General features: G+C 27.4%; 206 protein-coding genes, 1 tRNA gene and 5 pseudogenes (2 of these 212 cut by a window edge). 175 read left to right on the top strand and 37 right to left on the bottom strand.

The annotated features are described in order from the left end of the window. The 13 genes from BEN51_RS02370 to rpsD form a co-directional block, all read left to right on the top strand. Window positions 1-1331: the 3' portion of a PTS mannitol transporter subunit IIBC gene (locus BEN51_RS02370; protein ID WP_119864501.1), read on the top strand. Its footprint begins 76 nt before the window's first position; 1331 of the gene's 1407 nt are visible here — the last part of the coding sequence; the start codon falls outside the window, past its left edge; the stop codon is at window positions 1329-1331. Between the two features lie 54 nt (window positions 1332-1385). After that, window positions 1386-3428, top strand: coding sequence for a BglG family transcription antiterminator (locus BEN51_RS02375; protein WP_164704072.1), 2043 nt, complete (start codon window positions 1386-1388; stop codon window positions 3426-3428). A 2-nt stretch (window positions 3429-3430) separates the two neighbouring features. Beyond that, a complete protein-coding gene (locus BEN51_RS02380; protein ID WP_119864503.1) occupies window positions 3431-3871 on the top strand; it encodes a PTS mannitol transporter subunit IIA in 441 nt (146 codons plus the stop codon). Next, a complete protein-coding gene (locus BEN51_RS02385; RefSeq protein WP_119864504.1) occupies window positions 3871-5022 on the top strand; it encodes a mannitol-1-phosphate 5-dehydrogenase in 1152 nt (383 codons plus the stop codon). The genes BEN51_RS02380 and BEN51_RS02385 overlap by 1 nt, the downstream gene beginning before the upstream one ends. Window positions 5023-5475: 453 nt before the next feature. Then, on the top strand, window positions 5476-7302 hold the full coding sequence (gene glmS, locus BEN51_RS02390; protein ID WP_119864505.1) for a glutamine--fructose-6-phosphate transaminase (isomerizing): 1827 nt from the start codon (window positions 5476-5478) through the stop codon (window positions 7300-7302). Window positions 7303-7544: 242 nt separating this feature from the next. Then, window positions 7545-7991 carry a hypothetical protein gene (locus BEN51_RS02395; protein WP_119864506.1) on the top strand — a complete coding sequence of 149 codons (447 nt, stop codon included), beginning with the start codon at window positions 7545-7547 and terminating at the stop codon, window positions 7989-7991. A 181-nt stretch (window positions 7992-8172) separates the two neighbouring features. Then, window positions 8173-8508 (top strand): ArsR/SmtB family transcription factor, encoded by a 336-nt coding sequence (locus BEN51_RS02400; protein ID WP_236906276.1) that lies wholly within the window; start codon window positions 8173-8175, stop codon window positions 8506-8508. Between the two features lie 99 nt (window positions 8509-8607). After that, complete coding sequence (gene arsD, locus BEN51_RS02405) at window positions 8608-8985, top strand: arsenite efflux transporter metallochaperone ArsD (protein ID WP_119864507.1); 378 nt, start codon at window positions 8608-8610, stop codon at window positions 8983-8985. A gap of 74 nt (window positions 8986-9059) precedes the next feature. Further along, window positions 9060-10799 (top strand): arsenical pump-driving ATPase, encoded by a 1740-nt coding sequence (arsA, locus tag BEN51_RS02410; protein WP_119864508.1) that lies wholly within the window; start codon window positions 9060-9062, stop codon window positions 10797-10799. A 150-nt stretch (window positions 10800-10949) separates the two neighbouring features. After that, window positions 10950-11375 (top strand): arsenate reductase ArsC, encoded by a 426-nt coding sequence (locus BEN51_RS02415; RefSeq protein WP_119864509.1) that lies wholly within the window; start codon window positions 10950-10952, stop codon window positions 11373-11375. Between the two features lie 131 nt (window positions 11376-11506). Further along, window positions 11507-12379, top strand: a complete 873-nt coding sequence (locus BEN51_RS02420) for a damage-control phosphatase ARMT1 family protein (RefSeq protein ID WP_164704073.1) — start codon at window positions 11507-11509, stop codon at window positions 12377-12379. 142 nt (window positions 12380-12521) lie between these two features. Then, window positions 12522-13538, top strand: coding sequence for an alpha-hydroxy-acid oxidizing protein (locus BEN51_RS02425; RefSeq protein WP_119864511.1), 1017 nt, complete (start codon window positions 12522-12524; stop codon window positions 13536-13538). A 166-nt stretch (window positions 13539-13704) separates the two neighbouring features. After that, on the top strand, window positions 13705-14310 hold the full coding sequence (gene rpsD, locus BEN51_RS02430) for a 30S ribosomal protein S4 (protein WP_119864512.1): 606 nt from the start codon (window positions 13705-13707) through the stop codon (window positions 14308-14310). A 161-nt stretch (window positions 14311-14471) separates the two neighbouring features. Here the strand turns inward: rpsD and BEN51_RS02435 are convergent, their stop codons facing one another. Next, on the bottom strand, window positions 14472-16100 hold the full coding sequence (locus BEN51_RS02435; protein WP_119864227.1) for an IS1182 family transposase: 1629 nt from the start codon (window positions 16098-16100) through the stop codon (window positions 14472-14474). A 349-nt stretch (window positions 16101-16449) separates the two neighbouring features. Between BEN51_RS02435 and BEN51_RS02440 the strand changes: the two genes are divergently transcribed. Continuing rightward, window positions 16450-16665, top strand: a complete 216-nt coding sequence (locus BEN51_RS02440) for a hypothetical protein (protein WP_119864513.1) — start codon at window positions 16450-16452, stop codon at window positions 16663-16665. Between the two features lie 80 nt (window positions 16666-16745). Here the strand turns inward: BEN51_RS02440 and BEN51_RS02445 are convergent, their stop codons facing one another. Continuing rightward, window positions 16746-17204: a YkvA family protein gene (locus tag BEN51_RS02445; RefSeq protein ID WP_119864514.1), complete on the bottom strand. Its 459-nt coding sequence runs from the start codon at window positions 17202-17204 to the stop codon at window positions 16746-16748. Between the two features lie 383 nt (window positions 17205-17587). Here BEN51_RS02445 and BEN51_RS02450 point away from each other — a divergent pair, with 383 nt between their 5' ends. From BEN51_RS02450 to BEN51_RS02460, 3 genes are all read left to right on the top strand, one after another. Further along, window positions 17588-18394, top strand: coding sequence for a metallophosphoesterase (locus tag BEN51_RS02450; protein WP_236906241.1), 807 nt, complete (start codon window positions 17588-17590; stop codon window positions 18392-18394). 235 nt (window positions 18395-18629) lie between these two features. Further along, complete coding sequence (locus tag BEN51_RS02455; protein WP_119864516.1) at window positions 18630-19253, top strand: GyrI-like domain-containing protein; 624 nt, start codon at window positions 18630-18632, stop codon at window positions 19251-19253. Window positions 19254-19308: 55 nt separating this feature from the next. After that, a complete protein-coding gene (locus BEN51_RS02460; protein WP_207652795.1) occupies window positions 19309-19857 on the top strand; it encodes a phosphatase PAP2 family protein in 549 nt (182 codons plus the stop codon). A 35-nt stretch (window positions 19858-19892) separates the two neighbouring features. On the opposite strand, the gene BEN51_RS02465 is transcribed toward BEN51_RS02460, so the two are convergent. Further along, window positions 19893-20966, bottom strand: coding sequence for a PQQ-dependent sugar dehydrogenase (locus tag BEN51_RS02465; RefSeq protein WP_119864517.1), 1074 nt, complete (start codon window positions 20964-20966; stop codon window positions 19893-19895). Window positions 20967-21180: 214 nt separating this feature from the next. On the opposite strand from BEN51_RS02465, the gene BEN51_RS02470 reads away from it, so the two are divergent. The 3 genes from BEN51_RS02470 (at window position 21181) to BEN51_RS02480 (ending at window position 24805) form a co-directional block, all read left to right on the top strand. Next, window positions 21181-23256, top strand: a complete 2076-nt coding sequence (locus tag BEN51_RS02470) for a methyl-accepting chemotaxis protein (protein WP_119864518.1) — start codon at window positions 21181-21183, stop codon at window positions 23254-23256. Between the two features lie 124 nt (window positions 23257-23380). After that, a complete protein-coding gene (locus BEN51_RS02475; RefSeq protein ID WP_119864519.1) occupies window positions 23381-24232 on the top strand; it encodes a nucleotidyltransferase domain-containing protein in 852 nt (283 codons plus the stop codon). 42 nt (window positions 24233-24274) lie between these two features. Beyond that, the gene (locus tag BEN51_RS02480) at window positions 24275-24805 is read left to right on the top strand and encodes a GNAT family N-acetyltransferase (RefSeq protein WP_119864520.1); all 531 of its coding nucleotides are present in this window, start codon (window positions 24275-24277) and stop codon (window positions 24803-24805) included. Window positions 24806-24989: 184 nt separating this feature from the next. On the opposite strand, the gene BEN51_RS02485 is transcribed toward BEN51_RS02480, so the two are convergent. After that, entirely contained in the window at window positions 24990-25196 is a 207-nt protein-coding gene (locus BEN51_RS02485; protein ID WP_123962153.1) for a hypothetical protein, read from the bottom strand. Between the two features lie 269 nt (window positions 25197-25465). On the opposite strand from BEN51_RS02485, the gene BEN51_RS13760 reads away from it, so the two are divergent. After that, window positions 25466-25612: a hypothetical protein gene (locus BEN51_RS13760; protein WP_164704074.1), complete on the top strand. Its 147-nt coding sequence runs from the start codon at window positions 25466-25468 to the stop codon at window positions 25610-25612. Window positions 25613-26148: 536 nt separating this feature from the next. Then, window positions 26149-26304, top strand: a complete 156-nt coding sequence (locus BEN51_RS02490; protein WP_119864522.1) for a plasmid mobilization protein — start codon at window positions 26149-26151, stop codon at window positions 26302-26304. Between the two features lie 387 nt (window positions 26305-26691). Here BEN51_RS02490 and BEN51_RS02495 read toward each other — a convergent pair whose 3' ends face one another. Then, a complete protein-coding gene (locus BEN51_RS02495; protein ID WP_119864523.1) occupies window positions 26692-27024 on the bottom strand; it encodes a hypothetical protein in 333 nt (110 codons plus the stop codon). A gap of 142 nt (window positions 27025-27166) precedes the next feature. Between BEN51_RS02495 and BEN51_RS02500 the strand changes: the two genes are divergently transcribed. From BEN51_RS02500 to BEN51_RS02515, 4 genes are all read left to right on the top strand, one after another. Next, window positions 27167-28141 carry a hypothetical protein gene (locus BEN51_RS02500; protein ID WP_119864524.1) on the top strand — a complete coding sequence of 325 codons (975 nt, stop codon included), beginning with the start codon at window positions 27167-27169 and terminating at the stop codon, window positions 28139-28141. Between the two features lie 532 nt (window positions 28142-28673). Further along, window positions 28674-29762, top strand: a complete 1089-nt coding sequence (locus tag BEN51_RS02505) for an ABC transporter permease (protein ID WP_119864525.1) — start codon at window positions 28674-28676, stop codon at window positions 29760-29762. 1 nt (window position 29763) lies between these two features. Further along, window positions 29764-31029: an ABC transporter permease family protein gene (locus tag BEN51_RS02510; RefSeq protein WP_119864526.1), complete on the top strand. Its 1266-nt coding sequence runs from the start codon at window positions 29764-29766 to the stop codon at window positions 31027-31029. Between the two features lie 2 nt (window positions 31030-31031). Then, complete coding sequence (locus BEN51_RS02515) at window positions 31032-31703, top strand: ABC transporter ATP-binding protein (RefSeq protein ID WP_119864527.1); 672 nt, start codon at window positions 31032-31034, stop codon at window positions 31701-31703. A gap of 15 nt (window positions 31704-31718) precedes the next feature. On the opposite strand, the pseudogene BEN51_RS13980 reads toward BEN51_RS02515, so the two are convergent. Next, window positions 31719-32035: pseudogene (locus BEN51_RS13980) on the bottom strand (radical SAM protein); the annotation flags it as partial. 211 nt (window positions 32036-32246) lie between these two features. Further along, on the bottom strand, window positions 32247-32678 hold the full coding sequence (locus BEN51_RS02525) for a hypothetical protein (protein ID WP_119864528.1): 432 nt from the start codon (window positions 32676-32678) through the stop codon (window positions 32247-32249). A 534-nt stretch (window positions 32679-33212) separates the two neighbouring features. Between BEN51_RS02525 and BEN51_RS02530 the strand changes: the two genes are divergently transcribed. Then, window positions 33213-41687 carry a glycoside hydrolase family 94 protein gene (locus BEN51_RS02530; protein ID WP_119864529.1) on the top strand — a complete coding sequence of 2825 codons (8475 nt, stop codon included), beginning with the start codon at window positions 33213-33215 and terminating at the stop codon, window positions 41685-41687. Window positions 41688-42052: 365 nt separating this feature from the next. Here the strand turns inward: BEN51_RS02530 and BEN51_RS02535 are convergent, their stop codons facing one another. Next, complete coding sequence (locus BEN51_RS02535) at window positions 42053-42589, bottom strand: flavin reductase family protein (RefSeq protein WP_119864530.1); 537 nt, start codon at window positions 42587-42589, stop codon at window positions 42053-42055. A gap of 125 nt (window positions 42590-42714) precedes the next feature. Between BEN51_RS02535 and BEN51_RS02540 the strand changes: the two genes are divergently transcribed. Next, window positions 42715-43038, top strand: coding sequence for a winged helix-turn-helix transcriptional regulator (locus BEN51_RS02540; protein ID WP_119864531.1), 324 nt, complete (start codon window positions 42715-42717; stop codon window positions 43036-43038). Between the two features lie 153 nt (window positions 43039-43191). Next, on the top strand, window positions 43192-43566 hold the full coding sequence (locus BEN51_RS02545) for a cupin domain-containing protein (protein WP_119864532.1): 375 nt from the start codon (window positions 43192-43194) through the stop codon (window positions 43564-43566). Window positions 43567-43827: 261 nt separating this feature from the next. On the opposite strand, the gene BEN51_RS02550 is transcribed toward BEN51_RS02545, so the two are convergent. The 5 genes from BEN51_RS02550 to BEN51_RS13780 form a co-directional block, all read right to left on the bottom strand. Next, window positions 43828-45618, bottom strand: coding sequence for a methyl-accepting chemotaxis protein (locus BEN51_RS02550; protein WP_119864533.1), 1791 nt, complete (start codon window positions 45616-45618; stop codon window positions 43828-43830). Window positions 45619-45763: 145 nt separating this feature from the next. Continuing rightward, on the bottom strand, window positions 45764-45934 hold the full coding sequence (locus BEN51_RS13770; RefSeq protein WP_164704075.1) for a hypothetical protein: 171 nt from the start codon (window positions 45932-45934) through the stop codon (window positions 45764-45766). A 20-nt stretch (window positions 45935-45954) separates the two neighbouring features. After that, window positions 45955-46092, bottom strand: a complete 138-nt coding sequence (locus tag BEN51_RS13775; protein WP_164704076.1) for a hypothetical protein — start codon at window positions 46090-46092, stop codon at window positions 45955-45957. 11 nt (window positions 46093-46103) lie between these two features. After that, on the bottom strand, window positions 46104-46346 hold the full coding sequence (locus BEN51_RS02555) for a hypothetical protein (RefSeq protein WP_119864534.1): 243 nt from the start codon (window positions 46344-46346) through the stop codon (window positions 46104-46106). Window positions 46347-46371: 25 nt separating this feature from the next. Then, window positions 46372-46512: a hypothetical protein gene (locus BEN51_RS13780; protein WP_164704077.1), complete on the bottom strand. Its 141-nt coding sequence runs from the start codon at window positions 46510-46512 to the stop codon at window positions 46372-46374. A 176-nt stretch (window positions 46513-46688) separates the two neighbouring features. Here BEN51_RS13780 and BEN51_RS02560 point away from each other — a divergent pair, with 176 nt between their 5' ends. The 4 genes from BEN51_RS02560 (at window position 46689) to BEN51_RS02575 (ending at window position 50495) form a co-directional block, all read left to right on the top strand. Further along, complete coding sequence (locus BEN51_RS02560) at window positions 46689-47627, top strand: type I phosphomannose isomerase catalytic subunit (RefSeq protein WP_119864535.1); 939 nt, start codon at window positions 46689-46691, stop codon at window positions 47625-47627. A gap of 247 nt (window positions 47628-47874) precedes the next feature. Next, entirely contained in the window at window positions 47875-48237 is a 363-nt protein-coding gene (locus BEN51_RS02565) for a four helix bundle protein (RefSeq protein ID WP_119864536.1), read from the top strand. 614 nt (window positions 48238-48851) lie between these two features. Continuing rightward, a complete protein-coding gene (gene celB / locus BEN51_RS02570) occupies window positions 48852-50153 on the top strand; it encodes a PTS cellobiose transporter subunit IIC (protein WP_119864537.1) in 1302 nt (433 codons plus the stop codon). A gap of 21 nt (window positions 50154-50174) precedes the next feature. After that, window positions 50175-50495, top strand: a complete 321-nt coding sequence (locus tag BEN51_RS02575) for a PTS sugar transporter subunit IIB (protein ID WP_119864538.1) — start codon at window positions 50175-50177, stop codon at window positions 50493-50495. Window positions 50496-50543: 48 nt separating this feature from the next. Here the strand turns inward: BEN51_RS02575 and BEN51_RS02580 are convergent, their stop codons facing one another. Then, window positions 50544-50861 (bottom strand): PTS sugar transporter subunit IIA, encoded by a 318-nt coding sequence (locus BEN51_RS02580; protein WP_335621844.1) that lies wholly within the window; start codon window positions 50859-50861, stop codon window positions 50544-50546. A 189-nt stretch (window positions 50862-51050) separates the two neighbouring features. On the opposite strand from BEN51_RS02580, the gene BEN51_RS02585 reads away from it, so the two are divergent. From BEN51_RS02585 to BEN51_RS02645, 13 genes and pseudogenes are all read left to right on the top strand, one after another. After that, window positions 51051-52445 (top strand): glycoside hydrolase family 1 protein, encoded by a 1395-nt coding sequence (locus BEN51_RS02585; RefSeq protein ID WP_418219551.1) that lies wholly within the window; start codon window positions 51051-51053, stop codon window positions 52443-52445. A 98-nt stretch (window positions 52446-52543) separates the two neighbouring features. Next, window positions 52544-53254, top strand: a complete 711-nt coding sequence (locus BEN51_RS02590) for a GntR family transcriptional regulator (protein ID WP_119864540.1) — start codon at window positions 52544-52546, stop codon at window positions 53252-53254. 85 nt (window positions 53255-53339) lie between these two features. Next, on the top strand, window positions 53340-54335 hold the full coding sequence (locus tag BEN51_RS02595; protein WP_119864541.1) for an aldo/keto reductase: 996 nt from the start codon (window positions 53340-53342) through the stop codon (window positions 54333-54335). Between the two features lie 40 nt (window positions 54336-54375). After that, window positions 54376-55278, top strand: coding sequence for an ROK family protein (locus BEN51_RS02600; protein ID WP_119864542.1), 903 nt, complete (start codon window positions 54376-54378; stop codon window positions 55276-55278). 61 nt (window positions 55279-55339) lie between these two features. Next, window positions 55340-56140, top strand: coding sequence for an HAD family hydrolase (locus BEN51_RS02605; protein WP_119864543.1), 801 nt, complete (start codon window positions 55340-55342; stop codon window positions 56138-56140). 41 nt (window positions 56141-56181) lie between these two features. Next, window positions 56182-57099 (top strand): Gfo/Idh/MocA family protein, encoded by a 918-nt coding sequence (locus BEN51_RS02610; protein ID WP_119864544.1) that lies wholly within the window; start codon window positions 56182-56184, stop codon window positions 57097-57099. A gap of 152 nt (window positions 57100-57251) precedes the next feature. Continuing rightward, window positions 57252-57830: an AAA family ATPase gene (locus tag BEN51_RS02615; protein ID WP_119864545.1), complete on the top strand. Its 579-nt coding sequence runs from the start codon at window positions 57252-57254 to the stop codon at window positions 57828-57830. A 403-nt stretch (window positions 57831-58233) separates the two neighbouring features. Then, a pseudogene (locus BEN51_RS02620) lies at window positions 58234-58800 on the top strand (histidine phosphatase family protein); the annotation flags it as partial. Between the two features lie 124 nt (window positions 58801-58924). Then, the gene (locus BEN51_RS02625; RefSeq protein ID WP_119864546.1) at window positions 58925-61060 is read left to right on the top strand and encodes an MBL fold metallo-hydrolase; all 2136 of its coding nucleotides are present in this window, start codon (window positions 58925-58927) and stop codon (window positions 61058-61060) included. Between the two features lie 213 nt (window positions 61061-61273). Beyond that, window positions 61274-63310, top strand: coding sequence for a hypothetical protein (locus BEN51_RS02630; RefSeq protein ID WP_119864547.1), 2037 nt, complete (start codon window positions 61274-61276; stop codon window positions 63308-63310). 75 nt (window positions 63311-63385) lie between these two features. Then, window positions 63386-65701, top strand: a complete 2316-nt coding sequence (locus BEN51_RS02635) for an O-antigen ligase family protein (protein WP_164704078.1) — start codon at window positions 63386-63388, stop codon at window positions 65699-65701. Window positions 65702-65918: 217 nt separating this feature from the next. Continuing rightward, a complete protein-coding gene (locus tag BEN51_RS02640) occupies window positions 65919-67514 on the top strand; it encodes a peptide chain release factor 3 (RefSeq protein ID WP_119864549.1) in 1596 nt (531 codons plus the stop codon). Window positions 67515-67745: 231 nt separating this feature from the next. Next, a complete protein-coding gene (locus tag BEN51_RS02645; protein ID WP_207652796.1) occupies window positions 67746-68930 on the top strand; it encodes a DegT/DnrJ/EryC1/StrS family aminotransferase in 1185 nt (394 codons plus the stop codon). Window positions 68931-69020: 90 nt separating this feature from the next. On the opposite strand, the gene BEN51_RS02650 is transcribed toward BEN51_RS02645, so the two are convergent. After that, on the bottom strand, window positions 69021-69866 hold the full coding sequence (locus tag BEN51_RS02650; RefSeq protein ID WP_119864550.1) for a Cof-type HAD-IIB family hydrolase: 846 nt from the start codon (window positions 69864-69866) through the stop codon (window positions 69021-69023). Window positions 69867-70027: 161 nt separating this feature from the next. Between BEN51_RS02650 and BEN51_RS02655 the strand changes: the two genes are divergently transcribed. Continuing rightward, window positions 70028-70597, top strand: coding sequence for a sigma-70 family RNA polymerase sigma factor (locus BEN51_RS02655; protein ID WP_164704079.1), 570 nt, complete (start codon window positions 70028-70030; stop codon window positions 70595-70597). 167 nt (window positions 70598-70764) lie between these two features. On the opposite strand, the gene BEN51_RS02660 is transcribed toward BEN51_RS02655, so the two are convergent. After that, window positions 70765-71310 carry a sigma-70 family RNA polymerase sigma factor gene (locus tag BEN51_RS02660; RefSeq protein ID WP_236906242.1) on the bottom strand — a complete coding sequence of 182 codons (546 nt, stop codon included), beginning with the start codon at window positions 71308-71310 and terminating at the stop codon, window positions 70765-70767. 343 nt (window positions 71311-71653) lie between these two features. Here BEN51_RS02660 and BEN51_RS02665 point away from each other — a divergent pair, with 343 nt between their 5' ends. The 31 genes and pseudogenes from BEN51_RS02665 (at window position 71654) to BEN51_RS02810 (ending at window position 101952) form a co-directional block, all read left to right on the top strand. Beyond that, window positions 71654-72388, top strand: a complete 735-nt coding sequence (locus BEN51_RS02665; RefSeq protein WP_119864552.1) for a CpsB/CapC family capsule biosynthesis tyrosine phosphatase — start codon at window positions 71654-71656, stop codon at window positions 72386-72388. A gap of 536 nt (window positions 72389-72924) precedes the next feature. Then, complete coding sequence (locus BEN51_RS02670; RefSeq protein ID WP_119864553.1) at window positions 72925-73605, top strand: YveK family protein; 681 nt, start codon at window positions 72925-72927, stop codon at window positions 73603-73605. Beyond that, window positions 73605-74261 carry a CpsD/CapB family tyrosine-protein kinase gene (locus BEN51_RS02675; RefSeq protein ID WP_119864554.1) on the top strand — a complete coding sequence of 219 codons (657 nt, stop codon included), beginning with the start codon at window positions 73605-73607 and terminating at the stop codon, window positions 74259-74261. Before BEN51_RS02670 ends, BEN51_RS02675 begins: the two co-directional genes overlap by 1 nt. Window positions 74262-74289: 28 nt before the next feature. Beyond that, window positions 74290-75057 carry a tyrosine-protein phosphatase gene (locus BEN51_RS02680; protein WP_119864555.1) on the top strand — a complete coding sequence of 256 codons (768 nt, stop codon included), beginning with the start codon at window positions 74290-74292 and terminating at the stop codon, window positions 75055-75057. Between the two features lie 73 nt (window positions 75058-75130). Then, entirely contained in the window at window positions 75131-75790 is a 660-nt protein-coding gene (locus tag BEN51_RS02685; RefSeq protein WP_119864556.1) for a sugar transferase, read from the top strand. Window positions 75791-75830: 40 nt separating this feature from the next. Then, the gene (locus BEN51_RS02690) at window positions 75831-76997 is read left to right on the top strand and encodes a nucleotide sugar dehydrogenase (protein ID WP_119864557.1); all 1167 of its coding nucleotides are present in this window, start codon (window positions 75831-75833) and stop codon (window positions 76995-76997) included. A gap of 29 nt (window positions 76998-77026) precedes the next feature. Beyond that, window positions 77027-77482: a PssD/Cps14F family polysaccharide biosynthesis glycosyltransferase gene (gene pssD, locus BEN51_RS02695; protein ID WP_236906243.1), complete on the top strand. Its 456-nt coding sequence runs from the start codon at window positions 77027-77029 to the stop codon at window positions 77480-77482. Further along, window positions 77479-77964, top strand: a complete 486-nt coding sequence (gene pssE, locus BEN51_RS02700; RefSeq protein WP_119864558.1) for a PssE/Cps14G family polysaccharide biosynthesis glycosyltransferase — start codon at window positions 77479-77481, stop codon at window positions 77962-77964. Before pssD ends, pssE begins: the two co-directional genes overlap by 4 nt. Further along, entirely contained in the window at window positions 77965-79041 is a 1077-nt protein-coding gene (locus BEN51_RS02705) for a glycosyltransferase family 1 protein (RefSeq protein WP_119864559.1), read from the top strand. It begins immediately after the preceding gene. 289 nt (window positions 79042-79330) lie between these two features. Beyond that, a complete protein-coding gene (locus BEN51_RS02710) occupies window positions 79331-80428 on the top strand; it encodes a glycosyltransferase (RefSeq protein ID WP_119864560.1) in 1098 nt (365 codons plus the stop codon). Window positions 80429-80835: 407 nt separating this feature from the next. Continuing rightward, window positions 80836-81753 carry a hypothetical protein gene (locus BEN51_RS02715; RefSeq protein WP_119864561.1) on the top strand — a complete coding sequence of 306 codons (918 nt, stop codon included), beginning with the start codon at window positions 80836-80838 and terminating at the stop codon, window positions 81751-81753. Continuing rightward, a complete protein-coding gene (locus BEN51_RS02720; protein ID WP_119864562.1) occupies window positions 81746-82849 on the top strand; it encodes a polysaccharide pyruvyl transferase family protein in 1104 nt (367 codons plus the stop codon). The genes BEN51_RS02715 and BEN51_RS02720 overlap by 8 nt, the downstream gene beginning before the upstream one ends. A 1-nt stretch (window position 82850) precedes the next feature. Continuing rightward, the gene (locus tag BEN51_RS02725; protein ID WP_119864563.1) at window positions 82851-84116 is read left to right on the top strand and encodes an oligosaccharide flippase family protein; all 1266 of its coding nucleotides are present in this window, start codon (window positions 82851-82853) and stop codon (window positions 84114-84116) included. An 18-nt stretch (window positions 84117-84134) separates the two neighbouring features. After that, the gene (locus tag BEN51_RS02730) at window positions 84135-84980 is read left to right on the top strand and encodes a UDP-N-acetylmuramate dehydrogenase (protein ID WP_119864564.1); all 846 of its coding nucleotides are present in this window, start codon (window positions 84135-84137) and stop codon (window positions 84978-84980) included. Between the two features lie 171 nt (window positions 84981-85151). Next, window positions 85152-85393, top strand: a pseudogene (locus BEN51_RS13985) (hypothetical protein); the annotation flags it as partial. Between the two features lie 173 nt (window positions 85394-85566). Next, window positions 85567-86013 carry a hypothetical protein gene (locus BEN51_RS02740; RefSeq protein WP_119864565.1) on the top strand — a complete coding sequence of 149 codons (447 nt, stop codon included), beginning with the start codon at window positions 85567-85569 and terminating at the stop codon, window positions 86011-86013. A 154-nt stretch (window positions 86014-86167) separates the two neighbouring features. Continuing rightward, window positions 86168-86302 (top strand): annotated as a pseudogene (locus tag BEN51_RS13990) (conserved phage C-terminal domain-containing protein); the annotation flags it as partial. Between the two features lie 51 nt (window positions 86303-86353). Next, window positions 86354-86488: a hypothetical protein gene (locus BEN51_RS14075; protein ID WP_257789688.1), complete on the top strand. Its 135-nt coding sequence runs from the start codon at window positions 86354-86356 to the stop codon at window positions 86486-86488. A 179-nt stretch (window positions 86489-86667) separates the two neighbouring features. Beyond that, window positions 86668-87069 carry a glycerol-3-phosphate cytidylyltransferase gene (tagD, locus tag BEN51_RS02750; RefSeq protein ID WP_119864566.1) on the top strand — a complete coding sequence of 134 codons (402 nt, stop codon included), beginning with the start codon at window positions 86668-86670 and terminating at the stop codon, window positions 87067-87069. 230 nt (window positions 87070-87299) lie between these two features. Beyond that, a complete protein-coding gene (gene galE / locus BEN51_RS02755) occupies window positions 87300-88292 on the top strand; it encodes a UDP-glucose 4-epimerase GalE (RefSeq protein WP_119864567.1) in 993 nt (330 codons plus the stop codon). Between the two features lie 251 nt (window positions 88293-88543). Further along, a complete protein-coding gene (locus tag BEN51_RS02760) occupies window positions 88544-90151 on the top strand; it encodes an NTP transferase domain-containing protein (protein WP_119864568.1) in 1608 nt (535 codons plus the stop codon). Then, complete coding sequence (locus BEN51_RS02765; protein WP_119864569.1) at window positions 90151-91143, top strand: DMT family transporter; 993 nt, start codon at window positions 90151-90153, stop codon at window positions 91141-91143. The genes BEN51_RS02760 and BEN51_RS02765 overlap by 1 nt, the downstream gene beginning before the upstream one ends. A gap of 21 nt (window positions 91144-91164) precedes the next feature. Next, on the top strand, window positions 91165-91857 hold the full coding sequence (locus BEN51_RS02770; protein ID WP_119864570.1) for a sugar phosphate nucleotidyltransferase: 693 nt from the start codon (window positions 91165-91167) through the stop codon (window positions 91855-91857). 99 nt (window positions 91858-91956) lie between these two features. Further along, window positions 91957-93585: an IS1182 family transposase gene (locus BEN51_RS02775; protein ID WP_119864571.1), complete on the top strand. Its 1629-nt coding sequence runs from the start codon at window positions 91957-91959 to the stop codon at window positions 93583-93585. 349 nt (window positions 93586-93934) lie between these two features. Then, entirely contained in the window at window positions 93935-95782 is a 1848-nt protein-coding gene (locus BEN51_RS02780; RefSeq protein WP_119864572.1) for a 5'-nucleotidase C-terminal domain-containing protein, read from the top strand. Between the two features lie 254 nt (window positions 95783-96036). Next, window positions 96037-98244 carry an ATP-binding protein gene (locus tag BEN51_RS02785; protein WP_119864573.1) on the top strand — a complete coding sequence of 736 codons (2208 nt, stop codon included), beginning with the start codon at window positions 96037-96039 and terminating at the stop codon, window positions 98242-98244. 122 nt (window positions 98245-98366) lie between these two features. Then, entirely contained in the window at window positions 98367-99284 is a 918-nt protein-coding gene (locus BEN51_RS02790; RefSeq protein ID WP_119864574.1) for a polysaccharide deacetylase family protein, read from the top strand. Between the two features lie 192 nt (window positions 99285-99476). Continuing rightward, the gene (locus BEN51_RS02795; RefSeq protein ID WP_119864575.1) at window positions 99477-99692 is read left to right on the top strand and encodes a DUF1659 domain-containing protein; all 216 of its coding nucleotides are present in this window, start codon (window positions 99477-99479) and stop codon (window positions 99690-99692) included. Window positions 99693-99725: 33 nt separating this feature from the next. Continuing rightward, a complete protein-coding gene (locus tag BEN51_RS02800; RefSeq protein WP_119864576.1) occupies window positions 99726-99944 on the top strand; it encodes a DUF2922 domain-containing protein in 219 nt (72 codons plus the stop codon). A gap of 486 nt (window positions 99945-100430) precedes the next feature. Next, entirely contained in the window at window positions 100431-101480 is a 1050-nt protein-coding gene (locus BEN51_RS02805; protein WP_119864577.1) for a diguanylate cyclase domain-containing protein, read from the top strand. A gap of 76 nt (window positions 101481-101556) precedes the next feature. Next, entirely contained in the window at window positions 101557-101952 is a 396-nt protein-coding gene (locus tag BEN51_RS02810) for a zinc ribbon domain-containing protein (RefSeq protein WP_119864578.1), read from the top strand. A gap of 35 nt (window positions 101953-101987) precedes the next feature. On the opposite strand, the gene BEN51_RS02815 is transcribed toward BEN51_RS02810, so the two are convergent. The 3 genes from BEN51_RS02815 to BEN51_RS02825 form a co-directional block, all read right to left on the bottom strand. Continuing rightward, window positions 101988-102500, bottom strand: a complete 513-nt coding sequence (locus tag BEN51_RS02815; RefSeq protein ID WP_119864579.1) for a KTI12 family protein — start codon at window positions 102498-102500, stop codon at window positions 101988-101990. Window positions 102501-102699: 199 nt separating this feature from the next. Continuing rightward, complete coding sequence (locus BEN51_RS02820; RefSeq protein ID WP_119864580.1) at window positions 102700-103791, bottom strand: alginate O-acetyltransferase AlgX-related protein; 1092 nt, start codon at window positions 103789-103791, stop codon at window positions 102700-102702. A 12-nt stretch (window positions 103792-103803) separates the two neighbouring features. After that, window positions 103804-104895, bottom strand: coding sequence for an MBOAT family O-acyltransferase (locus tag BEN51_RS02825; RefSeq protein WP_236906244.1), 1092 nt, complete (start codon window positions 104893-104895; stop codon window positions 103804-103806). Window positions 104896-105591: 696 nt separating this feature from the next. On the opposite strand from BEN51_RS02825, the gene BEN51_RS02830 reads away from it, so the two are divergent. The 21 genes from BEN51_RS02830 to rfbB all read left to right on the top strand — a co-directional run bounded on the left by BEN51_RS02830 (window position 105592) and on the right by rfbB (window position 128199). Next, window positions 105592-107445: an NTP transferase domain-containing protein gene (locus BEN51_RS02830; RefSeq protein WP_236906245.1), complete on the top strand. Its 1854-nt coding sequence runs from the start codon at window positions 105592-105594 to the stop codon at window positions 107443-107445. Window positions 107446-107842: 397 nt separating this feature from the next. Beyond that, complete coding sequence (locus tag BEN51_RS02835; RefSeq protein WP_119864583.1) at window positions 107843-108526, top strand: sugar transferase; 684 nt, start codon at window positions 107843-107845, stop codon at window positions 108524-108526. 27 nt (window positions 108527-108553) lie between these two features. Then, on the top strand, window positions 108554-109432 hold the full coding sequence (gene rfbA / locus BEN51_RS02840) for a glucose-1-phosphate thymidylyltransferase RfbA (RefSeq protein ID WP_119864584.1): 879 nt from the start codon (window positions 108554-108556) through the stop codon (window positions 109430-109432). Between the two features lie 29 nt (window positions 109433-109461). Then, complete coding sequence (locus BEN51_RS02845; protein WP_119864585.1) at window positions 109462-110763, top strand: glycosyltransferase family protein; 1302 nt, start codon at window positions 109462-109464, stop codon at window positions 110761-110763. A gap of 10 nt (window positions 110764-110773) precedes the next feature. After that, window positions 110774-111430 (top strand): hypothetical protein, encoded by a 657-nt coding sequence (locus BEN51_RS02850; protein ID WP_119864586.1) that lies wholly within the window; start codon window positions 110774-110776, stop codon window positions 111428-111430. Between the two features lie 2 nt (window positions 111431-111432). Beyond that, window positions 111433-112554, top strand: coding sequence for an ATP-grasp domain-containing protein (locus BEN51_RS02855; RefSeq protein WP_119864587.1), 1122 nt, complete (start codon window positions 111433-111435; stop codon window positions 112552-112554). A gap of 73 nt (window positions 112555-112627) precedes the next feature. Then, window positions 112628-115081 carry a DUF6044 family protein gene (locus BEN51_RS02860; protein WP_119864588.1) on the top strand — a complete coding sequence of 818 codons (2454 nt, stop codon included), beginning with the start codon at window positions 112628-112630 and terminating at the stop codon, window positions 115079-115081. A gap of 12 nt (window positions 115082-115093) precedes the next feature. Continuing rightward, window positions 115094-116101, top strand: a complete 1008-nt coding sequence (locus tag BEN51_RS02865; RefSeq protein WP_119864589.1) for a glycosyltransferase family 2 protein — start codon at window positions 115094-115096, stop codon at window positions 116099-116101. Window positions 116102-116113: 12 nt separating this feature from the next. After that, window positions 116114-117016, top strand: coding sequence for an NAD-dependent epimerase/dehydratase family protein (locus tag BEN51_RS02870; protein WP_164704080.1), 903 nt, complete (start codon window positions 116114-116116; stop codon window positions 117014-117016). Between the two features lie 13 nt (window positions 117017-117029). Next, complete coding sequence (locus BEN51_RS02875; RefSeq protein ID WP_119864591.1) at window positions 117030-117398, top strand: DMT family transporter; 369 nt, start codon at window positions 117030-117032, stop codon at window positions 117396-117398. Continuing rightward, window positions 117388-117726: an EamA family transporter gene (locus BEN51_RS02880; RefSeq protein WP_119864592.1), complete on the top strand. Its 339-nt coding sequence runs from the start codon at window positions 117388-117390 to the stop codon at window positions 117724-117726. The genes BEN51_RS02875 and BEN51_RS02880 overlap by 11 nt, the downstream gene beginning before the upstream one ends. Window positions 117727-117738: 12 nt before the next feature. Next, the gene (gene rffA / locus BEN51_RS02885) at window positions 117739-118875 is read left to right on the top strand and encodes a dTDP-4-amino-4,6-dideoxygalactose transaminase (protein ID WP_119864593.1); all 1137 of its coding nucleotides are present in this window, start codon (window positions 117739-117741) and stop codon (window positions 118873-118875) included. Window positions 118876-118955: 80 nt separating this feature from the next. After that, window positions 118956-119990: a mannose-1-phosphate guanylyltransferase gene (locus BEN51_RS02890; protein ID WP_119866559.1), complete on the top strand. Its 1035-nt coding sequence runs from the start codon at window positions 118956-118958 to the stop codon at window positions 119988-119990. Between the two features lie 13 nt (window positions 119991-120003). Further along, window positions 120004-120753 carry a WecB/TagA/CpsF family glycosyltransferase gene (locus tag BEN51_RS02895; protein ID WP_119864594.1) on the top strand — a complete coding sequence of 250 codons (750 nt, stop codon included), beginning with the start codon at window positions 120004-120006 and terminating at the stop codon, window positions 120751-120753. A gap of 9 nt (window positions 120754-120762) precedes the next feature. Further along, the gene (locus tag BEN51_RS02900; protein WP_123962155.1) at window positions 120763-122061 is read left to right on the top strand and encodes an O-antigen ligase family protein; all 1299 of its coding nucleotides are present in this window, start codon (window positions 120763-120765) and stop codon (window positions 122059-122061) included. A 15-nt stretch (window positions 122062-122076) separates the two neighbouring features. Continuing rightward, entirely contained in the window at window positions 122077-123294 is a 1218-nt protein-coding gene (locus BEN51_RS02905; RefSeq protein WP_119864596.1) for a glycosyltransferase, read from the top strand. Next, window positions 123287-124165 (top strand): glycosyltransferase family 2 protein, encoded by an 879-nt coding sequence (locus BEN51_RS02910; RefSeq protein WP_119864597.1) that lies wholly within the window; start codon window positions 123287-123289, stop codon window positions 124163-124165. The genes BEN51_RS02905 and BEN51_RS02910 overlap by 8 nt, the downstream gene beginning before the upstream one ends. Window positions 124166-124212: 47 nt before the next feature. Next, the gene (rfbC, locus tag BEN51_RS02915; protein WP_119864598.1) at window positions 124213-124770 is read left to right on the top strand and encodes a dTDP-4-dehydrorhamnose 3,5-epimerase; all 558 of its coding nucleotides are present in this window, start codon (window positions 124213-124215) and stop codon (window positions 124768-124770) included. Between the two features lie 24 nt (window positions 124771-124794). Further along, the gene (locus BEN51_RS02920; RefSeq protein WP_119864599.1) at window positions 124795-126186 is read left to right on the top strand and encodes a lipopolysaccharide biosynthesis protein; all 1392 of its coding nucleotides are present in this window, start codon (window positions 124795-124797) and stop codon (window positions 126184-126186) included. 18 nt (window positions 126187-126204) lie between these two features. Then, window positions 126205-127080: a dTDP-4-dehydrorhamnose reductase gene (gene rfbD, locus BEN51_RS02925; RefSeq protein ID WP_119864600.1), complete on the top strand. Its 876-nt coding sequence runs from the start codon at window positions 126205-126207 to the stop codon at window positions 127078-127080. A 60-nt stretch (window positions 127081-127140) separates the two neighbouring features. Continuing rightward, on the top strand, window positions 127141-128199 hold the full coding sequence (gene rfbB, locus BEN51_RS02930) for a dTDP-glucose 4,6-dehydratase (RefSeq protein ID WP_119864601.1): 1059 nt from the start codon (window positions 127141-127143) through the stop codon (window positions 128197-128199). A gap of 51 nt (window positions 128200-128250) precedes the next feature. Here rfbB and BEN51_RS02935 read toward each other — a convergent pair whose 3' ends face one another. Continuing rightward, window positions 128251-129249 (bottom strand): LCP family protein, encoded by a 999-nt coding sequence (locus BEN51_RS02935; RefSeq protein WP_119864602.1) that lies wholly within the window; start codon window positions 129247-129249, stop codon window positions 128251-128253. 195 nt (window positions 129250-129444) lie between these two features. On the opposite strand from BEN51_RS02935, the gene BEN51_RS02940 reads away from it, so the two are divergent. Together BEN51_RS02940 and BEN51_RS02945 are read left to right on the top strand one after the other, a co-directional pair. Then, on the top strand, window positions 129445-130629 hold the full coding sequence (locus tag BEN51_RS02940; RefSeq protein WP_119864603.1) for a CDP-glycerol glycerophosphotransferase family protein: 1185 nt from the start codon (window positions 129445-129447) through the stop codon (window positions 130627-130629). A 143-nt stretch (window positions 130630-130772) separates the two neighbouring features. Further along, window positions 130773-133343 (top strand): glucosaminidase domain-containing protein, encoded by a 2571-nt coding sequence (locus BEN51_RS02945; protein WP_119864604.1) that lies wholly within the window; start codon window positions 130773-130775, stop codon window positions 133341-133343. Between the two features lie 173 nt (window positions 133344-133516). Here the strand turns inward: BEN51_RS02945 and BEN51_RS02950 are convergent, their stop codons facing one another. Further along, on the bottom strand, window positions 133517-135145 hold the full coding sequence (locus BEN51_RS02950; RefSeq protein WP_119864227.1) for an IS1182 family transposase: 1629 nt from the start codon (window positions 135143-135145) through the stop codon (window positions 133517-133519). 262 nt (window positions 135146-135407) lie between these two features. Between BEN51_RS02950 and BEN51_RS02955 the strand changes: the two genes are divergently transcribed. The 14 genes from BEN51_RS02955 (at window position 135408) to BEN51_RS03020 (ending at window position 150744) form a co-directional block, all read left to right on the top strand. Further along, a complete protein-coding gene (locus BEN51_RS02955; protein ID WP_119864605.1) occupies window positions 135408-135728 on the top strand; it encodes a rhodanese-like domain-containing protein in 321 nt (106 codons plus the stop codon). A 32-nt stretch (window positions 135729-135760) separates the two neighbouring features. Further along, the gene (locus BEN51_RS02960; RefSeq protein WP_119864606.1) at window positions 135761-137461 is read left to right on the top strand and encodes an FAD-dependent oxidoreductase; all 1701 of its coding nucleotides are present in this window, start codon (window positions 135761-135763) and stop codon (window positions 137459-137461) included. Window positions 137462-137593: 132 nt separating this feature from the next. Beyond that, window positions 137594-138814, top strand: coding sequence for a peptidase T (gene pepT, locus BEN51_RS02965; protein ID WP_119864607.1), 1221 nt, complete (start codon window positions 137594-137596; stop codon window positions 138812-138814). 124 nt (window positions 138815-138938) lie between these two features. After that, window positions 138939-139730 (top strand): lipid II flippase Amj family protein, encoded by a 792-nt coding sequence (locus BEN51_RS02970; protein ID WP_119864608.1) that lies wholly within the window; start codon window positions 138939-138941, stop codon window positions 139728-139730. 171 nt (window positions 139731-139901) lie between these two features. Beyond that, window positions 139902-140891 (top strand): sensor histidine kinase, encoded by a 990-nt coding sequence (locus BEN51_RS02975; RefSeq protein WP_119864609.1) that lies wholly within the window; start codon window positions 139902-139904, stop codon window positions 140889-140891. A gap of 9 nt (window positions 140892-140900) precedes the next feature. Further along, window positions 140901-141536: a response regulator transcription factor gene (locus BEN51_RS02980; RefSeq protein ID WP_119864610.1), complete on the top strand. Its 636-nt coding sequence runs from the start codon at window positions 140901-140903 to the stop codon at window positions 141534-141536. Between the two features lie 90 nt (window positions 141537-141626). Beyond that, window positions 141627-142562: an ABC transporter ATP-binding protein gene (locus tag BEN51_RS02985; protein ID WP_119864611.1), complete on the top strand. Its 936-nt coding sequence runs from the start codon at window positions 141627-141629 to the stop codon at window positions 142560-142562. Between the two features lie 10 nt (window positions 142563-142572). After that, complete coding sequence (locus tag BEN51_RS02990) at window positions 142573-143730, top strand: ABC transporter permease (RefSeq protein WP_119864612.1); 1158 nt, start codon at window positions 142573-142575, stop codon at window positions 143728-143730. Continuing rightward, window positions 143705-144850 carry an ABC transporter permease gene (locus BEN51_RS02995; protein WP_119864613.1) on the top strand — a complete coding sequence of 382 codons (1146 nt, stop codon included), beginning with the start codon at window positions 143705-143707 and terminating at the stop codon, window positions 144848-144850. Before BEN51_RS02990 ends, BEN51_RS02995 begins: the two co-directional genes overlap by 26 nt. A gap of 147 nt (window positions 144851-144997) precedes the next feature. Beyond that, a complete protein-coding gene (locus BEN51_RS03000; RefSeq protein ID WP_119864614.1) occupies window positions 144998-145381 on the top strand; it encodes a VOC family protein in 384 nt (127 codons plus the stop codon). Between the two features lie 8 nt (window positions 145382-145389). Continuing rightward, window positions 145390-145866 carry a cupin domain-containing protein gene (locus tag BEN51_RS03005; protein WP_119864615.1) on the top strand — a complete coding sequence of 159 codons (477 nt, stop codon included), beginning with the start codon at window positions 145390-145392 and terminating at the stop codon, window positions 145864-145866. 277 nt (window positions 145867-146143) lie between these two features. Further along, window positions 146144-148264 (top strand): anaerobic ribonucleoside-triphosphate reductase, encoded by a 2121-nt coding sequence (nrdD, locus tag BEN51_RS03010; protein WP_119866560.1) that lies wholly within the window; start codon window positions 146144-146146, stop codon window positions 148262-148264. A 60-nt stretch (window positions 148265-148324) separates the two neighbouring features. Further along, complete coding sequence (gene nrdG / locus BEN51_RS03015; protein ID WP_119864616.1) at window positions 148325-148834, top strand: anaerobic ribonucleoside-triphosphate reductase activating protein; 510 nt, start codon at window positions 148325-148327, stop codon at window positions 148832-148834. A 191-nt stretch (window positions 148835-149025) separates the two neighbouring features. Then, a complete protein-coding gene (locus tag BEN51_RS03020; protein WP_236906246.1) occupies window positions 149026-150744 on the top strand; it encodes a methyl-accepting chemotaxis protein in 1719 nt (572 codons plus the stop codon). A 231-nt stretch (window positions 150745-150975) separates the two neighbouring features. Here the strand turns inward: BEN51_RS03020 and BEN51_RS03025 are convergent, their stop codons facing one another. After that, window positions 150976-152100 carry a DUF4139 domain-containing protein gene (locus BEN51_RS03025; RefSeq protein WP_119864618.1) on the bottom strand — a complete coding sequence of 375 codons (1125 nt, stop codon included), beginning with the start codon at window positions 152098-152100 and terminating at the stop codon, window positions 150976-150978. Window positions 152101-152337: 237 nt separating this feature from the next. Here BEN51_RS03025 and BEN51_RS03030 point away from each other — a divergent pair, with 237 nt between their 5' ends. Both BEN51_RS03030 and BEN51_RS03035 read left to right on the top strand, forming a co-directional pair. Then, window positions 152338-152601: a DUF1292 domain-containing protein gene (locus BEN51_RS03030; RefSeq protein WP_119864619.1), complete on the top strand. Its 264-nt coding sequence runs from the start codon at window positions 152338-152340 to the stop codon at window positions 152599-152601. Window positions 152602-152617: 16 nt separating this feature from the next. Continuing rightward, window positions 152618-153019: a hypothetical protein gene (locus tag BEN51_RS03035; protein WP_119864620.1), complete on the top strand. Its 402-nt coding sequence runs from the start codon at window positions 152618-152620 to the stop codon at window positions 153017-153019. Window positions 153020-153127: 108 nt separating this feature from the next. On the opposite strand, the gene BEN51_RS03040 is transcribed toward BEN51_RS03035, so the two are convergent. Further along, window positions 153128-153328, bottom strand: a complete 201-nt coding sequence (locus BEN51_RS03040; protein WP_119864621.1) for a hypothetical protein — start codon at window positions 153326-153328, stop codon at window positions 153128-153130. A 258-nt stretch (window positions 153329-153586) separates the two neighbouring features. Between BEN51_RS03040 and BEN51_RS03045 the strand changes: the two genes are divergently transcribed. The 4 genes from BEN51_RS03045 to BEN51_RS03060 all read left to right on the top strand — a co-directional run bounded on the left by BEN51_RS03045 (window position 153587) and on the right by BEN51_RS03060 (window position 156453). Next, the gene (locus tag BEN51_RS03045) at window positions 153587-153778 is read left to right on the top strand and encodes a DUF896 domain-containing protein (RefSeq protein ID WP_119864622.1); all 192 of its coding nucleotides are present in this window, start codon (window positions 153587-153589) and stop codon (window positions 153776-153778) included. 12 nt (window positions 153779-153790) lie between these two features. Then, a complete protein-coding gene (gene hprK, locus BEN51_RS03050; RefSeq protein WP_119864623.1) occupies window positions 153791-154696 on the top strand; it encodes an HPr(Ser) kinase/phosphatase in 906 nt (301 codons plus the stop codon). A gap of 35 nt (window positions 154697-154731) precedes the next feature. Next, window positions 154732-156120: an aminopeptidase gene (locus BEN51_RS03055; RefSeq protein ID WP_119864624.1), complete on the top strand. Its 1389-nt coding sequence runs from the start codon at window positions 154732-154734 to the stop codon at window positions 156118-156120. A gap of 96 nt (window positions 156121-156216) precedes the next feature. Further along, the gene (locus BEN51_RS03060) at window positions 156217-156453 is read left to right on the top strand and encodes a phage holin (RefSeq protein ID WP_119864625.1); all 237 of its coding nucleotides are present in this window, start codon (window positions 156217-156219) and stop codon (window positions 156451-156453) included. A 70-nt stretch (window positions 156454-156523) separates the two neighbouring features. On the opposite strand, the gene BEN51_RS03065 is transcribed toward BEN51_RS03060, so the two are convergent. Next, window positions 156524-157360, bottom strand: coding sequence for a PHP domain-containing protein (locus BEN51_RS03065; RefSeq protein WP_119864626.1), 837 nt, complete (start codon window positions 157358-157360; stop codon window positions 156524-156526). A gap of 170 nt (window positions 157361-157530) precedes the next feature. On the opposite strand from BEN51_RS03065, the gene folE reads away from it, so the two are divergent. From folE to folK, 4 genes are read left to right on the top strand one after another with little or no spacing between them, the layout of a single operon-like run. Then, on the top strand, window positions 157531-158088 hold the full coding sequence (folE, locus tag BEN51_RS03070; protein ID WP_119864627.1) for a GTP cyclohydrolase I FolE: 558 nt from the start codon (window positions 157531-157533) through the stop codon (window positions 158086-158088). Between the two features lie 11 nt (window positions 158089-158099). After that, window positions 158100-158573, top strand: coding sequence for an HD domain-containing protein (locus BEN51_RS03075; protein WP_119864628.1), 474 nt, complete (start codon window positions 158100-158102; stop codon window positions 158571-158573). Window positions 158574-158601: 28 nt separating this feature from the next. Continuing rightward, window positions 158602-159408 carry a dihydropteroate synthase gene (gene folP / locus BEN51_RS03080; protein WP_119864629.1) on the top strand — a complete coding sequence of 269 codons (807 nt, stop codon included), beginning with the start codon at window positions 158602-158604 and terminating at the stop codon, window positions 159406-159408. Between the two features lie 10 nt (window positions 159409-159418). Then, window positions 159419-160249, top strand: a complete 831-nt coding sequence (gene folK, locus BEN51_RS03085; protein ID WP_119864630.1) for a 2-amino-4-hydroxy-6-hydroxymethyldihydropteridine diphosphokinase — start codon at window positions 159419-159421, stop codon at window positions 160247-160249. Between the two features lie 109 nt (window positions 160250-160358). Here the strand turns inward: folK and BEN51_RS03090 are convergent, their stop codons facing one another. After that, window positions 160359-160847: a DUF4883 family protein gene (locus BEN51_RS03090; RefSeq protein WP_119864631.1), complete on the bottom strand. Its 489-nt coding sequence runs from the start codon at window positions 160845-160847 to the stop codon at window positions 160359-160361. 71 nt (window positions 160848-160918) lie between these two features. Between BEN51_RS03090 and BEN51_RS03095 the strand changes: the two genes are divergently transcribed. Both BEN51_RS03095 and BEN51_RS03100 read left to right on the top strand, forming a co-directional pair. Further along, a complete protein-coding gene (locus BEN51_RS03095; RefSeq protein WP_236906247.1) occupies window positions 160919-162013 on the top strand; it encodes a pyruvate kinase in 1095 nt (364 codons plus the stop codon). Between the two features lie 474 nt (window positions 162014-162487). Beyond that, window positions 162488-163204 (top strand): hypothetical protein, encoded by a 717-nt coding sequence (locus BEN51_RS03100; RefSeq protein WP_119864633.1) that lies wholly within the window; start codon window positions 162488-162490, stop codon window positions 163202-163204. A gap of 226 nt (window positions 163205-163430) precedes the next feature. Here BEN51_RS03100 and BEN51_RS03105 read toward each other — a convergent pair whose 3' ends face one another. Continuing rightward, a complete protein-coding gene (locus BEN51_RS03105; protein ID WP_236906248.1) occupies window positions 163431-163733 on the bottom strand; it encodes a tyrosine-type recombinase/integrase in 303 nt (100 codons plus the stop codon). Between the two features lie 278 nt (window positions 163734-164011). Here BEN51_RS03105 and BEN51_RS03110 point away from each other — a divergent pair, with 278 nt between their 5' ends. Both BEN51_RS03110 and BEN51_RS13785 read left to right on the top strand, forming a co-directional pair. Then, window positions 164012-164902, top strand: coding sequence for a hypothetical protein (locus BEN51_RS03110; RefSeq protein WP_119864635.1), 891 nt, complete (start codon window positions 164012-164014; stop codon window positions 164900-164902). A 134-nt stretch (window positions 164903-165036) separates the two neighbouring features. Beyond that, the gene (locus tag BEN51_RS13785; protein WP_164704082.1) at window positions 165037-165213 is read left to right on the top strand and encodes a hypothetical protein; all 177 of its coding nucleotides are present in this window, start codon (window positions 165037-165039) and stop codon (window positions 165211-165213) included. 126 nt (window positions 165214-165339) lie between these two features. On the opposite strand, the gene BEN51_RS03115 is transcribed toward BEN51_RS13785, so the two are convergent. After that, window positions 165340-165422 (bottom strand) — tRNA-Leu (locus BEN51_RS03115). A 210-nt stretch (window positions 165423-165632) separates the two neighbouring features. Between BEN51_RS03115 and BEN51_RS03120 the strand changes: the two genes are divergently transcribed. The 3 genes from BEN51_RS03120 (at window position 165633) to BEN51_RS03130 (ending at window position 167899) form a co-directional block, all read left to right on the top strand. After that, window positions 165633-165923, top strand: a complete 291-nt coding sequence (locus tag BEN51_RS03120) for a hypothetical protein (protein ID WP_119864636.1) — start codon at window positions 165633-165635, stop codon at window positions 165921-165923. Window positions 165924-166057: 134 nt separating this feature from the next. Further along, complete coding sequence (locus tag BEN51_RS03125) at window positions 166058-167266, top strand: NADP-dependent isocitrate dehydrogenase (RefSeq protein WP_119864637.1); 1209 nt, start codon at window positions 166058-166060, stop codon at window positions 167264-167266. A 204-nt stretch (window positions 167267-167470) separates the two neighbouring features. Continuing rightward, the gene (locus tag BEN51_RS03130; protein ID WP_119864638.1) at window positions 167471-167899 is read left to right on the top strand and encodes an SRPBCC family protein; all 429 of its coding nucleotides are present in this window, start codon (window positions 167471-167473) and stop codon (window positions 167897-167899) included. Between the two features lie 64 nt (window positions 167900-167963). Here the strand turns inward: BEN51_RS03130 and BEN51_RS03135 are convergent, their stop codons facing one another. After that, window positions 167964-169196, bottom strand: coding sequence for an aminopeptidase (locus BEN51_RS03135; protein WP_119864639.1), 1233 nt, complete (start codon window positions 169194-169196; stop codon window positions 167964-167966). 315 nt (window positions 169197-169511) lie between these two features. Between BEN51_RS03135 and polA the strand changes: the two genes are divergently transcribed. The 3 genes from polA to BEN51_RS03150 are packed head-to-tail and all read left to right on the top strand — an operon-like array spanning window position 169512 to window position 173292. Next, on the top strand, window positions 169512-172121 hold the full coding sequence (polA, locus tag BEN51_RS03140; protein ID WP_119864640.1) for a DNA polymerase I: 2610 nt from the start codon (window positions 169512-169514) through the stop codon (window positions 172119-172121). 14 nt (window positions 172122-172135) lie between these two features. Further along, window positions 172136-172732 carry a dephospho-CoA kinase gene (gene coaE / locus BEN51_RS03145; RefSeq protein ID WP_119864641.1) on the top strand — a complete coding sequence of 199 codons (597 nt, stop codon included), beginning with the start codon at window positions 172136-172138 and terminating at the stop codon, window positions 172730-172732. Window positions 172733-172746: 14 nt separating this feature from the next. Then, a complete protein-coding gene (locus BEN51_RS03150) occupies window positions 172747-173292 on the top strand; it encodes a lytic transglycosylase domain-containing protein (protein ID WP_119864642.1) in 546 nt (181 codons plus the stop codon). A gap of 19 nt (window positions 173293-173311) precedes the next feature. Here BEN51_RS03150 and BEN51_RS03155 read toward each other — a convergent pair whose 3' ends face one another. From BEN51_RS03155 to BEN51_RS03170, 4 genes are all read right to left on the bottom strand, one after another. Beyond that, on the bottom strand, window positions 173312-173896 hold the full coding sequence (locus BEN51_RS03155; protein WP_119864643.1) for a flavin reductase family protein: 585 nt from the start codon (window positions 173894-173896) through the stop codon (window positions 173312-173314). A 107-nt stretch (window positions 173897-174003) separates the two neighbouring features. Next, window positions 174004-175302, bottom strand: a complete 1299-nt coding sequence (locus BEN51_RS03160; RefSeq protein ID WP_119864644.1) for a D-alanyl-D-alanine carboxypeptidase family protein — start codon at window positions 175300-175302, stop codon at window positions 174004-174006. Window positions 175303-175357: 55 nt separating this feature from the next. Further along, entirely contained in the window at window positions 175358-176080 is a 723-nt protein-coding gene (locus tag BEN51_RS03165; protein WP_119864645.1) for a type 1 glutamine amidotransferase, read from the bottom strand. Between the two features lie 15 nt (window positions 176081-176095). Beyond that, entirely contained in the window at window positions 176096-177454 is a 1359-nt protein-coding gene (locus BEN51_RS03170; RefSeq protein WP_119866561.1) for a Mur ligase family protein, read from the bottom strand. Between the two features lie 289 nt (window positions 177455-177743). Between BEN51_RS03170 and BEN51_RS03175 the strand changes: the two genes are divergently transcribed. From BEN51_RS03175 to BEN51_RS03245, 15 genes are all read left to right on the top strand, one after another. Continuing rightward, window positions 177744-179660, top strand: coding sequence for a sensor histidine kinase (locus tag BEN51_RS03175; RefSeq protein ID WP_119864646.1), 1917 nt, complete (start codon window positions 177744-177746; stop codon window positions 179658-179660). A 12-nt stretch (window positions 179661-179672) separates the two neighbouring features. Next, entirely contained in the window at window positions 179673-181694 is a 2022-nt protein-coding gene (locus BEN51_RS03180; protein ID WP_119864647.1) for a sensor histidine kinase, read from the top strand. A gap of 61 nt (window positions 181695-181755) precedes the next feature. Then, a complete protein-coding gene (locus tag BEN51_RS03185; protein WP_119864648.1) occupies window positions 181756-182310 on the top strand; it encodes a TspO/MBR family protein in 555 nt (184 codons plus the stop codon). A gap of 79 nt (window positions 182311-182389) precedes the next feature. Then, entirely contained in the window at window positions 182390-183061 is a 672-nt protein-coding gene (locus BEN51_RS03190) for a manganese catalase family protein (protein WP_119864649.1), read from the top strand. Between the two features lie 144 nt (window positions 183062-183205). Beyond that, complete coding sequence (locus BEN51_RS03195; RefSeq protein ID WP_119864650.1) at window positions 183206-185386, top strand: type IA DNA topoisomerase; 2181 nt, start codon at window positions 183206-183208, stop codon at window positions 185384-185386. A 96-nt stretch (window positions 185387-185482) separates the two neighbouring features. Next, window positions 185483-187111, top strand: a complete 1629-nt coding sequence (locus tag BEN51_RS03200) for an IS1182 family transposase (protein WP_119864227.1) — start codon at window positions 185483-185485, stop codon at window positions 187109-187111. 311 nt (window positions 187112-187422) lie between these two features. After that, window positions 187423-188454 (top strand): ABC transporter substrate-binding protein, encoded by a 1032-nt coding sequence (locus BEN51_RS03205; protein WP_119864651.1) that lies wholly within the window; start codon window positions 187423-187425, stop codon window positions 188452-188454. Between the two features lie 67 nt (window positions 188455-188521). After that, complete coding sequence (locus BEN51_RS03210) at window positions 188522-189289, top strand: ABC transporter ATP-binding protein (protein ID WP_119864652.1); 768 nt, start codon at window positions 188522-188524, stop codon at window positions 189287-189289. Then, complete coding sequence (locus tag BEN51_RS03215; RefSeq protein ID WP_119864653.1) at window positions 189282-190073, top strand: ABC transporter permease; 792 nt, start codon at window positions 189282-189284, stop codon at window positions 190071-190073. Before BEN51_RS03210 ends, BEN51_RS03215 begins: the two co-directional genes overlap by 8 nt. A gap of 131 nt (window positions 190074-190204) precedes the next feature. Further along, window positions 190205-192037, top strand: coding sequence for a tetratricopeptide repeat protein (locus tag BEN51_RS03220; RefSeq protein ID WP_119864654.1), 1833 nt, complete (start codon window positions 190205-190207; stop codon window positions 192035-192037). A gap of 106 nt (window positions 192038-192143) precedes the next feature. Continuing rightward, window positions 192144-193250 carry a hypothetical protein gene (locus BEN51_RS03225; RefSeq protein WP_119864655.1) on the top strand — a complete coding sequence of 369 codons (1107 nt, stop codon included), beginning with the start codon at window positions 192144-192146 and terminating at the stop codon, window positions 193248-193250. Window positions 193251-193644: 394 nt separating this feature from the next. Further along, window positions 193645-194745: a 6-phosphofructokinase gene (locus BEN51_RS03230; protein ID WP_119864656.1), complete on the top strand. Its 1101-nt coding sequence runs from the start codon at window positions 193645-193647 to the stop codon at window positions 194743-194745. A 144-nt stretch (window positions 194746-194889) separates the two neighbouring features. After that, a complete protein-coding gene (locus BEN51_RS03235) occupies window positions 194890-195669 on the top strand; it encodes a serine hydrolase (RefSeq protein ID WP_119864657.1) in 780 nt (259 codons plus the stop codon). Between the two features lie 147 nt (window positions 195670-195816). Continuing rightward, a complete protein-coding gene (locus BEN51_RS03240) occupies window positions 195817-196851 on the top strand; it encodes an N-acetylmuramoyl-L-alanine amidase (RefSeq protein WP_119864658.1) in 1035 nt (344 codons plus the stop codon). Window positions 196852-197029: 178 nt separating this feature from the next. Continuing rightward, window positions 197030-197884, top strand: coding sequence for a hypothetical protein (locus BEN51_RS03245; RefSeq protein WP_119864659.1), 855 nt, complete (start codon window positions 197030-197032; stop codon window positions 197882-197884). Window positions 197885-197948: 64 nt separating this feature from the next. On the opposite strand, the gene BEN51_RS03250 is transcribed toward BEN51_RS03245, so the two are convergent. Next, a complete protein-coding gene (locus tag BEN51_RS03250; protein ID WP_119864660.1) occupies window positions 197949-200600 on the bottom strand; it encodes a transglycosylase domain-containing protein in 2652 nt (883 codons plus the stop codon). A gap of 106 nt (window positions 200601-200706) precedes the next feature. Between BEN51_RS03250 and yunB the strand changes: the two genes are divergently transcribed. After that, the gene (gene yunB, locus BEN51_RS03255) at window positions 200707-201360 is read left to right on the top strand and encodes a sporulation protein YunB (protein ID WP_119864661.1); all 654 of its coding nucleotides are present in this window, start codon (window positions 200707-200709) and stop codon (window positions 201358-201360) included. 127 nt (window positions 201361-201487) lie between these two features. On the opposite strand, the gene hpt is transcribed toward yunB, so the two are convergent. Beyond that, a complete protein-coding gene (gene hpt, locus BEN51_RS03260; RefSeq protein WP_119864662.1) occupies window positions 201488-202015 on the bottom strand; it encodes a hypoxanthine phosphoribosyltransferase in 528 nt (175 codons plus the stop codon). 115 nt (window positions 202016-202130) lie between these two features. Between hpt and hflX the strand changes: the two genes are divergently transcribed. The 6 genes and pseudogenes from hflX to BEN51_RS03290 form a co-directional block, all read left to right on the top strand. Beyond that, entirely contained in the window at window positions 202131-203927 is a 1797-nt protein-coding gene (hflX, locus tag BEN51_RS03265; protein WP_119864663.1) for a GTPase HflX, read from the top strand. Between the two features lie 38 nt (window positions 203928-203965). Beyond that, window positions 203966-204478, top strand: coding sequence for a hypothetical protein (locus tag BEN51_RS03270; protein WP_119864664.1), 513 nt, complete (start codon window positions 203966-203968; stop codon window positions 204476-204478). Between the two features lie 55 nt (window positions 204479-204533). Beyond that, window positions 204534-205430: a nucleotidyltransferase domain-containing protein gene (locus BEN51_RS03275; RefSeq protein ID WP_119864665.1), complete on the top strand. Its 897-nt coding sequence runs from the start codon at window positions 204534-204536 to the stop codon at window positions 205428-205430. 21 nt (window positions 205431-205451) lie between these two features. Then, a complete protein-coding gene (locus BEN51_RS03280; protein ID WP_119864666.1) occupies window positions 205452-206099 on the top strand; it encodes a YigZ family protein in 648 nt (215 codons plus the stop codon). A gap of 90 nt (window positions 206100-206189) precedes the next feature. Then, window positions 206190-206927: a YebC/PmpR family DNA-binding transcriptional regulator gene (locus BEN51_RS03285; protein WP_119864667.1), complete on the top strand. Its 738-nt coding sequence runs from the start codon at window positions 206190-206192 to the stop codon at window positions 206925-206927. 59 nt (window positions 206928-206986) lie between these two features. Continuing rightward, window positions 206987-207235, top strand: a pseudogene (locus BEN51_RS03290) (flavodoxin family protein); the annotation flags it as partial. 82 nt (window positions 207236-207317) lie between these two features. Here BEN51_RS03290 and BEN51_RS03295 read toward each other — a convergent pair. The 3 genes from BEN51_RS03295 to BEN51_RS03305 all read right to left on the bottom strand — a co-directional run bounded on the left by BEN51_RS03295 (window position 207318) and on the right by BEN51_RS03305 (window position 211645). Beyond that, window positions 207318-207926, bottom strand: coding sequence for a hypothetical protein (locus tag BEN51_RS03295; protein ID WP_119864669.1), 609 nt, complete (start codon window positions 207924-207926; stop codon window positions 207318-207320). A 178-nt stretch (window positions 207927-208104) separates the two neighbouring features. Then, on the bottom strand, window positions 208105-209829 hold the full coding sequence (locus BEN51_RS03300; RefSeq protein ID WP_236906249.1) for a S8 family peptidase: 1725 nt from the start codon (window positions 209827-209829) through the stop codon (window positions 208105-208107). Further along, window positions 209822-211645: a S8 family peptidase gene (locus BEN51_RS03305; RefSeq protein ID WP_119864670.1), complete on the bottom strand. Its 1824-nt coding sequence runs from the start codon at window positions 211643-211645 to the stop codon at window positions 209822-209824. The genes BEN51_RS03300 and BEN51_RS03305 overlap by 8 nt, the downstream gene beginning before the upstream one ends. A gap of 226 nt (window positions 211646-211871) precedes the next feature. On the opposite strand from BEN51_RS03305, the gene BEN51_RS03310 reads away from it, so the two are divergent. The 18 genes from BEN51_RS03310 to ruvB all read left to right on the top strand — a co-directional run. Continuing rightward, a complete protein-coding gene (locus tag BEN51_RS03310; protein WP_119864671.1) occupies window positions 211872-212903 on the top strand; it encodes a galactose ABC transporter substrate-binding protein in 1032 nt (343 codons plus the stop codon). A 58-nt stretch (window positions 212904-212961) separates the two neighbouring features. Continuing rightward, the gene (locus BEN51_RS03315) at window positions 212962-213990 is read left to right on the top strand and encodes a galactose ABC transporter substrate-binding protein (protein WP_119864672.1); all 1029 of its coding nucleotides are present in this window, start codon (window positions 212962-212964) and stop codon (window positions 213988-213990) included. 85 nt (window positions 213991-214075) lie between these two features. After that, complete coding sequence (gene scfA, locus BEN51_RS03320; RefSeq protein ID WP_119864673.1) at window positions 214076-214213, top strand: six-cysteine ranthipeptide SCIFF; 138 nt, start codon at window positions 214076-214078, stop codon at window positions 214211-214213. Window positions 214214-214274: 61 nt separating this feature from the next. After that, window positions 214275-215630, top strand: coding sequence for a thioether cross-link-forming SCIFF peptide maturase (scfB, locus tag BEN51_RS03325; RefSeq protein ID WP_119864674.1), 1356 nt, complete (start codon window positions 214275-214277; stop codon window positions 215628-215630). A gap of 122 nt (window positions 215631-215752) precedes the next feature. Continuing rightward, window positions 215753-216970, top strand: a complete 1218-nt coding sequence (locus BEN51_RS03330) for a M16 family metallopeptidase (RefSeq protein WP_119866563.1) — start codon at window positions 215753-215755, stop codon at window positions 216968-216970. Between the two features lie 25 nt (window positions 216971-216995). Beyond that, on the top strand, window positions 216996-218411 hold the full coding sequence (locus tag BEN51_RS03335) for an aminotransferase class I/II-fold pyridoxal phosphate-dependent enzyme (protein WP_207652797.1): 1416 nt from the start codon (window positions 216996-216998) through the stop codon (window positions 218409-218411). Between the two features lie 35 nt (window positions 218412-218446). Next, the gene (locus BEN51_RS03340; RefSeq protein WP_119864676.1) at window positions 218447-220384 is read left to right on the top strand and encodes a [FeFe] hydrogenase, group A; all 1938 of its coding nucleotides are present in this window, start codon (window positions 218447-218449) and stop codon (window positions 220382-220384) included. Window positions 220385-220541: 157 nt separating this feature from the next. Continuing rightward, complete coding sequence (locus BEN51_RS03345) at window positions 220542-221378, top strand: pyridoxamine kinase (RefSeq protein ID WP_119864677.1); 837 nt, start codon at window positions 220542-220544, stop codon at window positions 221376-221378. Beyond that, the gene (locus BEN51_RS03350) at window positions 221368-221895 is read left to right on the top strand and encodes a TIGR04002 family protein (protein WP_119864678.1); all 528 of its coding nucleotides are present in this window, start codon (window positions 221368-221370) and stop codon (window positions 221893-221895) included. Before BEN51_RS03345 ends, BEN51_RS03350 begins: the two co-directional genes overlap by 11 nt. Window positions 221896-221917: 22 nt before the next feature. After that, the gene (gene lexA, locus BEN51_RS03355; protein WP_119864679.1) at window positions 221918-223342 is read left to right on the top strand and encodes a transcriptional repressor LexA; all 1425 of its coding nucleotides are present in this window, start codon (window positions 221918-221920) and stop codon (window positions 223340-223342) included. A 68-nt stretch (window positions 223343-223410) separates the two neighbouring features. Continuing rightward, the gene (locus BEN51_RS03360) at window positions 223411-223617 is read left to right on the top strand and encodes a hypothetical protein (RefSeq protein ID WP_119864680.1); all 207 of its coding nucleotides are present in this window, start codon (window positions 223411-223413) and stop codon (window positions 223615-223617) included. Window positions 223618-223640: 23 nt separating this feature from the next. Beyond that, the gene (locus tag BEN51_RS03365; RefSeq protein WP_119864681.1) at window positions 223641-224252 is read left to right on the top strand and encodes a DNA-3-methyladenine glycosylase; all 612 of its coding nucleotides are present in this window, start codon (window positions 223641-223643) and stop codon (window positions 224250-224252) included. A 68-nt stretch (window positions 224253-224320) separates the two neighbouring features. Next, complete coding sequence (locus BEN51_RS03370; RefSeq protein ID WP_119864682.1) at window positions 224321-224701, top strand: hypothetical protein; 381 nt, start codon at window positions 224321-224323, stop codon at window positions 224699-224701. Between the two features lie 148 nt (window positions 224702-224849). Next, window positions 224850-227063, top strand: a complete 2214-nt coding sequence (locus BEN51_RS03375) for a stage V sporulation protein D (protein WP_119864683.1) — start codon at window positions 224850-224852, stop codon at window positions 227061-227063. Between the two features lie 15 nt (window positions 227064-227078). Continuing rightward, window positions 227079-228212, top strand: a complete 1134-nt coding sequence (gene spoVE / locus BEN51_RS03380; RefSeq protein ID WP_119864684.1) for a stage V sporulation protein E — start codon at window positions 227079-227081, stop codon at window positions 228210-228212. 96 nt (window positions 228213-228308) lie between these two features. Further along, window positions 228309-229175: a DegV family protein gene (locus BEN51_RS03385; protein ID WP_119864685.1), complete on the top strand. Its 867-nt coding sequence runs from the start codon at window positions 228309-228311 to the stop codon at window positions 229173-229175. Window positions 229176-229398: 223 nt separating this feature from the next. Further along, a complete protein-coding gene (ruvA, locus tag BEN51_RS03390) occupies window positions 229399-230004 on the top strand; it encodes a Holliday junction branch migration protein RuvA (RefSeq protein WP_119864686.1) in 606 nt (201 codons plus the stop codon). Between the two features lie 10 nt (window positions 230005-230014). Further along, window positions 230015-230686: the 5' portion of a Holliday junction branch migration DNA helicase RuvB gene (gene ruvB, locus BEN51_RS03395; protein ID WP_119864687.1), read on the top strand. The gene runs 357 nt beyond the window's last position; the window shows 672 of its 1029 coding nt (coding positions 1-672); the start codon lies at window positions 230015-230017; its stop codon lies beyond the right edge, outside the window.

Consider the following 230686-nt stretch of genomic DNA (forward strand, 5'->3'; position numbering starts at 1 on the left):
TTGCATGGGGAATTATTACTGCTTTATTTATACCAACAGGTTGGACACCAAATGAATCTTTAGCAACTTTAGTTGGCCCAATGTTATCATATCTATTACCAATATTAATCGGTTTCCAAGGTGGTAAACTTGTATATGGAGATAGAGGAGGAGTAGTTGGAGCTATCGCTACTGCCGGTGTTGTTATAGGAGCATCAATCCCAATGTTCATTGGAGCAATGGCAATGGGACCATTAGGTGGATGGTTAATTAAGAAATTCGATGAAATCGTAGATGGAAAAATTCCTACAGGCTTTGAAATGTTAGTTAACAACTTCTCAGCAGGTATTTTAGGTGGAATATTAGCAATTTTCTCTTTCAAAGTAATTGAACCACTTGTTAGTGCATTCTCAAATACATTAAGCAACATAGCTACTACTATTACTGACATGGGAATATTACCAGTTATATCACTTGCTATTGAACCAGGTAAGATATTATTCTTAAATAATGCTATTAACCACGGTATATTAACTCCACTTGGATTAGAGCAAGCAGAAACATTAGGAAAATCTGTATTCTTCTTACTAGAAGCTAACCCAGGTCCAGGATTAGGAATACTTTTAGCATATTGCTTATTCGGTAAAGGTAATGCAAAACAATCTGCACCAGGAGCTGTTATCATTCATGCTTTAGGTGGTATCCATGAAATCTACTTCCCATACATCTTAATGAAGCCAGCTTTATTAATAGCTGTAATTGCAGCAGGTATGGCAGGTAACTTAACATTCTTATTACTTGATGCAGGTCTAGTAGCTGCAGCTTCACCAGGAAGTATCATTGCAGTATTAGGTATGACACCAAGAGGAAGCCACTTAGGAGTTATCGCTGGTATGGCAGTAGCAACTGCAGTATCATTCTTAATAGCATCTGTAATTCTTAAGGGAAGCAAGGGTGAAGAAAACTTAGAAGACGCTCAAAGCAAAGTTAAAGGCATGAAAGCTGAAAGCAAAGGAAACATAGCTCCAAAAGCTACTGTTGAAAAGATAGATGCAAGTGACATTAACTTAATAGTATTCGCTTGTGATGCAGGTATGGGATCTTCTGCAATGGGAGAATCAATACTTAAAAAGAAAATTAAAGAAGCTGGACTTTCAATACCAGTAAAACACAGCCCAGTAAGTTCAATTCCAAAAGATGCTGACGTAGTATTTACACAAGAAAACTTAGTAGCTAGAGCTAAGGATTCAGCACCGCATGCTAGAATAATTACAGTTAAGAACTTCCTTGATAACGCAAGTTATGATAGTTTTATAAATGAACTTAAGGAAGGTTCAGGGGCAAGAAACTAATAAACAAGAAGCTAATTAAATTTAAATTAAATATAAATGAAGCTAGGTGATTATATGAATAAATTAACTCCTAGGCAGCAATTTATATTAAATTCATTATTAAACGAAGGTTCTTTAGAAATAAAGAACCTTCAAAATGAGTTTAGTATTGGGGATAAAACAATATATAGAGAAGTTACTGCAATTAATAGCTATTTAAATAAACATAAAGTAAATGTTTATAATTTTAACAACTCAAATTTGGTTATTTCAGGTAAAAAGGATGATATTAATAAACTGAAAAAATCAATTGAGAAAATTCCTATACAATGGGTGTTAAATAAGCATCAAAGGCAGTTAATGATTCTAACGGAATTGTTATTATCTAAAGAGCCTATTAAAGCTGCATATTTTAAAAATAAATATAATGTTGCTATGGCAAGTATCAGCTTTGATATAGATGCTATAGAGGAATGGCTATTAAATAAAAGTTTATATTTAGTAAAGAAAAAAAGCTATGGTATAGAAATAGAAGGACCTCAATGGAATAAAAGAAATGCTCTAAGTGAATTATTTTTTAGTATAAAGCCTTTAGAGAATTTACTTAACTATTTCTATGATGAAAAGCCTGAACCAGTAATAGATTTTATGTTTAAAGTAGCTTTTGGACAAAAAGTGACAGAGCTATTAAAAGAAATCTTTAAAACCACTCAAATTGATGGATTAAAGAATAGTGATATTAAATATTTTGAGTTTTTTATACAGGTTTTAATTTCTATTAAAAATACTGAAAATGAAAGAACTATTAGTTTGCCAAATAATATTGTTGAAGAAATAATAAATTCAAATGAATTTAGTAAATTAGATGAATTATGTGAAAAATTAAGATTAAAAAATATAATTCTTCCTAGGGAAGAAATTGCATATTTAAATCTTTATATAAGCAATTATCAAGATAATAAAGATAAAAAGATAGATATTTCAGGCATGAATATAAGTTCTGTTGTAACAGAATTTATTGAAGAGATATCTAAAAAAATAAATATAGATTTAACTTCAGATATTCAATTAAGGAATAGTTTATATCAACATTTTAATGAAAGTGTAAATGTCCTTAATATTGGCTTGAAAATAATAAATCCTCTATTAGAAGAAATAAAAGAACACAACGAGCATTTATTTGAAGCAGTAAGTAACGTATGTAAATTGATATTTTCAAGATATAACATTAATATACCGCCTGATGAAATAGGGTATATAACGCTACATATAGATGTAGCTATAAAAAGATATAAGCTAGAATCTGAGAAAATAAGAGTTTTCGTTATATGTCCAACAGGAATGAGTACAGCTAAAATCTTATCAAGTAGAATAAGTTCAACATTTTCAGATTTAAATATTGTTAAAGTTGGATCAGTATATGATTGGAGACAAATTGAAGAGGATAATGGTTATGACCTAATAATATCAACATTTAATATAGGAAATAATACAAGAGATAATATCATAATTGTATCTCCATTCTTGAATATTGACGACATAGGCAGAATTAATGAATTTATTTATAAATATAAAAAGAAATCAATAAGTATGTCAAAAGCTAAAGAAGAAGAGAAATTAGAGATAGATGTGATAGAAAAAAATGAAGTAGCAGAAATGCTTATAAATAATTTTAGGCTAAAAAATCTTGAAGTTGATTCCTATGAGGAACTTATATTAAGTATAACTGAAGACATTGAAAGTATTGGTATTACAGAAAACAAAGAAGAAATAGCCAAATTAATAATTGAAAGAGAGCATAAAGGGAATGTTGTTATTCCTGGAAGCAAGGTAGCTTTATTTCATACAAGAAGTGATGAGATAAAACATGCTTTTATTGGTGCTTATAGAATAAATAAGCCTATAAAGATGTCAAGCATTGGTTTTTCCTATGAAAATGTAGATACTTTTTTTGTAATGCTAGCCAGAATTTCAGATGAAAATGAGGCTTTAAAATTATTAGGGAAAATAAGCGTAGCTCTTATTGAAAATAAAGATTTTACAAAAAAATTAGAGGCCTCAGATATTGAAGCTAATCGAGAAATTATTAGAAGAATTATATATACCAGGGAGGATTAATTATGAATAATAAAATCTTAAATTTAGATAATATAGTATTAAATTTAAAATCAGAGGACAAAGAAAAAGTTATAGAAAGAGCAGGACAATTATTAGCAGATAGAGGCTATGTAAGTCCTGATTATATCAATGGAATGAAAGCTAGAGAAGAAGTAGTTTCTACATATCTAGGAAACAATGTAGCTATACCTCATGCTATTAATGAATATAAAAAGAATATTAAAGAAACTGGAATAGTAATTCTACAATATCCAGATGGAGTAGATTACGGCGATGGAAATACAGCTTATATAGTTATTGGAATTGCTGGAAGTGATGATGAGCATATGGAAATACTATCAAAAATTGCAATAGTAATTTCAGAAGAAGAAAATGTACAAAGATTAAGAAATGCAGCTTCTAAAGAAGAAATAATCAAAATATTAGAAGAAGGTGATTTTTAATGCTAAAAGCAATACATTTTGGGGCTGGAAATATAGGTAGAGGCTTTATTGGCTATTTACTTGCAAAATCAGGTTATGAAGTGACTTTCGTAGATATAGCAGATTCTTTAGTAGATGATATTAATAAATATAAAGAATATAGTGTAATAATTTTAAGCGATGTTAAGACTGAAGAAAAAGTTAAAAATGTAAAAGCAATTAACTTAAAAGATAAAGAAGCAGTGAAAAAAGCAGTACTTGATGCAGATTTAGTAACAACTTCCATTGGTGCTAATAATCTTAAAAGTACAGCAGGGTTATTAAAAGAAGTATTAGAAGAGAGAATGAGAGCAAATGACAGGCCTTTAGATATAATAGCTTGCGAAAATGCATTATTCGCAACAAATATTATAAAGGAAACTATTTTAGAAGGTGCAAGTGAGGAATTTAAGAAATACCTAGATGAAAAGGTAGGTTTCCCAAACTCAGCAGTAGATAGAATAGTTCCTAATACAAATGCAGTAAAAGAATGTCCAATTGATGTATTAGTTGAAGATTTCTTTGAATGGGACATTGAAAAAAATAAAGTAAAAGTAAATTCTGAAATTGATGGTGCAGAATATACAGATAATCTTGAACCATATTTAGAAAGAAAACTATTTATGCTAAATGGAGCTCATGCAACTGTAGCATATTTGGGATACCTTAAAAAATATGAATATATCCATGAAGCAATAATGGATGAAAAAATAAGAGAAACAGCTTTAAGCTTCCATAAAGAATGTTTAAAGGCTTTAAATATTAAACATGGAATGGAAATAAGCTCCTTAGAAGATTATTCTAAGAAAGTAATAAAGAGATTTGAAAACAGCTATCTTCAAGATGTAGTTTCTCGTGTTGGAAGAGACCCAATAAGAAAACTTTCAAACAAAGATAGACTTGTATCTCCATTAAAGCTATGTATAGAATACAATTTAGAATATAATACTATAGCAAAAGGAATAGCTGCAGGCTTACTATTTGATGCTGAAGATGATCCAAAAGCAAAAGAAGTTCAAGCATTAATTAAGGCTGAAGGATTAAGAGCAGCAATTAATAAAGTTTGTGGAATAGAAGATGAAAAAGTTATAGATTTAATTATTGAAAACTATAACCAAATAAAAAATAACTAAGTTAATAATATTTCCTAATATATAGTTAATAACAGTTAGTAGTTTGATAAAACTGCCTTGGGGGTGAAGTAAACTGCTAACTGTTAATTATTGATGTTAACTTTAAATGTTAAGTTTTTGTTTAACGAAAAAATAAAGTTTGACATATATTGTAATGTAAAATATAATTTTTAGAGGAAGCTAGAATTTATAGTCAGTTTTCTAAAATAATTAATAGAGGGGGATAGTAGAAAAAATATAAAAAAATTTTAATAAAAGCGCCAGAGCCCAAGTGGCTGACGAGGTTAGGGTTTATCGAAATGTTCGGCGGGTGCCCTACGGTATTAGTACTACCGTTAAAGATTAACAAACCTAAAAAGCAATTTTTAGAACAAAATTAATCGGGTACTAAGAAAATTGAATATTAAATTTAATGCTTCCTGATCAAAATAAGAAGAAAAGGGAGAATTAAATATGTGTGGAATAGTTGGATATTTAGGAAGAAATAAAGCATCAGAAATTTTAGTAGAAGGATTATCTAAGTTAGAATATAGAGGATATGATTCCGCTGGAATTGCTGTACTAGATGAAGGAAAGATTGATGTAAATAAGTGTAAGGGAAGACTTGCAAACCTTGAGAGTAAAATTTCTAACAAAACTGTTAAAGGAAGTCTAGGAATTGGACACACTAGATGGGCAACACATGGAGAACCATCAGATGTAAACTCTCACCCTCATACAAACGAAGCAGGAACTATAGCAGTAGTTCATAATGGTATTATAGAAAACTATATTGAACTTAGAGAATGGCTAATTTCAGAAGGATATAATTTCAAATCACAAACTGATACTGAAGTTATACCTCATTTAGTTGATTACTACTATAATGGAGATCTATTAGATGCATTTATAAAAGCTACCAAGAAATTATCAGGAAGCTATGCTATTGGAATAATCTGCAAAGATGAACCAAACAAGCTTATAGCGGTAAGAAAAGACAGCCCGCTTATAGTTGGAGTAGGAGAAGAAGAAAGCTTTATAGCATCTGATATTCCCGCAATTCTAAATCATACAAGAGATATATATCTGTTAGAAGATAATGAATTTGTTATTATCGATAATAATGGTATTAAGATATTAAATAGTGACAAGGAAGAAATAAAGAAGGAAATCTTCCATGTTACTTGGGATGCAAATTCAGCAGAAAAAGGCGGATATGATCACTTTATGCTAAAGGAAATTCATGAACAGCCAAAGGCAGTTAAGGATACTTTAGCAGGAAGAATTACTCTTGGAGAAAAAGTTAAGTTAGATGATGTTAAGATTTCTAAGGAAGAATTAGAAAGCATAAACAGAGTTTATATAGTTGCTTGCGGAACAGCTTATAATGCTGGAGTTGTTGGAAAATCTATATTAGAAAAGACAATTAAACTTCCTGTAGAAACAGATATAGCATCAGAATTTAGATATAGAGAACCAATAATAGATAAAAATACTCTTATGATAGTTTTAAGCCAGTCAGGAGAAACAGCAGACACTTTAGCGGCTATAAGACTTGCAAAAGAAAATAATGCAAGAGTTCTTGCTATAACAAATGTAGTTGGAAGCTCAATAGCTAGAGAAGCTGACGACGTATTATATACTTGGGCAGGACCAGAAATAGCAGTTGCATCTACAAAGGCTTATGTAACTCAAATCATAACCCTATATATTGTAGCTTTATATATTGCTGAAATGAAGGGTACAATGACTGAAGAAGAAATTAATGAAATTAAAGAAGGATTACTTGGCCTATCAGATAAGATAGCAACAATCTTTAAGTATGAAGATGAAATAAAGGCAATTGCAGAATCAAATAAAGATAAAGAAGATATGTATTATTTAGGTAGAGGCCTTGACTATGCAGTAGCAATGGAAGGATCCTTAAAGACAAAGGAAATTTCATATATTCATTCAGAAGCTTATGCAGCAGGAGAACTTAAACATGGAACTATTGCCTTAATAGAAGAAGGTACACCAGTTATAGCTCTTGCAACTCAGGAAAACCTATTTGAAAAGACTGTAAGCAATGTTAGAGAAGTTTCAACAAGAGGAGCAAAGGTTCTAGGAATTGCAATGGAAGGACATGATACTATAGAAAAAGTAGTAGATAATGTAATCTACATTCCAAGAGTAAGTCCAATCCTTGCCCCAGTACTTTCAGTAGTACCTCTACAATTATTCTCATACCATATAGCTAAAGCAAGAGGATGCGATATAGACAAGCCAAGAAATCTTGCAAAGGCTGTTACAGTTGAATAAGAAATAAATGTATGTGTAAAATAAGATCTGTAGAAATGTAAATAAAATTTGTTGAAGACCCGTGGGGTGTGTATAGGAGAAATCCTGTATGCCTTCACGGGTTTTTTATGCTAAAAATTGAATATTTATTAAATCAATGAATTCTTGTTAAACCAGTTGGCTTTAAATTTATATATGATATAATATGGATATGGGATAAACCATTGAATTCAAATTGTTAATTATGAACTGGAGGAAATAATATGTGGAATGAAAATATTGAGTTTTATGTAACATTAGCAAGACCAAAAGCCGGAGTAAGATTTGAAGAGGGAAATGAATATGCAAATGATTTAGAAGATGCTGTAAAGCAAGCAAACGATGAATGGAAGGGAGACAGGATTTTTGAGATAATTGAATACAGTGGAATATCTGTTAAAATGGCATATCGTGCATTAGACCTAATCAGAGGAGAGCGTACATTGACTAGGTACCTTCAAAAGATATCGCAAATACTGGCTTATGACAAGCAATGGAATGAAAGAGTAACAAGAAAGGAAGGAACAATTTTTACTGTACAGATTGTTCATAAAAGTATCGAGGATAATATCGAAAGTGCTGATATACTTGAGGATGAGCCAACAAGCAAAGAACTTTTGAAGCAAATATTAGAGGTTCTTATAGATATAAGAGAGGAAATTAGAAAATAGATTATAAAATACTATTGATAAGTAAATTTTATGTTACTCTTATTAAAGATTCTATTATTAAGTTTATAAAGATATTAAAGTTAAGAAATACTATATTTTCACTAACTATTGTAACAAAGGGTTAGTGAAAACATAGTATATGAGTATATGAGCATATACGTATTAGGAGGTGATTCAGTTGGTGGAAATTTTTAAGGCTTTATCAGAAGAAAGTAGACTACGTATATTATCTATGCTAATTGAAGATGAAATGTGCGTATGTGAAATTGAGGCGTGTTTAAAAATGACTCAATCTAATGTTTCTCGTCATTTAACAGCATTAAAGAAAAGTGGAATTCTTGAAAGCTATAAAAAGGCGCAATGGAACTATTATAGAATAAGCAAAAAATTTATAGAAGAAAATTATGAACTTTGGATATACCTTGAAAAAAGACTTAAAAAACTTTCATATTATAATGAAGATTATGAGGAGTATAAAAAATGTAAGAATCAAGAATTGTGTAATTTAAATGAATAATTATATTCTTAACTAATATTAGGTTATTAATGTTTTAAAAAATAATACATACTGGAGATTAAAGCCAGTGAATTATAAAGATAAAGGAGAGATATAATTATGAAAAAGATGTTAATATTTGAACCAGCTATGTGCTGTCCAACAGGGCTTTGTGGAGTGGGAGTAGATCCTGAATTATTAAGAATTTCTGCAGTTCTTAATACTTTAAAGAGTAATGGAATTGAAGTAGAAAGATTTAATCTTACAAATTCCCCCCAAGAATTTGTAAAAAATAGTGAAGTGAATGAGTTCATTAATAAGTATGGTGTAGATAAACTACCAGTAGTAGTTGTAGATGGCAAAATTGAGCTAATTGGGAGATACCCAACTAATGAGGAATTTGAAAAACTTCTTGGAGTTTCAGTTGGGCTTTCTCATGAAAAAGGTAAATCTGAAAAAGCGAATGCTTGTGGATGTTCAAATGAAAAATGTTGTTAGCTATAGATAAAAGTTTTAAGTAGCAGGGAGAAATATAAAATTCCTGCTATAAAGCTAAAATGGAGGAAATAACTATGGATATTTTTAATCCTAAAAATATTAATATAACCCAATATCTATTTTATACAGGAAAAGGTGGAGTTGGTAAAACATCAACTGCATGTGCTGCTGCAGTAAATCTTGCAGATAGTGGTAAAAAGGTACTTTTAATAAGTACAGATCCAGCTTCAAATTTACAGGATGTATTTAATATGGAATTAACAAATAAGGGAACACCGATAAAGGAAGTTCCGAACCTTGTTGTTGCTAATCTTGACCCAATTCAAGTTGCAGCTGAATATAAGGAAAGTGTTGTAGGTCCTTATCGTGGCAAACTACCAGAATCAGTTATTAATAATATGGAAGAGCAACTATCAGGTTCTTGTACAGTTGAAATTGCTGCATTTAATGAATTTTCAAATTTTATAGCTGATGAAAAGATTCAAAAAGAATATGATCATGTTATTTTTGATACTGCACCAACAGGCCATACATTAAGAATGTTACAGTTGCCTTCGGCATGGAGTAATTTTATTGATGAAAATACACATGGAGCTTCTTGTCTGGGACAGCTTTCAGGTTTAGAAAGTAAAAAGGAAATATATAAAAAGGCAGTAGAAACTTTATCGAATAGGAATAAGACAACACTTATTCTTGTTTCAAAACCAGAGGATGCACCATTAAAGGAAGCAGCTAGAGCATCAAAAGAACTTTCAGAAATTGGAGTTAATAATCAATTACTAGTCATTAATGGTGTGTTAACAGAAGCGGACGATGCTATTTCTAAAAGTTTTTATGAAAAGCAACAAAAATCAATTGCTGAAAGGCCTGAAGAATTAAGAAAAATAACTACTTATATGATACCTTATAGGGCTTATAATATTACTGGAATTGAAAATGTAAGATCACTTCTTACTAAAGATAATTACATTATTAGTAATTCAAAATTAAATATAGATATAATTCCACAGCTTAAGGATGTTGTTGATGATCTTTACAAAACTAATAAGAAGGTAATATTCACTATGGGCAAAGGTGGTGTTGGAAAAACTACAATTGCAGCTTCTATTGCTTTAGGATTATCAAAGAGGGGTAAAAATGTTCACTTAACAACTACTGATCCAGCAGATCATTTAAAGTTTGTAATAAATGAGAGTGAAGGAATTACAATGAGCCATATTGATGAAAAATTAGAACTTGAAAAGTATAGAGAAGAGGTGCTTTCTAAAGCAAGAGAAACTTTATCAGAAGATGATATTGCTTATATTGAAGAAGATTTAAGATCACCATGTACACAAGAAATTGCAGTATTTAGAGCTTTTGCAGATATAGTAGAAAAAGCTGAAAATGAAGTAGTAGTTATAGATACAGCACCAACAGGACATACATTACTTTTACTTGATTCTACACAAAGTTATAATCAAGAGATAAAAAGATCACAAGGTGATGTTCCTGAATCTGCAAAAAAATTATTGCCAAGACTTCGTAATGCAGATGAAACAGAGGTTATTATTATTACCCTTGCAGAAGCTACTCCAGTATATGAAGCTATGAGGCTTGAAGAAGATCTTAAAAGAGCAGGAATTGCAACAAAATGGTGGGTAATTAATTCATCTTTATATAAAATAGGTACAACAAATAGAGTACTTTCAGCAAAGGCTAGTAATGAGATAGAATGGATTAATAAAGTTAATGAACACTCTAATGGTAATTTTGCTCTTATTGGCTGGAGAGCAAAAGATATAAAAGGAGATGTATTACTAGAATTATTATAAATGCAAAAAGTATTTTTTAGATATAAACAAATCATCTATATAATTGATAATATCTATCAATTATATAGATGTAAAATTCAGATAGCGTTTGTATTAGAATTTAAACTAAAAAATAAATATTTAAAGTAAATTTTATTAGGAGGATAAATTATGAAGCCAAAGGTAGCTTTCATATGTGTACATAACTCTTGTAGGTCACAAATGGCGGAGGCATTAGGGAAATTACTTGCAGCAGATGTATTTAATTCTTATTCTGCTGGAACTGAAACTAAGCCACAAATAAATCAAGATGCAGTAAGAATAATAAAAGATTTATATAATGTTGATATGAATAAAACTCAAAAGTCTAAATTAATTCAAGACTTACCAGAGATAGATATTGTTATAAAAATGGGTTGCAATGTTGTTTGCCCTTTCTTACCTTCAAAATATGAAGAAGATTGGGGATTAGAGGATCCAACAGGAAAAAGTGATGAAGAATTTATAAAAGTAGCTAGAACAATAGAAGAAAGAGTTAGAGATTTAGCAAAAAGAATTAAGAATAAAGATATATATTTGAAAGAAACTAGAGACTAAATTTAGTCTCTTTTAATTTCAATTTTAATTTTATTAATAAAATATGACAAAAAAGAAATTTACTGTTATAATAAATAATAAATAGAAACTATATACAATACAGAAAAATTTAGGTAAGGGGGGAGTTAATCTTGGAGTTAAACTGCATAAAGTGCAATATTAACCAAGTGATAAAAATAACAGACTTACTTGAAATTGACCGAAATAAAAAAGAAAAAATAATGAGGGATGTACTTAAGTATTTACATGAAGTAGATTATGCCAAATGCAATCCCGAAATTATGGGTGGTACTTGGAATATTATTCTTAATTATATTGAGAATAAAAATCCTTATGGTGAGATAAAAGAGTATTATAATATAGAAACCATAAAAATTCTTGATAAAGCTGAAGAGCTTATTAAGAGTTCAAATGACTATTTTAATACAGCATTAAAGGTTGCTGTGGCAGGAAATTTAATAGACTTTGCAGCTAAACATAAGTTTGATTTTAACTTTCTTAAAGAAAAAATAGAAAATATCAATGAAGTGAGTCTTGCCATAGATGATAGCAAAGAGTTATATAATAAGCTGAAAACTGCTAAAACTCTTGTGTATTTAGGAGATAACTGTGGTGAAATTTGTTTCGATAAACTTTTTATTAAGTACATAAAAGCTGAATTCCCAGATATTAAGGTATATTTTGGAGTTAGGGGAAAAGCAATAGTAAATGACGTTACCTTAGAAGATGCCAAGATGGTTGCAATGGAAGAAGTTGCAGAGATAATTGAAAATGGAGATGATTCCTTAGGAACTGTTATTGGAAGAGTAAGCAATGATTTTAAAGAAAAATTTTATAATGCAGATGTGGTAATCTCAAAAGGTCAGGGAAATTATGAAAGCTTAAGAGAAATAGATAGGGATAATGTTTTCCATTTATTTATGGCAAAATGTAAGACTATATCTGCCTTATTAAATGTTAAACATTTATCAATCCTTTGTCTTAAAGATCAACCAAGAACTTAGTATTTAAAATTTAGCATATAAAATGTATAATTAAATCATAAGATTAGAAAAGTAGAAACATTTTTCACTGGATAATTGTAAATTGTCCAGTGTCAATTATAAAGATTGCTTAGCAATCTTTATTAATTTAGGGGGAATTTATATGAATTATAATGATATGCTAAAAGAAGCTCGAACATGTATGGGTGATCACTGTAAGGCCTGTAATATATGTAATGGTATAGTGTGCAAGAATGCAATACCAGGACCAGGGGCAAAGGGAGTTGGAGATACAGCTATTCGTAACTATCAAAAATGGCAGGAAATACGCTTAAATATGGATACAATTCATGAAAATCATCCAGTAAATACTTCTTTTAAAATTTTTGGAAAGAAATTTAAATATCCTTTTTTTGCTGGACCAGTTGGAGCTGTTGATTTTCATTATAGCGATAAATATGATGATTTATCCTACAATAATATTTTAGTAAAGGCTTGTGCCGAAAATGGTATTGCAGCTTTTACTGGTGATGGTATTAATCCTAAGATTATGGAATATGCTGCAGATGCCATAAAAGCAGTTGAAGGCATAGGAGTGCCAACAGTAAAACCATGGAATTTAGAGACTGTTCATGAAAAGATGAGATTAGTTAATAAATCAGACGCATTTGCTGTTGCCATGGATATTGATGCTGCAGGTCTTCCTTTCTTAAAGAATATGACACCTCCAGCAGGCAGCAAGACAGTAGAAGAGTTAAGAGAAATTTCTAAAATGATAAAGGTTCCTTTTATTATAAAAGGAATAATGACAGTAAAGGGTGCTTTAAAGGCAAAAGAAGCAGGAGCATCAGCGATTGTTGTATCTAATCATGGAGGCCGTGTATTAGATCAATGTCCAGCAACAGCAGAAGTGTTAGAAGAAATTGTTGATGCTGTTGGAGGAAGTATGAAAATCTTTGTAGACGGTGGTATTCGTAGTGGTACAGATATTTTTAAAGCCTTAGCTATGGGGGCTGATGCTGTATTAATAGCACGTCCTTTTGTTACAGCTGTTTATGGTGGCGGTGAAGAAGGAGTAAAGTGTTATATAGAAAAACTAGGAGCTGAATTAGCAGATACAATGGAAATGTGTGGTGCCTTTACTTTAGATGATATTACTAGAGATATGATAAGAAAGTAAAAAGATTACACAGTTCACGTGAAATAATCCAATCTAAGTTAAATTATAAAAAATTTTTAAAAGCTGATAATGATAACTCTTTTCAATTACAAAAAGCTATGATATAATACTTCCATGTTATTAATTAACTACCGCGGCAAATAACAAATCGGAGGGTTAATATTAAATGGCAAAAATGATGGGACCACGTTTTAAACTTGCTAGAAGGTTAGGTCTTAATGTAGTAGGACATCCTAAGGCAATGAAGCGTGCAGGAAAAGGAACAAGCAGGGCAGATAAGAAATTATCTGACTATGGAAAGCAACTATTAGAAAAACAAAGGTTAAGAGCTTATTATGGAGTTCTAGAAAAACAATTTAAGGGATATGTGGATAAGGCTATGCATGAAGCAAAGAAGCATAAGATTACTCCAAGTGAATATCTTTTAAATACTCTAGAATGTAGATTAGACAATATAGTTTATAGAAGCGGATTTGCAAGTTCAATTCGTCAAGCTAGACAAATGGTAAGCCATGGACATTTCTATGTAAATGGAGAAAAAGTAAATATTCCTTCATATAAAGTTAATGTAGGAGATGAAATTACTTTAAGAGAAGGATCCAGAAAAAATGAAATGTTCAAGGAAAACTTTTTAAATAGTGATGTAAGTCACTTACCGTATATTGAAAAGAATTTAGAAAACTTCTCTTCTAAATTAGTTAGATTGCCAAAAAGAGTAGAGCTTCCTATAGAAATAAATGAAAAATTAATAATTGAATACTACTCTAAATAAGAAGGGAGCTGTCGCATTAGTGGATTAAAATCCGTTAGCGATAGCTCCTTTTTCTATTCTATAAATTAACTTTTTAGGTGTTATTTTTATTTGCATGTAAATCAACTAAAAATAGGCGCACTTCAATAAGCCTCAGAAAAAAAGCTTTTTTAAAATTTAACTTATGAGGCTTTCTTCAATTCAAATAAGTGCTTACCAGTGCGGCCCGCTTGTATTTTACTATGTAATTTATTTATATTGTGTGCCATTGCAAGAAGTATACTTTCTGCTAATACATTCTTTTGCCCACGACACATAAATCTTCTGAAATTCATGTCTTGTTTTATTTGTGCAAAAGAACCTTCTGCTTGAATACTTCTGTTCATTCTAAGCAAGCAACCTTCTTCGCTTAGAATTCTTTCTAAATCAGACTTTCTTTGGCGATTAAACTTTTTTGATGTTTCAAATCTTTTTACTCTTTCTTCCAAAGGAGTTTTACAATTATTCCCTTTGATGCAACTACTCTTGTAAGTGCAATCATTGCAATCTTCACAAACATAAATTGTCTTTTCACTTTCATATCCTGTTTTAGATTTTCTAATTTTTATATTTTCAGCCTTTAACTGCTTACCATTTCGGCATATGTAGAAATCTTTTTCTTCATTGTAATCCATGTTTTCTATTTTACCGATATCATTTTTATATTTTCTTGTTTTTGATATTTCATAATTAGATGGCTTAATAAATGCTATTTGATTATTTTCTTCAATAAATGAATAGTTCTCCTCACTTTCATATCCAGCATCTGCAACTATTTTTAAGTATTTAAATTTTAAGTTTTCTTCCATGCTTTTCAAGAAAGGTATTAGCGTAGTTGTATCCGTTGGTTGTGGTCCAACTGTAAGCCATGTAATATATTCTGAATCTACACCATGCTGCACATTATAAGCTGGCTTAAGTTGACCGTTTTTCATAGCATCTTCTTTCATCCTCATAAATGTAGCATCAACATCAGTTTTTGAGTAACTGTTTCTATCTCCGCAAGTGTACACTTTTTGAGTATATTCTTTAAACTTTGAAAGATATTCTTCAAGTTTTTCTATTGATCGTTGCAATGCAGTTTTTCTTTTCCCACATCCGTGAACGAATTCTATTCCTTCTGATTTCTTTAGTGCATAAAGCTTTTTTCTAAGCTTTTTTACATGTTTCATTTGAACTTCATTTTTATAGATTAACTTAATATCATAAAGTTCTTCGCACTCTTTAACAAGGTCGGCCACTTTAATTAGCAATTTTGCCATGTTTTTTGTAACTGCCTTTTTCCAGACAAAAGTATATTTATTTGCATAAGCTTCTATTTTTGTGCCATCAATAAAGATAGCATCTCCTGATATCTCACCAATTTTATAAAGAAATTTAGCTGTTTCAGCTAAGATCCTTTCAGAACATGGAGCAAAATGAAGACTTCTAAATCTTGCAAATGTTGCATGATCCGGAGCGGATGCTCCCTCAAGCAAAAACATAAAATTAATGTCTCTACGGCATGCCTTTTCAATATCTCGAGACGAATAAATCTTATTCATATATCCATAAGTCATGATTTTCAGCATTTTTCTTGGCGATACTTGATTTTCCTTTATCTTGGAATAAGTCGAATATAAATCTGTTAAATCCATCTCCTCTACAAATTGACTTAGTAATCGCACTGAATCATTAACCGGTATCATGTAATCAATATTTAATGGAAGTTTTAATTGATAAAACTTTTGGTTTAATGTATAATTCTTTTGTAAAATATTTTCTTTGTGCATAAAAATATTTTATCATAAATCCTAAACTCATGGAGTCTAGGATTTATTTTTTTGCACAAAAAGGGACTGTGCACTAATTATTAGTGCGACAGCCCCTTTCTTATTTTTTAATAATATTTACCTTAATGAAATTTATATATGATTTTGGGCAATAATTAGTAAGGGCAATTTTCTAGTTGTTTTATTTTAGAAAGTTTAATGAAAAAAATAGTTAAATTAAAATTTATGCTAAATTTACTGTAAAGTATGGAAAATGTTATGCGATAATATATAGGGGAGATTAATTTGGTATTGCTAGAGAATTGTAAATCTCATTGAATATTATTTAGAAGGGGAAGCTGAGTAAAATATGACAGTAAGATGTACAATAATAAAAGTTAAAAAGGATTATTACATAGGAAAAAATTTATATACAAATAAAACATTTAAAATAATAAAAAATCAACATATTAGAGAATTAAAAAGAAATGATGATTATGAATTCTACTGTAAGAGAGAAAAAGGATTGTTTAGAGATATACTAATTCCTATTTCGGAAGAAGAAGCTTTTAAAATGGCTGATTAAAAATAAAAAAGAGCTTAATGCTCTTTTTTTATTTCTTATTAATAAAACAATTAAGATAAGCTAAGTTTAAATATTATAAACTATTCATTAGCATGTTTTTCTTCATATTGTCTCTTATATTCTTCGATAATTCCTTCCTTTGGAGTTTTCCAAGCTTTATATACATCAAGATCTGTTTTAAATTGCTTTAATATTAAGCTTATTACAAAGGTATCGTCAATTAGTCCAGCAAAAGGTAATACATCTGGAATAATATCTATTGGTGATAAAAAGTAAATTAATGCTCCCATTAGAGCTATTATACTTCTTTTTGGAAGAGCTCTATATCTTCCAGAGCTAAAGTCTTTAACAAGGGAAGTTATAGTTTTTATATCAGATATCATATTAGTTAAAGGTTTAAAATCTAATTTATTTAATTTTTCATTAACTTCTTTAAGAGTATTTTCTGTCTTTTCTTTATTTCCTAGAAGTTTTTTTGCTTCTTCATTTTTCTTCTCAAGTAATTCTTCAACCTTTTTGGTATCCATTTCCTTTGCCATATCAATCTCTCCTCTCTAGAAACTTAAAGTCTATAATAATATAATAACTTAATAAGTATTAAATATCTATATAATTTTATGCCATTATTATTAAAGTAAAAAAAGAGTAAAAATAATATAGCTATATAAATATAAAAAATATGGAATAAAAAATATGATATAATAAAGTAAATGAAAAGGGAATGTTGTTATTTGCAATCTTTGGGATATTAATAAATGGAGCTGCTGTTTTAAGGCTGAGAAGGGGAACTTCCTTAAATAGTAATAGAACATGTTACTGTTGAGATAGATTTTTAAAGTGAAAATTGTGAACATAAGATTTGTGATTAAAATTAAAATATAGAAAAAGAGGGATTAATATAGAAGTCTTAATTATATTAATTTTGCTGATTTTTTTAAAGTGGCAAAATGACGGAATAAAAATAAGCCGTTATGAATATCAAAATAGTAAGATAGCTGAAGGCTTTAATGGATATAAAATTGTTCAAATATCAGATCTTCATAATAAGAACTTTAAGGGAAGATTATCTAAAAAGATTAAGGCCGAAAAGCCAGATATGATTGTAATAACTGGTGATATTATATATAGAAGGAAGATAAAACTTGATCTAGTATCAGAATTTTTAGAGGAAATAAAAGAGATTGCTCCAATTTACTATGTTTCGGGAAATCATGAATTTTTATCAGGAACTTACAATGAAGTAAAAGAGCTTTTAGAAAGAGAAAATGTTAAAATTCTCGATAACTCCTTTATAGTTATTGAAAAAGGAAAAGATAAAATTGGACTTATGGGACTTGAAGATCCAACAAGCAGGCGAAATCCAAAGTATTATACTTCTAAAAATAATAGAGAATATATGAAAAAATCTATAGAGAAATTAAATAAAGAAAAGAATACAGACTTTTCAATTTTATTATCCCATAGGCCAGAACAATTTAAGTTATATGTAGAAGAAAAAATTGATTTAGTTTTTACTGGTCATGCTCATGGAGGGCAAATAAGATTGCCTTTTATAGGAGGTTTATTTTCACCAAATCAAGGAATATTTCCTAAGTATACATGTGGGATATATAAAGAAGATGAAACAAGTATGCTGGTAAGCAGAGGCCTTGGAGGCAGTGCCTTCCCATTTAGATTATTCAATAGGCCAGATTTAGTTGTTCTGACTTTAAAATCTTGTAATATATGATAAAGCTGTATATTACGTAAGAAATAGTAATATAGTATTAATAACTGCAATATTTTAGTGAATAAATATATAAGAGTTGTGGATAATTTCAGAATTTTATTTTGTTATTGTTCACAACTTTTATTTTATGGCTAGTTTATAAGAATAATAATATAATGTTGGTTAATTATGGTATATAATAGAATTACTTAAAGTAATTTGGAAGTAGGTAATTATATGAAAAGGAGAATAAGATATGAAATACGAGTGGAGAAAACAAGAAAAAAATTTATATTTGCCAAAGCAAAAGCCTGAAATAGTAACAGTTCCAAGGCAGAAATTTATTATGATAAAAGGGCAGGGAGATCCAAATGGAGAGGACTTTGCAGAAAGATTAAAAGCTCTTTATCCAATAGCTTATGCAATTAGAATGATGCCTAAACAGGGATATACACCAGAAGGGTATTTTGAATATACAGTGTATCCTCTAGAAGGAATATGGGATCTAACAGAAAAGGGGAGAAAGTTAGATAAATTAGATAAAAATGAGCTAATATATACTATTATGATTAGACAGCCAGACTTTGTAACAGAAGAAGTTTTTCAAAGGGCTTTAGAGACTGCAAAGAAAAAGAAGGCTAATCCATTATTTAATGAAGTAACTTTTGATACAATGGAAGATGGACTTTCAGTACAAATGATGCATGTTGGACCTTATGATGATGAAGCAGAAAGCTTTGCCAAAATGAAAGAGTTTATAAAAGATAATAATCTTGAAATAGTTACTTTAGTACATAGGGAAATATATATATCAGATGCTAGAAAAGTGGCTCCTGAAAAACTAAAGACAGTTTTAAGATATAGGGTTAAACATAAGTAATTTTATAAAAGGGGATATATAATAGGCTAAATTTATTTATAAGAGGGGGAAATTAATGCTGCAATTTATACAAAATATTGATAATGCTATTATTCTTTATATACAAAATAATATGCATAATCCAATACTAGATAGGTTTATGATTTTTATAACTACTATAGGTAATGCAGGAGCGATTTGGATTATAATTTCTAGTCTTTTGATTCTTAGCAAAAAATATAGGAAGATAGGATTTATATCAATATTTTCTTTCTTATTAGCAGTGCTGCTTGGGGAAAGTTTATTAAAAAATATAGTTCAGCGTTCACGGCCCTTTGAAAACTTTGAAGCCATTAAAGTCCTTATTTCAAAACCAGCTAGTTATTCCTTTCCCTCAGGTCATTCGGGATTTGCCTTTGCTGTTACAGGAGTATTAGCTAAATATTTCAGAAAAAATAGATTTCTTTTATATATATTTGCATCCTTAATGGCTTTTTCAAGAGTATATTTATTTGTCCATTATCCTTCAGATGTTATTTCAGGAGCAATTTTAGGATTAGTCTGTTCCAAAATTTCATTTTATATTTTAGATAGTGAAAATAATGATTTTAATATTTCAATATAAAAATAAAGTATTGGTTTTTTACCAATACTTTATTTTTATTCTATAGGAATAAGCCTTAAAATTTTATCATCACCTGGACTTGGATTTCCCCTGCCATCCCTATTGCTTGTTGTTATATAAATTGAACCATCTTTTGCTTCATAAACCTCTCTAATACGTCCAAATTCATTAGGAAAAAAGGTTTCTAAACTTTCTACACTAGTTCCATCTTCATTAAAGGTAAACAAAAGCAATTGTTGTCCACGTAAATTTCCAACAAGAAGCTTTCCTGCCCAAGGTCCCTTAGTAATAAAAGTAATACCAGAAGGGGCAAAAGTTAAATCTCCGCTATCAAAAATGGGTCTTTCATAATTAAAGCCAGGAATTGTTGCATTTCCTTCAGCTATAGGCCAGCCATAATTTCTACCTGCTTTTATTATGTTGATTTCATCATGTCCGCTTTCACCATGTTCCGATGAGTATAATACATTTTCAGAATTCCATGCCAAACCCTGCGGATTTCTATGTCCTAAGGTATAAACTGGAGAGTTAGGAAAGGGATTATCTTCAGGGATGCTTCCATCTAAATTTAATCTTAAGATTTTACCTGCTAAAATAGATGGGTCCTGAGCATAGGAATAATTATTTGCATCTCCAACAGGAATATATAATTTTCCATCTGGACCTATTTTTAATCTTCCTCCAAGATGTATTCTACCTGCAGGCAGTCTATCAATAATAATATTATCTAGAGATAAAGCATTATTTCTTTCTACAAGTCTTATTACTCTGCTATAAATATTATTACCAACTGAATATGTGTGCATAACATAAACATAATGATTTTCAGAAAAATTTGGGTCTAAGGCTATACCAAATAAGCCTGCTTCAGCCTCAGTAAAAATTGGAGTAATAGTTACAAGGGGTTGAGGATTAAGTCTTCCATTTTCAATAACTCTAATCCTACCTACTCTTTCAGTGAAATATATTTTTCCATCATCACTTTCAGCTATTGCCCAAGGTACATTTAAATTCTCGGCAACCAGTTCAACCCTATAAGGAATTTGCCTTGTATAGCTTTTTTTTCCATAAATTATATTACATAAGGTCCTATAAACAAATCTTCTCATTCTATCCTCCAAGCTTAAATAAAAATATGAATTAAATCTTGACTTTGTTATCCATCTTATTTTTATGCTATTCAAAAACTAGTTTAAAAGTTACTCAAGATAGGGCTTTTTAAAAATATAAGGAAATCTCTTAAAAAAGCTACTATTTTCTCTAAAGCTTACGATAATAATATTGGTTTAGATATAATTACTAACATAAAATGGGGGACATAAGATGAAAGATAAGAGAGAAAAGAAAAAAACTAGAAAAATTATACCAATTAAAACAAAGATGATAGGATTATTTATTCCAATATTATTAGCTTCTCTTCTTATATTAGGTTTTATTAGTTTTTCAACTGCTAATAAAATAATAAGTAATGAACTAGATAAAAATATGAATAGTATCCTAAATGAAGAAAAGAAAGAAATACAAAGAATACTTCAAAGACATCAAAAAGTAGCAGAAAGCTTAAGTGAAATTGCAGAAGCTTCTACAGAAGGATTAAATGAGGAGTTTTATAAAAATATATTAACTGGATTAATTGAAAGAAATGATGAAACCTCTGGAGCAGGAGTCTGGTTTGAACCTTACCAATATAAAAAAGATGTAGAGAATTTTGCGCCTTTTGCTTTTAAATCTAATGGTATTATTACATATACAGATGAATATGCTAAAACTGATTTCAGAGCAAATGAATGGTATAAGATTGCTGAAAATACTGATAAAGATATTGAATGGTCAGCACCTTATTATGATGAAATTGCAAATTTGAATATGGTAACAGTATCATCTCCAATTTATGATAAAAATAATAATTTTATTGGAGTAACAACTGCAGATATAGATTTATCTACAATTCAAGAAAAAATAAAAGGTATAAAAGTTGGAGAAAATGGAAAAGGCTTTTTAATAGATAAAGAAGGATTATTTATAGCTTCTCAATATGAAGAAAAAATTATGAATAATAATATAAAAAATGATCCTAATTCAAGCTTAGCTTCTATAGCAGAAACAATTTTATCTAGTAAGGAAGGAAAGACAACTTTTGAAGATGATTTTGGTGTAGAAAATATGTATTATACTTCTATACCAGATACAGAATGGATTATTGGTATTTATGTTCCAAAAGCAGAGGTTTATTCTGCAGTTGCCTCTCTTAGAGGAACTGTAATTATAGTAATATTAACTTCAATAATTATAGCCCTTTTCTTAACAGTATATTTTGCTAATTATATAGGTAGAAGCCTTAAAAAGGTTAATGATTTTGCTGAGAAAATTGCAATGGGAGATTTATCTGAAAGTTTTATTCTTAATACTAATGATGAATTTGAAGAGATGGGCGGTCATTTAAATTCCATGGCATCAAATCTTCGAGTTATTATAGAATTAATAAAAGAAAATTCACAAAATATAAGTTCAGCCTCTAATGAACTTTCAGCTACAGTTGAGGAACTTGCAAGTAACTCTACTTTGATTAATGAAGCAATTGAAAATATAGCAGAAGATATAGAAGAATTTTCTGCAGTTACTGAAGAAGTAAGTGCATCAGTTGAAGAAGTAGATGAAAGTATGAATGTATTATCTTCAAGGACCTTAGAAGGAAGTAACAATGCAAATAATGCAAAAGAACGAGCTTTAAAATCACAAGAAAATAGTAAGAATATAATATTAATGACAAAAAATTTATTTTCTCAAAAGGAAGAGAATATGAAAAAGGTTATAGAAGAAAGTGCAATAATTGATAATATTGGTGTAATGGCTGATACAATAGCTTCTATTGCTGAGCAAACAAATTTACTTGCTCTAAATGCAGCTATAGAGGCGGCAAGGGCAGGAGATCAAGGAAAAGGCTTTTCTGTAGTTGCAGATGAAGTAAGAAAACTTGCGGAAGAATCTTCTAAAGCAGTATCAGAGATACAAAAAACTATAGAGTTAGTAAAGGAAGTATTTAATAAGAGTATTAATACTGGCAAAGATATTCTAAACTTTATTGATGTAGATATAAGAAAAAATTATGATGAATATGAGGAAACAGGAAATCAATATTATAAAGATTCGGATTTTGTAAGCAATATGACAGAAGAAATAGCATCTATGTCAGAGGAAGTTACAGCAACAGTTGGACAAGTATCTCAGGCAATGCAGCAAATTGCTGAAGCTGTTCAAAAGGATACAGAAAAAGCAAATTCTATTAAAGTAAGTATAAATGAAACAACAATGGCTATAGAACAAGTTGCTAAAGCTGCTCAAAATCAGGCAGAACTTGCAGATCAATTAATGAAAATGATAGATAATTTTAAATTATAAGCTAACTAGCGAGTTTCGTATTCGCTGTTTAGTTATTTTGAAAAGTGAATTACTGATTTGTATAAAAGTTTATAAGATTATGTTATTATAGTATAAGAATAAATCGCTATGAGAGGATGAGTATATGGTAATTAATAATATTTTAAATAAAATTACAGCCGAAATAGAAAATATTCCTGGTATTGTGGGAATAGTTTTAGGTGGATCAAGAGCAAGAGGAAATAATCATGAAACTTCAGATATAGATATTGGAATATATTATGATGAAGCTTTAGGTTTTAGTACAGATGAGCTTTCAAAAGCAGCTACAAAACTAGATGATGAACATAGAGAAAATTTAGTTACGCCAATAGGTGGATGGGGACCATGGGTAAATGCTGGTGGATGGCTTGTAATTGATGGATATCATGTAGATTTTATTCTTCGTGATATAGATAGGGTAGAAAAAGAAATTAATGACTGTATAGAAGGAAAAATTTCAACTAATTATCAAACTGGACATCCTCATGGATATTTAAATGTAATGTATATGGGTGAAATTTCCATATGCAAGATATTATCAGATAAGTATAAAAAATTAACTGAGTTAAAAAATAAAACTAATCCATATCCAAAAAGATTAAAAGATGTTATGGTTAATTACTTTATGTTTGAGGCGTGTTTCTCATTAATGCATGCGGAAAGCAATATATATAAGGATGATATTTCATATGTGGCAGGTCATATTTTTAGAAGTGTATCCTGCTTAAATCAATTACTTTTTACTGCAAATGAAGAATATTGCATTAATGAAAAGAAAGCTGTTAAAATGGTAGATAGTTTTGAAATTAAACCAGAAAACTATAAAAAAAGAATTGATAAAATCTATTCGTTAATATCTTCAAATCCTGAAGAGACAAGAAAAGCAGTAGGGATGCTTAAGGAGATTATAGATGAAGTAGATACAGATCCTAGAATAGAGTATCTGCTTCATTAATAAAATAATAAGTTATACAATTATTGATTGGAGAATAATAAAATGGATATAGTAATAAGACAAGAACAAGAAGATGATTATAAGAAAACTGAATATGTTGTAGAAGAGGCTTTTAAAACTGCAGAATACACCGATCATACTGAACAATTTTTAGTTGCTAAATTAAGAAATAGCAATGCTTTTGTGCCTGAACTTTCTCTTGTAGCAGAGCATGATGGAGAAATTATAGGACATATTATGTTAACTAAAGTAATAATAAGAAATGATACTAAAGAAGAGGAAGCACTATCCTTAGCGCCACTTTCTGTTTTACCAGAATATCAAAAGGAAGGTGTAGGAAGCAAGCTTATAGAAGAAGCATTAAAAACTGCAAAAAAACTAGGATTTAAATCAGTTATAGTTCTTGGTCATGATCAATATTATCCTAAGTTTGGATTTAAACCTGCAAAAAACTGGGGAATAATTTCTCCTTTTGATGTAAGAGACGAATTCTTTATGGCATTAGAGCTTGAAGAAGGAAGCCTAAAGGATGTTTCAGGTTTAGTAATTTATCCAAGAGAATTTTTAGAATAAGAAGAAAAATTAAAAAGTGCTAATATAAAACTTAAATAAGAGAATAAGTTCAATAAACTAATAGCTGTTCAAAGAAGTACTAGACTCAAAAAAACAACTATGCCAAGAGTTTTGGTTAAACTCACTATGTTCAAACAAATTAACTCTAAAGCATAGTTGTTTTTCTTTTCTAGAACTTATAAATCTATTTTAACAATTCAGTAGGTTTCTTAGCAATCTTATCTTGATTTTCAAAAGTATCTAATTCAGCTCTTACATAACTATTAAGATCTTTAATAGTTACATTTATACCTAAATTATTATAAAAACTATTTTTTATTTTATTCTTTATTTCTTCAATGATTTCATTTGAAGTATCTTCATCAAATAAAATGAAATTATAACCAAACATTGTATCATACATTATTTTATAATTCTGAAATTGAGAATAACTAGTTATTATAAAACTTCAAGATTAAAATATTTTTCATAATTTGAACCAACTATAATAGGCAATGTATTAATAAAGAGCATAAAAAGCAAATACTAATTGAATTATAAGAATTGATGTTAATATTAAATTTTTCTTTATTCCGTTTACAGCATATTTAAGTCTCATATTATATCCCCTTTAGTAACTGATTTATTTTAGTTTTATTTATCTTATATATAGCTATACTTATGAAAATTATTCCTAATATAATTATAAATAAAATGCATTCAGTAGTTTCACAATATCCATCACCATATTGTGTTAATGCTGATGCTGGAACTGATATAATTTATGCAAGAGCCAAAGCTGCTGCAATAAATTTTAACGAGCTGTAACGACTTAGTTCGTTAAATAATATTTTTGCAAAAAGCAAGTTCATTAATTAATTATTAATAAAATTAATCTTTTAATCAGAATTCTACAATTTTTTAAAAAATATGTATGATAATATATTAACGTAATATTTATATTCTGTAAAAATCGGAATTTTTATTTTATGAAGGGATGGTTAGAAAATGAAAAAGTTTATAGGTATAACAATTAGTGTATTGTTTTTTTAGGAAATACACTTCAGCTTTTGCTGTAACTGGACAAGCTAAAGATGATTCAGTCATACAAAATAATTTCAAACTCTAGTCATCATTATATTTTTTATATTAGCCATGACTTTAATTTTCTTATGAATTTTAAGTAATTAGGCTAAAATAAGCTTTAAAAATACATTTAAATAATATTAATTACAAATTAGATAATTAGGATCTTGATGTAAGAAATTTTTATGGTGATTAAAAATAATACTTTATGATATGAATAGCTTTGTGGTACTTTGTTGCCACAAAGTACCACAAGCATTATAAGAAGGGTGAGAGAAATGATTAAAGATAAATTTCTAAAGGTTAGGCTAACTAAAGAAGAAAAAGATAAAATACGTTATTTTGCCCGGAGAAGGGGTTTAAATATGAGTGAGTATATAAAATATTGTATAATGAAAACTGAAGTTTTAGAAAAGGAAAATAGCAGCAATTAGAGTGTAATAACATATTATAACAGGAAACCTTAATTATAGGCTTAATTGCTACTTAGAATTAAAAGTAATAAAATAAAAGTTAGGATAGAATATTAACTATAAAAGCTGTAATTTCGTAATCAGAATTACGAAATTACAGCTTTTTTTATTTACTTGTGTTAAACAAAAAGTATTGAAATTTTTAAAATTTCAATGCTTATAAATGGCATAAAACCGTTATTTTTTATTTTTTCGCAAAAACACGATTTAGCGAAATTTTTGTTAAGCTTAAACATTGGGATTTTATATAAAAATAAATTCTCAAAACAAATATTTTTGAATTTAAAACATATCTTTTTTTATTCTCTTATTTTAAATATTTGAAAAAATACTCAACGTTTAATGTAATCAAATTTTATCTTTATCAATATTATCAAAGTAAATTATTAATATTTGAAATAATAATAATGTATTTAATAATAAAATATATGCCATGGAATTGGAATCTATTAAATGATAAACTGACACAAACATTATAAGAATAAAATGATTAGAATATTTTAATGATAGATTGTTTTTTATTATAGTAAGTTTTTTTGAAAATTTTGGAATAAGAACTAGAGATAAAAACACACACAAGAAAGCAATAGCAATAAAAATTCCTTTAAAATTTAGATTATTTTCTAATATTAAAGATTGAATACATATAAATACAAAAATTGAAAAAAACATACTGTTCATACTATCCTCTCATAATAAGTAAAATTTATGCATTAACAGTATACAATATAATAATTATATTGTATACTGTTAATGCATAAATTTTGGGACTAGAGGTGATTATAGTAAAGTGAGGAAGTATAAGTATTTTATTCTGTTAACTTTGATTTCAATTTTTATTTTAAATATATGTTTGCCTGTGAAATTTGTATATGCACAGAGTAAAAAATCAGACGAAATAGATACAATTTCGTATACAGATGAAGAAAATTTAAAGAAATATGGATTTCCACCTAAAAATAAATTAGCTAATTCTTCTATTATATCACCAGGATATGAAAATAGTATGGTGCTATCATTACCAAATGACAATCCTGATTCATTAATAATTGTTGAGCCTATTTATCGTACATATACTAATAAAGATCTTAAGTTGATAGCAGATATTATTGTTAGTTTTATACTTGGAAAGATAAAATATATTGAAAAATATTTTCTGTTAGATTTTTTTGTTTCTAATATGACAAATTTCTCAGATAATATTAACCCAACATATGTTGGTTCATGGGTTTGGGAGACACATGATTATAAGGCTGGACATCATGTAAGATATGCAACTGTTGTACATTATTCAGATAGTACATATTCAACCCCTATAGGAGTTGAAATGATAGAGGTCGATAGATATCCTATTGAGTATCATAAATCTTCTCCTGGAGAATGGGTGTATTATTATCCAAACTATTATTGGTATGAATATGGTATTCCAGTTAAATCTGAATGGAGACAAGTAAATGGTGGCTGGTATTATTTACAGAGTAATGGAGTAATGGCAACAGGTTGGCTACAAATTAATGGATACTGGTATTATTTTGATACAATATATGGCTATATGAAAACTGGTTGGCAGCAAATAAATGGTGCTTGGTATTATTTCTGGGGCGGTGGCTCAATGGCAACAAGATGGTTAGAAGATAATGGTTATTGGTATTACTTAGATGCAACACATGGTTATATGAAAACAAGTTGGCAGCAAATAGATGGAAAGTGGTACTATTTTTATTCATCAGGAAAAATGGCAGTTAGTACGGTGATTGATGGTTATAGAATTGGATCTGATGGAGTTGCAAATAGATAAAAGTGTAGAAGAACAATAAATAATTATAAAGTAAAAGAGGAGTATTATACTAATTAGTTGGTTTAATACTCCTTTTTTGTTTAAAAATAATTTTCGGATTTTAATCACTAAATTTGAATTTAGCGTAGTTAGTGAAGCCAATGATTTAAGATCATTGGCTTTTGTTATCTAATACATAATTTAGCGAAATAAGTCGTTCGAATTTTATTAGATTATGACATAGTACGACAATAAAAATATGTAAAGTAATGTAAAATATAGTGGAATATATAATATGGTGGAAGCAATACTTATGGTTTTTCATAGGTACAACCATCAAGTAGCTCTAAAAATTGTTACACACAAACTATTATTGGAGGAATTACGTTTAATAAAGCTTATGGTGTAGGCTATGCTCAATCAAATCAAGAATATAGACCTGGTGATGTAGCTGTAAGCTAAAAGCATGGTTATTTTTAAAAATCTATTTTATTTCAACAAAAGCTAAAGCTATGCTTTAGCTTTTGTTTTAGTTTTTGTTTTGGAGGATTAAATGAATATTTTTAGATGTTTATATAGGTATATAAGAAAAACAAATTTTATTTTTCTATGTATTGTTTCAATGCTATTATTTTTTTCCTTAATAGTAGGAAATGTTGAAAATATAACTAAAATTATATTAGAAGCCAATAATCAATTAACAAGTAACTACATAAGTATAAGGTTTAATGATAAATTGGAAAATCAAGAAGTTTTGGAACTAATAAATAAAGTTAAACAAAGTGAAGATATAATTATTAAATATTATCTTCAAACTGGATTTGATTATGATGTGAAAAGTGAGGGAATTTTCTTTAATGGTACATTCAATAATAGTTATAATTTATTAGAAGGTAGATTTTTTACTAAGGATGATTTTAGAGCAGATGCTAATTTTGCAGTTATTGGGAAAGAGGTTTTAAGATACACAAAAGTGGAAAATGGCAGAAGATATATTTTAAGGGGACTCGATAAATATGAAGTTATAGGGGTAGTAGGTAAAGAGAAATTATCTTCAAGATATGACGATATAATTTTATATAACTTAAATTCTATTTTAAATAATAAAGAAATTTTGAACAAAGATACATGGTGGATAGATAGTCTAAATAAAAGTAAGATTGAAATTAAAGAAGAAGTAACAAATATTGGAGATAATCAATTTATTGAAATAATTGATGAAGTAGATAATTCTCCTAATCCATTAGCTCAAGCAATAAAGCGCTCTCAAACATTAATAATAAGTTTTGTATTAATAATTTTATGTGTGTTGTTAACATTAGTTAGGTCAATTATATATTGGATAGAGAGTATAAGTTTAGAAATTGGTGTTAGGAAAAAATATGGTGCTACAAACAAAGAAATTTTTTTTGATATTGTAAAAAGATATATTTTGATTTCTACGGGGGCAATGATTATATCGATAATTATCCAAAAGGTATTTTTAAAAATTAATTTCTTAGAATTAGTTAATTATCAAATTAGTTATATAAATATAATTTTAAGTATTATGTTTATTATTACATTAGGCATAATTTTTATATGTATAGCTATGTATAAGATAAGTAAAATTGGAATAAATCAGTTACTAAAGGGGAGGTAATATGAGACTTAGATATGCTATAAACGGAATAAAGAGAAACTTAGTATTAACATTAATTCTTATAATTCAATTAGTTTTTGCTTTTTATGCTCTTTATAATACTGTTGATATTAAGCAAAAGGTGCATTCTGAATCATCAAAAATAGCAAATTATTTTAAAGGGAAAAAGGTATATAATTTATGGAATGATTTTTCAGATGTTATGTTTGATGAAGAGAAATTTCCAAGGATAAATGAAGGAAGTTTACAAAAAACCTTTGGGGTTTTAAGGGAATTCCCTCAAGTTACCTTTACTCACCAAGTACTTTTTCCTATTTCGATAGAAGTATTTGAAGATAATGAAAATTTTAAGTTTTATCCAACAGAGGGCAATTTTGAGGGAAGAACATTTTTTCAGGCTAAAAATATCGTCTTAAATCAAAATGCATTAAAGGAATTTGATGTTAAATTGAAGGATGGAAGGTTTTTTAATTCAAATGAAACTAAAAGAAATTATGGAAATAATAATGTATTGCCTATTATAGTAGGAGCTAATTATGAAAAATATTTTAAGGTTGGAGATGAAATTACATATATTAGGCCTGAGTTCGGATTAGCTAAGGCTAAGATAATAGGGATAATGGAAGAAAACCAGTATATGCCTGTTGATATGATGGCATTTGATTTTAAAAGATATGCGGATTTAAACAATTTTATATTAACTAGCTATTCTCAATTTCAAGATTATAGAATCATGTATGATACAATGTTTGGTTATAACTTTATTTTATTTGATGAAGATACTTCAAATGAAACAATTGAAGAAATAAATAATGAAATAAAAAATGCCTTTTATGATAATTTAGGTATAAGGGTAACTATTAAGGATTTAAATAGATATATAAAAGCAGAATTGGATACTTTTGAAAATCAAGATAAGATTGCAAGTGTCACATCTGTTACTATATTTGTGTTCATTTCATTAACCCTAATAATATCTACCTTAAATTCAATTTATAAAAGGAAGAAAGAATTTGGAATTCATATATTCAGTGGAGCAACTATAGGTGATTTGGCAATTACTATTTATTTAGAAGTATTACTTGTTCTATTATTTTCATTTGGTATATCTTTGTTAGTAATCTTTTATCAAAATAGCGGAATAAATATATTTAATATAAAAATATTATTTTTAAATCTTATAATAATTTCAGTAATAACAACTATTTTTCCAATTATAAAAATATTTAAATTGGAAATTAATGATATTATAAAGGGAGCAGATTAAGTATGGTTTTAATAAATTTGAAAAATATAAGCAAAAAATTTGGAGCTAAAGATACAGAAGTGACAGCATTAAGAGATGTTAGTATTGAAATAAATGAAGGAGAAATTATTGCCATTGTAGGTACATCAGGCTCAGGAAAATCTACATTGCTTAATATTATAGGAACATTGGATAGGCAAACAACAGGAGAGTATATATTAAAAAATAAAAATTTAGATGAATTAAATGAACACGATTTAGCTAAACTTAGAAATAAGTCTTTTGGTTTTGTAGTTCAGAATTTTGCTTTAATAAATGATTACACTGTATATGAAAATATAGAAATACCATTAGTATATGGAAAAGTAAAAAGTAGTGAGCGTAGAAAGATAATTAATCAAGTATTAACTAAGTTAGATATACAAGAGAAGATTAATAAGAAACCTACTGAATTATCAGGAGGACAATGTCAAAGAGTTGCTATAGCTAGGGCCATTGTTAATGATCCACAAATAATTCTAGCGGATGAACCTACAGGAGCATTAGACAAAAAAACTGGAGAGCAAGTAATGAAAATATTTAAAGCTCTAAATAAGGAAGGAAAAACTATAATTATTGTAACACATGATCCAAGAATCGCATCTCAATGTAATAGAATAATAAACATTGAAGATGGAATGATTAAAAAAGATTAAATAAAAAAGATTAAAGTTAGAAAGCAATCTTACAGCTACCCCTTTATTCTTAATTAAATTAATGATATCTTTTAGTTTATCATTAACAAATGCTTCACCCATCGAATTGATGAATACTAATTCTGCTTTACTACTTTCTATCATTTTTTTTAATTCTTTTAATGAACTATCCATATCATTAAAGGATTTTTGAGTATCTATTTTGTTTTTTGATCTTCCAATAGGGCAAAAAATACAGTCAAAGTTACAATATTTTTCTGGAAGTATGTTTACCTCTAAAACCCTTTTTCCGTCTTCGATATATATATATCTTTATAATTAAAAAAAGCCATTATTTTATCCTTCTTAAATTATTTTATTGTTACTATTAGAAATTAAAATTTTAAAAGATACAATTAGATTATTTTGGATCAGCCAATTTTTAATTGCGGAACCCTAGAAAACTTTTATATATTTTATTTTCATTAAAAATACAAGTGAGTTTTAGCATAATAAGAACACTAAATCAAGGGAAAATTTACATATTATTTATGAATTAATATATTATTTTAGTAATCTTTTTCTTGTAATATTATATCTAAAATATAATATTACAAGAGGTCCTATCATAGTCAAAAGAAAATAAACTAATGGTAACATGGTAAAACGAACAAGAGCAAATATAAATATTGAAGCTGTTAAATTGTATAACCATAAGGCAACTAAAGATTTTAGATTATCTTTAAAATCTTTATAGATACTAATAAAAAGTGGTATTACTAGAGAAGCAATAATCATTACAACAAAGCTTAAAAAAAGTATCATAATAAATTGTCCTAAATCTGCAAAAGCTTCCTTTGATGGAGGAAAAATTTTAGGAATAACAAAAAGCGAAATTATTGTTAGTATAATTATTATTACAAAAGAAATTAATGAAATTAAATTGTTTTTAACACAGTTCTTTTTACTATATTCAGTAAAACCCTTCTTAGCCATATCTAACACATCCCATAATTCATTTTATTTATTTAAAAGTTTTAACCATTGTCTAATATATAGTCTATAACAAAAGAAATTATAAACTTTCTGCCATATTTTTCAACCTCTATTTTAATATTAATGTATAACAGGCTAAAAGTACACTATATTCTTAATATTAAGTCTTAGATTTTCTGCTTGCAGAAAATCCTCCTCCAGTACCAATTGCTCCTACAATTAAGAAGTATATTATATAAAAAATAAAGAGAGACTATACGAAATAAGCATATAGCGAGTAGTTAGAAGTTCTTGGTGAAGAATTGACCTAGCTCTTAGAATTGTTCGTTCTGTTTGAGCGTAGCGAGTTAACGAAAATTCTTGACCTAGCTCTAATTCTGAACTTAGAACTTCTTACGCAGCTATTAGCTTTATATAGTATAGTCTTTTTATTTTTTTCCTATAATACTTCTTAATTACTTCTTAATGCCAAAAAAGGTTTAAAAGTTATAAAAATTGAGAATAATAACTTTAGGCAATAGGAAGGAGTACATTATGAAGAAGAATACGATAAACAATACAAGAAAAAATGTTTTAAAAGAGATAAATTATGCATTTAAAGGTATTGTTCATAATTACAAATACCTTAGTAAACTTCATAAGCAAGGGGAGGAGATAATACCTTCTGCAGAATGGATATTAGATAATATTTATCTTATAGAAAAAGAATATAAAACAATAAAATTTAATATGCCTATTGAATATTTTAATAATATCCCAATAGAGCTTATAAATGATGTTGAATATCCAAGAATTTATATATTAGCAAAAGAGTATGTTAATCAAAATAATAATAAAATAGATGAAAATGAAGCAATAAAATTTATTAATAAGTTAGAAGAAAATTTAACAATGGGAGAACTTTGGGCTTTCCCATTGATGGTAAGAGCTGTATTAATAATTAATCTTGCAAAAATAATTAAGGAAATTGCAATTCTCCAGCGAAAAAGAACTGGAGCCAAAGAGCTGGCTAATAAGGTTATAGATTATTACAACAAAGGAAAAATAGATGCTTTATTAAAAAAGCTTGAAGAAAAATATCCAATAGAAAATACAGAAAATATAGAAGTAAATATAGAAAACCAGTATATTGCTGAAGATGAAAGCTTATATGATAAAAAATTCTCTTCAGAGTTTATGGATAAATTCTTAAGTATATTGAGGGATAATTTTATAGATGATGAAAGAATATATAAATTTGCTTTAGATAGGCTTCAATTAAAAGATATTTCTCATCTAGATAATCAAGTCAAAAAAGATCAAATGCATGAAGTAAATGCAGCAACCGATATAGGCATAACAATTAATTCCTTAAGAAGCATGGATGCAGTAAACTGGAAGAGATTTTTTAATGAAACATCACAAGTTGAGAAAATTTTAGAAGAGGATATATCAAATGCATATAAATACATGGATTTTCAAACTAAAGATTATTATAGGCATCAGATAGAAAAAATTTCAAAGAAAACAAATATTAGAGAAGTAGATATTGCAAAAAGGGCTTTAGAACTTTCTAAAGAAAATGCAAATAATGATGAAGAATATAAAAAACATATAGGTTATTACATAGTTGATGATGGCCTAAAGGAACTTTTAAGGAGCTTTAATATAAATAAAAAGATAAATAAGACTATGTCCCAAGGATTATTCTTATCAGTAATCATCTTTGGAACAATATTATTAGATCTAGTAATACTATTATTTAGTTATCTCGTTCCTTTAGACTTTACAATTAGTCAGTACATATTTGCCTTTATTACGATGCTTGTTCCATGTAGTGAAGTGATAATATCCTTATTTTATTGGCTAGTACCAAAGATAATTCCAGTTTCTCATGTTCCAAAGCTTGATTATTTAAGGGGAATTCCCGAGGATGATAAAACGATAGTAGTGATACCTTCTATCTTTTCCTCCGCAAAAGAGGTAGAAAAGCTAGCAGAAAGGCTGGAAATATACTATTTAGGAAATAGAGATAAAAATATATATTTTGCTATACTTGGAGATTTAAAAGACAGTAAATATGAAGAAGAAGTTGTAGATATTGAAATTAACAATAAGGGCTTAGAATTAATAGAAAAATTAAATGATAAATACTGCGTGAATAAAGAAGATAAAATATTTTATTTCTTTAATAGAAAAAGACTTTATAATAAGTCCGAAAGAGCTTTTATTGGTTATGAAAGAAAAAGAGGAAAGATTGTGGAATTCATGGCTTTAATTAAAGGCTATGAAGACACGAGCTATAATGTAATCAGTAGTAATATAGATAATTTAAAGGATGTAAAGTATTTAATAACCCTAGATGCAGATACTTTTTTGCCTTTAGAAGTTGCTAAAAAGCTTATAGGGGCTATGAGTCATCCTTTAAATAAGCCTTATATAGAAAATTCTAAAGTAAAAAGAGGCTATTCAATAATGCAGCCTAAAGTTACTGTAGATTTAGAAGAAAAACATAAAACCTATTTTGCTAAAATCTTTGCTGGTGATTCAGGAATAGATGCTTATTCAACAGCTTCCTCTGATGTATATCAAGATATCTTTAAAGAAGGTATATTTACAGGAAAGGGAATTATAGAAATAGAAAGCTTCTATAATCTTTTAAAATATGAAATACCTGAAAATAAAGTATTATCCCATGACTTATTAGAGGGAGTCTTAACAAGATGTGCCTTAGTAACAGATGTTGAATTTATTGACAGTTATCCACTAAGTTATATGGCTAGTGCTCTTAGACTTCATAGATGGGTAAGAGGAGACTGGCAGATATTTAGATGGATCTTTTCAAAAAAGCTATCTTTAATATCAAAGTGGAAGATCATAGATAATCTAAGAAGAAGTTTATTGTCACCGGCTTTAATAATTGCATTATTAGCATCTTTGTCAATATTAAAGGGTGCAGTACAAATAGCTCTTCTTGTATTTTTAGTTTTAATATTACCTGTATTATTTACAATAACAGATTTTGTTGTAACGCCTAAAAATAAGTTGAATGGCGTTTTTAAGAGTTTAAAGCAAATAATTTTAATAGCAAGTTTTACTCCTTCTCAAGGATATTTAATGACCGATGCCATAATTAGAAGTATTTATAGGATGCTAATTTCTAAAAAGAAACTTTTAGAATGGAAGACAGCAGCGAGAGTCGAAAAGTCAGTAAAAAATACATACTCTTGGTACTATATGAAAATGGCAGCTAATCCAATATTAGCAGCAGTTTTATTTATCTTATGCTTTAACAATTCAAGAGAGCTTTTATTATTTATGCTTCCTTTAATAATACTTTGGCTGGCTGCACCAGCTTTAGCTTGTTATATATCAAAAGAAAAAGTATATATTAAGGAAAGGCTAGAAATAGAAGATGAAGAATTCTTAAGGGAAAATGCAAGAAGAATCTGGGCATACTATGAGGATTTTGTTAATGAAGAAAATAATTATTTAGCTCCAGACAATTATCAAGAAAAGCCTTATAAGGGTGTGGCATATAGAACTTCTCCAACCAATATAGGGATGGGCCTTATTTCAAATGTAGTTGCCTACGATTTTGGCTACATTTCTATGGGAGAATTAATATACAGGCTGGAAGTTATACTTGATAATATAAAGGATTTAGAAAAATATAAAGGACATTTATTAAACTGGTATGAAACAAAAACAAAAAAGCCTCTATGGCCAAGATATGTTTCAACAGTTGACAGTGGAAACCTTTTAGGATATCTATGGATAATTAAGGAAACAATAGATAAATTTAAAGATGTCCCAATAATAAGGGAAAGAGAAATAACAGCCCTTTTTGATAGTTACAATTTAATAAGAATAGATGATAAAAAAGAAATACAAAATAACATTTCCGATAATATCAATCTTAGAGAATATAAACAAATTCTAAAGGAAGAATTAGAAAGGATAAAGCCTATAGCTGAAGAAGGCAAGAAAGAATTTTATTGGACCAAAAAGTTAAAAAATGAATTAGAAAAGAAGCTGGATTTTTATGACTATATTTTTACCAATGTTGAAGAATTATTAGATGAAAGATTTAGCAGTTTTAAAGCACCTTCTTTAAATGAAATAATTGAAAATCTAGAAGAGATAAAGCTCTCTTTATCAGAAGAATTACAAATTTCATTAGATAAAGATTTAAATAAAATAATAGATTTTAAAGATAGAATTGATAATCTTTCTGAAGATATAGATAAAATGATTAAAGAAATGAAATTTGATTTTCTTTATGATAAGGACAGAGATTTATTTGCTATTGGCTATAATTTAGAAGAACAGTCATTAGGAAATTCTTATTATGATCTTATGGCATCTGAGGCTAGAATTGTTTCTCTTTTAGCTATAGCTAAGGGTGAAGTTCCTAGAAAGCATTGGTATAAGTTAAGCAGGAATATGACAAAGGCTTTTAACCAAAAGGCATTAGCTTCTTGGAGTGGTACAATGTTTGAGTATTTTATGCCATATCAAATATTAAAAAATTATAGAAATACAATTTGGGATTTAACTTATAAATCTGTTATAACTGCTCAAAAATACTATGGGGAAAATAAAAATGTCCCATGGGGAATATCTGAATCAGGTTATTATGATACAGATATAAATCAAAATTATCAATATAAGGCCTTTGGAGTACCAGGTATTGGCCTAAAGAGAGGTTTAGAAGAAAATCTTGTAATTTCTCCATATTCTACAATGATGGCCCTACCTTATGATGCTTTAGGAGCAATAGAAAACTTAAGAAAGCTTCATAATGAGGGGTATTATGGAAGATATGGTTTTATTGAAGCAATTGATTATAGTGAAGGTGAAAAGGGAGAAGAATTAATAGGAAAGGAAGTAAGGTCCTATATGGTTCACCATTTAGGAATGTCCTTACTTGCTTTAGATAATGTAATAAATGATGATATTTTAAAAGAAAGATTCCACAGCATCCCAGAGATAAAGGCAGTAGAAGTTCTTCTTAAAGAAAAGGTTCCAGAAAATATAACTTTCACAAGGGAAACAGGAACTTACAATAATGAAAAATTAAATATAGAAAAAGAAGATTTTATTCCTAGAATATTTAGAGGATATAATAGGGAAAATCCTGAAGTATTACTTTTATCAAATGGTTCCTATTCTATTATGATTAATAATTCAGGAAGTGGTTACTCCAAAAGAGATAACTTAACAGTTTATAGATGGAAGGGAGATAGTACTTCTGATGCTTCCGGAATGCTCTTTTATATTAAAGATTTAGATAATGATAAATATTGGAGCCCATCCTATGAGCCTTGTAAGGAAATAGGTAATGACTATTCTGTAGAATTTACAGTAGATAAGGCTAAATTTACAAGAAAAGATGAAGATATAGAGACAAATTATGAAGTATCTTTAGCTTCAGATGATGACGTAGAAATAAGAAAGATTAGCTTAAAAAATAATGGTGATGAAGAGAAAAATTTAGAACTAACAAGCTATTTAGAGGTAACTTTACGTACCTTTGAAGGAGATGTGGTTCATCCAGCTTTCTCAAACTTATTTATTAGTACAGATTATAATGAGGAACTTAAAGCTTTAATTGGAAATAGAAGAAAAAGAAGTGAAAATGAAAAAACTCATTATATATTCCATACTATAGAAGCTGAAGAAGATATCGATGAATTAACTTATGAAACATCAAGGCTTAACTTTATAGGAAGAAATAAAAGTTTAAAATCTCCAAAGGCAATGGAAGATAATAATGTTTTAGAAAATACAGTAGGCATAGTTTTAGATCCTATAATGAGTTTAAGATGCAAAATAAAATTAATGCCTAAGGAAGAAAAGAGTATTTACTATTTAACAGGAGTATCAGACGCTAAAGAGGAGCTGTTAAATTTAATTAGGAAATATAAAAATATATCAACTATTGAAAAGGCAGTTAATTGCTATAACTATAAGAATGTATTAGAACTAAAGCATATTGGAATAAGATCAGCTCAGGCCAATATTTATCAAAGTTTCGCCTCTCACATTCTATATTTAAACAGCAAACGTAAAAATAGAGAGGAGTATATTAAAAATATCAATAAAAGCCAGGAAGACTTATGGCCATATGGAATATCAGGAGATTTACCAATTATATTCCTAGAGATTTATAAGGAAAAAGATATAGACTTACTAAGACAAGTAATTAATATGCATTACTATTTTAAAATTAAGGGGCTTAAATGTGATTTAGTAGTATATAATCATGAGGAGTTATCTTATGAAGAACCATTACAAAAGAATATTGTATCAACAATAAATAATTCCTTAGAAAGAGATAATTTAAATAAAAATGGTGGAGTATTCCTTCATAATAAGGCAACAATGCCGATGGAAATAAGAGATTTTCTAATTGGTATATCAAATTTATATATTAATTCAAAAGATGGAAGCTTAGTAAAGCAATTAAAATCAGAAGATAATTATAAAATAGAAGAAGACCTATCTCACTTAGAAAGAATGAGAGATAACATAAGGAAATCTAATTACTATAGAAAGCTTGCCTTAGAGCAAGAAATAACTGATGTTACTGTTAAGAAGAAAGAAAATAATCATGGAAACAATAATTACTTAGAAGAAAATAATTTAAAATTAGATTTCTTTAATGGTTATGGAGGTTTTAATAGAGAAAATAACAGTTATGTAATTAAGCTTAAAAACTATGAAAGTACTCCAGCTCCATGGATAAATGTTATCTCTAATGATAAATTTGGCTTCCATATATCAGAAGTTGGTTCTTCCTATAACTGGTGTGAAAATAGCAGGGAGAATAAAATAACTCCTTGGTCAAATGATTGGGTAATAGATCCGGCAAGTGAAGCCCTTTATATAAGAGATAAAGACTTAGATGAAGCCTTTACAATAACTCCAATGCCAATTAGAGATAGCGGTGAATATATAATTGAACACGGCTTTGGTTATTCAAGCTTTAGTCATAGTGCTTATGATATAAAGGGAGAAATGATTGTTTTCTCACCTTTAAATGAAAAACTAAAGTTATGTAAGGTTAAATTAAAAAATCTAGCAGATAAAGATAGGGAGCTGTCAGTAACTTATTATGCTCAGCTTGTTTTAGGAGTTTATAATTATCAAAGCTCTAAATATATAACAACTGAAATAAGGGATAATTATATACTTGGAAGAAACCCATATAGCAAATATTTTGGTAAGTTAAAAGCTTACTTATCCATAAATGGCTTAAAAGATCAAAGTTTTACTGGAGATAGAAAAGCCTTTATAGGTATAGGAGGAGATATAGAATATCCAGTAGGAGTGTATGAAGATAAATTAAATAATAAGGCAGGAAGTATTTATGACCCTTGTTTATCTTCTAAGATTGACTTAAAGCTAAAAGCTAAGGATGAAATAGAATTTGTAGTAATCTTTGGTCAAGAAGAAGAAGATAGAGTAATAGAAGAAAAAATCGAAAAATATAGCAGCATAGAACAAGTTAAAGAAGAAATTCGAAAGGTGAAAGATTACTGGGCAAATTTCCTGGGAAATATACAAGTAAAGACACCAGATTTATCTATGGATTATATGCTTAATGGCTGGCTTTTATATCAAACTCTTGCTTGTAGATACCTGGCTAGAACAGCCTTCTATCAATCAGGAGGAGCTTATGGCTTTAGGGATCAGCTTCAAGATTCCTTAGCCTTAGGTATAGTTGATCCTAAAATAACAAGAGATCAAATAATAAGAAGTGCTTCAAGACAGTATGTAGAGGGAGATGTTCAGCACTGGTGGCACCCTATTATAAACTCAGGTATAAGAACAAAATTCTCAGATGACTTATTATGGATGCCTTATGTAACAGCACAATACATTAAAACAACAGGAGATTACAGTATTTTAGAGGAAAAGGCAAATTATCTTGAAGATGAACCTTTAAAAGCAGGAGAAGATGAAAGATATACAATAGTTCCTTCTTCAAATATAGAAGGTACTATTTATGAACATTGCCTAAAGGCCATAGATAAAGCTCTTAAATTTGGTCCTAATAATATCCCTCTTATGGGAAGTGGAGACTGGAATGATGGAATGAGTACAGTTGGTAATAAGGGATCAGGAGAAAGTGTATGGCTTGGCTGGTTCTTGTATTCAATCTTAGACAGCTTTAAGGAAATATGCGATTATAAGAAGGATAGAAACAAGGCTGAGGAATATGAAAAATTCCAAAAGTTTATTAAAGAAAATATAGAAGAAAATGCTTGGGATGGAAATTGGTATAGAAGAGCTTACTTTGATAATGGAGAGCCATTAGGTTCAAAGGAAAATCCTGAATGTAAAATAGATTCTATAGCTCAAAGCTGGTCTATAATATCAAAGGCTGCTAATCCAGAAAGACAAATAGAAGCCATGAATTCAGTAGATAAATACTTAGTGGATAAGGATAATGGCTTAATTAAGCTTTTGGCACCGCCTTTTGATAGTTCCCATTTAGAACCAGGATATATAAAGGGCTATGTTCCAGGAGTTAGGGAAAATGGAGGTCAATATACCCATGCTGCAATTTGGGTAATTCTAGCCTTAACAAAACTAGGTCTTGGAGATAAGGCAGTAAATTACTATAATATGATAAATCCAATTAATCATTCTAGAAGCGAAAGAGATGCAAGACGCTATAAGTTAGAGCCTTATGTTATAGCTGCAGATGTATATGTTAAAGAACCTCACGGCGGAAGAGGAGGCTGGAGCTGGTATACAGGTTCCTCTGGCTGGATGTACAGCGTAGGTATAAAGAACATTTTAGGCTTAAAAACAATAGGCGGAAAATACTATAAAATAGAACCTTGTATCCCAAGGGACTGGAAGGAATATGAGATAAAGATAAAGAATGATAAAGAAGAATATAATATCAAGGTAGTACGAGGGGAAAATAAGGGCACAAGAATAAATGGAAAATTAGCAAAAGATAGCTTAATTCCTAAGAATAAAGGAAAGCTTGAAGTGGAAATAACTATTTAGTGTGGAGTTAGGAGTGTGGAGTGAGATTCAGTTAGGAGTTAGGAGTTTGGAGTTGAGTTGGAAGTTTGGGGAAATGTTTAGTTTCGAGTGATTACATTTAAAAATTAAAAGGTTAAAATTAATGGTGTTCATTAATTTTAACCTTTATTTTTTCTAAATATCCTTTTTTAATAGAAATATATTTAAAAATAAAATAGATTCCCCAATATAGTATAATTGTAGTTATTAAAATTATTAATTTATGAATTTTAGAAAAAGTCATAATGCCCATAATAATAAACATTAAACTTGATAAAAAAATATTACTGGAAATCAAAATTTCCAGTAATATTTAATAAATAATATAAAATTAAATTTTATCTTTATTACTCTATAATATATGCACTTACAATTTCGCCGTAATATGCTGTATGGTAGTCTTTATTTGCTCCATGGAATGAACCCTCTACATCTTGTGGGTAAAATCTTGCTTTATTTTCTTCTGTAATTTCATTTTCATCTTGCTTTTGTTTATAAATAACCTTACATTCAAGAGTAAGTGGAAGTTCTTTGATAGCTGGAACAGATATTTTATTTGCTTCTTCTAAGTTTAAGTTTAGTTCTTTAATTTTATCTATGTCGTGACCAGATTTTGTTCCACAAACTCCAATAATCTTTTTATCATATTCTCCATATGGAATATTAATTGTAAACTCTGGATTCTTATCTAGTTGTTTCTTGGTAAATCTATTTTCTCTTACAAACACTGTGAATATAGGTTTTCCCCATTCTATTCCTAGAGTTCCCCAAGAGATTACCATAGAATTTACTTTCTCATCAGTTTTTGTTGTTAGTAAAACACCTTTTTGCAATGCTTCAAGAATTTCTTTTGCATAATCAAATACTTCGATTTCTTTTTTCATTAATATGACCTCCTTGTTATGAGTATATTCTAATGATAGAATACAATATATAAAAAAGAAAGTACGAACTTTTTTGTAGGATACTATATAAAATGTTGGATACTATCCAAAAGGAGAGTAATGATATGTCAAATGAACCAGTAGTAAATTCTAAACCTTTTGAATATGCTCTATCTTTAATTGGTGGTAAGTGGAAGCTGCATATCCTTTTTTGGTTATGGAAACGTGAAGTGATGAGATATGGTGAATTAAAAAAAGTATTAGATGGTATTACCCATAAAATGCTTAGTAATCAGTTAAAAGAACTTCAATCTGATAATTTAATTGTAAGGCATGAATATCCACAAATCCCTCCAAAGGTTGAATATTACTTATCAGAAAGGGGAAAGACCTTAATGCCTATATTACAAAATCTTTGTCTGTGGGGAATGGAGCATATGAATGATTAAAATAAAAGTAATTTAGAAAGGAGCTATTGATAAGGGCTTTTATTCCCTTAAATTAATAGCTTCTTATTTTTTATTAAAAGATATTATATTGAATAAATATTAATTAATTATCAAATAATAAAACAAGAAATCATAGTAGGAGGAGGCCATATTTTGGATATTAATATAAATCTTTTAGAAACTTCCATAGAACAGTACAATGAAATGGTGGTTCCTAAAATTCCTGTATTTAAGGGCCAAGATTTAGAATGTAATGTTCTTTTCTTTAATCCTGGACAATATACAAAAACTCAAAAGCTTAATAATGATGAAAAAATAATTATTGTATTAAAGGGAAATGGTAGAATAAAAATAGAGGAGGAAGAGTTTGATATTAGTTCAGGTAGTACTGTATATATAAAGAAAGATCAAAATCACCAAATAACTAATGGAAAAAGATCAAGAATGACAATTGCAGAAATTAATAAACTAAATCCGGAAATAACTTATATGCAGAATACTATGAAAAAGGTTGATATGGAAAGTTAGTAGGATAGAAATAAATACCTTGCAATTTATAATTCATATTATATAATTTTTTAGTTGAAAGATTAATTAATAATATTCTATAAAAATAAGATATAAGAATTAAAAGAAAAAAGGAGCTTTTCACAAGTGATGAAAAGTTCCTTTTTATAAATCAATGTTAGACTTGTCCAAATTAGTATATTTATTAACTATTATTGTTATATTTTTACTAGTTAATTGTTGATTATTGTATGGCAATTGTTAATACTTATTTGTTAACTGTTATAGCTTGAATTTTGAAAGAGTTTGTTTAATTTCTTCTGTTAATTGACATTGAGCTTCAACAGCGCTAACTATTTCTTTTACTACCATATCAGTATCATTAATTGATTCTTTAACTAAGTTAACATTTGTAGAAGTTTCTTGAGTCATATTAGCAACAGTTTGTATTGCATCAGTTAATTGTGTTATTGTTGCAGAAACTTCTTCAGACATAGCTGCTATATTTTCACTCATTTCCTTAACAAATATTCCGTCTTCTTCATAACTGTCGGCAACTGACATAAAATTATTAAATTCATCTATTATATCTTTATCCATAAATTCCAATAATTTATTGCTGTTTTCAGAAAGGTTTTTAAAGGCTTCTCTAACTTCATTTATTGTTTCTTGAACCTCATGAACGGAATTCTTAGATTCTTCAGCTAATTTTCTAACTTCTTCAGCAACTACAGCAAAGCCCTTACCATGTTCTCCTGCACGAGCTGCTTCGATAGCTGCGTTTAAAGCTAATAGGTTTGTTTGTTCTGCAATTGATTCAATAGTATCTGCCATATTTGCAATTTCATTTACAACATTTCCTTTTTCGATTGCAGTCTTAATATCAGCTTCAACATCTTTATATGTATTTCTTGTAGTATTGATAGCTGAATTGGTATTTTCTTTAGTTTCAGTTGCTTTTTCTTGAATTTTTTCAGAGTTTTGATGACCTTCAGTTGCTTTTTCAGATAAAACTATCATGCTAGAACTTACCTCTTGAATTGAAGCAGATAATTCTTCTGTTACTGCACTAGTTTCTTGAGCACCAGTATTAATTCCTTCTGTTGATTTATTTATTGTATCAAATTGATAAGTAACTTCTCCTATACAAGCAGATAATTCTTCACTTGAACTGTTAATTGTATTAATTCCGTCAATAGCAGTAGCTAAAATAGATCTTAAGTTATTTTGAGCTGAATTTAATGAATCACATATAAGTTTAAACTCATCTTTAGATTTTAAAATCATATCTGTAGATAAATCGTAATTAGAGATTCTTTGTGCAAAAGCTACAACTGATTTTAAAGGTTTTATTATTCTTGAAACTAAATAGATGGCTAATAATATAGTGATTATTATAGAAACTATGTCTATTACAACTATCATATTTGATAAATTTTGAGATTCAGCCCTATTATTGGCAACGGTTTCTTCTGCATCAAGTTCATTTGCAACCATTATATCACTTAAATATCCATCAGCTGTTTTATAAGTTGTATCTAATTCAGCTGAAAGAGAAAGTGCCTCATCAATTTTATTTTGGGATGCCAATTCTGCAACTTTTAAAGCAAGTTCATCTAAGGATTTAATTAATTTTGCTGCTTCATCATATTTTGTTGTATCTTTTCCAACAAGAGCAGTATTTCTATATAAATTTATTAATTCTTCATTTTTCTTTATATTATCTTTTATATTATTAGTCATTACATATTTTTCAGCACTGCTTGTAGATGAAATTACTAATTTACTAGCAAGATAATTATAATTTGTATTGGCACTTAATTTTGATATGTAATTTATTGACTTAGTGTTAATATTATAAAGATCATCATTTGCTTTACTTAGCATATAGGAATTATAAAAGTTGATACCAGAAATTCCTGCTATTACTAAGATCAATAAAGCAAAAGAAATCACTAATTTGGTTGTAATTGAATCTTTAACACTAATAGAATTTTTAGGTATGTTCTTAAGATCATCAAATTTTGATTTTTTGTTTTTTAAAGCTTTTTTTGATGTAAAGAAGTTTTTCATAATATCTCCCCCGCAATATAATATACGATTTAATTATATCAAAATTATAATTAAAAAACAAAAAGATAATCGCTAATATTTTCCTAATTTATAGAAGAAATTAGCAATTATCTTTTTAATAAAAAATAATTTGTATTTTTAATGCTTATTTTTTTTGATTTTCTTTTGATTCTCTTTCAATTTTTAATTTTTTAGTAAAGTCATCACTACGTTTTTGATCTTGAATAGTGTTTGCAATAGAATAAGTATCTTTAGGAACTTGATTATTTAAATTTCCCTCTTCTTTTATTGATGATAAAGTACCTTTTTTAGTCATAGTAATTCTCCTTTATATATTTATTTTTTTATATAATCTTTTAGATAGCTTGGCAACATAGTAGAACTTAAATAATCTCTATATAGGACAAAGTCGGTTTTTAAATCGTCTACATTGGTTTTAACCTTATCCCCAAAAACTCCTTTTTTTCTTAACATATTACTCCTCCTTACCAATCATCCTTATAGGAATCTTCCAAATCATCAAATTGAGCTTCGTATATAGGGTCATAAATATAATCAAATTCTGAGTAAGAAATATTATTAACCACAATATCATCAGTCACTGGGCTTGGTAGTATGGTGCCTGTACTTTTATCTTTACCAAAACTTCTTAAAGCATTTTTCTTTGGCCTATAACCAGTTCTTATTTTTGGTGCATAAATACTTTTGCTTTTTGAATTTTTAGCCATAGATATCCCTCCCTCAGTTATGTTATTACCATTCATCTTCATGCTCTAAGTAAGGACTTACAGGTTCATCATCATATTTTGTTTTATTATTTAATGTGTTTTTATCATTAGCTTTACTTTCTTCATAATTTACTAAAGGATATTTCTTTTTTGAATTTTTAGACATAAAAATCCCTCCTTATAAATTTATTATCTCAAGGAAAGGAGATTTTAATTCATGTAGAATCTTCTAAAAAATAAAATATACTTAATATTTAAAAATTTATATTTAAAGATTAGGCTTTACATAAATAGAAAATTAGATTATAAATTAAAATAGTAGTATTTATAAGGAGGAACACTATGTATCCAATAAAATTTGAAAATTTATATTATGAAAAAATCTGGGGGGGAAGGGACTTTGAAAAGTTTAGAGATAACCTTCCAGAAGGAGAAATAGGTGAATCTTGGGATATAGCCTTCCATAATAATGGAACAGGAATAGTTGCAAATGGAGAACTAAAAGGTCTAAGCTTTGGAGAGATAATAGAAAAGTATGGACATAAATTAGTTGGTACAAAAGTTAGTATAGAAAAGTTCCCTTTACTTATTAAATTAATTAATTCAAGGGAGAAATTATCTGTACAAGTTCATCCAAATGATAAATATGCAAAAGAAGTTGAAAATGATTTTGGTAAAACAGAAGCTTGGTATGTAGTAGATGCAAAGCCGGGTTCATACCTAATTGTAGGAACTAAAAACTGCACTAAGGAAGAATTTGAAAAGGCAATTAAGGAAAATAAGGTTGAAGATTATTTAAATAAGATTAATGTTAAAAAGGGAGATTGCTTCTTAATTAAAAGCGGAACAGTTCATGCAATTTGTGAAGGTCTTATAATAGCAGAAATTCAGCAAAACAGTGATTTAACTTATAGAGTTTATGATTATGGCAGACCAAGAGAAATTCATGTAGAAAAGGCCTTAGATGTTATAGACTTTGACTTAGTTCCAGAAAATTTAAGTGATAAAGAGCTTGTAGAATATGATGGATATAAGATGAGTGAACTTACTAGAAATGAATATTTCTCAATGGATAAAATAGTTGTAGACAAGGAATACAAAGATAAGTCAAACTTAGAACACTTTGATATTTATACTTGCGTAGATGGAGCAGGTTTAATAGAAGGAGAAGGCTTCAAGGAAGAAATAAAGATGGGAGACAGCTATTTAATTCCTGCCAGCCTTGGAGATTATGTGATTAAAGGAAAATTAACTTTAATAAAGAGTGCACCAACAGCGTAGTTCAGTTAGTAGTTAGTAGTGTGGAGTTAGGAGTTAGGAGTGAAACTCAGTTAGGAGTTAGTAGTTAGGAGTGTGGAGTTAGTAATTCAGTTAGGAGTTTTAACGGTTAGTAGTGTGCAGTTTGGAGTTTTTGGGTAGGGAAATTGTGGACAATGAGATATTTTATATTTTAAATAAATAGCAGGAATGAAACCTCCAGATTTTGTTAATTATTTAGTTATATAAATAATTAACGGGAGGTTTTTTTATGTCAGAAAGTATAATAGCTAAGAAGTCTTTTGATTTTGCTGTTGATATTGTTAATTTGTATAGGGAGTTAGTTAAAACTAAAAAGGAATTTGTTTTATCTAAGCAATTATTACGAGCTGCTACTAGTATTGGGGCAAATGTTTCAGAAGCTTTGAAAGGACAATCAAAAAGGGACTTTCTAGCTAAAATGTATATTGCTTTAAAGGAAGCATATGAAACAGAATATTGGATTAGATTATTAACAAAAACTAATTATTTAGATAAAAAAGCAGGAGAAAGTTTATTAAGTAAATGCAAAGAAATATGCAAAATATTAAATTCAATAACAAAAACAGTAAGAAATAGTACAACTATCAGTTAGGAGTGAAACTCAGTTAGTAGTTAGTAGTTAGGAGTTCAGTTAGGAGTTAGTAGTGTGCAGTTAGTAGTGTGGGGTTGGGTTAATAGTTATCTTGTATAAGGGGATGCTTGCACATCCTAGCAAGTTCTGAATTAGAATATTTTTGGATAAATTTGATTTTTATTTATAAGTATTACTGGAAATTTTGATTTTCAGTAATATTTTTTTGTTATGAATAAATACTATTTTTATGATAGTTTTATAATTAGCTTGTCCACCCTAGCAACTCCACACTCCACACTGCTAACTCCCCGCTCCACACTTCACACTCCAAACTCAGCACTCCACCCTGCTAACTCTACACTGATTTTACTCCGCACTTCACACTCCAAACTCAGCACTCACCACTCCCCACTCAAAACTGATTCTTACTCCCCGCTGCTAACTGAATTTCACTCAGCACTCCAAACTGGATCTTACTCCAAACTATTCATGCTTCATCACATTATGTTTACTTATATTGTAAAAAGTATATATAAAAATATATACTTTTACTTTACAAAGGATATATTTTTGTATATAATAACAACTGTAATAGATTTCATAAATTATAAAAAGGTTGGGAGATGAGAATTATGTCAAAGCTAAATAATCTTATTGAAAATCGCTTGCTTCCAGTAGCAGGGAAACTTGGGACAAGCCGTATTTTAACAGTATTACGTGATGCTTTTATGCTTGCTTTCCCTATAACAGTTGTTGGTTCTCTTGCACTTGTTATTATGAATATTCCTTATTTGGATAAAGTTATAGGTGAAGAAGCATTAACTGCATTAAAAAATGTATTAGGTATACTTCCATCAGCAACAATGAGTATAACTACTTTGTTTGTAGTTATGGCTATTGGTTATTACTATGCTAAGAGTTATGATGTTGATCCAATTTTTCCAGCAGTAATATCAATTGTATCTTTTTTAATTTTGACACCTTTAACAGTTACGACTGAGGCTGGAGAACTAGTAAATGATATTATTCCTATAGCAAGATTAGGAGCAAAAGGAATGTTTGTTGGTATATTTGCATCCTTTTTAGTAACTAGATTATATATTTTAATTCTTAGTAAAGATTGGACAATTAAGATGCCAGAAGGGGTTCCGCCAACTGTGGCAAAATCTTTTGCTTCTTTAATACCAACAGTAATTGTTCTATTATCAGTTGTTATAGTAAGAACGATATTTACTTTTACACCTTGGGGTAATATACACGATTTTATATATGAAATTATTCAAATGCCATTAACTTCCTTAGGAAGCGGATTAGTAGCAACCTTAGCAGCAATTTTCTCAGTACAAATATTATGGTTCTTTGGATTACATGGACAAATTATTGTAAATTCGGTTCTAGATCCAATTTGGAATACCTTATCCCTTGATAATTATGAAGCCTTTAAGGCAAATGTAGAACTTCCAAATATCATTACAAAGCAATTTATGGAAACCTTCACCGTTGGTATTGGTGGGAGCGGAATGACCCTTGCAGTTATAGTAGGTATATTTGTAATTGCTAAGAGTAAACAGTTAAGACAAATCGCTAAATTATCAGCACCATCAGGTATATTTAATGTTAATGAACCAGTTATTTTTGGTTTACCAATAGTTATGAACCCAACAATACTTATTCCTTGGGTATTAGCACCAATGGCAGCAGTAACAGTGGCATATTTTGCAATGAAGTTAGGGTTAGTTCCTTTAACAACAGGGGTAACAGTACCATGGACAGTTCCTATATTTTTTAGTGGGATATTAGCAACTAACTCAATTAGGGGTGGTATTTTACAGTTAGTTATTTTAGCAATAGTATTAGCCATTTGGGCACCGTTTATTAAAGTTATGGATACTCAGGCCTTAAAGTTGGAAGAAGAATTAGAAGAAAATAAATAGCAGAGTTAAATGGAGGAAAATATGAAGAATATATTACTTGTTTGTTCAGCAGGAATGTCAACAAGCCTATTAGTTAGTAAAATGCAAAGGGCAGCCAAGGAAAATAGTCTTGATTGTAACATATGGGCAGTATCTCAAAGTGAAGCAGAAGCTAATTGGGAAAAGGCGGATATTTTATTATTAGGCCCACAAGTGAGATTCCTTCAATCTAAGATGAAAACTATGGTAAATGGAAAAATTCCAATAGCAGTTATAGATGTGCTTACCTATGGAAGGGTAGATGGACAAGCTGTCTTAAATCAGGCTATTAAGATAATAGATGAATTTCAAAATACTAAATAATTATAAAAAAGAGCCTTCAAATCTCAAAGGCTCTTTTTTTATATAATATTATTTTGAATGTTTTTTATACATAAAAATTAGCTCTTCAACTAATAGTTTTAAGCTTTCAGTTGTCATCAATTGATCTTCTGCATGCATTAAAATCAATGAGAAGGGAAGCTGTTCTCCATCTGCCTCTTTTTGAATTAAAGAAAAGTGACTGTGATGACCTTCAGATAAAAATTTATTGGCTTCTTTTATTTTGTCGTCTGCAGCTTCAAAATTATCATTTCTTGCAAGCTCTAAAGCCTCCATTAACAAGGATTTTGCTTCTCCCACATTACTAATTAACTTAAAGGCTATAGCTTCCATATTGATATTATTCATAAAAAACCTCCCGCATCCTTTAATTTTTTAATATTAAGTATAAGTATATATCTATTTTATTATAAAAATATACATTTATCAATTATTGAAAATAAAAATATATTATTTTTATTTAAAAGTATATACAAATATTAAATTGCTATATATAATATAAATAGAACAAAATATATTTCTGGAAGGATGGTAGTAATGCGTCAATATTTATTTCCAAAAAATTTCTGGTGGGGAGCTGCAACATCAGGACCACAGTCAGAGGGAGATTTTAATAAATCTCATAAAAATATCTTTGATTATTGGTATGAAATTGAGCCTGAGGCTTTCTTTGATAGAGTAGGTCCAAAGGTAACATCTAATTTTTACAATAGTTATAAAGAAGATTTAGCTATGCTTAAGGAAATAGGACTAAATAGTTTTAGAACATCAATTCAATGGACAAGGTTTATTAAGGACTTAGAAAGTGGAGAGCCCGATGAAGATGGAGTAAGATTTTATAATAATGTAATAGATGAAATTATTAAAAATGGAATGCTTCCAGTAATGAACTTACATCATTTTGATCTGCCAATAGAATTATATGAAAAATATGGAGGATGGGAATCAAAGCATGTTGTAGACTTATTTGTTAAGTTTGCAGAAACAGCATTCAAATTATTTTCAGATAGAGTTAAACATTGGGTTACTTTTAATGAGCCTATTGTTATTGTCGAGGCAGGATACTTATATCAATTCCATTATCCTAAAATAGTGGATGGAAAAAAAGCTGTACAGGTTTTATATAATTTAAATCTTGCTTCTGCAAAGGTTATAAAAAAGTTTAGGGAAATGGAATGTGATAAAAAGGGTGGAAAAATAGGAATAATATTAAACTTAACTCCAAGCTATCCAAGAAGTAATAATGAGGAAGATCTTAAGGCAGCAGAAATTGCAGATGCAATGTTTAATAGATCCTTTTTAGACCCATCAATTAAAGGAGAGTTCCCCAAAATATTAACAGATATATTAGAAAAGGATAAGGTTATTTGGGAAGCTTCTGAAGAAGAGCTGTCAATAATTAAAAATAATACTATAGATTTTCTTGGAGTAAACTATTATCAGCCAAGAAGAATTAAGGCTAAGGAATCAGAATTTGATGAAAGCAAGGGATGGCTTCCGGAGAAATATTTTGATTTTTATGATATGCCAGGCAAGAGAATGAATCCATACAGGGGATGGGAGATATATCCTGAAGGAATTTATGATATAGCTATAAATATAAAGAATAACTACAACAATATTCCATGGTTTGTATCAGAAAACGGAATGGGGGTTGAAGGAGAAGAGAAATATAAAAATAAAGATGGTATAATTGAAGACGATTATAGAATAGATTTTATTAAGGAACATTTACAAAATCTTCATAGAGGAATAAAGGAAGGTTCTAATTGCTTTGGTTATCATTTATGGACACCAATTGACTGCTGGTCCTGGACAAATGCATATAAGAATAGATATGGGTATATATCTTTAGATTTAAGAACTTTAAAGAAAACTATTAAGAAGTCAGGAAGATGGATTAAAAAGGTGTCAGAAGATAATGGATTTTAATCGCTAAGTGTTTGTGTTTAGATAGGATTTTTGCTATTATTTAAATATAGATAATAGCAAAAATCATTTTGTAATATATATAAAAGGAAGATAGGGCTATGACAAAATATAATGAAATAGCAAATTATATAAAAAATAAAATAATTAGCGGAGAATACAAGGCAAACGATAAACTTCCCTTTGAAAAAGAAATGTGTGAAAAGTTTAATGCCAGCAAAATGACTGTAAAAAAGGCTTTAGATTTATTAGTTCTAGAGGGATTAATTGTTAAAAGAAGAGGTTCTGGAACCTTTGTAAAGGATATATCAGAAGAACAAATAGAAGATTTAACAATAAAAAATCAATTCACAGGTTTAACTGCCAGTAATGAGGGGCATAAAGTGGAAAGTTTAATATTAGATTTTAAGATAATTTCTGCTGATGAAATAATTGCTCAAAACCTAAAGATTGAAAAGGAAGATTTTGTTTATCTTATACATAGAGTTAGATATATCGATGAAGAGCCTACAGTAATAGAAAAAACCTATATGCCTTTATATCTTTTTCCAAACATAAAAAAATCAGATGTAGAAGGTTCAATTTATAGTTATATAGAAGATAAAATGGAGTATAAAATACAAAGTTCTCATTCAACAGTAAGGGCAAGGAAAAGTGAACAATTAGATAGGGAATATTTAAAATTAAAAATAGATGAACCTATTATAGAAGTTGAAAGAATAGGATATTTAGATAATGGAAAAGTCTTTGAATATTCTTTCTCAAGACATAGATACGATAAGTTTGAATTTAAGGCTATAATTGTTAGATAATTGTAGCCTTAAAGCTTAATTTTCCTGTAAAGCTTTACTGGGAGCTTGTATAAATTTTACTTATAAACTATGGGGGTATTTAGAGATGTATAAAGCAGAAGAAAACAGATATGATAAAATGAAATATTTAAAGAGTGGAAAAAGCGGGCTGTATCTTTCTAGAGTTTCTTTAGGATTATGGCATAACTTTGGTTCAGTAGATCCAATTGAAAATCAAAAAAAGATAATATTTGAAGCCTTCGACAATGGAATAACTCATTTTGATTTAGCTAATAACTATGGTCCAGTTCCTGGCTCAGCAGAGGAAAACTTTGGGAGAATATTAAATAGTGATTTAAAGCAATATAGGGATGAATTAGTGATATCTACTAAGGCTGGCTATGACATGTGGAAGGGACCTTATGGTAATTATGGCTCAAGAAAATATTTAATAGCAAGCTTAGACCAAAGCTTAAAAAGAATGGACCTTGAATATGTAGATATTTTCTATCATCATAGGCCAGATCCAGATACACCTCTTGAAGAAACAATGGGGGCCTTATCTGATATAGTAAGACAAGGAAAGGCTTTATATGTCGGACTTTCAAATTATTATGATGCTGAATATTTAAGAAAGGCTTTAAGAATTTTAAAGGAAAATAAAACTCCATGTTTGATTCATCAAGTAAGATACAGCATGTTTGATAGAAGGATTGAAGTAGAACTTAATAAGCTTCATGAAGAAGAGGGAGTGGGTTCAATAGCCTTTTCACCTTTAGCTCAGGGTATTTTAACTGATAAATATTTAAATGGTATTCCTGAAGATTCAAGGGCTAAAAAAGTCTCAAGTAGATTTTTAAATGAGAAGGATATAACAGATGAAAAGCTTGAAAAGGTTAGGGCCTTAAATAAGATAGCAGAAGAAAGAAATCAAAGCCTAGCTCAAATGGCCTTAGCTTGGGTTTTAAGGGAGGACAAGGTAACTAGCGTATTAATAGGGGCAAGTAAGCCTGAACAAATTATAGATAATGTAAAAATAGTAGAAAATCTATCCTTTAGTAAGGAAGAATTAGAAAGAATAGAAGAAATTTTAAAAGATTAAGTTAATTAATGTTTTAATTAATTATATAGGGGGATAATTTATGAAAAAGTATTTAGTGTTTGACATAGGAGGAAGTAGTGTAAAACACGCTATTATAACAGAAAAGGGAGAATTTATAGAGAAGGGAAGTTATAAGTCAGAAAGACATAACTTCGATATATTTATTAATAAGATGCTTGAAGTTTCCAGAAAGGCAAAGGAAGAGCATAATATATCAGGTGTAGCTGTAAGTGCTCCAGGCAGTGTTGACAGCGAAGAAGGAACAATAGGAGGTTCCAGTGCCCTTCCATGTATTCATGGTCCTAACTTTAAGAAGATTTTTAAGGAAGAATTAGGTCTAACTTTAGAAATTGAAAATGACGCAAATTCTGCTGCCTTAGGAGAAGTATGGCTTGGAGGAGCTAAAGATAACAAAGATGTAGCCTTTGTTGTTTGTGGGACAGGCATTGGAGGTGCTATAATAAAGGATAGAAAAATTCATAAGGGAACCCATATGCATGGGGGAGAATTTGGTTATATGATATTAGAAAGTATAAAAACAGAAGAAGGAGTGGAATTTAAAACCTGGAGTGATATAGGTTCAACTGGAGGACTACTTAGAACTGTTGCAAAAAGAAAGGGACTTTCCTCAGAAGAACTAGATGGCAAAAAAATATTTGAATTAGCTGAGCAGGGAGATGAAATCTGCAAAGAAGAAATAAACAATTTTTATTTTAATGTAGCAAAGGGCTTATTTAATATACAATATATATATGATCCAGAAAAAATCCTAATTGGAGGAGCAATAAGTTCAAGGGAAGATTTTATTGATAAAATAAATGAAAATATGGACTTACTTATGAAGACTATGACTCATGCAAAGGTAAGACCAGTCATAGAAAAATGCCAATATGGCAATGATGCAAATCTTCTAGGAGCTTTATTCCACTATCTGCAAAGATAAAAAGGGTCAGTCCCCATTCCAAATAATGTAATGGGGACTGACCCCATTTAAGGAGGTCAAGATGAGTAAAAAAGGAATAGTATTTTTTGATGTAGATGGAACATTAATAGATTGGACAAAGGGAATATCAAAACCAACAGAAAGTACAAAAAGATCTATAAAGAAGTTAAAGGAAAATGGATATATAACAATGTTAGCAACAGGAAGACCTAAAAATGGCATTAATAAGGATCTAGCAGCTTTGAATTTTGATGGATATATAGGCTCAAATGGGGCATATATAGAAATGAACAATAAAGTTTTATTAGATGAAGCTTTGGATAATAAACTTTTAAAAGAAATATTGGAATTTCTAGAAGATAATAAAATTACATATATGCTAGAAGGACAAAATATTAATTATGTTGCAGATTTAAAGGATAGAAAGCTGTTAGATTTTATAGAAGGAGCATCTTTAGGAATAGAAAATTTTACTGAAGAATGGAATAGAGAGACTGTTAAGGCAGTAAAAATAATTGTATTAGGAGAATCAGAAAAGGAATATAAATTAGCAGCAGAAAGATTTAAAGGATCCAACCTTGCTCTTATGGGGAATGCAGCCTTTGGGGCTTTTGAAATATTTGATTCGAAATATTCAAAGGGTTATGGAATAAGCAGGTTATTAGAAATTCTTGATATAGACAGGGAAAGGACTTATGCCTTTGGAGATGGAGAAAATGATGTGGAAATGTTCCAAGTAGTTAAGCATGGAATAGCCATGGGAGGATACCATAAGAAGTTAGAGCAGTATGCTTATGATTTTACAGAAGATGTTAAGAATGAAGGAATAACTAAAGGCCTTGAAAAATTAGGACTTATTTAGTAGCTAGTTTATATTTAATTTGCTAGAAGGAGATGAAGGAAATGAAAATAGCAATTATAGGTATTGGTGACATTGCAAAGAAGGCTTATCTGCCTGTATTAAGTTTTAGAGAAGAGGTAGAGCTTATCCTTTGCACAAGAAATAAGAAGGTTTTAGATGAGATGAAATCCTTATATAGAATAGATAAGGCCTATTCTAGTGTTGATGATTTAATAAATTCAGAAGAAAAAATTGATGGGGCAATAGTATCAACAACTACAACTGCCCATTATGAAACAGCAGTAAAATTAATTAAAAATAAGATTAATGTTTACATAGATAAGCCAATAAGCATGAACTTAAATGAAACAGAAGAGATAGTATCTTTAGCAAGAGAAAATAACATTATAGCAATGGTTGGCTTTAATAGAAGATTCTGCCCAATGGTAAAATCCCTTAAAGAAAAAGGAAAGGCAGATATCGTGATAATGCAGAAAAATAGGGGAGACGAGCCAGATATAACAAGAAGATATATTGTGGAAGATTTTATTCACGTTGTGGATACTCTAAGATTTTTAGCTGATGGTGAAATAAAAGGTATAGATATTTCTTATAAAAAGAATGGAGATATGCTAGAAAATGTAGTTTTAACCCTTAAAACAGAATATACAACTGCAATAGGAATAATGAATAGAAGGGCTGGAGTTACTGAAGAAAATATAGAATACATGACTAATGAAGGTAAATATATAGTTGAAAATTTACAGGATAGAATCTTTGAAATAAATGATAGTGGAAAGAAAGCAAGTACCTTTGGATGGTGGGAAACTACCTTATATAAGAGAGGCTTTAACGATATGCTATCAGAATTTATTAATGCAATTAAAGAAAATAGGCAGCCTAATCCTTCTTTAGAAGATTCCTTAGAAAGTCATAAAATATGTGAGAAAGTGGTTGAAGAGATATTGAATAATAAATAAGGCTTCTTGGAATTGAGAATTAATAGACATTGAATTTTATGTCGATTTTTGATATAATTAATATCTGTTTTTAAATATAATATTAAAATTAATATAATTAGAAATTAAAATAATGAAAAAATAATATTGTTATAACTTTTGGAGGTTGCGTAATGCCAAAAAGAATTGCCATTTTAGGTGGACCAAGATGTGGGAAAACTACATTAATACAACAACTTTATGTTGATATGAAAATTAGAGATTTAAATGTAGGAGTAGCTACAGAGTATAGTACAGAATACCTAAGAGATAAGGGTATGATTGAAAATATATCTGAACAATACGGAATATATTTAGGACAGCTTCATTTAGAGGAAAGTTTAAATGAATTCGATTATGCTTTAACTGACTATGCTACATTTGTACCATATATTTATGCTAGATTTATGCTTGGAGATAAAAAAAGAACAAAGAAGGAAATAGAAATATTAAAGGATCTTTATGTACTAGCCCTAAGAGACTTACCAAAATATGATCATATCTTCTTTGTACCAAGAGAATTTGGCTATTCAAAAGATGGTGTAAGATGGCAAGATGAAGAAGCGGCAGAAGCTGTGGATAAGGCAATATTAAGCTTTTTAGATGCAGAAAATATTAAATATGAAATAATTACAGGTTCAACTAAAGAAAGAGCAGAAAAAATATTAAATATAATAGCTTTATCAGATGTAAATTTAGATATGGCAAACTAGAAAACTTCTCCTAATGGAGAAGTTTTTTACTTAATCAATATAGCAGAATATTAACTTTTTTGTATGGACAAGCCCTCACTGTTTCTTATTATATAATAAATGCGTAAATAGCCTAATATATTTTAATATTCTTAATTATTTTATATAATTAAGAAGGAATTAGTAACCATTAACTCCACACTACTAACTCCACACTGTTTACACTCCACACTACTAACTCCAAACTCCTAATTGCTAACTGAGTTTCACTCCTAACTCAGCACTACTAACTACTAACTCCTAACTGTTTCACACTCCACACTACTAACTAATTAAAGGGGGAATTGAAATGACGAGGTTATTTTTAACAAGGCATGGAGAAACTGAATGGAATGAAAAGGGAATGATGTAAGGCTGGGGGAATTCACCTTTAACTGAACTTGGAATAAAGCAGGGAGAATGGTTAAGGGATAGAATAAAAGATTTGCCTATAGATATTATTTATTCCAGTCCAATAGGAAGAGCCTATGAAACAGCAAAAATAGTAAGGGGAAATAGAGATATAAATATAATTCTTGATGATGGATTAAAAGAAATTAATATGGGGAAACTGGAAGGACTAAATCAAGAAGAAATTGAAAAAATAGATAAGGAAAATTACTTTAATTTTTGGAATGTGCCATCAAAATATATTCCAACAGAAGGTGGAGAAAGCTTTTACGAAGTAATGGAGAGGTCTTATAATGCCATAAGTGCTATAGTAGAAAAAGAAAAGGGAAGAAATATACTTGTAGTAACCCATACCATAACCTTAAAGGCTTATCTTTGCAAACTAGAGAACAGGGATATAGACACATTATGGGACCCTCCTTTTATAAAGCAGACAAGCTTAACAGAAATAAATTTTACAGAAGAGGGCTATACAATACCACTTATGGCTTGCATGAAACATCATAAATATTCAAGAAAAGAATTTAATGAATTTAAATAATTATTAAATTTTTCAAAAAATGGATAATTATTGACATCATGGCAATAATTAATAGTATAATAATAATTGATATGACAATTATTAACTAAATATTAATTATAATATATAGAATTCAGGTGGAAAAATGAATAAAAGTATTAAAGGATTAGTTAATCTAGGACTCATAAGTTTACTTTTTATCAACTTAAAAGTAGTAGATATACCCGCAAATGAACAAGATGAACAAGCTGCTGTTAATTCAAATATTACGGAAAAGATGACTCAAACTGGTTGGAATTATATTGATGGTAACTGGTATTATATCGACTCATCAGGAAAGCTTGCAACGGGATGGAAGTATTGGAATAAAGCTTGGTACTATTTGAATGCAGATGGAAAAATGGCAACTGGGTGGATTGAGGAGAATGGTAATCGCTATTATTTAAACAGTAGCGGAATAATGGTGACAGACTGGAACTATATAGATAACAATTGGTATTATTTTGATCCATCAGGAACAATGGCTAAAGGCTGGAGATATTGGAATAAAGCATGGTATTACATGTATCCAGATGGAAAGATGGCAACTGGATGGATTGAGGAGAATGGCAATCGCTATTATTTAAGCAGTAGCGGAGCAATGGTGACAGGATGGAAATATATGGACAACAATTGGTATTATTTTGATCCATCAGGAACTATGGCTAAAGGCTGGAGATATTGGAGTAAAAACTGGTACTATATGCATCCTGATGGAAGAATGGCAATTGGTTTTATAAACGATGGAAATGCAGACTATTATATAAATTCTAGTGGAATAATGCTAACAGGCTGGGTATATTTAAATAATAGTTGGTATTATTTTGAACCATCAGGAATGATGGCAAAGGGCTGGAGGTATTGGAATAAAAACTGGTATTATATGCATTCAGATGGAAGAATGGCAACTGGTTTTGTAAATGATGGTAATGCAGATTATTATTTAGAGCCAAGCGGGGTAATGGTAACAGGCTGGAGATATATGAATAATAGTTGGTATTATTTTGAACCATCAGGAATGATGGCAAAGGGTTGGAGATATTGGAATAAAAACTGGTATCTTATGGATAATGAAGGAAAAATGCTATCTGGATGGAATAAGGTAGATGGTAAATGGTATTATTTAGAACCAAATGGAATAATGGCAACAGGTTGGAGATATTTTAATGGAGAATGGTACTATCTAGAATCAAATGGAATTAGAGCAACTAATAAATGGCTAACTATTAATGGTGTTAAATACTGGTTTAATGGACAAGGAATTATGGCAGATAAAGAAGCAATAATATCTGGAGAGAGTTATAACTTTGATAGTAACGGAAGATATCTTGGTAAATTAAAAAATAAGCCATATTTATTTGTTGAAGTATTAAAAACAGGGGATTCAGATTCTATATATATTGAACTTCCAACTGGAGAAGATATCTTAATAGATGGAGGAGAAGTTTGGCACGGTGATTATCTTGTAAATTATTTAAAGACAAGAAATTTAGCTGAAGAAGATGGTGTTGAGGATATAGATTATGTAATAAATACTCATCCTCATTCAGATCATATTGCTGGTTTTATTAAAGTATTTGAAAACTTTAAAGTCAATAAGTTCTATTATCCATATGATATAGAGATGAAGAGATATGAAGGATTTGAAGGGGCAGAAAGTATCGAGAATCAAGGATATAATATTAATTGTATGAATTACTGTTATCAGTTCTACGAAAAAGTATTAAATCTTGCTGAAGAAAAGCAAGTTGAAATTTATGATACAACACCAAACACTTATATTGATCCATATAATATTTTAAAATTTGTTCATCCAGACAAAATATATAAACAAAATTATTTGGATAAAGCTCCAGAGGATATAATAGGAACAGATTATTGTTCTTTTAATAATGATTCAGCAGTTATATTTGTTGACTATTATGATTTTGAAATGCTTATTACTGGTGATATTCATAAGGAAGCTGAAAGAGATATTATAAATTTTGGATTAATCCCAGGTACTAAGGTAGATGTATTGAAAGTTGCTCATCATGGATATAATACATCTAGTTCTGAAGAATTTATTAATGCAATAAGACCTTCTATTGGAGTAGTAACAAGGTCAAAGGTAATGCATAACTCTCCTTCAGTTAAAGAAGCAAATGATATACTTGCTAAATATAATGTAGACTTATTAGAAACTTGGAGAGAAAATATAAAAATTTATGCTAACGATAGGGATTGGAATGTAGAATATTAAAGTTAAGGAAAATAAAATAAGAAATAGAAATATTATTAGATAAAGGAGAATACTAAAATTTCTCCTTTATTTTTTTATTTTAAATTACGAATTATGACAGAAAATGCACATATAATGGGAATAATATAAAATTACTGAGTATTATCTTGAAAAATGTCATTAATGTATATTATAATATTAAATGGCAAAATTTTCTTAAGATGGAAGGGTAAAATGAAAAAATTTAAACGACTAATTACTAGTTTACTAGCATATTTAATGGTAATGTCATTAATACCTGGAAATGTGTTAGAAACAGTAGTAAATGCAGCAGAGAATAAATATAATCCTCTTTTTAAGAGTGATTACTATTTAAGGGGAAAACAGCAATATGGAGATAAGTTATTAATTGCTTATAAAGAAGTTGAAAGCAGTAAATATTTTATTTCTATAGTTGAAAATGGAAAAGAAACTGTATTAAAGGAAGTTTCTGATGTAAATTATGTGAATATATCTAAGCAAAATGATAGTACTGCAATTATTAAATATAAAAAATATGTTAATGATAATTTAGTAGAAGAGTATGAAAAATACGATCTAGATAAAAATTCATTTGCAGAAGCAACTGAAAATGATTGGTTTGAACCAGTAGATTATAATTATGACTTAGAGCCTAAATCAATATATGAAGAGGTTGAAGTTAAAGAGTTAATAGATAAAGTTCTTAAAGCCAATAATGTAGATATTTCTATAGAAAATATGGAAAATCTATATCCTGGAAATTATTTTAAAACTTACAGAGATGATACAAATGAAGTTTATGCTAAGATGACAAGATTTCCTAAAAAAGGGAATATAATTGAATTTGAAATTCGTTATGGTGAAATAGGAGCTAGTTATAATGTGCTAAAAGGGGTTATAGGTAAGGATTTTGTATATACTGCTAAAGATTACTATAACAATTTTGCATATGATAAAGCTAATAATACAGTTACAATATTTGAACAAATAGAAGAAAATTTTGAAAGTGGAATTTACACTTTTAAGCTTACAGAATTAAAAAATGGTAAAGTAATTAATGAAGCTACTATGGAAAGAGCTGGTAACTTTATATATGAAACATTTAAAAATGGTGATAAATTATATATTAGTTCTGTAATGACATTAGAAATTTACCATTTATCTAATAGAATATATAAACTTGAAAATAACATCAAATTCCCGTCTTATACACAACTTATTAATGAATTTGATGATTCTTATTGGTTTATAGAAAGTAAAGATGGTAAAAATTATTTGAAAAAAATTAAAGATAATATTATAACTAATGTGATAGAAATTCAAGAAGATTTACATGATTCAAGTGCAAATACAATATTTGTTTATAATGAAAACAACATATTAATAGAGCGACATCATGATTTCATGATATTACAAAGAGAAAATGGTAGTATCCCATCCCAACCAGAGCTACCAAATAATCAAGAAGAACCAACTAAACCAGAAGAGGGAAATAAGCCAGGCAATGGTGAAAATAAAAATGGCTCTGATATAATAGTAAAACCATCAACTGACAAAGTTATTGCAGAAGTATTAAAGCTTAACCCAAATGGAAAAAATGATATAAATATAAAAAATGAAAATGCTGCTAAAAGCGTTGAGCTTATAGTTAAAGATATTGAAGCATTAAAAAATGGTACAAGTTCCTTAAATATATCTATAAATGATAATATTAAAATGAATTTACCATTATCAATAATAGATAAAAGTCTTTTAGAGGGAGCGAAAGATGTTACAATTAAGTTAGATGTTCTTGAAGCTTCTGATATTCTAAAAGATATTAAGGGAGTTAACAAAGTATTTGATTTCAATTTAATAATCAATAAGGAAGATGGAAGCATATTTGTTCATAACTTTAAAGAGGGAGAAGTTGAAATAAGCATTAGTCTTTCAGATAAAGATTTAGAAGGATTAAATAGAAATAACATATTAGTTTATTATTATAATGAAGAAACTAATAGTTTTGAAGCTATGGAAACAGTAGTTTCTGGAAATAAAATTACTTTCAAAACATCACATTTCTCTAAATATGTTATAGCTGAAAAGATTGATAAAAATGGTGAAAAATCAACTTCTGTAGATGGAAATTCAGATAAAGAACAATTACCTTATACAGGTTCAATAATTTCAAGCACAACAATGTTAATCATAGCAATGGGAATGGTTGTTAGTGGTAGAGTTATGTGCTTGAAAAAGAGAAGAAATGCTTAATTTAAATTAAGAATACTATAATCCATGCAATTAGTTAAATCTATTGCATGGATTTTTAAAATGAGGAGACAGTTTATGTTTGAAATAATAATAGGAATATTACCATTTATAATACCATCGTCTGTTTTGAAAGAAAATTTTGCTTCCTTATTATTATTCTTATTAGGAAGTATTTATATTATAAAAAATAAAAATAAAGTTAAAGAAAATAAATATTTTTATACCTTATTTATAATGTGGATTTTAATAATTATATGTCAAATAATTATTTCTCCTTATATTGAAAGTATTTCTGGAAGTTTTTTATATATGAATATGGGAATATATTATCTAGTTTATGGCAGCGTTTTAAGGTATGAAAATAAAGATGAAATATTAAAATATATACTAATTTCGATTGCTGCATTAAGTATATTTTATATTATTTATCATGGCTTATATCAAGGAATTAGAATTTTTGGAAATATTGGCTATGCAAATAGTTATGCTGTATTACATTTAGTAGGTCTTTATTTAAATAGAATTAGATTGAAAGATAAATCTACAGATATAATAGAAATAATTTTATTTATTGGATTATTATTTACAGGTTCTAGAACAACTATCATATTATCATTAATATATATAGTTTATAAATTATATATAGATAAAAAGGAAAAGAATATTAAATTAATATATTCCTTAGAGCCAAATGCTTTGGCAATATTCATTTATATTACTTTAGAAAAACTTAGATTAGTATCTATTTTTATACTTCCAATAATATTAATTTTTTACATATTAATAAAAAATTTAAAGTACCGTGATAAAATTTACTATATTTTAGGAGCATTAGGCTTAATAGCAGTTATTTTAAGCAATAGCAAAACTATTAATAGAATAAAAGAAATTTCAATAGCTGATGGAGCATTTCAAGAAAGATTTGTTTATTATGGGGATTCGATAAGAAGTATACTAAAATCACCAATCGGTAATGGAATAAATATGTTTCAGTATAAGCTTTTTGAAAATGCGACAGCCTTTTATGATGTTAAATATATTCATAATTCATATTTACAAGTTGTCTATGATACTGGGGTAATATGCTTTATTATTTTCATTATAGTAATTACTGTGGGTTTCATAAAAATTATCAAAAGTAAAAATGTTAATAAAAATTATTTAATACTTGCATATCTGACTATATTAATACATTCATTAGTAGATTTTGATTTATCTTTTAGTACATTTCCTATAATTCTAGTTATGCTACTTGTATTAAGCAGTATAGATCAATCTAAAAATAATAAGACAAAAATAAAAAATAAAGATAATGAAAAGCAAGTTTTTGCAATAAGTAAATATTTTTATATAGTAATATCTATTATTTCTATTTATTTAATGATTTTTGAAGGAACTATAGTATTAGGTAACTATTTAATAGATAATAATGCAGAGTTAGCAGATAGAATTTATAGTTTTTCAAATAATATTTCATTTAAAAGAGACTATAGAGGCTATTTTAATAGGGCTCAAGCAAAGAAAGATATATATGATAAAAATAAAGATAATAAATATTTACAAGAAGCTATTTCTTTATTAGAAACCAGTAAAAATATAAATCCTTATGATCCAATGGTTAAATGGAATCTTTCATATTTATATGAAATTATAGGGGATAAGGATAAAGCTTTAAAATATGGAGAAGAAGTTTTAGAAGGAGAAAAATTTTATCCAGGAGCATATATTAAGCAGCATGATTATTTAATTAAGCTTTATTCAGAAACTGCTGATAAAAAATATGAAGAGAAAATAAAGGCCTTGGAAGATTATTATTATGAAAATTATAATAATCTTAATAAAAGGGCTAAATATATGAATAATCAGCTTCAAGAAAATTATGATGATATTAGAAATAAAAACTTAGATTACAATATTTTATTAGAGGGGAAATACGAAAAAGAAGTAGTTTACTATAAAGAAGAAGATATCAAGGATAATGAGATAGATAAAATAGATAGTGGAGTTGCTTCCATGGCAATAATTTTATCAAGTATGAAAGAAGAAAATATAAGCCCTATTGAATTGGCTGATTATTATGATAGTTCTGTTGAGTTTTTCCAAAACATAGTAAAACAAGACAAATATAAGCTTCAAGTAGAAAAGCTTGAGGCAAATGAAATAACTAAAGTTAAGAGGCTATTAAGTGATGGAAAACATATGGCAGTTGTTTTAATAAAATCTGGGGAATTAGCATCCGAGGATAATTATATAGTTTTATATGGAATAGAAACTAAAAATGGAGTAAATTATTTTCTTGCTTTAGATCCTAATAAAGATAATATTATAAAAGTTAAAGCAAGTTTGTTTTTAGAGCAAGCTTTAGGATATTGGGTATATAGCGAAGAGTAATAATATGAATTTTAAGATTTTGGCTGTCTTCTTTAAGGCAGCCTTTTTATAATTTAATAAAAAATGTTATTGAATAATTGATAATTGCAAATTGTAAATTGAAATAATCTGGTTTATAATGAATAATTGGAGAAATAATAGAGATATATAATTAATAAATTACTACATATGATTTTAACGATTTAATAGATAAATAAAAATTAAGGAGGCAGCACTTTTGTCAGATTTTATTAAAGAAATAGAAAAAAGAAGAACCTTTGCTATCATATCTCACCCTGATGCAGGTAAAACAACTTTAACAGAAAAGTTCTTATTATATGGGGGAGCAATAAGATTAGCAGGATCAGTTAAAGCTAGAAAGGCTTCTACTCATGCAGTATCAGACTGGATGGAAATAGAAAAGCAAAGAGGTATTTCAGTTACTTCTTCAGTTATGCAATTTAATTACAATAATCATTGCATTAACATATTAGATACACCAGGTCACCAAGATTTCTCTGAAGATACATATAGAACTTTAATGGCTGCAGATAGTGCTGTTATGGTAGTAGATGGTGCAAAAGGTATAGAATCACAAACAAGAAAGCTATTCCATGTTGCATCATTAAGAGAAATGCCGATTTTCACTTTTATAAATAAGATGGATAGAGAAACAAGAGATCCATTTGAATTATTAGAAGAAATAGAAAATGAACTTGGAATAAAAGTTTATCCAATGAACTGGCCAATTGGTTCAGGAAAAGAGTTTAAAGGTGTATATGAAAGAGATAATAACAGAATAATAGTATTCTCAGCAGGAAATCACGGACAAAAAGAAGTAGATGCTATAGAAGGTGCAGTAGATGATCCTAAGTTTAAAGAACTTTTAGGTGAAGCTCTTCACGATAAGTTAATGGAAGACATTGAACTATTAGATATAGCTGGAGATGAATTAGATTTAGAAAAAGTATCAAAGGGAGAGTTAACACCAGTATTCTTTGGATCAGCCTTAACTAACTTTGGTGTAGAACCATTCCTAGAACACTTTTTAGAAATGACAACAGCACCTCTTTCAAGAAACTCAAACATAGGTAAAATTGATCCTTTTGATAACGAATTTTCAGCCTTTGTATTTAAAATTCAAGCAAATATGAATAAGGCTCATAGAGATAGAATTGCCTTTATGAGAATTTGCTCAGGTAAATTCACTAAAGGAGAGGAAGTTTACCATGTACAAGGTGGAAAGAAAATAAGATTAGCCCAACCACAACAATTTATGGCCCAAGATAGGGAAATAGTTGAAGAGGCTTATGCAGGAGACATAATAGGTGTATTTGACCCAGGTATATTTTCAATTGGAGATACCTTATGTTCACCAAAGAAGAAATTTAAATTTGAAGGAATTCCAACCTTTGCTCCAGAACACTTTGCTAGAGTAAGACCAGTAGATTCAATGAAGAGAAAACAATTCGTAAAGGGTGTTACTCAAATAGCACAAGAAGGGGCAATCCAAGTATTTAAGGAACTTTTCATAGGAATGGAAGAAATAATAGTTGGAGTTGTTGGGGTACTGCAATTTGAAGTTTTAGAATATAGATTAAAGAGTGAATATAATGTTGATATAAAAATGGATGTACTACCATACAAATATGTAAGATGGATAGAAAATGAAAACATAGACATGGATTCATTAAACCTAACTTCAGATACAAAGAAGGTTAAGGACTTTAAGGATAGAAACATACTAATATTCCAAAGCGACTGGGGAATTAGCTGGGCATTAGATCATAATAAAGGTCTTGTATTATCTGATATTGGAAAGAACGAAGAATAAAATAATATTATGGAATGTACACTTATTATTTAGTGTATATTCCATTTGTTAATTATACACAAATATTTTTTATATAAATAATTATTATTTTAGCCAAGGCTTAGTTATATTATTAATGACATTGATATAATGTTAAGAAATTAGTAATAAAATTTATAGATTATTTTAGAATAAAGTTTTATAATCATATATAACGATTTAAATTAAGTTTTAAGAAAGGATTGAATTTTTATGGAGAATATTAAAAATATACCTTTTTCTCCTCCAGACATAACAGAACAAGAAATAAATGCAGTAGTAGAAGTATTAAAATCAGGATGGATAACATCAGGGCCCAATTTAGCTAAGTTTGAAGAAGAAATACAAGAATATTGTAAAGTAAATCATGCAGTTGCATTAAACAGTGCTACAGCAGCAATGGAGCTTATCTTAAAGGTTTTAGATATTAAAGAAGGTGACGAAATAATAACTACACCTTATACATATACAGCAACAGCAAGTGTAGCCCTTCATAGAGGAATTCTTCCTGTAATGTGTGATGTTGCAAAGGATTCTTTTTATATGGATTATGATAAGTTAAAGACTTTAATAACAGATAAAACAAAGGTTATTATGCCAGTAGACTATGCAGGTTATCCAGCAGATTATGATAGAATAAAGGGAATTTTAAAAGAACTTAATAGGGAAGATATAATCATTTCAGTTGATTCTGCCCATTCCTTTGGTGCAACCTATAAAGGAGAAAAGGTAGGAGGCCAATGCGATTTTCATTCCTTCTCATTTCATGCTGTTAAAAATCTAACTACAGCTGAAGGTGGAGTAATAACTTATAATGATAATAACTTTGCTGAAAAAGAAGATTTAAGTAAGGAATTAAAATATACAGCTTTACATGGTCAATCAAAAGATGCCTTATCTAAAATGCAGGCAGGAGCTTGGGAATATGATATTATTACAGATGGATTTAAATGTAATATGACAGATATTAATGCTGCAATAGGAAGAGCTCAATTAAAGAGATATGAAGAGATGTTAAAAATAAGAAAGGCTATTTTTGAAACATATACAAGAATTTTAGAAAAAGAAGATTTCTCAATAATACCGTTATACAATAATAATGAAGGAACAGAAAGTTCTTATCATTTATATACTTATAGAGTTACGGGCTTTAAGGAAGAACAAAGAAATTTACTTATTAAAAAGCTTGCGGAAAAGGGAATATCAACAAATGTGCATTACAAGCCATTACCAATGTTAACTCTTTATAAGAATCTAGGATATAAAATAGAAGACTATCCTAATGCTTATGCTCAATATGAAAATGAAATTACCCTTCCAGTATATAGTACCCTTTCCTTAGAAGATGCTGAATATGTTGCAAAGGAAACAGTTAAAGCAATAAAAGAAATTATTTAGTTAAAAAATATAAAAGGAGATTTTACAAGTTATATTAATTAGTAACAGTAAAATCTCTTTTTATATAAACTAATTATTAACTGTTAATTGCTAATACTTAAGCACAAATCTTTCAATTGCCTTAGAAACACCACTATTATCATTTGTATCTGTAATAAAGTCAGCAGCTTCCTTAACTATATCAAGACCGTTTCCCATGGCAACACCAATACCTGCATATTTTATCATTGAAAGATCATTTTCAGAATCTCCTATACACATAACTTCTTCTTGAGGAATATTTAGCATATTGGCTAAATAAGCTGTAGCATTTCCTTTTGAAACCGAACCTACTGTTATTTCAAAATTGTTATCTCCAGAGCTTACAACATGTAGTTTATCCCTAAAAATATCCTTTATTTCTTCTTTTGCAGTCCAAAGTTTATCCTTATTAGCAGCCTTTTCTATAACTCCTGCTTTTAAAATATTGCCTTCATAATTTTGTATAGCTTCATCTAGCTTTTCATTAATAATAAATTTTACACGCTTTTCCTTTGGTAAATCCCTATTCATCACAACATAAGCATGTTCCTCTGAAGCAGGAGTTTCCATAAATAATACATTCCAACTATTAAATTGAATAGTTAGTCTATATTTTTTTGCTATTTTATAAATTTCAATTGCTATGTCCTTAGGTAAAGGATTTTCATATATCGCTTTATCATTATAGCCATTTTTTATAAAAGCTCCATTAGAAGCAATTATTGGGGTGTTAATTCCAATAAGATTAGCGTAATATTTTGCAGATAAAAACATTCTTCCAGTACAAAGAGCAATGTTAACGCCTCTATCATGAGCTTTTTTAATAGCTTTCTTATTTTCATCGCTAACTTCATGCTTACTATTTAAAAGAGTCCCATCCATATCTATACAAATTAATTTAATTTTACTTTCCATATTAATCCTCCTAAAGCCTTTCTTTCTATAGTATAAACTAAAAAAATAAAAATTAGTAGCTAAGCGCGATTATTGTAGAAAAATAGCTAATGAAAAAGTTAGAACACAGAACATATGTTTGCTATAATGTGAATATAAAATTTGAAGGGGGAGACGAATTTATGAAAGAACTATTAATTAAAGCAAAACAGGGGGACAAAGTATCAATGGAAAAACTACTTAATAAATTTGAACCCCTTATAAAGAAATCTTCAAAGCAATATTATATTAATGGCTATGAACAAGGAGATATTAAACAACTAGCCTATATGGCAACATTAAAAGCAATTAAAAGATTTGATTTAGAAAAAAGCAATTCCTTTCCTTTGTATGTAAAAAGAACTGTACAAAATTCTATATATAAGGAAATAAAAAAATCAAAAGAAATTATTAGCTATAATAAAGGGAATAGAGAAACAAAAGAAAATTCTGAAATAAAAAATATAGAAGATAAAAATGTAGAGCTGGAGGAAGAAATAATAAAAAAAGAAACAAGGGAAAAACTAATTAACTTAATAAATAAAATGGCAAATGAGGAAAAGGAATTTATAAGAGAAATATTTATAGAAGAGAAGTCTCTCAAAGAATATGCGGAAGAAAAAGGTCTTAAATATCATCAGGTAGTTTATTTTAAGAAGAAAGTCTTACAAAAGATAGAAATAAAAGTTGGGGAAGGAGTAGCTAAGAGTTAAGGAATGATAATTAATAATATTAAATAAAAAAATAAGTGCCTAATAATGATTTGCAAACTATTATTAGGTACTTATTATTTTTTATATTAAATCTATATAGTTGAATACTATTAGGAGAAAACTCAAAAGACTTAGATTTCATTGGAGGATGTTAATTAAAAAGTTATTTAGCTTTTTAAGTGCTCTTTTTTTAAGGCAGCTGCATAATAGTAATCCTTATTGTATTCCTTACAGTATTTCGTAAGATTAGGTCTTTCATTTTTTATAAATAAAAATTCAATTAATTCTTTTTCTTCATTATCTAGTTTTTCTAAAGCTAGATATAAGTTTTCATAAATAATATCCTGTAAAACAGTTATTTCTACATTAGTCTTATCATCTATAATGCTTTCTTCTAGTTCAAGGCCATCATTATTTGGTTTATTTAAACTCAGCTCATCATTATATCTTATTTCACTTCTACACAAATATCTAAAGCCATTTTTTATTGACCATGAGGCATAAGAAGGAAAACTTTTATAATCTCTATCTATATCAAATTTATTTATTGCATTAAGCAAGTGAAGTATTCCAATTTGTATAAGATCCTCAAAACTTTTACCCTTAATAAAAATATTTTTTGCTTCTTTAATAATAAGTGGATAATACATATCTATTATTTTTTCTTTAGCATTATTGTCTCCATTCTTTGCTGAAATTAATAGCTCTCGCATATAACTTCCCCCCCTCATTATAAAAACATTTCAATTAATAAATATACATTTTGATAGATTTCTTATAAGAAATTAATTAAAAATCGTAAGAAAAATTACTACAAAATACTACATAAACAAGAAAGAGTTTGTAAAATTTTTCTTTTTGTAATTAAAAAAGAAATTAAAGATAAGCTAAAAGATACTAATATAAAGAAGATTTTTATTAGTAAAACTAAGAAAATAAACATTAGTAAAAATAATATTAAAAAGTTTGAAAAACTATGTAGAAGGAAAAAAGTAGAAAAATATTCGAAAAGCTACTATAATAAAAACGTTAATTTTTAAGGGGAAGTGGGATTAAATGTTATTAGCAAGTTTAGTTCTTAAAGAAACTGTTAAAGATGAAAATTTTAAATCATCTATATTACTAAACAACATAGAAGAAGCAGCTAAAAATAATATTAAAAATTTAGTTATTGCTCCAGCCTATTATGATGAAAATAGTGAAAGTAATATAAATAAAGTAAAGGAAATAGTTGAAGAATTAAATAATTATTTACAAGTTAAGGATATTGATATAAAGCTATATCCTGGAAACCTACTTAGGGATAATTATGAAAATGTAAAAGAATATATAAATGGAAAGTTAGGAAGCATAAATGATAGTAATTATATTTTATTAGATGTTGAAGAAGCCGATAAAATTGATGACCTTTTAGAAATAGTTTTTGAATATAAATTACGAAATGTAACACCGATAATAGTAAGTCCAGAAAAAATAAAAGAAATAATAAAAGATAAAAATAAAATAAATAAGCTTCTAGAAGAAGGCTGTTTGTTTCAATTAGATCCTGCAAGCTTAAAAGGTGAATATGGCAAAGCTATAAAAAAGACTGCTAAGTTTTTATTAAAAAGAAACATTTATCAATTCGTTGGCTTCTATGAAAGAATAGATTCAAAATTAATAGATGATAAAATTTTTGCTTTAAGTAAAGAAGGTATATTTGTAGTTGATTCTGAAAAAGCTTTAAGGAATAATAGATTAAATAAAATTAAAAGAAAAAAATTAAAAGAGAAAAATGATATACTCTTCTGAGTTTTTAGGGTATTAGTCTTATTAATAGTGTTTGTTCGACAAAAGGAGATATAAAACGAAGTCAATAATTAAATGGAATTCAAAAATAAATTTAAGTTGAATTTTTTGGAAATTCGATATTTAAAAATATAAAGAAAAATTTTGTGGGTAAAATTTGTAAGATAATGTATTTTTCTTTAAGTATTTTTGGAATGATTTAAAAATTCCTATAAAAAATTAAATGAAGATATAAGATAAATTGACGCAAATGTCGAATTTATCAAATTAAATCAGAAATTGCAAAAAAGTTATTTTGAATAAATTATAGAAAAGTTAATGAAATATTTTATAATTTTCTATATTAAGAAAAAATTAATAAACTTTATTAAGTATAATTAAGTGTAATTAAATTTAATTAAAAATTTAATTGACTTATATTTTTTTGTATAAAAAATACAAAATTTTGATGAAAAGTAAATTTAAAGATGAAAAGCTAGTATATTTAATGATATAATATGCCGGTAATACAAAATATTATTGGTAAGGAGGATTTTAAATTGGAAGAACAAGAAATAAGATTAGATGAGATTTTTGATGCTCTAAAGAAAAGATGGTTAATGATTGTGTCAATAACATTGATAGCAACGATAATATCAGCGGTAGTCAGCTTTTTTGTAATAAAACCTAAATATGCAGCAACTACAAAGCTTTTTATTGGTAAGGAAGAGGCAGAAAGTCAAGGCTACAATCAAAATGATGTAACAATGTATCAAAAGCTTATGAAAACTTATTCTGCTACTATAAAAACAAAAGATTTAGTTGAAAGAGCATTAGAAGGTTCAAAAATAAATCTTAATACAAATACCGTATTAGAAAATTTAACAGTTACTACAGTTACAGATACTCAAATTTTAGAAGTTAAATATAATAGTATTGATCCAAATGAAGCGGCTACAATAATAAAAAAAGTAACAGATGAATTTATAAAAACATCAAAAAAATTAGTTCCTAATGGTAATATTCAAATAATAGAAAGTGTAGAAGTTCCAGATAAACCTATAAGTCCAAATAAGAAAATGAATATTGCTATAGCTTTTGCCCTTGGCTTAGGGGTTGGTGGAGGATTAGCATTATTATTAGAATTCCTAGATAATACCTTTAAAACTAAGGAGCAGATAGAAAGAGAATTAGATATACCTGTAATAGGAACAATACCTCAAGTAAAGGAGGATAAGTAATGTTCATTTTAGAGAAAGATCCAAAATCTATAGCTGCTGAAAGTTATAGAACCTTAAGAACAAATATACAATATTCATCCTTTGATAAGGAATATAAAATTATAATGGTTACAAGTTCAGAACCTGGAGAAGGTAAATCCACAACAGCTGGAAATTTAGCCTTATCCTTTGCTCAAGATGGAAAAAGGGTTTTACTTATAGATTGCGATTTAAGAAAGCCATCCTTACATAAAAAGTTTAAAATTTCCAATCTTGTAGGTCTTTCCGATGTATTAATTGGAAAAGAAGATTTAAAAACTGCTCTTCATAGATACAATGAAAATTTAGTAGTTTTAACTTCAGGAAAACTTCCGCCAAACCCATCAGAAATGCTTTCATCTAAGGCAATGAGCAATTTATTAAAAGAATTAAAAAATGTTTTTGATTATATAATTTTAGATACACCACCTGTACAAGCTGTAACAGATTCTCAAATATTATCCACAAAGGCTGATGGAACGATTTTAGTTATAAGGGCAGAAAAAACTAAAAAAGACTCTGTTCAAAATGCCTTAGGCCTTTTAAAGAAGGTTAATGCAAATATAATAGGTACAGTTTTAAACGGAATAGAAAGTTCTAGAAACAAATATTACTACTATTATGGCGAAAGTAAGTAATAACGTTAGGAAATATGGAGGATTTTTTATGGTTGATTTACATTCCCATATAATATGGGGCGTTGACGATGGTTCAAAATCTAGGGAAATGACTTTAAATATGTTAAATTTGGCTATAGAGGGAGGTACTAATAAAATAGTGTGTACTCCCCATTATATGCCTGGTTATTATGAATACACTTTAGATGAAATAAAAAAAAGACAAATTGATCTTAAAAAGTTGATTTTGGAAGAAGGTTTAGATATTGAAACTTATATAGGTCAAGAAGTTTATTATACAAATAATATTCTTGAAAATTATGAAAAGGGGTATATTGGAACAATAAATAATTCTAGATATATGTTAATTGAATTTGATATGAGAAGTTTTTCTTCTACAGAGGTTTTAGAAAACCTATATGAATTACAGTTAAAGGGAATTGTACCAATAATAGCTCATCCTGAAAGATATATTAAATTTATTAAAAAGCCTTCTTTAATAAATGATTTTATAAAAGAAGGCTTTCTTTTCCAGTTAAATATAGGAAGTTTGTTAGGTCACTTTGGAACAGAGGTTAAAAAGCTTGCTGAAAACTATTTAAAAAATAAGGTTTATTCTGCTATAGGTTCTGATGGACATAGGGATGAAAAAAGAACTACCAATATGAAAGAAGGAATAAAGATAATAGAAAAACTAGATGCTGATTATTTAAGATATTTAAATAAAAGCGGTGAAAAAATTTTAGAAAATGAAGAAATAAGTTTTAGGGGAAGCTTAATTAAAGAAAAGAAGGGTATTTTCAGTATATTTGGCTAAAAGAGCCAAATATACTGAAGCAATAAAATAGTGAATTGGGAATTATGCACTATATAAGATTGGGGGAATAATAATGGAAAGACTTCATATTGAAGAACAGGAGATTATTCAAGTTAGAAAAAGACAAAATATATTTTACGAAGTTTTTAAAAGGGCTTTAGATTTTCTAGCAGCCTTGCTTGGATTAATATTATTAAGTCCAATTTTTTTAATAGTATCTATTTTAATAAAACTAGAATCAGAGGGTGAAGTTATATTTTCACAAACTCGCATTGGTTTAAATGGTAAGGAATTTAAAATGTATAAGTTCCGTTCAATGGTTAAAAATGCTGAAGAATTAAAAGTAAAATTAGCAGCGCAAAATGAAATGTCTGGACCAATGTTTAAAATGAAGGATGATCCTAGAGTTACTAAAGTAGGTAAGTTTATAAGAAAAACTAGTATAGATGAGCTGCCACAGCTTATTAATGTTTTAAAAGGGGATATGAGCTTAGTAGGGCCTAGGCCAAGTCTTCCAAAGGAAGTAGAAAAGTTTGAGCCTTGGATGCTTCAAAGACTTGAAGTTAAACCAGGACTAACATGTTATTGGCAGGTATCTGGAAGAAATAATATTGATTTTGAAGATTGGATGAAATTAGATTTACAGTATGTAGAAGATAGAAAATTTCTATTAGATTTAAAACTGATATTTAAAACCTTCTTTGTACTGTTTGGGGATAAGAATGCTTATTAAAAAATAAAAGAAAGGTTTTAATTGAAGGGAGATAATAAAAGTGAAAATTACAGTGGCAGGAGCAGGATATGTAGGTTTATCAAATGCTATCTTACTAGCACAGCATAATGAGGTAATAGCAATAGATGTTATCCAAGAAAAGGTAGATATGATTAATGATAGAGTATCACCTATAGTAGATAAGGAAATTGAAGATTATTTAAAAAATAAGGAATTAAATTTAGTTGCAACAACAGATCCATATAAGGCATATAAGGATGCAGAATATGTAATTATTGCAACACCTACAAATTATGATGAAGAATTAAATTATTTCAATACAAGAACAGTTGAAGCTGTAATTGCAAATGTATTATCAATTAATCCAGAGGCGATTATGGTAATTAAATCAACAGTACCAGTAGGATATACAGAAAAAGTTAAAAAGATGTTTGAAACTGATAATATAATCTTTTCACCTGAATTTTTAAGAGAAGGTAGAGCTTTATATGATAATCTTTATCCTTCAAGAATAATAGTTGGAGAGAAGTCTGAAAGAGCAGAAAAGTTTGCTGAACTTTTAAAGGAAGGGGCAATAAAAGAGGATATTCCAGTATTATTTACAAATCCTACAGAAGCAGAAGCAGTAAAATTATTTGCTAATACTTACTTAGCCTTAAGAGTAGCATACTTTAATGAACTTGATACCTATGCAGAGTTAAGAGGCCTAAATACAAAAGAAATAATTGAAGGAGTTGGATTAGATCCAAGAATAGGAAACCATTATAATAATCCATCCTTTGGTTACGGTGGTTATTGTCTACCAAAAGATACAAAGCAATTATTAGCAAATTATTCTGATGTTCCTAATAATATTATTGGAGCAATTGTAGAAGCTAATAGAACAAGAAAAGATCATATTGCGGATATGATATTGAAGAGAAAACCAAAGGTAGTTGGAATATATAGATTAACTATGAAAACAAATTCTGATAATTTTAGAGCCTCATCTATTCAAGGCGTAATGAAGAGAATTAAGGCTAAGGGAATAGAAGTGGTTGTTTATGAACCAGCATTAAAGGAAGATAGTTTCTTTAATTCTAGAGTGATTAGAGATTTAGATAAATTTAAAGAAATGTCTGATGTTATAGTATCTAATAGATTAGCAGAAGAGTTATTAGAGGTTGAAAATAAAGTATATACAAGGGATTTATTTAATAGAGATTAGATGTTTTATATGAAAAGAGGAGAGTACATTTGAAAAAAATTTGTTTTATAGCATCTACAGGTGGGCACTTTGAGCAATTAATGATGCTTAAGCCCTTAATGGATAATTACGAAAGTTTTATAGTGACAGAAAAAACTGCCTATTCAGTAATTAAAGGTAATAGAGTTTATTATCTAGAGCAAGTTAATAGAAACGAAAAAAATTATTTAATTAAAATGATTTATAATTTTTTCGTTTCTTTTAAAGTTTTTTTAAAAGAAAAACCTGATTTTGTTATTTCTACAGGTTCATTGGCGACAATTCCTATGTGTATTATTGCAAAATTATTTAGAGAAAAAATTATTTTTATAGAATCATTTGCTAAGGTTAACTCACCAACTTTAACAGGTAAGCTTATATACAATTTTGCAGATCAGTTTTATGTTCAATGGGAGGAAATGCTAGAATTTTACCCTAAGGCAATATATAAGGGGGGAATATATTGATATTTGTAACAGTTGGCTCTCAAAAATTTCAATTTAATAGATTATTAGTTGAAATTGATCGATTAATTGAAGAGAAAAAAATTAATGAAGAGGTTTTTGCTCAAACCGGGCATAGTGATTACAAACCTAAGAACTATAAATACAAAGAGTTTTTAGATAGAGATGAATTTCTGCGGGTAATGAATAAATGTGACAAGGTTATTACACATGGTGGAACTGGAGCTATAATTGGAGCAGTTAAACAGGGGAAAAAGGTAATAGCTATTCCAAGGTTAAAAAAATTTGGTGAGCATGTTGATGATCATCAATTGCAGATAGTAAGTCAATTTGAAAAGATGAACTTTATTAGGCGTATTAATGATGAAAGAGAACTAATGAATGTAGTTCTTGAAATAGAAAATGATAATTTTAGAACTTACAAATCTAATACTATTGCAATAATAGATTCAATAGAGAAATTTATTAATAAGGTGGAAAAGTAAGTGGAAAGAATATTGATGGTTATGACTACGGATGTAGGATTTAATGGAATAACTAGTGTTGTAATGAATTATTATAGAAATATAAATAGAGAAAAAATACAATTTGATTTTGCAATTTGTGAAAGAATTAATAATAATATAGAATATGAAATAGAGAAATTAGGAGGAAAAGTATTTAAGTTACCTTCTAGGAAAAAATTTACTTGTAAGTATATAAAAGCATTAAAGCAATTAGTAAAAGAAAAAAAATACAAGATTGTTCATGTTCACGGGAATAGTGGAACTTTATATTTAGATATACATGCATTAAAAAAAGCTGGAGTTTTAATTAGAATTGCTCATAGTCATAACAGCACATGTAATCATAAAATAATTCATAAATTATTTAAAAATAAATTAAATAGAGAAATGACAATGGGAATTGCATGCTCTAAATTAGCTGGAGATTGGTTGTTTAATAGAGATTATACAATTATAAATAACGGTATAGATATTGATAAATTTACTTTTAGAGAAAATATAAGAAATAAGTATAGGCATGAAATGAAATTAGAAGGAAAGTTTGTAATTGGACATATTGGACATTTCTCTTATCAAAAGAATCATGAGTATTTAATAAATGTATTTAAAAAAGTATATGATAAAGATAAAGAAGCTATTTTAATGCTTATTGGTGATGGTAAATTAAGAGCTAAAATTGAAGAACAAATTTATGAACTTGGCTTGAAAGATAATGTTTTGCTTTTAGGAAAGAGAGATGATGTAGCTGAATTAATGCAAGCAATGGACGTATTTGTATTTCCCTCTAGATTTGAAGGTTTACCAGTTGTTTTAATAGAGACACAAGCTGCAGGATTAAAATGTATAATTTCTAATAATATAACAAAAGAATGCAAGGTAACAGATAATGTTAAATATTTAGATTTAAAGAAGGATGATACAGAATGGGTTAATACAATATTAAGTGTATCTAAGAATTATGAAAGAAATAATGTAAGACAAAGACTATTTAGTTCAAGCTTTAATATTAAGAGGGAAATAAAAAAGTTAGAAGAAATATATTTATCAAAAATATAATATGTTTTTACTCTAGTCTGTGTAGATAATTATATAAGTGAAATTAGAAAAGACTTATACCTGTCTATGAGATTTGTATAATAATTACATATAATACAGAATTAAAGTAAAAAATATTTAGCGAGTGGTAACAGTAAGTGAGGTATATGTGATAAAAATTTATAATTATAAGATTAAAAAAATTATAATGGAAATAAGAATGCTAATGCAATTTCCTATTTTTATCAATTTATATTAAGCTTATAAAGTAACAATAAGGTATTATTAAAATATATTGGGAGCGTTAGTTATGAATATAATATATGTTGCTAGAATAGATGAAGACTATAGTTTGGATTTAGGAGTAGCAAAAAAAATTAATGGACAAATTAGTGCATTAGAAGCATTATATTGCAATGTTGATTATTTAAGAATAAAAAATAAAAAAATAATGCTTAATGATATTGAATTAAAAGAGATTAAGTATAGAAGATTAGCGTACAGACATTTATATAATAGTATTAAAAGGATAAATAATCAATTTGATGCTGCATATTTAAGATATGTAAGGGCAGATTACTTTTTTCTGAAGACTATAAAATTATTATATAAAAGAGGTGTAAAAGTTATTGTTGAAATACCAACTTACCCATATATTACAGAAATAAATAAAAAGACTGTTCGAGGAATTTTAGAAATTTTTATTGATAATATTATTACTAGACTTTTAAAAAAATATGTATTTAAGATTTCAACTACATCAAAATATGAAGAAATTTTTGGAATAGAAACTATAAAAATAAATAATGGGATAGATATGAACTCTTTTCCTTTAAAAAATAAAAGCAATCATGATACTACTAAAGTCATTAAATTAATTGGTATAGGAAATTTAGCTAGATGGCATGGGTATGATAGAATAATTAAGGGAATGTTTGAATATTACAAAGAGAATGTAGATATTAATATTGAATTTTATATAGTTGGAGAGGGGAACGAAAAAGTTAATTTAGAAAAACTAACTCATGACTTAAATATGCAAAAATATGTTCATTTTTTAGGTGTAAAAACCGGTACAGAGTTAGATAATATTTTTGATGAAATGGATATAGGAGTATCCTCTTTAGCATTATTTAGAGCTGGGGGAGGTCACGATCCTATAAAGTCTAAGGAGTTTTTAGCTAGGGGAATTCCAATAATTTTGGCTTATCAAGATTTACTTATTGATATGTCTCTTCCATATGTTTTTTTTGAAGAGGAAAGTAATAGTCCTATAGATATGAAAAAAATAATTGAAAAGTATAAGAAAGTTAGAACAATAGATAGTGAGGAAATAAGAAATTATAGCATAAAAAATCTATCATGGGAAAATCAAATGAAAAAAGTAATAAAAGTTCTTGAGAGGTGATTTAAATAATTATAAAGGTTAGTAATTTAAAAAAAATCCAAGTATATATTTTAACTTTTATATTCATAATGTATTTTGCTATACGCCCAATAAGCATGGCTGTTTATGCATTAAAAGGGATTAAGTATAATGGAATAGAGACTAAGTTAATTTTCATAAGTTTTTTACTATATACTATAATTAGTATATTATTAAAATGTCAAATAAAGGGAATAAATAAATCTAAGATTTCCATTAATCGAATTGATAAGAGGTTAATTATATTTACTCTAATTATTATTCTTTTAATCTATTTTTTTAATTATTTCTTTCTACCGAAAGAAATGCTTCTATATGCAAAGAGAAGCAGAAATTTTATTACAGTAAAAGATTACTATTTCAATACGTTTAATGGTAGTATTTTTTATATGATAGTTTTATTTATTCTAGGTAAGAATTTTAATATTTTATTAGAAAAATTAAAGCAAAAAAACTTATCAAATTTAATTAGTTTTTTATATATATTATTTTCTTTTGTTTTGTTATATGCACAAATTGTTTTAAGAAAAAATAATATAAATGATCAACTTTTTACTGAACCTGGCGTGTATCTTTTATTAAGTGATTATTTTGCTTTATTTAGTATATTTGTTTTAGGAACTAAGAAGAAAATTATAACTAAAATTATTGTGTTTTTAAATTCGGCTTATTGGTTATTAAAATTAGGTTCGCGAACATCTTTTTATATCTTTATATTATTAGCTTTTGTTGTTATTTTTAGAACAATACTAAAGCGAAAAAAATTTATTAGATATTTTTTTATATTTTTAATAATATTAATTATTTTTTCATTAAACAAAAATAATTATGAAACTATATTATATGAAAATAATAGAATGCTAGTTTTATTAGAAAATATGTTGGGAGATGCTTCATTTATAGGAAGACAAAGGCATATGATTGAGGGATTTAATGATATATTAGAAAATTTTTTTATTGGCAAATTATTTGTAGGAGTTTTAAAAGATGGACAATTAGGAGAATATATTCATAATATCTTTTCTTATTGGGCAGAATTTGGCTTAATTCCATTTATTATACTATTTTATTTAAATATAAAGTATTCTATAGTTAATATTAAATATATATTTAAGAATAAAGAAGAAAATTATTTATTATCAATACTTTCTCTTTTTTCTATTTTAGTGTGTCTAATTAGTAGATCATATATATATCCGTATTTATGGTTAGGGCTTTCTATTAGTATTTATAATACTCAAATAAATGAAAAATCAAAAAACAGTAATTGTAAAGAAAAGGACTGTGGAGGAGTAGCAAATGTATAAAAAGAAAAGAATATGTACGATAACACATCATACGGTACCTAATTATGGAGCTGTTTTACAAGTTTTTGCATTGCAAAAAGCAATATTAAAATTAGGGTATAATAGCGAAATTCTTGATTATGATAGTGATAGAGTGAAAAAAAAGTATGTTACTAATTTTTTTCAAATAAGAAGTTTTAAGCAGTTATTAAAATATATTGCTTTCCCAAGTGAAAAAATACGTAATAAAAAGATTAGGGATTTTGTAAAACAAAATATAAAAATTAGTAATAAAAAATATAAAAGAAATGAATTAGTTTTAGCCAATAATGAATATGATTTGTTTATAACTGGTAGTGATCAAGTATGGAATTTGAATATTCATGAAGGTGATACATCGTATATGTTAGATTTTGTTGTTGATTCCAGAAAAAAGGGATCATATGCAGCTAGTTTTGGGTATAGTGAAATTCCAGAAAAATTCAAGGAAACTACCAAAAAATGTTTAAAGGATTTTTATTACTATAATGTTAGAGAAAAAGAAGGAAAAGATATTCTTTATAATTTAATAGGAAGGGAAAGTCAAGTTGTTGTTGATCCAACCTTACTTTTAGAAAAAAATGATTATAGTAATATAATTAAAGAAACAAATTTCAAAGGACAATATATTTTTATTTATAACCTTACACAGAGCCCATCCTTAATAAAATTTGCTAAAGATTTTGCTGAAAACAAGGGGCTAAAAGTTGTTTGCATTAATACTAATCATAAAAAGGAAGAAGGTTGCATTAATATCAATGATGCTTCACCACAAGAGTTTTTAGGATACTTAAAAAATTCTGAATATGTTGTTACTTCTTCATTTCATGGAATGATTTTTTCTTTGATTTTTAATAAACAATTTTTTTATGAATTAAATAATAAAAAAAGTAACAATAACTCAAGACTAATTAATTTAGCGAGATTACTTGGAATTGAAGATAGAGAAATTAAGCTGGAAAAGAGTTTTGAAATGTACACTCCAATCAATTATGAAGAAGTAAACAAAATTATTAAGATAGAACAGCAAATATCTTTAGGTGTACTTGAAAAAATGTTAAAACAAAGTGAGGCATAAAATGTTAAAAAAAATTAATATTAAATACATTTTGACTAATGAATATTCTTTTACTTTAATTAATAAGATAACAACAATTTTATTAGGAGTATTTACATCAGCATTTATTAATAGATATGCAGGTGCATCATTAAAAGGAGAATATGCTGTTTTATTAAATCTATTGAATATTTTTTCTGTTTTTGCAAATTTAGGACTTTATCAAGCTTATCCTTATTATAAAAGAAAAGGGTATAAAGATATACTATCTAAATTTATTAATGTATTTTATTATCAATTTATTTTTTATTGTGTGATGGCTTTTTGTTCATATTTATTAATAGATAATAAAGTATTAAATATTGTATTATTAATGTTGCCAATTGCTGTTTTAACAAATCAATTAAATTTTATAATTATGGTTGAGAATGTTAATTATAAAAATAAAATAAATATTTTTGGAAGTTTTATTAAATTTTTACTTGCTTTTGTAACTTACTTTTTCTTCTCTAAAAGGATTGAAATCTTAGTATTAAATTTAATGATATATGATATATTTCTATTATTTTGTTATTTAAGAATGTTGAGAGTAAAATTTACTATTAGATATTTAAATTTAAATTTTATTATTTCAATAATAAAATTTGGATTTGTTGCAATGGTTACATCACTTTTAGTTAATTTAAACTATAAATTAGATGTATTAATGTTAAATAGTTATTTATCAAGTAGTTTAGTTGGGATTTATTCAGTAGGGGTAACATTAGCTGAGTTTGGATGGTTAATACCTGATACTTTTAAAGATGTATTATTTTCTAAAACAGCAAAATCAGATTCAATAAATTCTATTATAAACTGTTTGAAAATATCATTTTATGTTATCATAGTTATTACTTTTATGGTGATATTATTTGGTAAAATTTTTATAAAAATTATGTATGGTAATGAGTTTTTGGATTCTTATATTGTAACAGTAATATTATTTTTAGGAATACCCTCAATGGCATGGTTTAAAATTATATCTACTTTATATTTAGCTAAGGGAAAACGATATTTCTATTTAATGACATTATTGCTTAGTGTAGTTTCAAACGTAATTTTTAATATAGCATTAATACCTAAATTCTCTATTTATGGAGCAGCAATAGCTTCTGTTTTTTCATATACAGTTTGCGGAGGAATATTTTTAATCGATTTTTGTAAAAAATATAATTTAAAAATGATTAATATTTTTAGCATTAAAAACTCTGATTTTAAAGGGTTGATAAAAAAATTAAAGTCACAATAAGTATGGTGAGGGGAAGAAATGATAGTAAAGGATAATGAAAAATTAGCTAAATATACAACTTATCGAGTAGGTGGAATAGCTCGAAAGTTTTATATTCCAGAAAATAGAGAAGAATTACTTAATCTGTTAATTAAATTAGAAGATTATAAAATTTTAGGAGGTGGTTCTAATTTACTAATAAATGATAGTAAGATTTTTGATAATATAATAAAACTAGATAAGTTTGATCAAAAAATTACTTCTTATGGTGAAGGTAAATATTATGTTGGAGCATCAGTAAGATTACAAAAATTAATAAATTTTATTAATAATCAAGGATATGGTGGAATTGAGTACTTATTTTCAGTGCCAGGATTAGTTGGTGGAGCACTAGCTATGAATGCAGGAAGAGGTAAACAGTTTAATAATCAAATAAGTGATTATATAATTAGTGTAGATGTTTTTCATAATGGTGAAATAATAACTTTAAGCAAAGAAGATTGCTTATTCAGATATAGAGGGTCAATATTTAAGAATAATAATTATATAATTCTAGGGGGACTATTTCAATTTCTGCCAATGCTTAAAGAAGATTCTGAACAGCTCAAACGAGAGAGAATAGTTCTTTGTAATAAAAATCAAGATAAACATGGCACTAATTTTGGTTCTGTATTCAGTAAATATGATCGTAGAATTCTTAAATTAGTATCAAAATTATCGCTCAATAAAAAAGAGGGAGTTATGTTTTCAAAGCAAACAATTAATTGGATATGTAATGGTGGGAAAGGAACTTATAGTGATACTATTAAATTAATAAAATTAGTTAAAAAGATTCATGAAATATTTGGTAAAGAAATTGAGTTAGAAGTTGTTATATGGGATTAATTTAAAGAGGCAATTAATTATTTAAAATATAACATATAGAATAATTAAATTATTATTCTTGTAAAGAAAAGTTTTTAATAAACGATGATAATAATAAACTAACTAAACATAAATAATGAACTTTTATATTACTGGATAATGATATATTTACAATAAGTAAAAATTAGGTTTAAGCAACTAATTAATTGTTATGATGAAAATAAAACCTCAGTATTAGGTGTGCAACAGTAGATCCGCAAAATGTATCTAAATATGGTATAGTGAACGGAATTAATATAGAAGATGGAGTTTACAAGGTTAAGGAGTAAGTTGAAAACTAGAAAAGATATGATGCTGGTGATAAACTTTGCTTCTTAGAAGCTACAGTTGAGTATGCTTTAAGAAGAGAAGATTTAAAGGAAAGCTTAAGATAATACTTAACTTCGTTAAATTTTGATTAATAAAAAATAATCTGCGTAGAAAAATTAACGCAGATTATTTTTTTATAGTTTTAAAAAATTTTGAAAATTTTTTCTAATAATCTCCTCCATCTAGGTATTTATCATATAGAAACAAAAAATTTAATTCAAAATTAGGAGGAGATTATATGCAGTATTCTTTCTTAGGTTTTTCTACCTTAAAAATGAGAGAGTTAAACTTAGATGTAAAAGATATGATAATACTTAGATATTTTGTTGACTTTAAAGATAGTGGAAAGATGTTATTTGAAATAGTTAATGGAAGAAAATATTATTGGATCAATTATAAGACTATGGAAGAAGAAATGCCTCATCTTGAATTAGGCAAAAAGGCAATTATGAAAAGAATGCACAAATTAAGGGATATGAGAATTTTAGACCATTATACCAAAAAGGAAGGAGGAACTTTTTCCTACTTTGCTTTAGGACCTAAATATTATGAGCTAATAAATAAAGTAAATAACTATGAAAAGACAAAGGAAGAAAAACTAAAGGAAAAACAATTAAAAGAATTAAATGAAATGAAAACTGATTGTACAGACAAGCAAGGTATAATTAAATATTCCCAGGCATAAATGAAGAGGAAAAGGGGGTATCCTTAAAAATAGATAGGGCGTATCTACAAAAATATCCAACAAAGATTAATAAATTAAATAATTCATCTACTAAAGAAATTAATATTATATAAAAAAGGCAGTAGAAGAAATAATTGAATATTTAAATTCTAAAATAAATACTAAATATAATTCTGCCTCTTACAATACTATTAAGTTAATTAGTTTAAGATTAAAAGAAGGTTATAGCATAAATGATTTTAAAACTGTTATAGATAAGAAGACAAATTCATGGCTAGGAACTGAATTTGAGCAATATTTAACTCCCCAAACCCTTTTTGGATCTAAATTTGAAAAGTATTTGAATCAAAAGATTATTAATAAAAATAAAAAAACTAAAGGAAGCTATGAAATTCCAAAATTAAGATTTAATAATTTTACTTCTAGGGAATATGATTATGATGAATTAGAGAAGAAATTATTAGGCTGGAATTAAATTTTTAGAAAAAATATTTTTGTTTTAATAAAATTGAAAATATTGTATAATGTGAATATAAATAGATAGTTATGTAGAATAATATATATAGAATATAATATAAAATTAGGAAATTGATTAAAGTATAGTATTGTACTAAAGTAAAGAATACTCTTTATTTTAGTAAGGAGGAGTAGTTTATGAAAAAAATAATAACTTATGGAACCTTTGATTTATTGCATTATGGACATATAAATTTATTAAAAAGAGCAAAATCATTAGGTGATTATCTAATTGTAGCCCTTTCAACTGATGAATTTAATTTAGAAAAAGGAAAAGTATGTTACTTTAAATATGAAGAAAGAAAAAAACTTCTGGAAGCTATAAGATATGTAGATTTAGTTATTCCAGAAACACGTTGGGAACAAAAAATTAGTGATGTAAAAGAATTTAAAATAGATACCTTTGTAATGGGAGATGATTGGAAGGGGAAATTTGATTTCCTAGAAGAATATTGTGAAGTTCAATATTTACCAAGAACTCCAGAAATATCAACCACTAAAATAAAGAATGAGTTATATGGTTTTAATGTTGATAAATAGTAGAGTAGTTAATTGAGCATACAAAACAAATGAGTTTTGTATGCTTTTTGTCTCAAAAAGCAGTAATTATTTATTGATAATATATTGAGAATGTTTTGTTTTAATTAAATTTAAAATAATGTATAATGTCTTTGTAAATAGATAGTTATGATGGAATAATATATATAATAAGCGATAGCTTTAGGGAAATGTGAATTAATAATTAAATATTATTGAAGGGACGAATTTTTATGAATATACTAGTAACTGGTGGAGCTGGATTTATAGGTTCCCATACTTGTGTGGCTTTGCTTGAGGCAGGATATGAAGTTATTGTTGTAGATAATCTTTGTAATAGTAAAGTTGATACTATAGATAAAATAAAAAAAATAACTAATAAAGAAGTAGTTTTTTATAATATAGATGTAACTGAAGAAAAAGATTTAGATAGTGTTTTTTCAACTCATATAATTGATGGAATTATCCATTTTGCAGGTCTTAAAGCTGTAGGAGAATCTGTTGAAAAGCCCTTAGAATATTATTATAACAATTTAGTTTCTACAATGATGTTATGTAAGCTTTGTAAAAAATATAATGTTAAAAAGTTTGTTTTCAGCTCATCTGCTACAGTATATGGAGATAATGAAATTCCATTTAGAGAGGATATGAAGCTTTTATCGACAACAAATCCTTATGGGGAAACAAAAGCTATGAGTGAAAGAATACTTACGGATATAGCAAAAGCTGATTCAAGCCTTTGTGTAACTTTACTTAGATATTTTAATCCAATAGGAGCTCATGAAAGTGGATTAATTGGTGAGGACCCAAAGGGGATACCAAATAACTTAATGCCATATATAACCAAGGTTGCCAAGGGAGAACTTGATAAACTGTGTATTTTCGGAAATGATTATCCAACTATAGATGGTACAGGAGTTCGTGATTATATTCATGTTGTAGATTTAGCAGAGGGACATGTAGCCGCTTTTAAAAATATAACACCAGGAGTACATGTTTATAACCTAGGTACAGGTAAGGGAACTTCAGTATTACAATTGGTGAAAGCTTTTGAAGAAGCAAATAAAATTAAAGTTCCATATGAAATAGTAGATAGAAGACCTGGTGATATTGCCGAATGTTATGCAGATGTTAGTAAAGCAGAAAAGGAACTTGGGTGGATTGCTAAAAAGGGAATAATAGAAATGTGTAAAGATGCATGGAATTTTGAAAAAAATATTAAGTAATTATAGTATTTTGAAAATTATAAGGACTTGATTTTTGTGCTTCACAGAAACAAGTTCTTTTTTTGCTAATGAAAATAAAAATTTATGTTGAATTATTAAGATAAATGTAGAAAAATAATAAAAAACTATTGAAAAAGAAAAAGATGGTAGGTATAATTACATTAAATTCAAAAAATGAATTTCAAAAAATGAATTCAAAATATATGATTAGAATGTAATATTAAACATTTATAAGTATTGGGAGGTTAATTATGAAAAAAGCTATAAAACAAGCGGTTATTCTTGCTGCCGGAGAAAGAAAGGACTTTGAAAATCCAGTTGGTTTTCTTCAAATTGAAGATACAACAATAATTGAAAGATTAATTGTTTTACTTAATTCTAATGGAATAGATAACATAACTCTTGTTTCAGGATATAAAAGTGAACAATATGAAGAACTTGCAAAAAGAAAAAATTTGAATTTTATTTATAATGACCGTTTTAAGTGGACAGGAACTATGCATTCTTTATCTCTTGCTGAAGAGTTTGTAACTGGAGACTTTTTATTAATTGAAAGTGATACTGTTTTTGAGGAAAGGGCAATAGAACTATTACTTGAAAATGAAGAAAAGAATATTATTTTTATTGCAAATGAATCAGGCTCAGGAGATGAAGCTTTTGTTGAGCTAAAGGATGAATATATATTTAGAATATCAAAGGATATTCACCAGTTAAATAAAATAGATGGTGAAGCCATTGGATTATCAAAGGTATCTTATGAAACTTTTAAAAGAATGCTTAAAGATTATAAATTTAATAAAAATCCATTTTTAAATTATGAATATATGATGATAAATATAATGGATGAATATAGATTTGGATATGTAAAAATTGATGGCTTAATATGGACTGAAATTGATACTAAAGAACATTATAAAAATCTAATACATGTTGTTTATCCAAAACTTAAAATAAAAGAAATGGAAGTTAGAAAGCAATATGCAATAGAAACAGTTGCAAAGGCATTAAATGTAGATATAAGTGATATTAGAGATGTAGAAAGATTAGGTGGACTTACAAATAAAAATTATAAGATGAACATTAATGGAAAAAATCTTGTTGCTAGAATACCTGGTAATGGAACAGATGAAATGTTTGATAGATTAAATGAAAAAATAAATTCAAATATTGCTTATGAAATTGGATTAAGTTGTAAGAATGTATATTTTGATGAAAAAACAGGGCTAAAAATAACAGAACTTATAGAAAATGCTGAAACTATAAATCCAACTACTGCGAAGAAGGAAGAAAATATTGAACTTATTGCTGGAGCTTTATTAAAACTTCATTATTGTGATAAAAAATTTAAAATAACTTTTGATCCTTTTAAGGATACAGAATTCTATGAAAAACTTCTTCTTGAGGCAAATGGAAAAGTTTTTGAGGAGTATTATGAAATAAAAGAGAAGTTTATGCCTCTTAAAGAGGAACTTTTAGAACTGGGTATGGTTTATACTCCATGTCATTTAGATGCTTTAGCTGAAAACTTTGTAAAGTCTGGAGAAGATAAAATATATTTAATAGACTGGGAATTCAGTGGAAATTATGACAAGCTTTGGGATGTTGCAACTATAATCGTGGAATGTGGCTATAATGATGATGAAAAAGAACTTTTACTTAATAAATATTTTGGAAGGGAAGCTCTTGAAGCTGAAAGAAAAAGAATACAAATTCATATGATAATGCAGGATATGTGTTGGAGTATGTGGGCAGCTGCTAAGGTTGCCAGAGGTGATGATTATTTAGAAGATTATGCAATTATGAGATTTACAAGAGGAAAGTATAACTTATTAAAATACTTGGAAGGCGGTAATAAATAATGGATAAAAATAAAGAAAGAATAGGTATTGCAAATGGTTTAGTAGCAGGAATTACTTGGGGAATAGATACAGTTCTTGTTGGAATAATTATGGCAAGCACACCTTTTATTGATAATGAACAGGCTATATTTTTAGCTCCTTTTGTTAGTACATTTATGCACGATTTCTTTTCTGCCCTTTGGGCAACTATATTTATGATTTTTAAGGGTAAATCTGGAGAAGTAATAAAATCTCTTAAAACTAGAAGTGGTAGATTTATTGTTCTTGGAGCATTGCTTGGTGGTCCTGTTGGAATGACCTGTTATCTTTTAAGTGTTAAATATATTGGAGCAGTTTATGCTGCAAGTATAACTTCTATATTCCCAGGAGTAAGTGCCCTATTAGCATTTATATTTTTAAAAGAAGAAATGAATGCAAGAATTTGGTCAGGTATTGTATTAAGTATTGCAGGAGTTATTACTTTAGGATATGTTCCTGCTCAGCTTACTTTAGGAAGTGACTTTTTAATTGGAATATTATTTGCTTTTGGAACAGTTTTTGCATGGGGAGTTGAAGGTGTTATTTGTGCTTTAGGAATGAAAGATGGAGAAGTTGATTCTGAATATGCAATAAATATAAGACAAGCAACCTCTGGTCTTGTATATGCTGTTATAATAATCCCATTCTTAAAGGGATATGGTTTAGCTGGTAAAGCCTTAACATCAACTACAGCAATTGGAAGCTTTAATATTAATTTAGGAGTATTAATAGCAATTACAGCCTTAGTTGGAACTCTTTCTTATATGCAATACTATAAGGCGATAAATATTATAGGTGCGGCAAGAAGTACTGCTCTTAATATTACATATTCAGTTTGGGCTATATTAATTCAAATAATTTTTATGAAATCACCTGTAAGCTTGCAACTTGTTATTGGAACGATTATAGTTATTTTAGGATCTTTCCTTGTTACAGGAAATCCAAAGGAACTTTTAGGATTAAATGAAAATTAAAAATTTGAAAGGAAGACAATAATGAGAGCAATAATCTTAGCAGCAGGTATGGGAACAAGATTAAGACCCCTTACAAATGATACTCCTAAGTCTTTAGTTAAGGTTGCAGGAGAGCCTATGGCTGAAAGACAAATAAGATTTTTAAAAGAAAAAGGTATAGATGATATAATTGTTGTTACTGGATACCTAAATGAGAAATTTGAATATCTTAAAGAAAAGTATGGGGTTAAAATCATTCATAATGATAAGTATGATTTATATAATAATATATATACAATGTATCTTGTAAGAGAGTATCTTCAAGATGCTTATGTTACTGAAGCAGATGTATATATGTATAGAAATTACTTTAAAACAGATTTAAAAAATTCAACATATTTTTCTGGAATTAAAGAAAATTATAAAGGTGAATGGAAATTAAATTTTGATGAAAGTGGAAGAATATATGAAGTTGAAATAGGAGATGGAACAGGATATATAATGTCGGGGATTTCCTATTGGACAAAAGAAGATGGACTTAAGATTAGAGAGAAGCTTGAAGAGATTATAGATAGTGGTAATTTTGAAAAGATATATTGGGATGATGTTGTTAGAAATCTTCTTGATGAGATAAATGTTTATATAGAGAAAATTAATTCTAATGATTGGTTTGAAATTGATTCTATTGAAGATCTTATAAAAGCTGAAAAAATCATTTCTGATAATTCAAAATAAAGGGGCTGTCGCACTAAATAATTAGTGTGAAGCTCCTTTTTGATGAAAAAAATAAATCCCAGACTTTAAAAGTCTAGGATTTATGGTAAAATATTTTTCATGCCTATAAAAAAAATCTTACGAAAAAATTATACTTTAAATCAAAAGGTTTATCAACTAAAACTTCCTTTTGATATTGATTGCATAATTCCAAGTAATGCTTCTGTGCGATTACTAAGCCAGTTTGTAGAGGAGATGGATTTGACTGAGCTATATTCTACTTATTTTAGAATAAGAGAAAATCAAGTATCGCCCATGAAAATGCTGAAAATTATGCTATACGCTTATATGAATGGAATTTATTCTTCACGTGATATTGAGCTAGCTTGCCGTAGAGATATAAATTTTATGTTTTTACTAGAAGGGGCTTCCGCTCCGGATCACTCAACATTTGCAAGGTTTAGAAGTTTACATTTCGCCCCATGTTCTGAAAAGATTTTAGCTGAAATGACTAATTTTCTTTATAAAATAGGAGAAGTATCAGGTAACAACATATTTATTGATGGTACTAAAATAGAAGCTTGTGCAAATAAATATACTTTTGTTTGGAAAAAAGCTGTTACAAAAAACATGGCAAAGTTATTAATTAAATTAGCCGACCTTGTAAAAGAATCTGAAGAACTTTATGGAATTAAATTAATTTATAAAGATAAAGTAGAAATTAAACATGTGAAGAAGCTAAGAAAAAAGCTTTATGAGTTGAAGAGATCAGAAGGTATAGAATTCGTCCACGGATGTGGTAAAAGAAAAACTACACTACAAAAGTCTATAGAAAAACTTGAAGAGTATCTTTCAAAATTTAAAGAATATAATCAGAAAGTGTACACTTGCGGTGATAGAAATAGCTATTCAAAAACAGATACTGATGCTACATTTATGAGAATGAAGGAAGATGCTATGAAAAATGGACAACTTAAACCTGCTTATAATGTACAACATGGAGTAGATTCAGAATACATTACTTGGCTTACGGTAGGGCCTCAGCCCACAGACACAACGACTCTAATACCATTTTTAAAAACTATGGAGGAACATTTAAATTTTAAATACTTAAAAATTGTTGCTGATGCTGGATATGAAAGTGAAGAAAATTATTCTTTTATTGAAGATAATAATCAAATAGCATTTATTAAACCTGCTAACTACGAATTATCAAAAACGAGAAAATATAAAAATGATATTGGTAAAATAGAAAATATGGATTATAATCCTGAAAATGATATTTTCATATGTCAGAATGGTAAAAAGTTAAAAATGGAAGGCGTAAAATTAAGAAAATCAAAAACAGGATATGAAAGTGAAAAAACAATTTATACATGTGAAGATTGTAGTGATTGTAAATATAAAAGCAAATGCATTAAAGGAAATAATTGCAAAACACCTTTAGAAGAAAGAACTAAAAAATTTGAAACCTCAAAAAAATTTAATCGTCAAAGAAAAGAAGACTTAGAGAGAATAATTAGTGATGAAGGTTGCTTGCTAAGAATGAATAGGAGTATTCAAGCAGAAGGTTCCTTTGCGCAAGTTAAACAAGATATGAATTTTAGAAGGTTCATGTGTCGTGGACAAAGAAATGTTTTAGCCGAAAGTACATTGCTTGCAATGGCTCATAATATAAATAAAATTCATAGAAAAATCCAAGCAGGCCGAACTGGACAACATTTATTTGAAATAAAGAAAACTGCATAATTAATTTTAAAAAAGTCTTTTTTCTTAGGCTTATTAAAGTGCGCCTTTTTTAAGAAATAATTTTATTTTGTCAGCAAAGATTCGAATCTTCTCTTTTTATTGAAAAATAGGAGCTGTCGCTAGCGTTTTTTTCACCCGCTAATGCGACAGCCCCTTTTTTATTAAGTCAAATTATGTTGTTATTACTTAGCTTATAAAAAGAAAGAACTATCAGTTGATAATAAACTAAATTAGATGTAAAATAATAATAGTAAAAATATGGAAATATATATTATCTCATTAACAAGGCAACAATGTTAATTAATTGTAAAATGTCATAATAATTTTATTAATTAAAAGGAGGAGAAATATGAAAAAGCTTTTAAAAAGCAGACTCTTTAGCTCATTTCTTGCATTAATAATGACTTTGGGCTTAATTACTGTTAAAACAAAAGAAGTTAAGGCTGAAACAGAAGATCAAATTGTAACTAGTGAAGCAAACATTGAAGAAGAAAATAACAAAGCTGCATTAGAAAAGGGATCAGTTGATATTACAATACTTCACACTAATGATACTCATGGAAGGGTTAAGGCTGATTCTAGTATTATAGGAATAGATACTATATCAGCAATAAAGAAGAGTATAAATAATTCAATCTTAGTTGATGTTGGTGATACATTACATGGATTGCCATTTGCAACTATGAATAAAGGTGAAGATATTGTTGCTTTAATGAAATTAGCTGGATATGATGTTATGACACCAGGTAACCATGATTTTAATTATGGTTATGAAAGACTTTTAGAACTTGCTGATATGGCATCAACAGGACTCAATAGCTTCCCAATAATTTCTGCAAACGTTATTAAAGATAATACTACTTTATTAGATGCAAACTATATTAAGGAAGTTGATGGTGTTAAGCTTGGATTCTTTGGCTTAACAACTCCAGAAACAGCCTTTAAGACAAATCCTAATAATGTTAAGGGCCTTGAATTTGCTTCTCCTATAGAAAGTGCTAAGAAACAAGTTGAAGAATTAAAGGCAAAGGGTGCAGATATAATTGTTGCTTTAGCACATATAGGAACAGATGAATCTAGCGAAATAGTTTCAACAATGATAGCAAAGGAAGTTGAAGGCATAGATATAATAATTGATGGACATAGCCATAGTAATTATCCAACAGGTTTTGAAGCTGATAATGGAACATTAATAGTGAGTACAGGAGAATATGGTGCAAATCTTGGACAAGTAATAATAACTTTTAATAAAGATACAAATAAGATAACTAATAAAATTGCAAGCTTAATTCCAAAAGCTACAGCAGCTACTCAAAATCCAGATGAAATAGTAGCTCAAAAAATAGAAGAAATAAATGAAGCACAAAATGCTATATTATCAAAGGTAGTGGGAGTTTCAAAGGTTGTTTTAGATGGAGCTAGAGAAAATGTTAGAACTGGTGAAACAAACCTTGGAAATTTAATTACAGATGCTATGCTATATGTAACTGGAGCAGAAATTGCTATAACAAATGGTGGTGGTATACGTGCAACTATTAATGCTGGAGAAATAACAAAGCAAGATGTAGTTAGCGTTCTTCCATTTGGTAACTTTATAGTTACTAAATATTTAACTGGAGCACAAATCAAGGATATTCTTGAACATGGTGTTAAGGATTATCCAGCAACTGCTGGTCATTTCCCTCATGTGGCTGGAATAAACTTTGTGTTTGATGCAGAAAAAGCACCAGGAGAAAGAATTGTTTCAATAAAGATAAATGGTAAAGACATAGATATGGATGCTAAATACCTAGTTGCTGCTAATGATTTTATGGCTGCAGGTGGAGATGATTATCCTCATTTTAAAGATGTTAAAACAGAAAATGAATTCCAAGCATTAGATGAAGCTCTTGAAGAATATATTAAGTATTTGGGGGAAGTTAATTATAGCAAGGAAGATAGAATTGCAGTAGGCAAGGCAGAAAATCCAGTAGAAAATCCTGAGGAAACAGAAAAACCAGAAGAACCAAAAAATCCAGTAGAAAATCCAGAGAAACCACAAGATCCTCAGGAAAATAATGAAATTCCAGGAGAGGGTAATGAACTGCCATATACAGGAGGAAACAATCCTATGTATTTATTGTCTCTAGGCTTGTTTATAACTGCCATTGGAAGCCTTTTGATAGTAGATAGGAGAAAAAAGGCAGCAGAAAAATAAAATTTTAATAAAGCGTACAAAAATTATTTCTTTTTGTATGCTTTTTTTTATGTCAAAAAATGATAGTTTGTAGATTATTAACAGATTTTGTTGATAAGTTTGTGGATAATCTGTTAATAAAGTATTGTAAAAATTTTCATAATTAGATATAATATTCTTGTTGGGTATATTAATTTTATAATTATACATTAATTTTTATAAAAATAATTTATTATTTATAATAAATTTTTTGGAAAGAGAATTGGGGTGTTATTATGAGAGAGAATGTAAAGCTAAATGGGGTAAATTTTTTTTATGTAGAATTATTAAAATTTATGATTTTCACTGTTGTGGCTTCTTCATTAATCTACAAATTCCTATGGAAAAATAATAGTGGGCTAGTTCACTCAGTACTTGAGTTAATTGGGGTGCTTTTTGGAGTTTCTTTATTTTTTATAGTGTGGAATAAATATAAGGATAGTCCTTTAAGCTGCAGAGTTATTTCCTTTGGGATATTAGCTTCTACAATTATTGATATTCTACATATTTATTATTACGAACCTTTAGGAATAGCCTTTGGTGATAGAAATATGACATTAAAATTTTGGATTGTCGGAAGCCTTATAGATATTACTATGATTTTTGTAGCTTCTTTTGATTATGGTGATGTTAAGGTTAAAATAAAAAGGGAATTATATTTAATAATTACTTTAGCTTTTGCAATATTATTGGGCTATGAAATCATTGGAACTAATGGTATAGCTCATTTATTCTTAAATATAAATTTTAAAGAATTAGATGGTATTAGAATATTACATGAATTCACAATAATTTCCTTGGCAATTCTTAGTTTGATTAGATATAGAGATAAAATTAATGAAGGCGGATATATTTCTTATAAATATTTAGCCCTTGCTCTTATAACAATGATACCTATAGAATTATGTTTTACTAGATATAAAGATTTTGAATCTCCTTTAGTAGTATATGGCCATGTTCTTAATGTCTTATATTGTTATTTTTTATACAAGAGTATTTTTCAAAGCAGTATAAATTATACTTATGAACAACTAAACAATGCTACTGAAAGACTTAATGAAATATTAGATTCTATTCCAATTGCAATACAAACTTATGATAGCAACTTAAGGCTAGATTTTGCAAATAGAGAATTTGAAAAAATGTTCTGTTATAATAGGGACGAATTAATTGGATTAGATATAAAGGAAATTGATAAAGCATTTATGGAAAGTAATGAAGGAAAGGTTTCCTTAGAAGAAGAATTTTCTAATTATGATGATAGTAAAGAGATTATTACTGCTTATAAATTAAAGAATGGTAGAGATCTCAAAATTAATATGAAAATAATAAAAATTAATAATGGATTTTTATTGACAATTAAAGATACAGGAAAGGAACAAGAAATTAATAATCTTCATATTCAAACTAAAACAGTACTAAATTCAATGCAAAGTCCAGCCTTTATTTGTGATAATAAATTAAGAATTCTTTCTGTTAATAAAGCCTTTGTAGACCTTACAGGTTTATCCGATAAAAAAGTATCAGGAATGGAAATATCACTATTAGCTAATTTCCTTAATTATACTGGAAAAAAAGTTATTTCTACTGAAAAAATTGAAGGAACTATTACCAACATTTATGGCGTGGAAAAGAAAATAATTTTTCAAGCCTCAGATATATTAAATATTTATGGAAAATCCATAGGAAAAGTTATAGTTATTACTGATATGACTGATTTTAAAGATCGTCAGGAGCAGCTATTGCATAAAGAAAAATTAGCTTTACTTGGACAAATGGGAGCAAAAATTGTTCATGAAACAAGAAATTTCCTAACAACAATAAAAGGCTGCAGTCAATTGATAGAGGCTATTGCCAAAGATGATAAGGTTATTCAATATGCTAAAAGGATTAATTGTAATACAGATGAAGTAAATGGAATAATAAGTAATTTTTTAAGTTTATCAAAGCCTAAGAAAGCTATGCTTGAAGAGATTTCTTTTAGAGATCTTTTAGAGGCAATTAAAGTAACAATTGAAACTTCCTATTTGTTCAGAGGAATAAGAATTGATTTTAATTATAAAATTGATGATAGATATATTTTATGCGATGAATCACAAATGAAACAGGTTATATTAAATATATGCAAAAATGCTGCTGAAGCGATGAATGAAATGAAGGATGCAAAATTAATTTTAGAAGCTGGAATTACTGAAGAAAATAATAGTGTGTATATAAAGGTTTCTGATAATGGAATAGGAATGGATAAGGAAACTTTAAATAAAATTGGAACCGCATTCTTTACTACAAAGCAGGGAGGAACTGGCTTAGGATTAAGTGTCTGCTATGATATAGTAAGGCAGCATGGTGGCTATATTAAGGTTAACAGCAAGAAGGGTATAGGAACTACCTTTACAATAAATCTTCCAGGATTAGAAGAGGAAGAACTAGATCAGGTTATTTAATTAATAAAGGGGACTGACCCCATTACATTTTTTGTAATGGGGTCAGTCCCCTTTTATAAAAAATGTTTGACATAATATTCCTCTTATTTTATATTTTAACTATACTATGAGGAGGAAGAATTATGAAGAGTATAATAAAATTGTTAATGATTTTTATGTTAGCCTTATTAATTGTATTTGGAGGAAATTACATAATTGGAATTAAGGGTTATGCTAATATTAGTGTATCAAAAGCTGTTAATGCAGGGGTATATCCAGGAAACTATGATGCGGAAGAGGAAAAAGAAATCAATAGTGAGAATGGGGAAAATGAAAAAATAGAAAAACAAGAAAAAGTAGAAGAAAAGATAAATTATGTAACTATGGATAAAAGTGAAGTTAAAATTCCAATACTTATGTACCATTCTGTATCGGATGATGATCCTAGCAATTCTTTATTAGTTCCAATAAATAAATTTGAAGAACAAATTAAATGGCTTGCTGAAGAAGGTTTTACCCCAATGTTATTAGAAGATGTGGTACAAGCTTTTGAAACTGGTAAGGTCCCAGAGAAACCAGTTTCAATAACCTTTGATGATGGCTATGCAGATAATTATACTGAAGCTTATAGAATATTAAAGAATTATAATATGAAAGCTACATTTTTTATAATAACAGATAATATAGATGTTGATAGTTACTTTATGAATTCAGATATGCTTAAGGAAATGAAGGACCATGGAATGGGAATAGAAAATCATACATCTATTCATATAGAATTTACAGCCATATCTAGAGAGGACAAGGCTTCGATTATTTCAGATGGTGCAAAGGCTTTAAAAGATAAGGCAGGAGTAGAAAGTAAGTTCCTTTGTTATCCAGTTGGAAGATATGATGAGGAGACAATTGAAGTAGCAAAAGAATTAGGAATAAAAGCTGCAGTTACTACTGAAAATGGATTTGCGACTTTTTCAGATGGATTACATTCCTTAAAGAGAGTGAGAATATCCCCTATGGATATAGAAGCTTTTAAGAGTATTTTTAGTGATTTTATATATTAATATTACTTTAGTTTAGTGGACATACGTCCACTTTTTTTATTTTTATTTAGTTTATGTTTTTAAATAATGGTATCCTCCAAATATCATTAATTAACTTAAAAGATTAGCTAATATCAACAAACTAATAAAACATGGACTTATTTTAAAAAATTTTTTTGTGCTGCATATATAGATTATTGAGGAGGTGATAATATGGCAGCAACATTAACAGATAACAAGTTAGTAATAAGATATAAAGTAGGGGTTAACGAGGCTGGAAGAGATATTTTTAAGCAGCAAACATTAAAAAATATTAATCCTGAAGTTACAGATGAAAAGTTAGTAGAGATTTCAGATTTAGTAGCTGCAGTATTAGACTATAGCGTGGCTGCAGTTAGAAAGGATCAAAGCTTCGCTTTAAGCAGATAGTCATAATATAAGTTATAGAAAGGAGGAAAATAAGTGATAGAAAGAACTTTAGTCATGGAATTTAAAGATGCTTTTGGGAAAAAGTATACTTTGTCAATAAAGGATGTTAAAGAAGAGCTTAAGGATGCTGATATTTTAGCTCTTATGAATGGAATTTTGGTAAATAATCTTATTTCAACAGAAAATGGCAGTTTAGTTGAAAAAGTATCAGCTAATGTTATAACAAAAGAAACTACTGAAGTAGAGATTTAATATATAAGGCACTATAAAATCTTAAGGTTTTATAGTGCTTTTTTATTACATTTATGAAGGAAATTAGCACTAGATTATAGAATAATATAAATAAACCATTCATTAATAATTTCTAAATATAATTCTAATCCTTATAAAATATCATATCTAATATTAGAATGCTCAAATAATAATTATAACTTTTAGTAATGATTTGCCAATAAATTGAAAAAATAGTTAATTATCAATATGTAAAGGATATATTATATACATATTTTAAAAAAGTTTCCCCATTTATGTTAAAATTTAAATATTTATTAGAATAGGTATAAAATATATAAAGTAGAAAAATTAACTATTATTGATATTTAAAAAATATTAAGATAGAATAGTAAAAAATATAGAAAATTATGTAATAAAACGGTATAATAGTAAATCGTGAGTATAATAGTAAATGATATCCCTACCTTGTAATAAGTTGTAATAAAACAAATAGAGGTGATTTATATGGTTGTAGAATCTAGCAAAAATAAGATGGAAGGCTTAAGAGAACTTATTAATGAAATGATAGTTTCAGACAACTATGATTCAGATTTTCTAGTGCAAAAAAGTCAAGAATTAGACAAATTAATAGTACAAGCTATGAAGGAAAAGAATTTTGCTAAAAGGGTATTTGGAAATGACTATGTTTATGAATTTGAGCTTGTAGTAGATAAAATTAAAGCCTTCGATAAAATGTATGATAGCATGAGGATTGTTGATCCTATTAAAAAAGAGGTTTTAGAAATAAAAGAAGGAGAGCTAAGGAAAGTAAAATCCTTTTGCTATAAAATTTGGTATAATGATTATGTATGTGAAAATTGTATTTCCTCAAGGGCTTGCATTAGTAATGAAATAGTTGTAAAGGTTGACTTAAGTGGGAATAAAATTCTTATGATGGTTGCAATTCCTATTAAAATATATGGTAAGAATCTTTCATTGGAATTATTTAAGGATATAACAATGAGTTTTCTTATTGAGAATAGAGATAAGAATAATGATAGAAGCTTATTTGACTTAATAAAAAATATGAATCAGGTGGCTGTTAAGGATAAGGTGACTGGTTTATATAGTAAAAAATATATATATGAAAGACTTCCGGCAGATATAATTAAAGCATCTATAGAAAATCAACAAATATCTATTATATTTTTAGATTTAGATTTTTATAAATCTAATAATAATAATTTAGATGATATAGATTACATATTAAAGGAACTAGCAGATAATTTAAATAAAATAATGAATATTGCTAGTTGGGCAGCAAGATATGAAGAGGATAAACTATTAATAGTTATACCTAATGCAGGAACTTATGATAGTGATAATATTGAAAGTGTACAGTTGTTTATAGAAGGGTTAATTGAAAATATCTTAGAAAATAAATATTTTATTTCTAATAAGGAAATAGAATTAAATCCAAGCTATGGTATATATAATATTCCCAAGGGTAATGAAGAATTAAATGTTGAAGAGATTATTAAAAGAGCAAGAAAAAACCTAAAGCCAGTGTATTAAAGTAGGGATAAATAGAATATAATAATAAAGGTCTTTTAAAAATTTTCGGAACTTTTTGTATATGAGGTGTGACAATATGTTCTTAATATTTGGAATTGATACGGTTAGAAAAGAAATTCCTTATGATAAATTGATTATTTGCAGTAAATGCGGAAGATATGGAAGATATAATGTTTATATGCTGTGTAAGTGTTTTAGCTTGTTTTTTATACCAATTATTAAATGGGATAGACATTATTATGTTGAAAGCACATGCTGCGGAGCCTTATATGAATTAAATCAAGAAGTTGGAAATAGATTAAGAAGCGGCGAAAATATTGAAATAAGTGATAGAGATCTTATTTATATAGGAAATAATAATGAGTGGACTTATTCAAAAAATACATATAATAAAAGGTGTGTAAATTGTGGTTACATAGCACAAGAAGATTTTGAATATTGTCCAAAGTGCGGTCATAAATTAGGGGACTGACCCCAATCCATTTAATGGAATGGGGTCAGTCCCCATTATAAAAGTTTCATAACATCTAGATAGTGGCTTCTAAAATCTCCTTCTTCAATATCGTAACTTAAATCATATTTATAATTATCTAGGGCTGTTTCTGTTAAGTGTTTTTTCTGTTCCTTTGTCAGAATGTTTACATAGTTTATTCTATTAACGTGAATAGAAACTGTATGCCATATTTCCTTTAGAACTTCTATTTCAAGCGGTAATCTAGCATCTGGAATTATTGCAATGTCAAAGTCATCTTCAACCAACTTTAGAATTTTAATTAATTCATCAATAATAATCCTTTTATTTTTACTTCTTAGCTTATCACCTAGATTTTGAAGAATACTTCTTCCCTTTTCGTCCTTTTCTCCATTCCAACCATAGATTTCTTTTGCAAGCATTTTTATATAATCAGCATAATGAAAAATAAATACTTTTAACCCCTGTGCTTCCAAATCCTTTTTTAAGTTTCTAGCAAAGGTATCTTTTCCGTGACCAGCTTTGCCAGATATAGTTATACATTTCATTTATAGCCCTCCTTATGTTTTACATAATAGTAATATAAAACAAAATGCTATAAATAACAATTATATTTTATAATAATTTACTTCTTAACATTAATATAATAGAGTTTCAATACAAAATAAAAAATCCCTATTAAATTAAATAGGGACTATCACTTTTATAATATCAAGCTTGTTATTTAGCTATATATTTTGTCTAGGTCTAGGAATTAATTTTATTTTTCATTTGTTCAACAGGGAAATAATGATCTTTATGAGTATATTCAGTTGATTCAAAAAGAATAATATCAGGATTAAATAAGTTTATATAGTATTCATAATTAATTACATTGTGATAATTATGAACCTTTATATATTCTGAAAAGCTTTCAGTTAAAAATTTATCCTTTTCATTAAAATAACTGCCTGCAAAAACTAGTATTTTTGGTGCATCAGTGTTCTTTAAATTTCTATAATGAACAAAGGTTCTAAATTGTTTAGATATTTCTATTTTATCTTTATATTCATCTACTTCTATTGAATTATTATCAATTAAATTATATTTATATGTATATTCAGAAATAGGAAAATAAGAAACAGGTAAAGTTGTATTTTCTACTTCATATTTCTCAAATTTATTAATATCAAGAGGATCTACTGAGGAATCTAATGAATGAAGTCTATCTAATATAGCTGATATAGCAATAATTGCTCCTGTTTCGTTCCAGTGATTTGCATCATATTTTTCGTCAAATACCTGAATTGTATCCTTGTATTTTTCTAGAACTTCACCATTATAAATGTAGTTTATTTTTTTTTCTTCAAGTAAAGATAATAGATATTCTAAATTTTCATTTTTATAATTATAGCCAATAGGAAGATATTCTTGGTAAACAGTTATTTTACTTGGTTCCAAAGCATATAAAAATTTTATATCATTATTATTACAATATTCTTGAAGTTTTACAATAAAATCAGAAAATATTTCTTGAAACTCCTCATCAAAGCTTGCTCTTTCTAATTTAGAATAAATATATCCATTTTCTCCATATTGATAACTAGGATGAACCATATCATTAAATATTTTATCCATTCCTAGAGTGTAAGCTGTAATCATTGTATCCCTAAATCCTATACGATCTTCTATGTAACTTTCAATATTATTTGTTATATCTCCATTAGTTATGTCTGAAAAATTTGTTAAGTTTCTATTATCAATTGATGAAACTTGATTTTCTTTAAAATTCATTGTTATTATCGGAATTATAATAATAATTGAAAATAAAATTATTCTAAAAATATGTATTCTTTTCATTTTATCACCTCATTAAAATTGGAAATATATAAAAGGACTGTAGGTTGAATTAACTATAAAAATAATTGAAATAATAAATAAAATACCAATTAATATTGTTTTAACTAATTCAAAGCCTTTAATATTTTTATATTTTTTAAATATGTTACTTATTAAAGGTGTAGAAAGAACAGCTCCTATTATGATCCAAACTATGAGTTTAGTATTTAAGAAATATCTATAATCAAAGCTCACATAATCGTATTGTTTTATACCAAACATTATAGCGATAAATTTAATAGCTTCAGATATACTGTTAACTCTAAAAAATACCCATCCAAGCATCACGATAAATAAAGTTAAAATTAATTTAATAAAGTTTGGTATTTTTTTGTACCAGTCTTTATCTTTTATTAATCTTTCAATAACCATAAAAAGTCCGTGCCAAAATCCCCAAATTATAAAGTTAGGGCTAGCACCATGCCAAATTCCTGTTGCAAAAAATACTATTAATAGATTGATTAATGTTCGAGTACTTCCTTTTCTATTTCCGCCTAGAGGAATATATAAATACTCTTTAAACCAAGTAGAAAGAGAAATGTGCCATCTTCTCCAAAATTCCCTTATTGATTTTGATATATAAGGATAATTGAAATTCTCTATAAAATTAAAGCCAAACATATTAGCTAAACCAATTGCCATATCTGAATAACCTGAAAAGTCAAAGTAAATTTGTAGTGTATAGCAAATTATTGCTATCCATGAACTAGGTGTGTCTATGCCTGTATTTAGTACAGAAAATATATCGTCTGACATGTTTCCTAAAATATCAGAAATTATTACTTTTTTTGCCAAACCAAATATAAATCTTTCTATTCCATAACTAAATTTTTCAATAGTTATAGATCTATTCCTAATTTGCTCATCTATATGTTTATATTTAATAATTGGCCCAGAGGTTACTTTTGGAAATAAGGACATGTAAAGGGCAACATAAAATGGATTTTTATTTACTACTGCGTCACCTCTATATATGTCAACTATATAAGATATTGCTTGAAAGCTAATAAAGGAAATTCCAAGAGGAAGAGCAATATATTTTAAAGGAATACTAGTATTAAACAAGTGATTAGTGACCTTAATTGAAAAATCAAAATATTTATAGTAAAAAAGTATAAATAAATTTATAATAACTCCTATTGTTAATATAATTTTACTTGTATTTCTATTATTATTTTTAAAATTACTTATTAAAATTCCTAAAATATAGTTTATTAATATGTAGATAAGAAGCAAAAATGTATGATTTACACTTGCCCATGCATAAAATATTAAGCTAGTTATTAATAGTATATAATTTTTAAAACGATTACCTACAAAAAAATATATAATTAATGTGATAGGTAAAAATAAAAAAATAAACGTTTGGGAATTGAATACCATAATTACTCTCCTTTTTTATACTAATATATATTTTTTCGTTTTGACATTATTATTATAACATTAAAAAATTTGAAAAATATTAATATTATTTAAAATATTTATATTAGGTGTATATTTTAAAAACAATAAAATCAAATACAAAGAATAAATGGCTATATAGCATATTATTACCATGTGATTTAAATAAAATACTTAATTATTAGATAGGCTTAATTAATTTATTATTCAAAATGAATTTATTATAATTAATGTATTTGTTGGAGAAATTTATAAAAAAATGTTGAATATTAAGAAAAAAGAAATTATAATGATACTAAATTCAAAAAATGAAACTCAAAAAATGAATTATAAAAATCTGTTCTTAGAAAGGAGAATATAGTGGAAAAGGAAATAAAAATTTTACAATTGTTAAATACGAATAGTGGAATGAGACAATCTGATATAGCTAAAGAAGCAAATATTTCTGTAGGCAAGGTTAATTATGCTATTAAGGATCTTTTAATGGAAGAATACATAATAAAAAAGATGTTTTCAAGAAAACCACACTATATATTAACTGAAAAGGGCATTGACATACTAGAAAAATATATGAAATCATCTATTGAGAAGAAAATTATACTTCATGCAAATGAAAAAAGAGATGTTAGACAAGCAGTAATACTTTCTGCAGGAAGGTCTAGAGATTTTGATTTACCAGTAAGTTTACTAGAAATTGGGGAGAAGAGTTTAATTGAAAGAACAATAGATTTATTACGTGAAAATAATATTGAAAAAATATTAATAATTACAGGCTATAAAAATGAAGCTTTTGATAAAATAGCAAGAGAAAAAAATATAGAAATTGTAATTAATGATAGATACAAATGGACAGGTACCATGGCGTCTTTAGCTTTAGCTAATGATTTTATTAAAGATGATTTTATTTTAATTGAAAGTGATGTTCTTTTTGAAGAAAGAGCAATATCAGAATTATTAAAAGCAAAAGATAGAGATTGTGTAATTATAACAAATGAATCAGGTTCTGGGGATGAAACTTTTGTTGAATTAAGAGACGGATATATTTATAAAATGTCAAAGGATATACATCAGCTTAATAAAATAGATGGAGAAATGATAGGGTTAAGTAAAATTTCATTAGAAGTTTTTAATAAGATGATGAAAGAATACAGATTTAATAGAAATCCATATTTAAATTATGAGTATATGCTTTTAGATATAGCTAGAAATTATAAAATAGGATGTCTTAAGATAGATGATTTAGTTTGGTCTGAAGTTGATAAGAAAGAAGACCTGCAAAAAATAATAAAGTATGTTTATCCAAGAATGAAGAGAAAGGAATTAGAAGTTAAGTTTAATAATATAAAAAGAATTGTTAGTGAAGCCTTGAAGGTGGAAGAAGATAAAGTAGAAGCCATTGAACCAATAGGTGGAATGACAAATAAAAATTATAAAATAACTATAAATGGAGAAGATTTTGTTATAAGAATTCCTGGAGTAGGAACAGAGGACTTTATAGATAGGAAAAATGAAAAAATTAATTCGCTGTTATCTTGGAAATTAGGAATTAATTATGATTTGGAATATTTTAATGAAGAAAATGGAATTAAAATAGCAAAATACATAAAAAAGCTAGAAACTCTTAATCCAACAACTGCAAAGAAAGAAGAAAATATGAGACTGGTTGCTCAAGTTTTAAAGAAACTTCATAATTCAGAAATAAAGTTAAATAATGAATTTAATGTTTTTGATTTAATTGTTCATTATGATAAATTAATTGACAAGTATAATGGTGAAAGATACAAAGATCACAATATAATTTATGAAAAAGTAATGAAATTAAAGCCTTTACTTGAAGAAGGTAGTTATGAATTGAGACCATGTCATTGTGATACTGTTCCAGAAAATTTTATAAAAAGTGGAGAAGATAAAATATATTTAATTGATTGGGAATATAGTGGTATGAATGATCCAATGTGGGATTTAGCAGCATTTTCTCTTGAATGTGGTTTCTCTGAAGATGATGAAGAATTATTCATTAATTATTATTTTAATGGAAGTATAGAGGAGAGTCATAGGAAAAGAATATTTATTAATAAAATACTTCAAGATTTCCTTTGGAGTCTCTGGACAATAATTAAAGAAGCAAGAGGAGATAATTTTGGAAGTTATGGAATTGATAGATATAATAGGGCTATAGAAAATTTAGAGAAAATAGAATTTATGTTAGTATAAGAGATAGACATTATTATGAAATAAATAGGTGACTGCTGTAGTAGTCACTTTTTTATTTTTATAGAAATTTTAAAAAAAATAAGCAGAATTTCGACAGAAAAAAAGGAAAAAATTTTAAAAATAGAATGATAATAGAAAAATAGTTTTTTTCGACAATAACTAATTTAGTTAACTTTAATTAAACTTTTAAAATAATAAAAAATATATCAAAAATGTTAAAGATATACTAATTGCCAAGTTAGTATTGTAGGTTTATTTTGATAAATTTATGTGTTATAATCACTTTGACATTGAATATAAGTAAAATATAATAGAATAATTGTAGAATTTGATGTATTAATTACAAAAAAGGGGTTTTTTAAAGTGCGCTTAAAGGTTTGGGAGGGAGATAAGCTTAATGGATAATATAAATCTTAATAGAAATTTGGAAATAAATAATTCAAAGAAAATCGATGTTGTAAATAATAAAGAAAATAAATTAGTATATAACTTTTTAAAAAGAACAATTGATATAATAGGTTCTTTATGTGGGCTAATATTATTAAGTCCTCTATTAGTAGTTGTAGGAATGTTAATAAGATTAGATTCTAAAGGACCTATTATATTTGCGCAAAAAAGAGTTGGTTTGAATGGTAAGGAATTTAAAATGTATAAATTTAGGTCTATGGTTGTAAATGCAGAGGAATTGAAGGACAAACTTAAAGAAAATAATGAAATGTCTGGTCCAATGTTTAAAATGAAAGATGATCCTAGAATAACAAGGATTGGTAAGTTTATAAGAAAAACAAGTATAGATGAATTGCCGCAACTAGTTAATGTTCTTAAGGGAGATATGAGTTTAGTGGGTCCAAGACCAAGTTTACCAAAAGAAGTAAAAAGTTTTGAAACATGGATGTTAAAAAGACTTGAAGTTAAACCTGGACTTACGTGTTATTGGCAGGTTATGGGGAGAAATAGTATAGATTTCGAAGATTGGATGAAGTTAGATATTAAATATATTAATGAAAGAAACTTTTTATTAGATATAAAACTTATATTAAAAACCTTTGTTCTTTTGTTTGGTGATGAAAATGCAAATTAAATAACTTTTTATTAAGGAGATGATAATATGAAAGGTATAATATTAGCTGGAGGTTCAGGAACAAGATTATATCCAGTTACAAAAGCAATGTCGAAACAAATGGTTCCTATATATGATAAGCCGATGATTTATTATCCAATGTCTGTGCTTATGTTAGCAGGTATAAGGGAAATATTAATAATATCAACACCAAGAGATATTGTTAACTTTAAGGAATTATTCAAGGATGGTTCAGAACTGGGATTAAGTATAGAATATGCAATTCAAGAAAAGCCAAATGGCTTAGCAGAAGCTTTTATAATTGGAGAGGATTTTATAGGTGATGATAATGTTGCTATGATTCTTGGGGATAATATTTTTTATGGACAAAGCTTCTCAAGTCATTTAAAAGAAGCTGCTTCTATAGAAAAGGGAGCTATGATCTTTGGATATTATGTACAAGATCCAAGGTCTTTTGGAGTAGTTGAGTTTGATGAAAATAATAATGTAATTTCAATAGAGGAAAAACCGGAAAAACCAAAGTCAAAATATGCAGTTCCAGGTTTATATTTTTATGATAACACTGTTGTTAAAAAGGCAAAGGAATTAAGACCTTCTGCAAGAGGAGAACTTGAAATAACAGATTTAAATAGAATTTATATGGAAGAAGGAACATTAAAAGTAAACTTGCTTGGAAGAGGAATGGCTTGGTTAGATACAGGAACTCATTCTTCAATGCTTCAAGCATCTAATTTTGTTGAAGCTATTCAAAATACTCAAGGAACTTATATTGCTTGTCTTGAAGAAATTGCTTTTAGAAATCACTGGATTAGTTCAGAAAAAGTTCTTAAATTAGCAAAACCTTTAATGAAAACAAGTTATGGAAAATACTTGGAGGCAATTGTAGATGAGTATAATAATAGATAATATTATTAAAATCATAGGAGCAATAAATAATGAATGTTAAGGAAAGAAAATATATTGTGAATTTGATGGTATTTTCATTCTCTATTTTTATGTTGTACGCAGTAATAATTCCATTTAATAATGCACCTGATGAACAATTAAGGTTTGATATTGTGGATTTTATACTCAAATATAAGGAATTGCCAATTGGTGGTGATCCAAGATTATTCTATGGTGATTTTGGAGTTACTTACGCTTTTAAGCCTTATATTGCATATGTATTTTCAGCTTTACTTTGTATCTTGGCTGAGTTACTAAAAATAAATATTGAGCCTTTTATGATTTCGAGATTTTTTTCCGTATTATGTGGTGTTGGAACAGTTTATTTTACTTATTTAATTTGTAAAAAAATATTTAAAGAAAGCAAAATTAAGTATGTATTACCTATATTTTTTGCTAGTATTCCTCAATTTTCCTTTTTGAATTCTTATGTTAATCAGGATTCATTAATGATTTTTTTAAGTTCAATAACAGTATTTTTGTGGATTGAAGGAATTTCAAACAATTGGGAGTGGGACATTGTAATAAAGATTTCAATAGTAAATGGGATTATAATGTTAACCTATATGAACGGCTACTCTATAATTTTATGTACAGTTATACTAGTGATATTAACATATAAAAATAAAAATTCAGAGTTTTTTAAGAAGACTATGTTTTTTACTCTGATATCTCTTTTAATTAGTGGATGGTTTTTTGTTAGAAATTTGATTATTTATAATGGTGAGTTATTTGGAGACACTATTTCATTAGAATTACAAGAGAAATTAGCAATAGATTCTTTGAAGCCTTCATTAAGGGATGTTCCTTATAAACATGGCTTAAATATGATTACTATGTTAATTAAAACTGATTGGTTAAAAAAGACATTTATGAGTTTTTGGGCTATGTTAGGTAATATGGATATAAGGTTGAATTCAGTTTATTATTATCTATTTATGGTAATATCTATGTTAACGGTCTTAGTAATAATTGCGAAGGTTAAAAGTGCAATAGTAAATAGAAAATATAATGATGCATTTAAGTTGAGAATAGTTTTTATTTTCGAAATTTTAATAGTAATAATATTATCGATAATTTATTCGACATATAATGATTTTCAACCTCAAGGAAGGTATATATATCCAGCAATTATACCTATAATAATTTTTATAGGAGAAACTTTTGAGTATATTATTAATAAATTTAGACTTAAGGAATGGATAGTATATTTATTCATTGGTGTAATAATTATTTTTAATATTGCTTTACCAATATTAGCTATGATTAAAAAATATTATTTTGTTGTTTAGGAGGAAAATATTGATTAACAAAAAAAGGGGTAAAATTCTTTCAATACTTTTTTTACTTTGTATTATATTAATAATTTTAATTAACTTTCCTAGGGGAAAAGAGTATACATATGTAAAAACTTTAAGCGGTAATATTGGTGATTTATCAGATATTTCAGAAATTAAACAGACTTTCTATGCAAATGAAGATAATTTATATGGAGTAGGGATAATATTTGGTAAATATATGAGTAAATATACTTCAGATATAGAAATTAAGATTTCTGATAAGGATAATAATGTTATTACAAAGGAGATTATTAATGGTAAAAATATTAAAGAAGGAAAATTTACTAAAATATACTTTGATCCAATTATGGTCTCAAAAGGAGAAGAATATAGTATATATATAAATTCTTTGGATAAGGATACTGAGCAGAAAATTACAATATATTCTTCGCTTTATAATGATTACACTTATGGGGATTTATATATAGATGGAGATGTTAAGGATTTTGATATTTCATTTATGGCAGAATATAAGAAAAGTATTAATAGTTCAATTTATGAAATTATTAGCCAGATGAATTTATCACCTATATATTTAATTATAATTATAGTAATACTTTTTACTAGTTTGTTTAACTTAATTAATATTATAAATAATTTGATTTCTGAGGAGAGATAAATATGAAAAAAATATGTATATTAGGAATAGGAAATGCACAATTAGATGCTATTAATTATTGCAAAGAAAAGGGATATAAAGTTTATGCTTGTAGTTACAATGATCAAGGCAGAGATAAAGCTGAATTAGATGATTTTAAAATTATAGATATCAAAGATATAGAAGGGGTAAAAAAATATGTTATTGATAATAAGATAGACATAGTTTATTCAGTTGGTTCAGATATAGCTATGCCAACGGTTGCTAAAGTAAGTGAGGAACTTAATTTACCTCATTTTATTACATATGAAACTGCACAAATTTGCCAGAATAAGTATCAATTACGTAAAGTTTTAGGAGAAGACTTTGAAGGAAATGTTAAATTTAAGTTAATTAAAAGCAAAGATGAAATAGATGAATGGAGAGAATACCCAGCAATACTAAAACCTGTAGATAGTCAAGGACAAAGAGGAGTTAGACTTATAAATAATAAGATTGAATTTGAAAAATATTTTGATGATTCTATGAGTTATTCTGTAAGAAAAGAATTAATTATTGAAGAATATATTGATGGTCCTGAAGTATCAGTAAATGCTTTTGCTGTTAATGGGGAAGTTATTTTTGCTTTAGTTTCAGATAGAATTGTTTTTGAAGATTTACCAGGAGGAATAATTAAAGAACATGTTGTTCCAACAAGTTTTTGTAGTGCTGATGTTGAAAAGAAAGTCAGAGAAATAGCAATCAGTGTAATGAATAAATTAGGAATTTTAAATGGGCCGGCATATTTCCAAATAAAAATAATGAATGGTGTTCCAAAGATAATAGAGGTTACACCAAGACTTGATGGATGTCATATGTGGAATTTAATAAAACATTATACTGGAGTAAATCTTTTATCTATGACACTTGATTATTTAATGAGAGATTTAGATGTTGATTTTAATGAAGTAAGAGGAAAAGATTTATTAAAAAATGAGCCAAAAACATTAAAATTTTTATGTGAAGAAACTGGAGTTAAATATAATAGAGAAAAATATAATGTAGATAAAGCAGAATATTTACAATGGTATTATGAAAATGGAGATATAGTTAAGAAAATTAATGGCTATATGGAAAAAGGCGGTTACATAATAGAGAAAATTTAATAACTCTATTATGTATAATGGAAAAGAATTATATATTTAGAAGTTAATTAGAACCTAAATAAGGAGATAACATATGAATAAAATATATAAAAATAAAAAATTAGTTTTTCCATTAATATTAATTGTTGAGCTAATTTCTATTATCTTATGTTTAAATAAATTATTTTATTATGAAGATGTTACACAAGTTTTATCTTATGGTCCTACCGATAAAATAGTATCGGGGACAACAATAGAGCAAGAATTTACTAGTGGGGAAAATAATTTATCATCAGTAAGTTTATATATAGATACTAAAGGTAGAGAAAATGCTTCTAATATTAATGTTTCTATTATAGATAAAAATAGTGGTAATGTATTAAGGAGTGTAATTAAGAACGCTAAGGATTTTAAAAACAATAATTATGAAGAATTTGTTTTTAGTCCAATTAATGATTCGAAAGATAAAGAGTATATTATTAAGGTTACATCAAGTGATGCTAATGAAGAGAACTCTATATCACTATATGCTTCTGAAAATAATGTTTATATTAATGGAAATATAATAATTAATGGAGAATCTCAAGAAAAAGATTTAAGATTTAAGACATATTATACTAATAAAATGTTTTTTGAAATTAATGGCCTAATTGAAGGTGGATATTTAAATAAATATATAGTCATTTCAATTTTGTTATTAATTTTAGTTTATATTAATCTACTTATTTTATTTATTGTAAATAAAGTTTTAAATATAGATAGTAAAATTATCAATAAACTAAAAAAAGTATTCAACAAAGACAATAAAATTTTAAAGTGGATATATATAAATAAATACTTTTGTATTGGACTTTCTATTGTATTTATTTATGTTTTGCCTTATTTTTTACTTGGCGAAAATTCATATATATTAATACATGATAATCTAGATTCAAATGTAACATGGTACAAAATTTTAGCAGAAAGTGGTCAATATTTTGGTTCTTATGATTCTACTATACCTAATATTATGAATGGTGTTCCAAGAAATGTATTAGGTTCTGAGTTATTTGTACCAAGACTATTATATTTGATAATGAGCCCATTTTGGGCATATGTAACTAATCAATTATTAATGAGAGTTGTGGCATATGTAGGAATGGTTTTATTATTAAAAAAACATATTGTAATTAAAGAAAATAAGTTTATTAAGAGAAATATTATTATTTATGGTGTTGCAGTATGTTTTGCCTTATTACCATTCTGGCCATCTGGTGGACTAAGTATTGCTGGTCAGCCTTTAGCGCTATATATTTTCTTAAATATAAGAGAAAATAAAGATAAATTCATTGATTGGATATTAATAGTTATTATTGCTATGTATTCTTCATTGGTATTAGCCTTTTCCTTCTTCTTATTAGGAATAGGTTTAATTTGGTTATATGATTTAATAAGGCTTAAAAAGTTAAATATTAAGTTTTTATTATCCATAATTTTTATGGGAGTATGTTTCTTAGCTATTGAATACAGGTTGGTAGGAAGCATGTTCTTAGGTGATTCTTATGTATCTCATAGAACTGAATGGAATTTAAATGTAAAGACATTTAAAGCTTGTTTAAATATGGTTAGAGATAACTTTTTAGAGGGGCAATACCAGGCAGCAAGTTTACATAAATACTTTATAAATTTTACAGTATTTTTGAATTTAGTAATAAGTATAAAGAAAAGAAACTATAAAAAAACGCTGTTAGCTTTATTATTACTAGTAGGAATTTCATTTCTTTATGGTTTTTATGAATATTCGGGATTTGCAGCACTAAAAGATAAATTTGAATTATTAGGAACTTTTAGATTTAGTAGATTTAACTGGCTTCAGGCTCTAATATGGCATATACTATTTGCTTATTCTTTATTTCAAATTAGCAATTTTATTACTGGATTAAAAATTAAAAATAAGAAATATACAGAAGTATTAGCTCAATTTATAATCTTAATAATAATTTGTGGTCAAATTACTTTTTCTTTTTACAAAAGTGATTTTAATACAGAATTTTTAAAGAAAAATCCTACATATAAAGAGTTTTATGCAGAAGATATTATGAATGAAATTAAAGAGTATATAGGAAAAGATCAAGAATCTTATAGAGTGGTAAGTATAGGCCTTGAACCAGCTATTACTCAATATAATGGCTTTTATACTTTAGACGGCTATCTGCCTAATTATCCTTTAGAATATAAAAAGCAGTTTAGAAAAATAATTGAAAATGAATTAGAAAAAAATGAAGATGCTAAGGGATATTACGATAGATGGGGAAGTAAATTTTTTATTTTTCCATGTTATCCAGGAGACTTATTTAGTAAATTTAGAGCTGATAATAATAACTTTATAATACATAAAAATGATAAATATTATTTAAATTATTTAAATATAAATTTTGATGTATTAAAAGAAATGGGATGCGAGTATATTTTAGCTGCGCTTCCTATTAATAATGAAAATATGATCTTATTAAATACGTTTGAAAATGATAATTCATTTTGGAAAATTTATTTATATAAGATACAATAATGGGGGATTTTTATGGAAAAATTATCTTTTGTGATACCTGTATATAATTCAGAAAAATCTATAAAGATAGTTATAGAAAAAATAATAGAATTAGTTAAAGGTTTAGGTAAATATGACTATGAAGTTGTATTAACTAACGATGGAAGTACTGATAATTCATTAGAGGTCTGTAAAGACATATGTAAAAATAATTCAAAGGTTAAGTTATTGAATTTATCTAGAAATTTTGGACAACATTCAGCAATATTAGCAGCTTTTAATAATTTAACTGGTGACTATGTTATAAATATGGATGATGATCTTCAAACAAATCCATTAGAAGTAGAAAAGATGCTTAATAAGCTTATACAAGAAAATTATGATATTGTATATGCTAAATATAGTAATAAAAAACATTCTAACTGGAGAAATATTGGTACATTAGTAAATAAATATATGGCTGAAAAGATGATGGGTAAGCCAAAAGATATATCAATTGGAAGTTTTTATGTTGCAAGAAGATATGTTATTGACGAAGTAATAAAGTATAAAGGACCTTATCCATATGTTAGTGGATTATTATTGAGAGTAACTAAAAATATTGCTAATGTTGAAGTTGAACATAATAAGAGAGCTTTTGGAGAATCAAATTATAATTTTAGAAAGTTATTACTTTTATGGGTAAATGGATGTACAAATTTTTCTGTTTCTCCAATTAGATTATGTAATTACTTTGGAGCTTCTATAGGTATATTATCATTGATAATGCTTATTATATCTATTATTAGAAGTTTCTTTGGATATAGTTCTCAAAATGCTATTTTTACTTCATTAATAATTATTGCTATATCAATAAATATGATACTAATGGGAATTGTTGGAGAATATGTAGGACGTATTTTTATGTGTATTAATAATTCTCCTCAATATATTATTAAAGAAACTTTTAATTTTACTCATAATAATGAAATATATGATTTAAAAGTTGATAATAAAGAAATAGAACAATATGTAATAGAAGAAAATATTTCAAAGAAATAAGGTGGGATTTTTGTGAAAATAGCTTTAACTGGCGGAACAGGCTTTCTTGGAAAATGGATTATTGATATGTACGGAGATAAATATGATTTTCTTTTAATTGGAAGAAATAAAGATATCAATGAGTTTGTATATAAACATAAGAAGTATAAATATGTTGCTACTGATTTTTCTAAAAATGATTTGATTGAAATGTTAAAGGGTGTAGATGCTGTAATTCATTTAGCAGCTCAGAGACCAGGAGTAGATTATGCAAATGAAGGCTTTGACGCTACAATGAAAAATATAGAAATGTCTATAAATATTTTTGAAGCATGTAGAACTAATAATATAAAAAATGTAGTATTTGCATCATCAATTTCTAATTATAGTGAGAAAAATGAATTACCTTGGAAAGAAGATATGAATGTTCAGCCGCTAGGTTTTTATGGAATTGGAAAAGTCGCAGTGGAGAATATCGCTAATTACTATAATGAGAAAAAAGGTATGTTTATAAAGTGTTTAAGAGTAGCAAGAGTAGTAGGAGTTGGAGAAAGAGAAGGCTTTATGCTTATGAATTTTATTAATCAGGCATATAGAAAAGAAACTCTTAATTTATTCGGAAAAGGAGTAGGAAGAAGAGAATATATTTATGTTAAAGATGTGGCTGACGCCTTCATAAAGGCAATAAATTGTCCAGATAAAAAGGGAATATTTAATATAGGAACAAATAAAAATACATCTCATAAGGAGTTAGCAGAAATAATAAATAAAGTATTTGACAATGAAGGGAATTTAAAGCTTCTATCAGATAAACCAGAAGATACAACTAATTTTTTAATGGATTGTTCTAAAGCTACTAATGAATTAGGATGGAAATATAAATGGGAGTTAGAAGATGCATTATATGACATGAAAAAAATAATGGATCTTAAATAATGTAGGTGATTTTATGGAAAAAGATAATATAGATAAAAAAAAATACAACTTTAAGGACATAATATTTTTAAACGCCATAATATTCTATTACCCAATTGTAAGTATATTAGCTAAAGTTGCATCACAACATGAGATTTTTTCTATAGATTTTATTAAGTGGTACTTTCTTCAGTTAGTCTCTATAGGTATATACGCTATTTTATGGCAAAAAGCAATTAAAAATTTTGATTTATCTTTTGCGTATTCTAATAAGGCTTTAGTTATAATATATAATTTGTTTTGGGCAGCTATTTTATTTAACGAAACTATAACTATTAAAAATGTAGTTGGCTCAATAATAATATTAATTGGAATAAGGGTGATGGTAAAAGATGAGCATTAAAGGAATAGTTATCATATTAATTTCTATTGTACTAACTTCTTTATCTCAAGTATTACTTAAATTAAGTAGTAATAGAGAATATAAAAAACCGATATATGAATATTTAAATATATATGTAATATTTTCTTATGCCATGTTTTTTGTAACTATGCTATTAAATACAATGGCTTTGAAACATATTAGTTTAAAAAGTATCCAAGTATTTATGTCACTAAGCTATTTATTTATACTCATATTAAGTAAAATAATCCTAAAAGAAAAAATTACAAAAAATAAAATTTTAGGAAATATCATAATTGCTTTAGGCATTATAATTTTTAATATATAGGGAGTGAAAAAGATGATATCATTTAATAAACCATATTATACAGGAAAAGAAATTGAATACATAGAGGATACACTTAAAAGGAATAAAATATGCGGTGATGGATATTACACAAAAAAAGTATCTGAATTTATGGAAAAAACATTTAATACTAAAAAAGCATTAATGACAACATCATGTTCAATGGCATTAGATATGAGCTGCATTTTAGCTGATATCAAAGAAGGAGATGAGGTTATTTTACCTTCTTATACATTTGTTTCAACTGCGAATTCTATAGTTTTAAGAGGTGGCAAATGTATTTTTGCTGATATAGATCCAAATACATTAGTAATTGATTTAGAAGATGTTGAGAAAAAAATAACTGAAAGGACAAAAGCTATAATTGTTGTACATTATGCTGGAGTTTCTTGTGATATGGATAAGCTAATGGAAATAGCAAATAAAAATAATATATTAGTAATAGAAGATGCTGCACAAGCTGTTAATGCAAAATATAAAGGTAAGTATTTAGGTACTATTGGTCATATGGGATGTTACTCTTTCCATGAAACAAAAAATTATGTAGCTGGTGAAGGTGGAGCATTATTAATTAATATTGATGATAAAACTTTAATCGAAAGTGCAGAAATTGTTAGAGAAAAGGGAACAAATAGAAGTAATTTTTATAGAGGACAAGTTGATAAATATACTTGGGTAAAGATGGGTTCATCTTACTTACCTTCTGAAATGATATCTGCATTTTTAATGGCTCAATTTGAGGAGTTAGATACTATAAATAATCTCAGAAAAGAAGTGTTTAATAAATATTATGATGGAACTCGCGAGTTAGAAGAAATGGGTAAGGTAAGAAGACCTATTATACCTGATTATAATGACATAAATTATCATATGTTTTATTTAATATTAAATTCTGAAAAAGAGAGAAATAATTTGCTAGAATATTTTAAACAAAATGATATCATAGGTACATTCCATTATCTTCCTTTACATACATCACCAATGGGACTTGAAATGGGGTATAAAGAAGGAGATTTACCAATAACAGAAAGTATTAGTAGCAGACTTATAAGATTACCAATGTATGCAGGATTAACTAATGAAGAAGTAGATAAAGTATTATTTCATCTTAAAGAATTTTTTAAGAAATAATAGAAAGTAATTATAGATGAATAAATTTACATATTTTATTTGACAAGGAGGAACTCGTGAAAGATTTATGTTTTTTAATAATGGCAGGTGGTAAAGGGACAAGATTTTGGCCATTATCAACAGAAGAAAAACCTAAACAATTCTTGAAATTAGTTGGCGATCAAACGATGTTACAAATGACTATAAGCAGAGTAAGAGATATTGCATCGTCAATAAACAATATTTTTATTTGTACTTGTGAGAATTATGTGAATTTAGTAAGGGAACAAATTCCGGATTTTCCAGTTGAGAATATTATTATAGAACCTTATGCGAAAAATACTGCTCCATGTATAGCTTTATCTGCATTTCATATTTTGAAAAAATTTAAAGATTCAACAATGGTAGTATTACCTGCAGATCACTTAATAGAAAATGAAAGCATTTTTAGGGATATAATTTTGTCTGCAAATGATTTTGTAAATAATAATATTGAATCAATTTTAACAATTGGAATAAAGCCGTATAGACCAGAAACAGGTTATGGATATATTAAATATGATGAAAAAGTAGATAATGTAAAGGGAAATACAATATATAATGTTAATAAATTTATAGAAAAGCCTAATTATGAATTAGCAAAGAAATATGTTAGAGATGGAAATTATTTATGGAATTGTGGAATTTTCATTTGGAAAACTTCCAATATTTTAAATTTGATAAGAGAATATATGAGTAATACATATAATATTTTATCAGAAATAGTGGAAACTGATAGAGATTCATATTATGAGGTTTTAAAGAAAAAATATAATTCTGTTGATGAAATATCAATAGACTATGGAATTATGGAAAAAGTCTCTAATATTTATGTTATAATTGGAGATTTTGAATGGGATGACTTGGGAAATTGGTCCAGTGTTGAAAGATATAGTATTTTAGATGAAAATTTAAATGTTGAAAGAGATAATGTAAATGCGTATAAATCTAAAGGAAACATTGTAATTACCAAAAAACCAATATTATTGAATAATATAAATGATTTGATAATAGTAGAAACTGATGATTATATTATGATATCATCAAAATCTAAAGAACAGGAAATTAAGTTAGCAAAAGAATATTTTGACATTTAATATGAGGTAAAATATGGGTAGAATAAAACTTTTAAATATAGTAGTTGATAATGTAAGTATGGAAGAAGCATTAGAAGCTATTGATGAAATAATATTAAAAAAAGATAAATCTTATGTTGTTACTCCTAACGTTGATCATATTGTAAAACTGGAATATGATGAAGAATTCAAAAAAGTATATAAAAACGCAGATTTAATCTTAGCTGATGGAATGCCATTAATTTGGATATCTAAGTTAATGGGTACTCCATTAAAAGAAAAGGTATCTGGCTCTGATATTTTTCCTAAAATATGTAAAATGGCAAGTGAAAAAGGATATAAAATTTATTTATTAGGTGCTGCAGAAGGTGTTGCTCAAAAGGCTGCAGAGAACCTAAAGTTAAAATATAATAATCTTAATGTAGTAGGATGTTATTCCCCAAAATATGGATTTGAAAATGATGAAGCTGAAATTAATAAAATAATTAAATTGGTTAATAAAGCAAAACCTGATATTTTAGTTGTTGGTTTAGGTGCACCAAAACAAGAAAAATTTATCTTTAATTATAAGGATAAGTTAAATGTTCCCATATCTTTAGGCCTCGGAGCATCAATTGATTTTGAAGCCGGAAATATAAAGAGGGCACCAAAATGGATGCAAAGATTAGGCTTGGAATGGTTATATAGATTGATTAAAGAACCTAAGAGAATGTATAAGAGATATTTAATAGATGATATTAAAATTATAAAATTGTATTTTAAGTATAGAAGAGGTGTAGATTAGAATTTGAAATTGAATAAAAATATTAATATAAATAATAAATATTCAATAATGATAATATTAATGTTAACTCCTATTATAGACATAATTTATACTGTTAATTATCATATAATTAATTTTAAAGTGCCTATTCATTTAGTATTAAGGATGATTATTTTACTATACATATTATTTAATATAAGGTATATAAATCATATTAAATATTTATTGATTTTAAGTATGATATTGGTATGTGGGTTTATTTATCCAAAGATAATGGGCTATCCATTTAGTTTTATAGATAATTTATCATATTCTATGAAGATAGTTAATATGATAGCTTCGGGGATGTATTTTTTTGAAGTGTTAAAAAATAAAGTGGTTGATGAGGATTATTTTATAAAGTGTATAAATTTATCTACGATTATTATAGGAGCTAGTATTGTTTTTAGTAATATATTTAATATAGGATTAAAAACATATTTAGACAAACCAATTTCTGGATATAAGGGTTTTTTTGTAATTCATAATTCAATAACAGCTGTATTATTGATTGTAATACCTATAAATTTTTTATATTTTCTAAAAAAGAAGAATAAGTATATTTTTATATTACTATTATTAAATATAGTTGCTGTAATGCAAATAGGAACAAAATCTGGAATGATAGGTGCAGCATTTGAAATTATAGTTTCTTTAATGTATTTTATTTTCTATTATGGTGTTCCTTATAATATAAAAAATTTAAATAAAAGAGTTATTAAAATTCTTTTAATTATCCTTATATTATTTTTTATAGCTTCAGTTTCTTTTGTTAATAATTTCATAAATAAACAAAAGGAAAATTTCAAACATACAGGATATAGTAATTTTATTAGCTATATTTTATCGAATAGAGATTTACAAATAAAATATATAAATGAAGAAATAAAAAATAATTTGAATCATAATCCAAAATATTTTTTTGGAATGGGTGTAAAGTATGCTAATAAAGTTGTTAATGAAGGAAAGAAAGAATTTGAAATTATCGAGATGGATTTTGAAGGAATAAAAATATATTCTGGTTATTTAGCTTTCATTGTTATATCAATTTTTTTACTTGATACAATTATTAATATTTTAATATCGATTAAAAAAGGAAAGAAAATAACTAATAAAGTGTTTGTTTTACTTGCAATATTTATGGGATTAGTACATGCTGCTTTTGGTGGACATGTATTATATGAGGGAATAACAGGTACATATTTAGGTGCAGTAATTGGATTAAGCAGATTTTATTCTGATGATGCATCAAAGATAAAAATTTTAAGTAAATTTATAGGATCAAACTAGAAAGGCGAATTTATTATGAATATTTTATTTATTACAAACTTGTTACCCTATCCATTAGATAATGGAGGCAAAATAAAAACATATAATGTAATAAAATCATTAGCTAAAGAAAATTCTGTAGATATGATTTGTTTTTTCGAAGAAGATAATGATTTGAATAATATAGGAGAATTAAATAAATTAATTAATAAAATATACACATTTCCTAAAAAATTGACTACAAGAAAAAATAAAAGGGAAATGTTTATTAAAGCTGTCCTAAGTATTTTTTCTAAATATCCATATAGTGTATATAAATATAAAGAAAAGGATGTTAAAAGTAAGTTAGATGAAATTTCTGATAATTATGAATGTATATATATAGATCATTTACAATTAGCTGTATATTTAGATGATATAAAAGATTTTTCAGGTAAATTAATATTAGATGAACATAATTGCGAAAGTATTATTATAAAAAGATACTATGAAAAAGAAAAAAATATAATTAAAAAATTATTTTTACTTCTAGAATTAATCAAATTGAAAAAATTTGAGGCCAAAGTAATTAATAAAGTTGATAGAATATTAGCATTATCAGAAGAGGATAAAACTCAAATGATAAAATTATCAAAAGCTGATGAAGAAAAATTCACAGTAATTCCAATTCTAGTTGAAAATAATTTTGAAAAAAATATAGATATAGTTAATTTACAAAATAAAATAAAAGTTATGTTTTTAGGTACATTGACTTGGTATCCTAATATACAAGGAATAAAATGGTTTTTAGAGAATGTATTTAATAAAGTAAAAGATGATATTGAATTATATATAGTTGGAAAGGATCCAGATACTGAATTACTAGAGCTTTGTAAGAATCTTAATAATGTAACTATAACTGGCTATGTAGAAGATGTTAATCAATATTATGAAATTTGTGATGTTATGATTGTTCCTATTTTTATTGGAAGTGGTTTAAGAGTAAAGATATTAGAAGCATTAGGAAAAGGAATTCCTGTTATTTCAACTGAAATTGGATGTGAGGGTATAGAGGTTAAAGATTATGAGAATATATTAATAGCTAATGATGCAGATGAGTTTGTAAAAAAGTTAAAAGAAATAACTAATAAAGATTTATATAGAAAGATTTCTAAAAATGGACAATTACTATATAAAGACAATTATTCTTTTGAGGCTATTAGTAATAAAATAAATAGAAGTATTAGTTTTGAAGGAGATTTTACTAATGAGTAAAGTAGCAATAATATTAGTAAATTACAATGGCAAAGAATATATTAAGGAATGCATAGAGAGTATTCAAGCTATTGATTATAAAAATTATAAAATTATTGTAGTAGATAATAATTCGACAGATGATTCCTTAGTTTATTTGAAAAGTTTAGGAAATGAAATAAAACTAATAGAAGCAAAAGAAAATGGAGGATTTTCATTTGGAAATAATTTAGGAATAAAATATGCTATAGAAAATGGATTTGAATACTTTTTATTATTAAATAATGATACATTGGTAAAAAGAGATTTTTTATCTAAAATGTTAGAAAGTTTTAATAGAAATCCGGATGCAGGAATTGTAGGTGCTAAAATAATGTATTATCCTGAAAAAAATAGGATTTGGTTTGGTGGAGGAGATGTTAGCTGGACTAGATTTAGGGTAGTTCATAATCATATAAAGGAAACAGATAATGGGCAATGTAATGCTGAAGTTGAAATTAATTTTATGACTGGTTGTGCTATGTTGATTAGCAAAGAGGTTATAGAAAAGGTTGGACTTCTTGACGAAGAATATTTTATGTATTGTGAAGATTTAGATTATTCATTTAAAGTTCTAGATAATAATTTTAAAATAATATTTAATCCAGAGGCTATAGTGTATCATAAGGTAAGTTTATCAAGTGGAGGGGAAGATTCAGCCTTTTCATTATATTGGAAAACCAAAAATACTTTAAAAGTAATGAAGAAATTTAAGCATAGAACCTCATTATTTAATTATTTGTTAGGAAAATTTATTTTTTATTTAGAGCATGTTGTTAAAGCTATTAAGTACAAAATTAATGGTAATGTTGAAAATTACAATGCAATAAAGAAAGCACTTTCGAATATATAATAGTGTACATAAATAAAAATAAATCTTATTTGAAAGGAAATGATTTGATGGGGAATTTTAATTTTATTGAAACAAATATAGAGGGGCTTTATGTTATTGAAAGTAAACTTTATATTGATGCTAGAGGATATTTTCAGGAATTATATAAAAAAGATGATTTTTATAAAGCTGGACTTGATATGAAGTTTGTTCAAGAGAATGAATCTAAGTCCAAAAAGGGAGTACTTAGGGGATTACATTTTCAAACTAAAAATTCTCAAGGGAAGCTTGTTAGAGTCGTTAAAGGAACAGTATTTGATGTAGCCGTAGATTTAAGAAAGGGATCTAAGACATTTGGCAAATGGGAGGCTGTAATTCTTTCAGATGAAAACAAGAAACAGTTTTATATTCCGGAAGGATTTGCACATGGCTTTTTAGTTCTTTCTGATGAAGCGATATTTAATTATAAGTGTACTAATGTATATTCCCCAGAATATGAATCCGGAATAATATGGAATGATAGAGACTTGGATATTAAGTGGCCATTAGATAAAGTAAATGAACTTATTATATCAGATAAAGATAAGAAGTTACAGTCTTTTCAAAGTTACGGGAAAAGCTTATAGTTTGCAAAGTTGAAAGGAAAAAAGATGAATTTAAGAAGAAATATAATTAGGATTTTTTCTGCTAATTTTATAAATTTAATTTCAAGTATAGTAATAGGTTTTATAGTACCTGCTATATTATCAATAGAGACATATTCTTATGTAAAAATGTATTCTTTTTATATAACCTATGTAGGAGTTTTACACTTAGGATTTATTGATGGATTATATATTAAATATGGGGGAAAAAGTATAGAAGAAATAAATAAAGGAGAATTAAAAGGAGAACATAATGTTCTATTAATTAGTCAATTATTTATAACATTAATTATTGTTATTATTTCGATCATATGCAAAGACATGATACTTTTTCTAACTGCAATAAGTATAATTCCTATTAATATTTTGTCATTCTTTAATTTATTATTTCAGGCTACAGGAGAATTTAAGAAATATTCATTAAACCTATATTTATATACATTTTTATATCTTGCTTTTAATGTTCTATTAGCAATAGTTTTTAAAGTAGATAGCTATCTTCATTATTGTATTATAACAATTATTGCAAATCTTATTGTAGTTATTTTTCTTGAAGTAAAATTTTATGATAAGGAAGTAAAGGCTGTTTATAACAGAAAATTTATTAATAATATAAAGGTTGGTTTCTTTATATTGTTAGGAAATTTATCTGTATTAATGTTTTATGCTATAGATAGATGGTTTATAAAAATATTTTTTAGTACTATTGATTTTGGATATTATTCTTTTGCATTATCACTGTTAAATATAATTAATATATTAGTAAATTCCATTTCTATAACTTTGTTCAATCATTTGTCAAAGAATGAAAATATTAATGAGATAAAGAAAATGAAGAATTATTTTTTACTTCTAGGCGGAATAGCAAGTGCTGCATATTTTGTACTAGCAGCTATAATATCAATATTTATTCCTAAGTATAATCCAGCATTAAATATTATTTCTATTTCTTTTTCAGCATATCCTTATATGATAATAATTAATGCATTATATGTTAACTTATATAAAGTTAGAAAAAAAGAAAGTTATTATGCTAAGATAGTAGCAAAAATGGTTGTATTATCAGCTGTTTATAATGCCATTTCTATGATTATTTATAGAAATATGATTAGTATAGCAATTGCAACAACTATATCTTTTATAACCTGGTATTATTACTCAATGAAGGATTTTGATTATTTAAAATGTGAAAAAAGAGAAACTATATATTTGTTTAGTATTTTAGTTGGATTTTTAGTAACATCTAACTTTTTGAGTTGGCATAATGGATTTGTAGTATATATAATCTTATATTCTGTATTGATATTTACCTTATATAGGTTAGAAGTAAATGAATGTATTAAATATATTAAGAATTCAATATATGGTATTAGAAGAATGATTTGTAAGACAGAATAGTAAAGGGGGGATTATTGTATGAAAATCTTATTAACAGGTTCTAATGGTCAGTTAGCTAAAGAAATTATTTCTGTAATAAAAGCTGGTAAATGTGATTTTAAAAATATATCGAATAATATTAAAGATGCTGAATTAATATTATTTAATTCACAAGAACTTGATATAACTGATATGGACCTTGTAAAAAATGTAATACTTCAAAATGAACCTGATATTATAATAAATTGTGCTGCTTATACTGAAGTTGATTTGTGTGAAATAAATGAAGAAAGGGCTCTTAAAGTAAATTCATTAGGAGCAAGAAACTTAGCAATTGCTGCTGAGATGGTAAAGGCGAAGCTTTTACATGTCTCAACTGATTATATATTCTCAGGAAATAGTAAAACACCATATAGTGAATACGATATTGCTAATCCACAGACTGTTTATGGAAAAACAAAATTTCTTGGAGAAGAGTATGTTAAACAATATTGTTCACGTTATTTTATAGTTAGAACATCTTGGCTATACGGCATTAATGGTAATAATTTTGTATATAAAATAAAATCATTAGCTAGCAAAAATAAATCTATAAAGGTTGTTAATGACCAAATAGGGAATCCTACAAATGCTAATGATTTAGCATATCATATTTTAAAGATTATTGAAACTAATGAATTTGGAATTTATCATTGTACAGGAGCAGGAGAGTGCTCATGGTATGATTTTGCATGTGAAATAGTCAAATTGTATAAATTGGATTGCGAAGTTATACCATGTAGTTCTGATGAATATAAGACTAGGGCAAAGAGACCCCAATATTCATCATTAGATAATCTTATGTTAAGATGTACTGTTGGTGATGAAATGAGAGACTGGAGAAAAGCGCTAAAAAGTTTTATAAGTAGGAATTAAAATTTTAATTTTTATTATAATATTATTTATTAAAATCTAACAGTAAGGGAGAAGTATAAAATGAAAACATATTTAGTAACAGGTGGAGCTGGTTTCATAGGTTCAAATTTTGTATTGTATATGTTAAAAAAATATAAGGATATAAGAATAATTAACCTTGATAAATTAACTTATGCGGGAAACTTAGAGAACTTAAAGTCTGTAGAAAATGATGAAAGACATATTTTTGTTCATGGAGATATTTGCGATAAGGAATTAGTTTCTTCCTTATTTGAAAAATATGAAATAGATTATGTAGCTCACTTTGCAGCAGAGTCTCATGTTGATAGAAGTATAAAAGAGCCAGAAGTTTTTGCAAAGACAAATGTGTTAGGAACTGTTAATCTTTTAAATTGTGCTAAAAATGCATGGGAAAAGGAAGATGGAACATGGAAGGAAGGAGTTAAATTTTTACATGTTTCAACAGATGAAGTTTATGGATCTTTAGGAGAAACAGGATATTTTACAGAAACAACACCATTAGATCCGCATAGCCCATATTCATCAAGTAAGGCTGGTTCAGATTTAATGGTTAAGGCATATTATGATACTTATAAAATGCCAGTTAATATAACAAGATGTTCTAACAACTATGGACCATTTCAATTCCCAGAAAAGTTAATACCACTTTTAATAAATAACTGCCTTAAATTAAAGGATCTACCAATCTATGGAGATGGCTTAAATATAAGAGACTGGTTATATGTAGAAGATCATGCTAAGGCAATAGATATGGTAATTAATAAGGGAAGAATTGGAGAAGTTTACAATGTTGGCGGCCATAATGAAAGAACAAATATTCAAATAGTTGATACAGTTATTGATTATTTAAATAAAAATGTTGACAGCAGAATAACAGAAGAGTTAAAGAAATTTGTACAAGATAGAAAGGGTCATGATAGAAGATACGGAATAGATCCAACTAAGATAAAAGAAGAACTTGGATGGTATCCTGAAACTACCTTTGAAGTTGGAATAGTTAAAACTATTAAGTGGTATTTAGATAATAAGGAATGGATGAATAATATCACTTCTGGAGAATATATGAATTATTATAATGATATGTATGGTAATAAATAAAAAAATAGGTGATAGAAAGTTTCTATCACCTATTTTTCTTAATTTAGAAAATTAATCAGCCTTCACATCATTAAAAATGTATTCCCTCATTTGTTGTTTAGCAGTTTCAATATCAAAAGTTAAGTAGTAAATTCCATCAATATTTGCTCCTTCAGCATATCCGTCCCTTGGAAATCTATCTTGTTCTAAATTATTACCAATTGAAACAACATCTGTAGCTAAGGATAGAATATTAGTTGTACTTATGCTTGTTTCTACATATGGCAATAATTCATTGAGTAAAGCAGGATATGAAGTTACAGGAGATTTTAATATTTTATTAAATAATGCGTCTAATACTGTTCTATGTCTTTGAGTTCTTTCGTAATCTCCACCAGCAGTATATCTGATTCTTGAATAAGCAAGGGCTTGAATACCATCTAAGTGCTGAACTCCTGGGGAATATATATTAGCTGATGAAGTTCCTTCAAGAGAATTTAAATGATTTATATATTCATTAATGTATTCAATTTCATCACTTGTAATTTCTATATCAATTCCGCCTAATAGGTTTATTATTATAGGTAGACTAGAAAAATCAACAGTTGCATAGTTTTCTATATTTAACCCAAAATTTTCGTTTATTGTTTTTATTGCAAGCTCTGGACCACCGTAAGCATAAGCATGATTTATTTTATCTTGACCATAACCATCAATATAAACATAGGAATCTCTCATAATTGAAGTTATTTTTAATTTCTTATGAACTGGATCAACTGTTGCAACCATAATGGAATCAGAACGTCCGCCTTCACCAGATAGTGAATCTACTCCAAAAAGAGCTATGTTTGTAATTTTATTTGCATTTTTATATTGCTCAAATTCATCTTCAGCTATACCTAGATTTTCTGTGTTAATTTTAGTTTGTTCCATTTTACTTAAGGTTCCAATTATATATCCACCGCCGATTATAAGGATAGCAAGTAAAACAAATAAAAGTCCCATAGAGATTTTAAATGCTAAGGATTTTTTTTTCTTCTTAATTTTATTATTATTTTTTTTCGTAGACATTTTCACACTCTCCTTCAACGCATATTTTACCATATATAGTATATATCTTTCAATTTAACTTAATAAATAATTTTAAATTAAAAAATAATCTAATAATATATGATATAATTATATAATGTTCAGTCTTAATATAAATATTTCTGTTAGTAAGTTAATATTATTTTTATAATAATTTTATTTAAAAAGGAGAAAAAAATGGGTCTTAAAAGTATATTAAAAAAAATTATTCCTAGCAATATAAAAAAGATCATTGAGAATTGTTTGAATGGAAATTATAGTTATTATTTATGGATACTCCCTATAAAAAAGAATAAAATAGTATTTTGTAATTATTATGGAGGGGGATATGGAGATAATGGGAAATATATAGTTAAAAAGTTAATAGAAGAAAATTTAGATTGTGATATAGTTTGGTTAGTGAATGAGAAGTTAATAAATAAATCAGTATTTCCTAAAAATGTTAGAGTAGTTAAATATGGTTCTTTTAAATCTTTATATGAATTAGCAACTGCTAAATTGTGGATAGATAATTCTCGAAAATCTTTTTATCCACCAAAAAGAAAAAATCAATATTACATTCAAACCTGGCATGGTGGAATTTCATTAAAGCAAATTGAAAAGGATGCAGAAAATAAGCTTAGTAGAGATTATGTGAATAATGCAATAAAAGATTCTAAAATGGCAAATCTATTTATATCTAATAGTGATTTCTGTACAAAAATGTATAAATCAGCTTTTTGGTACGATGGAGATATTTTAGAATGTGGATCGCCTAGATGTGATATTTTAATAAATAAAGACAAGAAAATAAAAGATAAAATAGTAAAAGATTTTGAAATAAATGAAAATTCCTGTATTTTACTTTATGCACCAACATTTAGAAATGATGAAAATACTGATATTTACAATATAGATTTTAATAAACTTATTGAAGTTTTAGAAAAGAAGTTTGGTGGTGTATGGAATATATTAGTCAGATTACATCCTAATATAGCTGATAAAGTTGATTTTATGGAGTATAGTAAGAAAATTAAGAATGCAACTAAATATGATGATATGTATGAATTGTTAGCTGCAAGCGATATTTTAATTACAGACTATTCAAGTACCATGTTTGAATTTTCTTTAGTAAATAAACCAGTTATTTTATATGCTCCAGATTTAGAGAGTTATATAGAAGAAAGAAACTTCTATTTTGATATTATAAATTTACCTTATCCTTTATCAAGGAATAATGGTGAGTTATTTAATATTATAGAGAAGTTTGAATTTAATAAATATGTTAAAAATTTAGAAGATTTTATGTTAAAGTTAGGAATTAAAGAAAGGGGTGAAGCAGCAGCCCAAGTAGTAAAAATAATTAAAAAAATAATATATTGATAAATACAGATTTTATAATATTTTTTATAACTATATTAAAAAAGAATGAATTGAAATATAAGTATTTTACAATTCCTTATGGACTATTATCAACAAAATAGATATAATTATTATTGTACAAATTAGAAAAAAGGGGGGGAAATATGAACAGAAAAAGGATAAACGCTAGATTATCGTCAGTTCTTGTAGGAATATTGCTATTTTCTCAAATATCAGTTGGTGCTGTTCAAAATACAGTAGAGGAAAGTGCAAAAGAAAATGAAATACAAGAAACAGATGATGAAATAATAAAAGATGTAATTATAGATGACATAGTAATTACACAAGAAACTAATAAAGAAAATGAAGCAAAAGAAGAGAGTACTATAAGAGATACATATGATAATACAGCAAGTGAAGAAGAACTAATAGGTGAAAAATATGAAGTAAAGAAAGATTCCTCGGCAGATTATTTACCAAGATTAGAAGTTTATGAAGAAGAGTCTTTTAATTTAAAGCAACAAAGCTTTTTAAATATGCAAGATACTGAAAAACTAGAAAAGAAAACTGATGCAGATTATGAAATTGCATTAGCTCATGAAGATGGTACGTATTCATTTGTTGGTTCTGCAGAAAATTTTGAAGAAGCAATGGATAAGGTAGAAACGATTGAAGAAGAGGTATTAAATGAAGTAGTTGCTGATCCTATGAGTACTGCTTCTAAAAGTTTTAAAGTACAAGCTTTAGGAGAAATTAATAAGTCTTCATATAGTTCAATAGATGTTAATAATGTGATTGCATCTTATGTAAGTTCAGAAGCTAATAATGGAGCGGTACCTGTAATATTAAACTCAACTGGTAACGTTGTGTATTCTACTAAATCAATGGGGAGAATTTTAAAACATATTGATGGGAAAATATATCCATATTTTGATAAGAATACAGATTTATATAGTGATGCTTCATTAACTAAAGTTTTTAACTATATTAATCAAGGTTATGTAGATGATGTACCTATTATTGAAGATAAGGGAACAAGTGCTAAAATATTAGTTTCAGGATATACAGGATGGATTAATAAAAATGAAGGCAGTGGAAATTATGATATGATAGTAGTTCCACTTAATCAAGTTACAAATCCAAGTTACTATATATCTGAAAATGGTGTATTAAAGCACTTTATAACATCTGATTTAAAAGGAACGCCTGGCTTTGGAACAACAATAACAATTGGTAAAGCTCCATCATATTTAAAAAATGGGGTAAGATATTTAAGTTATGACGGACATTATTTTTATAATGGAACTAATATAGAGCAAGGCTTAGATAAATTAATAGGAGATTTACAAAAAAACACACATGGTAATGCTGTAAATGCAAATAATCCTTATTATAACTATTTTAACTATCTTCCTTTTAGAAGTAAGACAAATTATACTTCAGCACAATTAGATAGTTTTATAAATGCAAAGACAGAAGCAAATTCTAAACTTAGAGGTACTGGTGCCGCATTTATTGCAGCTCAAAATAAATATGGAGTAAATGCTTTATTAGCGTTAGGTGTTGCAATTAATGAATCAAATTGGGGAAGGTCAAGTATTGCTCAATCAAAAAACAATATATTTGGTTTAAATGCAATAGATTCAAACCCTGGACAAGCAGCTGATAGTTTTGCTAAGGTTGCTGATAGTATAAATGATTTTGCGAAAAATTACATTTCGAGAGGCTATGCGGATCCAGCAGACTGGAGATATTATGGTGGCTTTTTAGGAAACAAGGCTCATGGTGCAAATATTAAATATGCATCAGATCCATACTGGGGTGAAAAAGCTAGTCAATATGCATTTTTAGCAGATTATCATTTATCTGGTAATAATTTAAATAATTTACAAGATAATGATTACTATCAATTAGCAATATATACTTCAGCAAATACTGTTAAATCCTCAAATGGAACTTTACTTTATAAGGTTATAGATAATTATAATGAGTATGCTGCATATGTAGGAACACCAGTAATAATTAATTCTAAGAATGGTTCTTCTTATGAAATATATCCCGAGAGAAATACTCCTGTAAATAATGGAGGATATGCTAATAAGTATCATGGAAATTATAATTTCGAAGATAAGGGATATATAAGTGTTAATGGTGTACAATTTATTAATGAACCAATTCAAGTTGGCAAATGGATTTCAAAAGATGGGAAATGGTACTATGAATATAGAAATGGTGTAAAAGCAACAATGTGGAAAGAAATCAATGGAAAATGGTATTATTTCTATAATGATGGAACTATGGCAACAGGTTGGTTAAATTATGATGGAAAATGGTATTACTTCTGGCCAAGTAGTGGAAGTATGGCAGCAGGAAGTTGGGTTAAAGATAACGGCTATTGGTATTACTTAACTAATAATGGAGTAATGGCTACTGGATGGATAGAAGATAAAGGATATAAATATTATCTATGGGGTGGCGGAAGCATGGCAACCGGCTGGGTTAAAGATGGCGGAAACTGGTACTATTTCTGGGACGGTGGAAGCATGGCGACTGGCTGGGTTAAATATAAGGACTATTGGTATTATATGAAGAGCGATGGATCAATGGCAACAGGCTGGCAATATATCGGCGGAAATTGGTATTACTTCTGGGGCGGCGGAAGCATGGCTGCAGGAAGTTGGATACAAGATAATGGAAAATGGTATTACCTAAATTCTAATGGAGTTTTACAATAAGTTTTAATAGTAAAAAGGAGCTGTCGCATTAGTGGATTAAAATCCGTTAGCGATAGCTCCTTTTTCTATTCTATAAATTAACTTTTTAGGTGTTATTTTTATTTGCATGTAAATCAACTAAAAATAGGCGCACTTCAATAAGCCTCAGAAAAAAAGCTTTTTTAAAATTTAACTTATGAGGCTTTCTTCAATTCAAATAAGTGCTTACCAGTGCGGCCCGCTTGTATTTTACTATGTAATTTATTTATATTGTGTGCCATTGCAAGAAGTATACTTTCTGCTAATACATTCTTTTGCCCACGACACATAAATCTTCTGAAATTCATGTCTTGTTTTATTTGTGCAAAAGAACCTTCTGCTTGAATACTTCTGTTCATTCTAAGCAAGCAACCTTCTTCGCTTAGAATTCTTTCTAAATCAGACTTTCTTTGGCGATTAAACTTTTTTGATGTTTCAAATCTTTTTACTCTTTCTTCCAAAGGAGTTTTACAATTATTCCCTTTGATGCAACTACTCTTGTAAGTGCAATCATTGCAATCTTCACAAACATAAATTGTCTTTTCACTTTCATATCCTGTTTTAGATTTTCTAATTTTTATATTTTCAGCCTTTAACTGCTTACCATTTCGGCATATGTAGAAATCTTTTTCTTCATTGTAATCCATGTTTTCTATTTTACCGATATCATTTTTATATTTTCTTGTTTTTGATATTTCATAATTAGATGGCTTAATAAATGCTATTTGATTATTTTCTTCAATAAATGAATAGTTCTCCTCACTTTCATATCCAGCATCTGCAACTATTTTTAAGTATTTAAATTTTAAGTTTTCTTCCATGCTTTTCAAGAAAGGTATTAGCGTAGTTGTATCCGTTGGTTGTGGTCCAACTGTAAGCCATGTAATATATTCTGAATCTACACCATGCTGCACATTATAAGCTGGCTTAAGTTGACCGTTTTTCATAGCATCTTCTTTCATCCTCATAAATGTAGCATCAACATCAGTTTTTGAGTAACTGTTTCTATCTCCGCAAGTGTACACTTTTTGAGTATATTCTTTAAACTTTGAAAGATATTCTTCAAGTTTTTCTATTGATCGTTGCAATGCAGTTTTTCTTTTCCCACATCCGTGAACGAATTCTATTCCTTCTGATTTCTTTAGTGCATAAAGCTTTTTTCTAAGCTTTTTTACATGTTTCATTTGAACTTCATTTTTATAGATTAACTTAATATCATAAAGTTCTTCGCACTCTTTAACAAGGTCGGCCACTTTAATTAGCAATTTTGCCATGTTTTTTGTAACTGCCTTTTTCCAGACAAAAGTATATTTATTTGCATAAGCTTCTATTTTTGTGCCATCAATAAAGATAGCATCTCCTGATATCTCACCAATTTTATAAAGAAATTTAGCTGTTTCAGCTAAGATCCTTTCAGAACATGGAGCAAAATGAAGACTTCTAAATCTTGCAAATGTTGCATGATCCGGAGCGGATGCTCCCTCAAGCAAAAACATAAAATTAATGTCTCTACGGCATGCCTTTTCAATATCTCGAGACGAATAAATCTTATTCATATATCCATAAGTCATGATTTTCAGCATTTTTCTTGGCGATACTTGATTTTCCTTTATCTTGGAATAAGTCGAATATAAATCTGTTAAATCCATCTCCTCTACAAATTGACTTAGTAATCGCACTGAATCATTAACCGGTATCATGTAATCAATATTTAATGGAAGTTTTAATTGATAAAACTTTTGGTTTAATGTATAATTCTTTTGTAAAATATTTTCTTTGTGCATAAAAATATTTTATCATAAATCCTAAACTCATGGAGTCTAGGATTTATTTTTTTGCACAAAAAGGGACTGTGCACTAATTATTAGTGCGACAGCCCCTTTTTTGTATATACTACATTTTTTGCTCCGTAAAATTTTACATAAATGAAATAATGAATGTAAATAATAAACAATGAAATAATAACGTTTGTAACATAGTTACATAAAAAAATTAGCTTTTACTATAAGATAATAGTATAGAAAGTATAGAAGTAGGAGTGGAAAAATGTTTGGATTATTTAAGAGAGATGTAAACAAAGTTATTAATGTAAATGATATTGATAAATTGATTGGAAAAATAGATTTAATAGATATAAGAGAAAAGTATGAGTATAATAGAGGAAGTATAAAAACTGCTAAAAATATCCCCATGAATGAATTATTACATAATACAGACAAATATTTAAAGAAAGATAAGGAATATTATATTATTTGTCAATCAGGAGGAAGAAGTTCTAAAACTTGTAGCACTTTAAGAAGTAAGGGATATAATGTTGTAAATGTTTCAGGTGGGGTAGGCTCTTACATAGGGAAGTATAAAGAATAAAAGTGTATATTTATGACTAAGGAGGATTGGATATGAAAAAGAGGATTTTAATTGTCGGGGGAGTAGCAGGTGGGGCTTCTGCTGCAGCAAGGTTAAGAAGGCTTAGTGAGGAAGATGAAATTATTATGTTTGAAAAAGGACCCCATGCTTCCTTTTCAAATTGTTCGCTTCCATATCATTTAAGTGGGATTATTGAAGATGCTGATAAACTTGTACTTATGAGTCCTGAGAAATTTAAGGTTCAATATAATATTGATGTTAGAGTAAATTCAGAGGTAATATCAATAGATAGAGAAAATAAAGAAGTCCAAGTAAGAAATTATATGAAAAATGAAATATATATAGAAAAGTATGATAAATTAATTTTATCCCCAGGAGCAAAGCCGATAGTTCCTAAAATAGAAGGAATTGAAAAGGTGAATATATTTACAATTAGAAATGTTGTTGATATAGATAAATTAAACAATTTTGTAAAAGGATTAGATATTAAAGATGTTACAGTAATAGGTGGTGGTTTTATTGGGGTAGAAACTGCCGAAAATTTAAGAGAAGCTGGATATAAAATTACTTTAGTTGAAGGTTCAGAACAAATTTTAAGAACTTTTGATTATGATATGGTACAAATTCTTCATAAGGAAATTTATGACAATGATGTGGATTTAATAGTTAATGATAAGGTTAAAGCTTTTGATAGAAATAAAGTTATATTAGAATCTGGAAGAGAAATAAATACAAAAGCAGTTGTTTTAGCTATAGGAGTAACGCCAGAAATAACCTTAGCTAAGGAGGCAGGACTTGAAATAGGAAAAACAGGTGCTATAAAGGTTGATAGAAATTATAGAACTAGCGATAGAGATATTTATGCAATAGGAGATGCAATTGAAGTTTATAATGCCTTAACTCATGATTATTTTAAACTTTCTTTAGCAGGTCCGGCCTTAAAGCAGGCAAGAGCAGTTGCAGATCATATTAACGGAATAAAAGGTTTAAATAAAGGATATATAGGCTCTTCTGCCATTAAAGTTTTTAGTTTAAATGCTGCAGCTACTGGTTTAAATGAAAATTTAATTAAAGCCTCAAATATAAAGATAAATTATGATATTGTAAGGCTAATTGCAAACGATAAGGTTGGAATTATCCCAGATGCAGCTCCAATGCATTTTAAGCTTTTATATGAAGTTGAAACAGGGAAAGTATTAGGTGCACAAGCAATTGGAAGAGGAGATGCAACAAAGAGAATAGACATAATAGCAACATTAATAAAAATGGGTGGAACAATTGAAGATTTACAAGATTTAGAATTATCTTATGCTCCACCATACAGTACAGCAAAGGATGTTGTAAATTATGCAGGTTATATAGCAGGAAATATTTCAAATGGAGATTTTAAGCAAATTAATGTGGATAAGTTAAGGGAATTGGTAGAAAACAATGCTTTTATAGTTGATGTAAGAGAAAGAATGGAATATGAAAATGGTCATATAAAAGGTACAGTAAATATTCCTTTAAGTGAATTAAGAGTAAGATATAAGGAAATTCCAAAGGATAAACCAGTTTATCTTCATTGCAGAACAGGACAAAGAAGCTATAATGCAGTAGTTGCCTTAAAGAACTTAGGTTTTGATAATGTAATCAATATAACCGGAAGCTTTTTAGCTTTATCTTATTATGAATATTTTAATGATAAAGTATTAAATAGAGAACCTATAGTTACAAAATATAATTTTAAATAGTAATAATTCAAGTTTTGATAAAAGCTGATTTCTATAATTGAAAGCAGCTTTTATTTATTATATGAAAGTTGTTGTAAAATGCGAGAATATGGTAATATTAAAAAAGAAATAAAAATAGAAAAGAGGATAAATATGAAAAAAGTTGAAGAAAAATTTTTAGAATATGTAAAGATAAATACTAAGTCTGATGAAACTACTGGAACAACACCAAGTACAAAGGAGCAGTTAGTTTTAGCTGAAAAGCTATATGACGAGTTAAAAAAATTAGGTCTTAAAGATGCTAGAATAAGTGAATACGGATATGTTTATGCAACTTTAGAAAGTAATACTGATAAAGATATACCGACTATAGGTTTTATAGCCCATATGGATACAGCACCAGATTATTCTGGAAAAAATGTTAAGCCTCAGATAATAGAAAATTATGATGGTGGAGATATTAAGTTAAATGATGTTGATATTTTATCACCAAGTTTTTCAAAGGAATTAAAAAATTATGTTGGTCAAAGACTTATTACAACAGATGGAACAACTCTTTTAGGTGCAGATGATAAAGCTGGAATTGCTGAAATTATGACTGCCATAGAATATTTAGTTGAAAATCCTGAAATAAAGCATGGAACAATAAAAATAGCTTTTACTCCAGATGAAGAAATTGGAGAAGGAGCAGATCATTTTGATGTAGAGGGTTTTGGAGCTGATTTTGCTTATACAATGGATGGTGGAACTATTGGAGAACTTGAATTTGAAAACTTCAATGCTGCATCAGCAAAAGTTATAATTCATGGTGTTAATGTTCATCCTGGTTATGCAAAAAATAAAATGATTAATTCTATCATGGTTGCTAATGAATTTATTAATGCACTGCCTCTTGAAGAAGTTCCTGAAAAAACTGAAGGACGTGAAGGTTTTAATCATTTAACTGATATTAATGGAACAGTAGAAAAAACTACTTTAAATTATATAATTAGAGATTTTACAACTGAAGGATTTGAAGAAAGAATTAAGGATTTCGAGGATATTACAAGAAGTTTAAATGAAGTTTATGGTGAAGGAACGGTAGAGCTTAGCATTAAAGAATCTTACAGAAATATGAGAGAAAAAATAGAACCGCTTATGCATATAGTTGAAACTGCAAAGCAAGCAATGATAGATTCTGGAATAACTCCAAAAATAACTGCTGTTAGAGGTGGTACTGATGGAGCTAGATTATCCTTTATGGGACTTCCAACACCTAATATATTTGCTGGAGGAGAAAATTTTCATGGAAAATATGAATATATTCCGATAGAATCTATGGAAAAGGCAGTAGAAGTAATAATAAATATTATAAAAGCTTATGCAAATAAATAGTATAAATAGGCCCCTTTTTGGGGCGTTTTTTATAATTAATAAAAAATTAATTGTAAAATATGTTAAATTATGTTTTAAAAGCTTATAATTAAGATATAAATTTATATTTTATAGGGGAAATAATATGAGTGAGAGAATTTTATTTGTTTTGATATTAAACTTTATAATCTCATTGATTGGAACATTAAGCTATTCAGTTAGATTGGTAGGAGTTAGAACAGGAAAAATTGCTGCATCTGCCGCTGTTTTTAATATATTAATGCTAGTTTCAAGGGTAGCTGCAGGATTACAAGGACCTTTGCTAACAAAATTTGTAGAAAGTAATTCTAGTAGTAGAGATTTAATAAATATTTTTAATAATATTATTATTGTATCAGGATTAGCAGCAATTTTTGGAGCTTTCTTTATGCCAACATTTCAAAAGATATTTTATAAAGCAGTAGATCATTTTTCTATAGAAAAATCAATTCCAAGACTTATTATACATAGTTTTTCTAAAAATGGGATTAGGTATATGAAGGATAGTATTGGAATTCCAGTTAAGGAAAGTTTGACAAGTGTTAATATTAGGAAACTTCCTAAAAGGATTTTAATTTATAATTTTATTTCTATTGCAATTATTACTGCAGGCGGCTTTGCTCCAATATACGCTGGAAGTATGGCGCCAGATTTAAGAAGTACCTGTATTTCATTATCATCTATAATAAATGGATTTGCAACAATTCTTTCAATTATTTTTATAGATCCTTATTTATCAATAATGACTGATGAGGTATTAGATAAAAAGTGTTCTTTAGAGGATTTTCGCAGTTGTATAATAGGTATGGTAGGAAGTAAGGTTATTGGAACATTTGCTGCGTTATTACTACTTGTTCCTGCATCCTATTTAATTGTTTTTGTAGCAAAGATTATTTAACTTATAGAAAAATAAATTTAATAGAAATTAACAAAGAGGTGATTATAAATAAAAAATAAGGATTTTTATATAACATTAAAGTTTGTTTTATGCGTTTATATTGGATGGATAAGTATAAAATCAAATATTCCTAATACTCTTATTGTTTCGTTTATACTGATTTTTATAATTATGGAGTTTTTAAAAGCTATTTTAGTTAATAAGCATATTAATTATTGTAAAATTATTATAATTTTACAAATAATTTTTTCTTTTTTATTTTCAATAAATTTTATTGAAAGTTCAATTTTACTTACAAGTATTAGCTTAGGGGAGTATTTTATTTATGATCTTAATAAAATAAAATTAGGCAGTATTATTTATTTTATACCAATATATTTTATAAAAAATTCTAACGAAATTTCTACAATATTTATTAGTTCTATTATTTTATTGATAAGCATTATTAATGATAGCATAAAAAAAGGCCAGCTTTTAAAATATTCTGAATTAGAAATAAAGCAGGGAATATTAATTAGTAATTTAAATAATAAACTGATAAAAGAAAAGGATATGCAAGAGCAGATTTTACATACTGCAAGACTTGAAGAAAGAAATGAAATTTCAATAAGGCTTCATGATAAAATTGGACATACTATATCAGGAACCCTTCTTCAACTTGAAGCGGCTAAAATTATTTTTGATGTTGATCCGAAAAAATCAATTTCAATTTTAGATTCATGTATCAATAATTTAAGGGAAGGCATGGATGATATTAGGGCTGTTCTAAGAAATATTAGGCCAAAGGAAGAGGAATTAGGAATTAATAGAATAAAGAAAATTTTGGATGAAAAAATAAAAGGTACTAATATAAAGGGAAAAGTAAAATATGAAGGTGATTTAGAGAAAATTTCTTTTAAAATATGGCTGCTTTTTATTCAAGTAACAACAGAAATTACAACAAATTCTATTAAATATTCTAATTGTGATTTAATTGCTATAAATCTTGAGGTTTTAAAAAAGTTTATTAAGTTAGAAATAAAAGATAATGGAATAGGATGCCAAAATATAAAAAATGGAATTGGAATCAGTTCGATAGAGGAAAGAGTAGAAAATTTAGGAGGAAAACTTATTTTAAATGGAGATGAAGGTTTTTCTGTTATAATTTTAATACCATATTAAGGAGGAGAAATGAAAATAAAATTAATATTAGCTGATGATGATGTTTTAATAAGAGAAAGTTTAAAGATAATTTTATCAATGGACAAAGAATTAGAGATTGTTGAAGTATTTAAAAATGGTAAAGAAGCTATAGACTTTTTGCTTAAAAATAATATAGATATAGCTGTATTAGATGTAAGAATGCCTTTAATTAACGGTGTTACTGCAACAGCTGAAATATGCAAAAGAACAAATACAAAGGTAATTATATTAACAACTTTTGATGAAGATGATTATATAAAAGAAGCAATTAAAAATGGAGCTAAAGGATATATATTAAAAAATACTCCTCCACAAAAGATAATTGAAACAATAAAAATGGTTTATGAAGGAAATGCAGTATTACAGGATGCGGTATTAACAAAATTAAGTGAAAATATAAAGATGAAAGCTGAAAGTAAAAATAAAATCGATAAAGAAAAGTTTACTGAAAGAGAATTGGAAATAATGAAGTTAATTGCAGAGGGTTTAAGTAACAAAGAAATTTCTAAGAAGCTATTTATTTCAGAAGGAACAGTAAAAAATTATATAACTTCAATTTTTCAAAAAACAGGTTTAACTCATAGAACACAAATTGCAATTTATTATTTAAAAGGAGAAATATGACTTTTGTCATGATAAAAAATGACCTTTGCTAGATTTTTTAGCAAAGTTTTTTTTATATAATAACATCAAGATAATAAAAGGAGGATTTTTATGAAGGCAGTAGAGATAAGAGGTCTGGTTAAAAAATATCAAGATACTTTGGCTGTTAATAATATAAACTTAGATATTGAGGAAGGAGAAATATATGGACTGTTAGGTCCTAATGGTGCAGGTAAGAGTACAACTATAAGTTTAATATGTTCATTATTACACCCTACTTCAGGAACTATCAAAGTATTAGGAGAGGATATAAGAAAAAATATTATAAAAACTAAAAGAAAAATAGGACTGGTTCCTCAAGTTATTTCTGTATATTCAGATTTTACAGCTTATGAGAATATTAAGTTCTTTGGTGAATTATACGGATTAAGAGGAAGGGAATTAAAAGATAGTATTGAAGAAGCTTTAGAATTTACTGGGCTTTTAGAGTTTAGAGATAAAAAAGCAAAAGAATTTTCAGGTGGAATGTTAAGAAGATTAAATATTGCCTGTGCAATCATCCATCATCCTAGATTATTGATAATGGATGAACCAACAGTAGGAGTAGATCCTCAATCTAGAAATCACATTCTTCAATCAGTTAAGAATTTAAATAAAAAAGGGGTAACAATAATATATTCAAGTCACTATATGGAAGAAGTTGAACAATTATGCAGCAGGATTGCCATTATTGATAAAGGAACTATAGTAGTTGAGGGAACTAAAGAAGAATTAATAGATATGGTAAGTGATAAAAGAACTTTAAAAATAGGAGTTGATGATATCTTTAAAATAAATACAAATACTTTAAAAAATATTGAAGGGGTTATAAGTGTATCTATACAAGAAAATGACTTATTGATTACTTCTTCAAAGGAAGTAAATAATCTTGATAAGATAATTAAGAAAGTATCTGAAGAGAATATTAAAATTACTAATTTAGATTTTAAAGAAATAACTCTTGAGACAGTATTTTTATCCTTAACAGGTAAGAAATTAAGAGATTAGGAGGGAAAATATGATTCCTATAATAAAAGCTACAATATTAGAATGTACAAGGGATAGAAAGAATCTTATGTTTATGGTTTTTTTTCCGCTTTTTTTAATAGCTCTTCTAGGTTCAGTATTAACAGCAATCTTTAGTCAAGGAAATGATAATCTATTAACAGAAGAAACTTATATATATTATGTACTAGAAGATTCAGGTAAGGCAAAAGAAATTTTAGATATATTTATCAATAATCTAGAAAAGGAAAAAGAAATAAAGCTAATATTTAAGAAAATAGAAGATTTAGAAACAGGTAAAACTAAGGTACAGGTAAATAAAGATATCTTGCTTCATTTCAAAGGAGATACAATTAATGTTTATTCAAATGATGAAGATTTAATAAAATCCTCTTACATTTATGGAATATTAAGTGGACTTTCTAATAGGCTTAACTCAACTATGGAAGTTTATAAAATAAACCCTATAAAAGCTTCAGAGATTATTAACAGAGAGGATAAAAATTATATTGAAGAAGAAAAAGTAAAAGTTTCAGAAAGTCCTAGCGCCATGAATTATTATGGAGTTGCTGAAATAGGTCTTATGATTTTTTACTTTATAAATTATCCCCTTGCTACAATTAAACATCAAAGAAAGTATAGTTTAAAAAATAGGATATCCTTATCAGGAATATCTACTTTTAAATATTATTTATCATTATTTATAGCTTTTTTCTTATTTTCTTTTTCATGTGTCACTATAACTTATTTATTATCTAAATTTATATTGAATATTAACTATGGAAGTAATCCTATAATTTTTCTGTTAGCAGTGATGCCATTTCTTATTATAGTAAATGGAATTGGAATAATAATACCAGCAATATTTAAGGAAGAAGAAATATCAGGATCAATAATAAGTAATATTATAATACCAGCTTTGACTTTCTTAGGTGGTGGATATGTTGCTTTAGGAGATGATATAGGAGGAATGTTTAATATTATTACAAATATTTCTCCATTAAGATGGTTTAATAAAAGTTTATTTAGATATATTTATTCTGGAGATTTTTCTATATTAAGACTATGGCTTATAATAGGAGTAGTTTTCTTAATAGTATTTATTTTAGTAATCTCCATTATTGGTAGAAGGAGTGATAAAATATATGAAAAATATCCTAGTATTAATTAAAAATAATTTAAGAATTTCTATAGTTAAAAATCCTGTAGGATTTCTTGTATCTCTTTTAGCTCCTGTACTAATTTTTTATATTATGATGTCTTTATTAAATTTTAATTCTGGCTATATTAAAGTTGGCCTAGTTGATAAGGATAATTCTAAAACGAGTAAAAATTTAGTAGAATTTATTAAGAATTACGAAGGCTTTACAATTCAAAATATAAACCAAGATAATATTAATAACTTATTTGCTGAAGGTAATATTGATCTAGTAATAGAAATAGATAGTAGTTTTGAAGAAAATTTAATAAATGGACTAGTAAAAGGAGTAAAAATTACGTCTTTAGAAAATAGAGATACTGGGAAAGCAATAATAGTCCTTCTTAATCAAGAGATAACTAATCTAAAGAATTTAACTTTAGCAGCAGAAGGAAATAAAGAAGCTTATCATCTGGCTTTAGATAATTATAATGATAATTCCTATATCAAATTGCAAAGAAAGAATTTAAATGATTTATATGGGGATTATACTTATAGTCAGATTTTTGCTGGTTTCATAGTTATGTTTATGCTCATTAGAGGGATGGTAACTTCCTCAAGAGTATTCATGGAAAAGAAGGAAAATGTATATAATAGAATTTTTATGGCTCCAGTTAAAACTTATGAATATTATTTAGCAGATGCAATAAGCGGATATGTTATTGTATTAATACAAGTTATACTAGGAGTTTTGGGAATAAAGCTGCTTAAAATAAATATGGGGTTTGGATATTTAGAATTAATTATTATTTTATCTATTTTTGGATTAGTTTCAATTAGCCTTGGTATTTTGTGCAGGTCCTTTTCTAAAAATCATAATGAAGCATCAAATATTTTTAATTTCTTTCATATGATTTTTATTATGATTGGTGGTGCTTTTGTTCCTTTGGATATTATGCCGCCTATAATTGAAAAAATATCATATTTTACACCAGTAAGATGGGTAATTGAAGCTATTATTTCGATGCAGCAGGGAGCATCTTTGGTAGAAATTTATAAATATCTAGCTATAATATTGTTATTTGCAGTAACGTTCTTTATTATAGGAACGTATAACACTTCAAAGGAAGAAAAGAAAACAATAATAAATTAGAAGAGAGCAAGTGCTCTCTTTTTATGTTAAATTTATATAATTATAAATATATTCATGTATTTCAAAGATATCAAATAAATACTTAATAAATGTGTAAATATAAGATACAATAAAGATGAGAAATTAATTAATAAAGGAGTGATAAATATGATAAATAAAATAGGAAAAATAACTATTTATGTTGAAAATCAAGAAAAAGCAAAGGAATTCTGGACAGAAAAAGTTGGTTTTGTTGTTAAAGCTGAAAATCCAATGGGACCAAATATGACTTGGTTAGAGGTTGGACCAAGTGAAGATGAATTTACAACTTTTGTTTTATATGAAAAGAAGCTGATGAAAGCTCAAAATCCAGATATTAATACTGGTCATCCTTCAGTTTTACTAAGCACAAATAATATAGATGAAACTTATAATAAACTAAAAGAAAAGAATGTTAAAGTTGATGAGCTTATGAAGATGCCTTATGGTTCAATATTCACCTTCTATGATCAAGATGGAAATCAATATTTAGTGAGAGAGGATAGATATTAATAATTGATATGAAGACTGCAGAGTATTATATAGAGAAATTAGGATTAGAAAATCATATTGAGGGTGGATATTTTAAGCAAAGCTATTTAGCAGAGGATGAAGCTAAAGAAAATAAAAAACTATACAGTAGTATATATTTTTTATTAAAAAGTGGAGAAGTTTCAAATTTTCATAGGTTAAAGTCTGATGAATTATGGTATTATCATGATGGAGAAGCTCTTACAATTTATATTATTGATGAAAAGGGAAAATTAGTTGAAAAAAAATTAGGACTTAATATAGAAGAGGGAGAAGTTCCTCAAATATTAGTCGAAAAGGGTTCTATTTTTGGTTCTGCGACGAATAAAGAAGGGTTTTCTTTAGTTGGTTGCATGGTTGCCCCAGCTTTTACATATGAAGATTTTGAATTATTTGGGAGAAAGGAATTATTAGAATTATATCCTGATTATAAGGATATTATTATAAAGCTAACTAGGGATAATTAATTATATATTTTTATAAATAAGACAGTATTTTATGGGATTTGGCTAAAGGATACTGTCTTTATTTTTATACTATATATTGTATTGTGTGAAATTCTAATGCAATATATATAGGAAAATTTTATTAATTATAGTGAAAAATCATAGTAAATAGAGAAAAAAGGAATTGTATAGAATTGTTTAAGGAAAATGAGATTTTTATAAAATGCAGTGCATTATTTTTTAGTGTATAATTTACTACGATATTAGAAAAATTTATATTGGGGGAATAAATTTGGGAATGAAAGTTATTAAAAGAGATGGTAGCCTGGTAGAGTTTGATAAAAGAAAAATAAAAGAAGCAATTTTAAAAGCTATGAAGTATGGAAGCGGAATATTTTTGGAAGATATAGCAATTAATATTTCTAACGATGCAGAAAAATATTTTAGAAATAATGAAGAAATTCCAACTATACATAAAATTGAATCTTATGTTTATGATAGGTTAGTTTATTACGGTCAAGCAGTAACTGCAAAAGCTTACGAGGGCTATAGAGCTGTTCAAGAATTTAAAAGAAATACAAATACGACAGATGAAAGTATTTTAAATCTTTTAAATAAGACTAATGAAGATGTTATGAAAGAAAATTCTAATAAGAACTCAGTTATAGCAGCAACTCAAAGGGATCTTATTGCAGGGGAAGTGTCAAAGGATATTTCCAGAAGGAGATTAATACCTGCGCATATAGTACAAGCTCATGATGAAGGGGCAATACATTGGCATGATATGGATTATACTTTATCTAACATTTTTAATTGCTGTTTAATAAATTTAGAGGATATGTTAAACAATGGAACGGTGATAAATGATAAACTTGTAGAATCACCAAAATCTTTTAGTACTGCCTGTACTGTAACTACCCAAATAATGGCACAGGTTGCTAGTAATCAATATGGTGGTCAAAGTATTACAATAAAACATTTAGCAAAGTTCTTAAAAATTACAGAAGAAAAGTATTATAAAATATTTAAAGATAAAAATATGGATGATGAACTAGCTAGATCCTTAGCAAAGGATATGAAATTAAAAGAATTAAAGGATGGAGTTCAAACAATAAGATATCAACTATCTACCTTACAGACAACCAATGGACAATCTCCTTTTAGTACAATTTATTTAGAAATAGAAGAAGGTCATCCTTATGAAGAGGAAATGGCCTTAATCTGCGAAGAAATGATAAAGCAAAGGTTAGAAGGAATGAAAAACTATAGGGGGCAAGAAATAGGAGAAGCTTTTCCTAAATTAGTATACCTTTTAGATGAGCATAACTGTTTAGAAGGTGGAAAATATGATTATATAACAAAACTTGCAGCCCAATGTACTGCTAAAAGGCTGGTTCCTGATTATCAATCTGCTAAAATTATGAGAAAGAATTATGAAGGAAATACTTTTCCGCCAATGGGATGTAGATCTCATTTAAGTCCTTGGAAAGATAGTGATGGAAATTATAAGTGGTATGGAAGATTTAATCAAGGAGTCGTTTCATTAAATTTACCTCAAATTGGTATTATTGCTAAAGGTAATATAGATTTATTCTGGGAGATATTAGATCAAAGACTTGAACTTTGTAAAGAAGCACTTTTAATAAGACATAATATGTTACTTGGAACTACTTCTGATGTATCCCCAATTCATTGGCAACATGGAGCAATTGCTAGACTTAAGAAAGGTGAAAAGATAGATGAACTTCTTAAAAATGGTTATTCAACCTTATCTTTAGGATATGTGGGAGTACATGAAATGGTTCAAGCAATGCTTGGAAAAAGCCATACAACAAAAGAAGGAGAAAAGTTTGCTTTAGATGTAATGAATTATATGAATGAAGCTTGTCAAAAATGGAAAAGAGAAACTGGGTTAGGCTTTAGTTTATATGGTACTCCAGCAGAAAATTTAATATATAGATTCTGTAAATTAGATAGAAGTAGGTTTGGAATTATTACAAATGTAACAGATAGGCTATACTATACAAATTCATATCATGTTCATGTTTGTGAGGAAATAGATGCTTTTAGTAAGTTAAAATTTGAATCACAATTCCATAATATAAGCCTTGGCGGATGTATATCTTATATTGAAGTTCCTGATATGACAAGAAATCTCGAAGCGATCGAACAAGTAATTAATTACATATATCATAATATACAATATGCAGAAATAAATACTAAACCAGATGTGTGTTATTCATGTGGATATACGGGAGAAATAAAACTTGATGAAAATCTGGAATGGTATTGTCCATCTTGTGGTAATAGAGATGAAAGTGAAATGCAGGTTATGAGAAGGACTTGTGGGTATATAGGAACAAATTATTGGAATAAAGGCAGAACAGCAGAAATAGGAGATAGAGTTCTTCATTTATAATTTAACATTTATAAAAAGAAATTAGTATTTTATAAATTTATAATAAAGAAGGGTTTATAAATGAACTATGCAAAAATAAGAAAATATGATGTAAGTAATGGACCAAATGTAAGAACAACTCTTTTTGTAAGTGGCTGTACAAATGGTTGTATAGGTTGTTTTAATGAAGATTTACAAGATTTTAATTATGGAAACAAATGGACTAAGGAAATAGAAGAAGAGTTTATTAAATATACTAAAGATCCTAATGTTAGAGGTGTTAATATTCTAGGTGGAGAACCAATGGATCAAACAAAAGATGATGATTTATATAATTTATTAAAAAGGATAAAAAATGAAGTTGCTAAACCTATTTGGATTTGGTCGGGATATTTGTATGAAGAAATAATTAAGGATGAGAAAAAAAGAAAAATTTTATTACAAACAGATGTACTAATTGATGGAAGATTTGAAATTGATAAAAGAGATATTAGTTTAAAATATAGAGGCTCTAGTAATCAAAGGGTAATAGATGTGCAAAAATCTATTAAAGAAGGGCTTATAATAGAATTAGCTATAAAAGATTATTAGAACTTATTCCATAAAAAGTACCAATTAAAAATGTAAGTTATTATCTAATTGATAAGAACTTACATTTTTTTATTAAATTTATATAAGTTTTTATTTTATTAAAATTTTTTTGTAATCTTTAGGTTTATTTTGACTAAGTAAAATAATTATAGGATAATTAAATTAGAACATATAGATAGGAGGCAGCCATTATGAAAAATTTAAATGTTAAACGCAAAATAATAATCTTATCTTCGATTCTATCAGCTATGATCTTAGTAATCGGCGGAGTAGGTATATATCAGATTAAAGAAGCTGATTTGAGAATGGAAAAAATGTATGATAGTAATTTTTCCTCTGTAGTTAATTTAAATAATTCAATAAATGAAGAAAGAAATATGCAAATTAGTTTATTTAAAATTATTTTAAATAATAAGGATAAAGATTTCCAAGAAAAAGAATATGAGAGGTATTTACAATATAGTGAGGACTTTATAGCTAATTTTCAATCTTTTAAAAAAATATATATTGATGAAGAGACTAGAAAAGCAGCAATAAATTTAGAAAGTAATTTAAATACTTTTATAGATGAACAAAATAAAGTTATTGACCTTGCAATGAATGGTGATATTAATTTGGCAAAGGAAAAGATGAACGAATTAGAGTTGAATTTTGGGCAAGGAATAAGATATAAATTAAATCAAATGGCTGAACACAGTGATAATTTGGCAAAAAATTTAAAGGAAGATAATAAAAAAGCGATAAATGATTTAATATTTGTGTTATTGATTATTATAGGAGCTGTATTAATTATCGGTGGAGTAATTGCAGCAGCTATTAGTAGTAATATTATAAATCCGTTGAAATATGCTGTTTCTGAAATGAAGCTAATTTCAACTGGGGATTTTACTGGTGAAATTGATGCTAAATTATTAAATAGAAAAGATGAATCGGGAATTATTTTAAAGTATGTTAATAATGTTAAAAAATCTTTAGCTAATCTTATAGGAAGCATTAAAGAAGAAAGTTTGAATACTGAAGAATCTGTGAAAAATATTAATAATAATATTTATGATTTAAATTTAAGCCTTGAAAATATTGCCTCAACTTCCGAAGAGATAACTGCAGTTATGGAAGAAACCTCTGCATCTGCTCAGGAAATAGAAAATTCAATCAAATCAATAGAAAAGGCAGCAGAATTTATTTCAAATAAGGCAAATGAAGGAACTATTATAGCAAGTGAGATAAGTAATAGGGCTTTAAATAATAAAAACTTAGTAAATTTAGGCTTAGAAAATACTAATAAGCTTATGAGTGCTTCTAAAATAACATTACAAAAGGCAATAGAACAAACAAAGGTAATTAATAAAATATATGAATTATCAGAAATAATAATAGAGATAACAGAACAAACTAATCTTTTAGCTCTAAATGCTTCAATTGAAGCGGCAAGGGCAGGAGAGGCAGGAAGAGGTTTTTCAGTAGTTGCGGAAGAAATTAGAAAATTAGCAGAAGCTTCTAAGGAATCTGTGATAAAAATAAAAGAAACAGGAGAAGACATATCTTCTGCTGTTAATATTTTGATAAATAGTTCTAATGCTTTAGTTGAATTTATGGATAATGATTTGCAATATGAGTTTTCAAGTATGTTATCGGTAACAGAGACATATAAAAATGATGGTGTATTGATAGATAAAATTATTAAGGAATTTGATGAAATATCAAGTCAACTACTTTCTTCTATTAAAGATATTTCTGATATTATGAATAGTGTTGCTCATGCAGCAGTTGAAGGAAGTAAGGGAATAACTAATATAACAGATAAAGTTTTAGAGGCAAGAAATAAATCTGAAGAAGCCTTAGTTAATTCTAATAAAGCAAAAGAGAGTACAGAGAAGTTAGATTTAGCAGTAAATATATTTAAAGTGTAATAAGACATAAGTATAAAATATTGCGAAGCAATCTTTATTAGTGTGCAGTGTACAGTTCACAGTGTACAGTTTAGGAAATAATTCAGCTTAAGCTGAATTATAATATTTATAATCTCTAAAAGAGATTATAGAAATATAATTTTAGAAACTACGTAGTAGTTTCTTCCTTAACTGTGAACTGCACCTTATAAACTGTAAACTAAAAGATTGTTTCGCAATCTTTATTTATTGTTAATTATTTATATTGTATCGATAAGTAAAAAGAATTTTCTTCTCTGAATTAGCAGGAACAAGAACTTCAAAAATTGGATTTCCATTAGGATCAAGAATAAAATTATCACTGGAGCTTTCCATCTGCCACGGGCTATATATAGCTTCTGATATAGTAACAAAAACATTTTCATCTTTAGTATTAGTAATAATAAACTGTACTTTTTTTAGAGTGTAGTCATTATATCTTATATGCTCAAGAATATTTCTTTTTGCTGTTACATCCAAAGCTTCTCCTATGACTAATGAAACTTCTCTGTTTTCTCCTATGTTTTCAATTGAATTTCCTCCAAGAAATTCAAGTTTATTATCAGTACTTTCATAAAAATATACGTCTCCAGCTGGAAGAGTAAAACCTAGATTATTTTCAATAGTATTAAAAAATTTTATTTTTATGTCAGCCACAAGTTTGGCATATCCAAAATCATAAATTTTATTATAAGAAATATCGAAAGCAGAAAAGTTTTTAATTTTCTTTAATGTGTTGTTATTCAGGTCATACTTATCTGGTAATTTATAAGAATAATAATCACCAAGCTCTTCAACAGTTACGTTGATAGTTTCAATGGCTGAACTTTTGTAGGCAATTATGGAACTTTCTTGTGGTAGTCTAACATTTCCTGCTACAAATTTAATTTCAGCATTTAAATAATCGATTCCTGAATTATTTATCAAATTAAACCAAGATTTTATATTTAGAGTTTCTCTCTCTAATATTATTACATAACTGCTTAACCAATTTATATTTTTTGTTAAATAATAAACTTCTATTTCTCTACAATTATAATTGTTGCCTTTTATCATTATAGAATTTGGTATTAGTTCTTCACAGGATAAACATGAATTAGGAATATTATTTTTATTTTCATTATTAGTACAGCATAAATAGTTAATATTTAAAAAATTGTAGTTAATTCCTAATACCAGTAAGGATGTTTCTATAATATCTTTGCTTATATCAAAGTATTCAATAGTAAGTTCCGATTTACTTTTCCCTAAATTTCTTTTTTCATATATTAAAGCTGTATTATTATAGACGGTGATTGATAATTTTTTATTTTGGTTTTTTGTAGATTTAATATACATAAATATCCTTTCTAAAATTAATATTCTATATATTATATAATTATAATTTTAGTAGGTGTTCTATAATTTTATATAAATTATATTAATAATTGATAAGGTTGAAAAATAATATGTTTTATTAAATAATATTAATGAATAAATAATTTTATATAGAGAATTATATTTTTATATAATATACTAGTAAAAATATTTAATTCGATATAAAATAATTAATACATAATAAAAAAGGAGAAAAAAATGGAAGAGAAGAATATAAATAATAATGAAGTAGAAATAATGAAATTTTTAGATGAGGAAGGCAATGTTGTTGAATTTGAGGCTGTTGCTAGAATATTCTTAGAAGAACAAGAATATCTGCTTCTAGCACCTTTAGATGAAAATTCTGAGGATTTATATGTATTTAGAATAGATATTGTAAATGGAAAAGAAGAATTAAATTTGGTTGAAGATGATAAGGAGTTTTTAGCAGTAAAAAAAGAGTATAAAAAGTTATTGTATTAATTTAGGGGGAAGAAATATGGATTATAATAAAATTTTAAATATTTTATCTGAAAACTATTTAGATGATATTGAAGAATTAAGAAATGAGGAAGATTTATATTTAATTAGATTTTACTTTGATTTTGACCAAGATGTTTTAGATGCGGCTAAAAGTTATGCTAATGAAACAACAGATTATGAAGAGGGAAGTATAGAATGGTATAAAGAAGCCTTCTTACCTTATCTATATGACTATGCTAATGATGAGGTATTAGATATTATTGAAGAAGTTGTTGAAGAATTAGATATATCAGGAGAAGTTATGGCTGTTCAAATTGATCCATCTAATTATGAAACAATGGAATTTTTTGCATTGTTTACTGATTATTCAAATGATATTTCAATTGAAGATTTAGTAAAGGAATATTTAATAAAATAAAAGAATAAAATTAATACCTCTAATCTGAGGTATTTTTTATGTAAAAATAAAGAACTAATATGTTCTTCATTATTAATATCATATTTATATGTTAAAGAAAAACAATAATTATGCAACTTTATTAAGATATAAATTCATTGATTTTTTCTTTAAGTATCTATTATAAGCTTTTCTTTGGGATTTTGTAATAAGCTTGTCTAAATCTTGTGAAAGAAATAAAATAAATTTATTTCTTGGAGAAAGAAATACTAATAAAAAGTTAAGTAACTTTTTACGTATTAGTATTTTTCTTTTAAAGTTATTTGACATTTTAATTTACCTCCATATATTTACAAATTGCTTCTTTGTATAACAATATTATACCAAATAGTATAAAAATGTAAAACAAAAATGTAAAACAAATACAAACAAAATTTTACAAAAAAACAGGAAAATTGAAATGATATAAATTTACATGAAATATTAATACAATATATTTTCAATTATTATTAATGTAATAAGTTGATATTGTCGGAAATAGAAGGTAAAATAAAATAAGAAGTTTAAAAAAACGAAAGGAAATTGAAGATGAATTACGAAAATATAAATATAGATGAAGTAATTAAAAGAATAAATGAACTAGCAAAAAAAAGTAAAGAAGAAGGATTAAATGATATAGAAAAAGCTGAACAACAAAAGTTAAGAAGAATATATATAGATAACATTAAAGGGAGCCTAAAGGCGCATTTAGAAAATATTGAATTAAAAAAGAAAAATTAAAGGGTGATATAATTGTCAGTTACTGTTGAAAAATTAATAAAAGATTTTGATATGGAAATATTAGTAGAAGGTAAAAAGAATATAGAAATTGCAGTTAATGACGTTAATAGACCTGGTCTGCAATTATCTGGATTTTATAATTACTTTGCTCCTGAAAGAATTCAGGTTATAGGAAAAGCTGAATGGAGTTTTTTAGAAGATATGGGGATGGAGCTAAGAAGAAAAAGGATAGATAAGTATTTTAGCTTTAATTTAAAATGTATAGTAATAACAAGAGATTTAGAACCTCATAGTGAAATGTTAAATGCAGCTAGAAAAAATAATGTTTGGTTAATTAGAACTAATTTAGTAACAACTAAATTTATAAGTATGTTAACTATTTATTTAGCTGGACAATTAGCGCCTGAAACAAGAATTCATGGTGTATTAGTAGACGTATATGGTGTAGGTATTGTAATAACAGGCGAAAGTGGAATTGGAAAGAGTGAAACAGCATTAGAATTAATTAAAAGAGGTCACAGACTTGTGACAGATGATGCTGTAGATATAAGAGAAATTGATGGAGAATTAATAGGAAAATCTCCAAAAATAACAATAGGAATGCTTGAAGTTAGAGGAATAGGAATAATAGATGTAGCATCTCTTTATGGGCTAAGTTCTATTTCGCCAGAAAAAGAAATTAATATTTTAATGCATTTTGAACATTGGAAAGATGATGGAGATTATGATAGATTAGGGCTGAATAACGAATATGAAGAGATTTTAGGTGTAAAGGTTAAAAAGTTAAGAATACCAGTGCGTCCTGGTAGAAATATTGCTGTTATAATTGAAGCAGCAGCAGTAAATTACAGACATTCTTTAATGTCAGATGTGACAGCAGTAGATATAATTGAAAAAAGAATGGATAGTATACTATAGTAGATAAAGTTTATTTGTTATTAGGAGGCTTAAAAATGAAAAATAAGGATAGGAAAAGTTCCTGGGAAAAGTATCAAGGAGAAAAAAGAGAAGAGCTATTTAAATTTTGTGATGGATATATTGACTTTCTTTCAATGTGTAAAACTGAAAGAGAATGTATTTTAACAAGTATCGAAATGGCAAAAGCTCTAGGATATAAAGATTTTAATGAAATATTAAAAAATAATGAGAAAATAGAAGCTGGAGATAAGATTTATGTTAATAATAAAGATAAATCTTTAGCATTATTCTTAATAGGAGAAGAACCTATAGAAAAGGGAATGAGAATTGTCGGTTCTCATGTAGATTCTCCAAGACTTGATTTAAAACAACGTCCACTATATGAAGATACAAATCTGGCAATGATGGAAACTCATTATTATGGTGGTATTAAAAAATATCAATGGGTTGCATTACCTTTAGCATTACATGGAGTAGTAATAAAAAAAGATGGCACTAAAATTAATGTAGTAATAGGAGAGGATCCAAGTGATCCGGTTATAGGTATTTCGGATTTATTAATTCATTTAGCTGGAAAACAGCAACAAAAGAAAGCTAGTGAAGTAATAGAAGGGGAAGATTTAAATCTTTTAGTTGGAAGTATCCCTTTAACTGGAGAAGAAAAGGATGCGGCTAAAGCAAATATATTAAACATATTAAAAGAAAAGTATAATTTTGAAGAAGAGGATTTCGTTTCAGCAGAAATAGAGGTAGTTCCAGCAGGAAGAGCAAGAGATTATGGCTTAGATAGAAGCATGGTTATAGGTTATGGTCAAGATGATAGAGTTTGCGCATATACTTCTTTAATGGCATTATTAGATTTAGGTAAAACTAAATATACTTCTGTAGTTTTATTAGTAGATAAAGAAGAAATAGGCAGTGTTGGAGCTACAGGAATGTATTCAAGATTTTTTGAAAATACAGTAGCAGAAATTATGGATAATATAGGTGAATATTCTGAATTAAAATTAAGAAGAGCTTTAGCTAATTCAAAAATGCTATCTTCAGATGTTACAGTGGCTTATGATCCAAATTATCCATCTGTTTTGGAAAAGAACAATACTGCATACTTTGGAAAAGGAATTGTCTTTAGCAAATATACTGGTGCAAGAGGAAAATCAGGATGTAATGATGCTAATCCAGAATATATTGCTTGGTTAAGAAATATAATGGATAAAAACGATGTGGATTATCAAACTGGTGAGCTGGGTAAAGTAGATCAAGGCGGCGGCGGAACAATTGCATATATATTAGCTCAATATAATATGGAAGTTATAGACTGTGGCGTTGCTCTACAAAATATGCACGCACCATGGGAAGTTTCAAGCAAGTTTGATGTATATGAAACAATGAGAGGCTATAAGGCCTTCCTAGAAGAAGAATAAAAATAAAAAAGGTTGTCAAAAAGACAACCTTTTTTATTTTTACTTCACATATTTTAATACTTGTGAATATAATATACAAGAAGAGGGGGCGAGAAAATGAAAATAGATACAAGTAGATTTAAAAACTATGGATTTTGGGTTTCAATATTTGCTCTAATTCCAATGGTTTTAAATACTTTGGGAATGGAAATAATTCCAGAGCAATATGAAACTATAACAACAGCTATTTTAACAATACTTGTGGCCCTTGGTATTCTTAATAATCCAACCACTGAATGTAAGTGGTATAGAGATGACCTAAAAAGAATAGAAGATGAGAATAAAAAGGTATAAGGTATAAAAATAGCAAATAAAATGGGGGCTATGCAAAAAAGTGCAAAGCACTTTTTTACAAGTGCTCCTTTTAAATTATCTCTTTCGTCCAGCTTAGCATTTTTAATATATGTTCCTCTTGAGGAATTATTACATCTCCTACATTACCATGTCTAGTATCATTTTCAATTCCATGATAATCAGAACCGCAGGATATGTACAAATTATTTTCTTTAGCTAAATTGATAAATCTTATAGTGTCAATATCTTTATTCTGATAATAAATAGCTTCAATACCGTCAAATCCGAGCTTTAATAATTCTTCTATTGGAGATTTTTTTATTAGGACTGGATGCGCTAAAAAGACAATTGCATTATATTTTTTTAGTAATCCTACTCCTTCCTTGGTAGTAATTTTAGTAGATGGTATATAGGCAGGACAATGATTACCAATGAAGTTATTAAAAATATAGTCATGATCGTAAGGATAGCCGGCATCAATAATTGCCTTAGCTATATGAGGTCTTGCAATAGTATCCTTTCCATAAGATAAAACATGTTTTACATCAATTTCTATATCATTATATTTTTTTAAATTCTCTACAATTTTATAAGCTCTTGCAATTCTGTTAGCTTTAAATTCTTCTAGTATTTTATTTAGTTCTTCATTCTTGTAAGATTCTTTATTAAAAAAACCTAAAACGTGAATAGATTCACCTTTATGTTCAGTAGATAGTTCTATTCCAGGAATAAAGTTAATATTAAGTTTTTCAGCTTCTTCTGAGGTTTCATTTATCCCAGAAAGGGTATCGTGATCAGTTAAGGAAAAGAAATCAAGTTTTCTTTCTTTTGCCATTTTAACTATATCTTTAGGGAGGTATCTACCATCAGAGTAGGTAGAATGTATATGTAAATCACAAAGAAACATTAATAATCTCCTTTCAATTAATGTTTATATAATTATTTTAATCTTTTTTTGTATTATGATATAATCAATTCATTAAAGGTATTTTAACATAATAAAAGGATTTTTAATACTAATTAATGAATTTTAAATAATTTTGTTTAGAATATACAAATGGATTGATGAGGAGGAAAATGGCCTTGAATAAAGAAAAAATAATTGAAGGAGTTAAATTAATTTTAGAAGGTGTTGGTGAAGATATAAACAGAGAAGGCCTTATTGAAACACCAGATAGAATTGCAAGAATGTATGAAGAAATATTTTCTGGTTTGAATGCGAATGCAGAAAAAGAATTATCAAAAACTTTTGAAGTGGATGAAAACAACTTAGTATTAGAAAAGGACATTACTTTTTTTTCGATGTGTGAGCATCATTTAGTACCTTTTTATGGTAAGGCTCATATTGCATATATTCCAAAAGGAAGGGTAGTTGGACTTTCAAAGTTAGCAAGATGTGTTGAAATTTATGCTAAAAAACCTCAGCTGCAAGAAAGATTGACAAATGAAATTGCAAATGCAGTAATGAATTATCTAGATGCAGAAGGTGTTATGGTTGTAATAGAAGGAGAGCACATGTGTATGGCTATGAGGGGAATAAAAAAACCAGGTGCAAAAACCTTAACCACAGCATTTAAAGGCTGTTTTAAGGAAGATTTTAATTTAAGAAAAGAAGTATTAGATTTAATAAAATAAAAGGGGATATTATGGAAAGGGTAAATAAAATATTAAATCATCCTAAATACAAAAAGCTATTAAAAGAATTAAAAGAGTTAGAAGAAAAGAGAATTTTTTGTAAGCACTCTTTAATTCATTTTTTAGATGTAGCAAGGATTGCTTATATTGAAGTATTAGAAAAGGGACTAAATTATAATAAAGAAGTAATTTATGCAATAGCCCTTTTGCATGATATAGGGAGAGTAAAGGAGTATAGGGAAGGCATTCCTCATAATCTAGCAAGTGCTGAAGTTGCTAAGCTTATATTAAAAGATTTAGACTTTTCGGAAGAAGATAAAGATATGATTGTAAAATGCATAATCGATCATAGAAAGGAAAATTCAAATTCTTTGTCAAAAATTATTTATAATGCTGATAAATTTTCAAGAAATTGCTTTAATTGTGATGCTAGAGATTTATGTAAATGGTCTGAAGATAAGAAAAATAAAACTATAAAATATTAATAATTAGAATACGGGGGGTTAGGTTAGGATGAAGATAGGAAATAAAGTATTAGATTTTAATAAGAGAACGTATATAATGGGAATATTAAATGCTACACCAGATTCCTTTTCAGATGGCGGTATTTATAATAATATTGAAGCAGCATTAAAAAGAGCTAAGGAAATGGTTGAAGAAGGAGTAGATGTTATTGATATTGGTGGAGAATCCACAAGGCCAGGAGCAACTTATGTAGAAGCAGAAGAAGAAATTAATAGAGTTATTCCTATAATTAAAGCAATAAAAAAAGAGTTAGATGTTCTAATTTCTATTGATACATATAAGAGTCAAGTTGCAGAAGAAGCTATAAAGGCTGGGGCAGATATAGTTAATGATGTCTGGGGTCTTAAAAAAGATAAAAATATGGCAAAGATTATTGCTAGATATGATGTACCATGTATCCTGATGCATAATCGTGATGAAAGACCTTATGAAAATTTAATGAGAGATTTATTAGAAGATCTGTATGAAAGTATTGATTTAGCTAAAAAGGCTGGAATTAAGCAAGATAAAATAATATTAGACCCCGGAATTGGCTTTGCAAAAAACTATGAAGAAAACTTAGAAGTTATGAATAACTTAGAAAAAATAGTTGCATTAGGTTATCCAGTTCTTCTTGCAGCTTCAAGAAAAAGAATGATAGGATATACCTTAGATCTTCCAGTAGATCAAAGATTAGAAGGAACTTTAGCTACAACTGTAATAGGAATAATGAAAGGCTGCCATATGATTAGAGTTCATGATGTTCTTGAAAACAAAAGAGCAGCTTTAATGACAGATAAAATAATAAAAAAATAGAGGTAGTTTAATGGATAAATTGTATTTAAAGGATGTAGAAATTTTCGCTAATCATGGAGTTTTTAAAGAAGAGAAAGCCTTAGGGCAAAAGTTTATTCTTTCTCTTGAATTAGAATTAAATCTTAGAGAGGCTTCAAAAAACAATGATTTAACTAAATCAGTTCATTATGGAGAACTATGTCATGAGATAGAAAAGGAATTTCAAAAGGAAAGTTATGATCTAATAGAAACTGCAGCTGAAAAAATAGCAGAATATGTATTATTTAACTACAATTTAGTTAAAGGAATAAAAGTATTATTAAAAAAACCTTGGGCACCTATTGGAAGACATTTAAACTATGCTGCAGTGGAAATAGAAAGAAGATGGAATACTGCTTACATAAGTCTTGGAAGCAATATAGGAGATAAAGAGAATAATATTAAAATAGCTATTAATAAATTAAAGGAATGTAAAGAAATTAAAGTTACAAAAATATCTTCTGTAATAGAAACAGAACCTTGGGGATATAAGGAACAAGATACTTTTAAAAATGCTGCTATAGAAATTAAAACTATTTTAAGTCCAAAGGAGTTAATGACAAGGCTTTTAAATATTGAAAAAGATATGAAAAGAGAAAGAATTATAAAATGGGGACCAAGAATTATTGATTTAGATATTATTTTATTTGAAAACATAATAACAACAGATGAAGACGTAACTATTCCACATCCAAGGATGGAAGAAAGGCTATTTGTTTTAGAACCTTTAAATGAAATAGCTCCTAATGCTATTAATCCCTTAAGTAGAAAAAGAATTTCTAAAATTTTAGAAGAGCAAAAACAATTAACGACTAATAATTAACAGTTAAAGAAAAATCCTCTGCAAAGCCAGAGGATTTTTCTTTATAATTCAGCAAAGCTGAATTGTTTTATAAATTTTGAATTTTACATTTTGAATTGCTTTTGAAGCTCTATCCTTCAAAGCCTTTTGCTACTTTTTTTATATATTCACAGAACTTATATAAATTATAGTAATCAGGGATGTCTTCCATGGATAAAATATCTTCTTCATAGATGCCATCCCAAGGATAAATAGAAACAACTTCTTCATCATAGATATTTATTATGTATTTAAAATCACTAAACTCTACTATTAATTTAAATTTAGGAGAAGAATTTATTTCTGTTTTTGCTTCAAAATTTTCTGTTTTTAAGGCATCAAAAAATTCTGGTAGAATGCTATGTTCATTTTCGTTGACATCATAGGAAACATAGAAATCCATGTCAAAAACTATTAATTTATACTCTTCATTACTCATTAATCTTCTATATATTTCATTTGTATAATAGTCAAGGCTTGGTTTATTTTTTGGTTTTGAATATTGAGCTGTATTTATATTACAAGATACAAATAATAAAGGAATAATCAAAATAACTATATAAGAAATAAGTTTTTTCATAGTACCCTCCAAAATGGTTTATATAAATAATTATTCTTTTACATATAAAAATAGAACAATAATCTGAGCTTATGAATAAAATAACTAAAGGAAAATGTAATAAATCAAATAGAAGTGTAGTAAAAATAATTAATAATAATATATGGGAGAGTAATATGTATATAATTGCAACAGTTGGACCTAAAACTTTAGATAAGTGGATTATTAAAGAACTTATGGAAAATGGCATAAATATACTAAGGTTTAATTGTTCTCACTTTAATAAAGATGATTTTGAAAAAGTTATTGTAAAAGCAAGAAATATTAATAAAAATATAAAAATATTAGTGGATTTATGTGGAAAGAAAATTAGAGTATCTAAAGAACTTAAATATATATATAAAATTTATAATAATCAAGAAATATATTTTTGCGGAGAAGATTTATATAAGAAAATAGATATTTCTAAATATCAGTATAATAAAATAATACCATTAAATATAAAAACAAATGAGATAGAAGAAAATAATATTGAAGCAATATCAATAAAAGATAACACTATGAAATTTAAGATAATATCAAAGGAAAATGGTATTATTAAAGCAAAAGTACTTAAGGGAGGTATTATTAGATCAGGGAAGGGATGTAACTTATCAAATTTAAATATTAGGCGACCAATATTAAGTGAAGAAGATGAAAAATATGCTTTATGGGCTATAAAGAATAGTGCAGATATAATATGTCAGTCTTTTGTTGAGAGTCAAAAGGAAATTGAAATTTTAGAAGATATTATTAAAAAGCAAGGCAGCAGTAAAATTGAAATTTGGGCTAAGGTAGAAACGCCAAAGGGAATTGATAATTTAGATGAAATTTTTAATAAGGTAGATACAATTGTATTAGGGCGAGGTGATTTAGTACCTGAAGCCGGAATTCTTCAGGCAGTTAAGCTACAAGATCTTGCAATAAAGAAAGCTAAAATTAATAATAAAAAAATTATAGTTGCTACCCGATTATTAAATAGTATGAAAAATGGACAATGTCCTAATATTAATGAAATTGAGGGAATTTATTATTTCTTAAAAAATAATGTAGATGGTTTTTTATTAGCTGGGGAAACTTCTATTGGAAAAGCTCCTGTAGAAACTGTAGCATTATTAAATAAGGCGATAAAATATTATAATAGCTAGGAGAGAAGGATGGACAAAAAAATAAAAAAAGTCATAAATTTAGTTCTTTGGCTGCTATTAGGCGCAGCAATGATATATTTAATCTATATATCCTATATTTTCTTTTATAGGATTTAAAAAAATACATATGCATTATCATATTTTAAGTACTAAAACATTTATTTTTATAGTAAAAATAAATTTAATATATCCTTTGTAACAAAAATGACAAATATAAATGATAATATAAAAATAAGTTGTTAGTGCATATAGTAATATATAATTATCCCCTTATTTAAAAAATGATATCCTTTTTTGGATATCATTTTTTGCTTTTAAGTTATCATTTTTATAAAATAGTTATTTATAAAATAATATAAAATAATTTAAGAATTTATCAATCAAAAAAGTCTTATTATTCTACATATTATTGTAATAATTGATGAAATTTGATAAAATATTATATGTAAATAATGGAAGGGTGCTGTAGTTAGTATGAAAAAATATATTGTTATCATTATTAATAAATTAAAAGATAAATTAAATTATAATATAAAAATGAAGGTATCCATAGTTATTGCTTATGTACTAATTTTGGCTGTAGTAATAGTTACAGGCACTATTTATTCAAGGAAAATGAATGAGAAGTATATTAAAGAAAAAGGAAGTTTAACATTAAAAAAAGATAATTTAATTAGTCAGAATGAAGAAGATAAAATATTAAAGGATAAAAAGGAAGAAGATTTAAAGAAAGAGAAAATAAATGAATTGAAAGCAAAGATACAAGAATTGGATCCTTTTTATGATTTTATCGAAAGTTTTGAAGATATAGATGAAGAGATTAAGTATTATGAGATAGTCTATAACGAATTATCAAATAAATCTACTGAAGAAAATGAAACTACTGAAGAAGAAATCAATGAGCAATCTGATTATTATTATGAGGATACTGTACCAGCTACACAATACCCAGATATAGAATACCTACCTGCTTCACCAACTAATCCGCAGCATCAAGAAACACAGAACAATGATCAAAATCCTATTGAAGAAGGAAATGAAGGAAGAACTGAAGATCAAGATCAACATAACACCGAACAATCAGCTGAAGATAGTAGTGAGGAAACAACAGGAACTAATGAAGCTGTACAATCAATAAATAATATGAACCAAGAGGGAATGTCTTCTGAAGAAAATGATGAGCAAGACTAGCTAACAAAAACTAATAAATGTATATAAAAAAGAAGTACAAATTTGTACTTCTTTTTTTGGTGCCGGCAGTGGGAAACAAAACTATTGTATGTAGTAGCTTGTACTAATTCTTATAATTGTGATATTTAAAGCATTTGTCAGTTTTTGATATATTGTTGGATTTTACTATTTAGTGCTTTCTTAGTACTAAAAATAGTACTAAAAATAGACTGATTTTTAAATCAGTCTATTTAAACATATTATTTATTTTGTCATATTCTCTTATGTTTTTATCTTTATTTATTTCTGCATATATTAACATAGTAGTTTTTGTATCAGCATGACCTACCCAATCCATAACAGTTTTTAAATTAATATAATTACTAATGCAGTTAGTAATGAATATGTGTCTTAAACTATGATAATTAATATTTGAATCTATTCCAGCACGTTTAAATGCAGCTTTTAGACGTCTATTAGATTGTTTCTTGTTTATATAATCACCGTTATCCTTGCAAAAGATTAATTTATTATCAAAATATAGTTCCACATATTTTAATTTGTTTTCCTTATGTCTTTTTATTAATTGAGAATAACAAATGAAAAATTTAAAAGAAGAATAAGTTATTGAAATGATATTATTTCGTAGTTAGTATAGCGAAATAGTATTTTTTATTTACAATGTTTACCAATAATAAACTAATTTACTATAGTCAAATTGCTATATAAATAATGTGTTGTAAAAAGGAAAAAGAACTAATTTATAGAATATGTAAATTATTATTAATATATAGAATATTTATAATTATTTTTGAGGAGGCGTTGAGTATGAGAAGTAGAAAACCAAAAATAAGAATGGAATGGTGCTATTACTTTGATGGTACGAAGAAAAAGAGGTTAAATGTTAAAAATATTGAGAAGGAAGATTATATTGTAAAATATAGGGGTAAATTAACTTGTATAGAAGGGTGTGATGCAAGAATAAAGTTTACTCCTAAAAAAAATGGGAAAAATTTTTTAAGCACTTGGAATAAAGAAGGATCCAAACATAAGCTAAATTGCCCATACCATATTAACTACAATAATGTTGTAAATAGAAAAAAATTAATAGAAGAAGAAAAGAAAGTTAAACCTAATGACATTCAGATTCAGAGTTCATTAAAGAGAAAATTAAAAAACTTACTATTGGAATTTAATGAGGCCGATATACCTAAGGAGAAGCTTTCAACAAGTGAAATAAATAATATAGGAGTTGGAAAAGCAATAAATAAGATCGTAGATAAAGATGGAGTAAGCGACAAAGAAGCTTCTCAAAGGATAACATATATGGAAGCCGAAACAATTAATATGGCTTATAATGAACTTTGGCGAGGTGTAATAGGAAATGTTGATAATGTGCAAACTGGTTTAACAGACGGGGTTTTTTGGGGATACATAAATTTAAAAAATCAATACAATAGAACAAATATATATTTTCCAGAAGCTTATTATGAGGGAAATGAGTTTAAGGCAAATAATCTTGAAAAGACTTTGAATATAATAAAGGAAAGCTGTAACGGTAGAGAAAATAACATTATTATTACGTGTTATGGGGAAATAAAGCATAAGAAGAATACAAAAAATGATTATAATATTAATATAATAAACCCTATGCACATATTAGTAAATGGAATGACAATGGATGAGATACTTAATACAGGTAAAATTAAAGAATTATAGTATTCAATAATATATTAAAATTAGCAAATAGAAAGGTTTAAAGAAAATATACTTATAGAAAGGCTGGAGTAATGTGTCTAAAGTAATAAAAATATCTATAAGTTATTCAGAACGTAAAAAAATGAAATGGGTAAATGGGATATACCTTGTCAGATATCAGCAAGATATTTAAACTTGAAGAGAATAGATGTTATGGAGATGAAGATTGGATCTCATTAGATGTTATGACGGAAAATGATAATCATGAACATAAAAAATATGTGAAATTATTATTTCAAAAGATGATTTATACACAGCTATTAAAGAAATAGAAGAAAAAGAATTCTAGTTGTAGAGTTCTTTTTTGTTTGTAATGAAAGTGGGAAAAATAGTAGGAAACAAAAATGACTTTATCAAAGAGTGTTTAAACTTAATGATAAAGCCATTTTTTTATTTTTTGGTGCCGGCAGTGGGACTCGAACCCACATGGTTTCCCGCATGATTTTGAGTCATGTGCGTCTGCCAGTTCCGCCATGCCGGCAAAGAACATATAAATTATAACAAAAAATATGGTAAAGAGCAAGAAAAAATTTTATAAGTTTTTTGATTTATTGATACAATTAATATGTTTATTGGAAATGTATTATATGGTTTTAATAAACTTTTAATAAAATATTTATTATCTTATATTGGAAAAGATATTTAGCTATGTTATAATATAATTACCAATAAAATAAAAAGGCGGGTTAATATGAATAATAGATTTAAGACAGGATTATATATTATGAGTGGAATATTAGTACTGTGGATAATATTAAATTTAGCTATAAAAATATTAGTTTGGCTATTACCATTTATATTAGTTTTGTATTTAATATTCATAATAAAGAGATATATTGAAAGGAAAAGAAATAAATACTTAAATGAGATGAAATATAATTCAAAGGATGATGATATAGATTTAATTGAATCTAATTCAAATATAATTGATGATTCAATAACTGAAGTGATTGAAGTTGAATATACAGAGCTTGACAAATAAGTTATAAATAATTTTAAATTTTAGAAAAGAGGCTTTTATAGAGCTTCTTTTTTTTAAAATTATGAAAGATTGTTGTAATAATCTTTCATTTATTATATAATAAACTTAAAAATTTATAGAATGGGGGCAAAAAAATGAATAAAATAGCAATGAAAACACCATTAGTTGAAATGGACGGAGATGAAATGACTAGAATTCTTTGGGGGATGATTAAGGAGGAATTATTAAATCCTTTTATTGATCTAAAGACAGAATATTATGATTTAGGACTTGAAAATAGAAATGAAACTGATGATAAAGTTACTATAGATGCAGCAGAAGCAATAAAGAAATATGGTGTAGGTGTAAAATGTGCAACAATAACACCCAATGCCGCAAGAGTTAAAGAATACAACTTAAAGGAAATGTGGAAAAGTCCTAATGGTACTATAAGGGCAATTTTAGATGGTACAGTGTTTAGAGCACCAATTACAGTAAAATCTATAAAACCTTATGTTAAAGGGTGGGAAAAGCCTATTACTATAGCTAGACATGCTTATGGAGATGTATATAAAGATATAGAAATGAAAATACCTGGAAAAGGAAAAGTAGAATTAGTTTATACTGATGAAAATGGAAATGAAACTAAGGAATTAGTTCATAATTTCAATGATGCTGGTATAGTGTTAGGAATGCATAATTTAAATAAATCAATAGAAAGCTTTGCAAGAAGCTGCTTTAATTATGCTTTAGATACAAGACAAGACCTATGGTTTGCAACAAAAGATACAATATCCAAAAAATATGATCATACCTTTAAAGATATTTTTCAAGAAATATATGATAATGAATATAAAGAGAAATTTGAAAAGGCTAATATAGAATATTTTTATACATTAATAGATGATGCGGTAGCAAGAGTTATAAAGTCAAAGGGTGGATATATCTGGGCTTGTAAAAATTACGATGGAGATGTAATGAGTGATATGATTGCAACAGCCTTTGGTTCTCTTGCAATGATGACTTCAGTTTTAGTTTCACCAGAAGGTTATTATGAATATGAGGCAGCTCATGGAACGGTTCAAAGACATTATTATAGACATTTAGAAGGAAAAGAAACTTCAACAAACTCTGTAGCAACTATTTTTGCTTGGACTGGAGCTTTAAGAAAAAGAGGAGAATTAGATAAGTTACAGGATTTAGTAGACTTTGCAAATAAATTAGAAGAAGCAACAATTCAGACTATAGATGAAGGTTATATGACTAAGGATTTAGCTATGATTTCAGATCTTGATAATATTACTATTACAAATTCAGAAGAATTTATTAAAGAAATAAGAAAAAGATTAGAAAAGAAAATGTAGATATATAAAAAGATATAATATAATTAATAATAAATAGAGAATGTTTTTATAAAGAAGAGTGGCTGAGCTCTTCTTTTTTGTAGTTTTTATTTATATCTTAAATATTTCTTAGCTTATTTCTTATGTAAATGTTATAATTTATATAGTTAGATAGCATATAATTTTTTAGTATAAATATAATAGAATTTTAAAGGGGAGAAGACTATGAAAGGCTATAGCAGTAAAATTATAATAGATTATCCAATTGAAAAGGTATTTAAAGTTTTTATTGATATAAATAAAAGAGAAATGCCTAGATTTAATAAAAAAAATCCAACAGAAACATCATATTCAAGAGTAATAAAACAAATTGGAAAAACAAAAATTGAAATGATAACAAAAGTTACAGGATATGAAAAAGATAATTTATATGAGGTTACAAGTACTGTAGATGGAGATACTTATATTTCTAGGTATGAATTTAAAAAGATAAATGATAATAAGACAGAAATAACTTTGATAGAAAGGCAAAACACAGGTTTAATTTCAAAAATATATATTATGTTTAAGGGAATTACAGCTAAAAATAAATTAAAAAGAAAATTAGAAAAAATAAAAGAGGGAATAGAAGAGGAAGTAAGTAGAAGAGGATAGAATATTTGATAATTGAAATGGACAATTGCCAACTGTCAATTGTCCATTATCTATTGTATATTGATTAAATTGCCCAATTTCCATCTAAAAATATTTGGATTTTTTCTCCATCCTTATTTATTCCTGTAATATTTAAATCTTCAGTTCCTATCATAAAGTCTTCATGAATAATAGAATCATTAGCCCCTTTTGATAGTAATTCCTCTTTTGTCATATTTTCTCCATTTTCTATATTTATTGGATAGGCAGCGCCAAAAGCTAAGTGGCAAGATGCATTTTCATCAAATAAAGTATTATAAAAAATTATATTTGATTGTGATATTGGAGAAGCATAGGGAACTAGAGCAACTTCTCCTAAGTAACTAGCCCTTTCATCTGTTTCTAACAATTTCTTTAATGTATCATAACCTTCTTCAGCAGTAAAATCAACTACCTTACCAGCTTTAAAAGTTAATTTAAATTTATCAATAACATTACCACCGTAAATTAGTGGCTTTGAAGAAACTACAGTACCATTAACGGCGTCTCTTTTAGGCATGGTAAATACTTCTTCAGTAGGCATATTAGCATTAAATTCTAAACCATTATAGCAATATTCAGAGCCTCCTCCCCAAATATGTCCTTCAGGAAGCTCTATTGTAAGGTCAGTTCCTTTGCTATTTGTATAATGAAGACTTTTAAATTTTTGATCATTTAAGAATTTTAACTTTTCATGAAGTTTAGCATTATGTTTATCCCATGCCTTTATTGGGTCCTCTTCATAAAGTCTAACAACCTTAAAAATTTGATCCCATAATTTATTTACAGCCTCATCGGTAGAAACATCTTTAAATACTTTTTTAGCCCATTTTTCAGTAGGAACTGATATAACTGTCCAACGTATTTTATTAGACATTGAAAGTTCATAATATTCCTTTAAGGCTTTTGAGCGAGCTTGTTGATAAGCAGATACCTTTTCAGCAGGAACACCTTTATAGGCATCTGGATCAGAAGCTGATATCGATATTACACAGCATCCTTCTTTAGCATATTTATTGTAAGATTCTGAAAACCACTCAGGCATATTTGATAAAGTTTCAATAGATGCATTTTCTAATGTAAGTCTTTGTATGACTTGATCAGAATAACGCACTATAACTTCTTTTGCCCCTTCTTTATAGGCTTCTTCAGCAATTGCTCTAGCAAAATCATAGCATTCAATAGGAGTATTTATCATAAGTACTTGATTTTTCTGAAGATTTACTCCTTTTTTTACAGCTAGGGACGCATATTTTTTTAGCATATTATTAATGTCCATATTAATCACCTCATTTTGTATTTATTAATATTTTTACATATTGTAGTAAAATAGTCTAGTAGAAAATAATAAGGTATAATTTACCTTGAGATTAAGAATAATTATTAATATAATAAGTTGAGAAGTTTAGAGTTAATATTTAAACCTTTAAAAGTTAGAGTAGATAAATAAAATTATGTTGTTTTCTAGAAAAACAGAATATTTTTAGTTGAAGAATTAAAAAATATTAATTTTTATTTAATGATATAATAAAAGAAAGATAGTATAATTGAAAATATTAAAATATTAAGGATATTCCTTAATTTGGAGGGAAAAATGGAAAGATTATTAATTTTAGATACTAATTCACTATTGAATAGGGCTTTTTATGCTATACCAGATTTAACAACATCAGAAGGTATTCATACAAATGCAGTTTACGGTTTTTCTAATATGTTATTAAAAATGAAAGAAGAACTGAAACCTGATTATATAGTGGCGGCTTTTGATAGAAAAGCGCCAACCTTTAGACATTTAGAATATAAGGATTATAAAGCTGGAAGAAAGAAAATGCCAGAGGAACTTGTAGAACAATTTCCAATAGTTAAAGAGTTATTAAAATTGCTTTCTATTAATATTTATGAAATAGATGGTTTTGAAGCTGATGATATTATTGGTTCCTTAGCAAAATTTGCAGAAAAAAATGGAATAGAAGTTTATATTGTAACAGGGGATAGGGATGCTCTTCAATTGGCTTCAAAGAATATTAATGTAGTAATTACAAAAAAAGGAGTTACAGAAACGGCTATATATAACGAAGAAAAATTTATTGAAGAATTTGGGGTAACTCCAACACAATTTATTGATGTTAAAGGATTAATGGGAGATAAATCAGATAATATTCCAGGAGTTCCAGGAGTAGGTGAAAAGACTGCATATAAGTTAATTCAAACCTATGGTTCTATTGAAGAGGTTTTAAATAATATTGATAGTATCGCAGGGAAAAGAATTAAGGAAAATCTTGAGAATTATAAGGAGCAAGCAATTTTTAGCAAAAAATTAGCTACAATAATGATTGATGTTCCAATAGAATTTGATTTAGAAGAAATAAAAAATAAAGATAATTATGATGTTGATGGACTAAGAAAATTTATTTTTAAATATCAATTAAAATCCTTACTAAAAAGAATTCCAGATTTAGAAGAAGAGAAAAATGAAATAAATGAAACAATAGAAACAATAGAAATAAATACTTATGAGTCTTTTGTAGATTTAGAGAATAATTTAGAAGAAAATTGTTACATTATTTACGATGTAGTAAACAAAGAAAGATATTCTAAAATTGAATTAGAAAAATTATATATACAAAATAAAAACAAGGTATATTTAATTAATTTTAAAAATATATTTGAAGGAAATACCTCTTCAGTAAATGTTTTAAAATCTATTATGGAAAATGAAAAATTATTAAAAATAATCCATGATGGAAAGGCTTTAGTAACTATATTAAATAAATTAAAAATAAAAATTAAGGCTTTTAAATTTGATACAGCTATTGCAGCTTATTTAATTGATTCAGCAAAGACATCCTATGCTCTAAGCACTTTAATAAACGAGTATTTATTAGAAGAAATGACTGGAAATGAAGATGAACTTAAAATAAGAACTTGTTTTAAACTAAATAAAGTTTATGAAGTTTTAGAAAAGAAGATAAGAGAAGAAAATATGGAAGAACTTTATTATAAAATTGAACATCCATTAATATTTGTATTATCTTCTATGGAATCAATAGGTTTTAATGTAAATGAAGAAAAATTAAATGAACTTGCAATTAAGTTTAAAGAAGAAATTTCAAAAACAGAAAAGGAGATTTTTGCTTTAGCTGAAGAAGAGTTTAATATTAATTCTCCAAAACAGTTAGGTAAAATTCTATTTGAAAAGCTAGATTTACCTGTTATTAAGAAAACAAAAACAGGTTATTCAACTAATGCAGAGGTTCTTGAAAAGCTTCAAGATAAGCATGAAATAATACCGAAGATAACTTACTATAGACAGATTACTAAATTGAATTCAACTTATGTTGAAGGTCTTAAAAATGTTATTGATGAAGATGGTCGTATACATTCAAGTTTTAATCAAACTGTTACTACAACAGGAAGATTATCAAGTACAGAACCAAATCTTCAAAACATTCCTATAAAATACGAAATGGGAAGAGAAATTAGAAAGGTATTTATTCCAAATGAAAAAGGAGATTTTTTGTTATCTTGTGACTATTCACAAATTGAGCTTAGAGTATTAGCCCATATGGCTAATGATAAAAATATGATAGATGGCTTTAAGCATCATAGTGATATTCATAGAAAAACAGCTTCTGAAGTATTTAAAGTGCCAATAGAAGATGTAACACCTTTAATGCGAAGCAGAGCTAAGGCAGTAAATTTCGGTATTGTTTATGGAATAAGTGATTTTAGTCTTGCTCAAGATTTAAATATAACAAAGAAAGAAGCAGGGCAATATATGGATATATATTTTGATAGATACCCTAAAATCAAAGAATATCTAGATAATACAATTAAAGAAGTGAAAGAAAAGGGATATGCATTAACTATATTAAATAGAAGAAGGGCAATACCGGAATTAAAATCCTCAAATAAAATTGTTAAGGCACTAGGGGAAAGACTTGCTATGAATGCGCCTATTCAGGGAAGTGCAGCAGATATTATTAAATTAGCAATGGTAAATGTTTATAAGAAAATAGAGGAAATGAATTTAAAAAGTAGAATAATATTACAAGTTCATGATGAACTTATATTAAATGTAAAAAGAGATGAATTAGAAAGTATAAAGGCTTTAGTTAAAGAGGAAATGGAAAATGTTTTAGAACTTAGAGTACCTTTAGAAGTTGATACAAATGTAGGTGAAACTTGGTATGATGCGAAGTAGGAGGTATTACTTAAATGATTAAAATTGGATTAACTGGAGGAATTGGTTCAGGGAAGAGTACTGTATCTAAAATGTTTCAAGATAAAGGTTTTAAAATAATTGATGCTGATATAATCGCTAGAGAAGTACTTGTTAAATATCCAGAAATACTTGATAAAATAAGAATTAACTTCGGAGAGGCTTTTTTTGATTGGAAAGGAGAGTTTAGAAGAAAAGAATTTGGGAATCATATTTTCAGATTTCCGAAACAAAGAAAGAAGTACGAAGAAATAATAATTCCTTATATAAAGAAGGAAATCTATAATGAATTAGATAGCTATGAAAAGTCTAAAGAAAAAATAGTTATATTAGATGCGCCTACTTTAATAGAAAATAATCTTCATAAGGATATGGATTTTGTTATTTTAGTATGGGTAGATAGTAACACTCAGATAATAAGAATAAAAAATAGAGATAAATTATCGAGGGAAGACATATTAAACAGGATTAATTCACAAATTCCTTTGGATAAAAAAAGAGATTATGCAAATATAATAATTGACAATAGTAAGGACCTTTTAAAAACTAAAGTACAAGTAGATAAAATAGCAGATTTTTTAAATGTAATATAAAGTAAGGAGTTGCAATGAAATTTAGACGTATATTAACTATTCTAATTTTAATTTTAGTTGTATATTTTAGTACTACATTTATTATGAAAAATTATATATTTCCCTATAAATACTCAACATATATAGAAAAGTATAGTGAGGAATTTAATGTAGATCCATATTTAGTTTTAGCAATGATAAAAGCAGAAAGTAATTTTAATAATAAAGCTGAATCTAAAAAGGGAGCAAAAGGCTTGATGCAAATAATGGATAGTACAGGAGAATGGGCAGCTAAGGAACTAGGCATAAATTATTTTTTACCATCTATGCTTTTTGATGAAGATTTAAATATTAGGATGGGATGCTGGTACTTAGCAAATTTAGAAGAAGAGTTTGGAGATATTGATTTAGTAATCGCTGCTTATAATGGAGGAAGTGGAAATGTTAACAAGTGGTTGAATGACGAAGATTTTTCTTCTGATGGAGAAAAACTTGATTACATTCCATTTAATGAAACCAAAAAATATGTAGATAAAGTTAAAGTATACTATAATATATATAAATATCTTTATGAAAAATAAAAATAATTAAAGCAGGTTTTTATTTTACCTGCTTTTTATTTTTCTTTTTAATTGAATAACCAAAAGAGCCTAGAGGTTTTTGATTAATACCAAAATATTCACCGTGATTATAACAAATTAAATTTGCTTTATTAAAGCATATCTTACCTTTTTCATCTATTATAGCTTCATCTACTTTTATATTAATAACATCTAGTAAAAATAAATGATGACTTCCAAGGGGAGTAATACTTTTAAGTTTGCATTCTAAAGCTACTGGAGATAATTCTAGTGAGGGGGTTTCAATTGAAACTCCCTCATTTAATTTATATCCAAAATGTTTTATTTTATTAATTTTTCTTCCTGAAGTAACTCCGCAGTAGTCTAAAAATTTTACCATTTCTCTTGTAGGAAGATTTACTACACATTCTCCACTTTCCTTTATATATTCATAAGAAAGGCGTTCGGGTCTAATACCTATTGCAATTATAGGTGGTTTTGTGCATACAGTGCTAATCCAACCTACGGTAAAAGCATTCACTTTATTTTCTTTATTTTTACTAGTTATAATTACCGCTGGAGTAGGGTTTAACATAACACTTCCTTTAAAATTTTGCTTTTTCATAAACATTTCTCCTTTATTATATATCATATTGGATTATAACATAAAAATGCTGATTCGCAACATAAGCTACGAATCAGCAAAAATACATTTTTATTACGAATTTATTTTTAATATCTTCTTCTCCTTCTTCTATTTTTCATACTAATTATTTTAGTTATAAAGATTATTAATGCAATAATAATTACTATAACTAATAAAGCTAATAGATATATTGGAAGATTAGCTTTTATTAAGTCAAAAGCAGATAATCTTATGGAAGCAGATACTTCTTCACTATATAAACCTGATGAATAAGTTAACTTAATATTCTCTTTACCTGCCAATTTCCATGCATCTTTTTCTTCATCATTGTAAGAAATAGTAGCATGTTCATCATTATAAGAATTTTTATAATAATTTACATTTGTATTTAAAATTAATGGTGCAGTGACAGTTTTTTCAGGACCAAAGAATCTAAAAGTTTTATATGTTAAATCAATAGTTCCTATTTCTTCTCCTGTATTTTTATAAACTTGCTTTTCTGCTGAGTAACTATAGTCTGCTATTTTTTCGGTGTCTTTAAATACATTAAGACCATCTACTCCATATTCAGATTTTAGTACTACAGTAACTAATTGTCTTCCATCTCTTTCATAAAATCCTACAAAACAATGGCCAGCTTGCTCTTCGGTTCCAGTTTTACCACCGATATTTCCATTTTTGCCGATAACCTTATTTCTAAATTCAATAAGCATTGATTGATTACCTAAAGATATAGAAATGTCTCCTGACTTAGGAGCAATAGTTTCACGAATCCAATCATTTTTAAAAGCTTCCATTGCAATAACGGCTAAATCAAAAGCAGTTGTTTGATTAATATTAGTACTTGATGGATTTAAAGGATCAATCTCAAGGCCAGAAGGGTTAAAGAATTTAGTTTTTTCAAGCCCTAAAGTCTTAGCTTTATCATTCATCATTTTAACAAATTCATCAACAGTACCAGCCACATTTTCTGCCATTAAATATGCTGTATCATTTGCAGAATATATCATAACTGCTTTCATCACATCATCAGCAGAAATTCTGTCACCTGTTTTTGCATCAATAAAGTTATTTAAAGAAGTTTCTGTAATTTTTTTTGCTGTATCTGTATAAGAGATAATATCTGTTTTGTTTCTATTTTCTGCAAATATTAGGGAAGTCATTAATTTTGTTGTACTAGCTGGGGCCATTATAGCATCAGCATTTTTTGAATAGATAACTTCTCCTGTTTCTATATCCATGGTAATTGCAGCTTCACCAATTATTTCTGGTTCATTAATTGAAATTTCCTCAGCCTTAACTTTATTGAAGTTGCTTGTAAAAGGTAGAATTAATGAAAGTGCAACAGCTAGAGATATATTTTTTAAAATGTGTTTTCTTTTCAATTTTATTTCCTCATTTCTAATCTAATAATTTCTATCTAATTTAATAGTAAGAATTTTATTTCGAAAGTCTTTTTATCATAACTTCTTTAGCTTTATATTCTATTGTATCATCAATATTTTCAAGAGAAATCTCTTCTCCGTATTTATTTGAAAGAGCAATAGTTAAAAATCTATCTGCTAATTCTGGATTTTTTGAAAGTAATGAATGGAAATATGTGCAATATGTATTTTTATATATACAACCTTCATATTTATCTTCGCCATTATTTCCATATCCATATATACACTTACCTAGGGGTTTTAAACCATTAGTATATGTTCTTCCTGAATGATTTTCAAAACCTACATAAGTTTCATCAAAATCTTCATTATAAATGATAGTATCACCTATAAAACGGGTATCTCCCCCTTCAGTATAAATATCTAGAACACCAAGCCCATCAATTTTTTCGCCATTTGGAGCAGTATAGTATTTTCCTAAGAGCTGATAACCTCCACATATAGCAATTAGTACCTTTTCATTTTCTATATATTTAATTAAATCTTCTTTTTTTGTAGTGTTTAAATCTGATGAGACAATGGATTGTTCGAAGTCTTGCCCACCGCCAAAAAATAATATATCAATATTATCTATATCAAGTTTATCATTTATTGAAGAATTAATAATATTAACTTTTATTCCTCTTTTTTCAGCCCTATATTTAAGTATTAATATGTTGCCAAGGTCACCATAAACATTAAGCAGATCAGGATATAGATGACATATATTTAATTCCATTTTTAAGCCTCCCATCTACCATAAATTCTTAATATATCCTTGTGAATGTAGGTATTTTCTATAGTTAATCATAGCAGTATATGTTGCCAACACATAAATTTTATTATTAGGACTAGTTTTAAGTTTTTCTGTTAGTTTTTCAAAAGTTTCTTCAATAATAAAATTATCTGTTTTTAATCCAGCAATTTTAAGTCTTACTGCCATATCATAAGCCCTTATACCTGAGATTAAAATTGCATCCATATTAAGATTCTTTAATTTTTCAAAGTCTACATCCCAAATCCAAGATATATCAGTTCCATCAGCATAATTATCATTAAGTAAAAATGCAGCATCAAAGGAAGCTTTATTTAAACAAAGGGTGTCCAAGGCTTGATTGTATCCAGCTGGATTTTTTACAAGGATTATTCTTACTTCCTTATTTTCAATATTTATTGTTTCTTGTCTTCCAAAGCTGGAGCTTTGATTTTCAAGGGATTTTTTAATATACTCATCATTAATATTTAACTCCTTAGCAATTGAATAAGCACATAGAGCATTGTAAATATTATAAGTTCCAGATTGGCTAATGGTCACATCTAGATCATTAAGTCTAACACTGGAGCTATCTGGAGATAAATCATATATTTTATTTATTGCATATTTTAAATCAGCTCTTTTAAATCCACAATTTGGACAATAAAAATCACCTAAATGATTGTAGGTTATATGATTATACTTATAAGGAGTTTTACAAAATTTGCAGAATTTTGCATCTGCATTAATGTCTATTATATTATTTTCATTTATTTTTGTATTAAACCCATAATAGACAGTATTATTCTTTACATCTAATTTACCTAATAAAGATTCATCACCATTTAAGACTAAAGTTGTATCAGGTGATAATTCTATTCCTTCTAGAATTTTAGATAAGGTTGTGTAAACTTCACCATATCTATCAAGCTGATCTCTAAATAAATTCGTAACAGTTATTATCTCAGGAGATAAGCATGCTGTTATATATTTTACATTAGCTTCGTCTACTTCAATAACAGCATAGTAATCTTTTTTCTTACTGAAAAATTTATAGTTATCAATGAAAGTTGTTACTATTCCAGGAAATAAATTTGCTCCAGTATTATTTGTAATAACTTTCTTACCGCTTGTTTTGATAATATTATAGATCATATTAGTTGTTGTTGTTTTACCATTTGTCCCAGTAACTAAAATAATTTTATATCCTTTGGATACTTTACTTAGTATATTTTTATCTATTTTTAAGGCTACTTTTCCGGGGAAAGTAGTACCTCCTTTTAATAAAGTTTTCGTTAAAAAGATTGTTATTTTTGAAGCTAATATACTGATAAGTGCTTTTATATTAATTTTCTTCACCACCTTATATATATCTAGTATTATGACAAATATTACAAAAAAATAAACAACAAAAAGATTTTTTCAATATGAATAGTATATCATAAGTTTAAATACTTACAAATAAGCATATAATAAGAATTTATTAAAAAAAAATAATAAAAGCAAATAAAATTACAATTGAAAGGGGATAAAATTACAAATGAACGAAAAATATAAAAAAATAGAAAATTTTAAGAATTAATATGTTCACTTATATAAGGAAATGATGTAAAATTATGTACGAAAAGTATGATAAAGGGGTTATGTTGTGAATTATAGTAATTTTAGAGAGAAAATATATTATACTGATAAAAAAGAACTAATTACTTACATAATTTTTAGTTCCTTTTTTCTTTTAGCATATTATTTTAGTATGAAAAATTTAGAAGTAATATTTTTTAATATTCTATTTGATTTACTTAAGTTATTTTTATTAACTTGTTCAGTAGTAGCATTTATTTTGTCATGTCACTTGAAAGCTTTAACAAAACTACAAGTTTATTTTATTGTACAAGTGTTTTTTTTAACTATTTGCATAATATTAATATTACTATTTCATACTCAATTTCAAAATATTAAAAATATACTTAGGGTTATTGTATATGCTGGAGATTATAAAATAGTTAATTTGTATTATGCAATTCATTTTTATTTTATAGAAAAATATAGAAGAATTTTAAATAATAATAATATTTACTTAGAAACAGGTGTAGCCTTTTTGGGGTTATGCTTATTTTTAATAATTAAAACGATGGTTGGTGCAAGACTAATAGCAATATTTGCAAATATTATAGCAATAATATTAATTTATGGAGCTTATAAATATACCAATTTATCTATAGCTTCATTTAAAAAGGGTATAGATATTTTTGATTTTAATTTAGTTATTTTTACTATAAAAGTTATCTTTACTTTAATTAATTATTTTATAGATATTAATATATTTGTGTCATCATTAAGCATGTTACAATATGCAGTGTTTATATCTAGTGTGCTTTTAGTAATAACACATATAGTTGAAAATAATTATAGTTTTGTTTTTAAAGAAATAGAAACAAATAAAAAGAAGTTAGAAGAAATAAATAATGAAATAATTAAGAATAATATAAAATTACAAGAAAAATATGAAAGATTAAACGAAAAACACAGATTTTTTAAAGAATTTATTCAGAGATTATCTAACCCTATTGTTGTAATAAATAAAAATTTTAGAATATTTTATTGTAATGATAGTTTTTTAAGTATAACTAATAATAAAGTTTTAAAAAATGTTATCAATAAGAGAATAGAAAATTATTTGCAGTTTGACTATAGTATATACGAAGCTGTAAAAAAAAATAAAAAAATTATAATTACAAATATTGAAAAAGCTAATAAAAAATATGAGGCGCAATTAATTTATACAGAAGATGAGGAATTTAATTATATAATTTCACTAAATGATTTAACTGAAGAGCTAATGCTTATAGCTATGCAAGAAGAATTAAAATCTATACAATCTAAGGAGTTGATTAGAAGTAATTTTTTATCTAATATTTCTCATGATATAAAAGTTCCGGTAAATATAATACATTCAGCGACTCAATTAGAAAATGTTTTTGTTAATAAAAAAGATATTGATTCTATTAAAAAGTATAATTCAATCAGTAAGAAAAATTGTCTTACATTATCTGAGTTAACTAACAATTTAATAGATATTAGTAAAATAGATACAGAAAATTTAGAAGCAAATTTGGAAGCAGATAACATTGTAGAATTTATAGAGGACTATTTACTAAATATTTCAGATTACTTAAAAAACAATGGTATTGATTTAGTATTTGATACTAATGAAGAAGAAGTAATTATCAATTTCGATAAGGAGATGATGAAAAGAATTCTTCTAAACTTAGTATCTAACTCCTTAAAATTTACTAATAAAGGTGGATGTATATTTATTAATATTAAGAGCAATGAAGATAGTGTAATTATTGAATTTAAGGATAATGGAATTGGAATGAGTGAAGATTTTATATCTAAGGCTTTTAGTAAATATACTATGGAAAATAGAAAAGAAACTAAGCATGGGGGGTATGGAATTGGATTATATGTAATATATAATCTTGTTAAGGCTCAAAAGGGTGATATTGAGTTGAAAAGTACTATGGGTAAGGGATCCGCTTTTATTATTAGGTTAAATAAATGAAAGGTGAATTAAATGATAAATTACAAATATGTATATAGAAATAATGGTATAACTATTTGGGTTTTTATTCCGATAATATTGGTGTTATCTGTGATAAATTTTGCTTTTGAAATGAGTATAGGATATAAGTTTATTGAAAGAATAATATGTTTAGTTATTTCTATTTTAATGTGTATTAGCATTAAAGTTAAAAATAGAAATAAAGTCATACTATTTTTGAAAAATTTAGGATCTGGATATTTATATATAGCTATATTAAGATTTATAGAACTAAAATATATTTGGAATAAAACTGCTTTTGAAATCAATATGAATTTTAATCAATTTATTACATACTTAGAATTACTTAATGTTCTATTATGTATGTTAGTTAGTTGTAATAAAATTTCTGAAAAAATAAAACAGTTTTTATTAGCGATAACCGTATTAATTTTGGGTTTTATTTTATTTTTTCCTAATAATAAAATAATTTTTGTTTTTGATGATAAAATTTCACAAATATTAATATATCAGGGTATATTATTTATATTATTTGCTTTGATAATATACATGTACAAGAAAAATTCAATAAATAATGATTATAGATGGATTATTTATTTTAGTTCATTTATTTTACTAAGTAATATATTATTAATTTTATCCATTTATATAGGAGAGGAATTTCTATTCTGGTCAGGTATTTTTAAAATATCTGCATATTTTATTGCTTATGATAAACTAGAGGATACATTGTTATTAAGCAATTTTTTAAAAGCTTATAATAGTTTAGAAAAATCTAAAAAGAAGGAAATAGAGCTTTATAAGGAACTTAGAAAAAGAGAAAAAGCTTTGAGAGAAATTAACACTTTATTAGAAAAAAGTGAAAATATGTATTATGATTTAGTACAGTATTTTTCTGATGAACTATTAGTTTTTGAAAATGATATTTTAATTTCTGCTAAGTACTTATCTGAAAATAAAAATTTAGTAAATAATTTAATAAATTATAATAAAGAAGAAAATGAATACCTAAAACTGAATTTTAAAAACATATTATTTGAAAGATATAATATAAATTATGAGGATATAAATCAGTTAGATAATTTTAATCAATATACTGAAATTGTAACAAGTTCTGGAGAAGTAAAGCAAATAAAAATTGATTTAATAGAAATGAATGAAATAAAAAAAGTTTTAGTTATTAATGATGTTACTAATATTTTAAAGATAAGAGATGAGATTATAAAGTTGGAAATAAAAATTAAATATGAAAATATGAAAGATGAATTTTATTCGAATATTTCTCATGAATTAAGGACACCAATAAATGTTATTTATTCAGCTCTTCAATTAAAGGATTTATATATTAATAAAGTTGATTTTGAGAAAATTGCTTCTTACAATAAAATAATAAAACAAAATTGCTTAAGACTTGTTAGGACGATAGATAATTTTATTGATAGTAATAAATTATCTGAAAATAAGCTTCATTTTAATAATAAAATATATAATATAGTTGAAATAATAGAAAATGTAATATTGTCAAGTGATTATTATATGAAATTAAAAAATGTTAAAATTACTTTTGATCCTAAAGAAGAAGAAATATTTTTATTATGTGATAAAAGTCATATAGAAAGAATAATGCTCAATATATTATCTAATTCTTTAAAATATGGAAAATATGATGGCAATATTTATGTAACTATAATGATAGAAAATAATAAAAACATTAAAATTGAAGTAATAAATGATGCTGAAGCAATACCTGAAGACAAATTAAAAGATATATTTGAAAAATTTACAAAGTTAAATAATACTTTAAGCAGGCCAACAGAAGGAAGTGGCCTTGGATTATTTTTGACAAGGGGATTAGTAGAACTTCACAATGGAGAAATATATATAGAAACTGGTGAGAAAGAAGGAAATACTTTTAGAATAATTTTACCTTATGATTCGAAAATAAAAGATAATAAATTATTGTTAGATAAAAATTTTGAAATAAATGATTTAAAAGAAAAAGTAGATATTGAATTTTCAGATATATATTTTTAAAACATAATAATTTAAAAAATTGCATACAATAATTTGTAAATATTATTGTAGGGGATTTTTTATGAGTATAAAAAATAAAAAAGCAGAGCGCAAAGTTAAGACAGTTGATAGAAAAGCAATAGAGTTTTTAAGAGTTGATAATAAAATTCATTTTATTAACTTAATAGTAAATCTTTTAGTACCTTTATTAGGGGCTATAATAACTATATACTTTAATATAAACTCTATTTCAATTTATGAAGATTTGAAGAAACCATTTTTAAGTCCATCTCCACTAATAACATTAATAATTTGGACAAGTTTATACATAATACTAGGAATTGCAGCTTACAGATTTTATACAAAGAATGAGAATAAAAAACTAAATAGTAATGGCTACTTTTTTTATTTGCTACAATTATTTTGCTATTTTGGTTGGAAATTTCTATTCATTACTTTTAGACTTTATGGACTTTCATTTATATTGCTTATAGTTATAGTGATAATATCTATAATCACAAGTTTAAAGTTCTTTAGAATTGATAAAAAATCGGCTTTTTTAATTTTACCTTATATAATGTGGCTTATATATTCTGCTGTAATAAACTATTTTATTTGGTTTTACAATGAAATGTAACAAAAAGAATTTATTTTATAAATAATTTTTTATTATTTGGAGACCATAATTTTGAAACAAAAATTATGGAGGAATAAATATGTTTGAACATAAGAAGCAGCTTTTATATGAAGTAAAAATAGAAAAGCCCAATCCACAATATGCAATGTTGTTGCAGGAACAATTAGGTGGCGCAAATGGAGAATTAAAAGCAGCTATGCAGTATTTAAGCCAAAGTTTTAGAATAAAGGACCAAGAAATAAAAGATTTGTTTCTAGATATTGCAGCAGAAGAACTTAGCCATATGGAAATTATATCAACAACAATTAATTTATTAAATGGTCATGATTTAGATTATAAAGGCGTTGGAGTTGGGCAAATTGAAGCACATGTTTTAGGAGGACTATCTCCGCTTTTAATGAATTCATCAGGACATCCTTGGACGGCAGACTATATTAATTGTACTGGAGACTTGGTAGCAGATTTACTTTCAAATATTGCGGCAGAACAAAGAGCTAAGGTTGTATATGAATATTTATATCGTCAAATTGAAGATAAAGAGGTTAGAAAAACAATAGATTTTTTATTAAATAGAGAAGAAGCACATAATGCTTTGTTTAGAGAAGCATTAAATAAAATTCAGGATACAGGATCTAATAGGGATTTTGGTGTTACAGAAGATTCTAAATTGTATTTTAATTTGTCAAATCCAGGTCCTAATCATAAGGCTCCAAACCCGACAGCACCATCTTTTGAAAATACAAGAAGATAAAGTTTTAAAGAAAGTAGATAAATATTATCTACTTTCTTTTTATGTGACAAATATTAATTTTATATTATAATATTAAATAGTTCTTTTTGTAAAAGAAGATTTCGTATATAACGAATATATTAATAAGATAAGTAGGAGAAAAAAATGAAAAAGGTTATTATTGCTGAAAAACCCTCTGTGGCCAAAAATATTGCAGATGCTTATAACATTAAAAATAGAAAAGATGGATATTTTGAAGGAGAGGAATATTTAGTTACATGGGCCTTTGGTCATTTGCTTCAGCTTTTTGATGCTAAAGATTATGATGAAAGCATGACAAGTTGGAAGATGGAGAAATTTCCATTCATACCTGATAAATTTAATTATAAAATTAAAAATGATGGATTTAATAGAAATTCAATTGATAAGGGTGCCGCTAAGCAAATCAATATTATTAAAAACTTAGTAAATAGAGAAGATGTAGATGGAATAATATCAGCAACTGACTATGATAGAGAAGGACAGATTATTGCAGATGAATTATTTATATATTTAAATGTAAAAAAGCCAATATATAGACTGTTGCTTAATGAATGGACTGAAGAAGAAGTAAAAAAAGGAATGGAAAATTTAAAGCCAAACAAAGAAATGAAGCCTTTACAAGATGCTGGGATGGGAAGGCAGTTAGCGGATTGGATTATAGGAATTAATTTAACTTCTGTTGCGACATTAAGATATGGGAGTAGTACAAAGGAAAGAAAAACATTAAATATAGGAAGAGTTTTGCTACCGACATTAAAAATTATTTATGATAGAGATAAAGAAATTGAAAATTTCATAGCAAGTTCATATTATAAATTAACAGCAAAATTTAAATCCAAAGATAATGTTGAGTTTGATAGTATTTATTACGAAAAAAGTAGTGAAAAATTTGAAGATAAAAGTTATCTAGATAGAATAAGTAAGCTTTTATCAAATAAAAGTGGCATAGTTGTAGATAAGGAAATAGAAAAAAAGAAAGAGTATCCTCAACCTTTATTTAATTTATCTAATTTACAGGGTTATATAACAAGTAAATATAAAGGATGGACATCAGATAAGGTTCTTAAGGTAGCTCAGAGTCTTTATGAAAAGAAATTTATTACTTATCCAAGAACAGCTAGTGTTGTTCTTGAAGAAAGTTTAGAAGGCAGGGCTAGAAAAGTATTAGATAATCTAAAAAAGGGCCTTAGATATGAAAAAGAAATTAAGTTTGTAAAAAGCAAAAGGATTTTTGATAATTCAAAGGTGGAAAGCCATAGTGCAATTATTCCGACATATATAACGCCCAATAATCTCACTACTGATGAAGAAAAGGTATATACTGCAATTAAAAATAGATTTATAATGCAGTTTATGCCTGTTGCAGAATTTGAAGAAACTAAAATTACGATTAAGATTAATGATGAAAATATACTAGGTGAGTTTGTTGCAAAAGGTAAAGTGGAGATTGTTAAAGGTTGGAGAGTTGTAGAGAAAATCGAAACTAAAGATACTTTACTACCGTTAATGGAAAAGGGAGATATTTTAGATATTACAGATTATAAGGTTAATAAGGTAACAAAGAAACCTCCCAAACATCATACAGAAAAAACCTTATTAAGATTAATGGAAACTTGCGGGAAAAATTATAAGGAAGATAAGGAAGAGGATGAAACCAATACTGATGAGATGATGCAGGAAATTCTAAGTGGATTTAGCATAGGAACACCTGCAACAAGAGCAGAAATTATAAAAAAACTTAAGGATGTAGGTTATATTAAAGCAAAAGGAAAAAGTCTGATAGCTACAGAATTAGGTAGAACTATTGTTGAGATTTTTCCAGTTAAAGAACTTTTAGATTTACAATATACAGGTAAACTAGAAAAAACATTAGCGGATATAGAAAAGGGTAAATTTAAAAAGGAGGATTTTTTAAACTTCATAATTGAATTTACTAAGGCTTCTGTAAATAAGATTAAAAGTGATGATTCAATGCTTAATAAATTTAAAGTTGAAATGCCTGAGGGAGCAGAAGAATTAGGAAAATGTCCTATATGTGGTAATTCAGTTATAGAAGGTATAAAAGCTTATGGCTGTATTAATTGGAAGAATGGGTGTAAGTTTTCAATATGGAAAGATGATAAATTCATAACTTCTTTAGGTAAAAAAGTAACTAAAGAGATGGTAAAATTGTTGTTAAAGAATGGAAAAGTAGGCTTTAGAAATATAAAAAGCAAAAAAGGAACAAAATATTCTGCATATTTTAGATATATTAAAGATGACGAAACGGGATATTTTAAGTGGAAAATGGAATTTATTAATTAAGGGGCTGTCGCACTAATAATTAGTGCACAGTCCCTTTTTGTGCAAAAAAATAAATCCTAGACTCCATGAGTTTAGGATTTATGATAAAATATTTTTATGCACAAAGAAAATATTTTACAAAAGAATTATACATTAAACCAAAAGTTTTATCAATTAAAACTTCCATTAAATATTGATTACATGATACCGGTTAATGATTCAGTGCGATTACTAAGTCAATTTGTAGAGGAGATGGATTTAACAGATTTATATTCGACTTATTCCAAGATAAAGGAAAATCAAGTATCGCCAAGAAAAATGCTGAAAATCATGACTTATGGATATATGAATAAGATTTATTCGTCTCGAGATATTGAAAAGGCATGCCGTAGAGACATTAATTTTATGTTTTTGCTTGAGGGAGCATCCGCTCCGGATCATGCAACATTTGCAAGATTTAGAAGTCTTCATTTTGCTCCATGTTCTGAAAGGATCTTAGCTGAAACAGCTAAATTTCTTTATAAAATTGGTGAGATATCAGGAGATGCTATCTTTATTGATGGCACAAAAATAGAAGCTTATGCAAATAAATATACTTTTGTCTGGAAAAAGGCAGTTACAAAAAACATGGCAAAATTGCTAATTAAAGTGGCCGACCTTGTTAAAGAGTGCGAAGAACTTTATGATATTAAGTTAATCTATAAAAATGAAGTTCAAATGAAACATGTAAAAAAGCTTAGAAAAAAGCTTTATGCACTAAAGAAATCAGAAGGAATAGAATTCGTTCACGGATGTGGGAAAAGAAAAACTGCATTGCAACGATCAATAGAAAAACTTGAAGAATATCTTTCAAAGTTTAAAGAATATACTCAAAAAGTGTACACTTGCGGAGATAGAAACAGTTACTCAAAAACTGATGTTGATGCTACATTTATGAGGATGAAAGAAGATGCTATGAAAAACGGTCAACTTAAGCCAGCTTATAATGTGCAGCATGGTGTAGATTCAGAATATATTACATGGCTTACAGTTGGACCACAACCAACGGATACAACTACGCTAATACCTTTCTTGAAAAGCATGGAAGAAAACTTAAAATTTAAATACTTAAAAATAGTTGCAGATGCTGGATATGAAAGTGAGGAGAACTATTCATTTATTGAAGAAAATAATCAAATAGCATTTATTAAGCCATCTAATTATGAAATATCAAAAACAAGAAAATATAAAAATGATATCGGTAAAATAGAAAACATGGATTACAATGAAGAAAAAGATTTCTACATATGCCGAAATGGTAAGCAGTTAAAGGCTGAAAATATAAAAATTAGAAAATCTAAAACAGGATATGAAAGTGAAAAGACAATTTATGTTTGTGAAGATTGCAATGATTGCACTTACAAGAGTAGTTGCATCAAAGGGAATAATTGTAAAACTCCTTTGGAAGAAAGAGTAAAAAGATTTGAAACATCAAAAAAGTTTAATCGCCAAAGAAAGTCTGATTTAGAAAGAATTCTAAGCGAAGAAGGTTGCTTGCTTAGAATGAACAGAAGTATTCAAGCAGAAGGTTCTTTTGCACAAATAAAACAAGACATGAATTTCAGAAGATTTATGTGTCGTGGGCAAAAGAATGTATTAGCAGAAAGTATACTTCTTGCAATGGCACACAATATAAATAAATTACATAGTAAAATACAAGCGGGCCGCACTGGTAAGCACTTATTTGAATTGAAGAAAGCCTCATAAGTTAAATTTTAAAAAAGCTTTTTTTCTGAGGCTTATTGAAGTGCGCCTATTTTTAGTTGATTTACATGCAAATAAAAATAACACCTAAAAAGTTAATTTATAGAATAGAAAAAGGAGCTATCGCTAACGGATTTTAATCCACTAATGCGACAGCTCCTTTTTTATACATAAAATTTCTTCAAAAATTAATTATTGGTAATAATATGATATTTTTCAATAAAAAATCTTAAATTATAACAATAATTAAAATAAATTCATACTATAAATAATAAAAGTATTTAATATTAGGTAATTTTACCAAGGAGGTTGAAATGAAAAATAAAATAATTAAAAGGCTTATAGCATCTGTATTAACTATTTTTTCGATAGGGCTTCTTTCAGGGTGTTCTGGTAAAAAAGAAAATACTGAAAACGAAACAGTAAAAATTAGATTGAATGAAGTTGTTAGATCAGTTTTTTACGCACCAATGTATATTGCTATTAATGAAGGTTTATTTTTAGAAGAAGGTATTGAGATAGAATTATCAACTGGCCAAGGAGCAGATAAAACGATGCAGCAACTATTAAGTGGAAATGCAGATATTGGCTTCTCAGGTCCAGAACAAGTAATATATATATATAATCAGGGACGAGAAGATTATCCTGTAGTATTTGCTCAATTAACCCAAACTGATGGATCCTTTATAGTTGGAAGAGAGGAAAATCCAGATTTTGAATGGGAAGACTTAAGAGGAGCTGAAATAATAGGAGCAAGACCAGGAGGAATGCCTCAAATGGTTTTTGAATATGTTTTAAGAAATCATGGCTTAGATCCAAGAACAGATGTATCACTGGTTACTAATATAGATTTTACAGCTACTTCTGGAGCATTTAAATCTGGAACCGGAGAATATGTAAATTTATTTGAACCAACTGCATCAATGCTTGAAAAAGAAGGAAGCGGAAAAATATTAGCATCTATAGGAAAAGCTGCTGGAGATATACCATATACTGCTTTTTATACAACTAAATCATATATGGAAGAAAATCCAGAACTAGTACAAAGGTTTACAAATGCAATTTATAAAGGTCAATTGTGGTTTGAAAGTCATTCAGCAGAAGAAATTGCTGATTCAATAATTTCATTTTTCCCTGGAACTGATAGAGATATTATTATATCAGTTGTTAAAAACTATAAAGAAATAGACGCTTTAGCTAAAGTACCAACTATTGAGGAAGAAGATTTAAATAGGCTTATGGATATTATTCAAGAATATGATGGTGAGCTAATAAAGGAAAGGCCACCTTATGAAAAAATAGTAAATAATGAATTTGCTGAAAAAGCTATAGAAGCAGCAAAATAATTAATTTTCTAGCTTCAAAAAATTGAAGCTAGAAAAATATATTTAAGGGGGAAAGGAGGTATTTCTATTGGCTTTAATAACTGTTTCAAATGTAGGTTTAATATATCATACTTTAGAAAATGAGACTATAGCAATAAAGGATGTTAGTTTTTCGGTAGACAAGGGAGAATTTATTACTATTATTGGGCCGTCAGGTTGTGGTAAGTCAACTTTACTAAATATAATAAGTGGATTATTAGAGCCTACCTATGGTGAAGTTATATATAATGATAAAAATGTAGAAAATAGATTAGATAAAATAGGTTATATGTTTCAAAAAGATAATTTGTTTGAATGGATTTCTGTTTGGAAAAATGTGACTTTAGGATTGAAAATAAAAAATCAGCTAAACAAAGAAAATATAGAAAGAGTTGATAAACTATTAGATAGTTATGATTTAGAAAAGTTTAAAAATCATAAACCTTATGAATTGTCAGGAGGTATGAGACAAAGAGTGGCTTTAATTAGAACTCTTGCCTTAAATCCTGAAATACTATTATTGGATGAACCTTTTTCTGCTTTAGATTATCAGACCAGACTTTGGGTATGCGATGATGTAAAGGGAATAATAAAGAATGAATGTAAAACAGCCATAATGGTAACTCATGATATATCAGAGGCTGTATCAATATCTGATAGAGTAATTATGCTAACTAAAAGACCAGCAAAAATAAAACTAGATCTTAAAATAGAATTTAATAATAAGGATGCTACTCCTTTTGAAAGAAGAAGTGAGCCAGAATTTAAGGAATACTTTAATTTATTATGGAAGGAGTTAGATAAAGTAAATGAGTAAGGAACATGAGGAATATATAAAAAAAATAAAACGAAATAAGTTAAAAGTGACAATTTTTAGAATAGCTATTTTAGCTATATTTATTATTCTTTGGGAGTTTTTAACCAAATATAAAGTGATAGATCCATTTTTAACTTCAAGTCCAAGCAGAATGATAAAGTCACTTTTAGGTTTTATAGAGAATGGAACTATATTTAAGCATATTTTTGTAACCTGCTATGAAACAATAATAGGCTTTACTTTAGGAACAGTACTCGGAACTATAATAGCAATAATATTGTGGTATTCGCCTTTTACAGCAAAGGTATTAGATCCTTATTTAGTTGTATTAAATGCCCTGCCTAAGGTTGCATTAGCGCCAATAATAATATTTTGGGTTGGAAATGGAATAGGAGCAATTGTTGTAATAACTCTATTAATATCAGTTGTTACAACTATTATTACAGTATTAACAGGTTTCAATGAAGTAGATAAAGGTAAACTAAAACTTATGGAAACATTAAGAGCTAATAAATTTCAAACACTAAGGTATTTGGTTTTTCCGGCTAATATTCAAGTATTAGTATCTGCTTTGAAAATAAATGTAGGATTGTCTTGGGTAGGAGTAATAATGGGGGAATTTTTAGTAGCAAGAGAAGGATTAGGATTTTTAATAATATACGGAGGACAAATATCTCAATTAGATATGGTTATGATGAGTATAGTAATATTATCATTAATTGCATATCTAATGTATATAGGAGTTTCAAAAGCAGAAGCTTTTTTTAAGAAGAGTATGAATTAGGGAGCTTAAAATTTGGCTCCTTTATTTATTGATTTTAACAAGACGACATAACAATAGATATATAAAATAATTGTAAATAGTATTATAATCTGTTACAATAAAATTTAGATTAATAAAACAATGGAGGAACTATGAAAAAAATGGAAGGATTTTTTTCTAAAATAAAATTAGATTATAACAAAATGAAAACGTTTCGCGAGAAAGTGAAAAAAATATTTAATCCAATATATAATTTTTTTAAAAAAGTAAAAAATATATATGATAAAGCCAATAAAAGGACACCTTATACTGAACCAATTGCGGTAATTGGAAGCTCCTGTTTATTTATATTAATTCTTGTATTAGTAATTAAGACAAATTTTACAGTAGAAAATGTAAATATAATTACTAATTCGGCAGAAAAATTTTATTATCAACATGAATATGATAAAGCAATTAATGAATATAATGAAATGCAGTTAAATGATCCTTGGCCAATATGGTCCGTAAATATGGCTGATATTTATTCGTTAAAATCTGAAGTAGAAAAGTCAGAAGCATTATTAAAGGAAAGTATAATTGTAAGAGATAGGATAATTAAAGAAGAGGGAATCGAGAATTATTTAGATAAAGATAAAAATTTAATTAATAAAATTCTGTTTATTTTTAATATGAATGGCAAATATGAAGAAACTATTACATTTGGAGAAGATTATATTTCTGAAATAGGAATAGATAATAATATATTAAAAAATTTATTTATTGCTTATATTATTAAAAATCATGAGTTTAAAGCTGAGGACACAATAACTAGATTTGAGCTTAATGAAAATTCTGCTTATGAACTATCAGAAATTGCTAATATGTATACTTTAATAAATAATTGGGACAAGGCTTTAGAATTATTAGATAAGGCTTGGGAAATTGATAAAAATGAATTAAAAATATATGATACAATTGAAGAAATGTATTTATTTAATAAAGAGGAATTAATAAAAAATTTAGAAAGATTAGTAAATAAAAATAATAGTAAGAGTTCTTATAAAATGATGCTTTTAAAAGCTTATGCTTATGATGCGGAAAATATAGTAAAAGCTGAAAAGCTAATAGAAGAATTAGAAAATGATAATGTAGAAGGATATATAATAAATCTAATTAAATTTGAAACTCTTAAAAATGATAATAATAAAGAAGCAATGGAGTATTTAGAAAAGGCTTATAAGGGAGTAAAAGATGAAAAAGAAGCTTCCTTTTATGAATATTATATAGGAGCTTTATTATCATATTATAATAAGGATTATGAAAAAGCATCAAATCTGGTTAAAAAGAGTATTTTAGATAATCCTAACTATAGTTATTCTTATTTACTTCTATCAGATATTTGCTATTCAGGTGAAGGTGGAAAATTTGTTGAACCATATTTAAGAACTGCAATGGAAAAATCTCCTTATAGTTATAAAATAATTTTAAAAATGGCTGAGTATTATAAAAATATAGAAGTAAATAATGTAAAAGCAAAAAATATGTATGAAATGGCTATAATTTTAAGAAAAGACAACAGCAGCTTATATTATGAACTTGCTAAATTGTTTATAGCAGAAGAGCAATGGCAAGAGGCAATAAATAGTATTAAAAAGTCAATTGAATTTGATAATAATAGTAATTATTATAGGGCATTAGGTGCTTTATATCTTAAGAATGAAAATTATGAAGAAGCTATTATATATACTCGTAAGGCTTTTGAAATGAACGATAAGGATATTTTAGCTCTTAATAATGCTGCGTGGTATTATATTAATGTAGAAAAGAATATAAGCAGAGCTTATGAAAATATAAAAGCTGCTTATGAGGAAATTCCAATAAGTATTGATGAAAATACTAAAAAGTTAATTGCAGAAAATTACACAAGGATAGAAAAATTATATAAAGAAAATTCAGAAACATTAGATAATGACATATTTATGGATATAACCTTATTTTATTAAAAGTGCTTTTATGAGCACTTTTTTTATGGAAAAATATCCAATAAGTTGCTATTATATTAATAAGAAAAGAATTCGAAAATATTATAAAATTATGGAGGGTATTTTGGTGAATAAAATAAATAAGTTATTTAAACTAGGTATAACCTTAGCAATATTAGCTGTTGGAATTGTTTTAATAACTAAAACTAGAACCTTTGGAAAAATAACAGTTGAGAGTTGGGAGAATATTTATAACGAAAATAATATTAAATTCTATTATTCAGAAGAAAACAATGAAAAAATTAAAGCTTTAAGTAACTTATATTCTATTAGTGAAGAAGCAAAAAAGATAGATGATAAGTTAGAGAGAGCTATAGAAGTTTCAAAATTACTTAAATCTATTATTAGTTATGATGTTGCTGAGGATGCAAAAGGTATTAATGGTTTTGATATTTTAAGAGATAAAATAGGTTATTCAACAGCTTCTGCACGAGATGTAGCAATTATATATAGAGATTTTTTGCAAAGTGTAGGTTTAAAAGCTAGAGTAGGTGAGTTTAGAAGAACAAATGCTTCAAAAATTAAGCAAAAATCATATTTTGTAGTAGAATTCTGGAGTGAAAAATATAGTAAATGGATAATGATAGACTTTATCAATGATGGCTATTTTGATAATCAAGGATTTCCTTGCAGTGCAATAGAAGTTCTAGAAGGAAATATTAATGCATTAAATTATACAGGAAAAAAAGATATTAAAAAATTTAATTGGAGAGATAAAAATATTAATATTTCAGATGTTCTCTATACTTATACAATTGCAATAGATAATACTACTGATATGAAACAAAGTAATACATATATAACTTATATAAAAGATGTAAAAGATATAGTAATGCAATTTAAAGGAAAGGATATAAAACCTACAATTTATACACAAAATAAGGAGTTAATAAATAAAAATCCACTAGATAAAACAATAGATAATGATGAAAAAGCTTATTTAGTATTAATGAAAAAGGAAGATAGTAGTTATAAGGGTAGTGAAAATGAATATATTTTAGGGGCTTTTCAAAATAGCAAAATATTAAAAAATTATTATGTTAAACTAAATAATGGAGAATTTAATAAAATTAGAGAGTATAATGATATAACTTTAGAAAAAGGATTAAATACTATTGAACTTTCTTTAGATGGAGAAAATACAATTAGTAAAATAGAGTTGAATTATAAATAAAAAGGACTGTAAAACAGTCCTTTTTATAAATTCATAATAAATAAATTTTCTAATTCTAAATTTAGATTATTAATATGTTCGTCTATATTTACTAAAGGCTGGATTAAATAAGATAGTTTTTTGTTATATTAATCTAAAAGGAAACTAATGAGATAATTTAATAAATTTTTCTTTAAAATTTATCATTTTTATTTACTCTATACTATTTAATTGATATTAGGAATAATATAACAATTATTATTTAAAAATCTAGAAGAAATATTCTTTAAATACTAAACATTTTATGGTATTATTAAATTAAACTGAGTAATAAATTTTTTTTGAAATTAATTGACAGAAAATTTGGAATGTATAGTATATTCCGAAATCATAAAAGTGAGTAGGGGGAATTTAAATGGGAGAAAAAATTAAAAAAATAGCATTACTAACAGGCGGAGGAGATTGTCCTGGATTAAACGCAGTTATTAGAGCCGTAACAAGAGCAGCGATATTAAATCATGGCTGGGAAGTAATAGGTTATAAATTTGGTTACAGAGGGTTATACAATAATGATTTTGTCCCTTTAACTCTTGACAGCGTTGCAGGAATACTTCATAGAGGAGGAACTATATTATATAGCTCTAATAAGGATAACCTTTTTGATTATTTGGTAGAAGAAAATGGTAAAATGGTTAAAAAAGATGTGTCTGATGTAGCTGTTGAAAACCTAAAAAAAGAAGGTGTAGATGTTTTAGTAGTAATAGGAGGAGATGGTACTTTAACTTCTGCAAGAGATTTTGCTAGAAAAGGTGTAAAGGTTATAGGAGTACCAAAAACTATTGATAATGACTTAGCATCAACAGATGTTACCTTTGGTTTTAATACAGCAATAGATGTAGCAACAGAAGCATTAGATAGACTTCATACAACAGCTGAGTCTCATCATAGAATTATGATTTGTGAAGTTATGGGTAGAGGTGCAGGTTGGATTGCTTTAGAATCAGGAATAGCTGGTTCAGCAGACGTTATATTACTTCCTGAAATACCTTATGATATAAATAAGATAGTAGAAAAAGTTAGAGAAAGAGAAAAGGCAGGAAGAAAGTTTAGTATAATTGTTGTAGCTGAAGGAGCAAAATCAAAAGATGGAGAAGTTGTAATTGCAAAAATAGTTAAAGACAGTCCAGATCCAATTAGACTTGGAGGTATTGGTAATAAATTAGCTGATGACCTAGAAAAATTAATGCCTGATAAAGAAATTAGATGTACTGTTTTAGGTCATATTCAAAGAGGTGGAAATACTTCTACTTTTGATAGAATTCTTTCTACAAGATATGGTGTTGCAGCAGTTGAACTAATAAATGAAGAAAAATTCGGACATATGGTATGCTTAAAAGGCGGAGAAATGTCGAGTGACACATTAGAAAATGTAATAGGACAAAAGTCAAAACTTGTTGATCCAAATGGAGATTTAGTTAAGGTTGCTAGAAAGATAGGAATTTCATTTGCAGATTAGAGTATAATGTAGTGATAGAGATTTCTCTATCACTATTTTTATGATAATAAAATAACAAGAAAAATAATTGAATGCTTCAAAATTTTCTGAAAATATGATATAATTCTTTTAGACGATAATATGGTAAAAAAGCTGGAGGGTATTATGAAAGAGATAAAGAAATATTTAGAATCAAGAATTGGCACATATGGATTTTTCTTTGAGGATTTAAGAAGCGGATTTGTTTATGGGTATAATGAAAACGTTAAAATGGTTGCCGCTGGATGTATTAAACTACCAATTGCAGTTTCCCTTATAAAAGCTGTAGAAGATAAGAAAGTAGATTTTTTAGATAAAATTAAAATAGAAAGAAAAGATAAAGTTTATGGAACAGGTATTATTCATGAATTTAATGAGAGAGAATATACCATTTTTGAATTATTAGTTGCAATGTTAATTCAAAGTGATAATACTGCAGCAAATAAGATAATAGATATTATTGGTATGGATGAAATTAATAAAAATATCAAGGAAATGGGAATGGAAAATACAGTTTTAAAGAGAAAAACTGGTGATATAAATAATGAAGACGATGCTTCTGAAAATATAACATCAGCTTTAGATCTTGCTATTCTTTGGAGACATTTGTATAAGAAAACTTATTTGTCAAAGGAAAATAGTCAGATGTTAATTGATATTTTAAACAGACAGCAAATAAAAAATAAGTTGGCACTTTATATACCAGATGATTTAAAATATGAAATTTCAAGCAAAACTGGAGATAAAAAAGGTGTTGAAAATGATACTGAACTTGTAACTTTGTCAAAAGGAACCTTTTCTTTTACTGTACTATCAATGGGAATTCCAAATAGCGTTTATGGTACAGTAACTTTAGCTAAATGTGGAAAAATGATGTGGGATGATTTAATGAATAATTGGAATTAAAATATGTGTAATAACTCCTAGATATCTAGGAGTTATTTTTATATATATTAATATTATAAAGGAAAAGAATTTTTAATTTAAACAATAACTTTTACTATAGTTGGTGAATATTATGTATACATATAGTATACAAAGGAGGAAAAGTAAATGAAGATTGGAATAGATATGGGGCACTGTTTAACTGGGTATGATACTTCTGCTAGAGGAGTTTTTGTAGAGAGCGAATATAATAGAATAGTTGGCAAAAAGGTTATACAAAAATTAAAGGAAAAGGGACATACAGTGATTAATTGCACAATTGATGGTGGGGTTAGCAGTATGTATGATTCTTTAGCTAGAAGAGTAAAAATTGCTAATGAGAATAATGTAGATATATTTTGTTCCATTCATTTCAATGCAGGGGGTGGAGAAGGAACTGAGACTTATTTAGCAAACCCAAGTGCTTTTATAAATCAGGAATATTATAAAAAGAATTATGCTATTGCAAAAAGTATTAATGATAAAGTAGCTGCCAGTTGTGGATTTGTTAATAGAGGAGTAAAACATGAAGACTTCTATGTAATATATCATACAAAAGCTATAGCTGTTCTGGTAGAAGTTTGTTTTTGTGATTCAAAGAGTGATTTTGCTAAGTTAGATACAGATAAAGTTGCTATTGCTATTTGTGAAGGGTTAACTGGAGAAGACTACAGTGTAAAGATACCTAAAGTAGAAACAACAGACAATCTATATAGAGTTAGAAAGAGCTGGAGCGATGTAAAATCACAAATAGGGGCTTATAGAATATTAGAAAATGCTAAAAAAGAATGTGATAGCAGGAGTGGCTATTCAGTATTTGATAAGAATGGTGTTAAGGTATATCCTATTGCAAAGGCTGAAAATCCTAAAAATGAAACTATTCCAAATAGTAGTAACTCAAAGGAAAAGATAATAAAAGAATATTCAGAAAAGGGATTATTTACTTGTACTGTAGATGCAATAAATTTTAGAAATAAACCATATGTAGGTAGCGATAATCCAATACAAGGTCAATATTATAGAGGCGAGCAGGTATATTATGATTATGTAGTAATAACTGATAAGTATGTTTGGATAAGTTGGATAAGCGCAATTACTGGTGTTCGTAGATATATGCCAATTACAGATAGAATAAAAAATGAGAAATGGGGATATGTTGTATAAAAATTAAAATTATTAGGGGCATAAAAGCAAGCCCCTTTATTTTTATAGAAATTAAATATGTATAATGTATAAAAAATAATTTGAAACTTTATAATATTATAAAAATGATGTAATATATATGTATATATTGTTTGCTTTTAAGAGTTTATAACAACTTATTTAGGTTGAGGAGGATACAATGAAATATAAAAGTGGGAAAGTAATTTCTATTATAGTTATTGTATTTTTATTAGTAGCTATAGGAATTTTAATTAGAAATATATTAAATAAAGAAAATAAGGAAATAACTGTTGCAGAGGATTTTATTGAAGAATTATATGATAAAGATATTATTAGTAGTTATAAAAATAAAAAAGATACTTCTCAAGATATTTCTTTAAATAAACTTGCAAGTGAGAATTCACAAATTAAATATTCAGTAATCGTGGGGAACTTTGGTGTAGATATAGATGAGAATTATGAAGTTTTAGGATTTTCTAATAAAAATATAAGAGTGCTTGGTAGTGAGGATATTATTTCAGAGGAAGATGCCAAAAAACTTGCCAATGGTTATGTTAGTGAAATAACAAAGGACAATTTTATTTTTAAAGAAGTTAGGAATACTGAAGAAAAGTCTCCCTACTATACAGTAGTGTTTTATGAATGTAAAGATAGTTATCCAATATTCAATCAAGAAATAATTGCATTGATTGATAAAGTATCAGGAAAACTCGAGGGATATTCAAATTATTCAATTGCTAATAAAGAAATCATAAACAAAATTGATATTAAGGAAGAGAAAGCAAAAGAAATAGCAGTTAATCATTTTAGAAAACTAAATATAGATGTTCACAAAATAAATAATATATTTCTATCTTATATAGAAAATGATAATAATGAACTTGTATTATCTTATGTTTTTAACGTAACTGGCAATAAAAATGATATAGTTAATAGCAATACTCAAGATAATGGAGAAAAGTTAGAAAAATCATTTACAGTATTTGTGAGAGCAGACACGGGTGAAATAATAAATTTAAATTTAGAAACATAAAAAGGAGATTATATTAAAAAAGGCTGTTGTATTGTATAAATATAACAGCCTTTTTTAAATCATATTAGTTATTATTTTCTGAGTTATTATTGTTATTATTGTTGTTATTATTAGGATCTAAATCTGAGTTTGTAGGTAACTCTTCTTTATCTTCTAATTCAATAGTAATAGTATCTCCTTTTTTGGCAGTATTACTAGATAAAGATTTTATTATTCTTGTTTTAGCATCAGGATTTGATATTTTAACCTGAACCTCTTTTTCATTAAGCTTTGCTATGGCATCATCTACATTTCCGCCAACAGAGATTCCTAAATCAGATAATTTGAATTCTCCTTTTATTTGATCTATAATTTCACCTATTACTGATTTTGTGTCATCTTTTTCAGTTGGAACAATATATTTGTCATCGTCAGATAATCTTGATGAAAATTCTTTTTTAATAAATACTCGCTTTTCAATTAAATTCTTAGGAGTTTTATCAGTTGCCAGTTTATTATTATTTTTATTAACTTCAACTTCTACATGGGCATCACAGCTTCCAGAAGGCTCTGTACCTGAAACAAATAATTCTGTACGAACTCTTGAACCTCTTTGATCACGGGCACAAAGATCAGTTGCTCTTTTACCAGAGTCTAAACAAACTGATACACTTGTTACTCCACCAGGATTTCCATCAAATTCTTTATATTCTAAGCCTTCATGAATAGGTGCCATTATCTTACCCCAAAGATTAGCAGCAGAAGAACTATAACTGCTACCTCCTACTATGTCATGATTGTCATAACCAATCCATACCGATGCAGAATAATAAGGTGTTAGCCCTGCAAATAAGAAATCAGTGCTAAAATTAGTTGTACCAGTTTTACCGATAACTGGCATATTATATAATTTTGCTGAACCAGCATCGAAAGTTAAAGGTCCTTTTAATAAATCACGCATAATAAATGCTGTTTGTGGTGTAAATACTTGAGTTACCTTAGGTTCTTTATTTAGTATTACTTTTCCTGTAGCATCTTCAACTTTTGTATACAACATAGGCTCTGTATATAATCCATTATTACCAAAAGTTCCAAAGGCAGAAGCTAAAATATAAGTATTACCACCATCTGGATCTGCTGGATCTGATGTAAATTCACCTAAAGCAGCAACTGATAATGTTTTAGATGCCTCGGAATAAATAAGTCCAAGTTTTTCGCCATAAGATATACCAGTCTCTACACCTAATTTATCTTCAACAATGATTGTTGTAATATTTTTTGATAAAGCAATTGATTCTCTTGCCGTAATTATTCCATCAGATTTAAAATTCCAGTTATTTGGATTCCAACCTGGATATTTACTTTGTATTGATGAAGGTAGGCCAGCATCATCTAATGGTGTTGCAGCAGTGATTGTTTTTGTGTCAATAGCTGGACCATAAACAGTAAGTGGTTTTGTAACAGAACCGATTGATCTTAGAACATCATAAGCTCTATTGGTAGATCTTGCAGGTTGTTCACCTCTTCCGCCTACCATTGCTTTTACTTGTCCAGTTCTATAATCAAATATTGTTGCTGAGGCTTGAAGTTTTGGAGTTCCATTGTCATCATAAACCTCAGGATTTGCGTAAGCATCTATATAATTAAAGTTATCCCTATTATCTAATACTGCTTGTGTACTATCCTGCATTTTTCTATTCATAGTGGTATAAATTCTTAGACCACCATTTGAGAAAAGATTATCAACTTGCTCTTCAGTATATTTATATGTTTCCATTAAATCTTTTTTTACTTGGTCTAATGCTGGATAAACAAACCATTCGTAATTAATTTTATAATTTACACTTTTTTGAGAAAAGGCAAAGGAGTTTTTATCTACAAAATCATATGCTTCATTATATTGATCTGTAGTTATATATCCTAAATCTCTCATTTTCATTAGAACGGTTTTTGTTCTATCTAAGTAAATAGTTGGATCTTCAATATTTTCTGGGTCATAGGGACTATAAGCACTAGGAGCTTGTGTTAATCCAGCAATAAATGCAGCCTCAGGTAAAGTTAAGTCAATAGCGTTTTTATCAAAGTAATATTCAGCAGCAGCTTCAACACCATAAATTTTCCCACCAAGAGGAATTGTGTTTAGATAAGCCTTCAAAATATCGTTCTTTGAAAGTTTACTTTCAAGAGTTAAGGCAAGATAAATTTCTCGTACTTTTCTTTCTATTTTAACTTCGTTTGTTAAAAGAGTATTTTTTATTAATTGTTGGGTCATTGTAGATCCACCTTGAATATATCCATCCCCTGTTACTACAGTTAAGGCAGATCTTATAGCAGACACAATAGTTCTTTTAAAATCTACTCCATTATGCTGATAGAAACGTTCATCCTCAATTGCAACATAAGCATCCTTTAAATGCTGAGGCATTTCATCAATATCTATGATTTCTCTTATTTGTTCAGTAGGTATTTTATCTATAAAATTTCCTTCATCATCATATAAGGCTGATGGTTCGCTTAAACTTAATACAGAATTAACATCTAATTCAGGAGTGCTTTTAATAACTGCAAATATATATCCGGAAAGAACTACTACACATAATAGTGTGAATATTAATATTCCTAAAAAAGTACTTTTTATTATCTTTTTATATCTAGGTTTAGATGATTTATTCTTTTTATTATTTTTTATATCTTTAGCTTGGCTTTTTTCATTATTTGAAGTTTCTTTGTTAGCCATTTTTTCCTCCCTTATTAATTTAATTTATTTATTGGTGTAAAATAAATAATATAGCATATTATAGCATAATTATATAAAGAATAAAATAATAACTCTGAAGGTGTTTATGAAGTATTATAGAAAACCGCATAGAATTCCTTTTAAAGTCAAAAATATTAAATTTATAATAATTATTATTTCCTTATGTATAATAATTAATTCCATAATTTCCTTTTTTCATAATAATATTTCTCCAGCTGTAATTAAAATAGCTGAAGATAAGTTGAAGAATGAAGCCACTAATATAGTATATGAGAATGCACTAGATATATATTCAAAGGAATTTGATTATTCTGATATTATGTCAATTGAAAAAGATAGCGAAGGCAATATTACTTTGTTAAGAGCAGATACAGTTAAATTAAATTATTTATCTTCAAAATTAATTTTAACAATAAACAATAGAATAACTGAACTTGAAAATTTAGGAATAGAAGTTCCTTTAGGTTATATGACAAAAAACTTAGCTATTCATAAATTAGGACCTAAGGTAAATATAGATTTAGAACAGATAGGTAATATAAATACTAAATATGAATCGATTTTTGAAAGTGCAGGGATAAATCAAACAAGGCATAAAATTTATTTAAATGTAAGTATGAAGATGAGAGTGGTTATTCCTTTAAATAGTAAAGAAGTTGAAATAAGCTGTCAGATACCAATATCAGAAACCATAGTTGTAGGTAAAATTCCAAATACTGCGATAGAATTTAGTAAATAACTAATTAATACACAATTAAAGAAATAATACAGATTTCTAAATTATAAAAAATAAAAAACTGCAGCTTCAGTAAATATCTGCAGTTTTTTATTTTGAATTATGTATTTTACATTTTAAATTATTGTATTTAATTAGCTTCCCAATTAAATACATACGGTACGTTTCTGTAATAATTTTCGTAATCTAATCCATATCCTACTACGAATAGATCTTCAATTTCAAAACAGCAGTAGTCAGGTTTTAAATCAACCTTTCTTCTAGAAGGTTTATCTAGCAGTACACAAGTCTTTACTGACTTAGCTCCCTTTTTCATAACATAATCTATAACAAATTTCATTGTATATCCTGTATCAATTATATCATCAACTATTAGTACATCAAGTCCCTCAATATTATCTGGTATATCATTAACAACTTTTACAATACCACTGCTTACTTCTGCATTACCATAGCTTGAAGTTGTCATAAAGCCAACTTGAGCTTTGCAATCAATAGCTTTAAATAAATCGGCACCAAATACGAAGCTGCCTCTAAGAAGTGGCAATACATAAAGATTTTTATCTTTATAATCTTCAGTTATAACCTTACCAAGTTCTGCTACTCTTTCTTTTATTTGTTCTTCAGTAAAAAGGATATTTCTTTTCTTATCATCCATTAGTATTTCCTCCCAAAATGTATGTTTCATAAGCCTTCTAGCATATTTACAACAATGTAATTATAGTATAAAATTATATGACAGTTGTCAATAGTATACAAGTGAGGTGTTATATATGATATATGGCAATATTGATGGAATTAAAAAAGTTTTTATAGATGAGCTTGAGGAGATATATAAACATAGAGTTTTAAGAGATGAAGTTTGTAGTAGAGAAATTATTGAAACAATTTCAAGAATATCATCATTAATAGAAAGAGAAATAAGTGTAGCAGTTGATAGAAAAGGAAAGGTTATTTCTGTAACTATTGGGGATTCTACTTTAGTAGAAATTTCTATGATAGATATTAAGGAAAAAAGATTATCAGGAGTTAGGGTTATTCATACTCATCCAAATGGATACTCTAATTTATCGGCTTTAGATTTATCAGCATTAATAAAACTTAAATTAGATGCTATAGTAGCAATAGGAGTGCAAAATGGAAAGCTTATCGATTGTTCATATGGTATTTTAGCAATAACTAATGATACATTGGACTATGAAGAAATATTTAATATCTCTTTAGATGAACTGCTATCAGTAAATATACTAGATAAAATAAGTTATATTGAAGATGCAATAAAATCTAATGATATCGTTGAAGATGAGATAGAAAAGGCAATTTTAGTTGGATCAGATACTATGGAAAGCCTTAAAGAGTTAAAAGAATTAACAAAAGCCTGCGATATACCAGTATTAGATATGGTTTATCAATCTAGAAGCAAAATAGATCCAGCCTATTTTATAGGAAAGGGAAAGGTTTCTGAAATAGCTTCATTAAGACAAAATCTGCATGCTAATTTAATAATTTTTGATGATGAATTGTCTGGTTCTCAAGTTAGAAATTTAGAAGAAGCAATTGGTGCTAAAGTTATAGATAGAACCACTTTAATCCTTGAAATATTTGCAAGAAGGGCAAGAAGTAAAGAAGCAAAAATTCAGGTAGAGTTAGCACAGCTTAAATATAGATTAAGCAGGCTTCAAGGTCTTGGTACAATTTTGTCTAGAACAGGTGGAGGTATTGGTACTAAAGGTCCTGGTGAGAAAAAGCTTGAAACTGATAAAAGACATATTAGGGAAACAATATATGATTTGAATTCGGAATTGAAAAAAATAAAAAAAACAAGGGAAGTTCAAAGGGAAAAGAGAAATAAGGAAAGTATTCCAAAAGTATCTTTAGTTGGTTATACAAATGCAGGAAAATCAACTTTAAGAAATAAACTTTGTGATATAGCAGCAAAAAAAGATACGCAAGGAAAAGAAAAAGTTTTTGAAGCAAATATGCTTTTTGCAACTTTAGATACAACAACAAGATCAATAGTCTTAAATAATAAAGGAATTGTAACCATAACAGATACAGTAGGATTTGTAAGTAAGCTTCCTCATGATTTAGTAGAAGCTTTTAAATCTACACTAGAAGAGGTGATTTATTCCGATTTATTATGTCATGTTGTAGATGCTTCTTCAGATAATGCAATTCAACAGGTTAAAGCAGTATTTAATGTTTTAGAGGAGCTAGGAGCTAAAGATAAAGAAACTATTTTAGTATTAAATAAAATTGATATTTCTGAAAAAGAAAAAATTAATGAAATAAGAGAATGCTTTAAAGAATATAAAACTATAGAAATAAGTGCTAAAGAAGGAATAGGTTTAGAAGAATTATTAAATTTAATAGAAGAAAAGCTTCCTTATAAAATGAAAAAATGTGAATACTTAATTCCATATAATAAGAGCAATATAGTATCTTTCCTTCATAGAAATGCAAGAATACTAGAAGAAGAATATAGAGAAAATGGTACTTTTATAATAGCAGAAACTGATGAAGAGGTATATAATAAATCAATAGAATTTATAATAAAGGAATTAAGTTAGTAATATAATTTTATTAATAATATTTCGGAGATGATGTGTTGGTTAGGGGAAGAAAGAAAAAGAAAAATATAAATATAGAGGACGAAAAGGAAGATCTGACTAAAAAAATTATCGACGAAGAAAATATTAATGAAGATATAGAAGAAAATACACCTTTTGATGATCAAATAAAAGATGGGATTTCCAAAGTTGATGAAATAGTTAATTCATTAAATAATATTCAAATAGAATTTAGTTCATTGCTTGTGGGAAGTGAAGAAGAAAGGATTTTTTACGAAAGAAAAGTAAAGCCGTTAGTAGAAGAAATACATTTTTTGGCTATTGCAGCTCAAGGGACTTCTATAGCTTCTTTAAACATACAATCAAATGCTTTTGTAAAAAAACGCCAGCTAAAATTTTCATTAAATTTAACATATGAACTTTTAAGAGAAACTTACTGTATGTTGGAAGTCTTGAAAAAGAGAAATTCTATTTATAGATGCATTATTGAAGAAGAAATAAATAGATGTACAAACAACTCAATTTGGAAAAAGGACTGTAATGAAGATTAGACTTTATTACAGTTTTTTTATATAATTTATTTATAAAAATGTATGGAGGGAAGTAATGGAGAATATAATTATCCAATATCAAAATGCTTATAATAAAATAATTAAGACAATTAGAGGAAATAAGAATACATTAGCTATTTTTGTTTATGGTAGTATGGTTAATGGTGATATTTGGGATGGTTCAGATATAGATTTACTTGTAGTTTATAAAAAAGATTTTGATAATATAAGGGATATATATTCAGAAGTAAATAAAGTTCCCGTACATATTAAAATATTAAGTAAAGCTTCATTAATAAAATATTATTTTCAAAATACTAATAAAGAAGCTATTGATAATACTCTTATGTCTTCTAAGTTGGTTTATTCAAATGATTTTGAGATATCAGATATTTATCAAAAAAAAGTATATTTAGCAGATAATAATAAAGAAAAATGGTATCTAGTATATCTAGGAAACTTATTAAAAGAAATAGGTATATGTAAAAAATATCTAAGCAATGGAGGAATATATACTGCCTATGAAGTTTTATTTAGGGCTCTAAATAGTTTTTGTAACATTTACTTAAGTTTAAATAATTATAGAGTAAGTAAAGATGCTATTAATATGGTATCTAAATTAAATGATGAATTTGATGAAAAGGTGCGAGGTCTTTTATATTCAGAAAATAAAGAAGAATATATATTAAAATTAATTGAAACAATTGAAAAATATATAGTTTCTAATTTAGATATATTGGGAAAAGAAGTAATTGATTTTTTAGCTAATAATAAGGAAAAATATAGTTCCTATGATATAAAACATCATATTAATTTTAAAAGCTTTAATATAAGGATGGAAGATGTTTTAAAAAAATTAGCTCAATATAATTTAATAGAAAAAACACAAAAAGAGTTTAAGGATTCAGAAGGGAATATTGTTGCTAAGGAAAATATTTATTATGGAAAATAAGCTATAAAGAGGAGAATTCTAATGAATTATACTACGATTAAAAATTTTGGAGAAGATAGATTTTTTGAGAAAAAGTCAGAATTTATTGGCTATGCAAAAAGATGTGAAAATGAAGAAGAGGCTAAAGAATTTATTCAAGGGATAAAAAATATGCATAAACAAGCTACCCATAATTGCTATGCATATGTAATAGGAGAAAATATGTCTATTCAAAGATATAGCGACGATGGGGAACCTCAAGGAACAGCAGGAATACCAATTTTAGAAGTAATAAAAAAAAGCAATATAACTGATTGTGCAGTAGTAGTTACAAGATATTTTGGAGGAATTCTTTTAGGGGCTGGGGGATTAACAAGGGCCTATACCAAAGGAGCTTCTATTGCAATAAAAGCTGCTGGAGTTGTCGAAAAAGTTAAAGGAGTTAGATTGCTTTTTAAAATGGAATATGATATGTTAGGTAAAGTTCAATATATATGTGGGAAGAATAATTGGCATATAGAAGATACAGAATATACCGATAAGGTAGTTGTTCATATTTTATCAGAAATAGAAATAGCCGATAAGATTGAAAAGGAAATGGCTGAAGCATCTAATGGAAAGATAATTTGCAGCAGGATAGAAGAGGATATATATTTTAAGGAAGAAAATAGACTTTTTAAAATTATTTAGCCTATTTAATAATATTTGTCATAATAATTTTATTATGTTATAATTTTTGTGTTTAAAATATGTTTAATTTATATATCGGGAGGAATAAAAATGGCAGGACATTCAAAATGGCATAATATCCAAAATAGAAAAGGAAAAGTGGATGCTCAAAGAGGAAAGATTTTTACTAAGCTAGGAAGAGAATTAGCTATTGCAGTTAAAAATGGTGGTCCTGTGCCAGACAATAATCCAAGATTGAGAGATGTTATTGCAAAAGCAAAGGCGGTTAATATGCCAAATGAAAATATACAAAGGGCAATTAAAAAAGCTTCAGGAGAACTTTCAGCAATAGAGTATGAAAGAATTGTATATGAAGGTTATGGTCCTTCAGGAGTAGCAGTTATAGTAGAAACTTTAACTGATAATAAAAATAGATCAGCTGGGAATGTAAGAAGTGCTTTCACTAAAGGTGGTGGAAACATGGGAACAACAGGCTGTGTTAGTTTTATGTTCCAAGAAAAGGGCGAAATAGTTATTGAAAGAGAAGATAAAGACGAAGATGAAATTATGATGCTTGCTTTAGATGCAGGAGCAGAAGACTTTTTAGCCGAAGAAGAGGTATTTATTATAACAACAGTTCCAGAAGATTTTGGAAAAGTTAGAGAAGCATTGGAAGCTGAAGGGCTAGAGTTTTTAGAAGCTTCAGTTAAAATGATACCAGATACTTATACGGAATTAAATGAAGAAGATGCTAAAAAGTTTCAAAAAATGTTAGATTTACTTGAAGATGATGACGACGTTCAAAACGTGTATCATAATGCAGAATTTCCTGATGGATGGGAAGGATAGTTTTATATAGAGAATAATTTATTAAAACTCCTTTATTATAAAAATATAATAAGGGAGTTTTTATATTTGGAACAGCTGGATATAATAATACTAAAGAATATTTTGATGGAATTTTAGCTTCGGTAAAATCATTGTTTTCAGCATCTAATACTGTTATAGGCTCATATATGTGTCAAGGAAGAGTATCAGAGGCTGTAAAAGACAAGGTAAAGAATGGAATGCTTGAAAAGTATGAAGCTATTAAGGATAAACTTATAGAAGCAGAAAATCATCCAAATGAAAAGGATATTGAATTAAAGCTTTTATGAAATAATAGATATAAAAACAAAAAAGGGGCTATATCAGAATAATTCTGATATGGCTCCTTTTTTTATTGCTATAGAACTTAGTTTACTCTGTTTTTAATTCTTGAACACCAGTTACTTTAGAAGGTGTATCTCCGTCCTTATCTTCAATTTTGAAGGTATCCATAGCTTCCTGATTTAAGAAGTAGATGTTCCCTTCAATTACTTGATTTACTAATTTGAAGTTCTTGCCTGAAATATAAAGGTCTCCCTTAAAGGTACCGTGTTCAATACTTCCGTTTATACTATTAAAGGTTAGTTTTGGAGCTGTTAAAGTAAATTTATTTGTTATATTACGATCTTCATCTTGAGTATATAAAGCTATTTTACGCTGAAAAGCTTCTTCACCAGTAGATTCGTCTTTTTTACCATTTTTGAAATCTCCGTCCACTAATAATTCTTTGTCAAAAGTTAAATCATTTAAGATTGCTATTATCCAAGTTCCATCTTTACTAATTGCTTTTTCAAAGGCTTCATTTTCTTTGACAATTGAAGCTGTTGTAATAGCATCAGCGTTTTCATTATCAGTTTTATCTTGATTTTGTTCAGTAGTTCCTTTGTCACTTGTATCAGTATCATTATTTTGTCCACAAGCTACAAAAGCAACTGCTGTCAATGTAAAGATTAATGCTGCTAATAATTTTTTTGTTTTCATATGTATTCCTCCATACTTGTATTTTTCATAAATAGTTGAAATAATTGTTTTAAAATTTTTAATAGTTTTTATATATTATTATTTTTTATATATTATTAAATTTTATTCATAAAATAAAAAAATCCACTTAGGGATTTTTTTATTAGTTAGATTATATGTTATATTTAAAAAACTTGTTTTAAGTTATATTGTCAAATAATCTTAAGATATTTAGCATTCCAAAGCCCCACTGAGGATTAGGATATATATCTCCAGATCTTTCATTTACTCCCCTAGCCAGATAAGTTTTTAAAGTTTGGGTATAGAGATTTGTATCATTACCTTTAATTATTCCCCATTCAAAAATCATAGCGCATGCTCCTGCAACTATAGCTCCAGCAACACAAGTTCCGCTTATAACTGCAATTTCATTGTTGGGGGCAGTAGTCATTGCAGTTTCACCACCAGCAGCTACATCAATTGGGTTTATATATCCTGATGTAAAAGCATTTCCAGAATAATCAACTAAATTGTTATTGTTTTGATTATAAGCAGCTGCAGTTATAATAAAAGGTGAATTACCTGGACTTGTTATAGTACCATAAGGATCAGCAGGATTAAATTGAGTACCTGGAAGGGTTAAATCTCCTTGAGGCAGCCAGGCGTTTATTGATCCACCTATTATTAGATTACCGAGAAATCTTAATCTCCAAATTCCAGGCTGTAAGTTTGTAAAAACAATTCTAATATTTTGGTCTCCAGTATTTTCGTCAGGTATGAAATAGAATATATCTACTCGTGTATTTTCAAATACAAAATTATGGGTGTAATTGTTTGTGGTATAATTTATAATTCCAGTATTATCCCCAGAGGGAGATACTATATCAACAGATACAACATTAGGAAGATCTACCCAAACATCTACAATTAATGAACCTTGACCTGGGGCAACATCTAAATCAAAGGTTTTAATAGGTTCTTCAGGTCTAAGAGTAGCAGAAGCATGTCTTCTAGTATTTCTTTCATTACCTGTAACAGTTACTATAGTAAAACCATTGTATAAAGCTAAGCTGTTAATATATCTTTCAAGAAGAGTTGAACCTTTATGGCTGCCTAGACTTGAACCTAACGGAAGATATACAACAATAGGATCTAGAATAGTTAAAGCATAGTTAGAAATAACTCTTAAGGCTGAAAATATAGTAACTGTATTATAAACAGGTTCTTGTGTATCCACCTGATAAAGAGCTTTAAAAGCTCTATCTTCTACTAGTTTTATAATAATAAATCTACAATCAGGGACAACACCTCTTAAATTAGGATTTTTACCTCTCCCACCTATTAGACCAGCCATATTAGTACCATGTCCAATTTCATCTCTTACGGGAACAATAGAATAAGGATCCCCACCTTGCCTGTAAGTATTTATGGCTTCTTGAATTTGCTCACTATTGTAAAGCGCCCCAAAAAAAGTTTCAAAGCCTTCGGTTTGAGATGGTTGATTATTAGCACTTTGGTCCCAAATAAATTCTATACGAGTATTTCCTTCTTCATCCATAAATTCTTCGTTCAAATAATCTATTCCTGTATCAATTATAGTTACCTTAACACCAGTACCTAAAAGATTTAAAGGCAGATTTAGTTGAAGAAATTCTGCCTGTGAGGCCGCTAAAGGAGAAATTTGTTGAAGGCTATAAACTGTATAAGGTTTTATATATATAATTGTTTCAAAGGGTGAACTTACAAGCCATTTTTCGATGGTGTCGAATGTTGATAATATTGCATATTTATCAGTCAATATTGTGATTTTAAGGTCGGGATAATTTGCTATTTCTGCTGCAACATCACCTATATAATGGACAATATAATGGTAAATATCAGGATTGTTAAAAATGTTTTCATCAGGATTAAATTGTCTATTCAATTTTATCACCATCCTTTTTGGGGAGTTTATAAAATTCTTTAAGCTTATCAATTTTTGAATTGTTAAATTCATTAGATTCTCTAAAAAGATTAGTAAAAATCCTAGCAATAAAGTTAAAGGTTCCTAGTAAATTAAATTCTCCATATCCAATATCTACATTTGGATATGTAAAATTAGGATTTCTAGTAGAACCATAAATTAAGTAGCTTCTAATTTTTATAGTAGACATAGACCTATCATTACCCTTTATAATCCCCCATTCAAAAAGAAGGGCACAAGCACCAGCAATAATAGCAGAGGCAGCGGAAGCGCCAGATAAAGTACTTTCATTACCGTTAACATCGGAAGCTAATATGTCTACACCAGTAGTAGCAATAGCTGGATTAATAAATCCATTAACATTAAAGCCTTTACCAGAAGTAGGGGTAATTGAATTATTGACACCTAAATAGGCTACACTTAACATATTCATTGTGGTAGAAGGAACAAGTAAAGTGTTTTCTGGGTTAGGAGTCAAAAATTCTACACCAGGAGGCAGAGTGTTGCTTGGTGGCATCCAAATATCATATCTTCCGCTTACTATATAGTAACCAATAAGATCAACTCTCCAAATACCTGGTTTAATTCTTGTGAACTCTACATTAATAAGTTCATTACCTGTAAAGTGTTCAGGGGTAAAATAACTTATTCTAACTGAAGTATTAGTGAATACATAGTTATATGTTAGTACTTTACCAGTTTGTGAAATTATAATTCCACTAGATTCTCCAGTAGGAGATGTAATATTTATTGAGGCTCTGTTAGGACTTTGAAGCCATATACTAAAGGAAAAATTTCTTAATTCCCTAGAAATTCTAAATTCTTGAGTAGATATTTCATTTACTCCTGGTATAAATCCTGAAACATGTCCTTGAGCATTACCTTCATTTCCAGTACCAATTACTATGCATAAGTGGCCATAATTCATTAAATTTAGTATATATCTAGATATTAAATTAGCTCCATCGTGACTACCAAAGGTCGTACCGACGCCAATATAGATAACCATAGGTCTATTAAGTCTAAGAAACTCATTTTTAAGAAACTCAATAGCAGTGAATAGTTCTGACATGTTATATACAGGAGGAGGAGTCATATTATTTTCAAGAATTTTCTGTCGAAAGTTAGTAGACTGAAATAGCTTAACTATTACAAAGTCACATCCATTAGCAACTCCTTGCAAATCTGGATCTTCACCTCTAGCCCCTATAATACTTGCAACTTTAGTCCCATGTCCAACATCATCGATTGAAGGAACAATTGCATAAGGATCCTCATTATTTCTGCTAGCTTGAATTGCTAAATTAATTTGATCATTTGTAAATACTTTACCCATATACATATTATAATTATCTTGGAAATCATTAGAGCTTATAGTTTGATCCCAGAGTGTAATTATTCTAGATGTACCATCTTCCCGCATAAATTCAGGGTTTAAATAGTTTATTCCAGTATCTATAATACCTACAACTACACCTCTTCCACTAACATCTAAATAAGGATTTAACTTAATATTATTAATATTATCTACATAAGAAGGAGAAATTTCTTGAAGTACCAGCATTGTACGAATATCTATATATACTATTGAAGGTACATCTATTAATAATCGATTTATATCATTTTCATTTACAGCAATAACAGCAAATGCTTCAGTAATTGGTATACCACAAGCATAATCAATTTTTGCCATTTCTTCAAGAAAAGGGCCTCTATATTCAATTAAATAGTTTCCAACGGATGGATCAAAAAATAAACTGCAATTTGTCTGTATCATAGGTTCTCCTAAAAATATCATAAAATTATACATTATTATATTAGAAAAACTATAAGAGTATGAATCATTTGATAAAATTAGTAAATTGCAATTAAATATAAAAAAAATAAATATAAAATTGAAAATAATAAATAATAAAAATAAGGTTATAATTGTACTTTAATTTCAATTTATATTTATTAAAGGAAAAAGGCATAATATTTATAATTAATGAATTGGAGGTAAAATGGTGAAAAGAATATTAATAATTAATTTTTGTATTTCATTATTTTTATTCTTATGTGTAAGAAATATAAAAGTTAATGCACAACCAAATGGGGAAATAGTAAAAGCAGCGGTATTCTTTTATGATGAAGATAATGCTTATAATATTGCTCTAAAAGAAAATTTAATTAATCTTGTGAATAACAGTTATAAGGATATAGAATTGCTTTTTTATGATGGTAAAGAAAATCAAGAGCTTCAAAATAATCAATTGAATGAGGCTTTAAAAAATGATGTAGATATAATATTTATGAATATAGTTGATACAAATAAAACGGATAATATTGTTGATAAGGTTAAAGGATATAATATTCCGCTTATATTTTTTGCTAGAGAGCCTAAATCCTTTGACGCAATTAAATCCTATGGAAAATCCATCTTTATTGGTACTGATGATTGTGAATTAGGTTTTGTTGAGGCAGATATGATATTAAATCAGATTAAGAATAAAAAATTAATAGATAGAAATCACAATGGTAAGCTAGATTATATTTTGCTTAGAGGAAATAAGGAAAGTATAGAATCAAGTTTAAGAAGCCGCTGCACCTTGGAAAAAATGAAAAGTAACCTTGAAATTAATGAGCTTTATTCTGGCAATTTTAATTGGGATAGGAAAATAGTAAAAGATTATTTATCTCCATTACTTTTGCTAAGACTTCAAGATATAGACATAATAATTTCAAATAATGATGAAATGGCACTTGGAGCAATTGATGCCCTTCAGGAATTTGGCTATAACTTAGGTGATGAAAAAAAGTATATACCTGTATTTGGGATAGATGGAATTCCTGAAGCTAGAGAACTAATGCAAAAGGGAATAATGGAGGGAACAGTAATTCAAGATTCTAAAATAATGGCGGATGCAATTCGTATAATTGGACTTAATATGTATCAGGAAAAGAATCCTTTAGAGGATACAGATTATACTTTTGATGAAAGCGGGGTTGCCATAAGAATACCAAACGGAGGATATGTTTTAAGAACAGAAAATTAATATAGTATTCAAATCTGATTACTTTTTAAGAATACTATTTAATAAATGGAGGATACAAATGAAAAGAAAAATTATTATAAGCTTCTCTTTATTATTAATTTTAGTATTTAATTCTAGTATTTTAATAGCAGAGAGTCAGCCAAATGAAATAAAGAGATTTGCTGTTCTTTTTTATGATGAAAGTGATGCTTATATTTCTTTAGTAAAAGAAGCTTTACAGGAAATTCAACAACTTAACCCTGATAAGGTAGAATTTATATATTATGATGCTGCCAATAATCAAGGAATTCAAAATCAGCAATTAGAAGAAGTTCTTAGAAATAATATAGATGGAATATTGGTTAATATAGTTGATTATAATAGTTCAGAACCCATAGTTAATAGGGCAAAGGAAAATAATATTCCTATAATTTTCTTTAATAGAGAACCTAGCACTTTAGACAGTATTAAATCTTATGGAAAATCAATTTTTATCGGAACAAGTGGCTGTCAATCAGGCAATATGCAAGGGGAGATGATAGTAAATCAATTACAGAAAAATTTAGTTCAAGATAGAAATCAAAATAACCAATTAGATTATGTATTATTAAAGGGACCGAGAAATAATAAAGAAGCTATAGAAAGAAGTCGTTGTGTAATAGAGCAAATTAATAATAGCGGTATAAGAACAAAAGAGCTTTATTCTGAATTTATGAATTGGGACAGGGAAATTACAAAGGAGAGATTAACACCTATATTATCAAGAATTGTAACAGATTTAGATGTTATAATTTCAAATAATGATCAAATGGCAATTGGAGCAATAGAGGTTCTTCAGCAATATGGTTATAATTTGCCTGGAGGAAGAAATTACATACCTGTTTTTGGAATTGATGCTATTCCAGAAGCTATTGATTTAATAAACACAGGAATTATGGAAGGTACAGTATTACAAGATGCAAAATCTATGGCAGAGGCTATGTATATAACAAGTATGAACTTTGCTGAGGGCAAAAGACCTTTGGCTGGAACGGATTTTGAATTTGACTCTACTGGAGTGGCATTAAGGATACCTTATCCTGATTATATTGTCAGACCATCAACTTAATAAGTTATTTAGGAAAAATTAACTTTAATATTCAAAGTATTTGTGATAAAATTATTTTGAAAATTAACAATGGGGGAGTATTAATATGAAGCATATAAGAACAATAAACAAAACTAATATAAAAAATAGTTTAGTTAAACCAGGATGTAAAGAATGTGCTAATTCATGTCAATCAGCTTGCAAAACTTCATGTACAGTTGCAAATGTAGCATGTGAAAATTAGTAAGCAGGCAGCAGCTAATTAGTTGCTGCTTTCTTTATTTTTATGTCTGGAGGTAATATAAATGGCATTAATACACAAATTTAAGCAAGGTGAAAATTATTTTGTTTTAGATGTAAATACTGGATCTGTTCACATAGTAGACGAGCTTGTTTATGACATACTTTCTGATGAGGGAATGAGAAGTAAGGAAGAACTATTAGAAGTTCTATCAGAAAAGTATGAAAAAGAAGCTATATCAGAAGCTTATGATGAAATTAATGAACTTATTAAAGAAGGACTTCTTTATACTGAAGATAGGTATGAAGAAATTGCCCATAGTTCTATGGATGACAGAGATTATATAAAGGCTGTTTGCCTAAATATAATTCATGGATGTAATTTAAGATGCAAATACTGTTTTGCAGATGAAGGGGAGTATAATGGGCATAAGGGGGTTATGTCTTTAGAAACTGCCAAAAAAGCAATAGATTATGTAGTTAAAAGAAGTGGTCCTAGAAAAAATATAGAAATAGATTTATTTGGTGGAGAACCAACTTTAATAATGGATACTATAAAGGAAATTATTAAGTATGCTAGGGAAAACGAAAAGAAGTGGGATAAAAACATTAGATTTACAATGACTACAAACTCAACCATATTAAATGAAGAAATGATGGAATTTATGGATAAGGAAATGGGAAATATAATTTTATCATTAGATGGAAGAAAGTCTGTAAATGATAAGGTTAGAATAAAAGTTGATGGCAGCGGCTCTTATGATGATATATTACCTAACATTAAAAAGATGATAAGCAAGAGAACACCTGGTAAGACTTATTATGTTAGAGGTACTTTTACAAGAGCTAACACAGACTTTTATGAAGATGTAATGGCGATGGTAAATGAAGGTTTTAGGGAAATATCTATAGAACCTGTTGTACTGCCAGATGAACATCCTCTTTCTTTAAGGGAAGAAGATTTAGAAACTATAATGGAAAACTATGATAAATTATACGAAGATATGGCTAAAAGAAAAAGGGAAAATAAGGATGAATATACTTTCTACCATTTTAATATTGATCTAAATGGAGGCCCTTGCGTTTATAAAAGAATTTCAGGTTGTGGTGCCGGCTTTGAATATGTTGCAATTACCCCACAGGGGGAAGTTTATCCATGTCATCAGTTTGTAGGAAAAGAAGAATTTAAACTTGGAAGCATATATGATGATACTTATAATGCTGAATTAGGCAAGAAATTTAAAAGAGCTCACATATATAATAAACCAAAATGTAGGGAATGTTGGGCAAAATTCTATTGTAGTGGTGGATGCCAGGCAAATAATCATGCCTTTAATGGAGATATGAATATTCCTTATGAAATTGGTTGTAAAATGCAAAAGAAGAGGATTGAGTGTGCTATAGCATTAAAAGCGGAGTAGTATTTTTAGTGTATTTTACAGTTAATGATTATTTAGAAAATGAGTAAACTCGAAAGAGTTTGCTCATTTTTACAATTTATTAAGGTTGAATAATTATTAAAATTAGGAGTGTATCTTATATGATTAAGGAGTATGTATTAAAAAATAATGTTAAGTTGATATATAAAAAAACAACTTCAAATCTTACTTCTATATCTATTTCTTTAGATGCTGGAGCAGGTAAAGAGAAGGACTTACTTGGAGTAGCTCATGCAACAGAGCATATGGTTTATAAAGGAACTACTAAAAGAAGTGAAAGTGAAATAAATAGGGATTTAAGTAAAATTTTTGGCTTTCAAAATGCAATGACTAATTATCCTTATGTTATATTTTATGGCACATCTTTGGCAGAAGATTTTGAAAAGGCAGTTGAGTTGTTTTCAGATATAATAATAAATCCTCTTTTTAAAGAAGAAGGATTTAAAGAGGAAATGGAAGTTATTAAAGAAGAGTTAAGGGAATGGGATGAAGAACTAGAACAATACTGTGAGGACAGGCAATTTTTAAACAGCTTTGAAAATAGAAGAATAAAATATCCTATTATTGGAATAAGATCTAGTTTGGATAAAATGAATTTAAATGATATTAAAGAATTTTATTGTAATAATTATTTGCCTAAGAATACTTCAATAGCAGTTATTTCTTCTTTAGAATTTCAAGAAGTAAAATCAACTATTGAAAAGTACTTTGGCTTCTGGGATAGAGATAGTTTTCAAGAAGAAATGGAATTAATTTATGGAGAAATAAAAGAGAATATATATAAAGACTTTAAGATAGGGGGCAATACCAGTAGAGTACAGATATGTTTTCCTATTGAGGAGCTAACTTTTGAAGAAATTAAGGCTTTAAGAATTTTTAATGTGTATTTTGGGGAAGGAGTAAATTCTGTATTATTTGAAAATCTAAGGACCCAAAATGGCCTTGTTTATGATGTTTTAACCAATATTGCTAATGAAAAGTACATTAAGTTATATAAAATCTTCTTTAATATATCAAAGGAAAATATTAATCAGGCAATAGAGTTAGTAGACAAATGTATTACCAATATAGATGATCTTTTTATAAATATCAATGAAAAAGATATAAAGGACTTTATCAAACTATTAAAATTAAAGAGATGGTTTAGAGAGGAACAAAATATTATTTTAGCTAAAGAATTATCAACCTATAGTACTATGTTTAAGGATTATAAAATATATAGTGAGGAATTTAATAATATAGAAAATATAGATATGGAGTTTATATATCATACGGTAAAGAAAGTTTTTAAAAGAAGGTCTATACAAATAATAACAAATTAGCTAAAATAATGACAAGGAGACTATTATGATTAAAGCGCCATTATTAGAAACTCTAATAAACTATCATAAAGAAAATAATTTGATTTTATCTATGCCTGGAAATAAATGTGGTAAGGCTTTTTTAAGAGATGAAATAGGAAGGGACTTTCTCAAAAAACTTGGTTACTTAGATATTACAGAAGTTGATCCTTTAGATAATCTACATCAACCAGAAGGTGTTATTAAAGAGGCTCAGGAATTATTAGCTAAAACTTATAAGGTTAATAAAGCTTTTTTTGTTGTAAATGGAAGTACAGCAGGAAATTTGGCTGCAATTTTTTCAGCTTTTAATGAAGGGGATGAAGTTTTAGTAGAAAGAAATTGCCATAAATCAATATACAATGCTTTAATATTAAGAAAATTAAAGGTAATTTATATTGATGTGGTAATTGATAATGAAAATGAAATTTTCCTTCCACCAACAGAAAAAGAAATTGAAAAAGCATTAAATTCTTCTAATAATCCTAAGGGAATAATATTAACTAGTCCGAATTATTTTGGTATCAAGTATAATATTGATGATTATCTAATAAATCTTAAGAAAAAAGGATTAAAAATAATAATTGATAGTGCCCATGGTGCTCATTTTGGCATAAATAAAAAGCTTCCTAAATCCTTAGCCAGCTTGGGTGATTATGTTGTGATGAGTGCTCATAAAACCTTGCCAAGTTTAACCCAAGGCTCTTTTCTTTTGGTAAATGATAAAGAAGAAAATTTAGAATTTTATTTAAGAGCCTTTATGACTACATCTCCCTCTTATTTAATAATGGCTTCATTAGATTATTCAAGATATTATTTAGATAAGTATGGAGATGAAGATTATAATATACTTATAAATTTAGCTGAAAAATATAAAGTTAAAATAAATAAGTTAGGAAAGGTTATTGTTTTAGATAAAGAGGATTTAATACCAAAATACGAAATAGATAAAACTAGATATTTATTAATTACAAAAGATGGGTATTGTGGACATAAATTGTTTGAATATTTAAGAAAAAATAATATTCAAAGTGAAATGAGCTTTTCAAAAGGAGTAGTATTAATTTTTTCTCCTTCAAATTCTGAAGAAGATTTTGAAAAACTTTACCTTGCTTTAAAGAATTTGAATTTAAATGATATAAAAACTAATGAAAAAAAACTTAATTATACAAGGATTGTAAATACAAAAGTCTTAGAACCTTATGAAGTATTTAATTTTAAAGCTGAACATTTAGAACTAAATGCCTCTGTAGGTAAAGTAGCGAAAGAAGAAATAATACCATATCCTCCAGGCATACCAATAGTATGCAGAGGAGAAATAATTAGTGAAGAAGCTATTAATATAGTTAGGAATTATATTAAAAATAATTTGACAGTGTTAGGTATAGAAAATAATAAAATTAAAGTTATTAAAGATAATTAATATATTATTTAAAATATGCAATTTGGGAGGAAAATATGGCAAGTTCAAAACAAACTATATTACAAAGTACTTTTGGTTCAATATTTACAGTAATTGGGCAGAAGGAGTTAGAAAAAACTATTGGTAATAATAAAAATTTAGTAGCTGTTTCTGGTAGAGTTAATAATCCAAGTATAGTTGAACTAAAGGAAGGTATGACTTTAAGAGATGTAATAAATGAAGCAGGAGGAATGATTAATAAGAAGCCTTTTAAATGTGCTCAATTAGGTTTTCCTTTTAGTACCTTTGTAAGCAAATATAAATTAGATGCACCATTAGATTTAGAAGTATTTACTAAAAGTATGTATAAAAATATTATAGTATTATCTGATGATGATTGTATTATTCAGTTTGGTAAATACTATATTGAATACCTTCTAGGTAATATGGCAGAAGGACTATGTCCTGATTATGAGGACTCTAGATATGAAATAGAGAGAATTTGGAGAATATTTGACAGAATAAGTAAAGGAAAAGCTAATTTAAGGGATATATATTTATTAAGACAGCTAGGAAGTACTTTAAAAGAGCGAATAAAACAAGATAAAAATATTACTCTAGAAATAATTGAGAATTTTTATGAAGAAATTGAAGAACATATTGAGGAACATAAGTGTTATGCAGGGGAATGTCCTCAGCTTACAAAACTTAGAATAACAGACAAATGTATAGGCTGTCATGCCTGCACAAGAGTTTGTCCTGTGGATTGTATTTCAGGTAAAATAAAAGAAAAACATTTTATAGATACTGATAGATGCACTCATTGTGGCCAATGTACGGTAGTTTGCCCTGTTTCTGCTATTACAGAAGGTGATAATACATTTAAATTTTTAAGAGATTTATCGACACCTGGAAAAATAGTAATTGCACAAATAGCACCAGCAGTAAGGGTAACTATTGGAGAAGCTTTTGGCTACGAACCAGGAGAAAATTTAGAAAAGAAATTAGTAGCAGCTCTTAAAAGGCTAGGAGTTGATTATGTTTTTGACACTTCTTGGGCTGCAGATTTAACAATTATGGAGGAAGCTGCAGAACTTCAAAATAGACTTGAAAGATATTTCAATGGAGATGATTCTGTAAAGCTTCCGTTACTAACTTCTTGCTGTCCATCTTGGGTAAAGTTCATTGAACAAAATTATCCTGATATGTTAGATGTTCCATCTACAGCTAAATCTCCTATGCAAATGTTTGCCACTATTGCAAAAGATATTTGGGCAAAGGAGAAAGGCTATAAAAGAGATATAGTTACTTCTGTAGCAATAATGCCTTGTGTTGCAAAGAAATATGAAGCCTCTAGACCAGAGTTTTCTAGAGGAGATAACTATGATACAGATTATGTTATAACTACAAGGGAACTAATAAAAATATTAAAGCAATCCAACATTGATTTAAAAGAATTAGAAGATGAGGAATTGGATAACCCATTATCAGAATATAGTGGTGCTGGTGTAATCTTTGGAAGGACTGGTGGAGTTATTGAAGCAGCAACAAGAACAGCCCTTGAAAAAATGACAGGTAAAAGAATAGAAAATATAGAGTTTACTTCCTTAAGAGGATGGGAAGGCTTTAGAAGCTGTGAGTTAAATGTAGAAGATATCAATTTAAAAATAGGTGTAGCCCATGGTTTAAAAGAAGCAGGAAAGATGCTTGATAAGATAAGAAATGGTGAAGAATTCTATCATGCCATAGAAATTATGGCTTGTAATGGTGGTTGTATAGGTGGTGGTGGACAGCCAAAACCTAAAAAGAGAAAAGAAACCATTATTAAAAGAGGAGAAGGATTAAATAATATTGATAGTAATCTAAAAATAAGAAGATCTCATGAAAATGAATCGGTTTTAAAAATTTATGAAAAATATCTAGATTATCCATTAAGTGCAAAAGCACATGAATTAATTCATACAAAATATTTTCCAAAATTAAAGAAATATTAATGTGTTAGTTTTCAGATTTCAGTTTTCAAGTTTCAGTTGAGGGATAAACTCCTTAACTGAAAACTGAAGACTGAAAATTGAAAACTTTTTTGATAGACAATTTTTCTTAAAGGGGTTATTATATTATTAAAAAAATTATAGTAGGTGTTTTATTATTATGAATGCAGTTAAAAAAGTAGCAGTAATAAATGATTTGTCTGGAATAGGAAGATGTTCTTTAACAGCAGCAATTCCAATATTATCAGCATTAGGGGTGCAGTGTTGCCCTTTTCCTACGGCAGTATTATCCTGCCAAACAGGATATAATGATTTTACATTTTTAGATATAACAGAAGAAATGTATAAATATAAAAAGGCTTGGGATAAATTAAAGGTAAAATTCGACTGTATATATAGCGGTTTTTTAGGTTCAGAAGATCAAATAAATATAGTCTATGAATTTGCAAAAGAACATAAGGAAGCTTTAATAGTAATTGATCCAGTAATGGGGGATGATGGTTGTATTTATGATACTTTTACCGAAAATATGGGGAATAGAATGAAAGAGTTAATAAAAGTTGCTGATATTGTTACTCCAAACTTAACAGAAGCTTGTTTATTAACTGGCCGTAAATATAATAAATACAATACTTCTGATGAAGAACTTTTATATATGGCGAAGGAAATAGCTAAATTAGGTCCTAAGATTATTATTATTACAGGCATAGTTAGAAATGATAAAATGTATAATTTTGTATATGATATAGAAAGTGATAAGTATTTCTTAACAGGAAAGGAATTTATAAATAAATCCTTCAGTGGTACAGGAGATACCTTTGCATCAATTTTAATAGGTTTACTCTTAAATAATCATAATTTGAAGTATTCAATTGAAAAAGCAGCAGAATTTTTATATAAAGCAATAAAACATACCCACGATCTTAATACTGATCCTAGAGAAGGAATATTATTTGAAATACTTTTAAAGGAGTTGATATTAATAAATGAAAAATAATATAAAAAATAAAACAAGATATTTAGTTTTAACCGCAGTATTTGCTGCCTTTATTTGTATATCGATAGTGTTTTTGCCAAGAATACCGACAGGATTTAATGGAGGATATATTCATTTAGGAGATATAATAATTTATTTATCTGCTGTCTTTTTACCTCTTCCATATGGAATGGCAGCAGCAGCTATTGGAGCAGGTTTATCAGATATCATGGCAGGGGCTGCAGTTTGGGCAGTTCCGACTGTAATAATAAAAGCAAGCATGGTTACCTTTTTTACATCCAAAGAAGCTATAATATTAAGTAAAAGAAATAAAAAAGCAGTTATTATTGCTGGAATTACTGGTTGGTTAGGCTATTATATTGCTGGTTCAATTATAGCAGGAAACTTTGTTGCTCCCTTAGCAACCCTTCCTATTGAAGCCCTTCAACCGATTAGCAGCGGATTAATTTTTCTACTTATAGCTCATTACTTGGATAAAATAAAAATAAAAGAGAGAGTTTTGAATGAGTATAAATAAACAAAGGATAAGGGGTGATTAAATGGAACTATCAAAAGTTCAAAAAAGATTTGTTAATTATAGGATTTCTGGATATCAACTTTTAAAAGGTAAAGAAGGCACAGGAAAAAGCACCTCTTTAGTATATAAAGCATTAAATTTAGAAAATAATTATTGTTTGTATAATGAAGATAAAATATTATTTGTTAATTCAGATTATAATAAAAACAATATTAGTAAATTATTATATAATAACGAAAAAAATAAGGAGCATTTTTACTCCTTATTTTCCTTAAATAAAGAGAGAACGGATATTTTATCAATAAAAGACATAATTTCCACATATTCCGAGGCTTATAAAAGAGAAAAAGGACTGTCATTGAAATTTATTAGTAATGAAGAAGAAAATGATATATTTAATAGTTTGAAAGAAAAAATCGAAAATTTATTAAATGGCTACAAGTTTTACAAGAAAACTACTATGTCCTATATATATAATGAAGTGTTATGGATAAAATCATCTAACTTTTCTAAAGAAGAATATTTAAATGTAGATAGAAAAGGAAGAGCAATAAGTATTAAAAGAAATTCAAAATTAAGAGAAGCCATATATAAAATTAAAGAAATATATAATGATAAGCTTTTAGATCAAAAATTGATGGACAAGTTTGACGCTGTATTATTTGCGCTTTCATATGTTAAGAGCAAAAATGGTATGTATAGTCATATTATATTAGATGATATTGAGCAATATACTAAGGCAGAAATAGATTTAATAAGGGCTTTATATAATGAGAAGAATTATTCATCTTTTATATTTTCTTTAAACAGCGAATTAGAAGGGAAAGAAAATTCATGGATTGTTAAAGGAAAAAGTCTATCTTCTTTAGGAATAGACACAAAAGGAAGGACCTTTAATTATAAATTAAATTTAGGGGGAAATAAGAAAAAAATAATTGATACTATAGAAAAATATCAGTATATTAATTTAAAAAATAACAGCATTATAGATTTTAAAATAGATTCTGCATCAAATGAAAAAGAGATATTTTTAGAAGATAATATTACATATAACGAAGAAGAAATAAAGGATATACCTATGTATTCAAATATTGCAGCAGGTAGTCCTATTGAAATGACTGAAAATATAGAAGGTGATTTTCATCTACCAGAAAGCTGGCTTGAAAGAGGAAAGGAAATTTTTATTTTAAAAGTAAAAGGAGATTCCATGGTAGAAAAAAATATTCTAAATGGTGATTTTGTAGTTATAAAAAGACAGAGTTATGCAAATCATAATGATATAGTAGCAGCGAGTTTAGATCATGAAGCTACTTTAAAAACATTAAAATTAAATGGAGAATATCCTATATTAATGCCAGCTAATAATGCTTATCCTTCCATTCCTATAGTAGGTAGAGATCTTACTATTTTAGGTGTTGCTATTGGAATAATAAAAAATAAGCAATAAAATTAAAATAGTTAACATAATATGACAATCCCTTGAATATATAATATTGTATATAAGGAGGGGTTGTAATGAATGGTGAAACATTAGAGAGTATTAAAAGAAAAATACAAGAAAATATAAATTATGCGAAAGAAAATAATTTAAAAAAAGTATCTGCAATAATGATATTTCAACAAGAAAATACAAAAATGGAAGTTCTATCTTGGCTTATTATGGAAGGCTATAAAGTATCTTTAAAAAGAGAAGAAGCTGATATTCTTACAATAGAGTGGTAATAATAAATATTGGAGAGGAACAAATGATTATTGAGCAAGAATTCTATAGAAAGAGTACTTTAGAAGTAGCAAGAAATCTTTTGGGACAATATTTGATAAGAGAAATTAATGGAATAAAGATAAAATCAATAATAGTAGAAACCGAAGCGTATATTGGCTCTTTAGATAAGGCTTGTCATGGTTATAATTACAAAAAAACGGAAAGAACCAAACCTTTATTTGAAGATGGAGGAATATCTTATGTATATTTTATCTATGGATTATATAACTGCTTTAATATTGTAACCTCAATTAAAGGAGAGCCAGAAGCTGTATTAATAAGGGCAGTTGAACCTTTAGATAATTTAGATTATATTTCACATTTAAGATATAAGAGAAAATACAATGAATTAACTAAAAATCAAATTAAGAATTTAACAAATGGACCTTCTAAGCTATGCCTTGCATTAGATATTACAAGAAAAGATAACTATAAACCATTATATATAGGAAAAGAAATATATTTAGAATACAATAAAGAAAGAAACTTTGAAATAGTTGAAACTAAAAGGGTAGGAATAGATTATGCTGAAGAAGCGAAAGACTTTCTGTGGAGATATTATATAAAAGATAATCCATTTGTTTCAAAAAAATAATTTTTAAATTTTGATTGAATATTTATCAAATTTAAGAAAAAACTATTAGTAGAATGGAGGTAATTTTTATGAAAATAAAAAGAATTTTACTAGTAGTTTTTTCTTTACTTTTTATTAGTATAATTATAATCGGTGCATATGATGATAAATCTTCTAGAGGAAAGGGCTTGGTTTTTATGGGAGAAATTATAGAGATAACTAAAAATGAGAAAGGGGAAATTATTTCGTTAACAGTAGATGGATATTTAAAAGGAAAGGAAGTAATGAAGACTAAGCTTGTTACTTTATTAAATGAAAATACTAAAATTATGAATTCTTCTTTTGATAAAAAAGAAGATATTATTATAGAGTTAGGGGACATAGTATCCATGAGGGTAGATGAAAAAGTGACCCAAATATATCCACCAGAAACTGTAGCAAAGAGAATATTTATTACTAAGAATAAATAGATATTTTCAAGAAATACCATTATAATAATAAAGGAGGACAATTATGGATGAAAATTGTCTATTAATTAAATAGTATTTTACAGAATATATATTATTTTATTTTTTTGGACAACCTCTTATGGCAATTTATAATTATGGGGGATAGGTTATGAAAAAAAGAAATATCGGAAGAAAAAGTAATGTAAATATTAAAAATAATAAAAGCAGCAATATTAAAAGACAAAGAGCCTTAATTAGCAGTTTGATAATATCTTCTTTATTACTATTCCTTATAGTAAGATTAATCTATGTTATGATTTATAAAGGTGAGGAATATAAGGAAATGGCTAAAGGGCAATGGAAATCTCAAGTAAACGTTGAGGCGAGAAGAGGAGATATTAAAGATAGAAATGGAACTATATTAGCAACTTCAATAGATGTATATAGAGTGGATTTAGATTTAGATGCTATAGATATTCATTTAGAAGATGAGGAGGTAACAATTGAAGAGTTAGCAGGGCAGTTATCAGAAGCGTCAGGAGTTCCTTATGATGAGGTGATGAAAAAGCTTAATCCAGAGGATAAAGAGAATAGAACTAGTACCCTAATTACTGGAATAGAAAAAGATGTAGCGGATAAAATTAGAGAGTTAGGAATTTATGGAGTTGTTATTTCAATTAGTCCTAAAAGATACTATCCTAACAACAATTTCCTTGCTCATGTCTTAGGAAGTGTTAATTCAGATAATGTTGGATTAAATGGCGTTGAGCTGGAATATGACAGTGAGTTAACCGGTACAGATGGTTATAAAATAGCTGAAGTTGATGGTAGTTTTAGTGAGCTTCCCTATCAAACAATACAATATTCTAGTCCTATTGATGGAAAAGATATTAATCTAACAATTGATGAGAATATACAGCTTATTGCTGAAAAAGTTGCAGAAAAGGGACTTGAAGAACATAAAGCTACAGGAGTTGGGATAATTGTGACCAATCCTAACAATGGTGAAATATTGGCAATGGTAAATAAACCAGACTTTAATCCTAATACACCTTATGAGGATTATGAAAATTTTAAGGGAGAAACAGAATCTGAAAAATTGGAAAATATGTTTAGAAATAATGCTATAAGCGATTCTTTTGAACCTGGATCAACTTTTAAGAACATTACTATTGCAGCAGCCCTTGAGGAAGGTCTTGTAACTGAAAATGATACTTTTTACTGTGGAGGATATTTACAATTTGGATCAACTAAAATAAAATGTTGGAATTTAACTGGCCATGGGACACAAACTTTAGCGGAAATTCTGCAAAATTCTTGTAATGTTGGTTTTATGGAGTTAGGTGCGAAGTTAGGTAATGCCAAAATGAAGGAATATATAGATAAGTTTGGATTTGGAATGGCAACAGGAATAGATCTTCCTGGAGAAACTGAAGGAATTGTTAAATCAGTAAGTGATATGAGTGAAATGGATTTGGCAACAATTGCTTTTGGACAAACAAATACAGCTAGCAATATTCAAATTATTCAAGCTTTTAATGCTATTGCAAATGGAGGGAAATTGATTCAGCCTCATATTGTTAGAGAAATTACTCATGATGAAATAAATGGCACTAAGGTAATAGATGAAGAATTTAAACCAGCTATAAAAGAAAATGTTATATCAGAAGAAACAGCAAATACAGTAAGATTATTTTTAGAAAGAACTATAAATCAAGGGCCAACACTTGGTGCTTTTATGGGTGAAGAGAGAAGGGTTGGAGGTAAAACGGGAACAGCTCAAAAACCAGATCTTATAAATGGAGGATATTCTCCAGATAAATATATTGCTTCAATAGTAGCTTTATATCCGGTGGAAAAACCAGAAATGACAATATTTATTAAAGTAGAAGATCCAAGCACAGGTATTTATTATGGTGGACAAGTTGCGACACCACTAGCAAAGGAACTTTTATCTGAATTATTTGTTTATATGGATTCACAAGTTTATAAAGAAAGATATACAGAAAAAGATAAGGTGGTTGTACCTGAAGTTAGAGGAAAGTCTATTAAAGAAGCAGAAGCAATTTTAAAAGAAAATAATTTAAAAATAGAAATAGAGAGTAATAATTCAAAGGTAGTAAATATGGCGCCATATCCAGGAGCATTAGTAGAAGCTGGATCATTAGTAAGTGTAAATGTAGAAGATATAACAAAAGATATAAGTAAAATAATTATGCCAAATTTAGTGGGCAAAACTTTAGAGGAAGCAACTCAAATATTAAATAAAATAGGTATTAAAGAGTATAAGATAAATGGAGAAGGAATAGTTTCCAGTCAAAGTGTAATTGCTGGTAAATTAATTGACAAGAAAACCACTGTTAAATTAGATTTGAAAAGTTAGATAGTAGGAGATAATATGGATAAAAAAAGAAAGATAAATTCGAAAAAAAAGAAAAATAATATGAAAAACATAGATTATGGATTACTTTGCGTTATTTTTCTACTATTATTTGTAGGAATAATAATGGTTTACTCTTCAAGCTCTTACTATGCTCTTTATGAAAAAAATAGTCCAGAATATTTCTTTTTTAAAGAAATTCTTTGGACTGGTGTAGGAATCTGTGCCATGTTATTTACAATGGCTATTGATTATCATTATTATAAAAAAATTACTGGACAAATGTTTATTATTACACTTATTTTTCTAGTTTTAGTATTGTTTATTGGTGCAGAAGTTAACGGAGCAAGAAGATGGATTAGGCTTGGACCTTTATCCTTCCAGCCATCAGAATTAGCAAAATATGTACTTGTGATTTACTTAGCGAAACAGTTAGATAGAAAAAATAGTAATATTAATAAATTCTTTAAAGGTGTAGTCTTATATTTGGGTATTTCTGCCGTTTTTGCTGGTTTAGTATTGTTAGAAAAAAATTTAAGTATTACGGCTATAATAATGATAGTAGCGGTTATAATGGTATTTGTTGGTGGAGCAAAAGTTTCTCATCTTCTTCCTATATTTCCGGCAGGTCTTTTAGCCGGTGTAGCATTAATTTTTGTTGCACCATATAGATTAAAAAGATTGACATCCTTTATGAATCCTTGGGCAGATCCTTCAGGGGATAGTTATCAATTAATTCAATCTATATATGCCTTAGGATCGGGAGGATTATTTGGAGTTGGTTTAGGCAACTCAAGACAAAAAGCATTGTTTATGCCAGAACCCCATAATGATTTTATCTTTGCCATCCTTGGTGAGGAATTTGGTTTTATAGGTTGTATTTTAGTAATTTTATTGTTTATGTATTTGATTTATAAAGGAGTATATGTAGCGGTTAAGGCTAAAGATAATTATGGATTTTTATTAGCAACAGGAATAGTTTCTATAATATCAATACAAGCTGTAATAAATATAGCTGTTGTATCTGGTTCAATGCCTGTTACAGGTGTTCCGCTGCCTCTTATTAGTTATGGAGGAACTTCCCTAGTAATTAATTTATTGGCTTTGGGAATATTGCTGAATATTTCAAGGCAAAGTAAAAATGCAAAATAAATAAAAGCTTTTAATAAAGTTGAATTATTTTATATAAAATGATAGAGTATAAATATTAATTAGATATTTTTATATTTTGGAATTGGAGTGATTGTTATGAAGACAGTTATTATGACAGATTCATGCTGCGATTTACCTTTAAGTTTTGTAAAAGAAAATAATATAGACGTTATATCATTAGGAATTAATATAGATTCAAAATATTATAGTGATGATTTAGGTCAAAGTATTAATATTAAGGAGTTTTATGATAAACTAAGAAGTGGAATTATGCCTACAACATCTCAGGCAAATGCCTTTTCCTATGAGGAAAGATTTAAAAAGCATGTTGAAGAAGGAAAGGCAGTAATATATATAGGCTTCTCTTCTGCTTTAAGTGGCAGCGTAAATAGTGCAAGAATAGCAATGGAGAATGTTAAGGATGAATATGATAAGGCTGATATTACAATTATAGATAGTAAAAGCGCTTCTTTGGGCTTAGGTTTATTGGTGTATAAGGCTGTAGAAATGCTTAAACAAGGAGCTTCTAAAGATGAAATAGTTAGTTGGGTAGAAGATAATAAATTAAAGCTTAATCATTGGTTTACAGTTGATGATTTAAATCATTTAAAAAGAGGTGGAAGAGTATCTGGAACTGTAGCTGCAGTCGGTACCTTATTAGGAATTAAGCCTGTATTACATGTTGATAATGAAGGAAGACTAGTTCCTGTATCAAAGGTTAAAGGAAGAAAAAAATCAATTAAAGTATTACAAGAGACAATTAAAGAAAGAATAGTAAATCCAGAAGAACAAGTGATTTTTATTAGTCATGGTGATTGCTTAGAAGAAGCGGAATATTTAAGGAGATTAATAACAGATGAAGTTAAGGTTAAAGATGTAATCATTAACAATGTAGGACCAACAATAGGAACTCATTCTGGACCTGGAACGATAGCATTATTTTTCCTTGGTAAGGAAAGATAATATAATTTATAATGTACAGTTAAGGAAATAATTCAGCGTAGCTGAATTATAAGAATTATTCTTAAAAGTAAGAAAATCGAGGAATACCTCGATTTTCTTATTTCATTCTTAATTTAGCATTACGAAATATGAATTGTGAATTGGTTTTGTTGAATTCTTTTTTGTAAAATGATAAAGTATAAGGTAGGTTAAAATAAAGCTTGGCATTGGAGGGAGTAGTTGTATGTATGAATACATATGTGGGAAATATAAAGGTATCAATAAAGACTATATTATTGTTGAAAATAATGGAATAGGTTATAAAATATACACTTCAGGAGCAACTATGTCATCAATGCCTAAAATTGATGAAGATATTATGCTTTATCTAGAGCAAATAGTAAGGGAAGATTTTATAGGACTTTATGGATTTGATACGAGAGAAGAACTTGATATGTTTAAGTTACTTCTGACAATCAATGGAGTTGGAGCAAAAGCGGCCTTATCATTACTATCGATAAGTAGAATCAATAATTTAAAATATGCAATTATGATGGGTGACGAAAAACATCTTTGCAAAGCTCCAGGAATAGGAAAAAAGACAGCTGCAAGAATTATATTAGAATTAAAGGATAAAATTAAAAAGGAAGACCTTACAGAAGGGATTTCTAAGTTAGATAATAATCAAAATGAAAGGGATATTGATACAAATATTATTGCAGAAGCTTTAGGAGCATTATTAGCTTTAGGATATTCTGAAAAAGAAGCTGAAGCAGCTATAAAGAAAGTTAATAAGGAAGACACTTTAGAAAATATTATTAAGAGTTGTCTAAAAGTTCTTATGGGATAGAGGTGGGATTATGGAGAGAATAATAACACCGATAGAATTGTGGGAAGATAGCAATAGCTTAAGTTTAAGACCCACAAGTTTAAAAGAATATATTGGTCAAGAAAAAGTAAAAAAAAGATTAGATATTTTTATAAAAGCAGCTAAAAGTAGAAATGAAGCTTTAGATCATGTTCTTTTATATGGACCGCCTGGCTTAGGAAAAACCACATTAGCAAATATCATAGCTACAGAAATGAAAGGTGAACTTAAAGTTACTTCTGGACCAGCTATTGAAAGGGCTGGTGATTTAGCAGCAATATTAACAACCTTAAATAATAATGATGTTTTATTTATTGATGAAATACATAGATTAAATAGAAGTGTAGAGGAAATACTCTATCCTGCTATGGAAGATTATGTTTTAGATATAGTAATTGGAAAAGGTGCAGCAGCAAAATCAATAAGGCTTGATTTACCTAAGTTTACACTTATAGGAGCAACAACGAGAATTGGTATGCTTACATCGCCTCTTAGAGACAGATTTGGGGTATTATGTGACATGCAGTACTATACTGTTGAAGAATTAAAAGAAATTATTATAAGATCTTCTTTTGTTTTAAATTGCAATATTACAGAAGAAGGAGCATATGAAATAGCTAAAAGGTCTAGAGGTACACCAAGAATAGCAAATAGATTATTAAAA

The sequence above is a fragment of the Clostridium isatidis genome, assembly GCF_002285495.1.
In the GTDB taxonomy this organism is placed as follows: Bacteria; Bacillota; Clostridia; order Clostridiales; family Clostridiaceae; genus Clostridium; species Clostridium isatidis.

Excerpts from the sequence above, each read along its gene's own strand:
- BEN51_RS02375 (WP_164704072.1), top strand. The coding sequence starts at position 1,386 with ATGAATAAATTAACTCCTAGGCAGCAATTTATATTAAATTCATTATTA.
- BEN51_RS02380 (WP_119864503.1), top strand. The coding sequence starts at position 3,431 with ATGAATAATAAAATCTTAAATTTAGATAATATAGTATTAAATTTAAAA.
- BEN51_RS02385 (WP_119864504.1), top strand. The coding sequence starts at position 3,871 with ATGCTAAAAGCAATACATTTTGGGGCTGGAAATATAGGTAGAGGCTTT.
- glmS (WP_119864505.1), top strand. The coding sequence starts at position 5,476 with ATGTGTGGAATAGTTGGATATTTAGGAAGAAATAAAGCATCAGAAATT.
- BEN51_RS02395 (WP_119864506.1), top strand. The coding sequence starts at position 7,545 with ATGTGGAATGAAAATATTGAGTTTTATGTAACATTAGCAAGACCAAAA.
- arsD (WP_119864507.1), top strand. The coding sequence starts at position 8,608 with ATGAAAAAGATGTTAATATTTGAACCAGCTATGTGCTGTCCAACAGGG.
- arsA (WP_119864508.1), top strand. The coding sequence starts at position 9,060 with ATGGATATTTTTAATCCTAAAAATATTAATATAACCCAATATCTATTT.
- BEN51_RS02415 (WP_119864509.1), top strand. The coding sequence starts at position 10,950 with ATGAAGCCAAAGGTAGCTTTCATATGTGTACATAACTCTTGTAGGTCA.
- BEN51_RS02425 (WP_119864511.1), top strand. The coding sequence starts at position 12,522 with ATGAATTATAATGATATGCTAAAAGAAGCTCGAACATGTATGGGTGAT.
- rpsD (WP_119864512.1), top strand. The coding sequence starts at position 13,705 with ATGGCAAAAATGATGGGACCACGTTTTAAACTTGCTAGAAGGTTAGGT.
- BEN51_RS02435 (WP_119864227.1), bottom strand. The coding sequence starts at position 16,100 with ATGCACAAAGAAAATATTTTACAAAAGAATTATACATTAAACCAAAAG.
- BEN51_RS02440 (WP_119864513.1), top strand. The coding sequence starts at position 16,450 with ATGACAGTAAGATGTACAATAATAAAAGTTAAAAAGGATTATTACATA.
- BEN51_RS02445 (WP_119864514.1), bottom strand. The coding sequence starts at position 17,204 with ATGGCAAAGGAAATGGATACCAAAAAGGTTGAAGAATTACTTGAGAAG.
- BEN51_RS02455 (WP_119864516.1), top strand. The coding sequence starts at position 18,630 with ATGAAATACGAGTGGAGAAAACAAGAAAAAAATTTATATTTGCCAAAG.
- BEN51_RS02460 (WP_207652795.1), top strand. The coding sequence starts at position 19,309 with ATGCTGCAATTTATACAAAATATTGATAATGCTATTATTCTTTATATA.
- BEN51_RS02465 (WP_119864517.1), bottom strand. The coding sequence starts at position 20,966 with ATGAGAAGATTTGTTTATAGGACCTTATGTAATATAATTTATGGAAAA.
- BEN51_RS02470 (WP_119864518.1), top strand. The coding sequence starts at position 21,181 with ATGAAAGATAAGAGAGAAAAGAAAAAAACTAGAAAAATTATACCAATT.
- BEN51_RS02475 (WP_119864519.1), top strand. The coding sequence starts at position 23,381 with ATGGTAATTAATAATATTTTAAATAAAATTACAGCCGAAATAGAAAAT.
- BEN51_RS02480 (WP_119864520.1), top strand. The coding sequence starts at position 24,275 with ATGGATATAGTAATAAGACAAGAACAAGAAGATGATTATAAGAAAACT.
- BEN51_RS02485 (WP_123962153.1), bottom strand. The coding sequence starts at position 25,196 with ATGTTTGGTTATAATTTCATTTTATTTGATGAAGATACTTCAAATGAA.
- BEN51_RS13760 (WP_164704074.1), top strand. The coding sequence starts at position 25,466 with ATGAAAATTATTCCTAATATAATTATAAATAAAATGCATTCAGTAGTT.
- BEN51_RS02490 (WP_119864522.1), top strand. The coding sequence starts at position 26,149 with ATGATTAAAGATAAATTTCTAAAGGTTAGGCTAACTAAAGAAGAAAAA.
- BEN51_RS02495 (WP_119864523.1), bottom strand. The coding sequence starts at position 27,024 with ATGAACAGTATGTTTTTTTCAATTTTTGTATTTATATGTATTCAATCT.
- BEN51_RS02505 (WP_119864525.1), top strand. The coding sequence starts at position 28,674 with ATGAATATTTTTAGATGTTTATATAGGTATATAAGAAAAACAAATTTT.
- BEN51_RS02510 (WP_119864526.1), top strand. The coding sequence starts at position 29,764 with ATGAGACTTAGATATGCTATAAACGGAATAAAGAGAAACTTAGTATTA.
- BEN51_RS02515 (WP_119864527.1), top strand. The coding sequence starts at position 31,032 with ATGGTTTTAATAAATTTGAAAAATATAAGCAAAAAATTTGGAGCTAAA.
- BEN51_RS02525 (WP_119864528.1), bottom strand. The coding sequence starts at position 32,678 with ATGGCTAAGAAGGGTTTTACTGAATATAGTAAAAAGAACTGTGTTAAA.
- BEN51_RS02530 (WP_119864529.1), top strand. The coding sequence starts at position 33,213 with ATGAAGAAGAATACGATAAACAATACAAGAAAAAATGTTTTAAAAGAG.
- BEN51_RS02535 (WP_119864530.1), bottom strand. The coding sequence starts at position 42,589 with ATGAAAAAAGAAATCGAAGTATTTGATTATGCAAAAGAAATTCTTGAA.
- BEN51_RS02540 (WP_119864531.1), top strand. The coding sequence starts at position 42,715 with ATGTCAAATGAACCAGTAGTAAATTCTAAACCTTTTGAATATGCTCTA.
- BEN51_RS02550 (WP_119864533.1), bottom strand. The coding sequence starts at position 45,618 with ATGAAAAACTTCTTTACATCAAAAAAAGCTTTAAAAAACAAAAAATCA.
- BEN51_RS13770 (WP_164704075.1), bottom strand. The coding sequence starts at position 45,934 with ATGACTAAAAAAGGTACTTTATCATCAATAAAAGAAGAGGGAAATTTA.
- BEN51_RS13775 (WP_164704076.1), bottom strand. The coding sequence starts at position 46,092 with ATGTTAAGAAAAAAAGGAGTTTTTGGGGATAAGGTTAAAACCAATGTA.
- BEN51_RS02555 (WP_119864534.1), bottom strand. The coding sequence starts at position 46,346 with ATGGCTAAAAATTCAAAAAGCAAAAGTATTTATGCACCAAAAATAAGA.
- BEN51_RS13780 (WP_164704077.1), bottom strand. The coding sequence starts at position 46,512 with ATGTCTAAAAATTCAAAAAAGAAATATCCTTTAGTAAATTATGAAGAA.
- BEN51_RS02560 (WP_119864535.1), top strand. The coding sequence starts at position 46,689 with ATGTATCCAATAAAATTTGAAAATTTATATTATGAAAAAATCTGGGGG.
- BEN51_RS02565 (WP_119864536.1), top strand. The coding sequence starts at position 47,875 with ATGTCAGAAAGTATAATAGCTAAGAAGTCTTTTGATTTTGCTGTTGAT.
- celB (WP_119864537.1), top strand. The coding sequence starts at position 48,852 with ATGTCAAAGCTAAATAATCTTATTGAAAATCGCTTGCTTCCAGTAGCA.
- BEN51_RS02575 (WP_119864538.1), top strand. The coding sequence starts at position 50,175 with ATGAAGAATATATTACTTGTTTGTTCAGCAGGAATGTCAACAAGCCTA.
- BEN51_RS02580 (WP_335621844.1), bottom strand. The coding sequence starts at position 50,861 with ATGAATAATATCAATATGGAAGCTATAGCCTTTAAGTTAATTAGTAAT.
- BEN51_RS02585 (WP_418219551.1), top strand. The coding sequence starts at position 51,051 with ATGCGTCAATATTTATTTCCAAAAAATTTCTGGTGGGGAGCTGCAACA.
- BEN51_RS02590 (WP_119864540.1), top strand. The coding sequence starts at position 52,544 with ATGACAAAATATAATGAAATAGCAAATTATATAAAAAATAAAATAATT.
- BEN51_RS02595 (WP_119864541.1), top strand. The coding sequence starts at position 53,340 with ATGTATAAAGCAGAAGAAAACAGATATGATAAAATGAAATATTTAAAG.
- BEN51_RS02600 (WP_119864542.1), top strand. The coding sequence starts at position 54,376 with ATGAAAAAGTATTTAGTGTTTGACATAGGAGGAAGTAGTGTAAAACAC.
- BEN51_RS02605 (WP_119864543.1), top strand. The coding sequence starts at position 55,340 with ATGAGTAAAAAAGGAATAGTATTTTTTGATGTAGATGGAACATTAATA.
- BEN51_RS02610 (WP_119864544.1), top strand. The coding sequence starts at position 56,182 with ATGAAAATAGCAATTATAGGTATTGGTGACATTGCAAAGAAGGCTTAT.
- BEN51_RS02615 (WP_119864545.1), top strand. The coding sequence starts at position 57,252 with ATGCCAAAAAGAATTGCCATTTTAGGTGGACCAAGATGTGGGAAAACT.
- BEN51_RS02625 (WP_119864546.1), top strand. The coding sequence starts at position 58,925 with ATGAATAAAAGTATTAAAGGATTAGTTAATCTAGGACTCATAAGTTTA.
- BEN51_RS02630 (WP_119864547.1), top strand. The coding sequence starts at position 61,274 with ATGAAAAAATTTAAACGACTAATTACTAGTTTACTAGCATATTTAATG.
- BEN51_RS02635 (WP_164704078.1), top strand. The coding sequence starts at position 63,386 with ATGTTTGAAATAATAATAGGAATATTACCATTTATAATACCATCGTCT.
- BEN51_RS02645 (WP_207652796.1), top strand. The coding sequence starts at position 67,746 with ATGGAGAATATTAAAAATATACCTTTTTCTCCTCCAGACATAACAGAA.
- BEN51_RS02650 (WP_119864550.1), bottom strand. The coding sequence starts at position 69,866 with ATGGAAAGTAAAATTAAATTAATTTGTATAGATATGGATGGGACTCTT.
- BEN51_RS02655 (WP_164704079.1), top strand. The coding sequence starts at position 70,028 with ATGAAAGAACTATTAATTAAAGCAAAACAGGGGGACAAAGTATCAATG.
- BEN51_RS02660 (WP_236906242.1), bottom strand. The coding sequence starts at position 71,310 with ATGCGAGAGCTATTAATTTCAGCAAAGAATGGAGACAATAATGCTAAA.
- BEN51_RS02665 (WP_119864552.1), top strand. The coding sequence starts at position 71,654 with ATGTTATTAGCAAGTTTAGTTCTTAAAGAAACTGTTAAAGATGAAAAT.
- BEN51_RS02675 (WP_119864554.1), top strand. The coding sequence starts at position 73,605 with ATGTTCATTTTAGAGAAAGATCCAAAATCTATAGCTGCTGAAAGTTAT.
- BEN51_RS02680 (WP_119864555.1), top strand. The coding sequence starts at position 74,290 with ATGGTTGATTTACATTCCCATATAATATGGGGCGTTGACGATGGTTCA.
- BEN51_RS02685 (WP_119864556.1), top strand. The coding sequence starts at position 75,131 with ATGGAAAGACTTCATATTGAAGAACAGGAGATTATTCAAGTTAGAAAA.
- BEN51_RS02710 (WP_119864560.1), top strand. The coding sequence starts at position 79,331 with ATGAATATAATATATGTTGCTAGAATAGATGAAGACTATAGTTTGGAT.
- BEN51_RS02715 (WP_119864561.1), top strand. The coding sequence starts at position 80,836 with ATGATAGTTTTATTTATTCTAGGTAAGAATTTTAATATTTTATTAGAA.
- BEN51_RS02720 (WP_119864562.1), top strand. The coding sequence starts at position 81,746 with ATGTATAAAAAGAAAAGAATATGTACGATAACACATCATACGGTACCT.
- BEN51_RS02725 (WP_119864563.1), top strand. The coding sequence starts at position 82,851 with ATGTTAAAAAAAATTAATATTAAATACATTTTGACTAATGAATATTCT.
- BEN51_RS02730 (WP_119864564.1), top strand. The coding sequence starts at position 84,135 with ATGATAGTAAAGGATAATGAAAAATTAGCTAAATATACAACTTATCGA.
- BEN51_RS02740 (WP_119864565.1), top strand. The coding sequence starts at position 85,567 with ATGCAGTATTCTTTCTTAGGTTTTTCTACCTTAAAAATGAGAGAGTTA.
- tagD (WP_119864566.1), top strand. The coding sequence starts at position 86,668 with ATGAAAAAAATAATAACTTATGGAACCTTTGATTTATTGCATTATGGA.
- galE (WP_119864567.1), top strand. The coding sequence starts at position 87,300 with ATGAATATACTAGTAACTGGTGGAGCTGGATTTATAGGTTCCCATACT.
- BEN51_RS02760 (WP_119864568.1), top strand. The coding sequence starts at position 88,544 with ATGAAAAAAGCTATAAAACAAGCGGTTATTCTTGCTGCCGGAGAAAGA.
- BEN51_RS02765 (WP_119864569.1), top strand. The coding sequence starts at position 90,151 with ATGGATAAAAATAAAGAAAGAATAGGTATTGCAAATGGTTTAGTAGCA.
- BEN51_RS02770 (WP_119864570.1), top strand. The coding sequence starts at position 91,165 with ATGAGAGCAATAATCTTAGCAGCAGGTATGGGAACAAGATTAAGACCC.
- BEN51_RS02775 (WP_119864571.1), top strand. The coding sequence starts at position 91,957 with ATGCCTATAAAAAAAATCTTACGAAAAAATTATACTTTAAATCAAAAG.
- BEN51_RS02780 (WP_119864572.1), top strand. The coding sequence starts at position 93,935 with ATGAAAAAGCTTTTAAAAAGCAGACTCTTTAGCTCATTTCTTGCATTA.
- BEN51_RS02785 (WP_119864573.1), top strand. The coding sequence starts at position 96,037 with ATGAGAGAGAATGTAAAGCTAAATGGGGTAAATTTTTTTTATGTAGAA.
- BEN51_RS02790 (WP_119864574.1), top strand. The coding sequence starts at position 98,367 with ATGAAGAGTATAATAAAATTGTTAATGATTTTTATGTTAGCCTTATTA.
- BEN51_RS02795 (WP_119864575.1), top strand. The coding sequence starts at position 99,477 with ATGGCAGCAACATTAACAGATAACAAGTTAGTAATAAGATATAAAGTA.
- BEN51_RS02805 (WP_119864577.1), top strand. The coding sequence starts at position 100,431 with ATGGTTGTAGAATCTAGCAAAAATAAGATGGAAGGCTTAAGAGAACTT.
- BEN51_RS02810 (WP_119864578.1), top strand. The coding sequence starts at position 101,557 with ATGTTCTTAATATTTGGAATTGATACGGTTAGAAAAGAAATTCCTTAT.
- BEN51_RS02815 (WP_119864579.1), bottom strand. The coding sequence starts at position 102,500 with ATGAAATGTATAACTATATCTGGCAAAGCTGGTCACGGAAAAGATACC.
- BEN51_RS02820 (WP_119864580.1), bottom strand. The coding sequence starts at position 103,791 with ATGAAAAGAATACATATTTTTAGAATAATTTTATTTTCAATTATTATT.
- BEN51_RS02835 (WP_119864583.1), top strand. The coding sequence starts at position 107,843 with ATGGATAATATAAATCTTAATAGAAATTTGGAAATAAATAATTCAAAG.
- rfbA (WP_119864584.1), top strand. The coding sequence starts at position 108,554 with ATGAAAGGTATAATATTAGCTGGAGGTTCAGGAACAAGATTATATCCA.
- BEN51_RS02845 (WP_119864585.1), top strand. The coding sequence starts at position 109,462 with ATGAATGTTAAGGAAAGAAAATATATTGTGAATTTGATGGTATTTTCA.
- BEN51_RS02855 (WP_119864587.1), top strand. The coding sequence starts at position 111,433 with ATGAAAAAAATATGTATATTAGGAATAGGAAATGCACAATTAGATGCT.
- BEN51_RS02860 (WP_119864588.1), top strand. The coding sequence starts at position 112,628 with ATGAATAAAATATATAAAAATAAAAAATTAGTTTTTCCATTAATATTA.
- BEN51_RS02865 (WP_119864589.1), top strand. The coding sequence starts at position 115,094 with ATGGAAAAATTATCTTTTGTGATACCTGTATATAATTCAGAAAAATCT.
- BEN51_RS02875 (WP_119864591.1), top strand. The coding sequence starts at position 117,030 with ATGGAAAAAGATAATATAGATAAAAAAAAATACAACTTTAAGGACATA.
- BEN51_RS02880 (WP_119864592.1), top strand. The coding sequence starts at position 117,388 with ATGAGCATTAAAGGAATAGTTATCATATTAATTTCTATTGTACTAACT.
- rffA (WP_119864593.1), top strand. The coding sequence starts at position 117,739 with ATGATATCATTTAATAAACCATATTATACAGGAAAAGAAATTGAATAC.
- BEN51_RS02890 (WP_119866559.1), top strand. The coding sequence starts at position 118,956 with ATGGCAGGTGGTAAAGGGACAAGATTTTGGCCATTATCAACAGAAGAA.
- BEN51_RS02895 (WP_119864594.1), top strand. The coding sequence starts at position 120,004 with ATGGGTAGAATAAAACTTTTAAATATAGTAGTTGATAATGTAAGTATG.
- BEN51_RS02905 (WP_119864596.1), top strand. The coding sequence starts at position 122,077 with ATGAATATTTTATTTATTACAAACTTGTTACCCTATCCATTAGATAAT.
- BEN51_RS02910 (WP_119864597.1), top strand. The coding sequence starts at position 123,287 with ATGAGTAAAGTAGCAATAATATTAGTAAATTACAATGGCAAAGAATAT.
- rfbC (WP_119864598.1), top strand. The coding sequence starts at position 124,213 with ATGGGGAATTTTAATTTTATTGAAACAAATATAGAGGGGCTTTATGTT.
- BEN51_RS02920 (WP_119864599.1), top strand. The coding sequence starts at position 124,795 with ATGAATTTAAGAAGAAATATAATTAGGATTTTTTCTGCTAATTTTATA.
- rfbD (WP_119864600.1), top strand. The coding sequence starts at position 126,205 with ATGAAAATCTTATTAACAGGTTCTAATGGTCAGTTAGCTAAAGAAATT.
- rfbB (WP_119864601.1), top strand. The coding sequence starts at position 127,141 with ATGAAAACATATTTAGTAACAGGTGGAGCTGGTTTCATAGGTTCAAAT.
- BEN51_RS02935 (WP_119864602.1), bottom strand. The coding sequence starts at position 129,249 with ATGTCTACGAAAAAAAATAATAATAAAATTAAGAAGAAAAAAAAATCC.
- BEN51_RS02940 (WP_119864603.1), top strand. The coding sequence starts at position 129,445 with ATGGGTCTTAAAAGTATATTAAAAAAAATTATTCCTAGCAATATAAAA.
- BEN51_RS02945 (WP_119864604.1), top strand. The coding sequence starts at position 130,773 with ATGAACAGAAAAAGGATAAACGCTAGATTATCGTCAGTTCTTGTAGGA.
- BEN51_RS02950 (WP_119864227.1), bottom strand. The coding sequence starts at position 135,145 with ATGCACAAAGAAAATATTTTACAAAAGAATTATACATTAAACCAAAAG.
- BEN51_RS02955 (WP_119864605.1), top strand. The coding sequence starts at position 135,408 with ATGTTTGGATTATTTAAGAGAGATGTAAACAAAGTTATTAATGTAAAT.
- BEN51_RS02960 (WP_119864606.1), top strand. The coding sequence starts at position 135,761 with ATGAAAAAGAGGATTTTAATTGTCGGGGGAGTAGCAGGTGGGGCTTCT.
- pepT (WP_119864607.1), top strand. The coding sequence starts at position 137,594 with ATGAAAAAAGTTGAAGAAAAATTTTTAGAATATGTAAAGATAAATACT.
- BEN51_RS02970 (WP_119864608.1), top strand. The coding sequence starts at position 138,939 with ATGAGTGAGAGAATTTTATTTGTTTTGATATTAAACTTTATAATCTCA.
- BEN51_RS02975 (WP_119864609.1), top strand. The coding sequence starts at position 139,902 with ATGGAGTTTTTAAAAGCTATTTTAGTTAATAAGCATATTAATTATTGT.
- BEN51_RS02980 (WP_119864610.1), top strand. The coding sequence starts at position 140,901 with ATGAAAATAAAATTAATATTAGCTGATGATGATGTTTTAATAAGAGAA.
- BEN51_RS02985 (WP_119864611.1), top strand. The coding sequence starts at position 141,627 with ATGAAGGCAGTAGAGATAAGAGGTCTGGTTAAAAAATATCAAGATACT.
- BEN51_RS02990 (WP_119864612.1), top strand. The coding sequence starts at position 142,573 with ATGATTCCTATAATAAAAGCTACAATATTAGAATGTACAAGGGATAGA.
- BEN51_RS02995 (WP_119864613.1), top strand. The coding sequence starts at position 143,705 with ATGAAAAATATCCTAGTATTAATTAAAAATAATTTAAGAATTTCTATA.
- BEN51_RS03000 (WP_119864614.1), top strand. The coding sequence starts at position 144,998 with ATGATAAATAAAATAGGAAAAATAACTATTTATGTTGAAAATCAAGAA.
- BEN51_RS03005 (WP_119864615.1), top strand. The coding sequence starts at position 145,390 with ATGAAGACTGCAGAGTATTATATAGAGAAATTAGGATTAGAAAATCAT.
- nrdD (WP_119866560.1), top strand. The coding sequence starts at position 146,144 with ATGAAAGTTATTAAAAGAGATGGTAGCCTGGTAGAGTTTGATAAAAGA.
- nrdG (WP_119864616.1), top strand. The coding sequence starts at position 148,325 with ATGAACTATGCAAAAATAAGAAAATATGATGTAAGTAATGGACCAAAT.
- BEN51_RS03020 (WP_236906246.1), top strand. The coding sequence starts at position 149,026 with ATGAAAAATTTAAATGTTAAACGCAAAATAATAATCTTATCTTCGATT.
- BEN51_RS03025 (WP_119864618.1), bottom strand. The coding sequence starts at position 152,100 with ATGTATATTAAATCTACAAAAAACCAAAATAAAAAATTATCAATCACC.
- BEN51_RS03030 (WP_119864619.1), top strand. The coding sequence starts at position 152,338 with ATGGAAGAGAAGAATATAAATAATAATGAAGTAGAAATAATGAAATTT.
- BEN51_RS03035 (WP_119864620.1), top strand. The coding sequence starts at position 152,618 with ATGGATTATAATAAAATTTTAAATATTTTATCTGAAAACTATTTAGAT.
- BEN51_RS03040 (WP_119864621.1), bottom strand. The coding sequence starts at position 153,328 with ATGTCAAATAACTTTAAAAGAAAAATACTAATACGTAAAAAGTTACTT.
- BEN51_RS03045 (WP_119864622.1), top strand. The coding sequence starts at position 153,587 with ATGAATTACGAAAATATAAATATAGATGAAGTAATTAAAAGAATAAAT.
- BEN51_RS03055 (WP_119864624.1), top strand. The coding sequence starts at position 154,732 with ATGAAAAATAAGGATAGGAAAAGTTCCTGGGAAAAGTATCAAGGAGAA.
- BEN51_RS03060 (WP_119864625.1), top strand. The coding sequence starts at position 156,217 with ATGAAAATAGATACAAGTAGATTTAAAAACTATGGATTTTGGGTTTCA.
- BEN51_RS03065 (WP_119864626.1), bottom strand. The coding sequence starts at position 157,360 with ATGTTTCTTTGTGATTTACATATACATTCTACCTACTCTGATGGTAGA.
- folE (WP_119864627.1), top strand. The coding sequence starts at position 157,531 with ATGGCCTTGAATAAAGAAAAAATAATTGAAGGAGTTAAATTAATTTTA.
- BEN51_RS03075 (WP_119864628.1), top strand. The coding sequence starts at position 158,100 with ATGGAAAGGGTAAATAAAATATTAAATCATCCTAAATACAAAAAGCTA.
- folP (WP_119864629.1), top strand. The coding sequence starts at position 158,602 with ATGAAGATAGGAAATAAAGTATTAGATTTTAATAAGAGAACGTATATA.
- folK (WP_119864630.1), top strand. The coding sequence starts at position 159,419 with ATGGATAAATTGTATTTAAAGGATGTAGAAATTTTCGCTAATCATGGA.
- BEN51_RS03090 (WP_119864631.1), bottom strand. The coding sequence starts at position 160,847 with ATGAAAAAACTTATTTCTTATATAGTTATTTTGATTATTCCTTTATTA.
- BEN51_RS03095 (WP_236906247.1), top strand. The coding sequence starts at position 160,919 with ATGAATAAAATAACTAAAGGAAAATGTAATAAATCAAATAGAAGTGTA.
- BEN51_RS03100 (WP_119864633.1), top strand. The coding sequence starts at position 162,488 with ATGAAAAAATATATTGTTATCATTATTAATAAATTAAAAGATAAATTA.
- BEN51_RS03110 (WP_119864635.1), top strand. The coding sequence starts at position 164,012 with ATGAGAAGTAGAAAACCAAAAATAAGAATGGAATGGTGCTATTACTTT.
- BEN51_RS13785 (WP_164704082.1), top strand. The coding sequence starts at position 165,037 with ATGGGATATACCTTGTCAGATATCAGCAAGATATTTAAACTTGAAGAG.
- BEN51_RS03120 (WP_119864636.1), top strand. The coding sequence starts at position 165,633 with ATGAATAATAGATTTAAGACAGGATTATATATTATGAGTGGAATATTA.
- BEN51_RS03125 (WP_119864637.1), top strand. The coding sequence starts at position 166,058 with ATGAATAAAATAGCAATGAAAACACCATTAGTTGAAATGGACGGAGAT.
- BEN51_RS03130 (WP_119864638.1), top strand. The coding sequence starts at position 167,471 with ATGAAAGGCTATAGCAGTAAAATTATAATAGATTATCCAATTGAAAAG.
- BEN51_RS03135 (WP_119864639.1), bottom strand. The coding sequence starts at position 169,196 with ATGGACATTAATAATATGCTAAAAAAATATGCGTCCCTAGCTGTAAAA.
- polA (WP_119864640.1), top strand. The coding sequence starts at position 169,512 with ATGGAAAGATTATTAATTTTAGATACTAATTCACTATTGAATAGGGCT.
- coaE (WP_119864641.1), top strand. The coding sequence starts at position 172,136 with ATGATTAAAATTGGATTAACTGGAGGAATTGGTTCAGGGAAGAGTACT.
- BEN51_RS03150 (WP_119864642.1), top strand. The coding sequence starts at position 172,747 with ATGAAATTTAGACGTATATTAACTATTCTAATTTTAATTTTAGTTGTA.
- BEN51_RS03155 (WP_119864643.1), bottom strand. The coding sequence starts at position 173,896 with ATGAAAAAGCAAAATTTTAAAGGAAGTGTTATGTTAAACCCTACTCCA.
- BEN51_RS03165 (WP_119864645.1), bottom strand. The coding sequence starts at position 176,080 with ATGGAATTAAATATATGTCATCTATATCCTGATCTGCTTAATGTTTAT.
- BEN51_RS03180 (WP_119864647.1), top strand. The coding sequence starts at position 179,673 with ATGATAAATTACAAATATGTATATAGAAATAATGGTATAACTATTTGG.
- BEN51_RS03185 (WP_119864648.1), top strand. The coding sequence starts at position 181,756 with ATGAGTATAAAAAATAAAAAAGCAGAGCGCAAAGTTAAGACAGTTGAT.
- BEN51_RS03190 (WP_119864649.1), top strand. The coding sequence starts at position 182,390 with ATGTTTGAACATAAGAAGCAGCTTTTATATGAAGTAAAAATAGAAAAG.
- BEN51_RS03195 (WP_119864650.1), top strand. The coding sequence starts at position 183,206 with ATGAAAAAGGTTATTATTGCTGAAAAACCCTCTGTGGCCAAAAATATT.
- BEN51_RS03200 (WP_119864227.1), top strand. The coding sequence starts at position 185,483 with ATGCACAAAGAAAATATTTTACAAAAGAATTATACATTAAACCAAAAG.
- BEN51_RS03205 (WP_119864651.1), top strand. The coding sequence starts at position 187,423 with ATGAAAAATAAAATAATTAAAAGGCTTATAGCATCTGTATTAACTATT.
- BEN51_RS03215 (WP_119864653.1), top strand. The coding sequence starts at position 189,282 with ATGAGTAAGGAACATGAGGAATATATAAAAAAAATAAAACGAAATAAG.
- BEN51_RS03220 (WP_119864654.1), top strand. The coding sequence starts at position 190,205 with ATGAAAAAAATGGAAGGATTTTTTTCTAAAATAAAATTAGATTATAAC.
- BEN51_RS03230 (WP_119864656.1), top strand. The coding sequence starts at position 193,645 with ATGGGAGAAAAAATTAAAAAAATAGCATTACTAACAGGCGGAGGAGAT.
- BEN51_RS03235 (WP_119864657.1), top strand. The coding sequence starts at position 194,890 with ATGAAAGAGATAAAGAAATATTTAGAATCAAGAATTGGCACATATGGA.
- BEN51_RS03240 (WP_119864658.1), top strand. The coding sequence starts at position 195,817 with ATGAAGATTGGAATAGATATGGGGCACTGTTTAACTGGGTATGATACT.
- BEN51_RS03245 (WP_119864659.1), top strand. The coding sequence starts at position 197,030 with ATGAAATATAAAAGTGGGAAAGTAATTTCTATTATAGTTATTGTATTT.
- BEN51_RS03250 (WP_119864660.1), bottom strand. The coding sequence starts at position 200,600 with ATGGCTAACAAAGAAACTTCAAATAATGAAAAAAGCCAAGCTAAAGAT.
- yunB (WP_119864661.1), top strand. The coding sequence starts at position 200,707 with ATGAAGTATTATAGAAAACCGCATAGAATTCCTTTTAAAGTCAAAAAT.
- hpt (WP_119864662.1), bottom strand. The coding sequence starts at position 202,015 with ATGGATGATAAGAAAAGAAATATCCTTTTTACTGAAGAACAAATAAAA.
- hflX (WP_119864663.1), top strand. The coding sequence starts at position 202,131 with ATGATATATGGCAATATTGATGGAATTAAAAAAGTTTTTATAGATGAG.
- BEN51_RS03275 (WP_119864665.1), top strand. The coding sequence starts at position 204,534 with ATGGAGAATATAATTATCCAATATCAAAATGCTTATAATAAAATAATT.
- BEN51_RS03280 (WP_119864666.1), top strand. The coding sequence starts at position 205,452 with ATGAATTATACTACGATTAAAAATTTTGGAGAAGATAGATTTTTTGAG.
- BEN51_RS03285 (WP_119864667.1), top strand. The coding sequence starts at position 206,190 with ATGGCAGGACATTCAAAATGGCATAATATCCAAAATAGAAAAGGAAAA.
- BEN51_RS03295 (WP_119864669.1), bottom strand. The coding sequence starts at position 207,926 with ATGAAAACAAAAAAATTATTAGCAGCATTAATCTTTACATTGACAGCA.
- BEN51_RS03305 (WP_119864670.1), bottom strand. The coding sequence starts at position 211,645 with ATGATACAGACAAATTGCAGTTTATTTTTTGATCCATCCGTTGGAAAC.
- BEN51_RS03310 (WP_119864671.1), top strand. The coding sequence starts at position 211,872 with ATGGTGAAAAGAATATTAATAATTAATTTTTGTATTTCATTATTTTTA.
- BEN51_RS03315 (WP_119864672.1), top strand. The coding sequence starts at position 212,962 with ATGAAAAGAAAAATTATTATAAGCTTCTCTTTATTATTAATTTTAGTA.
- scfA (WP_119864673.1), top strand. The coding sequence starts at position 214,076 with ATGAAGCATATAAGAACAATAAACAAAACTAATATAAAAAATAGTTTA.
- scfB (WP_119864674.1), top strand. The coding sequence starts at position 214,275 with ATGGCATTAATACACAAATTTAAGCAAGGTGAAAATTATTTTGTTTTA.
- BEN51_RS03335 (WP_207652797.1), top strand. The coding sequence starts at position 216,996 with ATGATTAAAGCGCCATTATTAGAAACTCTAATAAACTATCATAAAGAA.
- BEN51_RS03340 (WP_119864676.1), top strand. The coding sequence starts at position 218,447 with ATGGCAAGTTCAAAACAAACTATATTACAAAGTACTTTTGGTTCAATA.
- BEN51_RS03345 (WP_119864677.1), top strand. The coding sequence starts at position 220,542 with ATGAATGCAGTTAAAAAAGTAGCAGTAATAAATGATTTGTCTGGAATA.
- BEN51_RS03350 (WP_119864678.1), top strand. The coding sequence starts at position 221,368 with ATGAAAAATAATATAAAAAATAAAACAAGATATTTAGTTTTAACCGCA.
- lexA (WP_119864679.1), top strand. The coding sequence starts at position 221,918 with ATGGAACTATCAAAAGTTCAAAAAAGATTTGTTAATTATAGGATTTCT.
- BEN51_RS03360 (WP_119864680.1), top strand. The coding sequence starts at position 223,411 with ATGAATGGTGAAACATTAGAGAGTATTAAAAGAAAAATACAAGAAAAT.
- BEN51_RS03365 (WP_119864681.1), top strand. The coding sequence starts at position 223,641 with ATGATTATTGAGCAAGAATTCTATAGAAAGAGTACTTTAGAAGTAGCA.
- BEN51_RS03370 (WP_119864682.1), top strand. The coding sequence starts at position 224,321 with ATGAAAATAAAAAGAATTTTACTAGTAGTTTTTTCTTTACTTTTTATT.
- BEN51_RS03375 (WP_119864683.1), top strand. The coding sequence starts at position 224,850 with ATGAAAAAAAGAAATATCGGAAGAAAAAGTAATGTAAATATTAAAAAT.
- spoVE (WP_119864684.1), top strand. The coding sequence starts at position 227,079 with ATGGATAAAAAAAGAAAGATAAATTCGAAAAAAAAGAAAAATAATATG.
- BEN51_RS03385 (WP_119864685.1), top strand. The coding sequence starts at position 228,309 with ATGAAGACAGTTATTATGACAGATTCATGCTGCGATTTACCTTTAAGT.
- ruvA (WP_119864686.1), top strand. The coding sequence starts at position 229,399 with ATGTATGAATACATATGTGGGAAATATAAAGGTATCAATAAAGACTAT.